The sequence below is a fragment of the Arthrobacter gallicola genome (genome assembly GCF_014836775.1).
GTDB lineage: Bacteria > Actinomycetota > Actinomycetes > Actinomycetales > Micrococcaceae > Arthrobacter_B > Arthrobacter_B gallicola.
In genome coordinates, this window is the sequence record NZ_JACSQD010000004.1 from 170,534 (window position 1) to 358,747 (window position 188,214).

At 65.5% G+C, this 188,214-nt stretch carries 174 protein-coding genes, 2 tRNA genes, 1 pseudogene and 1 riboswitch (1 of these 178 running past the window's edge); of the genes and pseudogenes, 76 read left to right on the forward strand and 101 right to left on the reverse strand.

What is annotated here, in order from left to right; all coding sequences use genetic code 11:
* The 5 genes from H9639_RS10255 to H9639_RS10275 all read right to left on the reverse strand — a co-directional run.
* On the reverse strand, window positions 1-255 hold the 5' end (the start) of the coding sequence (locus H9639_RS10255; RefSeq protein WP_191807991.1) for a sugar phosphate isomerase/epimerase family protein. The gene continues 579 nt to the left of window position 1, outside the view; 255 of the gene's 834 nt are visible here — the first part of the coding sequence; its start codon is at window positions 253-255; the stop codon falls past the left edge of the window.
* Complete coding sequence (locus H9639_RS10260; RefSeq protein WP_191807992.1) at window positions 252-1,283, reverse strand: Ppx/GppA phosphatase family protein; 1,032 nt, start codon at window positions 1,281-1,283, stop codon at window positions 252-254. The genes H9639_RS10255 and H9639_RS10260 overlap by 4 nt, the downstream gene beginning before the upstream one ends.
* A 90-nt stretch (window positions 1,284-1,373) precedes the next feature.
* Window positions 1,374-4,091 (reverse strand): type I DNA topoisomerase, encoded by a 2,718-nt coding sequence (topA, locus tag H9639_RS10265; RefSeq protein WP_191807993.1) that lies wholly within the window; start codon window positions 4,089-4,091, stop codon window positions 1,374-1,376.
* 157 nt (window positions 4,092-4,248) lie between these two features.
* The gene (locus H9639_RS10270; RefSeq protein ID WP_318242052.1) at window positions 4,249-5,970 is read right to left on the reverse strand and encodes a DUF7059 domain-containing protein; all 1,722 of its coding nucleotides are present in this window, start codon (window positions 5,968-5,970) and stop codon (window positions 4,249-4,251) included.
* Window positions 5,971-6,078: 108 nt separating this feature from the next.
* Complete coding sequence (locus H9639_RS10275; RefSeq protein WP_225219455.1) at window positions 6,079-7,536, reverse strand: MDR family MFS transporter; 1,458 nt, start codon at window positions 7,534-7,536, stop codon at window positions 6,079-6,081.
* A 143-nt stretch (window positions 7,537-7,679) separates the two neighbouring features.
* Between H9639_RS10275 and H9639_RS10280 the strand changes: the two genes are divergently transcribed.
* Complete coding sequence (locus H9639_RS10280; protein WP_191807995.1) at window positions 7,680-8,294, forward strand: TetR family transcriptional regulator; 615 nt, start codon at window positions 7,680-7,682, stop codon at window positions 8,292-8,294.
* On the opposite strand, the gene trhO is transcribed toward H9639_RS10280, so the two are convergent.
* Window positions 8,291-9,184: an oxygen-dependent tRNA uridine(34) hydroxylase TrhO gene (gene trhO, locus H9639_RS10285; RefSeq protein ID WP_191807996.1), complete on the reverse strand. Its 894-nt coding sequence runs from the start codon at window positions 9,182-9,184 to the stop codon at window positions 8,291-8,293. The two genes, H9639_RS10280 and trhO, sit on opposite strands and share 4 nt — an antisense overlap.
* An 82-nt stretch (window positions 9,185-9,266) precedes the next feature.
* Between trhO and H9639_RS10290 the strand changes: the two genes are divergently transcribed.
* Together H9639_RS10290 and H9639_RS10295 are read left to right on the forward strand one after the other, a co-directional pair.
* Window positions 9,267-9,917, forward strand: a complete 651-nt coding sequence (locus H9639_RS10290; RefSeq protein ID WP_191807997.1) for a GNAT family N-acetyltransferase — start codon at window positions 9,267-9,269, stop codon at window positions 9,915-9,917.
* A gap of 71 nt (window positions 9,918-9,988) precedes the next feature.
* Entirely contained in the window at window positions 9,989-12,361 is a 2,373-nt protein-coding gene (locus H9639_RS10295; RefSeq protein WP_191807998.1) for a DEAD/DEAH box helicase, read from the forward strand.
* An 8-nt stretch (window positions 12,362-12,369) separates the two neighbouring features.
* Here the strand turns inward: H9639_RS10295 and H9639_RS10300 are convergent, their stop codons facing one another.
* Genes H9639_RS10300 through H9639_RS10310 form a run of 3 tightly spaced genes read right to left on the reverse strand, consistent with a single transcriptional unit; the run spans window position 12,370 to window position 15,399 of the window.
* On the reverse strand, window positions 12,370-13,056 hold the full coding sequence (locus tag H9639_RS10300) for an HAD-IA family hydrolase (protein WP_191807999.1): 687 nt from the start codon (window positions 13,054-13,056) through the stop codon (window positions 12,370-12,372).
* A gap of 16 nt (window positions 13,057-13,072) precedes the next feature.
* Complete coding sequence (gene xylB, locus H9639_RS10305) at window positions 13,073-14,461, reverse strand: xylulokinase (protein ID WP_191808000.1); 1,389 nt, start codon at window positions 14,459-14,461, stop codon at window positions 13,073-13,075.
* Complete coding sequence (locus H9639_RS10310; protein ID WP_191808001.1) at window positions 14,458-15,399, reverse strand: sugar-binding transcriptional regulator; 942 nt, start codon at window positions 15,397-15,399, stop codon at window positions 14,458-14,460. The genes xylB and H9639_RS10310 overlap by 4 nt, the downstream gene beginning before the upstream one ends.
* 162 nt (window positions 15,400-15,561) lie before the next feature.
* On the opposite strand from H9639_RS10310, the gene H9639_RS10315 reads away from it, so the two are divergent.
* Genes H9639_RS10315 through H9639_RS10330 form a run of 4 tightly spaced genes read left to right on the forward strand, consistent with a single transcriptional unit; the run spans window position 15,562 to window position 20,273 of the window.
* Entirely contained in the window at window positions 15,562-16,602 is a 1,041-nt protein-coding gene (locus tag H9639_RS10315; RefSeq protein WP_225219456.1) for an NAD(P)-dependent alcohol dehydrogenase, read from the forward strand.
* Window positions 16,599-18,128, forward strand: coding sequence for a sugar ABC transporter ATP-binding protein (locus tag H9639_RS10320; RefSeq protein ID WP_191808002.1), 1,530 nt, complete (start codon window positions 16,599-16,601; stop codon window positions 18,126-18,128). Before H9639_RS10315 ends, H9639_RS10320 begins: the two co-directional genes overlap by 4 nt.
* Window positions 18,125-19,147 (forward strand): ABC transporter permease, encoded by a 1,023-nt coding sequence (locus H9639_RS10325; RefSeq protein ID WP_191808003.1) that lies wholly within the window; start codon window positions 18,125-18,127, stop codon window positions 19,145-19,147. Before H9639_RS10320 ends, H9639_RS10325 begins: the two co-directional genes overlap by 4 nt.
* 52 nt (window positions 19,148-19,199) lie before the next feature.
* Window positions 19,200-20,273: a substrate-binding domain-containing protein gene (locus H9639_RS10330; RefSeq protein ID WP_191808004.1), complete on the forward strand. Its 1,074-nt coding sequence runs from the start codon at window positions 19,200-19,202 to the stop codon at window positions 20,271-20,273.
* Window positions 20,274-20,475: 202 nt separating this feature from the next.
* On the opposite strand, the gene H9639_RS10335 is transcribed toward H9639_RS10330, so the two are convergent.
* The 8 genes from H9639_RS10335 to ssd form a co-directional block, all read right to left on the reverse strand.
* Window positions 20,476-20,850 (reverse strand): Rv3654c family TadE-like protein, encoded by a 375-nt coding sequence (locus tag H9639_RS10335; RefSeq protein WP_318242053.1) that lies wholly within the window; start codon window positions 20,848-20,850, stop codon window positions 20,476-20,478.
* Between the two features lie 97 nt (window positions 20,851-20,947).
* Window positions 20,948-21,268: a TadE family type IV pilus minor pilin gene (locus H9639_RS10340; protein WP_318242054.1), complete on the reverse strand. Its 321-nt coding sequence runs from the start codon at window positions 21,266-21,268 to the stop codon at window positions 20,948-20,950.
* A gap of 98 nt (window positions 21,269-21,366) precedes the next feature.
* The gene (locus tag H9639_RS10345) at window positions 21,367-21,744 is read right to left on the reverse strand and encodes a DUF4244 domain-containing protein (RefSeq protein WP_318242055.1); all 378 of its coding nucleotides are present in this window, start codon (window positions 21,742-21,744) and stop codon (window positions 21,367-21,369) included.
* A 306-nt stretch (window positions 21,745-22,050) separates the two neighbouring features.
* A complete protein-coding gene (locus H9639_RS10350; protein WP_191808006.1) occupies window positions 22,051-23,907 on the reverse strand; it encodes a tannase/feruloyl esterase family alpha/beta hydrolase in 1,857 nt (618 codons plus the stop codon).
* Between the two features lie 231 nt (window positions 23,908-24,138).
* The gene (locus tag H9639_RS10355; protein ID WP_191808007.1) at window positions 24,139-24,804 is read right to left on the reverse strand and encodes a type II secretion system F family protein; all 666 of its coding nucleotides are present in this window, start codon (window positions 24,802-24,804) and stop codon (window positions 24,139-24,141) included.
* 7 nt (window positions 24,805-24,811) lie between these two features.
* A complete protein-coding gene (locus H9639_RS10360) occupies window positions 24,812-25,624 on the reverse strand; it encodes a type II secretion system F family protein (protein WP_191808008.1) in 813 nt (270 codons plus the stop codon).
* 70 nt (window positions 25,625-25,694) lie between these two features.
* Complete coding sequence (locus H9639_RS10365) at window positions 25,695-26,894, reverse strand: TadA family conjugal transfer-associated ATPase (RefSeq protein ID WP_191808009.1); 1,200 nt, start codon at window positions 26,892-26,894, stop codon at window positions 25,695-25,697.
* Window positions 26,895-26,896: 2 nt separating this feature from the next.
* Entirely contained in the window at window positions 26,897-28,033 is a 1,137-nt protein-coding gene (gene ssd / locus H9639_RS10370; RefSeq protein ID WP_191808010.1) for a septum site-determining protein Ssd, read from the reverse strand.
* 258 nt (window positions 28,034-28,291) lie between these two features.
* On the opposite strand from ssd, the gene H9639_RS10375 reads away from it, so the two are divergent.
* Window positions 28,292-30,250 (forward strand): bifunctional 3'-5' exonuclease/DNA polymerase, encoded by a 1,959-nt coding sequence (locus H9639_RS10375; protein WP_191808011.1) that lies wholly within the window; start codon window positions 28,292-28,294, stop codon window positions 30,248-30,250.
* A gap of 9 nt (window positions 30,251-30,259) precedes the next feature.
* On the opposite strand, the gene H9639_RS10380 is transcribed toward H9639_RS10375, so the two are convergent.
* The 3 genes from H9639_RS10380 to H9639_RS10390 form a co-directional block, all read right to left on the reverse strand.
* The gene (locus H9639_RS10380) at window positions 30,260-30,862 is read right to left on the reverse strand and encodes an NUDIX hydrolase (protein ID WP_191808144.1); all 603 of its coding nucleotides are present in this window, start codon (window positions 30,860-30,862) and stop codon (window positions 30,260-30,262) included.
* Window positions 30,863-30,939: 77 nt separating this feature from the next.
* Entirely contained in the window at window positions 30,940-31,731 is a 792-nt protein-coding gene (gene nth / locus H9639_RS10385; protein ID WP_191808012.1) for an endonuclease III, read from the reverse strand.
* 77 nt (window positions 31,732-31,808) lie between these two features.
* Entirely contained in the window at window positions 31,809-33,131 is a 1,323-nt protein-coding gene (locus H9639_RS10390; protein WP_191808013.1) for a hypothetical protein, read from the reverse strand.
* A 321-nt stretch (window positions 33,132-33,452) separates the two neighbouring features.
* On the opposite strand from H9639_RS10390, the gene acs reads away from it, so the two are divergent.
* On the forward strand, window positions 33,453-35,441 hold the full coding sequence (gene acs, locus H9639_RS10395; RefSeq protein ID WP_191808014.1) for an acetate--CoA ligase: 1,989 nt from the start codon (window positions 33,453-33,455) through the stop codon (window positions 35,439-35,441).
* A gap of 82 nt (window positions 35,442-35,523) precedes the next feature.
* On the opposite strand, the gene H9639_RS10400 is transcribed toward acs, so the two are convergent.
* Window positions 35,524-35,946: an organic hydroperoxide resistance protein gene (locus H9639_RS10400; protein ID WP_191808015.1), complete on the reverse strand. Its 423-nt coding sequence runs from the start codon at window positions 35,944-35,946 to the stop codon at window positions 35,524-35,526.
* A 114-nt stretch (window positions 35,947-36,060) separates the two neighbouring features.
* Between H9639_RS10400 and H9639_RS10405 the strand changes: the two genes are divergently transcribed.
* From H9639_RS10405 to aroQ, 3 genes are all read left to right on the forward strand, one after another.
* Entirely contained in the window at window positions 36,061-36,648 is a 588-nt protein-coding gene (locus H9639_RS10405) for a TetR/AcrR family transcriptional regulator (RefSeq protein WP_191808016.1), read from the forward strand.
* A gap of 128 nt (window positions 36,649-36,776) precedes the next feature.
* Window positions 36,777-38,105 carry an MFS transporter gene (locus H9639_RS10410; protein ID WP_318242056.1) on the forward strand — a complete coding sequence of 443 codons (1,329 nt, stop codon included), beginning with the start codon at window positions 36,777-36,779 and terminating at the stop codon, window positions 38,103-38,105.
* 8 nt (window positions 38,106-38,113) lie between these two features.
* A complete protein-coding gene (gene aroQ / locus H9639_RS10415; protein WP_191808017.1) occupies window positions 38,114-38,578 on the forward strand; it encodes a type II 3-dehydroquinate dehydratase in 465 nt (154 codons plus the stop codon).
* A gap of 24 nt (window positions 38,579-38,602) precedes the next feature.
* Here the strand turns inward: aroQ and H9639_RS10420 are convergent, their stop codons facing one another.
* Window positions 38,603-39,784 (reverse strand): MarP family serine protease, encoded by a 1,182-nt coding sequence (locus H9639_RS10420; RefSeq protein WP_191808018.1) that lies wholly within the window; start codon window positions 39,782-39,784, stop codon window positions 38,603-38,605.
* Between the two features lie 219 nt (window positions 39,785-40,003).
* Between H9639_RS10420 and H9639_RS10425 the strand changes: the two genes are divergently transcribed.
* Window positions 40,004-40,681, forward strand: a complete 678-nt coding sequence (locus H9639_RS10425; RefSeq protein ID WP_055239104.1) for a Crp/Fnr family transcriptional regulator — start codon at window positions 40,004-40,006, stop codon at window positions 40,679-40,681.
* Between the two features lie 91 nt (window positions 40,682-40,772).
* Here H9639_RS10425 and H9639_RS10430 read toward each other — a convergent pair whose 3' ends face one another.
* Genes H9639_RS10430 through H9639_RS10440 form a run of 3 tightly spaced genes read right to left on the reverse strand, consistent with a single transcriptional unit; the run spans window position 40,773 to window position 42,314 of the window.
* The gene (locus H9639_RS10430) at window positions 40,773-41,684 is read right to left on the reverse strand and encodes an NUDIX hydrolase (protein WP_191808019.1); all 912 of its coding nucleotides are present in this window, start codon (window positions 41,682-41,684) and stop codon (window positions 40,773-40,775) included.
* On the reverse strand, window positions 41,677-42,159 hold the full coding sequence (locus tag H9639_RS10435) for a RidA family protein (RefSeq protein WP_191808020.1): 483 nt from the start codon (window positions 42,157-42,159) through the stop codon (window positions 41,677-41,679). Before H9639_RS10435 ends, H9639_RS10430 begins: the two co-directional genes overlap by 8 nt.
* Entirely contained in the window at window positions 42,159-42,314 is a 156-nt protein-coding gene (locus H9639_RS10440) for a DUF4177 domain-containing protein (RefSeq protein WP_151723881.1), read from the reverse strand. Before H9639_RS10440 ends, H9639_RS10435 begins: the two co-directional genes overlap by 1 nt.
* A 37-nt stretch (window positions 42,315-42,351) precedes the next feature.
* Here H9639_RS10440 and H9639_RS10445 point away from each other — a divergent pair, with 37 nt between their 5' ends.
* The 5 genes from H9639_RS10445 to H9639_RS10465 all read left to right on the forward strand — a co-directional run bounded on the left by H9639_RS10445 (window position 42,352) and on the right by H9639_RS10465 (window position 49,591).
* On the forward strand, window positions 42,352-44,604 hold the full coding sequence (locus H9639_RS10445) for a transglycosylase domain-containing protein (RefSeq protein WP_225219458.1): 2,253 nt from the start codon (window positions 42,352-42,354) through the stop codon (window positions 44,602-44,604).
* A 2-nt stretch (window positions 44,605-44,606) separates the two neighbouring features.
* Window positions 44,607-45,545, forward strand: coding sequence for a metallophosphoesterase (locus H9639_RS10450; RefSeq protein WP_191808021.1), 939 nt, complete (start codon window positions 44,607-44,609; stop codon window positions 45,543-45,545).
* A gap of 178 nt (window positions 45,546-45,723) precedes the next feature.
* Entirely contained in the window at window positions 45,724-47,544 is a 1,821-nt protein-coding gene (locus H9639_RS10455; RefSeq protein ID WP_191808022.1) for an ABC transporter ATP-binding protein, read from the forward strand.
* Between the two features lie 50 nt (window positions 47,545-47,594).
* Window positions 47,595-49,406 carry an ABC transporter ATP-binding protein gene (locus tag H9639_RS10460; protein WP_191808147.1) on the forward strand — a complete coding sequence of 604 codons (1,812 nt, stop codon included), beginning with the start codon at window positions 47,595-47,597 and terminating at the stop codon, window positions 49,404-49,406.
* A gap of 108 nt (window positions 49,407-49,514) precedes the next feature.
* A tRNA-Pro gene (locus H9639_RS10465) sits at window positions 49,515-49,591 on the forward strand.
* Window positions 49,592-49,704: 113 nt separating this feature from the next.
* Here the strand turns inward: H9639_RS10465 and H9639_RS10470 are convergent.
* Genes H9639_RS10470 through H9639_RS10490 form a run of 5 tightly spaced genes read right to left on the reverse strand, consistent with a single transcriptional unit; the run spans window position 49,705 to window position 55,576 of the window.
* A complete protein-coding gene (locus tag H9639_RS10470) occupies window positions 49,705-50,637 on the reverse strand; it encodes an amidohydrolase family protein (protein ID WP_191808023.1) in 933 nt (310 codons plus the stop codon).
* On the reverse strand, window positions 50,630-51,919 hold the full coding sequence (locus H9639_RS10475; RefSeq protein ID WP_191808024.1) for an MFS transporter: 1,290 nt from the start codon (window positions 51,917-51,919) through the stop codon (window positions 50,630-50,632). Before H9639_RS10475 ends, H9639_RS10470 begins: the two co-directional genes overlap by 8 nt.
* Window positions 51,916-53,226: an MFS transporter gene (locus H9639_RS10480; protein ID WP_191808025.1), complete on the reverse strand. Its 1,311-nt coding sequence runs from the start codon at window positions 53,224-53,226 to the stop codon at window positions 51,916-51,918. Before H9639_RS10480 ends, H9639_RS10475 begins: the two co-directional genes overlap by 4 nt.
* 32 nt (window positions 53,227-53,258) lie before the next feature.
* Window positions 53,259-54,191: an amidohydrolase family protein gene (locus tag H9639_RS10485; RefSeq protein ID WP_191808148.1), complete on the reverse strand. Its 933-nt coding sequence runs from the start codon at window positions 54,189-54,191 to the stop codon at window positions 53,259-53,261.
* Entirely contained in the window at window positions 54,191-55,576 is a 1,386-nt protein-coding gene (locus H9639_RS10490; RefSeq protein WP_191808026.1) for a homoserine dehydrogenase, read from the reverse strand. Before H9639_RS10490 ends, H9639_RS10485 begins: the two co-directional genes overlap by 1 nt.
* 186 nt (window positions 55,577-55,762) lie before the next feature.
* Here H9639_RS10490 and otnK point away from each other — a divergent pair, with 186 nt between their 5' ends.
* The 4 genes from otnK to H9639_RS10510 all read left to right on the forward strand — a co-directional run bounded on the left by otnK (window position 55,763) and on the right by H9639_RS10510 (window position 59,238).
* Complete coding sequence (gene otnK, locus H9639_RS10495) at window positions 55,763-57,022, forward strand: 3-oxo-tetronate kinase (protein ID WP_191808027.1); 1,260 nt, start codon at window positions 55,763-55,765, stop codon at window positions 57,020-57,022.
* On the forward strand, window positions 57,019-57,687 hold the full coding sequence (locus H9639_RS10500) for a class II aldolase/adducin family protein (RefSeq protein WP_191808028.1): 669 nt from the start codon (window positions 57,019-57,021) through the stop codon (window positions 57,685-57,687). Before otnK ends, H9639_RS10500 begins: the two co-directional genes overlap by 4 nt.
* A gap of 31 nt (window positions 57,688-57,718) precedes the next feature.
* The gene (locus H9639_RS10505) at window positions 57,719-58,510 is read left to right on the forward strand and encodes a DeoR/GlpR family DNA-binding transcription regulator (protein WP_191808029.1); all 792 of its coding nucleotides are present in this window, start codon (window positions 57,719-57,721) and stop codon (window positions 58,508-58,510) included.
* An 86-nt stretch (window positions 58,511-58,596) separates the two neighbouring features.
* Window positions 58,597-59,238: a dihydrofolate reductase family protein gene (locus tag H9639_RS10510; protein ID WP_191808030.1), complete on the forward strand. Its 642-nt coding sequence runs from the start codon at window positions 58,597-58,599 to the stop codon at window positions 59,236-59,238.
* A gap of 55 nt (window positions 59,239-59,293) precedes the next feature.
* Here the strand turns inward: H9639_RS10510 and H9639_RS10515 are convergent, their stop codons facing one another.
* Window positions 59,294-60,187 (reverse strand): phosphoribosylaminoimidazolesuccinocarboxamide synthase, encoded by an 894-nt coding sequence (locus tag H9639_RS10515; RefSeq protein WP_191808031.1) that lies wholly within the window; start codon window positions 60,185-60,187, stop codon window positions 59,294-59,296.
* A complete protein-coding gene (purD, locus tag H9639_RS10520; RefSeq protein ID WP_191808149.1) occupies window positions 60,184-61,494 on the reverse strand; it encodes a phosphoribosylamine--glycine ligase in 1,311 nt (436 codons plus the stop codon). The genes H9639_RS10515 and purD overlap by 4 nt, the downstream gene beginning before the upstream one ends.
* Before the next feature lie 367 nt (window positions 61,495-61,861).
* On the opposite strand from purD, the gene H9639_RS10525 reads away from it, so the two are divergent.
* The 5 genes from H9639_RS10525 to purM are packed head-to-tail and all read left to right on the forward strand — an operon-like array spanning window position 61,862 to window position 66,313.
* The gene (locus tag H9639_RS10525) at window positions 61,862-62,866 is read left to right on the forward strand and encodes an asparaginase (RefSeq protein WP_191808032.1); all 1,005 of its coding nucleotides are present in this window, start codon (window positions 61,862-61,864) and stop codon (window positions 62,864-62,866) included.
* A gap of 3 nt (window positions 62,867-62,869) precedes the next feature.
* A complete protein-coding gene (locus H9639_RS10530; protein ID WP_191808033.1) occupies window positions 62,870-63,250 on the forward strand; it encodes a sterol carrier family protein in 381 nt (126 codons plus the stop codon).
* A gap of 25 nt (window positions 63,251-63,275) precedes the next feature.
* Window positions 63,276-63,596: a hypothetical protein gene (locus H9639_RS10535; RefSeq protein WP_191808034.1), complete on the forward strand. Its 321-nt coding sequence runs from the start codon at window positions 63,276-63,278 to the stop codon at window positions 63,594-63,596.
* 51 nt (window positions 63,597-63,647) lie between these two features.
* Window positions 63,648-65,201 carry an amidophosphoribosyltransferase gene (gene purF / locus H9639_RS10540; protein ID WP_191808035.1) on the forward strand — a complete coding sequence of 518 codons (1,554 nt, stop codon included), beginning with the start codon at window positions 63,648-63,650 and terminating at the stop codon, window positions 65,199-65,201.
* Window positions 65,198-66,313 (forward strand): phosphoribosylformylglycinamidine cyclo-ligase, encoded by a 1,116-nt coding sequence (gene purM, locus H9639_RS10545; RefSeq protein WP_191808036.1) that lies wholly within the window; start codon window positions 65,198-65,200, stop codon window positions 66,311-66,313. Before purF ends, purM begins: the two co-directional genes overlap by 4 nt.
* A 249-nt stretch (window positions 66,314-66,562) precedes the next feature.
* Here purM and H9639_RS10550 read toward each other — a convergent pair whose 3' ends face one another.
* Entirely contained in the window at window positions 66,563-66,796 is a 234-nt protein-coding gene (locus H9639_RS10550; protein ID WP_191808037.1) for a DUF3073 domain-containing protein, read from the reverse strand.
* A 611-nt stretch (window positions 66,797-67,407) separates the two neighbouring features.
* Between H9639_RS10550 and H9639_RS17185 the strand changes: the two genes are divergently transcribed.
* Entirely contained in the window at window positions 67,408-68,967 is a 1,560-nt protein-coding gene (locus H9639_RS17185) for a septum formation family protein (protein ID WP_191808038.1), read from the forward strand.
* A 107-nt stretch (window positions 68,968-69,074) separates the two neighbouring features.
* Here H9639_RS17185 and clpB read toward each other — a convergent pair whose 3' ends face one another.
* Window positions 69,075-71,702, reverse strand: coding sequence for an ATP-dependent chaperone ClpB (gene clpB, locus H9639_RS10560; protein WP_191808039.1), 2,628 nt, complete (start codon window positions 71,700-71,702; stop codon window positions 69,075-69,077).
* A gap of 181 nt (window positions 71,703-71,883) precedes the next feature.
* Window positions 71,884-72,486 (reverse strand): SRPBCC domain-containing protein, encoded by a 603-nt coding sequence (locus tag H9639_RS10565; protein ID WP_191808040.1) that lies wholly within the window; start codon window positions 72,484-72,486, stop codon window positions 71,884-71,886.
* 313 nt (window positions 72,487-72,799) lie between these two features.
* Between H9639_RS10565 and betT the strand changes: the two genes are divergently transcribed.
* From betT to H9639_RS10590, 5 genes are all read left to right on the forward strand, one after another.
* Window positions 72,800-74,911: a choline BCCT transporter BetT gene (betT, locus tag H9639_RS10570; RefSeq protein ID WP_191808041.1), complete on the forward strand. Its 2,112-nt coding sequence runs from the start codon at window positions 72,800-72,802 to the stop codon at window positions 74,909-74,911.
* Window positions 74,908-76,416, forward strand: coding sequence for an aldehyde dehydrogenase family protein (locus tag H9639_RS10575; RefSeq protein WP_191808042.1), 1,509 nt, complete (start codon window positions 74,908-74,910; stop codon window positions 76,414-76,416). The genes betT and H9639_RS10575 overlap by 4 nt, the downstream gene beginning before the upstream one ends.
* Window positions 76,417-76,420: 4 nt before the next feature.
* Window positions 76,421-78,034, forward strand: coding sequence for a GMC family oxidoreductase (locus tag H9639_RS10580; protein ID WP_191808043.1), 1,614 nt, complete (start codon window positions 76,421-76,423; stop codon window positions 78,032-78,034).
* A gap of 103 nt (window positions 78,035-78,137) precedes the next feature.
* Window positions 78,138-80,117: a penicillin-binding transpeptidase domain-containing protein gene (locus H9639_RS10585; protein ID WP_318242057.1), complete on the forward strand. Its 1,980-nt coding sequence runs from the start codon at window positions 78,138-78,140 to the stop codon at window positions 80,115-80,117.
* A gap of 86 nt (window positions 80,118-80,203) precedes the next feature.
* Complete coding sequence (locus H9639_RS10590) at window positions 80,204-82,117, forward strand: penicillin-binding transpeptidase domain-containing protein (protein WP_191808045.1); 1,914 nt, start codon at window positions 80,204-80,206, stop codon at window positions 82,115-82,117.
* A gap of 65 nt (window positions 82,118-82,182) precedes the next feature.
* Here H9639_RS10590 and H9639_RS10595 read toward each other — a convergent pair whose 3' ends face one another.
* A complete protein-coding gene (locus H9639_RS10595; protein ID WP_191747683.1) occupies window positions 82,183-82,641 on the reverse strand; it encodes a YccF domain-containing protein in 459 nt (152 codons plus the stop codon).
* A gap of 82 nt (window positions 82,642-82,723) precedes the next feature.
* Here H9639_RS10595 and H9639_RS10600 point away from each other — a divergent pair, with 82 nt between their 5' ends.
* Genes H9639_RS10600 through H9639_RS10610 form a run of 3 tightly spaced genes read left to right on the forward strand, consistent with a single transcriptional unit; the run spans window position 82,724 to window position 84,004 of the window.
* On the forward strand, window positions 82,724-83,194 hold the full coding sequence (locus H9639_RS10600) for a pyridoxamine 5'-phosphate oxidase family protein (protein WP_191747685.1): 471 nt from the start codon (window positions 82,724-82,726) through the stop codon (window positions 83,192-83,194).
* Between the two features lie 2 nt (window positions 83,195-83,196).
* Complete coding sequence (locus tag H9639_RS10605; RefSeq protein ID WP_191747686.1) at window positions 83,197-83,760, forward strand: HutD/Ves family protein; 564 nt, start codon at window positions 83,197-83,199, stop codon at window positions 83,758-83,760.
* Between the two features lie 49 nt (window positions 83,761-83,809).
* Entirely contained in the window at window positions 83,810-84,004 is a 195-nt protein-coding gene (locus tag H9639_RS10610; RefSeq protein ID WP_191808046.1) for a helix-hairpin-helix domain-containing protein, read from the forward strand.
* A gap of 153 nt (window positions 84,005-84,157) precedes the next feature.
* Here H9639_RS10610 and H9639_RS10615 read toward each other — a convergent pair whose 3' ends face one another.
* On the reverse strand, window positions 84,158-85,798 hold the full coding sequence (locus H9639_RS10615) for a DEAD/DEAH box helicase (RefSeq protein ID WP_191747690.1): 1,641 nt from the start codon (window positions 85,796-85,798) through the stop codon (window positions 84,158-84,160).
* A 273-nt stretch (window positions 85,799-86,071) separates the two neighbouring features.
* Here H9639_RS10615 and trmB point away from each other — a divergent pair, with 273 nt between their 5' ends.
* Together trmB and H9639_RS10625 are read left to right on the forward strand one after the other, a co-directional pair.
* Window positions 86,072-86,926 (forward strand): tRNA (guanosine(46)-N7)-methyltransferase TrmB, encoded by an 855-nt coding sequence (gene trmB, locus H9639_RS10620; protein ID WP_191808047.1) that lies wholly within the window; start codon window positions 86,072-86,074, stop codon window positions 86,924-86,926.
* 7 nt (window positions 86,927-86,933) lie between these two features.
* Window positions 86,934-87,944 carry an NYN domain-containing protein gene (locus H9639_RS10625; protein WP_191747694.1) on the forward strand — a complete coding sequence of 337 codons (1,011 nt, stop codon included), beginning with the start codon at window positions 86,934-86,936 and terminating at the stop codon, window positions 87,942-87,944.
* Window positions 87,945-87,956: 12 nt separating this feature from the next.
* Here the strand turns inward: H9639_RS10625 and H9639_RS10630 are convergent, their stop codons facing one another.
* From H9639_RS10630 to H9639_RS10655, 6 genes are read right to left on the reverse strand one after another with little or no spacing between them, the layout of a single operon-like run.
* Window positions 87,957-88,412, reverse strand: coding sequence for a DUF3237 family protein (locus H9639_RS10630; protein WP_191808048.1), 456 nt, complete (start codon window positions 88,410-88,412; stop codon window positions 87,957-87,959).
* On the reverse strand, window positions 88,409-89,839 hold the full coding sequence (locus H9639_RS10635) for an amidase (RefSeq protein WP_191747698.1): 1,431 nt from the start codon (window positions 89,837-89,839) through the stop codon (window positions 88,409-88,411). The genes H9639_RS10630 and H9639_RS10635 overlap by 4 nt, the downstream gene beginning before the upstream one ends.
* Complete coding sequence (nikE, locus tag H9639_RS10640) at window positions 89,836-91,533, reverse strand: nickel ABC transporter ATP-binding protein NikE (protein ID WP_191747700.1); 1,698 nt, start codon at window positions 91,531-91,533, stop codon at window positions 89,836-89,838. Before nikE ends, H9639_RS10635 begins: the two co-directional genes overlap by 4 nt.
* Complete coding sequence (locus tag H9639_RS10645) at window positions 91,530-92,393, reverse strand: ABC transporter permease (protein ID WP_191747702.1); 864 nt, start codon at window positions 92,391-92,393, stop codon at window positions 91,530-91,532. Before H9639_RS10645 ends, nikE begins: the two co-directional genes overlap by 4 nt.
* A complete protein-coding gene (locus H9639_RS10650; protein ID WP_191747704.1) occupies window positions 92,390-93,349 on the reverse strand; it encodes an ABC transporter permease in 960 nt (319 codons plus the stop codon). The genes H9639_RS10645 and H9639_RS10650 overlap by 4 nt, the downstream gene beginning before the upstream one ends.
* A gap of 34 nt (window positions 93,350-93,383) precedes the next feature.
* Window positions 93,384-95,042: an ABC transporter substrate-binding protein gene (locus H9639_RS10655; protein ID WP_191808049.1), complete on the reverse strand. Its 1,659-nt coding sequence runs from the start codon at window positions 95,040-95,042 to the stop codon at window positions 93,384-93,386.
* Window positions 95,043-95,165: 123 nt separating this feature from the next.
* On the opposite strand from H9639_RS10655, the gene H9639_RS10660 reads away from it, so the two are divergent.
* Window positions 95,166-95,780 (forward strand): TetR/AcrR family transcriptional regulator, encoded by a 615-nt coding sequence (locus H9639_RS10660; RefSeq protein WP_191808050.1) that lies wholly within the window; start codon window positions 95,166-95,168, stop codon window positions 95,778-95,780.
* Between the two features lie 91 nt (window positions 95,781-95,871).
* Here H9639_RS10660 and H9639_RS10665 read toward each other — a convergent pair whose 3' ends face one another.
* Together H9639_RS10665 and H9639_RS10670 are read right to left on the reverse strand one after the other, a co-directional pair.
* Entirely contained in the window at window positions 95,872-96,333 is a 462-nt protein-coding gene (locus H9639_RS10665; RefSeq protein ID WP_191808051.1) for a DUF3237 domain-containing protein, read from the reverse strand.
* Window positions 96,330-97,979, reverse strand: a complete 1,650-nt coding sequence (locus tag H9639_RS10670; RefSeq protein ID WP_191808052.1) for a CocE/NonD family hydrolase — start codon at window positions 97,977-97,979, stop codon at window positions 96,330-96,332. The genes H9639_RS10665 and H9639_RS10670 overlap by 4 nt, the downstream gene beginning before the upstream one ends.
* 112 nt (window positions 97,980-98,091) lie before the next feature.
* On the opposite strand from H9639_RS10670, the gene H9639_RS10675 reads away from it, so the two are divergent.
* The 5 genes from H9639_RS10675 (at window position 98,092) to H9639_RS10695 (ending at window position 102,042) form a co-directional block, all read left to right on the forward strand.
* The gene (locus H9639_RS10675; RefSeq protein ID WP_191808053.1) at window positions 98,092-98,718 is read left to right on the forward strand and encodes a TetR/AcrR family transcriptional regulator; all 627 of its coding nucleotides are present in this window, start codon (window positions 98,092-98,094) and stop codon (window positions 98,716-98,718) included.
* A 444-nt stretch (window positions 98,719-99,162) separates the two neighbouring features.
* On the forward strand, window positions 99,163-99,939 hold the full coding sequence (locus H9639_RS10680; RefSeq protein WP_225219460.1) for a hypothetical protein: 777 nt from the start codon (window positions 99,163-99,165) through the stop codon (window positions 99,937-99,939).
* Window positions 99,932-100,228 (forward strand): transcriptional regulator, encoded by a 297-nt coding sequence (locus H9639_RS10685; protein WP_191747718.1) that lies wholly within the window; start codon window positions 99,932-99,934, stop codon window positions 100,226-100,228. Before H9639_RS10680 ends, H9639_RS10685 begins: the two co-directional genes overlap by 8 nt.
* 54 nt (window positions 100,229-100,282) lie before the next feature.
* Window positions 100,283-101,236: an ABC transporter ATP-binding protein gene (locus H9639_RS10690; protein WP_191808054.1), complete on the forward strand. Its 954-nt coding sequence runs from the start codon at window positions 100,283-100,285 to the stop codon at window positions 101,234-101,236.
* On the forward strand, window positions 101,233-102,042 hold the full coding sequence (locus tag H9639_RS10695; RefSeq protein WP_191808055.1) for an ABC transporter permease: 810 nt from the start codon (window positions 101,233-101,235) through the stop codon (window positions 102,040-102,042). The genes H9639_RS10690 and H9639_RS10695 overlap by 4 nt, the downstream gene beginning before the upstream one ends.
* 168 nt (window positions 102,043-102,210) lie before the next feature.
* Here the strand turns inward: H9639_RS10695 and H9639_RS16855 are convergent.
* The 4 genes and pseudogenes from H9639_RS16855 to dnaK form a co-directional block, all read right to left on the reverse strand.
* Window positions 102,211-102,633: pseudogene (locus tag H9639_RS16855) on the reverse strand (heat shock protein transcriptional repressor HspR); the annotation flags it as partial.
* A 32-nt stretch (window positions 102,634-102,665) separates the two neighbouring features.
* Window positions 102,666-103,658 (reverse strand): DnaJ C-terminal domain-containing protein, encoded by a 993-nt coding sequence (locus H9639_RS10705; protein ID WP_191808057.1) that lies wholly within the window; start codon window positions 103,656-103,658, stop codon window positions 102,666-102,668.
* A 97-nt stretch (window positions 103,659-103,755) separates the two neighbouring features.
* Complete coding sequence (locus H9639_RS10710; protein WP_191808058.1) at window positions 103,756-104,376, reverse strand: nucleotide exchange factor GrpE; 621 nt, start codon at window positions 104,374-104,376, stop codon at window positions 103,756-103,758.
* Window positions 104,377-104,378: 2 nt separating this feature from the next.
* Entirely contained in the window at window positions 104,379-106,253 is a 1,875-nt protein-coding gene (gene dnaK, locus H9639_RS10715) for a molecular chaperone DnaK (protein ID WP_191808059.1), read from the reverse strand.
* Window positions 106,254-106,637: 384 nt separating this feature from the next.
* On the opposite strand from dnaK, the gene H9639_RS10720 reads away from it, so the two are divergent.
* The 3 genes from H9639_RS10720 to H9639_RS10730 are packed head-to-tail and all read left to right on the forward strand — an operon-like array spanning window position 106,638 to window position 110,217.
* Window positions 106,638-107,441 carry a methyltransferase domain-containing protein gene (locus tag H9639_RS10720; protein ID WP_191808060.1) on the forward strand — a complete coding sequence of 268 codons (804 nt, stop codon included), beginning with the start codon at window positions 106,638-106,640 and terminating at the stop codon, window positions 107,439-107,441.
* A 44-nt stretch (window positions 107,442-107,485) separates the two neighbouring features.
* Entirely contained in the window at window positions 107,486-107,992 is a 507-nt protein-coding gene (locus tag H9639_RS10725) for a low molecular weight protein-tyrosine-phosphatase (protein WP_191808061.1), read from the forward strand.
* Entirely contained in the window at window positions 107,992-110,217 is a 2,226-nt protein-coding gene (locus H9639_RS10730) for a chorismate-binding protein (RefSeq protein ID WP_191808062.1), read from the forward strand. The genes H9639_RS10725 and H9639_RS10730 overlap by 1 nt, the downstream gene beginning before the upstream one ends.
* A 4-nt stretch (window positions 110,218-110,221) precedes the next feature.
* Here the strand turns inward: H9639_RS10730 and cls are convergent, their stop codons facing one another.
* Window positions 110,222-111,688, reverse strand: a complete 1,467-nt coding sequence (gene cls / locus H9639_RS10735) for a cardiolipin synthase (protein WP_404799746.1) — start codon at window positions 111,686-111,688, stop codon at window positions 110,222-110,224.
* Between the two features lie 91 nt (window positions 111,689-111,779).
* Here cls and H9639_RS10740 point away from each other — a divergent pair, with 91 nt between their 5' ends.
* The gene (locus H9639_RS10740; RefSeq protein ID WP_191808064.1) at window positions 111,780-112,655 is read left to right on the forward strand and encodes an aminodeoxychorismate lyase; all 876 of its coding nucleotides are present in this window, start codon (window positions 111,780-111,782) and stop codon (window positions 112,653-112,655) included.
* 6 nt (window positions 112,656-112,661) lie between these two features.
* On the opposite strand, the gene H9639_RS10745 is transcribed toward H9639_RS10740, so the two are convergent.
* Genes H9639_RS10745 through H9639_RS10755 form a run of 3 tightly spaced genes read right to left on the reverse strand, consistent with a single transcriptional unit; the run spans window position 112,662 to window position 115,667 of the window.
* Window positions 112,662-113,474 carry an energy-coupling factor transporter transmembrane component T family protein gene (locus tag H9639_RS10745; RefSeq protein WP_191808065.1) on the reverse strand — a complete coding sequence of 271 codons (813 nt, stop codon included), beginning with the start codon at window positions 113,472-113,474 and terminating at the stop codon, window positions 112,662-112,664.
* A complete protein-coding gene (locus H9639_RS10750; RefSeq protein ID WP_191808066.1) occupies window positions 113,471-115,057 on the reverse strand; it encodes an ABC transporter ATP-binding protein in 1,587 nt (528 codons plus the stop codon). The genes H9639_RS10745 and H9639_RS10750 overlap by 4 nt, the downstream gene beginning before the upstream one ends.
* A 4-nt stretch (window positions 115,058-115,061) precedes the next feature.
* A complete protein-coding gene (locus H9639_RS10755) occupies window positions 115,062-115,667 on the reverse strand; it encodes an ECF transporter S component (protein WP_191808067.1) in 606 nt (201 codons plus the stop codon).
* A 58-nt stretch (window positions 115,668-115,725) separates the two neighbouring features.
* A riboswitch (TPP riboswitch) is annotated at window positions 115,726-115,863 on the reverse strand.
* Between the two features lie 106 nt (window positions 115,864-115,969).
* On the opposite strand from H9639_RS10755, the gene H9639_RS10760 reads away from it, so the two are divergent.
* A complete protein-coding gene (locus tag H9639_RS10760; protein WP_191808068.1) occupies window positions 115,970-116,233 on the forward strand; it encodes a DUF4235 domain-containing protein in 264 nt (87 codons plus the stop codon).
* Between the two features lie 58 nt (window positions 116,234-116,291).
* Here H9639_RS10760 and mnhG read toward each other — a convergent pair whose 3' ends face one another.
* Genes mnhG through H9639_RS10790 form a run of 6 tightly spaced genes read right to left on the reverse strand, consistent with a single transcriptional unit; the run spans window position 116,292 to window position 122,769 of the window.
* Window positions 116,292-116,822, reverse strand: a complete 531-nt coding sequence (gene mnhG / locus H9639_RS17280; RefSeq protein ID WP_191808069.1) for a monovalent cation/H(+) antiporter subunit G — start codon at window positions 116,820-116,822, stop codon at window positions 116,292-116,294.
* Between the two features lie 2 nt (window positions 116,823-116,824).
* Window positions 116,825-117,085, reverse strand: a complete 261-nt coding sequence (locus tag H9639_RS10770) for a monovalent cation/H+ antiporter complex subunit F (protein WP_404799665.1) — start codon at window positions 117,083-117,085, stop codon at window positions 116,825-116,827.
* Complete coding sequence (locus tag H9639_RS10775) at window positions 117,082-117,678, reverse strand: Na+/H+ antiporter subunit E (RefSeq protein WP_225219461.1); 597 nt, start codon at window positions 117,676-117,678, stop codon at window positions 117,082-117,084. The genes H9639_RS10770 and H9639_RS10775 overlap by 4 nt, the downstream gene beginning before the upstream one ends.
* A complete protein-coding gene (locus H9639_RS10780) occupies window positions 117,675-119,285 on the reverse strand; it encodes a Na+/H+ antiporter subunit D (RefSeq protein ID WP_191747752.1) in 1,611 nt (536 codons plus the stop codon). The genes H9639_RS10775 and H9639_RS10780 overlap by 4 nt, the downstream gene beginning before the upstream one ends.
* The gene (locus H9639_RS10785) at window positions 119,282-119,770 is read right to left on the reverse strand and encodes a Na(+)/H(+) antiporter subunit C (protein WP_191808070.1); all 489 of its coding nucleotides are present in this window, start codon (window positions 119,768-119,770) and stop codon (window positions 119,282-119,284) included. The genes H9639_RS10780 and H9639_RS10785 overlap by 4 nt, the downstream gene beginning before the upstream one ends.
* Window positions 119,767-122,769: a Na+/H+ antiporter subunit A gene (locus tag H9639_RS10790; RefSeq protein WP_191808071.1), complete on the reverse strand. Its 3,003-nt coding sequence runs from the start codon at window positions 122,767-122,769 to the stop codon at window positions 119,767-119,769. The genes H9639_RS10785 and H9639_RS10790 overlap by 4 nt, the downstream gene beginning before the upstream one ends.
* A gap of 200 nt (window positions 122,770-122,969) precedes the next feature.
* On the opposite strand from H9639_RS10790, the gene H9639_RS10795 reads away from it, so the two are divergent.
* Entirely contained in the window at window positions 122,970-124,325 is a 1,356-nt protein-coding gene (locus tag H9639_RS10795) for an MFS transporter (RefSeq protein WP_225219502.1), read from the forward strand.
* Between the two features lie 49 nt (window positions 124,326-124,374).
* Here H9639_RS10795 and dcd read toward each other — a convergent pair whose 3' ends face one another.
* Window positions 124,375-124,950: a dCTP deaminase gene (dcd, locus tag H9639_RS10800; protein WP_191808073.1), complete on the reverse strand. Its 576-nt coding sequence runs from the start codon at window positions 124,948-124,950 to the stop codon at window positions 124,375-124,377.
* Window positions 124,951-124,969: 19 nt separating this feature from the next.
* Window positions 124,970-125,821, reverse strand: coding sequence for a tryptophan 2,3-dioxygenase (locus tag H9639_RS10805; protein WP_191808074.1), 852 nt, complete (start codon window positions 125,819-125,821; stop codon window positions 124,970-124,972).
* A gap of 160 nt (window positions 125,822-125,981) precedes the next feature.
* Between H9639_RS10805 and H9639_RS10810 the strand changes: the two genes are divergently transcribed.
* From H9639_RS10810 to H9639_RS10855, 10 genes are all read left to right on the forward strand, one after another.
* Window positions 125,982-126,491 carry an SseB family protein gene (locus H9639_RS10810; protein WP_191808075.1) on the forward strand — a complete coding sequence of 170 codons (510 nt, stop codon included), beginning with the start codon at window positions 125,982-125,984 and terminating at the stop codon, window positions 126,489-126,491.
* A gap of 145 nt (window positions 126,492-126,636) precedes the next feature.
* Window positions 126,637-127,701 (forward strand): M4 family metallopeptidase, encoded by a 1,065-nt coding sequence (locus H9639_RS10815; RefSeq protein ID WP_318242058.1) that lies wholly within the window; start codon window positions 126,637-126,639, stop codon window positions 127,699-127,701.
* Window positions 127,698-127,973 (forward strand): protealysin inhibitor emfourin, encoded by a 276-nt coding sequence (locus H9639_RS10820; RefSeq protein ID WP_318242059.1) that lies wholly within the window; start codon window positions 127,698-127,700, stop codon window positions 127,971-127,973. Before H9639_RS10815 ends, H9639_RS10820 begins: the two co-directional genes overlap by 4 nt.
* 104 nt (window positions 127,974-128,077) lie before the next feature.
* Window positions 128,078-128,151, forward strand: a tRNA-Gly gene (locus H9639_RS10825).
* Between the two features lie 123 nt (window positions 128,152-128,274).
* On the forward strand, window positions 128,275-128,694 hold the full coding sequence (gene panD / locus H9639_RS10830) for an aspartate 1-decarboxylase (protein ID WP_191808078.1): 420 nt from the start codon (window positions 128,275-128,277) through the stop codon (window positions 128,692-128,694).
* A 395-nt stretch (window positions 128,695-129,089) separates the two neighbouring features.
* Entirely contained in the window at window positions 129,090-130,376 is a 1,287-nt protein-coding gene (locus H9639_RS10835) for a sugar ABC transporter substrate-binding protein (protein WP_191808079.1), read from the forward strand.
* Window positions 130,373-131,338 (forward strand): carbohydrate ABC transporter permease, encoded by a 966-nt coding sequence (locus H9639_RS10840; RefSeq protein ID WP_191808080.1) that lies wholly within the window; start codon window positions 130,373-130,375, stop codon window positions 131,336-131,338. The genes H9639_RS10835 and H9639_RS10840 overlap by 4 nt, the downstream gene beginning before the upstream one ends.
* Entirely contained in the window at window positions 131,339-132,181 is an 843-nt protein-coding gene (locus H9639_RS10845) for a carbohydrate ABC transporter permease (protein WP_066296707.1), read from the forward strand.
* 37 nt (window positions 132,182-132,218) lie between these two features.
* The gene (locus H9639_RS10850) at window positions 132,219-133,496 is read left to right on the forward strand and encodes an ABC transporter ATP-binding protein (RefSeq protein WP_191808081.1); all 1,278 of its coding nucleotides are present in this window, start codon (window positions 132,219-132,221) and stop codon (window positions 133,494-133,496) included.
* Between the two features lie 89 nt (window positions 133,497-133,585).
* Window positions 133,586-134,569 carry a nuclear transport factor 2 family protein gene (locus H9639_RS10855; protein WP_191808082.1) on the forward strand — a complete coding sequence of 328 codons (984 nt, stop codon included), beginning with the start codon at window positions 133,586-133,588 and terminating at the stop codon, window positions 134,567-134,569.
* 83 nt (window positions 134,570-134,652) lie between these two features.
* On the opposite strand, the gene H9639_RS10860 is transcribed toward H9639_RS10855, so the two are convergent.
* From H9639_RS10860 to H9639_RS10905, 10 genes are all read right to left on the reverse strand, one after another.
* Complete coding sequence (locus H9639_RS10860) at window positions 134,653-136,563, reverse strand: NHL domain-containing thioredoxin family protein (protein ID WP_191808083.1); 1,911 nt, start codon at window positions 136,561-136,563, stop codon at window positions 134,653-134,655.
* Window positions 136,560-138,704, reverse strand: a complete 2,145-nt coding sequence (locus tag H9639_RS10865; RefSeq protein ID WP_404799747.1) for a cytochrome c oxidase assembly protein — start codon at window positions 138,702-138,704, stop codon at window positions 136,560-136,562. The genes H9639_RS10860 and H9639_RS10865 overlap by 4 nt, the downstream gene beginning before the upstream one ends.
* Before the next feature lie 186 nt (window positions 138,705-138,890).
* A complete protein-coding gene (locus H9639_RS10870) occupies window positions 138,891-139,175 on the reverse strand; it encodes an HU family DNA-binding protein (protein ID WP_066296719.1) in 285 nt (94 codons plus the stop codon).
* A 236-nt stretch (window positions 139,176-139,411) separates the two neighbouring features.
* Window positions 139,412-139,717, reverse strand: a complete 306-nt coding sequence (gene rpsN, locus H9639_RS10875; protein ID WP_055239038.1) for a 30S ribosomal protein S14 — start codon at window positions 139,715-139,717, stop codon at window positions 139,412-139,414.
* 2 nt (window positions 139,718-139,719) lie between these two features.
* Entirely contained in the window at window positions 139,720-139,887 is a 168-nt protein-coding gene (gene rpmG, locus H9639_RS10880; RefSeq protein ID WP_013602737.1) for a 50S ribosomal protein L33, read from the reverse strand.
* Window positions 139,887-140,123, reverse strand: coding sequence for a 50S ribosomal protein L28 (gene rpmB / locus H9639_RS10885; protein WP_191747784.1), 237 nt, complete (start codon window positions 140,121-140,123; stop codon window positions 139,887-139,889). Before rpmB ends, rpmG begins: the two co-directional genes overlap by 1 nt.
* A 366-nt stretch (window positions 140,124-140,489) precedes the next feature.
* Window positions 140,490-141,632 (reverse strand): glucose-1-phosphate adenylyltransferase family protein, encoded by a 1,143-nt coding sequence (locus H9639_RS10890; RefSeq protein WP_191808084.1) that lies wholly within the window; start codon window positions 141,630-141,632, stop codon window positions 140,490-140,492.
* Entirely contained in the window at window positions 141,633-142,139 is a 507-nt protein-coding gene (locus H9639_RS10895; protein ID WP_191808085.1) for a MarR family winged helix-turn-helix transcriptional regulator, read from the reverse strand.
* A 151-nt stretch (window positions 142,140-142,290) separates the two neighbouring features.
* Window positions 142,291-143,892, reverse strand: coding sequence for an MFS transporter (locus tag H9639_RS10900; protein ID WP_191808086.1), 1,602 nt, complete (start codon window positions 143,890-143,892; stop codon window positions 142,291-142,293).
* A 239-nt stretch (window positions 143,893-144,131) separates the two neighbouring features.
* Window positions 144,132-144,905 carry an SGNH/GDSL hydrolase family protein gene (locus tag H9639_RS10905; RefSeq protein WP_191808087.1) on the reverse strand — a complete coding sequence of 258 codons (774 nt, stop codon included), beginning with the start codon at window positions 144,903-144,905 and terminating at the stop codon, window positions 144,132-144,134.
* Between the two features lie 100 nt (window positions 144,906-145,005).
* Here H9639_RS10905 and H9639_RS10910 point away from each other — a divergent pair, with 100 nt between their 5' ends.
* Window positions 145,006-145,995: a diacylglycerol/lipid kinase family protein gene (locus H9639_RS10910; RefSeq protein ID WP_191808088.1), complete on the forward strand. Its 990-nt coding sequence runs from the start codon at window positions 145,006-145,008 to the stop codon at window positions 145,993-145,995.
* A gap of 65 nt (window positions 145,996-146,060) precedes the next feature.
* Here H9639_RS10910 and H9639_RS10915 read toward each other — a convergent pair whose 3' ends face one another.
* The 3 genes from H9639_RS10915 to H9639_RS10925 form a co-directional block, all read right to left on the reverse strand.
* Window positions 146,061-146,984 (reverse strand): M23 family metallopeptidase, encoded by a 924-nt coding sequence (locus tag H9639_RS10915; protein WP_191808089.1) that lies wholly within the window; start codon window positions 146,982-146,984, stop codon window positions 146,061-146,063.
* 509 nt (window positions 146,985-147,493) lie between these two features.
* A complete protein-coding gene (locus tag H9639_RS16865; protein ID WP_225219462.1) occupies window positions 147,494-147,775 on the reverse strand; it encodes an alpha/beta fold hydrolase in 282 nt (93 codons plus the stop codon).
* A gap of 69 nt (window positions 147,776-147,844) precedes the next feature.
* Window positions 147,845-148,876 carry an NADP-dependent oxidoreductase gene (locus H9639_RS10925; protein ID WP_191808090.1) on the reverse strand — a complete coding sequence of 344 codons (1,032 nt, stop codon included), beginning with the start codon at window positions 148,874-148,876 and terminating at the stop codon, window positions 147,845-147,847.
* Between the two features lie 127 nt (window positions 148,877-149,003).
* Here H9639_RS10925 and H9639_RS10930 point away from each other — a divergent pair, with 127 nt between their 5' ends.
* Window positions 149,004-149,417 (forward strand): winged helix-turn-helix transcriptional regulator, encoded by a 414-nt coding sequence (locus H9639_RS10930; protein ID WP_191808091.1) that lies wholly within the window; start codon window positions 149,004-149,006, stop codon window positions 149,415-149,417.
* 58 nt (window positions 149,418-149,475) lie between these two features.
* On the opposite strand, the gene H9639_RS10935 is transcribed toward H9639_RS10930, so the two are convergent.
* The 5 genes from H9639_RS10935 to H9639_RS10955 all read right to left on the reverse strand — a co-directional run bounded on the left by H9639_RS10935 (window position 149,476) and on the right by H9639_RS10955 (window position 154,811).
* Entirely contained in the window at window positions 149,476-150,555 is a 1,080-nt protein-coding gene (locus H9639_RS10935; protein ID WP_191808092.1) for a siderophore-interacting protein, read from the reverse strand.
* Window positions 150,552-151,439, reverse strand: a complete 888-nt coding sequence (locus tag H9639_RS10940) for an ABC transporter ATP-binding protein (protein ID WP_191808093.1) — start codon at window positions 151,437-151,439, stop codon at window positions 150,552-150,554. The genes H9639_RS10935 and H9639_RS10940 overlap by 4 nt, the downstream gene beginning before the upstream one ends.
* A gap of 3 nt (window positions 151,440-151,442) precedes the next feature.
* The gene (locus H9639_RS10945) at window positions 151,443-152,453 is read right to left on the reverse strand and encodes a FecCD family ABC transporter permease (protein ID WP_404799750.1); all 1,011 of its coding nucleotides are present in this window, start codon (window positions 152,451-152,453) and stop codon (window positions 151,443-151,445) included.
* 50 nt (window positions 152,454-152,503) lie between these two features.
* Window positions 152,504-153,565, reverse strand: coding sequence for a FecCD family ABC transporter permease (locus H9639_RS10950; RefSeq protein WP_404799748.1), 1,062 nt, complete (start codon window positions 153,563-153,565; stop codon window positions 152,504-152,506).
* A gap of 187 nt (window positions 153,566-153,752) precedes the next feature.
* Entirely contained in the window at window positions 153,753-154,811 is a 1,059-nt protein-coding gene (locus tag H9639_RS10955) for a glutathione S-transferase family protein (RefSeq protein ID WP_191808095.1), read from the reverse strand.
* Window positions 154,812-154,955: 144 nt separating this feature from the next.
* Between H9639_RS10955 and H9639_RS10960 the strand changes: the two genes are divergently transcribed.
* Window positions 154,956-155,993, forward strand: coding sequence for an NAD-dependent epimerase/dehydratase family protein (locus tag H9639_RS10960; RefSeq protein WP_191808154.1), 1,038 nt, complete (start codon window positions 154,956-154,958; stop codon window positions 155,991-155,993).
* 70 nt (window positions 155,994-156,063) lie between these two features.
* On the opposite strand, the gene H9639_RS10965 is transcribed toward H9639_RS10960, so the two are convergent.
* The 7 genes from H9639_RS10965 to H9639_RS10995 all read right to left on the reverse strand — a co-directional run bounded on the left by H9639_RS10965 (window position 156,064) and on the right by H9639_RS10995 (window position 162,255).
* On the reverse strand, window positions 156,064-157,131 hold the full coding sequence (locus H9639_RS10965) for a YihY/virulence factor BrkB family protein (protein ID WP_191808096.1): 1,068 nt from the start codon (window positions 157,129-157,131) through the stop codon (window positions 156,064-156,066).
* 97 nt (window positions 157,132-157,228) lie between these two features.
* Window positions 157,229-157,540, reverse strand: coding sequence for a PRC-barrel domain-containing protein (locus H9639_RS10970; protein WP_191808097.1), 312 nt, complete (start codon window positions 157,538-157,540; stop codon window positions 157,229-157,231).
* 91 nt (window positions 157,541-157,631) lie between these two features.
* A complete protein-coding gene (locus H9639_RS10975; protein ID WP_191808098.1) occupies window positions 157,632-158,852 on the reverse strand; it encodes a mechanosensitive ion channel family protein in 1,221 nt (406 codons plus the stop codon).
* Between the two features lie 128 nt (window positions 158,853-158,980).
* Window positions 158,981-160,030 carry an iron-siderophore ABC transporter substrate-binding protein gene (locus H9639_RS10980; protein ID WP_191808099.1) on the reverse strand — a complete coding sequence of 350 codons (1,050 nt, stop codon included), beginning with the start codon at window positions 160,028-160,030 and terminating at the stop codon, window positions 158,981-158,983.
* Window positions 160,031-160,153: 123 nt separating this feature from the next.
* Window positions 160,154-161,380: an NAD(P)/FAD-dependent oxidoreductase gene (locus H9639_RS10985; RefSeq protein ID WP_191808100.1), complete on the reverse strand. Its 1,227-nt coding sequence runs from the start codon at window positions 161,378-161,380 to the stop codon at window positions 160,154-160,156.
* 2 nt (window positions 161,381-161,382) lie between these two features.
* Window positions 161,383-161,727, reverse strand: a complete 345-nt coding sequence (locus tag H9639_RS10990; protein WP_191808101.1) for a bifunctional 3-phenylpropionate/cinnamic acid dioxygenase ferredoxin subunit — start codon at window positions 161,725-161,727, stop codon at window positions 161,383-161,385.
* A gap of 72 nt (window positions 161,728-161,799) precedes the next feature.
* Complete coding sequence (locus H9639_RS10995; RefSeq protein ID WP_191808102.1) at window positions 161,800-162,255, reverse strand: MarR family transcriptional regulator; 456 nt, start codon at window positions 162,253-162,255, stop codon at window positions 161,800-161,802.
* 255 nt (window positions 162,256-162,510) lie between these two features.
* Here H9639_RS10995 and H9639_RS11000 point away from each other — a divergent pair, with 255 nt between their 5' ends.
* Window positions 162,511-164,490, forward strand: a complete 1,980-nt coding sequence (locus H9639_RS11000) for an acyl-CoA dehydrogenase family protein (RefSeq protein WP_191808103.1) — start codon at window positions 162,511-162,513, stop codon at window positions 164,488-164,490.
* 59 nt (window positions 164,491-164,549) lie between these two features.
* On the opposite strand, the gene fmdA is transcribed toward H9639_RS11000, so the two are convergent.
* The 3 genes from fmdA to H9639_RS11015 are packed head-to-tail and all read right to left on the reverse strand — an operon-like array spanning window position 164,550 to window position 166,800.
* Entirely contained in the window at window positions 164,550-165,806 is a 1,257-nt protein-coding gene (gene fmdA, locus H9639_RS11005) for a formamidase (protein WP_191808104.1), read from the reverse strand.
* Between the two features lie 25 nt (window positions 165,807-165,831).
* The gene (locus H9639_RS11010) at window positions 165,832-166,125 is read right to left on the reverse strand and encodes an FmdB family zinc ribbon protein (RefSeq protein WP_191808105.1); all 294 of its coding nucleotides are present in this window, start codon (window positions 166,123-166,125) and stop codon (window positions 165,832-165,834) included.
* Between the two features lie 12 nt (window positions 166,126-166,137).
* Window positions 166,138-166,800 carry an AmiS/UreI family transporter gene (locus H9639_RS11015; protein WP_191808106.1) on the reverse strand — a complete coding sequence of 221 codons (663 nt, stop codon included), beginning with the start codon at window positions 166,798-166,800 and terminating at the stop codon, window positions 166,138-166,140.
* Between the two features lie 253 nt (window positions 166,801-167,053).
* Between H9639_RS11015 and H9639_RS11020 the strand changes: the two genes are divergently transcribed.
* The gene (locus tag H9639_RS11020; protein WP_318242060.1) at window positions 167,054-167,251 is read left to right on the forward strand and encodes an SDR family oxidoreductase; all 198 of its coding nucleotides are present in this window, start codon (window positions 167,054-167,056) and stop codon (window positions 167,249-167,251) included.
* A gap of 45 nt (window positions 167,252-167,296) precedes the next feature.
* Here the strand turns inward: H9639_RS11020 and H9639_RS11025 are convergent, their stop codons facing one another.
* The 3 genes from H9639_RS11025 to H9639_RS11030 all read right to left on the reverse strand — a co-directional run bounded on the left by H9639_RS11025 (window position 167,297) and on the right by H9639_RS11030 (window position 170,026).
* Window positions 167,297-168,334 carry an NAD(P)-dependent alcohol dehydrogenase gene (locus H9639_RS11025; protein ID WP_191808107.1) on the reverse strand — a complete coding sequence of 346 codons (1,038 nt, stop codon included), beginning with the start codon at window positions 168,332-168,334 and terminating at the stop codon, window positions 167,297-167,299.
* Between the two features lie 130 nt (window positions 168,335-168,464).
* Entirely contained in the window at window positions 168,465-168,566 is a 102-nt protein-coding gene (locus tag H9639_RS17320) for an MFS transporter small subunit (protein ID WP_449657893.1), read from the reverse strand.
* Entirely contained in the window at window positions 168,563-170,026 is a 1,464-nt protein-coding gene (locus H9639_RS11030; RefSeq protein ID WP_191808108.1) for an OFA family MFS transporter, read from the reverse strand. Before H9639_RS11030 ends, H9639_RS17320 begins: the two co-directional genes overlap by 4 nt.
* A gap of 231 nt (window positions 170,027-170,257) precedes the next feature.
* Between H9639_RS11030 and H9639_RS11035 the strand changes: the two genes are divergently transcribed.
* On the forward strand, window positions 170,258-170,911 hold the full coding sequence (locus tag H9639_RS11035) for a class I SAM-dependent methyltransferase (protein ID WP_191808109.1): 654 nt from the start codon (window positions 170,258-170,260) through the stop codon (window positions 170,909-170,911).
* A gap of 24 nt (window positions 170,912-170,935) precedes the next feature.
* On the opposite strand, the gene H9639_RS11040 is transcribed toward H9639_RS11035, so the two are convergent.
* On the reverse strand, window positions 170,936-171,490 hold the full coding sequence (locus H9639_RS11040; RefSeq protein ID WP_191808156.1) for an acyl-CoA thioesterase: 555 nt from the start codon (window positions 171,488-171,490) through the stop codon (window positions 170,936-170,938).
* Between the two features lie 126 nt (window positions 171,491-171,616).
* Here H9639_RS11040 and H9639_RS11045 point away from each other — a divergent pair, with 126 nt between their 5' ends.
* Window positions 171,617-171,829 (forward strand): hypervirulence associated TUDOR domain-containing protein, encoded by a 213-nt coding sequence (locus H9639_RS11045; protein WP_191808110.1) that lies wholly within the window; start codon window positions 171,617-171,619, stop codon window positions 171,827-171,829.
* Here the strand turns inward: H9639_RS11045 and H9639_RS11050 are convergent.
* Entirely contained in the window at window positions 171,826-172,296 is a 471-nt protein-coding gene (locus H9639_RS11050; protein WP_191808111.1) for a MarR family winged helix-turn-helix transcriptional regulator, read from the reverse strand. The two genes, H9639_RS11045 and H9639_RS11050, sit on opposite strands and share 4 nt — an antisense overlap.
* Window positions 172,297-172,370: 74 nt before the next feature.
* Here H9639_RS11050 and H9639_RS11055 point away from each other — a divergent pair, with 74 nt between their 5' ends.
* Together H9639_RS11055 and H9639_RS11060 are read left to right on the forward strand one after the other, a co-directional pair.
* Complete coding sequence (locus H9639_RS11055) at window positions 172,371-173,045, forward strand: maleylpyruvate isomerase family mycothiol-dependent enzyme (RefSeq protein ID WP_191808112.1); 675 nt, start codon at window positions 172,371-172,373, stop codon at window positions 173,043-173,045.
* Window positions 173,042-173,422: a DUF1304 family protein gene (locus H9639_RS11060; RefSeq protein ID WP_191808113.1), complete on the forward strand. Its 381-nt coding sequence runs from the start codon at window positions 173,042-173,044 to the stop codon at window positions 173,420-173,422. The genes H9639_RS11055 and H9639_RS11060 overlap by 4 nt, the downstream gene beginning before the upstream one ends.
* Window positions 173,423-173,508: 86 nt before the next feature.
* Here H9639_RS11060 and H9639_RS11065 read toward each other — a convergent pair whose 3' ends face one another.
* The 3 genes from H9639_RS11065 to H9639_RS11075 all read right to left on the reverse strand — a co-directional run bounded on the left by H9639_RS11065 (window position 173,509) and on the right by H9639_RS11075 (window position 176,895).
* On the reverse strand, window positions 173,509-174,948 hold the full coding sequence (locus H9639_RS11065; RefSeq protein WP_318242061.1) for an APC family permease: 1,440 nt from the start codon (window positions 174,946-174,948) through the stop codon (window positions 173,509-173,511).
* A 184-nt stretch (window positions 174,949-175,132) separates the two neighbouring features.
* Window positions 175,133-175,600: a DUF3237 domain-containing protein gene (locus H9639_RS11070; protein WP_191808114.1), complete on the reverse strand. Its 468-nt coding sequence runs from the start codon at window positions 175,598-175,600 to the stop codon at window positions 175,133-175,135.
* Between the two features lie 113 nt (window positions 175,601-175,713).
* The gene (locus tag H9639_RS11075; RefSeq protein ID WP_404799751.1) at window positions 175,714-176,895 is read right to left on the reverse strand and encodes a M20 metallopeptidase family protein; all 1,182 of its coding nucleotides are present in this window, start codon (window positions 176,893-176,895) and stop codon (window positions 175,714-175,716) included.
* 220 nt (window positions 176,896-177,115) lie between these two features.
* Between H9639_RS11075 and H9639_RS11080 the strand changes: the two genes are divergently transcribed.
* The 4 genes from H9639_RS11080 (at window position 177,116) to H9639_RS11095 (ending at window position 181,538) form a co-directional block, all read left to right on the forward strand.
* Window positions 177,116-178,555, forward strand: a complete 1,440-nt coding sequence (locus H9639_RS11080; protein ID WP_191808116.1) for a sensor histidine kinase — start codon at window positions 177,116-177,118, stop codon at window positions 178,553-178,555.
* Between the two features lie 81 nt (window positions 178,556-178,636).
* Entirely contained in the window at window positions 178,637-179,356 is a 720-nt protein-coding gene (locus H9639_RS11085) for a response regulator (RefSeq protein WP_191808117.1), read from the forward strand.
* Window positions 179,357-179,466: 110 nt separating this feature from the next.
* Window positions 179,467-180,351, forward strand: coding sequence for an ABC transporter ATP-binding protein (locus H9639_RS11090; RefSeq protein ID WP_191808118.1), 885 nt, complete (start codon window positions 179,467-179,469; stop codon window positions 180,349-180,351).
* On the forward strand, window positions 180,348-181,538 hold the full coding sequence (locus H9639_RS11095) for an ABC transporter permease (RefSeq protein WP_191808119.1): 1,191 nt from the start codon (window positions 180,348-180,350) through the stop codon (window positions 181,536-181,538). The genes H9639_RS11090 and H9639_RS11095 overlap by 4 nt, the downstream gene beginning before the upstream one ends.
* 64 nt (window positions 181,539-181,602) lie before the next feature.
* Here the strand turns inward: H9639_RS11095 and H9639_RS16870 are convergent, their stop codons facing one another.
* Both H9639_RS16870 and H9639_RS11100 read right to left on the reverse strand, forming a co-directional pair.
* A complete protein-coding gene (locus H9639_RS16870; protein WP_225219464.1) occupies window positions 181,603-181,782 on the reverse strand; it encodes a hypothetical protein in 180 nt (59 codons plus the stop codon).
* Window positions 181,760-182,485: an EamA family transporter gene (locus H9639_RS11100; RefSeq protein ID WP_225219465.1), complete on the reverse strand. Its 726-nt coding sequence runs from the start codon at window positions 182,483-182,485 to the stop codon at window positions 181,760-181,762. Before H9639_RS11100 ends, H9639_RS16870 begins: the two co-directional genes overlap by 23 nt.
* 317 nt (window positions 182,486-182,802) lie before the next feature.
* Between H9639_RS11100 and H9639_RS11105 the strand changes: the two genes are divergently transcribed.
* Window positions 182,803-183,774, forward strand: coding sequence for an NAD(P)-dependent alcohol dehydrogenase (locus tag H9639_RS11105; protein ID WP_191808120.1), 972 nt, complete (start codon window positions 182,803-182,805; stop codon window positions 183,772-183,774).
* Between the two features lie 70 nt (window positions 183,775-183,844).
* Here H9639_RS11105 and H9639_RS11110 read toward each other — a convergent pair whose 3' ends face one another.
* The gene (locus H9639_RS11110) at window positions 183,845-184,906 is read right to left on the reverse strand and encodes an intradiol ring-cleavage dioxygenase (protein WP_191808121.1); all 1,062 of its coding nucleotides are present in this window, start codon (window positions 184,904-184,906) and stop codon (window positions 183,845-183,847) included.
* A 127-nt stretch (window positions 184,907-185,033) separates the two neighbouring features.
* A complete protein-coding gene (locus H9639_RS11115) occupies window positions 185,034-185,615 on the reverse strand; it encodes a PadR family transcriptional regulator (RefSeq protein WP_191808122.1) in 582 nt (193 codons plus the stop codon).
* A gap of 132 nt (window positions 185,616-185,747) precedes the next feature.
* Between H9639_RS11115 and H9639_RS11120 the strand changes: the two genes are divergently transcribed.
* Both H9639_RS11120 and H9639_RS11125 read left to right on the forward strand, forming a co-directional pair.
* Window positions 185,748-186,929: an aromatic ring-hydroxylating dioxygenase subunit alpha gene (locus H9639_RS11120; protein ID WP_191808123.1), complete on the forward strand. Its 1,182-nt coding sequence runs from the start codon at window positions 185,748-185,750 to the stop codon at window positions 186,927-186,929.
* A 4-nt stretch (window positions 186,930-186,933) separates the two neighbouring features.
* Window positions 186,934-187,947 (forward strand): PDR/VanB family oxidoreductase, encoded by a 1,014-nt coding sequence (locus H9639_RS11125; protein ID WP_191808124.1) that lies wholly within the window; start codon window positions 186,934-186,936, stop codon window positions 187,945-187,947.
* Window positions 187,948-188,214 lie beyond the last annotated feature (267 nt).

Below are 188,214 nucleotides of genomic sequence, written 5' to 3' on the forward strand. Positions count from 1 at the left end.
GGTGAGCAGCAGGGTGGGCGCGTGGATGGCCAGCACCGGCAGTTGGTACCTGTCGATCAGTCCCTTGACGGTCTCCGGGTTCCGACTAATCTGGCTCCCGGTGACCATCACCTCCACCCCGTCGTACCCCAGGTCATGGGCGACGGCAAACGTGTCATGGACGGACAGCGGGTAGACGGAGGAGCTGGACAGCGCCACCGGGATCGTCGGCAGGTTGGCCGCCGGCTGCGCCGGCTTGGGGGACGTTAGGGTCATGGCATTGCTCCGCTCGGTTCACCGGCAGCAGCCAAGACCAGGGTCCCGGCAGATTCTGGCTGGTAGGGTTCAGGCCCGGCCGGCAGGGGGCCCGGGGTCTCAAAGCGCAGCGTATCCAACCGCTGCAGGATCAGGCCCTCGCGCAGCGCCCAGGGGCAGATCTGCAGGGACTTGAGGTTGAAGGCTTCCATCGCTGCCTCCGCGACCAGTGCGCCGGCCAGCAGCTGGGGTGCCCGGAGAGCGGAGACCCCGTCAAGGCGGGACCTCTCAGCCGCGCTCAGCGTGGACAGCCGCAGTGCCAGCCGGGTGAGGTCTTTCCGGCGCAGCTTGCGCCGGGCGTAGGAACCGGCCGACGACGGCGCCGCGCCGGTCAGGCGGGCCAGCGACCGGAACGTTTTGGAGGTGCCGGTGGCGAGGTGAGGCGGCCCGTAGGGCAAAAATTCCAGCGCGGCGTCATGCACCGTGTTGCGGATGTAGTTCCGCAGCGCTTCGATGCTCTCCGCGGCCGGCGGATCCCCCGCCAGCCAATCCCGGGTGAGCCGGCCGGCGCCCAGCGGGACCGAAACGGCGGCGTCCGGCAGTTCGTCCTGGCCCTGCGCCATCTCGAAGGACCCGCCGCCGATGTCCAGGTCCAACAGTGTTCCCGCACCCCAGCCGTACCAGCGCCGCGCGGCCAGGTAGGTCATGGACGCTTCCTGCCGTCCGCTCAGTTCCTTGAGTGCGACGCCGGTTTGGAGCTCCACGTGATCGAGCACGGAAGGGCCGTTGACCGCTTCCCGAAGCGCCGAGGTACAGAAGGCCAGCAGGTCCTGGGCCCGGTGGCGTTCGGCGAAGTCCCGGGCCTCTTCCACGAATTCCACCAGCAGCTGCTGGCCCTCGAGCGTGATGGCTCCGCGGTCGTCCAGATGGGCCACCAGCTGCAGCGGCCGCTTGTGGGAGGCAAAGGGCACCGGACGGGCACCCGGATGGGCGTCCACCAGGAGCAGGTGGACGGTGTTGGAACCAATATCCAGGACGCCTAGTCGCATGGTTCCATTATGGCGCGGCCGCAGCCGCGCGCCTGCTCCGGGCCCCGCGCAGGGACCCGGAACAAACGCCCGGCAATCGGCATGGAAAGCCTACTTCTTCGCCGCGGCGCGCTTACGGACAGGCTTTTTCGCCGGGCCCTTCTCACGCTTCTCGGCCAGCAGGTCAATGGCCTGTTCCCGGGTAAGTTCCTCGATCGCGGTGGAGCGCGGAACCGTGATGTTCGTGATGCCGTCAGTGATGTAGGGGCCGAACCGGCCGTCCTTAACCACAATCGGCTTCTCGGACACGGGGTCGGTACCGAACTCAGCCAGCGGGGCCGCGGCCTGCCGGCCGCCGCGCTGCTTGGGCTGCGAGTAGATCTCCAGCGCCTGCTCCAGGGTGATCGTGAAGATCTCCTCTTCGGAGCCGATCGAGCGGGAATCCGTGCCCTTCTTCAGGTACGGTCCGAACCGGCCGTTCTGCACGGTGATCTCGTTGCCCTCGGCGTCGGTCCCCAGCACACGCGGGAGCCGCATCAGCTTCAGCGCTTCCTCCAGAGTGACCGTCTCAACGCTCATCGACTTGAACAGCGAGCCGGTGCGCGGCTTGACCTTGGCAGGCTTCTTCGGCGGCTTGGGCTTGCCGTTTTTGTAATATTCGACCGGCTGGTTGGCCAGCTCCTCGGCCGTTGGCTCCGGAATCAGTTCAATGACGTAGGGTCCGTAGCGGCCGTTGCGCGCGACGATGGTGCGCCCGGTTTCGGGGTCCTCTCCCAGCACGCGTTCCTCGGGGCCGGCACTGTTCATCAGCTCGATCGCCTTTTCGGCAGTCAGCTCATCGGGAGCCAGATCCTCCGGCACATTGGCCCGGTCCGGCTCGGTGCCTTCGGGAGCATCCGCGGGCAGCGGGCGTTCCAGGTACGGGCCGAACTTGCCCACGCGCAGCACAATGCCGTCCGCGATCTCGATGGAGTTCACCGCGCGGGCATCGATCTCGCCGAGATCGTTCACAATCGTATGCAGGCCGGTTTCGACGCGGTCGCCGTAGTAGAACTGGTTCAGCCATTCCACCCGGCCGGCTTCGCCGCGGGCAATCCGGTCCAGGTCCTCTTCCAGCTCGGCCGTGAAGTCGTAGTCCACGTAGTCCGTGAAGTGCTCCTCGAGCAGCCGCACCACGGAGAAGGCGATCCAGCTCGGCACCAGGGCCTGGCCGCGGCTGGTCACGTACCCGCGGTCCATGATGGTGGAGATCGTTGCGGCGTAGGTGGACGGGCGTCCGATGCCCAGCTCTTCGAGCATCTTCACCAGCGACGCTTCCGTGAAGCGCGGCGGCGGGGAGGTCTCGTGGCCGGCGGCTGCCAGCTCGGCTGCCGTCAGCGGGTCGTCCTTCGTCAGGATCGGCAAGCGTCCGTCGCCGGCGCCGTCCTCCTCGTCCCGGGAGGCGTCATGGCCTTCTTCATAAGCGGCCATAAAACCGCGGAAGGTGATGACCGTGCCGGAAGCCGAGAACTCGGCGTCGCGCCCATCGGCGGACACGGCACCCAGCTTGACGGACGCCGTCGAGCCCTTGGCATCTGCCATCTGCGAGGCGACGGTCCGCTTCCAGATCAGTTCATAGAGCTTGAATTCGTCGCCGCGCAGCGAGGACGCCACCTGTGCCGGAGTGCGGAAGGAATCACCGGCGGGGCGGATGGCCTCGTGGGCTTCCTGCGCGTTCTTGGACTTGCCCTTATAGACGCGGCGGGCTTCAGGCACGTACTCGGGCCCGTAAAGCTCCGACGCCTGGCGGCGGGCGGCATTAATGGCCTGATCCGAGAGCGACGAAGAGTCGGTACGCATATAGGTGATGTAGCCGTTTTCGTACAGCCGCTGCGCCACCTGCATGGTCACGCGGGAGGAGAAACGCAGCTTGCGGCTGGCTTCCTGCTGCAGCGTGGAGGTGGTGAACGGCGCCGCCGGACGGCGGGTGTAGGGCTTGGTCTCCAGCGAACGGACAGTAAACGACGCCGATTCCAGGCCGGCGGCCAGCGAAACTGCCGCTGCCTCATCCAGGTGGGTGACGGTCTTGGACTTGAGCTCGCCGCGGTCGGTGAAGTCCTTGCCGGTGGCGATCCGGGCGCCGTCGACCGAGGTCAGACGGGCCTTGAACGTCTCCGAGGAAGAGGTGGCGAAGGTGCCCAGCAGGTCCCAGTAGGACGCGGAGCGGAAGGCCATGCGTTCGCGTTCGCGCTCCACCACCAGCCGGGTCGCCACGGACTGGACACGGCCGGCGGACAGGCCGCGGGCCACCTTGCGCCAAAGCACCGGGGAGATCTCGTAGCCGTACAGGCGGTCCAGGATGCGGCGGGTTTCCTGCGCATCAACCATGGAGATGTCGATGTCCCGCATTTCCAGCAGCGCGCGCTGGATTGCTTCCTTGGTGATTTCGGGGAAGGTCAGGCGGTGGACAGGCACCTTGGGCTTCAGGACCTGGAGCAGGTGCCACGCGATGGCTTCGCCTTCGCGGTCACCGTCAGTTGCGAGGTAAAGTTCGTCGGCGTCCTTGAGCGCGGCCTTGAGCTCGGCGACCTTCTTCTTTTTATCCGTGGAGACGACGTAATACGGCTCAAAGTCCTTTTCGACGTCGACGGCGAACTTGCCCAGCGAGCTCTTCTTCAGCTCCGCGGGGAGGTCCGAGGGCTGGGGAAGGTCGCGGATGTGCCCCATGGAGGCGGTCACCTCGAACCCCTCGCCGAGGTACCCGGCGATGGTCTTGCCCTTGGCCGGGGACTCGACAATTACCAACTTCTTCTTTTTGCCGGCCGACTTGTCCGTTGCCTTAACTGGCACTGTTCTCCTACGTACGGGGTAGATCAAATGAAAATGAGGGAGGCGCGGAAAGGACCGCAGGCCTGCTCATCCTAAGACAGTATGGGGTTTTCCCAAGCACAAGGGTAACCTCAACCGGTCTGGCCCGCCGACGCACCCCCAATTCCGCGCTGTGCTGCTAAGACTGCGCGGGCAGCAGGAATCCGTCCAGGATAAGGTTGCACACTTCCGCAGCGAGTCCCGCGGCGAACTCCGGATCGTCCCGGCCAAGCAGGGCACCCAGCGCCGCGATGATCGCACCGGCTGGCAGCTCCCCGTCGCAGGCCGAGACAAACCCGGTGAGCTCGGTGCTCATCAGGTTGGTACGCCGCAGGCCGGCGCCCTGCCGCAGCAGGATGACGCCGGGGTGTTCCGCGCCGGGACGCTGGTGGCGTTCCTCCGTGACGTCCCCGGCAACCTCCAGGTGTTCAGCGGAGAGGTCCGGATGGGCTGCGGTCCAGTCAAAGAGGTCGACGGCGGCGCCGAGGTGCGGGCCAATCGGCGACTCGAGCGGGTGGGCGATTTCCTCGAAACGGCGCAGCGGGGCCGCGTCCGGATCGGCACGGCGGCGCATCCAGACCAGGCCGAAGCCGACGGCGGTGGTGTCCCGGGACGCAAAGTCCGCCAGGTAAGCGGCGTAGGAGGCGGCGTATTCGTGCTTGTCGCGGTTCTCCGCCGCGTCCCGCAGCCACATTTCGGCATATTCCGCCGGACTGAGGGTTTCCCGCTGAATGACCCAGGCGTCCATGGTTTCCGGCAGCCAGGAACGCAGCCTGTCACTGAACCCGTCCGTTCCCTGGATTTCCCAGTTGCCGAGCATCTGGGCCGTGCCACCGGGCGCCAGGACCGATCCAAGGTCCCGGAACAGTCCTTCGACAATGCCGTCGCCGGCCATGCCGCCGTCGCGGTAGGTGAAGCGGCCCTCAGCTGTTTCGGCCGCAGAGCGCGGGGTGATCACGAACGGCGGGTTGGAAACCACCAGATCGAACCGCTCCCCCGCCACCGGTTCCAGCATGCTGCCCAGCCGCAGGTCGATGCGCTGCTCCGGGCGGGCCGGGTCGAGGTCCAGGGCGGGTGCATTCAGGAGGAGGTTGAAGCGGGTGAAACCCAGTGCCCGTTCAGAAATGTCAGTTGCGGTGACGTGCCCGGCATGGCTGAGCAGGTGGAAGGCCTGGATGCCGCAGCCGGTTCCCAGATCCAGTGCCCGTTCCACGGGACGGCGGCTGGTCAGCTGGGCCAGGGACAGCGAGGCCTGGCCTATGCCCAGGACATGGTCGTGGGGCAGCACCCCGGGACGCTGGTGGGCCCCCAGGTCGCTGGCGACCCAGAGCTGGACTCCGGCACTGGCTGCGGGAGGACTGCCTGCCGGGGCATCCCCGTCCCGGGCGGAGGCATCGGCGTCGGCGGCGTCGGCATTCTCATCGGCGTCGGCGGCGGCAGCGTTCGCATCGGCAGCGTTCGCATCGGCGGCGTCGAAAGCGTAGGGCCGCAGGTCAACGGCGGCCCGGAAAAGGTCCGGACTCTCCGGGTCCTGCTCGGCAAGTCCGAGCTGCAGCAGCCCGGCGGCACCGGTGCGGGGGAAGGCGGCATCGAGCCGGCCCGGGCTCACTGACTCACCGGTAAGCCACAGCTGCACGGCGGCGGCCAGGGGCACCGAAACCCCGGACTCGGCGGCCGCCCGGCAGATCAGCATCGCCGGGACCACCTGCTCCCGGCCCAGCGCCGCACTAGCCTCCTCCCCCAGGAAGGCGGCAACGCCGTCGACCGTGTAGCCGGCGTCCTGCAGGTCAGCGGCGAGGCCGGCCAGGAGCGGAAGATTCGAACTCTGCGGAGCGCCCGGGATCCGGGAAAAATCAGTCACCGTTCCAGTCTAGGTTCCGCTGCCGACCTTCATTGCCCGCCCAAAAGCCAGGAGCCGGGCCGTTTGACCCGCAAACGACCCGGCTCCCAGCCCTGAATCAGGGACAGGTTAGTGCGCCCTGGTGACCTTGATGAACGGTGCGAGCACCAGGCCAAGGGTTGCCAGGATGGCGCCGATGATGAAGGAGACGTGAGCACCCGAGAACAGGGCCGACGCCAGATCCGAGCCGGCTTCCAGCTTTCCTGCAGACAGCAGCGACATCACGGTAACGAAAATGGTGGTGCCGATGGCGCCGCCCAACTGCTGGCCCGTATTGAAAATTGCCGATCCGTGGCCATAGAGGCGCGGTTCGAGGGAAGCCATGGCGGAGGCGAGCAGACCGGTCATCAGCATGGCCAGTCCAATGCTGAAGACCACGTGGCTGACCACGAACATCCACAGTTCGGTATCCGTAGTCACCGTGACGAAAAGCCACTGGCCCAGCGCCAGCATGGCAGCGCCGGGGATCAGGACCGGACGGGGGCCGAAGCGGTCGTAGACACGGCCGAAAATCGGAGCCACAAATGCCTGCACCAGGCCACCGGGCAACAGCAGCATTCCGATGGTCAGGGTGCTCAGGCCGCTGCCGGTCTGGAGGATGATCGGAATCATGACCACGGTGCCAAGCATGGTGCCCATGGCGATCATGATCATGACCACGCTGAAGGTGAAGGGGCGGTGCTTGAACGGAGTGAGGTTCAGGAGTTCACGGCCGCTCCGGGTGAGGCGGACCTGGCGCCGGATGAAGAGGGCCAGCCCGGCAATGCCGATAACGAAGGAGGCGATGGTCACCGCCAGGTTCTCGCTGGCGTGTTCAACGCTGGAGATCGCGTACACGAGGAAACCGAAGGCCACCGCGGACAGGATCACCGAGAGCACGTCCACCGGAATCTTGCGGGTATTGACCGGAATCCTGATGAAGATCATCCCGAAGATGAGAATGAGGACGGCAAGCGGAGCCATCATCACAAAAATGTAGTGCCAGCTGAAGGCATTCACGATCGCACCGGATACGGTCGGCCCGATGGCCGGGCCCACGGAGATCACGATCGAGTTCAGCCCCATGATCGCCCCACGGTTCCGGACCGGAACCAGCGACAGCGTAGTGGTCATCAGCAGGGGCAGAACAATAGCGGTGCCGACAGCCTGGATGACCCGGGCGATCAGCAGGAAGACAAAGCTCGGTGCGAAAACCGCCAGGAGCGTGCCGGCCAGGAAGCTGAGCAGCGCAAAGACGAACAGGCTGCGTGTGGTGAACCGCTGGATCAGGAAGCCCGTGGTGGGGATGACAACGGACATGGTCAGCAGGAAGCCGGTGGTCAGCCACTGGCCGGCTGCCGCTGAGACATCCAGGTCGGCCATGATCGACGGCAGCGCCACGCTCAGGACAGTTTCGTTCAGGATCATCACAAAGGCCGCGAGGGCCAGGGCACCGATGATTCCCGTCAGTTGTTTGGTGGAAAATACCGGCGGCGCGGCGGCGTGGGGCCGCTCTACTGCCGGGGCTTCGGGACTGTCGTGACTCAAATGCTTCCTCTTCCTGAATAATTTAGAACTCATAGATTGTGTCACAAACTGACAGTATTTTTGACCAAACGTGGCATACTGTGACAGAAACCAAGGCGGGCCGACGACCGCCTGCACGCGCATGAAGCAGGGAGGAGCGCGGAATGGGAATACGGGACGACCGCAAGGCAGCAACCCGGGGCGAGATTCAGCGGGCAACGCTTGATCTGCTGGAAACCGCCGGATTCGAGGCCACGACCGTCGCCCGGATCGCAGAGCAGGCTGGCATCTCGGAGCGCACTTTCTTCCGTTACTTCGACTCGAAGGAGTCTGCCGCGATGCCGGGGCAGGGCGAATTGGTGCAGGCGCTCCTGACCCATCCCCTTCACCCCGCGCTGACCTCCGCGCAGGTTCTCCGCGAGCTGATTGAGGTCTGCCGGAAGCACTTCGCCTACGAGGTCCAGCAGTACGAGTTCCTGCGGATTTCCCGTTTGGTCCTGCGCGAACCCGGACTCTTGCAGGGAGTGGCCCGGCAGGAACTGCAGCTGGTCTCAGCGCTCAGCGGATCGCTGGTCGAACGAAATATCCTCGGCCAGATGCCTGCCCTGCTCGTGGCCGAGCTCATCGCCTGCACGTGGCGGGTGGCCTGGCAGTGCTTCGCCCAGGAAAGCGCGGACGGCGGCTGCGACCCCGCTGCCCTGTTCGACAAAGCCGTCACAAACCTCGGTGAGATTGTGTCGCCGGCAGCCGGCTCCCCCGCTCCGGTGCAGCTCGCCTAAGCTGCGCAGCCGTCCGGGCAGCGAAGCGTTGAGGGATCGGAGGCACACTCGGCGCAGTACAGGGTGAGCTCGCGGCACGCGGGATTGGAACAGTTTTCGAACTTGCTCGTGGGCGCTTCGCACCGGACGCACTGGCCGATAGTGACGGCGTCGTCAGTGAATTCCATGTGCATCCGCTTGTCGAAGACGTAGAGCGATCCTTCCCACAGCCCCTTATCCCCGTAAGCCTCTCCGTACCGGACGATCCCACCCTGCATCTGGTACACCTCCTGGAAACCGCGGTCCACCATCAGCGCCGAAAGCACTTCGCAGCGGACGCCGCCGGTGCAGTACGTGACAACGGGCTTGTCCTTGAGGTCGTCGTATTTCCCGGATTCGAGTTCGGCGATGAAGTCGTGGGTCGTGGAGACATCCGGGACAACGGCACCCTTAAACCGGCCAATCTGGGATTCGAAGGCATTGCGGCCATCGAAGAAGACGATCTCCTCACCCTCGGCTTTCTTCTTCTCCACCAGTTCGTGCAGTTCCTCGGGGCGCAGGTGTGTGCCGCCGCCGACCACTCCGTTTTCGTCGACCTTGAGCTCCCCGGGGGCACCGAAACTGACGATCTCCGGGCGGACCTTCACGCTCAGGCGCGGGAAGTCCTCGGCGGAACCCTCTGAGTACTTGATGTCCATTTTCTTGAACGCGGGGTACTCCCGGGTGGCCTTGACATAGGTTTTGACCGCGCTCAGCTCACCTCCGACAGTTCCGTTGATCCCGTCCTTGGAGATCAGGATGCGGCCGCGCAGGCCAAGTTTCTCGCAGAGTGCACGCTGCCAGAGACGGATCGCCTCCGGGTCCGGGAGCGGGGTAAAGGCGTAATAAAGAGCAATTCGGTTCAGAGCCACGCTTTAAGGGTAGACCGGCGGGCAAAATCCGATTTTGGGATCAGCCCTGCCGCCCGTCCGGCTCCCGGGCTAGTGTTCATTCATGAACGCGTTGACCGACGATCTCCTCGAAACCTGGGTTACCGGCTGGGCCCGCGCCCGCGGGTACCAGATGCGCCACGAGGGTCGGTTTCCGGCGGCCTTCCTGCACGACAAGACCAACGATTGGGAGTACTTCGCACTCGAGCCCTCGCATGACGAGTTTGCCGCTCTGGCCGCCTCGGCGCGGCAGGGGGCCAGCCGGCTGTTCACCATCGTTACCTCACGTGTTGGTGAACTGCACGGGGCCGCGAACGTGTATGGGCTCTCCGTCCGCTCCACGGATGAGGTTTTTATGGTCCTGGACATGGAGGGCCAGGATATTGAGGATCCGATTACGCCGGACGGTTACGATTCCGAGACGCAGAGGTCCGGAGCCGTGGGATCGGTGCTGGTCACGATGGACGGCGAGCCGGCAGCCCGGGGGCATGTAGCAGTGGTGGACGGTTATGCCGTGTACGACAAAATCTCCACGGAACCGGCCTTTCGCCGCCGCGGGCTGGGCAGTTACGTCATGCGGGCGCTGACGGCGGTGGCCTTGGAGCACGATGCAGAGACCGGCCTGCTCATTTCGCCCGAAACCGGTTTGGAGCTGTACCGCTACCTGGGCTGGGAGTCGCTGGCCAACGTGATGATTTTCGAGCCGCGCCTCTAGCAGATTTCGCCGGTCGCGGAGCGGCCGGGTTTGCGGGCCTGGCCGGGGGATGCCGGTGGGAGAATAACCGCGTGGCCTTACATGATTCCCTGATCCCGCTGCTCGGCGGCGGCACCGACCCGGAGCAGCTGGTCCACATCCATTCCATTCCCGCCCGGCAGGCCGAGACGGTGGCATGGCCGGACTGGGTCCATCCCGATGTGCGGGTCGCCTATGAACGCCTGGGCGTGCATCAGCCCTGGCGGCATCAGGCCGAAGCCGCGGAGTCGGCCCGCGCCGGCCGGCACACGATCATTTCCACCGGCACAGCCTCCGGGAAATCGCTGGCCTACCAGCTGCCGGTGCTGGACGAGATTCACCGCACCGCACTGGAGGACAGGATCAGCCTGGAGCCCGCCGGTGCGGTTGCGCTTTACCTCTCCCCCACCAAGGCCCTGGCTGCGGACCAGCTCTCGGCACTGAAAGCGCTGCAGCTGCCCACGCTGCGGGCGGAAACCTACGACGGCGACACCGATCCCGGTGCCCGCCGCTGGATCCGGGACCACGCCAACCTGGTGCTGGCCAACCCGGACATGCTGCACTTTGGCGTACTGCCCAACCATGCCTGGTGGGCACGGTTTTTCCGCCGGCTGAAGTACGTCATCATCGATGAGGCGCACAGCTACCGGGGTGTTTTCGGCTCCAACGTTGCCAACCTGATGCGCCGCCTGCGGCGGATCTGCGCCTACTACGGCGCAGACCCGGTCTTCATCGGAGCCTCCGCCACCTCAGCTGATCCGGCGCAGTCCTTCGGCCGGCTGATCGGCGCGGAGGTCCAGGCCTTCACCCGTGATTACTCCCCGCACGGTGCCACCACGGTGGCTCTCTGGGAACCGCAGCTGACCGAGCTGAAAGGCGAAAACGGTGCCCGCGAGCGCCGCACGGTGATTGCCGAAACCTCGGATCTGCTGGCGAATCTGGTTTCGGCCCAGGTCCGCACTATTGCTTTCATCAAGTCCCGCCGGGGCGCGGAGGCGATCGCCACGATCAGCCGGCGCCTGCTGGAGGAGGTCCATCCGTCCCTGCCGGGCCGGGTGGCGGCCTACCGTTCGGGTTACCTCCCGGAGGAACGGCGGGAACTGGAGAATCAGCTGCGCAGCGGTCAGCTGCTCGGGATCGCCAGCACCTCGGCCCTGGAGCTGGGAATCGACATTTCCGGCCTTGATGCCGTGCTGGTGGCCGGCTGGCCCGGCACCCGCGCATCCCTGTTCCAGCAGATTGGCCGTGCGGGACGGTCCGGGCAGGATGCGCTGGCGGCGTTTGTGGCCAGTGACGATCCACTCGACACGTATCTGGTGCACCACCCGGAAGCAATCTTCGACATCTCTGTGGAGGCCACGGTCTTCGATCCGTCCAACCCGTATGTGCTGGGCCCGCATCTGTGCGCGGCGGCCGCCGAACTGCCGCTGACCCCGGCGGAGCGGGAGATGTTCGGCCCAACGGCTGCGAAGCTGCTGGATCAACTGGTGGCACAGGGGTATCTGCGGCGCCGTCCGGCCGGCTGGTTCTGGACCCATGCCGAGAGTGCCGCCTCAATGGTGAACCTGCGGGCCAGCGGAGGCGGGCCGATCAACATCGTCGAGTCAGAAACCGGGACGCTGCTGGGCACCATGGATGCCGCGCAGAGCCAGTACCAGGCGCATACCGGTGCCGTGTATGTGCACCAGGGCCAGACCTTCCTGGTGGATGAGCTGAATGAGGCCGACCACTGTGCCATGGTGACCCGCGGCAACCCGGAGTTCTATACGCAGGCCCGGGATGTCACGCAGATCGAAGTGATGGAAACCGAGCGGTCCGTGCAGTGGGGTGAGGTGACGGTCTGCTTCGGCACCGTGAAGGTGACCACCCAAGTGGTCTCCTTCCAGCGCAAGGCACTGGTCTCGAACGAAATCCTGGGTGAGGAACCTTTGGAGCTGGAGGCCAAGGAACTGTTCACCAAGGCGGTGTGGTTCGTCATCGACGAGAAGCTGCTGCTCGGTGCCGGGCTGGCAGCGGCTGATTTCCCCGGGTCGCTCCACGCTGCCGAGCATGCCTCGATCGGGATGCTCCCGCTGGTGGCGACCTCGGACCGCTGGGACATCGGCGGCGTCTCCACCGCCCTGCATGCAGACACCGGCAAGCCCACCATCTTCGTCTACGACGGTCACCCCGGCGGCGCCGGCTTCGCCGAACGCGCCTACGAGGCCGCGATCGTGTGGCTTACGGCCACCCGGGACGCCATCCGGGCCTGCGAGTGCGACGGCGGCTGCCCGTCCTGCGTGCAGTCCCCCAAGTGCGGCAATAAGAACAACCCGCTGGACAAGAAGGGTGCCGTTACCCTGATCAATGTGCTCCTGGAGAACGCTCCGGACGGTGCCGACGCCGGAGCATCCATCTCCGCCGGGTCCGGCGGATCGAAGCGGTAGCTCCCCGGTTACCGGTCCCGGATCTCAATCACCAGTGCTGCCCCGGGGCGGCGTGAGACGGTGAGCTGGCCGAGGGAAGCCACCACCGCGTCGGCCTCCAGCTGCCGGGCGCCGTAGGTTCCGGTCACACCCAGGGTCTGCGCGTTCGCTGACCGCCCGGCGCTTAGGCCTGCCGGCGCGTCTTCAACCACCAGGCACCGCCGGATGTCCGCGCCCAGCCGTTTGGCAGCCAGCAGAAAACCCTCAGGTGACGGCTTTCCTGTGGTGACCTGGTCTGCAGTAACCATGTGCTCCGGCCAGTCCAGTCCCGCGGCCGCCATGCGTGCACGCGCCAGTTCACGGGTACAGGAGGTCACGATGGTCCATTGCTTCGACGGAATAGCCGCCAGGAGGTCCGCTGTTCCCTCTTTTTGACGGATTCCGTCGGTATCTTCAATTTCCAGCCGGGTGATCAGCTCGAGGGCTTCCGCCCGGCGGGGAGCGTCCACCAGTTCGTTGACGAGTGTCAGCGCTGTCATGCCGTGAGCGGTATGCCGGTACCCGGCGATCCCCATTTTTTCACCCCAGAGGGTCCAGGCACGTTCGGTTGCGACAGTGGAGTCAATAAGCGTGCCGTCGAGGTCAAAGAGGACGGCGTCGACGTCGAACACCGTTAAGGAATCGTCCAGGGCGGGTGCAGCAGCATCAAAAGTCATGGGTTCCTTCGGACCGTCACAGTCCATAAGCGGCGATACGGGACGCCGTGAAGCGCCCCCGGACCTCGGCGGCCCAGGAGGCACCGGTTGGTTCATGAGTTTCTTCGGTGGAACGCGACCATGTGGGAGGCTCCGCCGCCCCGCTCAATGCCCAGGCCGCCTGCCGGGCTGCGCCCAGGGCCACATATTCCGCGGGAGCAGGAATGACCACCTCGGCGTTGAAAATCTCTGCCGCTGCCCGGCGGACGGATCGGGACATTGACCCACCGCCGATCAGCATTATACGCTCGCAGGCCACTCCCTGCGCGCGCAGCCGGTCCAGGGCATCCGAAAGCGTGCAGAGCAGTCCCAGGACCGATGCCCGGGCAAGGTTCTCGGCTGTCAGGTTGGCTCTGGTCAGTCCCGTCATGGTCCCGGTTGCGTGTGGAAGGTCGGGGGTCCGCTCGCCGTCGAGATAAGGAATGAAAGTCAGTCCGCCGGCGTCCGGGGCGCCCGCCGAGGCCAGCTCATCGAACTCGTCGAGGTCAACGTTCAGAAGCCCGGCGCTGGCAGCCAGAGTGCGGGCAGCATTGATCGTGGCCAGCAGCGGAAGGTTATTGCCCGTAGCGTCCGCGAATCCCGCCACGGCGCCGCTGGGATCCTGGATCCGGGCCGCCGACGGCGCAAAGACAGTACCGCTGGTACCGATGCTGACGACCACTTCGCCCGCCGTCAGGCCCAGGCCCAGTGCCGCCCCCGCATTGTCGCCGCAGCCGGCTGCAAGGAGCGCGCCCGCGCCGGTTTCGCCGGCCGTTCCGTTTGGATCCAGCACTCGGGGAAGCAGCGGGGAGCGTCCGAAGGCCAGTTCCAGGATGTCCTTGCGGTAACGGCCTTCCGGAACCGAATAGTAGCCCGTACCCGAAGCGTCGCTGCGGTCCGTGGTCGCCTCCTCCGGACGGCCGGCGAGCCGCCAGGTCAGCCAGTCGTGCGGCAACAATACCTGGTGCACGCGGTCGGCGAGCTCCGGGTGGTTCTCGGCGAGCCAGGCGAGTTTCGTGACGGTGAAGGACGGAACCGGAACAATACCGATTTCCCGCGCCCAGGCCTCAGGGCCCAGGGCTTCTTTGAGCCTTCTGGCCTGCGCGGACGACCTGGTGTCGTTCCACAGCAGGGCCTCGTGGACGGGCTGGCCGCTGCTGTCCAGGGCAACCATGCCGTGCTGCTGGGCACTGACCGACACTGCGGCTACGTTCTCCAAGCGGTCCTGCGACTGAAGGGCCTGCCACCAGAACTCCGGGTCAATGCTTGTCCCGTCGGGGTGCGGGGCCGAGGTCTTGCTGAGGATTTCGCCTGTCTCAGCGTCCACGTGAAGCACCTTGGTGCTTTGGGTGGATGAATCGATACCGGCAACGACAGGGCGGGTCATGAGTTCTCCAGCAGTCGGTTGGCAAGGGTGGAATCGGTAACCAGCGAGTCAATGAGTCCCGATCTGAGGGCGGCGCGGACCGCGTCGTGTTTCAGCGCTCCCCCGGCGACGCCGATCACTTCCGGAATCCGCCGCAGTTCGTCAGCGTCAATAGCGACGCAGCGGTCCTGGATATCGTTGACGGTTTTCCCGTCCCGGTCGATCAAAATGGAACCGATATCCGCCTGGACACCGCTGGCCAGGAGAGCGGCGTGGTCCTCGGCGGTGAGGGCGGGGTTGTCGAAGAACTGCGAATCTGCTGGCGCCCAGCTGCCGATCGCCACGAGAGCCAGCGTCACTTTGGAGTACTGGTGCATGGTCTGCTGCACGTCGTGCTGGCGGCGGATGGCTGCGGCAGCCTCGGGGTCCGAGGCAACAATGGGCGCATACAGGGTCCAGCCCCGTGACCGTGCGGCCTCGGCCACCCGCCTGATTACTTCCACACCGGTGGCCTGGACCGGCCCTGCGACGCCGGCCAGCTGGACCACCTCGCAGCCCGGCAGCGCGCCCAGGGAATCTGCAAGCCTGCCCAGGGTCCGGCCTGCCGTCATACCTATGACGTCGTCCGGAGCAGCCAGCTCGGCCAGCAGCTCGGCGCCGACTTTGCCCAGTTCCTCCTGCACGGCCTCCGACGCGTCTGTGGGAGTGCGCACCACAACAGCCCGGGTTAGTCCGAAGCGCCGCTGCAGTTTCAGGGAGGACTCCACGTCCACCGGCCCGGGAACTGAGATGTCAAAGGTAACAATTCCGCATTTGACCGCGTCATCGAGCAATCGGCCGACCTTGAAGCGACTCAGGCCCAGTTCTTCCGCGATTTCGACGCGGGTCTTGCCGGCTATGTAATGTTCGCGGGCAATGTGAGCCAGGCGAACCAGCTCGTCGGGGCCAATGGGTGCCAAAAACGTCTCCTTGCAGGGGGCGGGCTTCCACCATAGCGTACCGTGCTCACATGAGCACGCTAATTGCACACGTGAGAATAATTGGTGCATACTTGTGGCTGTCGTCACGGCGCATCTCTGCTTCAGGGGAAGCCCGTTGAAGCAATCCAGGAGAAGGAAACCATGCGCGAACCACTTCCAACGCAGATGCGTGCCAGCGTCCTGCGCCGCGCCGGCGAAATCGTCGTCGAGTCGCGTCCCGTTCCCCGGCCTGCGGCCGACGAGGTCCTCATCCGTGTTGGTGCGGTCGGGATCTGCGGCTCCGATGTGCATTACTTCAAGGAAGGCAGGATCGGTGACTTCGTCGTCGAATCCCCCCTGGTCCTGGGGCACGAAGCGGGCGGAACCATCGTGGCCGTTGGCTCCGGCGTTGCTGAATCCAGACTCGGGGAACGGGTATCGATCGAGCCTCAGCGTCCGTCGCCGACCAGCCGCCAGACCCTGGCCGGCGCCTACAACCTCTGCCCGCACATGGAGTTCTACGCCACCCCTCCGGTGGACGGAGCATTTGCCGAGTACGTCACCATTCAGTCCCACTTCGCCTTCCGGGTCCCGGATACCGTCAGCGAGGACGCTGCAGCACTGATGGAACCGCTTTCAGTGGGCATCGCTGCTGCCCGTAAGGCCGGCATCACGGCCGGATCACGGGTGCTGGTCACCGGGGCCGGGCCGATCGGCATCATCGCCCTGCAGGTCGCACAAGCCTTCGGCGCCACGGAAGTTATTGTCAGCGACGTCGATCCCGCACGCCGTTCCCAAGCCCTGAAGTTCGGTGCTGACCGCGTACTGGATGCCATTGCGGACGACGCCGAGCTGCGCACCTTGGGGGTAGATGCCCTGCTCGAATGCTCCGGCGCCACCCCTGCTGTCCTCTCGGGCCTGGAGGCCCTCGCACCAGCCGGCACCGCAGTGCTCATCGGCATGGGAGCAGACGAAATCGCCTTCCCCGTTCCGTTGATTCAGAACCGGGAGCTCGTCGTTACGGGCATCTTCCGCTATGCCAATACCTGGCCCACAGCGATCGATCTGGTAAGCACCGGCCGGGTGGACCTGGATTCACTGGTCACCGGTTCCTATGGGCTGGACGACGTTGAAGAAGCCCTCCGGATTTCAACGGCCTCCACCAGCTTGAAGACCATGATCCGGCCGGGTAGCGCTTCATGAACACGGCCGCGGGAGCCCTGGAATGCGTTGACATCCGCAAAGGATTTGCGGGCGTTCCGGTACTAAAGGGCATCACACTCACGCTTGAACCCGGCACCGTGACGGCCCTCGCCGGAGAAAACGGCGCGGGAAAGTCCACCCTGATGAAAATTGCGTCCGGCCAGTACCGGGCAGACAGCGGCAGCGTCAGTGTCGCTGGGGAGCATTTGCCGGTTGGTAACCCTCAGGCGGCCAACCAGCTCGGGGTGGCCATCGTGCCTCAGGAACTGGCTTCGATCCCGGACATGAGCGTTTACGAGAACCTGTTCATTGGACGGGAGCTGCGCCGGGGCGGCTTCCTGCGCCGCAGGGCCATGAAATCCGAGGCCCGTGCGATGCTGGCTAAGTTCGGACTGGATATTTCACCGGACCTCCAGATGGGCTCATTGTCCGTCGGCGTCCGGCAGATCATCGAAATCGCCAAGGCCACCACGCGCGGAGCAAAGGTCCTGCTCCTGGATGAACCCACCAGCGCCATCGCGGAGAAGGAAGTCGCCCGCCTCGCTGCGGTGGTGCGTCAGCTGCGTGCCGAGGGCGTGGCTCTGCTCTTCACTACCCACAAGATGGAAGAGATCCGGGCCATGTCGGACCGCGTGATCGTGCTCCGGGACGGGAACCTCGTCGCGGACAGCCCCATCGGGGACGTCACCGACGATGACATTGTGCGCGCGATGATTGGCCGCGAGCTTGAGGACCTGTTCCCCGAGATCCACCCGCACGGCAACGAAGTGCTGCTCGAAGCCACCGACCTGCGGGTCGGGGACCGGGCTCCGGTGAACCTCACTGTGCGCCGCGGCGAGATCCTTGGGCTGGCGGGCCTGGTCGGAGCCGGACGCACCGAACTGCTCGAGACTATATTCGGCATGCGTGCCCGTACATCCGGGGTGGTAACTGTCTCGGGTTCCAAAGTCCGTGCTGGCAACCCAGCCGCGTCGATCGTCGCCGGAATGGCACTCGTCCCTGAGGACCGCAAGGGCTCCGGCGCCGTGATGGGAATGTCCATTTTGGACAACACGACCCTTCCACGGATCTCGGCCTTTTCCACCGCCGGGTGGCTGCACGGACGCTCGCGCCAGCAGACTGCCGCCGAGGTCATGGATTCGCTGCGGCTTCGGCGCCGCACCCTGAACCAGCCAGTGGAGACGCTGTCCGGCGGCAACCAGCAGAAGGTAGTCCTGGGACGCTGGCTGACCGGCAACGTCGACGTAATGCTGCTCGACGAACCGACCCGGGGGGTCGACGTTGGGGCACGCAACGAGATTTACCGGATCATCACTGACCTCGCGCAGTCCGGAATGGCCGTGGTGATGGCCTCCTCCGACATGCCGGAAATCCTTTCCCTGACCCACCGGACCCTGGTGATGCGCGACGGCGGCTTCGCAGCCGAACTTTCCCGGGAGGAACTGTCCCATCCCGAGATCCAAGACCGCATATTCAGACTCGCCTCCGGGCAGGAAGCCCACTCCGAGAAGGACCTCAGCAAATGACGACGACTAAACCGGCTCCCCCAAGCGGTCAGGCAGAAACGGCCCGGCCGGCAGCCCTGGGGCCCGCCCGCTTCAGCGGACCTTGGATTAAACAGCTGCTCATCGACCACGCCATGGTTGTTGTGATGGTGCTGGTGATCTGCTTCTTCCTGTACCGCAGCGCGCGCTTCGGCACACCGGAGAACCTTGCAACGATCCTCATCGCTGCGGCACCGTTCGCGCTGATCGCCTTGGGGCAGACCCTGGTAATCCTCACCGGCGGCATCGACCTCTCTGTCGGCAGTGTTATCGCGGCAAGCGCCATGGCCGGAGCACTCACGGCTAAATCGAATCCCGACCAGGTCTGGCTGGCCCTCGTGGTCGCCGTCGCCGTCGGCCTGCTGGCGGGCGTGATCAACGGCCTCGTGGTCGCGTATATGAAGGTTCCGCCCTTCATTGCCACGCTGGGCATGATGACGCTGGCCTCCGGCATTGCCTACGTGATCGGCAACGGGGCACCGATCAACGGTCTGCCTAACAGCTTTGGCAACTTCGCGAACACGGAAATACTCGGGATCAAGATCCCGGTGATCCTCATGATCGTCAGCATCATCGGACTTGGCGTGATTATGAAGCGCACGGCCTACGGCATGCGGGTTTACGCCGTGGGCGGCAACCGCCTCGCCGCCGAAATTGCGGGTGTCAACAGCTCCCGGATCCTGCTCAGCGTTTATGCCATCAGCGGTGTGCTCGCCGGGCTCTCCGGAATCATGATCGCTTCCCGGGTGATCTCCGGCGCTCCGAATCTGGGCTCCGGTTACGAACTCGACGCAATCGCCGCCGTCGTCATTGGCGGAGCCTCGCTGATGGGCGGCCGCGGAAGCATCTGGGGAACAGCACTCGGTCTGCTGCTTATCCAGACCCTCAACAACGGGTTCGATCTGCTGGTTGTTCCTGCCTACTGGCAGGACGTTATGAAGGGCATCCTCATTGTCGCGGCGGTCGCCGTTGATGTCTGGGCGTCCAAGCACCGCAAATAGCGGTCCTCTTCTTTCACCCCCCACCTATTCATCACTATCAGGAGTGTCAACGATGATCCGTCCTCTGCAAAAACTCGCTACCAGCATCGCCGCTGTGGGAGTTTTTTCGCTCGTCCTTACTGGCTGCGGCGCCGGTGACCCGAACGCAGCATCCGGTGCCACCGATGCCGGCGGCGAGCAGCTCACCATCGGTGTGAGCGTTTACGACATGTCCTCCTTCGTCACGCAGGGCAAGGAAGGCATCGACGCATACGCCGCCGCCAACAACGTGAAGATCCTCTGGAACTCCGCCAACCTGGACGTCAACACCCAGGCCAACCAGGTGGACCAGTTCGTGAACCAGGGCGTTGACGCGATCCTCGTGAACCCGGTCCAGGCGGGTTCGCTGCAGCCCCAGGTCGCAGCGGCTAAGGCTGCCGGGATTCCCTTCGTGGACGTCAACGCGTCCCTGAAGAACGACGATCTCGACGGGTCGGTGCAGCCCGACGACGTCGCAGCCGGTGCGCAGGAAGCCCAGATGATGATGGACAAACTGGGAGGCAAGGGCAATGTGGTGATCCTCCAGGGCCCGCTGGGCGGCTCCGGTGAGATCGACCGCGGCGCGGGCATCGACTCTGTCCTGGCGCAGTACCCGGACGTAAAGGTGCTCGCCAAGGACACGGCCAACTGGAAGCGTGACGAGGCCGTCAACAAGATGAACAACTGGATCTCCGCCTTCGGCGCCGACATTGACGGCGTGATTTCCCAGAACGATGACATGGGACTCGGCGCCCTCCAGGCGCTGAAGGAAGCCGGGATCACGGATGTCCCGATCGTCGGCATCGACGGCATTGAGGACGGCCTGAACGCGGTCAAGAACGGCGACTTCATCGGCACCTCTCTGCAGCACGGCACGGTTGAAATGGCGGCCGGCCTGGCTGTGGCCATCAAACTCGCCAAGGGTGAGGACATCGACGCCAAGCCTGTCTACATGATGCCTGCCATCACCACTGAGAACGTCGAGGACGCCATGAAAAACGTGGTGACCGAACGCGAAGCGTTCCTGGACCGCCTGCCCACTCTCATTGACGAGAACCTGGCCTCGGGCAACGTGGCCTATGAGGGTCTGCCCGGCCAGGAGCAGTAGTCCCTGAAGTCCCCATAAAGCAGTTGGCGGTTGCCGGATATTTCCGGCAGCCGCCAACTGCTTTTCAGCACAAATCAGGACGGCTCCAGGACGGATTCAAGCCGAATTCAGGACGGGCCCAGGACAGATTCCGGGGACGGCATCAGGACAGGGGCAGGACGAATTGAAGACGGTGGCGGCCCGGGCTCCCTAGGTCCCGCTGTTATCGGGGCGGCCCGGCCCTGGCGCTGGCCGAAGGCGCCCAAGGCAGCAGCCCTCCGCCACGTGACCTGACCTCCACCGTGACGGAGCGGGATCCCACGTCCGGCGCACACGATGCCAGGTCACCCCCGTTTCGGGCAACCACATCTTCTGCGACTGAACAGGGGTCCCCGGCCCGCAGCCCGCGGATCGTGTCGGCACCGGCAAGAGCGGCCAGGTCCGCTGCCACGCCCGCCCGGGCTGCTCCGACGGTGGCCTGTGTCAGTGCCAGGAGGGCCGTAATCAGGACGATAGTTCCGAGCGCGATGCCCACGGTCAGCATGGTTCCTGCTCCGCTGTCCCGGCAGTCCCCGTGCTCGGCCCCGATCTGCTTCACAGACCCGTATCCGTGTTCCCCGCAACGCTGCCTCACCCTCGAACGGATCATTGCTCCCTTTTTCCTTCGGCACCCGGCTTCCCGGCTTCCCGACTCACTATGGCGCGGTTTCGGGGAGCGCAGTGGCCTGCGCCCTGAGGGTAATCGGGAGGTGCTCGAGCAGCGGAGCGTTGAGGGTGGACTCAACGTGGACGGTGACCCACTCGCCCTGGGTTGTCAGCTCAAAACCGGCGCGGGGCCCTGCAAGCCGGGCGACAGTCTCCCCCGTGGCGCTGGCATCTCCCCGCATAACCTGCCGGGCTGCAGCACTGGCCGCTTCCTCCAGCCGAAGCTGGGTGATTCCCGCTGCTGCTCCGGTCAACAACCCGGCCAGCAGGATTACCAATGCTGGCAGGGCCACAGCCAGCTCCGCAGTCACGGCTCCCTGCTCGTGCGAACATTGATGGGCGGTCCACCCGGGCTCGGCCCGCTGCAGTCTCGTCCGCTGCCGCCTTCCCCGGCCGTCAGACCGCCGGATCACCCGAAGCTCAGGGCTCCCCGGATGAGTGCCAGAAGCAGTTCCCGGACATCGCCGCTGCTCAACACCGCCACCAGCAGGGCGGCAAATGCCACGGCGGCCAGGGTTGCAATCGCATATTCAGCTGTTGCCATACCAGCCTCGCGGTCCTGAGGGACGGCGGATACCCGCTGCCGGGGACGAAGCGGAATGACCGGAGCTATTGGAGATTCCGCTGCCTGCCCCACACCGGCTCCGTTCGTGGCGGGAGCGCTCTGGCCTCCTCGCGGCGAACAGGTGCAGCTCACGTGGGTGCAGTCTGATTTCTCCGCCGAGCCCGAGCTGCCCGGAGCAGGAGTTGTGTGCGTCAACGGGGATTCAAACGGCATGGACAACATGGAGGGCTCCTTTGATCGATTCTTATCCTGCCCGGAGGAGTCTGAAAATTCTCCGGCCGTGGGATCGATTCTGGCCCCTCCTTGCTTTCCCCGAAGCCGGGCGGAACGTGTTCTGGACAACGGTCCGCGCTCAGTCGGTTGTGGAGGACAAGCGCGTCAAAGCACGGGGGTGCAGGCACCCCGCAGACGGCGTCACTCAGTGTCAGGTTACGGACAGCATGCTCCGGCCCACGCGAGGCGCGGGGCCGGAGCAGCGCAGCGGGATGGCGGGCAGCCCACCCATGGCTGGTGCCTGTCTCTACTCAGTTAGGGGCGGCCGTTCCCGTTCCCGTTCCCGTTCCCATTGCCGTTGCCGTTGCCGTTGCCGTTCCCATTTCCGTTGCCGTTGCTGTTTTCGCACTTGAAGCTGTCCGCACTTTCCGGATCACCCTTCTTGTACTGCGCAATGAGGGGATAGACGCACAGTGGCCGGGAACGGTCGGCAGACCAGCTGGCCGGGATCTCCGGGTTTACGCCGCCGGGGTTACCCGCACCGCGGGCCGTGGCAACCATGCTCTCGGGCGCGTATCCGCCTTCCACCCAGCTGACCAGAGCCCCGAGTCCGTCGAACTGGTCCGTCGCAGGGCCGCCACGGACATGTCCCATACCCGGGACCTCGAAGTAGCGGACAAACTCGTCGGCCTTCTTCTTATAGCGGCTGTCCACAGACCGGTACCAGGCAGCCGTGTCATCAGATGAGAAGACACCGTCCGCCGCCCCATGGACAACGATCATTTTGGCTCCCCGGCCGCGGAGCGTATCAAGCTGCGTCGGGTTCGGCGGAGTCATAAAGGACATCGCGCTCTCGGTGTAAACGCCGTCCGCCGCGAAGATCTGCGGAGCCTGCGTATCGACGTCGTAATTCAGCGCGTACCCCAGGGTGTCCTTCAGCATGCTGACATCCTCCGGCGGCGAGGAGAAGATGAAGCCCACCGACACCGGGTCACGGTTGCTGTCAATGGAGCTTGTGAACTTCCAGCTCGCCCATCCCGGCGACACGATCCCCGGGTCGAGCGGGAAGGAACTGTAGAGTTCCTCCCCTGCACTGTTGCGCGCCCCGGCGAAGACTGCCGCAATCACCTTCTTCTGTTCAGCCGTGAGGCAGGTTCCGTCCCGTACCGGAGCGCAGGTCGGCACATCCCGGTCAATGGAGAAAACCTCCTGGCACCCGTCGATGTTCTGCACCATTCCGTCCTCGAGCCGGTCCAGTCCGTCGCACCGGGCGATGATCGCATCGGCAACCAATTGACGCTCTACGGCGGGAAAGGCCGTTTCCAGGTCGGCGGGCCCCGTCACGGGGGTGGCTGCCGCCACGCTCGCCCATTGCTGCGCTCCCCACAACTGGGCCACAGCGGCCTGGGGAAGGTTGAACCCCGGCGCGACGGCCAGGAACCCGTCGTACTCCTGCGCATAGCGGGTGGAAGCGACCATGGTGTGCCGTCCGCCGTTGGAACCGCCGGCGATATAGGACCGGTCCGGCCCGCGGCCGTATGCGGCCTTGATCAGTTCCTTCGCCATAGGCGTCAGCGTCCCCACGGCCTGGTAGCCGTAGTCCAGGCGGGCCTGCGGATCGAGCCCAAACAACGGGTTCTGCGCTCCGCTGTGACCGGCGTCGGAGCTCAACACCGCGAACCCCATCTGCAGTCCGTTTTCCAGCTGGCCGCCCGTGATCGCACCAACCGCGGGGGCAACCCGGCCGTCAGTTCCGCCGTTGGCCTGATAGAGATAACGGCCGCTCCAGTCCACCGGCAGACGCATCTCAAACCCGATCGCGTAGGTCTGTCCGTCGACAGGACTGATGCGCTCGTTCATCTGACCCTGCACCAGGCAGTGCTCACCCACGGGGGCTCCGGCATTGGTCAGCCCGCCCGCGGGAACGATTTCCGCCCGGGCAATGGTGGTAGTGCCAAAATCAAAGGCCGCCAGACCCGTACACTCCGCCAACGTACCGGGCTGCGCTGCTGAGAGCTGCGGGATCTTCTTTGACGTTTCCGGCTGCGACGCAGAAGCGGAAACCAACCCGGTTGTCAGCGTGAGGGCGGCGAGCGCCGCCGCGTAAACTAGGCGGCGCGGGTGCCTGCCGCCGTCGGGGGCCTGCTCGGCTCCCCTGAACCTGGTGATCATGTCCATCCCTCCATTGGGTTTCGATGAGCAGCTTCCGCCCGCCACGAAGGCACCGCGCCAAGCCGCCGGTGCGTCGTTGCGCCGGATCGATGTCATCCTTGCCAAAGTAGGAGGCATTGTTGAAAATCGCAATAGTCAAGTACCTCAAAGGTTTCTGTTCACCTCACATTGCTCCCCACGGCGAACCCGGTTGAAGTTGAGCGACGCCGATCTCCGGTTGTACCGTGCCGTTCAGAACGCAGGCAGGAGTGCGAGGAGCAGCGGAACCACCGTCAGGCAGATAAAGGCCGGAAGCGCGCACAGGCCAAGAGGCAGCACCAAATGAACGCCGAGTGCTGCTGCACGGCGCTCGGCCTCCCGGGCACGGGTGCGCCGGATCTGCTCGGCCTGTGCATGCAGGACGGCGGCGGACGGTGCGCCGCTGGAGGCAGCAAATGCCAAGGCGCTGCGGAGCACGTCTGCCGCGCCCCGGGTCTGCGCTGCTTCTTTCGATGCTGCCCCGGGGCTGCTGCCGAGGGCCAGCATCCAGGCCCCCTGCCAGTCCGAGCCCAGCTCCAGGGCGGTCACCACTCTGGCGAGCAGGCGTGCCGTGCCTTGGTCAGCAGATTCGGCCAGGATGGTCAGGGCCAGGGGCAGCGGCCTGCCTGCCAGCAGGATGGCCGCCACCAGGTCAAGCATCAGGGCAGGGTCGCTGATGCCCCTGGCCTCCGTGCGCTGCGGGACATTGCCCTCATTCCGAATGTCCTCATTCCGGGCAGATCCGGCCGGTCCGGTATGTCTCGTCCCGGCCCCGCCGCAGGGGCCGCGGCCCAGCCCGGCCGCTGGGTTCGAGCCGGGCCCGTACAGTATCCAGGCCGCTGCACCAAGCAACGCCGCCACCACCACGCCGGTCATCATGCCGGTTTCATCCTGGCTCCGGTCCGGCTGCCCGGCGGACAAGGAACCTCGTCCAGAGCCACGCGGCGAAGGCCAGACCCGCGCCCGCGCCCGCTGTGCTCCACCCCAGTGGGGTCTGCGCAAGCATAGCCAAGGGGTCGGCACCGAGCGCATACCCCATTCCCAGCCCGGCGGCCGGCAGCCAGGTCAGTACCCGGACGGTCGCTTTGGGGCCGGACAGAGCTGTAGCCCGCGCCGCCCGGGCATCCAGCACAGCGTCCAGCCCCTGGGCATACCGCGCCAGGATGCCAGCCAGCGGTGCGCCGCTGCGTTCAGAGGCCGAGACGCAGGCCGCCAGATCGTTCCAGACCATCGCCTCGATGCTCCGGCTGGACAGAGCGGCTTCCCGGAGCAGGGGCACCGGGCTGAAGCCCAGCCCAGCCGCTCGGGCTGCGGACTCGAGGATCACCGCTTCCCTGGCCCCGCTCACAGTCCCGAAACCGTGCGAGCCAATGCCTTCCCGGCGCAGCCGCGCTGCATCCGTCCATAGTTCGCTGGGAGTCCGGCCCGCTTTGAGCAGCCCTGCAAGCTGATGAACCAGCAACGGGAACCGGTGCAGGTCCTCCTCCCGGTTTGCCTTCTTCAGCCACACCGCGGGCGACGGCATCATTCGTGCTGAAGCAGCGCGTGAGCCCGCCGATCCCTCCGGACCAGGATGCGGAGCGTCCGTCCCCGCACCCGGGTACCGGTCCGAATGCAGGATCCTGAGCTGATCCCGGCCCCCGCCCAGAAGCACCAGCCAGGCAGCTGCGAGCAGAACCCCCACCAGTGCCCCGGTCATCGTGCCCTGCCCGCGTCAGAATCCTTACCCGGCCCCAAACCGTTGAGCTGCCAACGGGGCCTCCCAGTCATCACCGCTTTCCTGCCCGGAGCCGGTCCTGGAGCTGTTCCCAGCCACGGTGCCGGATCAATCCTGCTGGTCCGTGAGTCAGAGCCGTCACGGCAGACAGTTCCCCGCCGCGTGAGCACAGGACTGCCACCTCCGCCACGCGGCGTCCGTCCACGGAACGTTCCAAATGCACCACGGCGTCGAGCGCTCCCGCCGCCTGCAGAGCCAACGCGCGGCTGCTCATTCCGGCCAGCGCCCCCAGGGCGGCCAGACGTGCCGGAACCGTGGCCGCAGAATTCGCGTGGATGGTTCCGCCTGCACCATCGTGTCCGGTGTTCATGGCGGCAAGCAGTTCACGCACCTCAGCGCCCCGGCATTCCCCCACCACCAGCCGGTCCGGCCGCATCCGCATGGCTTGGCGCACCAGATCAGCCAGTTCCACCGACCCGGCACGTTCAATGTTGCTGTGCCGGGTCTGCAAACCGACAACGTGCGGATGGGCGGGATCCAACTCGGCGGCGTCTTCGATCAGTACCAGGCGTTCGGCCGGATCGCACAGGGAGAGCAGGGAGGACAACAGGGTGGTTTTTCCTGTGCCGGTGGCCCCGCTGATGAGGAAGTTCAACCGGCTCTTCATCATTCGCCGAAGGACATCCGCCCAGCCGGCCGTCAGCATGCCTCCCGTTTCAAGCTCATCGAGCCGGAAGCTGCGGGGCGCGCGCAGACGAATGGATAACAGCGTGAATCCCGTGGACACCGGTGGAAGGACAGCATGCACGCGGTATCCGTTTAGCTGCACATCCGCGCAGGGGCTGGAATCGTCCAGCCGCCGTCCACCGGCGGCGATCAGCCGGGTCGCCAGAGCCCGCACATCGGCATCGCTGGTGAACCGGACAGCGGTCCGTTCGAGGCCCGGTCCGCTGTCGATCCATACCTGATTGGGTCCGTTGACCAGGACGTCGGTGACCCCCGGCTGCAGCAGGGACTGCAGCGGACCAAGCCCCTGCAGATCTGCCCGCACCCGGTCCACCGCCCGCATTCCGCCTTCAGAACCGAGCAGCCGGCCGCTGGAGAACACGGCTTCTGCCAGGGTGGCTCCGGTAACCGGGGCGCCGCCGGACAGGACGTCTGCCCGGACCTGCTCAACCAGTTCCCTTCCTCCTTGTTCAGGCCTGTAGCGTCCGGCCGCGCTGTTCCTGGTGTGCCTGCCGCTGCCGTCCATTTTCACAGCATCCCCGGCAGAACGGGTTCAATTTCCTTCAGAATCCGGACCAGGGCGGAACGCAGCCTGCGCCGCCGCAGCTCCAGGAGCCTTCCATGGTCAGTGGTCGGGCTGAGTGCGCGCACCCACGGCACGTAGCCGGCCAGCCGCATGCCAACCAGCTCGGAGACACGGACTTCGTCCAGCCCCTCCCCGAGCGGCCCCCGGACAACGGCAAGGGTCTCCGGGGGATCAGTGCGAAGGGACGCCCACCAGGACCGGGCTGCCAGCAACAGCTGCGCCCGACCTGCCAGGACAGCGAGTACTACGTCGCACTGGGCCAGTGCCGGTGACCGGGCCCCCGGACAGGCTCCCAGGTCCAGGAAGGTCTGTTCGAAACCCGCGCGCGCGGCCTGCAGGACCGACGGGAGCACTTCGCGGTCAAGGCCGGGAGGCGGCGGCTCCCCCGCCGGGTGTGTCAGCAGGGCGAATCCGCCCGCCGTGGGCAGGGCGGAAACCAGCTGGGCGGGGTTCACCGTTCCCCTGACGTCGGCAAGGTCCTTCCAGCGCAGACCCGCCGAGGCGCCCGCCCCCACCCGATGTTCAAGACCAGCGCCGGAGGGATCAGCGTCCGCCAGCAGGACACTGCGGCCCTGGGCTGCCGCTTCCTGCGCAAGCAGGCACGCCAGAGTGGATCCGCCCGAGCCGCCGAAGGTGCCCGCCACCCCGATGACGGAGCCGGTTCGGGAGTTCCTCCGTGCCAGGTACTCCGCCAGCCAGGCCCCGCCGTCTGGAAGAACCACGACCCGGTCCACGGAGCAGCGTGCCGCATGGGTCCAGGGCCGGTCGGACTCAAATCCGATGCAGATGGTCTCGATTCCCCGCAGCGCTGCCAGCGATTGCCCGTCGCGAACCAGTCCGTCCGCGGCGATGAGCACTATCCCGCACGGATACCGCTCGGCCTCGGCAAGGTCCTCAGCAAGAATCAGTTCCACGCCCGCAGCCACGGCTATCCGTGCGGCCTCATCCTGCAGCCGTTGTTCTCCCGGTCTGACCAGCACCAGGGAATCCGTCCCCGCGCTGTCCCCTCCCTTGGTCGTCGGCAACAGGGAAGCACCTCGCCGCTGCCGTTCCGGGAGCCAAAGCACGGTGTCTGTCATGCCTTCAACCTGCCCGGTCGGGGCCGGTTCGTCAGCCGCACCGGCAGGACCTGTGCGGCCGGACGGGTCGCCCGGCGCCTCAAAGCGGCCTTGTGGAGGAACAGTGTCCATGCCGGGGCACTTCCAGTGCACGGGAAGCCTGGTGGTGCCCGAACTGCCCAACGTCCGGCCCCGACGCTGCTTTGTCTGGTGCTGCTGCGGCTCGGGTGTGCAGATATGGCGGGTTGGCCGACCATCCAGCGCGTTGGGTGCGCAGGTATGGCGACTAAATCTGCGGGCAAGCCACCAGACCTGCACATCCAACGGCCCAGGAACCCGCCGCAGGCCGCCGAAAGCCGCGGAATTGCAGCCGCCCCGGCCGCCACACCCGCCGGCACCCCGGCACCCCGGCACCCCGGCACCCCTGCACCGCACCACTGCGGACAGAACCTGTCCGCAGTCCTGGTACGCGCCGGGGATCTGGTCTGGCAGCACCCGCGGACAGGCGAGAATGGGGAGGTGTACATCCTCCTCGCGCCGGCACCCCCAGCAACGCCGGGCTCCCCGGTTTCCTGGGTGCTGCAGCCGGCCGACGGTAACGGCGCACCCAGCGCCCCCGCCGCCGCCGTCCCCGGAACAGCGCTGCGGCAGACCGTAGCGGCTGCGGAACAACAGCCGGTCCGCTGGGTCTGGAACCGCACCCGGGACACCTACGGCTCCCTGCTGCAGGCGGGAATCAGTGTGGAGCGAAGCCACGATCTCAGCCTGGTGCGGGAGATTCTGCGCCACTCCGAATTCGCCGCGGCTACCCCCTATATAGAGCGGCTCCGGACCGAGGCCGCCGCACCGGACCCCGATCCCGCGCCGCGGCAGCTGCTGCCGCTGCAGCCGTCCCCGGACCAGGGATCACTCTTTGAAGGTATTGACGGATTCGAAGCCGGGCCACGCCCGGAGCGGACTGTCCCCGTGGAAAATCTGGCCGCTGAGCTTCAGGAGCAGCTGGCCGCCGTCGCCGGCTCCCCGGAACGCCGCCGGCTCGGTCTGCTCCTCGCCGCTGAATCCGCCGGCGGGCTGGTCGCCGCCGAAATGGAGCACGCCGGCATTCCGTGGCGCCGCGACCTGCACGAGGCCATGCTCGAGGCGGAGCTGGGACCCCGCCCGCCGGAAGGCCAGCGGCCGGCCAAACTCGAAGCGGCGGCCGCTGAGCTGCGGCACAAACTCGGCAACCCCGGATTCAATCCTGATTCGCCGCAGGAACTGCTCCGGGCCCTGCACCGGGCCGGGATCGAAGTCCGGACCACAAGAACCTGGGAGCTCCAGGAGCACCAGCACGCGGCGATCGAACCGCTGCTGCGCTACAAAAAGCTCTCCCGGCTGCTCTCCGCCAACGGCTGGGCCTGGCTGGACGAGTGGGTGGACGGCGGGCGGTTCCGCACCGAGTACGTGGTCGGCGGCGTGGTGTCCGGCCGCTGGTCCTCCCGCGGCGGCGGCGCCCTGCAGATCCCCAAGAATGTCCGGGGCGCGGTTCGTGCAGACCCCGGGTACAAGCTTCTGGTCGCCGACGCGGCGCAGCTCGAGCCGCGGGTGCTGGCCGCCCTGGGCCAGGACAACGCGCTGGCCGCCGCGGCCCGCGGCCGGGACCTCTACCAGGGCATCGCGGATCAGGGCTTCAACGGAGACCGCTCGCTGGCCAAGATCGCAATGCTCGGCGCCATGTACGGGGCCACCAGCGGCGAGGCCGGCCGGCTGATGCCGGTCCTGACAAGGACTTATCCGCGGGCCATCGACGTCGTTGAACGGGCGGCCCGCGCGGGCGAGGCCGGAAAGACGGTTTCCACCCACCTCGGCCGCAGCACCCCACCGGAATCCGAAGCGTGGTTCCGTTCCCAGCAGTCAGCGTCCGCGGAGGAGCAGCGGCGGGCCGACAACCTGGCCCGTTCCCGAGGACGGTTTACCCGCAACTTTGTAGTTCAGGGGACGGCGGCGGAGTGGGCCACCTGCTGGCTGGCGGGGATACGACGGCGGCTGCGGGCGGCGTCGCGCACCTCACCGGCCGGGCAGCTGGTGTTTTTCCTGCACGACGAAGTGATGCTGCACGTTCCCGCGGAGCGCGCCGACGAGGCTGCGGCGATCGTCAGTGCTGCCGCGGCGGAGGCCACAGAGCTGCTGTTCGGAAAGATTCCGCTGGAGTTCCCCGTGGTCGCCACCGTGACCGATTCCTATGCGGAGGCCAAGTAGCTCCGTCGGCTAGACCTCAGGCACCATTTCCTGCGAGCTGTCCCAGGGCAGGGTCCAGCCCAGCTGATTGAACAGGCTGTCGAGGATCAGCGCTGTAAAGCCCCAGACCACTACCCCGTTCACCAGGAACGCCGGGCCGCGGTGCACCTGCCCCCCGCGTGCCACCACCGTGGTGCGCCGGTTCTCCGGGTTAAGCAGGTCCGCCACCGGAACCCGGAAGACGGAGGCCGATTCAGCTTTGTCCACCACATCCACCGGAGTCGGCCGGTCCCACCAGCCCAGGACCGGCGTAACCAGGAAGTTACTCACCGGCAGGCCAACCTGCGGCAGCGTGCCGAGCACCCGGACACCGGTTGGGTCCAGTCCTGTCTCCTCGGTGGCTTCCCGCAGCGCTGCCGCCACCGGACCGTCGTCGGCTTCGTCCACGCCTCCGCCGGGAAACGCGATCTGCCCGGGGTGGGAGTTGAGCGTGGCCGCCCGTTCCACGAACAGCAGATCAAGGTCATCGGGCACCGCAGTGCCATGGAAATCCGCCGGATTCTCGTCCAGCACACCAAACAGGATCAGGACAGCAGCCTGCCGGGCGCGGGCCGGATCAACCGCGCGGGTCATAAAACGAAGATCCGCGCTGAAGCTCTCCTGCCTCTCCGTCACCAGCGCGCCGAAGGCTTCGAGCTGGGCCTGCGCGCTCACGCTTCGAGGCCGTAACCGGCGGCGCGCAGCTCAGCCCGCGTCTCCGAGGCCATCATCCGGGCCAGCAGTTCTTCCCGCCCGGGTGCCAGCTCATACTTGAGCAGCTTCCGTGCCTTGTCCGGATCGGTCTCGCCTTCGCCGAACGACGGGCACAGCTGCGCGACGGCGCAGACGCCGCAGGCCGGTTTTTTGGCGTGGCACACCCGGCGCCCGTGGAACACGACCCGGTTGGACAGCGGCGTCCAGTCCTTGGGTTCAAAGAGCTCCGCCACGTCCTGTTCAACCTTCACCGGGTCCTTGGACGTGGTCCAGCCGAACCGCCTGGAAAGCCGCAGGAAATGGGTGTCTACGGTGATCCCGGGCACCCCGAAGGCGTTGCCCAGCACCACGTTGGCGGTTTTGCGGCCCACGCCGGCCAGCTTGACCAGGTCCTCGAGCTTGTCGGGGACCTCGCCGTCGTAATCATCGACGATCTGGGTAGCCAGCTTTTTGATGGCCGCGGACTTGGCCCGGAAGAACCCCGTGGGCCGGATCAGTTCCTGCAGCTCGGCCTCGTCCGCTTCTGCCAGTGCCTTCGCGTTGGGGTACCTGGCGAAGAGGACAGGGGTGACGGCGTTGACCCGGACGTCGGTGGTCTGGGCTGAGAGCACCGTGGCGATGAGCAGTTCGAAGGCGTTCGTGAAGTCCAGCTCGGCGACCGCGTAGGGGTAGAGCTCCCCCAGCAGCCGGTTGATTTTCCGGGCCCGGCGTTTCAGGGCCAGCAGGGAGGCATCGTTGCCGGTTGCCATGGAGTTCGTATCCTTCACAGTCAGCGATGCCCCGGCGGGCCCCCGTTCTGGAGGGCCCGCCGGGGCATCGACAAGGTTTAGTGTCCGGAGTTGTCGTCGCTGACGCGCTCGATGTTGGAGAGGTCCCGCAGTACACCGATACGGCCGGTGCGCTTGTCCTGGACCAGGAATTCGTGCCCGCGGTCTTCAAGCCCCAGTTCCCAGTCACCCGGGTAGAACATAAACAGCGGCAGGCCCGTGCGCTCGTCAACAATCTGGCGCGGCGTTCCGACGGCGAACCAGAAGGCCTCCACCACGTTCTCGTTGTCTTCCCGGGTGGCGGAAATGGACTCCTGTGCCTGCGTGGCAGGCTGGCTGGCCGACGACGGCGTGCCGGGCGCCACGGCCGGGTTCACGGTGGTGGCGGGCAGGGAATGTTCTTCTGCGGGCGCCTGCGTTCCAGCTGCAGGTGCGGGCGAGGAAGCGGCTGACGGCGATGCCGCCGCCTGGGCGCCGGAGCCCGCTGCGGAGGCACCCGCCGCGCCTGCTCCGGCTGAGTACGCCGCGCCGGAATCACCGGCAGTCCCCGCAGCCGCACCGGCCGCGCCGGCGGACAGACCGGCGGCACCGGTTCCCGCCGCCTGGGGCTGGTCAGCCCTGGTCTGGGCAGGCTGCCCGGTGTTGGTGCGGTCCTGCTGCCCAGCGTTGGAAGCGGAACGGCCCTGGTCCGCGCCGGCCGCCTGCGCGGCACCCGTCGGGGCGGCACTGGCTTGGGCGGCACCGGCCGGGTTCCGGCCAAACGTTCCGGCGGCAGCCGGAGCAACCGGCGTTCCGGCGGCCGGGCCCTCGGGCTTGGGCGCCGGGACAGGCTTAGGCGCGCGGTGCAGCGGCAGAGCGTCCCGTGCCGCCGGGTGCGCCGGAATCTCCCTGCGGCCCTGGAACTCCTCCGAGAAGGGCGGGATGTGCGGCGCGAGAGTTGTTGCTGCCACCAGCACCACGGAGCCGATCAGGCCGATCAGGGAGCCAATGCTGAAGACGTAGACCAGCTGCAGGAAGAAGAAGATGACCGCCAGAACGGCGATCACGGAAGCGAACTGATCCACGGACAGCGAGCCCACCCGCAGCTTCATGTCCGGAGCGAGCCGCCGGGCAAGGAACAGGCCCGCGGTGACCAGGGGCATGATGATGCCGATGCCAACGTAGAAAAGGCTGAAGGCAGTCCACAGGTTCAGGCCGCTGCCGATGGTGAAGGGCAGCAGGCTGCCCACCAGCATCACCAGGACGGCTGAACCCACCACAATGTCACGCAGCCCGAACGGACCGGCAAGTGCGTGCTGCCGGTTTCCCTCCGCCGAAGCCTGCCGCGGCGCCGGCGCGTTCGCGTCTGTGCTGGCCTCGTTCTCGACATGGGGATGGTTCATTCTGGTCTCCGTTCCGACAGCAGCCAACCGGAAGGCGGGTGCGCCGACCGTGCAGGACACCGCATGCGCAGGGCCACAAGCGGATTGCTTTCAATGACAGCCTAGTCAAAGCCAGCAGGACAGACTACCCGGACCACCTCTTCGGCAGCCTGCAGAAGCTACCGTTTACCGCATAATTACCCCACTTGACGCAGCCCGATGTGAGCGGTGCCACAACCTCGTTCTTCCGGCGTTAGGGTTAGGACAACATCCGAATAACCCCCGCCGGCCGGGCGCCAGCCCGGCCCAAGGCCGGGTTCGAGCCAATCGAAAGGGTCCGCGATGTCTGATCAGCAACCGGTCAAACAGCATGGTGACGCGCTGGAGAACCTGTACCATGAGCACCGCAGTTTTCCGCCCAGCGCAGAATTTTCCGCCGCCGCAGTGGCACAGCCTGAACTGTATAAGGAGGCTGCCGCCGAAGGCCCGGACTTCTGGGCCAAGCAGGCACGGCAGCTGCTCTCCTGGGACGAGGATTTCACCCAGACCCTGGACTGGACTGACGCCCCGTTCGCCAAATGGTTTGTGGGCGGAAAACTCAATGCCTCCTACAACGCCCTGGACCGCCATGTCGAGGAAGGCCGCGGCGACCGCGTTGCCATCTACTTCGAGGGCGAGCCCGGCGACACCCGCACCTACACCTACGCCCAGCTCACCGAAGAGGTGAAGAGGGCGGCCAACGCTTTCGAATCCCTCGGCGTAAGCAAGGGCGACCGGGTGGCCGTCTATCTGCCGATGATCCCCGAAGCTGTCATCACCATGCTGGCCTGCGCCCGGATCGGCGCAGTCCACTCCGTGGTCTTTGGCGGCTTCTCCGCCGATGCCCTGCGCAGCCGGATCGACGACGCCGAGGCCAAGCTGGTTGTTACGGCCGACGGCTCCTACCGCCGCGGCAAGCCGAGCCTGCTGAAACCTGCGGTGGACGAATCCCTGCAGAAGGACGGACACACGGTAGGCCACGTCGTCGTCGTCAAGCGCAACGGTGAGCCGGTGCAGTGGACCGAGGGGCGCGATGTGTGGTGGGACGACGTCGTCTCCTCCGCGAGCGCCGAGCATACCCCCGTGCCGCATGATTCCGAGCACCCGCTGTTCATCCTCTACACCTCCGGCACCACCGGAAAGCCCAAGGGCATCCTGCACACCACCGGCGGCTACCTGACGCAGACCGCGTTCACCCACCGGGCCACCTTCGACCTCAAGCCGGAGAGCGACGTGTACTGGTGCACGGCGGACATCGGCTGGGTCACCGGCCACAGCTACGTCACGTACGCCCCGCTGATCAACGGCGCCACCCAGCTGATGTACGAGGGCACCCCGGACACCCCGCACCAGGGCCGCTGGTGGGAACTGGTGGAGAAGTACAAGGTCAGCATCCTCTACACGGCGCCGACGGCGATCCGCACGTGCATGAAGTGGGGCCGGGACATTCCGCAGAAGTTCAATCTGGATTCCATCCGCGTGCTGGGCAGTGTGGGCGAGCCCATCAACCCCGAAGCCTGGATGTGGTACCGCACCGTCATTGGCGGCAACGGCGGCAAGAAGGAAACCCCGGCTCCGATCGTTGACACCTGGTGGCAGACCGAGACCGGCGCCCACATGATCACTCCGCTGCCGGGCATCACGGCCACCAAGCCCGGCTCCGCCCAGGTTGCCGTTCCGGGCATCTCGGTGGACGTGGTGGATGAGATGGGCGAGTCAGTGCCGAACGGCTCCGGTGGTTTCCTGGTGGTCCGCGAACCATGGCCCGCCATGCTGCGCGGCATCTGGGGGGATCCGGAGCGGTTCAAGGAAACCTACTGGTCCCGTTTCGACAACATGTACTTCGCCGGTGACGGGGCGAAGAAGGATGAGGACGGCGATATCTGGCTGCTCGGCCGGGTGGACGACGTGATGAACGTGTCCGGCCACCGCCTCTCCACCACGGAAATTGAATCCGCCCTTGTCAGCCATCCCTCGGTGGCGGAGGCCGCCGTCGTCGGCGCGACTGACGAAACCACCGGCGAAGCCGTGGTGGCGTTCGTTATCCTGCGCGGCAGTGCCAAGGACGACGACGATATTGTCACTACCCTGCGTAACCACGTGGGCAAGGAGATCGGCCCGATCGCCAAGCCGCGGCACATTCTGGTGGTCCCGGAGCTGCCCAAGACCCGTTCCGGCAAGATCATGCGGCGTCTGCTCAAGGATGTGGCCGAAGGCCGCGAACCGGGCGATTCGAGCACGCTGGCGGACAACACGGTGATGTCCCAGATCGCGGAGTCGCTGCGTAAGTAGTCTCCGCCCTGCGCCCCAAAAGAACGGTGCCCTCTTCCCGGCCGGGAAGGGGGCACCGTTGCGTTGTGGATGGAAAGGCCGGTCAGCCGACGACGGCGTCCACCTCCACCTCGATGTTTCCCCGGGTGGCGTTGGAATAGGGGCATACCTGGTGGGCTTCCTCAACGAGCTTGTCTGCCATGGCCTGCTCCACGCCGGACATCTCAGCGTGCAGGGCCACGGCGAGCTGGAACCCGCCTTCCTCAGTGGGGTTGATGCTCACCTCGGCGGTCACGGCGCTGTCACTGATGGTTACCTTGGCGCGGCGGGCGACCAGCTTCAGCGCGGAGTGGAAGCATGCGGCGTAGCCGACGGCGAACAGCTGCTCCGGGTTGGTTGCACCTCCTGCACCGCCCATTTCCTTCGGAACGGTCAGGTCCACCTCGAGCAGCCCGTCACTGGTGCGGGCCGCGCCGTCCCGGCCCTCGCCGGTGGCGGTGGCAACTGCTGTGTAAAGGGCGCTCATGGAAACTCCTCAGGTCGGAAAATGGCTTGTGCGAGGACGGGATTATCCGCCGCTCACCAAGTAGACTAACTAGTACGTCTACTTAACGCCAATGATCCGCAGGAGGCTCCATCCATGGCACCCGAGATTCCCTCAAGGGCCCGGCCCATCCGGGACCGCCTCCTGGACGCCGCCGGCAGCCTGTTCTACCGCGAAGGCATCCGGGCCGTCAGCGCCGACAAGATCATCGCGGCGGCAGGCACCACCAAGGTGACCTTTTACCGGTACTTCCCCACGAAGGATGACCTGGTGGCCGCCTACCTTGATGAGCAGTCCCGGAGAATCCGCGAGGCCGCCGGGCTGCTGCCGGAAGACCCCTGCGAGGCATTGACCGCCCTGGCGGCCGCCATGGGTCAAGAAGCCTGCCGCCCGGGTTTCCGCGGCTGCCCGTTTATCAACGCCGCCGCGGAATACCCGGATCCCCGGCATCCGGTACGGGCCGCCGTTGACCGGCACCGCACCTGGTTCCACGCCCTGGTGACATCACTGGTGGCTGCCCTCGGCGCCGCGGAGCCGGAAGCCGCCGCCGACCAGCTGTTGATGCTGCGCGACGGCGCCATGGTGCACGGGTACGTCTCGGAGCCCGGCAGTGTGGGAGCCGGCATGCTCCAGGCAGGCCGGGCCGTCCTGCAGCTTCACGTCCGGCCGGGAAGCACCGGCTAGGAACTGCTTCGGCCGGATCGCCGCAGGTCAGAGTGGGGGCCGACGGCGAAACGCCACCACTGCAACCCAGCGTGATCTTGGGCTCATCGAGTGGCAAAAGCGCGGAGCAGGTAGCACAATCAGGATTTGTGTCTACTACCCCCACAGCTGTGAATCCCGCCCAGCGTTCGCGGATGGCCCGCCGGGTCGCCGGAGCCTCGTTCGTCGGAACCGCCCTGGAATCCTACGACTTCTACGTCTTCGGCACCGCCGCCGCACTGATCCTGAACCGCGTGTTCTTCCCGGACGTGGACCCGCTGACCGGCACCCTTCTGGCCTTCCTGTCCCTGGGCATGGGCTTTATTGCCCGGCCGCTGGGTGCCGTGCTGTTCGGGCACATCGGTGACCGGATCGGGCGGAAGAAGTCCTTGATTTACACCATCGTCCTGATGGGTGTGGCCACCGGTGTGATCGGTTTGCTGCCGGACTACAACACCGTCGGAGTCTGGGCGCCGATCCTGCTGGTGGCCCTGCGCCTGCTGCAGGGCCTGGCCGTCGGCGGTGAATGGGGCGGCGCCGTCCTGATCGCCAGCGAGCACGCCGAACCTAAGAAACGGGCCCTCTTCGCCGCGATCCCGCAGATCGGGTCTCCGGTCGGCACCATCATGGTCACCGCAACGTTCCTGATCCTCACCCAGGTCTCCCCCGAAGCCATGGAAGCCGGCGTCTGGCGCATCCCGTTCCTGCTGGCCTTCCCCTTTATGGCGGTGGCGCTGTATCTCCGCCTGGCCATCGATGAGACCCCTGTCTTCAAGGACGTCGCTGAACACCACCAGGTGGCCCGGGTGCCGGTCCTCGAGGTGCTCCGCACCCAGCGTGCCGCCGTCGTCATCGCGATGTCCGCTGCGCTGCTGGGCATTGGCTCCTACTTCCTGATGACCACCTACACGCAGGCCTACGGTGTGTCGGAGCTGGGCCTGTCAGAATCCACGGTCCTGAACGCCGCGCTGGTGGGCTCGATTCTGCAGCTGGCCACTATTCCGGCCTTCGGCTGGCTCGCCACCAGGATCGGCTCGGCAAAGGTGGTGGCAGCGGGCGCCGCCTGCACCCTGCTGATTTCCTTCCCGCTGTATTACCTGATCAGCATCGCCAACCAGCCGGTCTACATTCTCACCATCCTGATCGGCGGGATTTTCCCGACGGCGGCCTGGGCGGCGCTGGGCGGGCTGATGGCGGATCTATTCCCGGCACGCACCGGGGTGACCGCCATGTCCCTGGCGTACAGCTTTGCGGGAATTCTGGCGGGGTTCACCCCGGCGGTCACCCAGCTCTTCTCCGATATGACCGGGGCGGCCTGGTGGCATCCCGGCGCGGTGCTGGCGCTGATGTCGCTGATCACCGTCGGCGGCGCACTGGCCGCCGGACGGCTGGCACGCCAGCGTGCCCGGTCGGAAGCCGGAACCCCGGTTGCGGCATAGTTGATCCCATGACTACTGAACGCACCCGCAACCTCCTGGTCCTGAACGGCCCGAACCTGAACCTGCTGGGCACCCGCGAGCCGGCCGTCTACGGCACCGGCACCCTCGACGACGTCGAAGCCGCCGCTCTGGCCGCTGCCCAGGCCCATGGCTGGACCGTGGACTGCATCCAGTCCAACCACGAGGGCGATCTCATCGATGCGATCCATGGAGCTCCCGGGCTTGCTGACGCCATCATTATCAATCCGGCCGCGTACAGCCATACTTCCGTGGCCCTGCGGGACGCCTTCTCCGGCGTGGGCCTGCCCGTGGTGGAGGTGCACTTGAGCAACATCCACAAGCGGGAGGAGTTCCGCCACCACTCGTATATCTCTGCGGTGGCTGAAGTTGTGATCTGCGGGGCCGGAATTGCCGGCTACCGGATGGCCGTGGATTTCCTCGCGGAGTCACTGGACGCCAAGGCCGGGCAGTAGCAAACCTGCGGCAGCTGCCCGCGGCTACTCACTGATGCATTCGCCGGGCGACACCGGGCTGAGATAGTCCGGCGCCGCTTCGGCGATCGGCGCCAGCTCGGCCAGGGACAGCGCATACCCGATCGGCTGGTCCCCCGTGGTCTTGGCGAACACCACACCAGCCACGCGGCCGTCGATATCCAGCAGCGGCCCGCCGGAATTGCCCTGCTGCACATTGGCCGCCACGGTGTAGACCTCCAGGATCGACGGCGATGTGCCGTAGATGCTGCGGACCGAGACGTCGCCCAGGCTCTGGACCTTGGCCGGCTGCAGGCGGAAGGGGCCGCCTGCCGGATACCCGGCGAAGGCCGCCGTGGTTCCGGTGGGCAGCTCTTCTCCCAGCCGGAGCGGATCAGCGTCCAGGTTCTGGACGGCAATCACCGCAAGATCGCGGGCCGGATCAAAGTGCACCACCTGGCCGGGCCGCACGCCCTTGCCCGGCACCTGCACCACGGGTTCGCTGACCCCGGCCACCACGTGTGCGTTGGTGACCACACGGTCCTCGGCAATAACAAACCCGGAGCCCGTCTGGTTCTGCCCGCATTGGAACGCGGTGCCGGTGATTTTCAGCACGGAGCCGGACGCGGCTGTCAGCGCCTCGGAGCTGATGCCTTCCGACGGTATTTCCGCTGCCTCCGGGACCGCGCCGTCGAAGATCCGGGGCAGACCCTCGGCGAGCGTGAAGGAGCGGACCTGCGCTGTCCAGGTCTTGACCGGCGTCGGCGTGAGCGCCTCAATTGTGGTCAGGACGCGGGAGGAAGCGATCTGCTGGGACAAAAACGGCATGCCCAGCGTGCCGATGCTGAAGGCCAGCATGGACATCACCAGGGCCGCGACCAGTACGTTCAAGGCCCCGCCCAGGATCCGGTCCAGGGCGCGGAGCGGCGGAAAGTTGAACCAGCGGCGGACCCCCGCACCCAGCGCCGCACCGGCGGCATGACCTACCAGGACCAGCACGACGGCGGTGGCGATCACCGCTGCCAGCCGCCAGCCTTCATCAGGCACCCAGCCGGAAACCAGCGGGATGGCAAAGAAGGCGGCAGCGGCGCCGGCGACGAATCCGACGATGCCGCCAAGAGTTACGGCCAGTCCGTTGCGCAGGCCAGAGAGAAGGTAGAAAAGCAGCGCGAGCAGCAGGATGATGTCCAGAACGGTGAGTCCGAGCACAAACAGCTCCCATAGGATGTAATGACGCGTGCGGCTGCCGGCTGAGCCCCTTAATCCACGATTCTAGCGGGCCGCTCCGACGATTCCCCGGCGGTGTTGTGTGGGCCACAGCGCGGCAGGGCTTTTTATCATCCGAGGGCGAACAACGCTATTACGGGTGTCACATGGACGTTCAGTGCGGCAAGATAGTACAAGCGACAACTATTTACAGGAGATTTCATGGATATCGAGGTATTGCGCCGTGCGCCTTTGTTCGCCTCACTGGGAGACGACGTCTTCGCCGCTTTGACCGACGAGCTCACCGAGGTCGATCTTTCGCGCGGGGCCTCCGTCTTCCGCGAGGGCGACCAGGGTGACCAGCTGTATTTCATCGTGTCCGGAAAGATCAAGCTGGGGCGTTCAGCCCCGGACGGCCGCGAGAACCTGCTGGCTATCCTCGGCCCGGGCGAGCTCTTTGGCGAGATGGCCCTTTTTGACCCCAGTCCCCGGACTGCCACGGCTACCGCGGTGTCTGAGACCCGCCTCGCCGGACTGCGGCATGAGAACCTGCGTGCCCTGATCGAGACCCGCCCCGAGGTTTCCGTCCAGCTGCTGCAGGCTCTGGCCCGCCGCCTGCGGCGTACCAACGAGTCCCTGGCGGACCTGGTCTTCTCGGATGTTCCGGGCCGCGTTGCCAAGGCCCTGCTGGATCTTGCCGACCGTTTCGGCCGCCCGGCGACGGACGGCATCCTGGTGGCTCATGAGCTGACCCAGGAAGAGCTGGCCCAGCTGGTCGGCGCGTCCCGCGAGACCGTTAACAAGGCACTCGCGGAGTTCGTCCAGCGCGGCTGGCTGCGGCTCGAAGCCCGCGCCGTCGTCATTCTGGATGTGCAGCGGCTGCGCCAGCGCTCGCGCTAAACCCGCACAGCAGCACAGCAGCACAGAAAAACACAGCGCAGAACGGCACCGTTTCCCGCAGGGAAACGGTGCCGTTGCGTTGCTGGGATGGTTAGCGTCCGCGCTGGCCGGAGCCTTCCGCGGTATCGGTGCCCGTGACCTGCAGAACGTATTTTCCGTCTGCTTCCACCAGCTCCGGCTGGTAAACCGCGGTGGGCCGGCGGTGCGCCAGGTAGGCGATGCAGCCGCGGGCCTTTGCCAGCTTCTCGATCATCAGCAGCACCGCCGGGACGGTGAGCTGCTCCAGGGTCAGGCCGATTGTGTCCGGCTGGCCGACCTCGTCCCCCAGCCCGGTGGTGTTCGCCCGCTCCGCTTCGCGCGCCGCGGCGCACCACTGTCCCCAGATGCCCTTGCCCTCGAGCAGGGACGTGTCCTGTCCGATGGGCTGGACCGCTGCGAAATAACGGGTATCGAAGCGGCGGAGGGCAAAGTCCGCCGTCCGCCAGTTGGAGAGGGGCCGCAGCAGGTCGGTCCGCAGTCCCAGCCCGCGGCGTGCGAGCAGTTCCGGGAAGGACTTCTCCCCGGCAGCGATGCCCACGCGCGCGGCCATCCAGTCCGGACCGCGGTTGCTTTCGAGCAGGGTGGATGAGTCCGGTCCGGCAAGCAGCACCCCGGTCTCTTCGAACAGCTCACGGACCGCGGCCACCACATGCCGCCTGGCCTGCTGGGGATCATCCAGCCCCAGCGCCTTGGCCCAGTCCGAGGGCGACGGACCGTACCAGGCCACCGGGTCGTCGTCGGTTGGTTCCAGGCTCCCGCCGGGAAACGCGATCTTCCCCAGCGGGGACTCGCCGCTGCGGTAGCGCAGGAACGTCTCCGCCCCCACCCGGGAGTCGCGCAGCAGCAGCACCGACGACGCCGGCCGCGGTTTGCGGGGCGTGGTTTCGCCGCGTTCGAACCAGCTTTGTGCAGCCGCCTCCTGCCAGGGAGGCAACTGAAAGTAGCGGGTGGGAAAACTAGGCAAATTCAGCGATCACTTCCACTTCCACGGGAGCATCCAGCGGAAGTACGGCAACGCCGACGGCGGAACGGGCATGGCTTCCCGCCTCGCCGAAGACCTGGGCGAACAGTTCGGAGGCACCGTTAATGACGCCGGGCTGTCCGGTGAAGCCCGGGTCCGACGCCACGAAGCCGACGACCTTGACGATCCGGGTCACCCGGTCGAGATCGCCGATCTGTGCCTTAATGGCGGCAAGGGCGTTCACGGCGCAGCGGGCAGCGTATGCCTTGGCGTCCTCTGCGGAGACTTCCGCACCGACCTTGCCGGCTGCGGGCAGCGCACCGTCAATGAACGGCAGCTGACCCGAGGTGTAGACGTGGTTGCCGGTCACAACCGCCGGAACGTAGGCAGCGACGGGTGCGGCCACGCCGGGCAGGGTCAGGCCCAGTTCAGCCAGGCGGCGCTCGACGGCGGAAACAGCCTCCGGTCCGGCGCTCATTAGGCTTTCTCCCGCTTCATGTAGGCCACGGCTCCGGTGCCGTTAGGGGCCGGGGTGATCTGCACCAGTTCCCAGCCTTCTTCGCCGTGCATGTTCAGGACCGCGCCCGGGGTGTGGAGGGGCAGCGGCGTGATGAAGTATTCCCATTTGCTCATGATCCAAAGACTAGCGTGTGCTTGTAGACTGATCGGCATGGCAGCTCGCAAATCTCCTTTTTTTGACACGGCTACCACGCTGGGCAAAATTGTCGCCTTTTTTGGGGTGAGCACACTGTGCGGTGTACTCGCCGCCGGGCTGCTGGTTCCCGCAGCTGCTGCTGCCGGTACGGCGGCCTCCGGTTCGCTGCAGTTCTTCGACCAGCTGCCGTCGGAACTCCAGCGCGGTGCCCTGGCTCAGCCCTCCAATATCTACGCCAGCGACGGCTCGCTGATCGCCACCCTGTATGAGGAGAACCGGCAGCCGGTCACGCTGGACGAAGTTTCGCCACACATGGTGGACGCGATGCTGGCCATTGAGGACGACCGCTACTACGAGCACGGCGGCGTGGACCTGCAGGGCATTTTCAGCGCCATCGTTTCCAACGTCACTTCCGACCGGACCCGCGGCGCCTCGACGATCACCCAGCAGTACGTGAACAACGTGATCATCGATACCAACCTGCAGGAGGGCGGTGAGGTGGTCTTCAGCGGGCAGAAGACAGTTGGTGACAAGCTGCGCGAGATCAAGCTGGCCATCGCCGTCGAAAAGGAACTCAGCAAGGACGAGATCCTTGAGGGCTACTTCAACATTGTGCCGTTCAGCGGAACCACGTTCGGTGTTCAGGCGGCCTCAAGGTACTTCTTCAACGTCGATGCCAAGGATCTGAGCATCGCGCAGTCCGCACTGCTGGCCGGCGTCGTCAACGGTCCCACCTACTACAGTCCGGAACTGAACCCGGAACGGTCCCTCGAGCGCCGGAACCTGGTGCTGAACGCCATGCTGGACAAGGGCCGCATCACGCAGGAAGAACATGATGCAGCGGTTGCCACCGGCCTGGAACTGAATCTCACCCCCGTACTGAACGGCTGTGTGGGAGCCGAACAGGCACCCTACTTCTGTGACTACGTCAAGCAGCTGGTGCTCAACGACGAGCGCTACGGCGCCACCTACGACGACCGGGATAAGCTGCTGTACCGCGGGGGCCTGAGCATCACCACCACCCTGGACCCGGTGCTGCAGAACGCGGCCCAGACCGCAATCAATGAGACCGCGAACCCGGACACCACCGACGCTGAGATCGGTCACTCCATGGTCAGCGTGGAGCCGCGGACCGGCAACATCAAGGTCATGGCGCAGAACACGCGCTACACCCCGGAACTGGCGGCCGGCAACTCGGTGCAGAACTTTAACGTCGACGTCTATCAGGACGGCGATCCGAATAAGTACCTCGGCGGCCTCGGCGGGTTCCAGCCCGGATCAACCTACAAACCGTTCACCGTTGCAGCCTGGCTGGACGCGGGCAAGACGCTGAACACCACCCTGAACGGCAGCAAACGGACCTACCCGGTGGGTACTCCCTGGAACGCCAGCTGCTACGGCGGAGCGTACATCAGCACCACCGAATGGACGCCCATTAACTACGGCGACACCAATTACAAAACCACCACCGTCATTGACGGCCTGGCCAACTCCCTCAACACCATCACTCTGGCCGAAGCCCGGGAACTGGACCTCTGCAAGTTCCAGGAGATCGCCTTCGCTGCCGGCGTTCACAACGGCAAGGGAGCCTCCGGCGAGCGGGAAATGCTTGAAGTGAATCCGCCCTCCACCTTCGGTGGCGGCGGCGACGCATCCCCGCTGGCCATGGCCACCGGTTTCGCCACGTTTGCCGCTGAAGGCCTCATGTGTGAACCGCGTGCCCTGGTATCCATCAAGACGCCGGAGGGAACCGACCTGCCCGTGCCGGAGCAGGACTGCAAGCAGGTCATGAAGAAGGAAGTGGCCCAGGGCGTCAATATGGCCACCCAGCGCGTGATGACCAACGGATCGGGCATCAACCTGCAGGTCGGCGTTCCGATCGCCGGAAAGACCGGCACCAATGACACCCGGTCGCAGACCTGGTTCATGGGCTACAGCACCGGCCTTTCCACGGCATCCTGGATCGGCAACTGGAAGTCCAACAACACCACCATGTCGGACAAGCTGATCGGCGGCCGGATCTACCCGGAAGTCGACGGCTCGCTGATCGCAGGCCCGTCCTGGAAGAACTTCATCCAGCGCGTCGCCGGGCAGTATGAAGCCAATCCGTTCGCCAATCCGCCGGCCAGCGTCGTTGGCCAGACACCCGCGCCGCCGCGCTCCACCCCGGCACCCAGTAATTCCGGCCCCGGCAACAACAACGGAAACAACAACCAGGGCAACAACAACAACTCCGGGAACAACGGGAACAACCAGGACAACGACTAACCTTGAGGACCACCACTACTCTCCCGGCCCTTAAATCCGCCGCCTGGGTCGCCGGCAGCTTCGCGGCTGCCGGCGCCGGTGCCCTCGCCTACGGTTCACTGGTTGAACGGAACTTCTTCGGTATCCGCACCGAAACAGTCGGTGTGCTGCCGGCGGGGAGCAAACCCCTGCGCGTCCTGCACCTCTCCGACATCCACTTCGTGCCGGGGCAGACCCGCAAGACCCGCTGGCTGCGCTCGCTCGCGGACCTCGAGCCCGATCTGGTCGTCAACACCGGGGATAACCTCAGTCATCTGGACGCGGTGGCGCCGCTGCTGGACGCGCTGAAACCGCTGATGCGGTTCCCAGGCGTGTTTGTCCCGGGCTCCAACGATTACTACGCACCGGTGTTTAAGAGCCCGTTCACGTACTTCACCTCACCGTCCAAGCTGCGCAAAGAGCCCCAGACGCTCCCCTACGGACAGATGTTTTCGACCTTTGGCAACGCAGGCTGGGTGGACCTGACCAACCGGAACCAGTCCATGGTCCTGGGCGGACTCCGCCTGGATTTCTCCGGCGTGGACGATCCGCACTTGAAACGCGACCGCTACGCCGGCTTCCCGGCGGGGAGCTCGTCCTCGCACGGCGCCCGGCACCTGCGCATCGGGGTGGCGCATGCCCCGTATCAGCGGGTGCTGGATTACTTCACCGACGGCGGGGCCAAGCTCATCCTCGCCGGACACACCCATGGCGGGCAGGTCTGCGTTCCGGGGTACGGTGCGCTGGTCAGCAACTGTGACCTGCCAACCTGGCGGGCCAAGGGCCTCACCGATTGGGAGCACAACGGGCGGACGGTTCCGTTGAACGTTTCGGCAGGGATCGGCACCTCCCGCTTCGCGCCGGTGCGCTTCGCGTGCCGTCCCGAGGCCGTACTGCTGACGCTGACACCGCCGGCAGGCTGACCCTCCCGGCACGTGGGGAGCCTGCTTCGCCTCCCGGCAGCTGTGTGCCGGGCGGGGTTCCGGCCCGCGGCGTTCTGCTCCGCGGGTTCAGGTTCTGCTCCGCGGGTGCAGTGGCCTACGATTGAGCGGTAACACGGCCGGCACCCACCGTGCGGCCAGTCCGGTGCGAAGAGGATCCATGCCCCAGCAGACAACTTTGTGGCAGTCCCTGGGGCGTTTGTACCCGCACGTTAAACCGATCCTGCCCCGCCTGTTCCTGGGATTCCTCTGCGCCATCGGCGCCAGCATTGTCGCGCTGGCCATCCCGCAGGTACTGCGGATCCTGGTGAACTCCTATCTGCAGCCCGGGGCGCAGTCCTCCGCACTGTGGTGGGCCACCGGCATTGTGCTGCTGCTCGGAATCCTGGAAGCAGCCTTTATGGCCCTGCGCCGGCAATTCGCCATCGCCCCGGCCACCACGGTGGAAACCGGTCTCCGCACCTCGTTCTACCGGCACCTGCAGGACCTCTCCGTCGCGTTCCATGACCGGTGGGGATCGGGCCAGCTGCTCTCCCGTGCCATGAGCGACCTGAACCTGATCCGCCGCTGGATGGCGTTCGGCGCCATGATGCTGATCGTCACGGCCCTGACCGTGCTGATCGGGATCACCATCATGTTTCTCACCAGCTGGCAGCTCGCGCTCGTGTTTGCGCTGGCTGCCGTACCGATCATCGTGTACGGCTTCCGGTTCCGGCGTTTCTACGGGCGGGTATCCCGGCAGAGCCAGGACCAGGCCGGGGATCTGGCCACCGCCGTGGAGGAATCCGTCCACGGCATCCGCGTGCTCAAGGCCTTCGGCCGCAGCTCCGAAGCCTTGGACGCGTTTGAGGAACAGGCCCAGGGCCTGCGCCAGACCGAAGTCTTCAAAGCGAACTCGCTGGCCAAGTTCTCTCTGGTCGTCACCCTGCTGCCCGAGGCCGCGCTGGCGGTGTCCCTGGTCTGGGGCATCCTGCTGGTCAATACAGGGGACCTCAGTATCGGCGCCCTGGTCGCGTTCTTCGCCACGGCCGCCGTCGTCGCCGGCCCGGTTGAGTCGATGGGCCCGCTGCTCTCCATGACCCTCACGGCGAAAACCGCCATCGACCGGCACTTCGAAGTCATGGACGCCAAACGCACCATCACTGACCCGGAGCACCCGCGCCGCCCCGCAGAGGTCCATGGCCAGCTGACGTTCGATGACGTCCACTTCGCCTATCCGGACGCATCCGCGGACCGGGATGACGTGCTCGACGGCGTCACTTTGGACCTGCGCGCGGGTGAAACCATGGCGCTGGTCGGGATCACCGGCAGCGGGAAGTCCACCATGCTCCAGCTGGTCCCCCGGTTGTACGACGTGACCGGCGGGAGCATCCGGATCGACGGCATCGACCTGCGCCAGTATTCGCTGGAAGAGCTGCGGTCCATCGTTGCTGTCGCCTTCGAGGACACCACTTTGTTTTCCAGCTCGGTCCGGGACAATGTTCTGCTCGGCGCCGATCCGGCGAACGACGCCGAGGCGGAACTGCTGCTGCGCGAGGCGCTGGAGGTGGCGCAGGCCCAGTTCGTGTATTCCCTGCCCGACGGCGCTGACACCCTGATCGGGGAGGAAGGACTCAGCCTTTCCGGGGGCCAGCGCCAGCGGATCGCCCTGGCCCGGGCCATTGCCGCCCGGCCCAGCGTCCTGATTATGGATGACCCGCTCTCTGCCCTCGATGTGCGTACGGAGGAGCTCGTGGAACACCGGCTGCGTGAGGTCCTGGCCGAGACGACCACCCTGGTGGTCGCGCACCGCCCGTCCACCGTGAGTCTCGCGGACCGCGTGGCCCTGTTGGAGGGCGGCCGGATCTCCGCGGTGGGCACCCACGCGGAACTGCTGGCCGGCAACGAGCACTACCGCCACGTGATTGCCAGTCTCCCCGCCACACCGCAGGACCTGGACAGCCAGCTGGAATCTGAGAACGACGGCGGGGTGGTCCTGTGAGCCGGTTCAGCATCCGCCGCGGCGGCGCCCCCGTGCCTGCGGACCCGGCCGTGCCGGGACCCGGAGCAGGAACCGCCGGCGAGGACAACGTTAATCTGGACCGGGCCCAAAGCCAGGCCGTCCGCCGTCGTTCCCTGGCCCTGCTGCGTTCCCTGCTGCGGCCGAACCGCGGCCGCTTCGTCCTCACCATCGTCCTGGTGGTGCTCTCCCAGGCGGCCCGCGTGGCCGGTCCGGCGATCATTGCCTACGGCATCGACCACGCTCTTCCCGCCCTGCGCGCGGGCAGTTCCGTGCCGCTGCTGCTCTCCGGCGGCGGGTACCTGCTGGCGGCAGTCCTGGCTGCGGCGCTGACCGCAGGCTACGTGCGTTCCACCGCACAGCTGAGCCAGGCGATGCTGCTTGATCTGAGGCTGCGGGTGTTCCGGCACACCCAGCGCCTGAGCCTGGAATTCCATGAAAAGTACACCTCGGGGCGGATCATCTCGCGGCAGACCTCCGATCTGGAGGCGCTGCGGGAACTGCTCGATTCGGGTATCAGTTCACTGGCGTCCGGGGCCATGTACATGCTCTTCGTCGCGGTCAGTATCTTCGCTTTGGACTGGCGCACCGGCGTGCTGCTTTGTGTGGCGTTTGTACCGATGTACCTGCTCACCCGCTGGTACCAGAAGCGGTCCCAGATTGCCTACCGTGCCTCGCGGGTCACCTCTGCACGGCTGATCGTGCACTTCATTGAGACCATGACCGGTATCCGCGCGGTGAAGGCGTTCCGCCGGGAGAACGTCAATGCCCGGAAGAATGATGAGCTTGCGGAGGACTACCGCCGGGCGACCCTGCGTTCAATCAATCTCAACGGCGTCTTCCAGCCGGGGCTGATCCTGATCGGCAACACCACGGTGGCTGTGGTGCTGCTGGTGGGCGGCTACCGGGTGCTCGACGGCGGACTGGAGGTGGGCGCACTGCTGGCTCTGCTGCTGTACGCCAAGCGTTTCTTCCAGCCGGTGGACCAGATGGCGATGTTCTACAACTCGTTCCAGTCCGCCTCGGCTGCACTGGAGAAGGTCTCCGGCCTCCTGGAGGAGATCCCCACGGTTCGTCCGCCCAAGCACCCGGTGCCGCTGCCGGCGGCCAGGGGCGACATTCGGTTCGACGGCGTCGAGTTCCGTTACGGCGGAGGTCCTGTCATCCTGCCGCAGCTGGACCTGCACATTCCGGCCGGACAGACCGTGGCCCTGGTGGGCCAGACAGGTGCCGGGAAATCGACGCTGGCGAAACTGATTGCCCGCTTCTACGATCCGTCCGCCGGAGCGGTACTGCTGGACGGCGTGGATCTGCGGGACCTGACGCAGCGGGATCTGCGCCGCGCCGTCGTGATGGTGACCCAGGAAGCATTCCTGTTCAGCGGCTCGGTGGCGGAGAACATCGCCCTGGGCAAACCCTCGGCCTCACAGCAGGAGATCGAGGCTGCGGCCCGCGCCGTGGGAGCGCATGAGTTCATTGAGTCACTACCCGAGGGATATCAGACCGATGTGAACAAACGCGGCGGCAGGGTCTCCGCCGGGCAGCGCCAACTGATCAGTTTTGCCCGGGCGTTCCTTGCTGATCCGGCGGTGCTGATCCTGGACGAGGCCACGTCCTCCCTGGATATCCCCAGCGAACGGCTGGTGCAGCAGGGACTGAAATCCCTGCTGGGCAACCGCACGGCACTGATTATTGCGCACCGGCTTTCTACGGTGGAAATCGCTGACCGGGTGCTGGTGATGGCTGACGGTGAAGTGGTCGAGGACGGCACCCCGAAGGAGCTCACCAGCGGGGCTGGACGGTTCGCGGCCCTGAATGCCGCCTGGCAGGATTCCCTCGTCTGACTTCTTGTTTCACCTGCTCAGCCGCTGAATTTCGCTCTCCCGCAGGTTGTCGAGTACACTTGTAAAGTTGCTTCGGCGGGAGGGAAACCTTCCAGGAAGCAGTGGTTACGGGGTGTGGCGCAGCTTGGTAGCGCGCGTCGTTCGGGACGACGAGGTCGCAGGTTCAAATCCTGTCACCCCGACCAAATCAAAAAAGGACCTGCTTTCACAGCGGGTCCTTTTTTATTGCCTTCTGATGCGTGCGGTCCCGCTGCCGGCCGGCTTCGACGAGGGTCAAGCCGGCCGGCAGCGGGATGGGTTAAGCGGCGTTTGCCGCGAGGGGGCGGTAGACGCGGTTGGCGGTATCGAAGAAGACAGCCGATTTGCCGGCGTCGCTCAGGGAGGACGTAATGTCCAGGAAACTCCCCAGCAGTTCGCCATAGGTTGCGAACATACCGTCAACCGGGAAGTTACTGCCGAACATCACGCGGTCGGGCCCGAAGATCCGGATCATTTCGAGCACCACCTCGCGGTTGAGCGCAGCCGAGAACGGAACCCCCTCGACGCACAGGCCCGAAGCTTTGATGACGACGTTCGGGCATGCGGCGATCCGTTCCAGCGCCGCCCGCCATCCGTCCACAGTCTCAGGTGAGCGGTCGAGCAGGACTCCCGAGTGGTTGATCACCAGCGTGGTTTCGGGAAAATCCCTGGCAAGTTCGGTTGCCTCCCCCAGGTTCCACCACGGTGTCTGCAGCTCGAAATGGAGTCCGTAGCGGGCGAGCAGCCCGTACCCTGCGCGCCACATCGGATCGCTCATCAGGGACCTGCGTCCGGCCATAGCTTCGCTGCGGCTTGCCGCCCCTCCGGGTTTATGCCGCACGCTGCGCACCAGCGGAAACGCAGCCTGCGCCGCCAGCGTCGCAGCCACGTCAGGAGCGTCGAGCCAGGCCTGCGCCACGGCAGCTCCCGGATAACCGCTCTCCGCCGCAACGTCAGCGATGTAGCGGCTCTCCCCGATCGGGTCGGCAGGATCCCACTCCGCTTCCATATACACGCTCGCTGTTACCCGGTGCCCGGCGATGTCTGCCAGGTAATCGTCCGCCAGATAACTGCGTTTGATCGCGGTGTAATCGCCGTACCGGTGTGGCACCGTGACCTCGGGCGTCAACCACGGGTAGTGATTGCGCTCAAGGTCCCAGACATGGTGGTGCGCGTCGATTACATCTCCGGCGTATGGAAGAGCGTCAGACAACGGCCGCGTCCTTTTTGGTTCCGGAGAAGTTAATCGAGAGGGACGCGGCCAGATAGACGGCTGCGGCGATCGCCAGGAACGCCAGGACGGCTTCGTAGCCGCCGGTCACGTCCAGCAGCACGCCGGCGGCGATCGGCACAATGATCCCTGCCGATGTACCCGCAAAGTTCATGGTTCCGCCGACGAGGCCGACCTTCTCCTTTTCTGCGAGCATGGCGGGAATCGTCCAGTACAGGCCACCAAAGAGGTTGAAGAAAACACCGATGCAGAGCAGGACCACGGCAGTACCCGCGTCGCTGACAAACGGCAGCGCGACGAGGGCGGCAAGGCTGATTGCGCCCGAGCCGCCGAACAGCAGTTTGAAGGCGAAGTTACGGGAGAACCGCTTTTGGAGGCGGTCGGCCAGGAACCCGCTGAGAATCTCCCCCACCGCGCCGCAGAGGAAAATGATGAACGTCGCGAACCCCATGGCGGCCAGGTCGAGTCCACGAGCGTTGCTCAGGTAACTGGGCCCCCAGGTAACGAGCCCCCAGAACACCATCGCCCAGCCGAGGCGGCCAATCACCATGGCGGTGATGTTGGCGCGGCTGACGCCCGGCTTCTCACCTTCCGCTTCGGCGGAGATGCTCACCAGTTCCACCTCGGCCTCGTTGACGAGCTTGTGCTCACGTGGATGGTTCCGGATGTAAAGAAACACGAGAAATCCGATGACAACCGTAGAGAGGCCGATGATAATGAACGACCACCGCCAGGATCCCGTTGAAGCGATCAGCCAGGCGACGAGAAGGCCGCCGAAGGCAGCCCCCAGTGGAGCGCCGCTGTCGATCAGGGTGACGCCGCTCGCCCTGCGCTTGGGAGGCATCCAGTTGGACACGAGCTTCGACGCGGACGGCATGTACGGCGCTTCGAACGCTCCGAGGCCGAGCCTGGCCAGGATGAGCATGACCCCATTTGCTGCGAGCCCGGCGAAGGCGGTGAACATGCCCCAGACGGCGGAGGCGATTCCGATCACCGTACGTGGGCCAAACTTGTCCGCGGCCAGCCCGCCCGGAATCTGCAGCAGGCAGTAGGTCCAGAAGAAGGCACTGAGGATCACGCCCTGCATGGTTGCTGAGAGTTCAAACTCCTCAACAATCGTCGGCATGGCAACGCCGAGTGAACTGCGGTCAATCGAGTTCACTGTGTAGAACAGGAACAGGATGATGACGACGCTCCAACGGATGTTCGTCGGCTTTGAGCGGTGCTTTCCCGTGGCTGAGGTAATGGGTTGTGTTGCACTCATCTAACGAGTTCCTTCTTGGCAGAGGCGGTTGCCGGCTCACCCGCAGAGCGGGAGGCACGAACCGTGAGCACGAGAGTGGCACCCAGGACCATAAACCCGGCTGAGACGAGCAGCGCGATGTTCGAGCTGCCGGTGGCATCCCGCACAAAGCCCATCAGGTAGGGCGCCGCAAAGCCGGCGAGGTTGCCGGTGGAGTTGATCAGGGCTATGCCGCCGGCGAGGGCGGTTCCGGTGAGCATTGCGGTCTGGAAACTCCAGAAGATGGCTGGGATAGCCAGTGCTCCCGCGTTCGCAAGGCTCAGCCCGATGATGCCGAACAGAGGATCGGGGCCGGCGACAACGCAGATGATGAAGCCCGAGCAGCTGAGGGCAAACGCGGCGGCAATGTGTTTTTTCCGCTCGCCGTGGCGGTCGGAGCTAAATCCGAAGGCAAGCATCGCCACCATCGCAGCGAGGCTGGGAATCGCTGAAACGAAACCGATCTGAAGAGTGTCCGTGATCCCCAGGCCCTGGATGAGACTCGGCAGCCAGAAGCCGATGCCGTACAACGCGAAGTTGTAGGAAAAGTAGATGAGGGCCAGCAGCCAGAGCAGCCTGCTGCGGAACACTTCGCTGACCTTCATATGGCTGCCCGCTGGTGCTTCAGCCGCAAGCATCTCGCCGAGACGGGCCTTCTCAGCCTCGTTCAGCCAGGGAGCGGTGCGGTAGTCCTCGCGCAGATACTTGAAGACGACGAAGCCCAGGATGACGGTCGGTACTGCCTCGATCACAAACAGCCACTGCCAGCCCTGAATACCGAACGCACCGTGCGTCGCATTCATAACGATGCCGGAGAGCGGTCCGCCGACAACCCCGGACATAGCCAGTGCGAGGTAGAAGATTCCCCACGCCCGGCCACGGCGGCTCGCCGGGAACCACTGGCTCATGTAATACAGCACCCCGGGTATGAACCCGGCCTCGGCGACGCCGAGAAGGAAGCGCAGGGTGTAGAACATCCACTCCGAGTCAACGAAGAACATCAGGCCCGAGATGATTCCCCAGGTAATCATGATGCGTGCGATCCACTTTCGTGCACCGACCTTCGCCAAAATGAGGTTGGATGGCACCTCGAAAATGAAATACCCGATGAAGAAGACGCCGGCTCCGAGCCCGAAAACGGCCTCGGAAAAACCGAGATCGGAGCTCATTTCGAGCTTTGCGAACCCGACATTTACGCGGTCAAGGTAGGAGAGGAAGAATCCGACCATCACGAGCGGCAGGATGCGCGTGTAAATCTTTCTGAAAAGCTTGTCGTCGTTGACGCCCATTACAGATCCTTTAGTGGTGTGGTGGGGAAAGGCTAGGTGAGGGTGGAGAGATCGACGTTGTAATATTCAGCCGCCGTCTCCGAGAACAGCCGGTCGAGTTGCTCCCGGCTGGCGGACGGGAGGGCGGCAAGAACGGTGTCGACAACCTCCCCGAAGGTTGGTGCCGTAAGAGTGGCGACGGGCAGATTCGATGCGAACATTGAGCGCTCATAACCGAAAATTGCCACCGTGTCGGCAACGACTGCTTCATTGGATGCGCGGTCCCAGCGATTGCGCGGAAGCCCCAGCTCTGAGACCTTCACCGCGGTGTTCGGCAGCGCGGCCAGCGCCTCCATCCCGACGCGCCAAGCAGCGATGCCGTCGGCAGAACGGTCGAGCGGGAGACCGCAGTGATTGATGATCACCGTGATGCCCGGAAACTGTTCGACGACCTCGGCTGCCTCGCTGAGGTGCCAGTACGGCACCCGAAGGTCCCAGGACAGCCCGTGGGTTTCCAGCAGAGCCAGACCCTCAATGAAGCGGGGGTCCTGGAGCGTGCCGGGTTCGCCGAACACCGAGCGGTCGGTGCTCGGTGACGTGACAGGCTTCGACCGGATTCCGCGCACCAGCGGGCTCGCCGCCTGCTGGGCCAGCACTTCGGCTGCGTCTTGTCTGGCCAGCGTCGCGTGCGCAACGATTGCGGCGGGGAAACGTGAGTCAGCCCCGTGCAACGACTCCAGGAAGCGGGTCTCCGCGACCTCCTGGTCCCGGGCACGTTCGGCCTCGACGTGTACCGTGCCGACCACCGAATACCCTGCGGTTGCGCCACCGTACTGCTCCGGCAGGAAGGTCTGAAGCATGCCCGTGTAGTCGCCGAGGAAGAAGTTCTCGTTGTATTCACCCTGCAGCCAGGGGTAATAACCATCACCCTCGAAGTTCCAGAAGTGGTGGTGTGCGTCGAGGATGCGCAGCGCTGCAGCCTCCATCACGCTGTAACCGTGCTCAGTGCGCGACCGCTCTGGAAGGCCTCCCAGAGCTCAGCTCCAAAGCCGGCGACGTCGTTGATCGAGATCAATTCGCCGGCAGCAACCGGCCGTGCAAGGGTTGTGCGATCGAGGAGATAGAACGGTGCCACGTCGTCGGTGACGTCACTGGCGGCGCAGAGAACGGGCGCTACCCCAGCAATCTCGTGGTGGTGCCCGGCAACCCGCAGCTCGGTGCCCGCCGGAAGATCGATTTCGGCACGGCCAGCGAGGGTGGAGTACTGCCGGGGTTCCTTTGGAACCCGGTGGGGATCCACTGACGCGAGCACCGACAGCGGCGTCTCGACGCCCATGAAGTGATAGGGGCTGAAGATACAGGCGCAGCGTCCGTCGCGGCTGACCACGTGGCCCTTGTCCCGCAAAATCGACCACGTCTGCTCGTCATTGGTCTTCACAACCACGAAGACACCGCCAGCGAAACTGGCTTCGTTGGGCAGGCGCAGCATGCTGAAGACGTCGGTTGCGCCCTCGCTGGAGAGAATTCCGCCGTGCTCACGCAGTGCGTAGATATCCGCGAGCTCGTTGGGGCGTGCAACGGGGTAATGCATGGCTTCGACGTCCGGGTGGTAACCCGAGTACTGGGAGACCACAGCCATCTCGCAGTAGTCTGCGGCTGCCGCGCGCTTGAAGCTCCTGACAGCATGAGCACGGGCGGCAAGCGTTGCGCTCACATCGCTGCCAAGACAAAGAAGACCTTGGAGCTCCGGGGCGTGGGCGGTTTCTGAAACCTGGCGCACCAGACCGGAGTCCGGATCGAAGTTGAGGTCATACTCGCTGGATTTCCCGACTGCGACCACCTCCAGGCCGACTGCCTGTACCCAGGCGAGCAGGGCCAGCAGGTTCGCGGGCTGATCGCCCATTCCGGGGAGGTAGCTGACACCGGACTGCTTTGCGAGGTCTGCGAGATAGACCCCTGCGAGACTCTCCACTTCCTTGCTGACCATGATGACGTGGCGCTCCTGCGCGATCGCGCGGCAGGCAAACGCGAAGCCGGCGCGCGTGCTGCCGGTTGCTTCAACAAGCACGTCGTAAGACGCTGCGGAAAGAAGTTCGATGTCTGCGACCAGCGCTGTGCGTCCGGAGGCAACCACAGCGTCCGCTTGGTCACGGCTTGCGCACACGTGCCACGTTGCCCGGTCGTAGCCGAGTGAGTCCAGCATCGTGGAGAGGGCCTCGAGGTTCAGATCGACGAGCACGCTGGGGCGCATCGTGGGAAGCTTTTTCAGCTGCGCCAGGAAGGTGCGGCCAAATCCACCACTCGCACCGGTCAGGGCCACCGTGATGGGAGCAGCTGCGGGAGCAGCTGGGACCGGAGTGACGGATTCCATAGTTGTTTGGTTCCTCTCTGAACGAACCCCGTGCGTCGGGTGCACTGAGTCATGTTTCACAAAAATTATTGCTGATTTATAGCATTGTCAAATATTCACACAATTTTTCACATGCATGATTGAATGGACATCAGGGTGGATCCATAACCTTGGTCATCGGAGCCCTAAAAGAAATGGAGCAGTGTTGTGAGCCAGTTGGGCGCAATCGCGGACGACTTCACAGGAGCGACTGACCTCGCAACAAACCTCGCGAAGCGCGGGTTTGACGTGATCGTTGTTCCGGAGGAAGGACTCGGCAGCGTAGATAACGACTTTTCGCGCTATGAGGCGGTTGTGGTCGCGCTGAAAACGCGCACGGCCCCCGTCGCGGCGGCGGTATCCGACTCCCTGCGTGCCTTGGAGTTTCTGCAATCGCTCGGCTGCCGGCGGTTCTACTTCAAGTACTGTTCCACCTTCGATTCCACAGATGAGGGCAACATTGGACCGGTGCTTGACGCACTCAGCAGCCGGCTCGGCGTCCACCGCACCGTTGTGGTCCCTTCCTTCCCTGACAACGGACGCACCGTAGTCGACGGTGTGCTCTACGTCGGCGGCGATCTGCTGGAGCATTCCTCCATGCGCACCCACCCGCTCACCCCGATGACCCGCTCCAGGGTGTCTGAGATTCTCCAGCCGCAGACTCCGAACCCGGTGGCCGAGATAGACTCCGCACCCGTGGATGCTGGTGATGCTCAGTTGAAGATCGCTCTCGACTCCCAGACAGCGCGCTATGTTGTCGTGGATGCTGCCTCAAATGCTCAGCTGGGGGTGATCGCGCGGGCGACGTCCGACGACATTCTGGTTTCGGGCGGGTCGGGTTTGGCGCTCGGCCTCGAGCCCCGTGCCACCACCACGGCGCCTCCTATGACCGTGACAGGCGGACGCCGTCTGGTTTTGTCAGGAAGCGCCTCCACCGCGACCCGGGGACAGGTGGCCCATGCCCTGACCGGGATGCCCGCGCTGAAGATTGATGTGCAGCGTCTCCTCGATGACCCGGAAAAGCTGCTGCTCGAGAGTATGGACTTCCTCGCAGCACAGGACCCGGACGCCGTGGTCCTCGTTTATGCCGTTGACTCGCTCGATGACCTCATTCTCTCTCGAGAGCTTGCCACCGGGGGAATCGATCCGGCCGAGCGTGTGGAGTGGCTGTTGGCTCGCATCGCGGCCGAGGCGACGAACCCGGCACACGGTTTCTCCCGCATCATCGTGGCCGGCGGTGAAACTTCCGGCGCCGTGGTCAGGTCGCTTGGCCTCAACAGCCTCGTGATTGGCAAAGAGATCGCGCCCGGCGTGTGCTGGGCGTTCGGCACAACCCGCACCGGGGTGGCCGTCAATCTCGCACTCAAATCAGGAAACTTCGGAACGGAAGATATGTTCACCACCGCATGGAACAGGCTCGGCGGATGACGGCTGCACAGCCCGGCACACGCCTTATCGGAGAGCTTGTCGATGCGGGCAAAGCGGTGGTCGCTGCCGGTTTGAGCCCAGGGAGCAGCGGTAATATTTCGGTTCGCGGGGATGACGGACGAATCTACATCACGCCCGGTGGCTCCAGCCTGGGCGCACTCGATCCTGACCGGATATCTGTGCTGAGCCCCGAGGGGGATTGGCTTTCCGGTGACAAGCCGTCGAAAGAGATCGGACTGCATCTGGGGCTCTACCGCAAGAATCCCGATCATTACGCCGTAGTGCATGTGCACTCAGCCCAGGCGGTTGCCGCCTCGTGTGTTTCGCCGTGGTCGGAGGCCAGCGCCCTCCCACCCCTCACCCCGTACTTCGTCATGCGTGCGGGCCAGACCCCTTTGGTGCCCTACCGTGCGCCAGGATCTGCCGATCTCGGAAAGCTGCTCTTAGCAATCGATTACCCCTTTTCTTCAGCGCTCCTGCAAAACCATGGGCAGGTGACGAGCGCCCGCACTTTAGCCGGTGCCATTGATGCCGCCGTTGAGGTTGAAGAAGCATCCAGGATCGCCCTGCTCACGGCGGGCCAGGAACGGCGTCTGCTTACCGATGCCGAGATCACCGAGCTGACCGGGCGTTACGGGTCGGACTGGACGCTGGGAAACCGATAAGGTGGCTTCTGAGCTGAAAGGGGTGCCCACTGTGAACGCTGATCCTGCTGAATCCGGTCCGTTGATCCCCGACCAGCGGCGTGAGCTCATCCTGAAGCACCTGCGGCGGGAACAGGTTTTGAGCTTCAATCAGCTCTCTTCCCTGCTTGATGTAAGCCACATGACGATCCGGCGTGACGTTGCCGTGCTGGAAGAAGAAGGCAGAGCAGTCTCAGTGCCGGGCGGCGCCAAGATTGCCAGCCGCCTAACGGTCGAGCCAAGCCATGAGGAAAAGGTTCTCGTCGATTCGAGCGAGAAAACGGCAATGGCCGCCATTGCCGCCGCCATGGTTGAAGACTCGATGACGATTTACCTCGATGCGGGGACGAGCATGCTCGCGATCGTGCCGCTGATTGCCCATGTCCGCGACCTCACCGTGGTCACCAACGACGTGGCAATCATCCGCGAGCTGATTCCGCATCCCACCACCGAAATCATCAGCATCGGAGGCCGGGTTGACAAGGGAAATCACTCTACAGTCGGTCGGCTCGCCGCTGCCATGCTGCGGGAGCTGGCGGTTGATATCGCCTTCATCTCCACCAGCTCCTGGGACCTTACCCGAGGCCTGACAACACCCACGGAATCAAAAGTTGAAGTGAAGCAGGCTGCAGCAGCGATCTCCTCAGAGACGGTTCTCGTCGCGGCCAGCTCCAAATACGGCACCTTCGGCAGGTTCCGTGCGCTCAATCTGGCCGATTTCGACTGGATCATCTCCGACTCGGGCCTCAACGACAACATTGTCGCCGGGCTCTCCTCCCTGGGTGTAAAAGTCCGCCGCCCCTAGCACCGGGACAGCGTCCATCCCTTGCATCGTTCGGCCGCGTAGGTAAGCTCGGGTTCACTCTCTGTCTAGCTGCCCAGGAGCCCTCCATGGCTGTTCGTGTAGACCTGAACATTTCCCTTGACGGATACGCCACCACCACGGATCAGACTCCGGAAAACCCGTTCGGGCAGGACTGGAGCCGGCTGGTCGGCCCGTACTCCGCCACCCGCACCTTCCGGGAGCGGGTCCTGCAGGAAACCAGCGGTGAAGGGACCACCGGCGTGGATGACAAGTACGCCGAGTCGTACTTTGACCAGATCGGCGCGGAAATCATGGGAGCCGGCATGTTCGGTCTGCATAATTTCCCCGACGACCCGGATTGGCAGGGATGGTGGGGGGACGAGCCTCCGTTCCGGGTCCCGGTCTATGTCCTGACGCATGCTCAGCGCCAACCGATTGAAATGGCCAATGGAACCCGGTTCGAGTTCCTCGCCGCCTCCCCCGAGGACGCGCTGGACCTGGCCACGGAAACCGCCGCGGGCAAGGACGTCAGGGTGGGCGGGGGCCCCACGGTGGTCAAGGCTTTCCTGGAGGCCGGACTGGTGGATCAGCTGCACGTGGGCATCACCCCCATCCTGCTGGGCCGCGGCATCAACCTGTGGGAGGGTCTCCGCGGCTTGGAAGACGCCTACGACGTCAGTGCGGAAACGGCGGAAAGCGGCGTCGTACACCTGACCTTCCGGGGCTGACACAAAGCGGCCCCGGGAAATCCCGGGGCCGCTTTCGCTCACTGTTGCTGGAAAGTTAGACGAACGTTTTTCCGGTCAGCCGCTCGTACGCGTCGACGTACCGGGCGCGGGTGCGCTCGACGACGTCGGCCGGCAGTGCGGGAGGCGGTGTGTCCGATGCCTTGTCCCAGCCGGACTCGGGGGAGGTCAGCCAGTCCCGGACATACTGTTTGTCAAAGGACGGCTGCGCCTGGCCGGGCTCGTACAGGGACGCATCCCAGAACCGTGAGGAATCCGGGGTGAGCACCTCATCGCCCAGGGTGACCAGTCCGGTGGCCGGATCCAGCCCGAACTCCACTTTGGTGTCCGCCAGGATGATCCCCCGCTCGCGGGCAATCGCCTCGGCGGTGGTGTAGATTTCCAGCGTCAGGGTGCGGATCGTCGCGGCGGTTTCGGCACCCACGGCCGCCACAACGGCGTCGTAATTAATGTTCTCGTCATGCTCGCCCACCTCGGCCTTGGCCGACGGCGTGAAGATGGCCGGCTCCAGCCGCGAGCCGTCCACCAGGCCAGCTGGCAGCGGCACATCGCAGACGGTCTGGGAGTCCTTGTACTCAAGGAGCCCGGACCCGGTGAGATAGCCGCGGGCGATCGCCTCCACCGGGTACATCGCCAGCTTCTTGCAGATCATGGCCCGCCCGGCGACTTCGGCCGGAACTCCTTCGTCCGCAGAAATCACGTGGTTGGGGATGTTCTCCAGCTGTTCGAACCACCACAGGCTGAGCTGCGTCAGGATCCGGCCCTTGTCCGGGATGGTGCTGGAAAGGACATGGTCGTAGGCGCTGATCCGGTCGCTGGCGACCACCAGCACCCTGTCCTGCGCTGCGTCGGGGCCGGCCGGGACATACAGGTCGCGGACTTTACCGGAGTAGATGTGCTCCCAGCCCTGCAGCTGCGGTGCCTGGCTCATGAAAGTTCCTTCTCATTGTCGATCCCCGCGCTGCCGGCCGGCACCACGATTTCCCCGAGGGAAGCCTTCAGCGCAATGTCGCTGCGGTGCTGTGAGCCTTCCAGCTCAATCGCGGCGACACCCGCATAGGCAAGCTCCCGGGCCTGCACCAGGTCCTGGCCCAGGGCCACGACGGCGAGGACCCGCCCTCCGGCGCTGACGATTTCCGCGGCGTCGAGCCGGGTGCCGGCGTGCAGCACGTGCACGCCCTCCATCGCTTCCGCTTCCACCAGGCCCAGGATCGGGTCTCCGGTGCGTGGGGTGTCCGGGTAGTTTTTCGAGGCGACGACGACGGCGACTGCCGTGCGTGCGTCCCATTTCAGCTGCTCCATGGCATCCAGTTCGCCCTTGGCGGCAGCCAGCAGGAGTCCCCCGAGCGGAGTCTTCAGCCGGGCCAGGACGGCCTGGGTTTCCGGGTCACCGAAGCGGGCGTTGAACTCGATGACGCGCATGCCGCGGGAGGTCAGGGCCAATCCGCAGTAGAGCACACCGACAAACGGGGTGCCGCGGGCGGCCATTTCATCCACGGTCGGCTGTGCGACGCGCGCAATCACATCGTCCACCAGGTTTGCCGGCGCCCACTCCAGAGGCGAGTAAGCACCCATACCGCCGGTGTTCGGTCCTTCGTCATTATCGAAGATCCGTTTGAAGTCCTGTGCCGGAGCAAGCGGCACCACGTGCCGCCCGTCGGAGAGGACAAACAGGGAGACCTCCGGCCCGTCCAGGTATTCCTCGATCACCACGGTTCCGCCGGCGTCGAAGCAGGCCTGTGCGTGGGCCAGGGCTTCGTCCCGGTCTGAGGTAACGACGACACCCTTCCCCGCCGCGAGCCCGTCGTCCTTCACAACATAGGGTGCGCCAAAGGTGTCCAGCGCGTCGGCGGCTTCCTCAGCGGTGGCGGCAACCCTGGCCATGGCCGTGGGAACGTTGGCGGCGGCCATGATCTGCTTGGCGAACGCCTTCGAGGCTTCAAGCTGAGCCGCTTCGCGGGAGGGACCGAAGACCGGAATACCGGCGTCGCGCAGGGCATCGGAGACGCCTGCGGCGAGCGGGGCCTCAGGCCCCACGACCACAAGGTCCGAACCGAGGCGCTGAGCCAGTTCGGTCACAGCCGCCGGATCGCTGGCGTTGACGGGATGGACTGGCACAATCTGGGCGATTCCGGCGTTACCAGGAGCCGCATGGACTTCCGAAACGTAGGGATCAGCCAGCAGTGCCCGGACAATGGCGTGTTCGCGGCCGCCGGGGCCAACAACAAGAACCTTCACAGTCATTCAGCGTACTGGCAGGGACGCACGCCCTGAAAGCCGGGGCAGCTGCATGACGGCGGCTCCCGTACCGGGTTTCGCCCCGATGCGTTGCACGCACTGCGGGCAGAGCGGATAGTGAGAAGCGGCGGGCTCTCCAGGTTCGCCGGCGCGGGCTATGGGGCAGGCGGACTCGATGGCGGTGCTGGGGCGGTCATCGCACCCCTGCCTCACCGCGTGCGCCCCTCACCTTTCTCCGGACGATGCGGCGGTCCGCTCCCGCATCCAGCGCGGTGAAGCTACCGTCCACACCCCACCTCGGCAACAACGCGCGGCGCTTCGCTGCATGCGTCCCGGACTGTCCCCCGGACTTTCGTAGACTGGCAGTATGTCTGCCACCTTTACTGCCGCTGATGCCGTCGAACTCGCCGTTGTGGAACGCAACGGCTTCATTGAGTCCCGGCACGTGGGGTCCGCCGTCGTCCTCTCCGGAGACGGGTCGGTGGTGACTTCCCTGGGCGACATCACAACACCGGTGTTCCCCCGCTCCTCCCTAAAACCCTTCCAGGCAGTTGCCGCCATGCAGGCCGGCGTTCCACTGCGTGGACCGCAGGTGGCCCTGGCCGCAGCCAGCCACACCGGCGCCAAGGAACACACCGACGTCGTCCGCGGCATGCTGGAGGCCGCAGGCCTGACCGAAGACCACCTGCAGTGCCCGGCGGACTGGCCACAGAACGAGGAAGCCCGGACAGCATTGATCCGCTCCGGCGCAGGCAAGCAGAAAATCGCCTTCAACTGCTCCGGCAAACATGCCGCATTCCTGTGGGCCTGCACCGAAAACGGCTGGGACACCGGTACGTACCTGGATCCCCGGCATCCGATGCAGCAGGGCGTGGCCCGCGTGGTCGAGGAATACTGCGGTGAAGCACCGGCCCACTGGGCTGTGGATGGCTGCGGGGCTCCGCTGGCGGCGGTTTCCTTAACCGGCCTCGCCCGGGGCATCGGCCGGCTGGCCCAGGCCCCGTCCGGCAAGCACGGCGACGCGCGGGCTGCCACCGTGGCCACGGCCATGCTCGACTACCCGTGGGCCGTACACGGCGCCGGCAAGGAAAACACCACGGTCATGGAAGACCTGGGGATCATCGCCAAGAGCGGCGCCGAAGGTGTGCTGGTCCTGGGCACCAGCACCGGCGTTGCCGTGGCGCTCAAGATGCTCGACGGTAATGGCCGGGCCGCCACCCTGGTGGGCCTGACCCTGCTCGCGGCCAGCGGCGCTGTCGACCCCGAGGCCGTCTTCAAGGTCCTCGCGAAGGTGGTGCCGCCGGTCCTGGGCGGCGGCAACCCGGTGGGCAGCCTCCGGCTGGCCGCCCCCGTCACTGCGCTGCTGGACTAAGCCGTGGCACGACGCAGGATTTCCGCTGCCGACGGCCAGCGCGCTCTCCGCGCCGCGGCGGCCGGCGGAACAGACCGGACGACGACGGCGATGGCCGTGCGCTACGCCCTCGAAGAGCTGGCCGAACGGGTACCGGGCAACAGCGTGGAAGTCCGGGTGCCTCCGTTCGGCGTCACCCAGTGCATCCCGGGCCCCCGCCACACCCGCGGCACCCCGCCAAACGTGGTGGAAACAGACGCCGCCACCTGGCTGGGCCTGGTGACCGGTGCCCAGTCCTGGGCCGGTGCCGTCGCCGCCGGAAAAGTCTCAGCCTCTGGGCTCCGAGCTGACCTCTCCGAGTGTCTTCCGCTCTTCCCGGAACTTGGCACCGGCGTCCGGCAGTAGCCTCTACTGCCGGTAGAATTCCCCTATGACTTCAGAGCAGCACAGCCCTGAGCGGCGCGAGATCACCATTCGCCGAGCTCCCCGCTTCGTTCCCTTTATGGTGCTGGGCGCGGTTGCCGCCTTCGTTGTGGCCGTCATTATGGCCTACACCGGCCCCGAGAATGCGCAGTACACCCGTGAATCGGTGCTGGGCTTCTTCTTTGTGATCCTTGCGCTTCCCGGCGTGGCTCTGGGCTCGATTCTCGCGCTGGTCCTGGACCGGATCAGCGTCCGCCGCGCCAAGCATGCCATCGTCGAGGCAGCAGATGACGAGCCGCGAACCGCCGGCGGGTCCCACTCCGCGTAACGCACTGCCCCAGAACCGGTTGCACGCGGTGATCATGAGAGAATAATTCCTATGGCACGCGGTGACGGAAAGCTTTCCCACGATCTCATGCCCGGCGAGAAAGGACCGCAGGATGCCTGCGGTGTTTTCGGTGTCTGGGCCCCCGGCGAAGAGGTAGCGAAGCTTACCTATTACGGTCTGTATGCGCTGCAGCACCGCGGACAGGAGTCCGCCGGCATTGCAACCAGCGACGGCAACCGGATCAGCGTTTATAAGGATATGGGCCTGGTCTCCCAGGTTTTCGATGAGACCACCCTGAACACCTTGGTGGGGCACATCGCCATCGGCCACTGCCGCTATTCCACCACCGGCGGCTCCCACTGGGCCAACGCGCAGCCGACCCTCGGCGCGACCGCCGCCGGCACGGTAGCCCTGGCCCACAACGGCAATCTCACCAACTCCGCAGAACTGTATGAATTGATCCTGGAACGCCAGGGCCGCCCCCGCGCCGGTGAAATCGCGCAGGGCAACACCTCCGACACAGCACTGGTCACCGCCCTCCTCAACGGCACGGACGGCCGCTCGCTGGAAGCAACAGCGCTCGAGCTGCTGCCCAAGCTGCGCGGGGCTTTCTCCTTTGTCTTTATGGATGAGGGCACGCTCTACGCCGCACGTGACACCTACGGCGTCCGCCCGCTGGTCCTCGGCCGGCTGAACCGCGGCTGGGTCGTCGCGTCCGAAGGCTCTGCCCTGGCCACCGTCGGCGCCACCTTCATCCGGGAGATCAAGCCCGGTGAGTTCATCGCGATCGATGAAAACGGTGTCCGTTCCCAGACCTTCGGGGAACCGACCCCTGCCGGCTGCGTGTTCGAGTACGTTTACCTGGCCCGGCCCGATGCCTCAATCAACGGGCGCTCCGTCTACGAATCCCGCGTGGAAATGGGCCGTCAGCTGGCCCGCGAAAATTCGGTGGAAGCAGACATTGTGATTCCCGTGCCGGAATCCGGCACGCCCGCGGCCGTGGGCTACGCCGAGGAGTCCGGCATCCCGTTCGCGCATGGCTTCGTGAAGAACTCCTACGTGGGCCGCACCTTCATTCAGCCCAGCCAGACCCTGCGCCAGCTGGGGATCAAGCTGAAGCTCAATGCCCTGGAATCCGTGATCCGCGGCAAGCGTGTGGTGGTGGTGGACGACTCGATCGTCCGCGGCAACACCCAGCGGGCCATCGTGCGCATGCTGCGTGAGGTCGGTGCCAAGGAAGTCCACGTCAAGATCTCCTCTCCTCCCGTTCAGTGGCCCTGCTTCTACGGCATCGATTTCGCTTCCCGGGCCGAACTGATCGCCAACGGTGCCGAGATCGAAGAAATCTGCACGTCCATCGGAGCGGACACCCTGGCCTACATCTCCGGCGACGGGATGATCGGCGCCACCCAGCAGCCGCGGGAAAAGCTCTGCACGGCCTGCTTCACCGGCGATTACCCCATCGAACTACCCTCCGCTGACCGCCTGGGCAAAAACCTGCTGGAGAACCCCGCGGACGCGGACGGATCCAACGGCTGCGATCCCGGGCCGGACAGTGAATTCGAGACCCTCCTGACCCCGACAGACAAGAAAGAATCAGTATGAGCGCGAGCGAAAACGCCATCACCTACGCCTCCGCAGGTGTGGACGTCGAAGCCGGCGACAAGGCCGTTGAACTGATGAAAGCGGCCGTGAAGGCCACGCACAATAACAACGTCATCGGCGGGGTCGGCGGCTTCGCCGGGCTCTACGACGTCTCCCGGCTGCTGACCTACAAGAAGCCCCTGCTGGCAACCTCCACCGACGGGGTCGGCACCAAGGTGGCCATCGCCCAGGCCCTGGACATCCACCACACCATCGGCTTCGACCTGGTGGGCATGGTGGTGGACGACATCGTTGTGGTCGGCGCCGAACCGCTGTTTATGACCGATTACATTGCCTGCGGCAAGGTGGTCCCCGAACGCATCGCGGATATTGTGCGCGGCATTGCCGCCGCCTGTGAAGTTGCCGGCACCGCCCTGGTGGGCGGGGAGACCGCGGAGCACCCCGGCCTGCTCGGTGTTGACGAGTACGACGTCGCCGGTGCCGCCACCGGCGTCGTCGAAGCTGCTGATCTGCTCGGTCCGGAGCGCGTTCGCAACGGTGACGTTGTTATCGGCATGGCGTCCTCCGGTATTCACTCCAACGGTTACTCACTGGTCCGCCGCGTCATCAATCACGCCGGCTGGCAGCTCGAGCGCCAGATCCCGGAACTGGGACGCACCCTCGGCGAAGAACTGCTGGAACCGACCCGCGTGTACGCAGCCGACTGCCTGGACCTGGCCCGCTACGCCCCTGCAGGTGTCCACGGGTTCAGCCATGTGACCGGCGGCGGTCTGGCCGCTAACCTGGCCCGGGTGCTGCCCAAGGGCATGGAAGCCACCATTGACCGCTCCACCTGGGAACTTCCCCCGGTCTTCAAGCTCGTGGGCGAACTCGGCAACGTCCCGCTGCCGGATCTGGAGCGGACACTGAACCTCGGCGTCGGTATGGTCGCGATCGTCGACGCCGCCGGTGCCGATGCAGCGCTGGCCCGCCTCGCCGAGCGCGGAGTCCCGGCCTGGACCATGGGCACCGTGGGACCCGCAGGGGAACCCGACACCGCTAACCCGGACTACGTCCAGGGCGCCAAGGGTGTCGACGGCGGCGCAGTGCGTCTGGTCGGCAGCTACGCCTAGGCATTCCACAGCTTTCAACGCAAAGAGGGTGGCCACTCGAAGGAGTGGCCACCCTCTTTGCATATGCCCGGAGCTGGTCTTCGCCGCTGGTCTTTAGAGATGGCCCGTGGTGGGAAAGCCGGGCTGGTTCCGGCGGAGTCTGCGGCGGCTGGCGAATTAACCGCTTAAACGCCCTTCAGCGGATCCACCGACTGGTGATCCGCTGAAGGAGGGCAATTGGCTTGCCGAAGAACGATTCGTTCGCTGCATCTAGCCGATGCGGCGGGAACCCTCGTCGTCGTCATCGTCGCCAAATTGATCTGCGTACTTATCCTCGTACGCCGAGTAATCCGGCTCGGCCGGTTCCTCGGGATATCGACTCGAAGGACGGCTCGCAGGTCCCGACAGCTCACGCTGAAGGGCCGAGTAGTCCGTGGCAGGAGTGAAGTACTTCATCTCGCGTGCCTGCTTGGTTGCTTTTGCCTTTTGACGGCCGCGCCCCATGGCGTGACCCCCTTTTTGCGTCGATCCGGAGGTGGTCGCTCGGGCAGGAGAGCGAGGCCCCGGAATTTGGTCAATTTGTCGTAACTACAGGTTACATGCTTTCCCGCGGCGTTGTGCCCTTGCATGACCTCACGCGCACTCAACTTCCAAGTTTACTCCCGGTCCGCTACCGGCGCGTACTGCGCTGTCACCTGCAAATTCGCTAAAGTCAGGGAGGAACAGACGTTGCGGGACACCAGCGGGACCACGAACAGGGAGGACAGACGTTCACCATGAGCGATCAGAAGCGGACGCCGCGGGCAGGCGCACCCCTGCCGGGAAAGTCCCCGCGCACCTCCCCGCCACTGGACGGCAACGCGTCCGGCAAAGGGTCCCAGGCAACACCTCCCGCAGTTCAGCGAACACCACCTGCCCGGAGCAATCCCGCTACAAGGAGCATTCCAGTTACTAAGCCGCAGCAGTCATCCGCCAGTGGACGTCCCGTAGCCCAGGGTGACTCCTCCCCCGGCAGAGCAGGCCAGCCCGATGTGCCCGGGAAGTCCGGGAAACCGGGTAAGTCCGGCCGGCGGGTTCCAGGTGCCAAGCGGCCAGCCGCCGCCAAGAAAGGCACCGTGCCCAAGGGGCTGCTCGGTTCCAAGAGCGGTGCCAAACGCCCGGCCCTGAGTACCGGCCCGGGGGCCAAGGACGCTTCCGGACCCGCCGACGATCCCACTCTGCCTCCGGAACCATCCAGCGGGCACGAGGTTCCGGACAAGGGATCCACTCCGGGACCGAAAAAGAGCCCTGAGCAGGGACAGGGCCCGGAGACCGGTGCGGCCCTGCCTGATTTGGCTTCCCACACGGAGGCACCGGAGTGGCTCTCCGGGGACGGCTCCCGCGACGCGGAAGTCTGGACCGAGGCCTTCGACGCCGAGGTTCAGCAGTCGCCACCTGCTGAACCCCAAGTTGTTCCAGCCGAAGACGTCCACCTCGCCGAACCCACCCTCGGTGTCCCGTCCATCAGCGCAGACGTTGCGGAGGCAGCCTCGCTTCCGGCAGCGGCGGCTGAAGTGCGGGCAGTCTCCGAAGAAGCAGCAGAGGCCGGAAAGCAGGCCGGAATTCCCGAGCCGGCCCCTGAAGGCACGGAAGTCGCCGTCGACGCCGGCGAGGGTCTTACCGAACTGGAATCCGACGCCGACGGCACCACTGCAGCCGAGGCAACCGGGGAAGACAGCACAGCTGCCGATGAAGGCGCTGATGCTGGTGAGACGAAGGCAGAGGGCGCTGCCGAGACTGAACCGGCGGCAACAGCGGCGGACCCCGAAACCCCGGACGCTGCGCCCGCTGGCGCTGAACCTGCCGCTGACGCTGGCACTGAGACGGACACCGACGCCGACGCTGGCACTGATGACGCTGGCACTGATACCGACACTGCCACTGGAACGTCAGACACCGGCGCTGCCGCTTCAACGGCGAGCGCAGACAGCTCACAGCCCACGATCGTCACGTCGTCTGTCAGTAGCGACAGCACCGACCTCGCTGCACCTGTCACTGATTCGTTCGCCTCTCTCGCCCTCATCAAAACAGTTCCGGCTGAGGATCCGGCGGATACCGGCATTACCCATACGGTCCACCCTTCCGGTTCCACCGCTGTTCCCGCTGATTCCCGGCGGGCACGCCGCACCAGGGAAGCCGCGGAGGCTGCCGCCAAGAGCACCGGCAGCAGCAGCCGGACAACCCGCATGCTGGTCCTGATCGGATCGATTCTGATCATTGTCCTGCTGGGCATCTGGCTCGCCACCGTCGTTGCCGACAGCAACCGGGAGGAGGGCGTTCTGGAGGAGTCTGTGTCTCCCATCGATCTGGAAGCAGGAGCCTGCATCCTGGACTTCCAGAGCGTGAACGCAGAGGTCACAGTTGTTACCTGCGAAACCCCGCACAACGCACAGCTTGTTGCGAGCGAGTCCTACCTCAACTCGGATTCGTTCCCGGGCGCGGACGCCTTGGCCGCCAAGGCTGAGGAAGTCTGTTCCTCGGTGATGTACACGGATGCTGCGTCCAAGTACGTGGACCTGGAGCTCAACCGTGCTGTCCCGACGCAGAGTTCCTGGGATGCCGGCGACCGCCGGGTGGATTGCTTCGTGGTTGCTCCTGGTGTGGAACTCTCCGAGTCCCTCATCGTTCAGCCCTAAGACCCGTCCAGGCGTCAGACCCGGCCAGGCGTAGGGCACGCGCCCCGGACGCGCAAAAAGCCGGAAGGCCGCCAAGGGCGGGCTTCCGGCTTTCTGCCTGCCGGGGACTATCCGACGGGCGCCACGGCTTCGACGCTCAGGCCCTGGGCCGCCAGTTCATCGCCGTTGACGGCCTCGGGCCGGTCCACCAGGACGGTGTCGCCGTCGGAGATCCGGCCGGCCAGGATGCCCTTGGCCAGTTTGTCCCCGATTTCCCGCTGCACCAGCCGGCGCAGCGGCCGGGCACCATACGCCGGATCGTACCCGGTCAGCGCCAGCCATTCCCGTGCCGCGTCGGTGACCTTCAGGGTCAGGCGGCGGTCCCGGAGCCGGGACGCGAGGCCACGCACCTGAATGTCCACGATCTTGGACAGCTCCTCCAGGTTCAGCGGATCAAAGAGGATGATGTCATCCAGCCGGTTCAGGAACTCCGGTTTGAAGTTGGCGTTCACCATGGACATCACCGATTCGCGCTTCTGGTCCTCGTTCAGCCCCGGATCCACCAGGAACTGGGAGCCGAGGTTGGAGGTCAGGATCAGGATAACGTTGCGGAAGTCCACGGTGCGGCCTTGTCCGTCCGTCAGCCGCCCGTCGTCGAGGACCTGCAGCAGAATATCGAAGACATCCGAATGGGCCTTCTCCACCTCGTCCAGCAGAATGACGGAGTAGGGACGCCGGCGGACCGCTTCGGTGAGCTGGCCGCCCTCCTCGTATCCGACGTATCCCGGAGGGGCACCAACCAGGCGGGACACCGTGTGCTTTTCGGCGTATTCGCTCATGTCCATGCGGACGATCGCGCGTTCGTCGTCGAAAATAAACTCCGCGAGGGCCTTGGCCAGCTCAGTCTTGCCTACGCCGGTGGGCCCCAGGAACAGGAAGGAACCCGTGGGCCGGTCCGGGTCGCTGACCCCGGCACGGGAGCGCCGGACGGCGTCCGCCACCGCAGCAACGGCCTTGGTCTGCCCGATCAGCCGGGACCCGATGACTGACTCCATCTCCAGCAGCTTCTGCGACTCCCCCTGGAGCATGCGGCCGGCGGGGATGCCGGTCCAGGCCGACACGACTTCGGCGATGTCGTCGGCAGTGACTTCCTCCGACACCATCAGTTCCCTGGCACCCTCACCGAACTGATCCTGCTCGGCTTCCTGCGCGGCATCAAGTTCCTTCTGCATGGCCGGGATTTCGCCGTACAGGATCCGGGAGGCCTCGGTGAGATCGCCGTCGCGCTGGGCCTTTTCGGCGAGTGAGCGCAGTTCGTCGATCCGGGCCTTGATATCGCCAACCCGGTTGAGGCCGGCTTTCTCCGACTCCCAGCGGGCGTTCAGGGCAGCAAGCTGCTCCTTCTTGTTCGCCATGTCCTCACGGAGCACCTCCAGGCGTTCCAGCGACGCTTCGTCTGTCTCCCCGGAGATGGCCAGCTCCTCCATGGTGAGCCGGTCGACGGCGCGGCGCAGTTCGTCGATTTCCTCCGGTGCGGAGTCAATCTCCATCCGGAGCCGGGAGGCGGCCTCATCGACCAGGTCGATCGCCTTGTCGGGCAGCTGGCGGCCCGTGATGTACCGGTTGGAGAGGTTCGCAGCGGCCACCAGCGCGGAATCGGCGATGGCTACCTTGTGGTGCGCTTCGTAGCGTTCCTTCAGGCCGCGGAGGATGCCGATCGTGTCCGGAACGCTGGGCTCCCCCACGAAAACCTGCTGGAAACGGCGTTCCAGCGCAGCGTCCTTCTCCACGTTTTCGCGGTATTCGTTCAGGGTGGTGGCACCGATCAGGCGCAGCTCGCCGCGCGCCAGCATGGGCTTGAGCATGTTGCCCGCGTCCATGGACCCTTCGGCCGCTCCGGCGCCCACAACGGTGTGCATCTCGTCAATGAACGTGACGATCTGTCCCTCCGCACTGGCGATCTCCTCCAGCACGGCCTTGAACCGCTCTTCAAACTCGCCGCGGTACTTAGCTCCCGCCACCATGGACCCGAGGTCCAGCGAGAGCAGGGTCTTGCCGCTCAGGCTTTCCGGCACGTCTCCCGCCACGATCCGCTGCGCGAGGCCTTCGACGACGGCGGTCTTCCCCACTCCGGGTTCACCGATCAGCACCGGGTTGTTCTTTGTCCGGCGGCTCAGCACCTGAATCACCCGGCGGATTTCGGCGTCGCGGCCAATGACGGGATCAAGTTTCCCGGACCGCGCCAATTCGGTGAGGTCGGTGCTGAACTTTTCCAGGGCCTGGAGGGTGTTCTCCGGATCGGCATTCGTCACTTTACGGTCTCCTCGGACGGTGGGAAGGGCGGCGGCCAGCACATCGCGGCCGGCATTGTTGTCCCGCAGTGCCTTGCCTGCCGGCCCGCTGTCCACCGCGAGAGCCAGCAGCAAGTGCTCGGTGGAAACGTAGGCATCACCAAGCTGGGAAGCCTCCTGCTGTGCGGCGTTTATGACCTGCAGCAGGGGGCGCGAGAACTGCGGCTGCTGCACGGAGGATCCGGAGCTGGACGGCAGGTTATGGATGGCGTTGCTGGCTGCGGCACTGACGGCGTCTGGGTTGGCCCCGGCAGCCTTGAGCAGGGCCACTGCCACGCCCTGGCGCTGGTCCATCAGTGCTTTCAACAGGTGGGCAGGCTCAATCTGGGGATTTCCGGCAGTGGTCGCGTTCATAGCGGCGGACTGAAGTGCCTCTTGGCTTTTGTTCGTGAACTTCGTATCCACAGCGGGCTCCTTTTCGGGCTCAAAGAACAACCAAAACAAGCTCCCGGCGGACTGTCCTTTTGGAGAACCCTGGTGGCCCTACCTACTGGCTTCATCCAACCGTGCTCAACAAGATTGAGTGTAGTTCACTCAACGTTGCGCGTAAAGTTATCCACAGGTGATTCGTGCGTCCGGTCTGCGCCTAGTCAGGTGCCGGCAAGGGACTGTGCTCCCGCTCGAATTCCTCCCTCACCCGCACCCATTCATCGTTCCGGGCGCGGTACAGGTCCCGGACCGCCCCTTCCATGGACCTCCAGTCGCGGTCCGTCGGATACGGCTCCCGTCCGTCCAGATGGGCGGCCAGATTGTCGAGGAAAAATTCCCAGCCCGGCCCCGCCGCCCACTCATTAACCTCGGGGTCCATGACGGCGAAGCGCTTGCGGACCGAGGCATACCGCAAATCCACCCGGGTTGCCCCGTCTTCATCGGTGAGATGGAACTCCAATTCCCCGCCGTTACCCTGCGGGGGAAACCAGGAGACCGTGAGCAGCCGGGGCGGATCGCACCGCAGGATGGTCCCGCTGGCAAAGCCGGGCACGGAGTACTCCCCACCCCGGCGAAAGTCCCCCTCCGGCTCGGCGAAGTAGGCACCAACACGGGCCGGGTCGGTCAGGGCATTCCACACCTCTCCGATGGGCTGTGGGAGATACCGTCCGATCACCAGCATGCGCGCGTGCCCAGCCTGTATCTGGCGCAGCCCAAAGGACCGCTCGGTTTCGGAAAGATCTACATCCAGCTCGGACATTCACCCGCTCCTTCAGCTTGCCGGCATGGCGGTTCTGAGGAGTCAATCCGGATCGATACGGCGGGTCTGGCCGGGCACCCCGGAACCGGTTTCTGTGAGATGGAGCACGCCCCATCCTTCTTGGAGATTAGCAGGGAAACCCAGCCGGGGACAGGGCAAAAGGCGGGGTCGAATGCCTTCCGGCACCAACTTCCTCAGGCCCCTCAGCCTGCTGTCCAGCCTCCAAAAACCGCCCCTGACTAGGGATTTTGATAGTCTGAATGCGCCGAGACTAAGGAAGCTTTCTTTTTTTACCCCCCTCGAAAAGGACCCGATGACCAGCCCGGAAGCGGACACACCGCACGAAACAGCCGTCAAAACCCGCGTCAACAAGACGGTATTCATCGGGTCCGCACTCGGCATCATCGCCATCGCGGTGTGGGCCATGATCTCCACCGAATCGGCCGAGTCGGTCATCGGAACGATGGTGAGTTGGGTATCCACCAACATGGGCTGGTACTACTTCCTGGTCGTGACCCTGGTTGTCATCTTCGTCCTGGTCATCGCCCTCTCCGGCGTCGGCAAGACCAAGCTCGGCCCCGACCATTCCAAACCCCAGTTCGGATTGTTCACCTGGGCAGCCATGCTGTTCGCGGCCGGGATCGGCATCGACCTGATGTTCTTCTCAGTCTCCGAACCGGTCACCCAGTTCCTTGCACCACCCCAGGGCGACGGGTCCACCGCAGAAGCCGCCCGCCAGGCACTGGTGTGGACCCTGTTCCACTACGGCATCACCGGATGGGCGCTCTACGCCCTGATGGGTCTTGCCCTCGGTTACTTTGCCTACCGGCACAACCTGCCGCTGAGCATCCGCTCCGCCCTGTATCCCATCTTCGGCAAGCGCATCGACGGCCCGCTGGGGCACGGCGTTGACATCGCCGCCCTGCTCGGCACCATCTTCGGCATCGCCACCTCGCTGGGCATCGGCGTCGTGCAGCTGAACTACGGACTGAACTTTATGTTCGGAGTCCCGGAGAATGTCAGCGTCCAAATCGCGCTGATCGCACTGTCTGTAGCCATGGCCACGGTCTCGGTGGTCTCCGGAGTGGAGAAGGGCATCCGCCGCCTCTCCGAACTCAATGTCATCCTGGCCGTCGGACTGATGCTGTTCGTCCTCATCGCCGGAAAGACCAGCTTCCTGTTCGACGGGATCGTGCAGAACACCGGCGACGTCCTCAGCCGCTTCCCCGGCATGACACTGGACACGATGGCCTACGACCGGCCGGACGAGTGGCTCTCCAGCTGGACCCTCTTCTTCTGGGCCTGGTGGATCGCCTGGGCGCCCTTCGTTGGCCTGTTCCTGGCCCGCATCTCCCGCGGACGGACCATCCGCCAGTTTGTCCTGGGCACCATGGTTGTCCCCTTCGCCTTCATCCTGCTGTGGATCTCCATCTTCGGGAACAGTGCGCTGGACCTGGTGATGGGCGGAAACGCCGCGTTCGGCGAGGTGGCCATGAACCAGCCCGAACGCGCGTTCTACGGCTTGCTGGAGCAGTACCCCTGGGCCCCGGCCACAGCCGCCATCGCCACCTTCACCGGGCTGCTGTTCTACGTCACCTCCGCCGACTCCGGTGCCCTGGTCATGGCGAACTTCACCTCCCACCTCAAGGACGCGGATTCCGATGCGCCGAAGTGGATGCGTGTTTTCTGGGCCGTGGTCACCGGCCTGCTCACCCTGGCCATGCTGATGGTCGGCGGTGTCAGCACGCTGCAGAACGCCACGATCATCATGGGCCTGCCGCTGTCCATCCTGCTGCTGTTCATCATGCTCGGCGTTTACAAAGCACTGCGGGTGGAGACCTCCCTGGCCGCCAGTTTCCGGGCCTCCCTGCCCGGGATGATCGCCGGCCGCGGCGGCGGGGATGCCCGGGGCGGACGTTCCTGGCGCCAGCGGCTCACCCGGGCCATGACCTACCCCGGCCCCAAGCAGGCAGCACGGTTCGTCGAAAGTGTCGCGTACCCCGCGCTGCAGGAGGTGCACGATGAACTCCAGAACAAGGGCGCGGAGGTGTCCCTGTCGCTGGCCGGCTGCGGTGTGAACGATATCCGTTCCGCGGACCTCTCCGTGGGGCTGGGCCACGAGCGCCCGTTCAAGTACCAGGTCTACCCCGTCCAGTATGAGACGCCGTCGTACGCCCTGCGCAGCGCCTCGACGGACACCAAATACTTCCGCATGGAGGTCTTCTCCCTCGAAGGCAGCCACGGTTACGACGTGATGGGCTACACCAAGGAGCAGCTGATTACCGACGTCCTGGATCACTACGAACGACACCTGGAATTCCTGCACCTCAACCGCGAGGTGCCCGGCAACACCGCAATCACCGAAGACCCGGTTGGCAAAGACAACTGGGATGCCGACTTTGTCGGCGAGGAGGAAAAAGTATGACCACCACGGCAAACACGGCCAACACGGCCACCCTTTTCATCGATGGTGAGTGGGTCCCCGCATCCGACGGCGGCACCCGTGAGATCCACAACCCCGCCGACGGGGAACACGTCGTAACGGTTTCCGAGGCCACCCGCGCTGACACGGAGAAGGCCATCGCGGCTGCCCGCGCCGCTTTTGACCGCGGCGAATGGGCAGCTGTGCCCGCCCCGGAGCGGGGCGATTTCCTGCTGCGCGTCGCAGCGGAACTGCGCGCCCGCAAGGATGAGTTCGCCCGCGCCGAAACCCTCGACACCGGCAAGCGCCTGGTGGAGAGCCAGATCGACATGGACGACATCGCTGCCTGCTTCACCTACTTCGGCAAGATCGCCGGTCAGAACGCCGGCCGGATTGTCGACGCCGGGGATCCCGGCGTTGTCTCCCGGGTCGAGTACGAGCCGGTCGGCGTCTGCGGGCTGATCGCCCCGTGGAACTATCCTCTGCTGCAGGCCGCATGGAAGATCGCCCCGGCCCTGGCGGCCGGCTGCACCTTTGTGCTGAAGCCCTCCGAGCTCACGCCGTCCACCTCCATCCTCATGATGAAGGTCCTGGAAGATCTTGGCCTGCCCCGCGGCACGGCCAACCTGGTGCTCGGCGCCGGGGCCGTCGCCGGCGCACCCCTCTCCGAATCCCCCGACGTCGATCTGGTCTCCTTTACCGGCGGTGTCGCGACCGGGAGGATCATCGCTGCCTCCGCCGCCGGAACGGTCAAGAAGGTGGCACTGGAACTCGGCGGCAAGAACCCCAACATCATTTTCGCGGATGCCGATTTCGACGCCGCTGTGGACAACGCGCTCAACGCCGCCTTTGTGCACTCCGGGCAGGTCTGCTCTGCCGGCGCCCGGCTGATCGTGGAAGAGCCCATCGCCGAACGCTTCGTGGATGAGCTGGTCCGCCGGGCCAAGCAGATCCGGATGGGCGGCCCCTTCGACGACGCCGCCGAAACCGGTCCGCTGATCTCCGCGGCGCACCGGGAGAAAGTCACCGCCTACGTCAACAAGGCCGTCGAGGAAGGTGCGCGGATCCGCTGCGGCGGAACCTGGGGCACCGGCGAGCTGGAAAAGGGTTTCTACTACACCCCCACCGTGCTGGATAACGTCCGGCGCGGCAGCTCGGCCCTGGTGGACGAGGCCTTCGGCCCGGTCGTCACCGTCGAAACGTTCAACGGCGAGGACGAAGCCGTGGAACTGGGCAATGACACCGATTACGGCCTGGCCGGCGCGGTCTGGTCCTCCGATGCGGGGAAGACCCAGCGTGTGGCCCGGCGGCTGCGGCACGGCACCATCTGGATCAACGACTTCCACCCCTACCTGCCGCAGGCCGAATGGGGCGGTTTCGGTGCCTCCGGCGTCGGCCGCGAACTCGGCCCCACCGGGTTGGGTGAGTACCAGGAGGCCAAGCACATCTACCAGAACATCAATCCACAGGTAACCGGCTGGTTCCCCGACCACGGAAAGGTCAACTAGCTCCATGACTGATCTGCAGAAAACGGACTTCGACTACATCGTGATCGGCGGCGGCTCCGCCGGTGCCGCGGTCGCCGCGAGGCTGAGCGAGGATCCCACCGTCGAAGTGGCGCTGGTGGAAGCCGGCGCCGATGACCGGGGAGTGGACGAAGTTCTCCAGCTGGACCGCTGGATGGAACTGCTGGAATCCGGCTACGACTGGGACTACCCGATCGAGCCGCAGGAAAACGGCAACTCGTTTATGCGCCACTCCCGCGCCAAGGTCATGGGCGGCTGTTCCAGCCACAACTCCTGCATCGCCTTCTGGGCGCCCCGGGAGGACATCGATGAATGGGAGACCAGGTTCGGTGCGGAGGGCTGGAACTCGGAGATGGCCTTCCGGCTGTACAAGCAGCTCGAATCCAACGAGGATGCCGGCCCCGATGCACCCCATCACGGTGCGGACGGCCCGGTGAAACTGATGAACGTGCCGCCGAGCGACCCCTGCGGCGTCGCCCTGCTGGACGCCTGTGAACAGGCCGGCATTCCGCGGACGAAGTTCAACACCGGGCAGACCGTCATCAACGGAGCCAATTTCTTCCAGATCAACCGGCGCCCGGACGGCACCCGCTCCTCGTCCTCCGTGTCCTACATCCATCCGATCCTGGAACGGAAGAACTTCACGCTGCTGACCGGGCTGCGCGCCCGTGAACTCAAATTCAATGATGCCAACCACTGCACCGGCGTCGACGTCGTGGACGGGCAGTTCGCCCGCACGCACACACTGAACGCCCGCACCGAGGTCATCCTCTCCGCCGGGGCGATTGATTCGCCCAAACTGCTGATGCTCTCCGGCATCGGCCCGAAGGAGCACCTGGCCGAACACGGCATCGAGGTGCGCGCAGACTCCCCCGGCGTGGGCTCGAACCTGCAGGACCACCCGGAGGGTGTTATCCAGTGGGAGGCGAAGCAGCCCATGACCGAAACCTCCACCCAGTGGTGGGAAATCGGCATCTTCACCCCCACTGAAGACGGCCTGGACCGCCCAGACCTGATGTTCCATTACGGCTCGGTGCCGTTTGACATGCACACGCTGAGGCAGGGTTTCCCCACCACGGAGAACGGTTTCTGCCTCACCCCGAACGTCACCCACGCGCGGTCCCGCGGCACGGTGCGGCTGCGCAGCCGGGACTTCCGGGACAAGCCGATGGTGGACCCGCGCTACTTCACCGACCCGCATGACATGCGCGTGATGGTCTACGGCATCAAGAAGGCCCGGGAGATCATCTCCCAGCCGGCAATGGCCGAATGGGCGGGCCGGGAACTGTACCCGGGACCGGACGTGCAGACGGATGAGGAGATCACCGAGTACATCACCAAAACGCACAACACTGTCTACCACCCGGCCGGTTCGGTGCGGATGGGCGCGTACGACGACGGGATGTCGCCTTTGGATCCGCAGCTGCGGGTCAAGGGCGTCACCGGCCTTCGGGTGGCTGATGCCTCCGTCATGCCGGAGCTCACCACGGTCAACCCGAACATCACCACCATGATGATCGGCGAGCGCTGTGCCGAACTGGTACGGGAAGCCCGTGCTGCCTCCGGTGCGGACACCGCTGCTGCAGGTGCCGGCGTGTAGCCTCCGGTAGCTTCCGGAGCCGGAGCGGACACGGGTGCAGCGCGCCCGTGTCCGCTTTTGTTTGTGCTGCCGGTACTCTGTGCGGATGGGGAATCACCGCTTTTTGGCATCTGTACTGTCCGTGTCCATTTTGGGGCTGTCGCTGGCCGCCTGCTCGGCCGAGGACCGGCCCGCCCCCGAAGAGGCAGCGGCCAAGCTCGCTGAGGGCCTTTCCGGACTGGATGTCTCCGGCAGTTCATTCCAGGACTCCACGGCGGAGGAAATCAACGCCCTGCTGGCGGACTCGGTCTCCGGTATGGCTCCGCTGAAACCGGCCGTCAGTGTTACCTCCGTGGAGGAGGTCTCCGATGACGAAGCCACGGCAACCCTCAGCTACGTCTGGGACGTCAGCGCCGGGGATGAGGATTACAGCTACGAAACCACGGTGGAACTGCAGCGGGACGAAGAGGACCTCTGGCAGGTCAGGTTCGATCCCTCCTCCGTGCATCCCAGCCTCGCACCGGGCGATTACCTCCTGCGCGAAGTTACCCCGGTCCCCCGCGGCGAGATCCACGGCGCGGACGGACAGGTACTGGTCACGGAGCGTCCGGTGTGGCGCGTCGGAATCGATAAGACACGGCTGGAGTCCGCCGAGCTGGAGTCTTCCGCCGCCGCGCTCGCCGGGTTCCTGGAACTTGACCCCGCTGCCTATACCGCCCAGGTGCTGGCATCCGGGCCGGAGGCCTTCGTGGAAGCCATCACCCTCCGCCAGGACAGTGTCAGCCCGCCGGCCGTCTTCCAGGCCGAAGTCGCTGCCATCCCCGGCGCCGCCGCGATCTCTGCCAGCCTGCCGCTGGCCCCCACCCGCACGTTCGCCCGGGCACTGCTGGGGTCTGTGGGCGAGGCGACGGCCGAACTGATCGAGAAGTCCGGCGGCACGCTCTCCCCCGGCGACAAGACCGGCCTCTCCGGGCTGCAGCAGCAGTACAACTCCCAGCTCCTGGGCGTTGACGGCGTCGCCGTCCGCACCGTCAGTGCCGCAAACGTGTCATCTGCTCCGCTCTTCGAATCCGACGGTGTTGCTTCTGACCCGCTGCAGACCACACTTGACGTACGCCTGCAGACACTTGCCGAGTCCGTCCTTGCTGATGAGCCGTCGGCCTCGGCGCTGGTGGCCATCCAGCCGTCCACGGGCAATCTCCTCGCCGTAGCCAACGGGCCCGGCAGCGAAGGAGCCCAGACGGCCCTGCTCGGACAATACGCCCCGGGATCCACGTTCAAAATCGCCACTTCCCTGGCCATGCTGCGCTCCGGAGCCACCCCGGCAACCACCGTTTCCTGCCCCGAAGAACTCACCGTGGACGGCAGGCGGTTCAATAACGCCAGCACCTACCCGGCGCAGTTCCTCGGGGAAATCCCGCTGCGCCAGGCGTTCGCGCAGTCCTGCAACACGGCCTTCATCAACGCCCGCGGAACGGTGGCCCAGCCGGATCTGACCGCCGCAGCGCAGGCTTTGGGCGTGGGGGTCGACGCCGCGATCGGCACTCCGGCGTACTTCGGCTCCGTGCCCGCAGCCGCGGATGGAACCCTTCACGCCGCCTCCATGATCGGGCAGGGCGAGATCCTCGTGTCGCCGCTGGCGCTGGCCGTCGCGGGCGCCTCCGTTGCCAAGGGCGAACGGGTCTCCCCCGTGCTGGTCGAAGCGGCTGACCCAGCTGCGGGCGGTGAAACGGCAGGTTCTTCCGGCTCGGCGTCGGCCTCCGGCTCGGCGTCAGTTTCCGGCTCGGCGTCGGCCTCCGGCTCCGCGCCGGGATCCGCCGCAGCACCCTCCCTGACCACCGCTGAAGCGGCAACCCTGCGTGAGATGATGCGCGCCGTGGTGACCGACGGCGGTGTGCAGCTGCTCCAGGGCGTTCCCGGCGAACCCATTCTGGCCAAGACCGGCACCGCTGAATTCGGCAGCGATACTCCGCCGCGCACCCATGCCTGGGTCGTGGCGATCCAGGGCGATCTCGCCGTCGCAGTGTTCATTGAAGAGGGTGAACTGGGTTCAACCTCCGGCGGCCCCGTGATGAAGGCATTCCTCGACGGCCTGGCCGGCTGACCCTCCCCAAAAAAATCCGGCTGCGGGCGCTGCGCTTTCCGCTGGGGCCGTGTCCTTTTGCGGATGCCCGCAGATAGCCTGTCCGGATGGTGAAACACCGCCTGATAGCAGCCGCTGTGTCCGTATCCGTCCTGGCGTTGTCCCTGAGCGCGTGTTCGCCGGAGGAAGGGCCCGGTCCCGAAGCCGCTGCGGAGACGCTGGCTGCCGGTCTCTCCGCCCTTGATGTCACGGGCAGCGCTTTCGTGGACTCCTCGGTCGAGGCAGTCAACGGCATGCTGGAACATCTGGTCTCCGGAATGGCACCGCTGAAGCCGTCGGTGACCGTGACCAAAATCGAGGATGTCTCGGATTCACAAGCTGCCGCCACTCTCCACTATGTCTGGGACGTCAACGCGGCGGCGGAAGACTACAGCTACGACGCCACGGTGCTCCTGGACCGGGGTGAAGACAACACCTGGCAGGCCCGCTTTACCTCCACCACCGTGCATCCGGAGCTGGACCCTACGGAGCGGCTGCTGCGCACCACGGCCCCCGTGCGCCGGGGGGACATTCTCGGCGCCGGGGGTGCCGTGCTGATGGCAGACCGGGCAGTCTGGCACGTGGGCATCGATAAGGTGTGGCTCACCGAAAAGGAGTACGCTTCCTCCGCGTTTTACCTGTCCCAGTATTTGAATATCGACACCGATGCCTTCACTGCCAAGGTCCGGGCGGCGGGCCCGAAGGACTTCGTTGAGGCTGTCACCGTGCGGCAGGACAGCGTTCCCGCGAACTTCGAATCGGAAATCGCCACCGTGCCCGGCGCCGCAGCACTTCCCGAGGTCCGGTCCCTGGCGCAGTCAGGCAGTTTCGCCGGGGCGCTGCTGGGTTCGGTCGGCGAGGCCACCCCTGAATTGATTGAACAGTCCGGCGGCTCGCTGGCCGCCGGGGACCAGACGGGGCTGTCCGGGCTGCAGCGCGAATACGATACGCAGCTTCGGGGTGCCGACGCCGTCACCGTCCAGATAGCCACGGCGGATAACGTCCGCTCGGCACCGCTGTTCGAGACAGCCGGTGAGGCCGGTAAGCCCCTGCAGACAACCCTCAACGCCGGCATCCAGACGCAGGCGGAGTCCGCGCTGAAGGACGAGCCGTCTGCTGCGGCCCTGGTAGCCATCCAGCCCTCCACCGGGAATATCCTTGCGGCGGCCAACGGGCCCGGAAGCGGCGGAGCCCAGACGGCGCTGCTGGGCCAGTTTGCTCCGGGGTCCGCGTTCCAGCTCGCCACCGCGCTGGCGATGCTGCGCACCGGAGCTGCCCCGGACACCGAGGTCTCCTGCCCCGCGGACGTCACCGTGGACGGCCGGACATTCGCCAACCCCGCTGGCTATCCCAGCGGGTACCTGGGCGGGATCACCCTCGCGGAGGCCTTCGCCCAGTCCTGCGACACCGCGTTCGTCAACGCCCGGGACTCGGTGTCCCAATCTGATCTCTCCGCTGCCGGTGCCGGCCTGGGTCTGGGGGTGGATTCCGCTATCGGCACCCCCGCCTACTTCGGGTCTGTGCCGGAGACAGCGGACGGAGCCCTCCACGCAGCCTCGATGATCGGACAGGGTGAGGTCCTGGTCTCACCGCTTGCCCTGGCCGTTGCCGGTGCCTCCGTGGCCAAGGGCGAACGGGTATCTCCCGCGCTGGTCTCCTCCGCAGACAGCGGGACGGACAGCACACAGAGCCCGCAGGCACCGGCTCCGGTCACCGCGGAGGAGGCCGGCACCCTGCGTGAGCTGATGCGCGGTGTCGTCACCGACGGCAGCGCTCAGCTGCTCGAGGACGTGCCCGGCAACCCGGTCCTGGCCAAGAACGGTGCCGCCGGGTTTGGCGGCGAGACCCCGCCGCGCACCCATGCCTGGGTGGTCGCAGTCCACGGCGATCTCGCCGTCGCGCTGTTCATTGAACGGGGTGAAACCGCCCCGGCTCCCGCCGAAACGCTCATGAAGACGTTCCTGGATGCGCTGACGGGCTAACGCGCCGGGTGCACTCGGGTGCGGCCCCGGGTGATCCGCCGGCCGTGCCTACCGGCAATACTGTTTTACCGGCCGTACCTGCCCTTGCCGGGAGTTCCTGAATACGTCGCATACGCGGTGGGCGAGTTGTAGGGGACGAGGCCGGGACCGGCGGTCGGCACAATCCGCTTGCCGAGTGGAACCAGCGAAATAGGGATCATTTTCAGATTCGCGATGCCCAGCGGAATACCGATGATGCTCACGAACATGGGGATGGCCGTCAACACGTGCCCAATGGCGATCCACACACCGGCAAACACCAGCCAGATCACGTTCCCCAGGGTGGCCAGCACTCCGGTTCCGCGGCCGCTGTCGATGACGGTGCGGCCGAAGGGCCACAGCGCATAGGACGCGATCCTAAAGGACGCGATGCCGAACGGGATGGTCACGATCAGCAGGCAGCAGACGATTCCGGCCAGGACATAGCCCAGGGCAAGCCAGATACCGCCGAAAAGGAGCCAGATAACGTTCAGGATTGCCTTCATGTGCCCATTGTTCTCCTGTTGCCGTGCAGAGTCACGGCTTCCGGCTTACCGGGGCCAAGCGGGCTGCGCCTAGACTGGGGGTATGCCGCCAACCACAGATGATGCAGGGGTACCCGTTGAACTAAGTTCCCGCGAATGCTGGGACTACGTCCGCCAGGCTTCGGTCGGGCGGCTTGCTGTGGTGGTTGAGGGAGCGCCGGACATCTTCCCCATCAACTTCGCCGTGGACCACGGCACTGTGGTGTTCCGCAGCGCGGCAGGCACCAAGCTCGCCGCAGCGCTTGGTGACATTCCGGTCGCATTCGAGGTGGACGGGTACGACGACGGCCTTGGCCGCGCCTGGAGCGTTGTCCTGAAGGGGGCGGCCTCCCAGCTGGGGTCGATTGAGGATGTACTGGATTCCGAGACGCTGGAGCTCTTCCCCTGGCAGAGCGGGGAGAAGAACCACTTCGTGCGGATCGAGCCCACCGAGACCACCGGAAGGCGCTTCCGGATCAGCGACGCCGCCCGCCGGCAGGTGCCCTCCGCCCAGCCCCAGGACCTTCCGGAATAGGCGTGGAAGCTTCGATCCTGAGTTTCGCTGCCCTGCCCTCCCGCTCCTGGGGGAATAATGCCGGCCGGGTGAAGGACATTGCGTCCGGCCCTGCCGGACCTGCCGGAATCCCCGGCTGGCGTTTAGCTGCCGCCACCATCGAGAAATCCGGTCCGTTCACCCGCTTTGAGGACATGGACCGCATCACGCTTCCGGTGGAGGGCGAACTCCTTCTCCTGGAGGTGGACGGAACCGAGCATGCCATGGAACGCCTCCGGCCACTGCGCTACCCCGGGGATGTGCCCGCACATGCCTCGCTGCCCACCGGTGAAGTGACCGTGCTCAACACATTTGTGGACCGCACCCGCTTCGGGGCGGCCGTTATGGTGGTGGAGCTGTCAAAGAAGAATGCCCCGGCGCTTGGGCCCGGTCAGTTCCTGGTCCTGCTGCAGGGATCCGCCAAGGCCATGCTGGACGCGGGCAGCCAGGAGCTGGATCCGCTGGACACGGTCCCGGGCAGCGAGGACCGCCCGCAGGTCCTGGGCCGGGGTTTCGCCGCCGTCGTCTCCTTCTACGAACTGGACTGATCTCGGGAAGGACTAGGCCGGCGCCGTGGCCGTTGCCTAGCATCTACGCATGAGTACTTCGCTGAATGAGCTTCCGCGGATTTCCGCGCCTGCCGTGCGGGCCCTGGGCGGTGCCGGTTTCACGTCGCTGCGCCAGCTGGCGGGTATCCCCCGGGAGGATCTGGCTCAGCTGCACGGTATGGGTCCGAAGGCCCTGGACACTCTTGACGCCGCGCTGGCCGAGCACGGACTTAGCCTGGGCTAAGCGCCTGACACGGTGGACCCGGGCGGACGCCGAGGCGCTGCCGCCCGGAAGCGCGCCGGAGAACTAAACCGGTAACGGATCCCACCCGGACAGAGAGAAGGCCCCGCAGATCACTGCGGGGCCTTCTCTGTCAGCGTTTAGAGCTGTCAGTGCTTAGCGGCTGCGGCGTTCGTTCGACGCCGGCGCGGTGGCACGGCGGGGACCGGCTGCACGTGCCGGACGGCCGCTGCCGCCGGCAGCAGGAGCTGCGGAACGGGTGCCGCCGGAACGGTGGGTCCCGGAAGCCGCGACGTCGCCGGCGCGCTGGCCGGTGGCGGGACGGCGGTTGCGGCCCTGCGAGGTCGCTGCTGCAGCTGCACCGCGGCGGCCGTCCTGCGACCGCTGTGCGCGCGGGGCGTCGGGCGTGAAGTCGTTGCGTTCGCTGCGGCTGCTGCTGCGTTCCGCGCGCTCGGCGGAGACCCGGCCGCGGCCGCCTGCTCCGCCCCGGCCGCCGGCACGGGTGCCGGCACCGGAACCTGAGCGGGCTGCGCGCTTGCGCTGGGCGTTGGCGCCGGTGGAGCGGCCGCCGCCCTGCTGCGGGGACTTGGCTGCCAGCTGCGCTGCACGGACATGCGGCTCGACGACGTCGGCGCGTTCCCCAATAAGCTTGGCGATCGACGGCGAATTGTGTGAGACCTTCTCGATCGAGACGTCGACGCCGGCCGCCTTCATCAGCTTGGACACCTCGCCCTTCTGCTCGGGAAGGGTCACGGTGACGACGGTGCCGTCGGAGCCGGCGCGGGCCGTACGCCCGGAGCGGTGCAGGTAGGCCTTGTGCTCCGTGGGCGGGTCAATGTGGACCACCAGTTCGACGTCGTCCACGTGCACGCCGCGGGCAGCGACGTCGGTGGCGACCAGGACGCGGACGTCACCGGATGCGAACTCGGCCAGGTTCCGGTCGCGGGCGTTCTGCGAGAGGTTGCCGTGCAGGTCAACCGTGGGGATGCCGCTGTCCGTAAGGAACTTCGCCATCTTGCGGGCATGGTGCTTGGTGCGCATGAACATGATGCGGCGGCCCTGGCCGGAAGCCAGCTCCTTGACCAGCAGCTTCTTGGCCGTCTGGTCCTGCACCAGCAGGACGTGGTGTTCCATGGTGCTGACCGCGGCCTGCGGCTCGTCCACGGAGTGGGTCAGCGGGTTGGACAGGTAGCGGCGGACCAGCTTGTCCACGCCGTTGTCCAGGGTCGCGGAGAACAGCAGGCGCTGGCCCTTTTCCGGGGTGCGGTCCAGCAGGCGCTGCACAACGGGAAGGAAGCCGAGGTCAGCCATGTGGTCGGCCTCATCCAGCACGGTGATTTCCACGGACTCCAGGCTGATGAGCTTCTGCTTCATCAGGTCCTCGAGGCGCCCGGGGCAGGCAATGACAATGTCGACGCCGGCGGCCAGCGCCTTTTCCTGGCGCTGCTGGGACACACCGCCGTAGATGACGGTGGTGTTCAGTCCCAGCTCGGAAGCGAGGGGCTCGATCACGTTGTTGATCTGGGTGGCAAGTTCACGCGTCGGCGCCAGAACCAGGCCAAGCGGGCGGTTAGGCCGGCGGCGGTAGGCGGCTTCGCCTTCGCTCAGGCGGGCGACCAGCGGCAGGGAGAACGCGAGGGTCTTGCCGGAGCCGGTGCGGCCGCGGCCCAGGACGTCACGGCCCTTGAGGGTATCCGGGAGGGTCTGCACCTGGATGGGAAAAGCTTCAGCAATTCCCTGTGCGGAGAGGGTTGAGACAAGGGCCTTGGGCACACCAAGGGCAGCAAAAGTAGTCATTAAAAGACAGGCAACTTTCGGTAAGAGGCCCCCTGAGCCGTGTAGCGCAGAGGGTTCGCCGAAGAAAAGTCAGACAGTGTCCACCGTCCCGGATTCGCACCGGGCGGGACAAAAGAAAGCGTTCATCGACGCAGGTTGCGCTGCTTACACACGCGGCTTTTAGGCGCGGCAGTCGCAACAACTTCCCCCAGTTTACGCGATGGGGCGCAGTTACCTAATCCGCGCCTCCGGTCTGCCCGGGCCTGAACGGCCGGACCGTTAGCATTAACGGTGATGACTACTGAACCAGCACTGCCTGTTACCGACGCAGCCGAAGACGTTCAAGGCACCGAAACCCACCATTTCCGTGCCCCGGTTTCCTTCGTCCGCCGGGGCTCCCGGCTCCAGGGACGCCGCCAGCAGGCGTGGGACGAACTCTCTGACGTTTTTGTGATCGACGTTCCGCGCGTGCAGGCTGACACCTCTGTGGACCCGGACTACGTGTTCGACGCCGAGGCTGCATTCGGGCGCCAGGCACCCCTCGTCGTCGAAATCGGTTCGGGACTTGGCGAAGCCGTCACGCATGCCGCCGAGCAGAACCCGGACAAGAATTTCCTGGCCGTGGAGGTCTACCTGCCCGGCCTGGCCCAGACCCTCCAGCGGATCGGCCAGAAGAACCTGACCAATGTGCGGGTGGTGCAGGCCAACGCCCCGGAGGTGCTGACCACCATGCTGCCGGCCGGTTCAGTGGACGAACTGTGGGTGTTCTTCCCGGACCCGTGGCACAAGACCCGGCACCACAAGCGGCGCATGGTGAAGGACAGTTTTGCCGAACTCGCTGCCCGCGTCCTGGTGCCGGGTGGCCTGTGGCGGCTGGCCACGGACTGGTCCGACTACGCGGTGCAGATGCGTGAGGTCCTCGACGCTTCACCGCACTTCGAAAACCTGCACCCCGGCGAGCGCGCCGGCGCGGACGGTCCGCTGACCCAGGTGTACGCCCAGGGGCTGGAAGGCAAGGAAGCCTCGAACGACGTCGACACCCGCGGCGGCTGGGCACCGCGCTTCGAGGGCCGCATCCTGACCAGTTTCGAGAACAAGGCCCACCAGGCCAACCGGCTCATCTTCGACCTCACCTACCGCAAGGCCTGAAATTTCCATGACTGAACCAAATGATGCACGTGTTGGCCTCTACATCGACTTCGATAACATCGTCATTTCCCGCTATCAGCAGCTCCACGGCCGGAATGCGTTCCAGCGTGACGGAATCCGGGACTTCGACCGGACAAGCCGCGACGCCGACCCGGAGATCAGCGCCAAGCTGACCGCAGCCACCGTTGACTTCAATGCCATCATCGACTTCGCTGCCTCGTTCGGCACGCTCGTCGTCAATCGTGCCTACGCGGATTGGTCCGTGCCGGTCAACGCCAGCTACCAGCGCCAGCTGATGTCCCGGGCCGTGGACCTCACCCAGCTGTTCACGACCACCACCCGGGGCACCAAGAACGGCGCCGACATCCGTCTGGCCGTCGACGTCGTCGAAGATCTCTTCCGCCTCCCGGACCTCACCCACGTCATCATTGTCGCCGGGGACTCCGACTACATTGCCCTGGCGCAGAAGTCCAAGCGCCTCGGCCGGTTTGTGGTGGGTATCGGCGTTGCCGGCTCGACCAGCACCTCCCTCGCCGCAGCGTGCGACGAATTCGAGGACTACGATTCGCTGCCCGGTGTGGACAAAGCCGCCGCAGCTGCGGCGGAGCGCCCTTCCCAGGACCGGAAGTCTCCGGCACCGGCCCAGTCCGCTCCCGGCCAGGACCCGTCCCCGGAGAAACCGCGCAAACTGACCACAATCCCCATGTTCTCCCACACCGAGGACGCGCAGTTCGACGAACATGAGCCGGCCGAGGACATCGACCCCCAGACCATCGCCACGGAACTGCTGGTGCGTGCACTGCAGATCGGCCATGCCAAGGGCGACGCCGACGAGTGGCTCAACACGGGCACGATCAAGAACCAGATGCGCCGGATGGACCCTTCCTTCAACGAGAAGCCGCTCGGGTTCCGGTCCTTCACCGATTTCCTTGCCTCCCATGCCGATCTGGTGGAACTCCAGGAGGACGGTCCGCACCGGCTGATCCGACTCCGCCCGGAGGCTGAGGCCAAGGGCTGAGGCCGGGGCGGCTCAGCGTAGGCGGAAGACGCGAATGCACACTGTGTCCGGTTCTGACCGGGCGTACCCCACGAACTGCGCTTCGGTGAGCCAGCGGTGTGCCTCGGCACCGGTCTGGAACACGAATGCAGTCCGGTAATACAACTCTGCCTCGCCGACTTTCTCCCCCGCATGCACACGTTGCTCCACCGAATCCTGCGCGTGCCAGTAGCCGCGGTTGACCACGTCGATGGCGGCGCCGTCGTCGGCTTCGATGAGATACCGTGCATCGAGCTGCGTCGTCGCGCCGCGGGTCACCCACCAATCGGCACCCACGGGCAGCACCCGCCCGTTCAGCCGCGGGCCCGAGACGGTGCCGCCGACGATGGGTGTGACGTTGAGATCCGGCGTGCCCCCGACCCGGAGGGGATCATCCACCCTGACCTTCAGCTCGAAGACGAACTCGAGCCCGGGCTCGAACGCGCTCACGCAACCACCTTCGTGCTGAAGTTGACCGGCGTCAGGGTCCCGAGCGCTGCCTCGACGTCACGCGCCGCAGCCAGGGCGATGTGCTCGCCGTTCCGCGGGCCGATGAGCTGAACACCGGTCGGCAAACTGTCCTCGTCAAGGCCAGTCGGCACGGCGACTGAGGGAAGCCCCAGGAAATTGACCGTGACGAGCAGCCGGTGTGCCCGCCACAGCTCAGTCGTGGCTTCGGGCCCTGATAGGTCGAAGCCGATCTCCGGCATCCGCCGGGCCGAAACGGGACCAAGGATGACCGGGTATTCGGACTGGAACCGTTCCCATGCGGCAGCGATGACCGCACGCTGCGCCCATGCTCCTCCGTATGCCTGGCCGGACTCGAGAATCTCGGTCTCCTTGGCATTATCGAGGAAGTACTGCGTCGACCCCTGCGACAGCGGCATCGGCAATGCCCCGGGCAGGAACGCACCCACCATCTCGGTCGTCGAGATCTTCCGCCACAGTGTGGCTGCCTCCTCGATGAGGGGCGGCTCAGCCTCGATGATCTCCCAACCGGCGGCGCTCAGCGCGTCTGCAGCGCGGTCGACGGCAGCGGCCACCTGCGGGTCGACACCCCACCCAAGCGGGTCGCGTACGACGGCGGCCCGGCGGGCGCCGTCGTAAGAAGACGGATGCGGGATCGTCACCGCCGTCGGGTCACTTCCATCGGCGCCGTGCATCAGCCCGAAGGCCGTGTCCAGGTCATCGACGCGGCGGGCAATCGGCCCGTTGACGGCGAAGAACTGCAATGACAACGGGACCGGTTCTAGCACGTCGACCGACGGCGCGGGAATGCGTCCAGCCGACGGGCGCAGGGCGCACACTCCCGCGGCATACGCGGGGAGCCGCAGCGACCCCCCATAGTCGTTGCCCAGGCCCAGGGGCGTCATTCCGGTTGCGACAGCGACGGCATCTCCGCCGCTGGATCCGCCCGGTACCCGCTGCGGGTCCCACGGGTTGATCGTCCGTCCGAACAGGTCATTGTCGGTGTCCCAGCGCAGACCCCAGTCGGGCATATTGCCGCGCGCCACGGGGATCGCACCGGCCTCGAGCAGACGGCGGACCATCGTGGCGTCCTTGGCAGCCGCAACTTCGGCGAGGAAGGCCCAGCCGCTCGTCGTCGCCGACCAGGTGATGTCGATGTTCTCCTTGACGGTGAACGGGACGCCCGCGAGCGGGCCGGCGTCTTCGCCGGCGGCCAGGCGGCGGTCCACTTCCTCAGCGAGGGCACGCGCGCGGTCGTGGAAGACGACCGTGAGCGCGTTGACGATCGGATTGATCTCGTCGATGCGGGCAAGATGGGCGTCGATGACGGCGCGTGCTGTCACTGCCCGGGCGCGGACAGCCTCGGCGAGTTCGGATAGTGACAGCTGCCACAGGGGACGATTGGTCATTTCTTACCTCCAGAATGGGCGGTGAACGTGGTCGAAGCGGCCACGGTCGGCGGGACGGATCCGGGCGTGGGGAGACGCCGGCGCGGCACCCACCCATCCCGTGGAATGGAGTCGAGCAGCATGCGTGTGTAGTCGGCGCGGGGATCGTCGAGCACCTCGGCAATGGGCCCCTGCTCGACGATGCGGCCCGTGCGCATCACCACGACGTAATCACATAGACGGCGGACGGTGGTGAGGTCGTGCGAGATCATAAGCAGGGCGACACCCGTGTCTCGGCGGATGCCGTCGAGAAGCGTCAGGATCTCGATCTGGGTAGTCACGTCCAGGGCTGACACGGCTTCGTCGAGCACGAGGATCTCGGGGTCCGCCGCAAGGGCCCGGGCGATCGCGACGCGCTGACGCTGCCCGCCTGACAACGACCGCGGCCGCTGGTCTGCGAGCGAGAGGTCGAGCGTGACGGCCAGCATGAGTTCGTCGACGCGCGCAGCGAGCTCGGCACGTGTCGCCTTCGTCCGATGCACAGCGACAGCCTCCGACAGGCACTGCCGAACCGTCTGGCGGCGGTCAAGGGACTGGTAGGGGTCCTGGAACACCATCTGCGCGATCCGGGCGCGCCTGCGGCGGGCCGGCGTGCCGCGTGCGGCCTTGATCCAGTCCTCGTCCTTGACGGTGACAGTGCCGGCATCCGCCGTCTCGAGGCCACAGATGATGCGGGCCATCGTCGACTTACCCGACCCCGACTCACCGACGATGCCGAGCGATCCGCCCGGCGCGAGGGTGAAAGCCACATCGTCGACGGCAACAAACTCCTCGCGCCTGCCCCCGCGGCCCGAGCGCACCTCGAACACCTTGCGCAGCCCCTCGACAACCAGCACAGGCCTGCCCTGCTCGCCGGAACCGGTGACGAGATCGCCGGGCAGGGATGCGGAGAGCAGCCGCTTCGTGTACGGGTCGGTCCCGTCCTGCCGCATCGTGGCGGCCCGGAGCGTCTCGATCGTCCGGCCCTGCTGCATCACTGCGACGCGGTCGCACACGGCACCGGCCAGGGCAAGATCATGGGTGATGAACAGCATCGCGAGGTTGCGGTGTTTGCGCAGGTCGGCGATGACCGCCATAACCTCTTCCTGCGTTGTTACGTCGAGGGCCGTCGTAATCTCATCGGCGAGGAGAATGGGCGGATCCATCGCAAGGGTCGCCGCGATCATGACCCGCTGCAGCAAGCCGCCGGAGAGGTCGCCGGGGCGCTGGCGCATACGGCGGGCCGGATCGGGGATTCCGACCTCGGCAAGCAGTTCGACGGCGCGGCGCTCCGCTGTATGGGGTTTCTGCCCGGCCACGGCGATGAGCGCCTCGGTCATGAAGTCGCCGATCGTGCGCAGCGGATTCAGGTGAGCACGCGGTGTCTGGAACACCATGCCGATTCGACGGGCGCGCACGTCGCGCAGCTGCTTGGGGCCAAGCGCCGAGATGTCCTCGCCGTCAACCCGGATGCTCCCGCCGACCGTGAAGCCGTCGGGGAGCAGACCGGCGACGGCGCGCGCCGACAGTGTCTTGCCCGAACCCGACTCGCCCACGAGTCCGAGGGCTTCGCCGGCCCGCACATGCAGCGTGCAGTCGTGCACGAGCGTGTGGGATCCGTTGATGCCGGGAGCGGTAATTGAGATGTGGTCGAGCTCGAGGACGACATTGGTCATCGGTCCACTCCTTCTGCCCAGTCTGTGACGCGGGCGCCGAGGATGTTTACGGAGAGCACAGTGAGCACGACCATCAGCGCGGGGAACATCGACTGCTCGGGTGCGCCCGCCAGAAGTGCCGGCTGGCCGCCGGAGATCATGACACCCCAGTCAGATGCCGGCGGCGCAGCACCCAAACCGAGGTAGGAGATCGCGGCCAAGTCGAGCATCGCGTAGCCGAACCCGATGGTGGACTGGGCGATGATCACGGGCAGCAGCGCCGGGATGAGGTGCTTGAAGCAGATCGCGAACGAGCTCACCCCCTGGATGGTCAGTGCTGCCATATATGGTTTACCGAGCTCCGAGCGGGCACCGGCGCGGACGAGGCGCGACAGAATCGGCAGATAGGCGATCGACAGCGCGATGACGGGGGCGATAAGGCCCTTGCCGAACATGGAGATTGCGAGGACGGCGAGGACGAGGCCGGGGATCGCGAAGATCACCTCGATGGTGCGCGTGCTCACGCCGTCCACCCAGCCGCCGAACCAGGCTGAGAGGATCCCGATGACCGAGCCAAACACAGTGGAAAGAAGCACCACGATGATCGGTGCGACGACGCTCGGTCCTGCCCCGGCGAGGATGCGCGAGAAAATATCGCGCCCCAGATCGTCGGTTCCCATCAGATGCGGCAGGCCGGCAGCCCCTGAAATGGGCCCGACATACAGCTGATTCGGGTCGAAGGGGGCCACAAGCGGCCCGAAAACAGCGATCACTGCGACCGCGGTCATAACAACAACGGCGCCGATGAACAGCGGGCCGTGTTTGGCCGCCCGGCGCACGTTACCGGGGATGCGGCCGCCGGCAAGCTGAGCGACACTCATGCGTTCCTCCTGGATTTGGCCGAGTCGGGATCGATCACGGCTATAACGACGTCGACAATGACATTGAGTACGACGAACAGGGCCACCAGCAGCAGCGATAGAGTCTGCACGACCGGCAGGTCCTTGCGTGCGGCAGCCTCGGTGAGTAGCGAACCGATGCCACCGAGCCCGAACGCCTGCTCGGCGATGGCCGCGACCGCAAAAAGACCTGCGACCGTTGCCCCGGAAACCGAGAGAATCGTCGGCGACGCATTAAGGAACACATGCTTGCGGAAGATCTGACCCCGTGGGATACCACGCACGACAGCCGTGCCGACGTGCTCAGCGTGCTGCTGCGCGACGATTGCTCCGCGGGTGATGCGGCTCATGTAGGCGATGTAGAGCACCGCCAGGGAGATTGCAGGGAGAGTCAGGTGGTACAAATTGTCGAAAAACCCTTGGCCGGCGCCATACACCGGGAACCAGCCCAGCACGCGGCCAAAGACCCAGATCAGCACGATCGCGACGACGAAGGTTGGCATCGAGACTCCGATCGAGGTGGCGACAAGCACCCCCCGATCGGTCGCGCCGCCCTTTTGCGCGGCCAAAATGCCTGAACCGATGCCGAAGACGATGATCAGCACGACTGTGTAGACCACGAGCAGGAATGTGATCCCAAAGCGCGGCGCGATGAGGTCAATGACCGGCGTCTTGTAGACGAATGACGTGCCGAAATCGCCCGTGAGGACATTCTGGATCCAGTGCAGGTACTGTATCCAGACCGGCTGGTCCAGATAGAACTGCGCACGGATCGCGTCTATCATCTCCGGCGTCGGCCGCACACCCCCGGCGAGGGCGACGACCGGATCGCCGGGTGTGAGCAGCATCGCGGAGAAGATCACGATGCTGGACAGGAAGAGAGTCAGGAGCAGCCCTCCGAACCTGCTCAGCAGCTGACGGGCAGCGTGTATGTTCATTCGTCTCGCCTGTTTCTGTTCAGCGCCACGTCGATCATTCGCCACCGAGGTGCAGAGCCCAGGGGCTCGCGTAGGCCGCCACAGAGGTCACAGCGCCGGTGAGGCGGTTGTTCAGGAACGTCGTGTGGAATGCTCCTGCGAGAGTCACCTGCAGCATGTCGGGCGCGAATCCCTCCTGGGCGGCGGTGTACGCCTCGGCCGCACCAAACGGGTCCGGCGTCGTGCGGGCAGCCTGAAGCGCACCCGTCACCTCGGGGTTCGCGTAACCGGTCCAGTTGAAGATGCCGCCGAGGTCCGGGCTCAGCAGGAACAGCTGGGGGTAGGCGAGCACGCCCGGAGTCTCGGTGTAGCCGGTCGTCGCCACGAGGTCGATGTTCTCGCGCGGGCCGGGATCCGGGAGGAAGATCGCCGCGAAGTCCGCCGCTTGGCGTTCGTCGATCTCCACTGTGAGGCCGATCTGCTGGGCGGCGTTCTGGATAATCGCCGCCGTCTGCGAAAACTCCTTGTTGCCTGCCGGGATCGCAAGACGCAGCGGCACCGCTGTGTCCTCCCCCGATTCCTGGACGAGCTTCTTCGCGGCGTCGAGATCGGTTTCGGGCTGTTCGAGCGCATCGTAACCAGCCTGGTAGGCATCGGCTGCGGGCGAGCCCGACCATGAGAAGGGTGCAACAAACGTGCTTTGGGGTTGGCCGAGACCGTTCAAGACCGTTGAGATGTACTGCTCGCGGTCAATCGCGAGGCTCAGCGCCTGACGGATCTTCGGATTCGCGCCCGCACCGGTGTCCCGAGCCGGTCCGAAGGAGAAGGACGCTGTCGAGGGCCCGACCACGAGCCGCCCCTGGTCCGAGGATTCAAACGCATCCCTGCCGCCGGGCGCCACGTTGAAGGCTCCGTCAACGTCGCCTTCCAGCAGGGCATTGGTGAGCGTCGTCCCGTCGGGAATGAACTTGAAGGTCAGCTTCTGCACAAGCGGCGCGCCATCCCAGTAGTCCGCGTTGGCAACCGTCACGATCTCGCTTCCGGGCGTCCAGCTCTCGAGCTTGTACGGCCCTGCGCACAGCAGATCCCCACCCGATGTTCCCAGTGCCGGTCCCTGCTCCTCACTGACAGTCTTACTGAGCACGGCACCGGCCCCGCCGGACAACGCGTCCCGGAAGGTCGAGTCCGGAGCAGCGAAGTGGATCGTCACCTGGTTTTCGCCGGTGATCTCAATGCCGCCTTCGGGTGCCACCAGCACGAACGCGCCGAAGAACGCGGACGTGACATCCAAGTGGTGACGCTGAAGGCTGTAGACGACGTCGCCGGGTGTAACGGGCGATCCGTCCCAGAAGGTGACGCCCGGGCGGATGTCGATGACGAACGTCACCGGGTCAACCCAGTCTGCGCGCTCGGCGATACCCGCATCGATGGTGAAGTCGGGCTGTACGCGCAGCAGGCTGTCACACAGGTTGGGCTGAATGAAGTTGTAGTCAGCGCCCGGAACCAGCGAGCGCGGCTCACCTTCCACGAGCCCCCAGGTGACGTCGTCGACGGCGGTTTTTCCCGCAGCCAGCGATGTAACGAGTGACTCCGGGTCGATGGCCGGTGCGGCTGACTGCTCGGGAGTGCGGGAGGTGCATCCCGTCAGCAGAAGTAGTGCGACGACACCGGTTGAGAGCGCTTTCACGGTGGCGCGGTGGCCGGAGTTTTTCATGGCGGTTCCTTTCACAGGTTCGCGCACCGGCAGATCACCAGTGACGTAGGTCTCATTCGGATAATACAACAGTGTTGTACATCAAGGTTGCATGCAGATCACAATGAAATTAAGGTTGGGGACATGCCCCGAGAGGTAAACACTGAGAAGCGGCTTGCCGACATTGCAGCCGCGACGGTCCGCGTCGCCCGGACAGCGGGAGCACAAGCGGTCACGATCCGCTCCGTTGCAAGGGAATTGGGCGGCTCGACGACGCTCGTGACGAACTATCTGCCTTCACGGGCGGCACTCATCATGAATGCCCTCGACCAGGGGCGGGACCGCTGGCTTGAAGAGCGCCGCGCGGTGGTCACGGCCAGCCCTCCTGGCGAACGGCTGGCCGCGCTCATCGACTGGTCGTTGAGCGCCACCAGCGACGACTCCGTGCTGCGCACTCTCATTCTGGAGATAGTCGCCAACGCGCGCGTCGAGCCTGAGATGCGCGAATCGCTGCACCGCGAGTCGGTCGAGTTCCAGCAAATCCTCGAAAGCACGGCGAGCGAGTCCGGCTTCGCGGACGCGCGCCACGTCGCCGAGCTTCTCTACATCATCGTGCGGGGCGCATATATCGCGACGGTCGAGGACCCTGAGCACTGGAACGAGGACCGTGTGCGCAGCGTCGCCCACTCCACCATCTCGACCCTCCCCCGCCGTCACGACGCCACCCAGATGGTGCCCCCGGTGCCCTCCGCCGAATAACTGTTCGCCTGCGTTGACCGGAAGCGAGGGCCATCCGGGCCGGAAGGCCCGGCCTCCTGCGTGGATTGTCTGAAACATCATCGCGCTCCTGTCAGCGCACCACGTAGACGCGGACGCAGACCTGGCTGTCCTCGTCGCGTGCCAGCCCGATGAACTGGTGCTCGGCAAGCCAGCGGTGAGGTTCACCGTCCGTCTGGAAGACCGGAGCCGTGCGGAAGTAGTACTCATCCTCGGGAACGGTCTCACCCGCCTCGACTCGTGCAACAACCTCGGCCGATGCGCGGTAGTAACCGCGGTTAAGGATGTCGATGACGGTGCCGTCGTCGGCCTTCAGGAGGTAGCGGGCTTCCAGCTGGGCCGTGCCGCTGCGCTCAACGGCCCAGTCACCGCCGCCTGCGAGCACGACTCCGTTAAGCAGTGGGCCCGCGACCGTTCCGCCCGTCACGGGCGTGAACGAGAGTTCCTCATCGGCACCGCGGCCAATGCGCCAATAGGGCGCGATGTCCACTCGAATCTCGAAAACAAACTCGAGGATGGGTTCGGACCGGGTCATGATTCCTCCAGCACACTCAGGGTGAACATCAAAGGTTCATCCCCGCCGAGCATCAGCGACTGGAGGTTCCTGCGGACATCAACCGCCGACCATGGGTGCTCCCCCGTGCCTGGTTGCGGAATGAACTCCGGGAAGTCACTGCTGGAGACGTGGACGCGCAGTCGATGGCCCGGTGCCAGGCGATAGCTCAACTGGCCGAGGTCGACCTCGACGGCGGTCGGCCGCGACGCGTCGGCGAGCTGCACCTGGCCACGGGCGATGCGAAGCGCCGTGCCGTCGGGGGCAACGTCGAGCAGACGAATGAAGAGATCCATGACAGGACCGTCCGAGTGGATGCGGGCGCGCGCCATAACAGGGCCGACGAGGTTGACCTCCTGCTCGACGGCGTCGCCGGTGAACACGAGTACGTCGTCGCGGTCACCGATCGGCGCTTCGTCGGGTTGATCAAGGAGGAACGCGAAGGCATTGTCCACGCTCGACGGGACGAGGTCGGCGGGATCGTGCACCCACCTGGCCGTCGTGCCCGCAATGTCCGGAGCCGTGGCCAGATGACCGTCAGAGGTAGCGAACAGGGTGCGCTCGACCGTGCCCGGAGGTGGCCAGGAGGCGGAGGTGCGCACCTCCTCGGTTCCGGCCAGCGCCCATGTGACCCGCGGGAAGTCAGACGCTGAACCCTTGCCGCGCACAAATATCTCAAAGAAATCAAGGACCGCGTCGAGCATGCGCGGAAGTTCGCCGCGCACCTGCTCCACCGAGCGCTCCGCGACGCGGGCGTCAGCCGGGTCCCCGAGGTAGAAGGACTCGTGGTCCATCGCCTCAATGCGCAGGAAGTGGTTCATTGCCCACACCGGGCGCTTTTCAATCTCGGCCACGTCGGCCCAGGACAGCGGGGCGCAGTTGTCCCACAGCCCGATCGTCTGCAGAACCGGAACAGGGCGGGCATCGAACGGACTTCCCGCCGGGAAGCGGCGCAGGTGCACCGGGCGAGGGAACCACTGGTCGTATGAGATCGAGCGCGAGCCGATCTCGGCGAGCACCTCCTCGACCTGTGCACTGAACGGGCGGCGGTCGAGGTCGAGCTCCCAGAAGTACGCATCCTGCGAGTGGAAGTAGGAGAGCGGGTAAAGATATGTGACCCCCCACTCGACGCCGCGCGTGATGTCGTTGGACCGATGCTCGACGGGCTCACCCAGCTGGGTGCCGGTCACGCGCGGCGCGATCGCTTTCAGGGCTGGGTGCTGCGTCGATACGGCTGCCCACTGCGTGTACCCGTAGTAGCTGTCGCCCCACATCGCCACACGGCCGTTCGACCAGCGCTGACGGGTGATCCACTCGATCGTGTCGTATCCGTCGTAGGCCTCGTTGACAAACAGCAGCGTCTCACCCTCGGAACGAAATTTGCCCCGTACGTCTTGGGCGACCACCCGGTAGCCGCGGGTCATAAAGTACTCGGCGACCAGCGGGATGAAGGTGTACGTTCCGCTCTTGTCATATGGGAGCCTAATGAGGATCGTGTCGCCGGGTTCAGCGTCACCGTTCGGCAGATACACATCGGTGGCCAGGCGTACTCCGTCGCGCATCGGCACGAACTCCTCAGCCGCCAGGGGGCTTGTCGGGGCCGGCCCGATACTCACGATCTTGTTCATCAGCGTCCTCTCGCATGGTGCGTTGAATGCACGATAGAGTGTGCGAGAGTTGATAGTCAATAGCGACTAAAAAGAATCACCGAGTCATCTCACCCACCTGAAGGAGCTATACATGGGACGCCCCTCTGTCTCCGCCGAGCGCCGTCGCCAGATCCTCGAGGCCGCGATCCGCAGTCTCGCCGCGAACGGCCTGGCCGGCACCTCGCTGGACCGGATCGCTGAGGAAGCCGGCATGGCACGCGGCCACATCCGGCATTTCGCCGGAAATCGCGACGACATTCTTACTGCGGCGGCCGTCTTGTTCTACTTCGGTGAGGTCCCGGATGCGGACACCGATGTGCCGGTAATTCCGAACGCCGCATCATTCCTGCCGGAGAAGGCTGGCACCATCGCGGGCGCATTGGATTACCTGTTCGGGGACTTTGCTGCGCCGGATGCCGAGAACGCGGTCACACTTGCCCTCGTCGACGCTGCGCGCACCAACCCCCAGATCCACGCGATCGTACTAAGGGCCTATACGGGCTCGCAGAACGAGCTGGCTGCACTGCTGGCTCAGGCCTGCCCTGAGGCTGCGGCCACCTCCTGCCGAAACGTCGCCTACGGCATCCTCACAATCGCCCTCGGCAACGTCTTCATGGCGGACATCGAGGTGTCCGCGCAGCGCACCGCCGTGGCGCGCCAGAGCGCCGAACTGCTTGTCGCAACGCTTTCAGAAAAGCCGGGTTCCCTGGCGGGCTGATCCCCGCAGGTGATCCGCGCGGGTTTACCCCCGCCCAGCGCGGCTTCACACCGAGTGTTACCTCCGTGACGGCTGGGTCCTCACTCAATAACTCCTGCCCCACCCAGTGGGAAATCGCACGCCCTCCGTCGTTGGAAGACAGTGCTGGTCCCGAAACCGTGCAGACGGGACCCTCGCCGGGCGGCCGGGCCCTGGCTGGGTCGACCGGGTCCGGGCCGGTGCGCCCCGCCGGGCGGACGGTGACCCGCCGCGGGGCCGAATACCGGCGACACGCGTTCCCACTCTAAGTTCACTCCTGAGGCTGAAGTGACCTCACCAGCCACAGCAGGCTACATAGAGTGGGAACCCGTGTCCCGTGTACCCCCGGAACCGGACCGCCCAGCCGCAATGAATTAATCCTCGAACCTCTTGCCGCAAAGCAGTTTGTGATGCAAACTACTTTGTATGAACCGAGATCACCTCACGAACCGGGCGTCCGACGCCGCCGTCCCGGAATCAGCAGTCTTCGGTGTCCGGAGTGCACCCACAGCTGGGGAAGCACCGGCAGCATCGTCCCCGGCGAACGACCCCCAGGAACTTACGGCAGGCGAAGACCGCTCACTCGATCTCCGGGCCGCGCTCGCCGTGGTGCAGGACGCGGAGCGCTCGGCGCGGCGAAGCCTCACCGGAAACACCGCGCTCGTCTACTTCCTGTGGGGACTGACCTGGGTCATCGGGTACGGCTCACTCTGGGGCAGCAAGTCGGGACGGCTGCCCCTGGAACCGCAAGCGGCACTGGGTATCCTCGGCGCCGCCCTGGCTGTGGCAACCGTGTCCACGGTCGTGATCTTCGCCCGGGGTTCCCGCGGTATCCGCGGACAGTCTGCCTTCCAGGGCGGAATGTACGGGGCGGCCTGGATGCTCGGCTTCACCGTGATGGGGGCGCTCAGCGCAGTCATCGGCAGGGCCATCGATGACTTCTGGCTGCGCGGCATGCTCATCAACTCGATCGCGATCCTGATCGTGGGACTGCTCTACATCACGGGTGGCACCACCTTCAATGACAAGCACCAGGCCTACCTGGGTGTGTGGCTGCTGCTCGTAACCGGCGCCGGGCTTATCTCCGGCCCTGATCATTTCCTGACGGTGTTCCTGTTCCTCGGTTCCACCGGCATGCTGGCCGCCGCCGTCGTCGAGCACCTGCGCACCCGCAGGCACCGGACGGAAGCAGCTCATGCCTGAACTCGATCCCGTTATCCACGCCGAATCCAGGCTTCGCACGCTGACCACGCTCAATGCGGTCGGCGAGAACAACCAGATCGCGTTCACCAAACTGCAGAAACTGCTCGAAATGACGGCGGGCAACCTCTCCACCCACCTCCGGAAGCTGGAAACGGCCGGCTACGTGGAAGTCACCAAGACCATCGAGGGCCGCACGCCGGCCACCTATGTCGGCATCACCCCGGAAGGCAAGGCAGCGTACGCGCGCTACCGCCGCAACCTGCAGGACCTGCTTTCCGGCCTTACCTAAAGCCATACCTCATCTGCGGGCAACCACCAGCACCAGTGCAAGGAGAAGCGAACCATGAACATCCCCCGTCCCCGCGGCGGTCCACCGGCAGAAATCCTGGCGGCCGCACATTCCGTCAGCAAAAGCTACGGCGGCACCAAAGCACTTGACGCGGTAAGTTTCGCTGTCGGTGCAGGTGAAACCGTGGGACTCCTCGGCCCAAACGGAGCCGGCAAATCCACCCTGCTCAACCTTCTGAGCGGGCTGCGGCAGCCAGACACCGGAACCGTCGAACTTTTCGGCCAGGATCCGCGCAGCCCGCTCTCCCGGCGGGAGCTGGGAACCACACCGCAGGCGACCTCCGTTCCGGCAACGCTGCGGGTGCGGGAAACCGTGGACTTTGTGGCTGCCCACTATCCAGATCCCATTCCAACACCGGAGCTGCTGGCCGATTTCGGCCTGGGTTCAGCCGCCGGCAAGCAGTGCGGCGGGCTCTCCGGCGGGCAGCAGCGGCGGCTGCTGGTGGCGCTGGCGCTGGTCGGGCGTCCCCGTTTGGTGATCCTGGACGAGCCGACCACGGGCCTGGACGTCGAGGCCCGGGAGAGCCTCTGGGACCGCCTGGCGGAATACCGGACCGGCGGCGGAACGCTCCTCATCACCAGTCATTACCTCGAGGAGATCCAGACCCTGGCCAGCCGCGTCGTCGTGATTAACGAAGGCTCCGTGGTGGCGGACGGAAACGTGGACGAGATCCGCGGCCGGGTCAGCGTGTCCCGGGTGTCCTTTCACACCGGGCTGCCGGCGTCGTCCTTCGAGATGATGCCCGGAACGGTGTCCGTGTCCGTGTCTGCTGCCGGTACCACCACCATCCTCACGCACGACGCCGACGAAACGGTCCGTCAGCTGGTGCGCGGCAACCTGGGGTTCAGCGGGCTGGAAGTGCACGCCGCAAGCCTCGAGGAGGCCTTTCTTTCCCTCACCCACTCCGGTGGGTCCGCTCCTGCCCCCGAACGGAGAGCAGCCCGATGAGCAGCACCGCCACAACACCCGCACTGGAGACAAAATCACAGCTGCACCTGATCCGCACCCACACCCGGGCCCAGGTCCTGGAACAGCTGCGGATTCCGGTGGCTGTCCTGTCCTCCACCATCTTCCCCACCCTGGCGCTGGTGTTTTTCGTTCTCCCGCAGACCGCGGTGACCTCGAATCCGCTGGCCTCGCTGACGGCAATCGCCCAGCTGGCGGTATTCGGCGTTATGAGCGCGTTCCTGTTCAACTACGGGATCGGGGTCGCGGAGGAACGGGCCAATCCGTGGAGCAGTTATGTGCGCACGCTTCCAGCCGGCGCCATACCGCCAACCGTCGCGCGCGCCCTGACCGCCATGATGTTCGCGTTCTTCGCGCTGATTCCGGTCCTGGTGGTGGGTGCCCTGACCACTGCCGGAATGGACCTGTACGTGGATGGAACGCTGTCCTGGTGGCGGCTGCCGTTCTCGGTTGCGGTGTGGCTGCTGTGCGGGCTGCCGTTCCTGTGCCTGGGACTCATGATCGGTTACCTCTGCACGTCAAAGGTGGCGATCGCGGTCACGCAGGTGGTCTTTTTCCCGCTGGCCTTCGCCGGCGGCATGATGCTGCCGCCGGAGATCTTCTCTTCCGGCCTGGATCTGTTCTCGCGCTTCCTGCCGTCCCGGGCAGCCCGGGATCTCTCCGTGTCAGCTCTCTCCGGTGAACCTTTCGAGCTGGGGGCCGTGGCCTGCTTCCTCGCCTGGACGGCGGTGCTGGGTGCCGGGGCGGTCTGGGCCAACCGGCGGGATCAGGGACGCCGCTTCCGGTAGGCCAGCAGGACGGCGCTAGCGGGAGCCGAAAAACTCGCCGCGGTCCGCGGTGTAGCCCAGTTCGGTTTCCGCAGTGCTGCCCTTGCCTGCGGGGAGCGCCATCACCCGGCGGTTGAGCGCCGCCAGGGCGGCCAGACCAAGCGGCCGGCCGCTGGACCTCGACGCCGGGGGACGCTGCCCGCGGGAGAGGGTGACGACGTCGCCCGCCAGCCCGGCAGCGAAGACGCGGCCCATGTCGGCGCTGCGCTGCTGGACCTGTTCCAGTTCGGCGGAAAGCTCATTAACACGGGCCCGCAGACCGGAAACCTGCTTCTGCAGCTCCATGATCCGCTTAATGCCCTCCAGCGAGACGCCCTCCTGGGAGAGGCGCTGCACCTCGCGCAGCATTTCGATGTCCCGCTGGGAGTACCGGCGCGAACGCCCGGGGGCACGGCTCGGACTGACGATGCCGAGCCTGTCGTACTGCCGCAGCGTCTGCGGATGCATGTCCGCAAGTTCAGCGGCAACGGAGATCACGAAGATGGGTGCGTTCACGTCGAAGCCCACGTCCTTCACTCTCCCTCGCTGCTTGCCGGTTTGCGTGCTTGTCATACTAGCTTCGGTCCCGTCCGTTGCCTGGCAGGCTACAGCCGTGCCTTGGCGGCCAGCCCGGCCCGCGGATCTTCGCCCTTGGTTGCCTCAGCGAACGCCTCAACCGCGGCCTTCGCATCCTTGCTGAGGTGGGAGGGAACGGCGACGTCGACCGTCACCAGCAGGTCACCGTTGCCTTTGGAGGTATGGACGCCCCGGCCCTTAACGCGCAGTGTCCGCCCGGAGGGAGTGCCCGCGGGAACCTTGAGCTTGACCCGGTCTGCCGTCAGGGTGGGCACCTCGATCGTGGCGCCCAGGGCAGCCTCGGGGAAGGTGATGGGGACGTGGATGCGGATGTTGTTGCCATCCCGCACAAAGAAGTCATGCGGCGTGACATGCACCGTGACCATCAGGTCTCCGTTGCCGGCGGCACCGGGCATACCCTTGCCGCGGACCCGGATCTTCTGGCCGTCCTTCACCCCGGCGGGCACCCGCACCTCGACGACTTCACCGCTGGGCTCGCGCAGCCCGATCACGGTTCCGTTGATCGACCCGGCAAAGGAAATGGTGGTGCTGGCCGTCCGGTCCGCGCCCTTCTGCGGCGGCGCGGACGTAAAGCCGCCGCCAAATCCGCCGCCGCCAAACAGGTCGGCGAACTCCGGCGGGATGTTGCTGCCGCCGCCGGCGTTGAAGGAACTCCCCCGCCGGCTGCGTCCTGCGGACTGATTAAACAGGCCGCCGAAAATGTCCTCGAATCCTGCGCCGGCTCCCCCGGCGGGGCCTCCGCCGCCTGCCGTGAACCTGGCGCCGCTGCCCATGGCCCGGATGGCGTCATACTGCTGGCGTTCCTCGGGATCGGACAGCACCGAGTAGGCCTCGGAGACGTCCTTGAACATCTTCTCGGCAGAGGGATCATCCTGGTTCTGGTCCGGATGGTATTTGCGTGCCAGCTTCCGGTACGACTTCTTGATGTCGGCTTCGGAAGCGTCCTTGGGAACACCCAGAATCTTGTAGAAATCCTTGTCGACCCAATCCTGACTAGCCAATTGGTGTCCCCTTCCTTATGTCTTGCCTACAACGCTGGAACCGGCTCTCCACCGGCGATGCCCGGGGCCGCTGTCGCGCGGCCCCGGGCATCAACTGCTACTGCTCCGGAACGGAGACGATTACCTGTGCCGCGCGGAGCACCCGGTCGTTCGCCTTGTATCCGGTGCGCAGGATCTGCGTAACGGTGTCCGACTGAACGTCCGGGCTCTGCTGCTGGATCAGGGCTTCGTGGATATTCGGGTCGAAGTCCACTCCGGTCTCATCGATCCGGCTCATGCCGTAACCCTTGAGCGTGTTTTCCAGCTTCACCGCGATCGAGGCGAAGGGACCTTCGGCGAGGTCCCCGTGCTGGCGGGCAGCCTCAATATCGTCCAGGACCGGCAGCAGGGAATTAAGCATTCCGATCACTGCCATTTCCCGGGCGACGTCGCGGTCCCGCTCCACCCGCTTGCGGTAGTTGACGTACTCAGCCTGCAGCCGAAGAAGGTCGTTGCGCAGTTCGAACGCTTCGGCCGAGCCTGCATCTTCCTTCGCGCCGCTGCCGGCGCTGTTCAAGATCTCCTCGGCCTGGGACAGTGCGTCGCCCTCGGCCGCCGGAGCGCCCTCCGCAGCGGGCTGTGCGTCCGCTGCGGAGGAACCTGCCTGCTGCGACTGCGGATCCTCGTTCTCCTCCGGCTGGCCGGCGGGGTTCTGGTTTCCGTTGCCATTAGCAGCCATGATTACTTCTTTTCCTCGTCATCGACGACTTCGGCATCCACGATGTCTTCATCGTCCGCGCCGGAGCCCGATGCGGCGCCCTCACCCGGTGCAGCACCGGCGGAACCGGCGTCACCTGCGGCCTGGGCCTGCGAGTAGATGGCCTCGCCCAGCTTCGTCTGGGAAGCCTGCAGCTTCTCGAACGCGCTCTTCACATCGTCGTCGTTCTCGGTGCCTTCCAGCGCCTTCTTCAACGCGTCGACGTCGCCCTTGACCTCGGACTTGACGTCCTCGGGCAGCTTGTCGTCATTGTCGGTGAGGAGCTTGTCCACGGAGTAGGCCAGCTGCTCGGCGGAGTTGCGGACGTCGGCTGCCTCGCGGCGCTTCTTGTCCTCCGCAGCGTGCTCTTCGGCTTCGCGGACCATGCGGTCGATGTCCTCCTTGGACAGCGAGGAGCCGCCCGTGATGGTCATGGACTGCTCGGCGCCGGTGCCCTTGTCCTTGGCGGACACGTGGACGATGCCGTTGGCGTCGATGTCGAAGGTGACCTCGACCTGCGGCACGCCGCGGGGAGCCGGAGCAATACCGGTCAGCTCGAAGGTGCCCAGCGGCTTGTTGTCCCGGGTGAACTCGCGCTCGCCCTGGAAGACCTGGATGGCCACGGACGGCTGGTTGTCATCCGCGGTGGTGAAGGTCTCGCTGCGCTTGGTCGGGATGGCCGTGTTGCGCTCGATCAGCTTGGTCATCACGCCACCCTTGGTCTCAATACCCAGGGAAAGCGGGGTGACGTCGATCAGCAGCACGTCCTTGCGTTCGCCCTTGAGGACGCCGGCCTGCAGGGCTGCACCAACGGCTACAACCTCGTCCGGGTTCACACCCTTGTTCGGCTCCTGGCCGCCGGCCAGTTCCTTCACCAGCTCGGAAACGGCAGGCATACGGGTGGAGCCGCCGACCAGGATGATGTGGTCGATGTCCGAGACCTTGATGCCGGCTTCGGCAATGACGTCGTTGAACGGCTTCTTGGTGCGGTCCAGCAGGTCCTTGGTCAGGTCCTGGAACTTGGCGCGGGAGAGGTGCTCGTCCAGGTGGACGGGACCTTCCGGGGTCACCGAGAGGTACTGCAGGGAGATGTTCGTGGAGGTGGCCGAGGAGAGTTCCTTCTTGGCCTGCTCCGCTGCTTCCTTCAGGCGCTGCAGGGCGATCTTGTCCTTGGACAGGTCCGCACCCTTGGCCTTGGCCTGCGCCAGCAGGTAGTCAACGATCCGCTGATCCCAGTCGTCGCCGCCCAGACGGTTGTCACCGGCGGTGGCGCGGACCTGGATGGTGGAGAAGTCGTCTTCGTCCTTGCCGACTTCCAGCAGGGACACATCGAAGGTGCCGCCGCCGAGGTCGAAGACCAGAATCAGTTCGTCTTCCTTGCCCTTGTCCAGGCCGTACGCGAGTGCGGCCGCGGTGGGCTCGTTGACGATGCGCAGGACGTTCAGGCCGGCAATCTCACCGGCTTCCTTGGTGGCCTGGCGCTCAGCGTCATTGAAGTAGGCCGGGACGGTCACAACAGCGTCGGTGACCTTCTCACCCAGGTAGGCCTCGGCGTCGGCCTTCAGCTTCTGCAGGATACGGGCGGAGATTTCCTGGGCGGTGTACTTCTTGCCGTCAATGTCCACGCTCCAGTCGGTGCCCATGTGGCGCTTCACCGAGGCGATGGTGCGGTCGATGTTGTTGACAGCCTGGCGCTTGGCGATCTCGCCGACCAGGACCTCGCCGGACTTGGCGAAAGCAACAACAGACGGGGTGGTCCGGCCGCCTTCGGCGTTGGCGATGACGGTGGGTTCACCACCTTCAAGGACGGAGACAACGGAGTTCGTGGTTCCGAGGTCGATACCTACTGCACGTGACATATTTGCTTCCTCTTTCCTTGGAAATCGATGGCCCGCTGCGGCTGCTCTCTTTGGAGAACCGGCCGCCGCGGCCACCCGTAGCGCATATTGAGCGTTCTGGACTCAACTTTACTCCGTGCGGTTCTTTTGTCAACCAGAGTTGAGTGCCCCCGACTCAACTCTTTGCTCTCAAGGTTCAGCGCTTCGTTGGAGTTCACTTTCCGGCCGGTCACACGCAGCTCCGGCCGGCCGCAGGCACTTCTTCTATGAAGGCACCGCCAGCGGGCACTGCACAAGGGTCCACGGAATCCTGTGGACGACGGCGCCCTATCCTCGCCTCCCCGGGCGGGGACACGCGGCGACTCAGAACCGGATCCCGTCCGGTCCTGCGCGTATCGTCCTGCTATGCCCCAGGACACGTATTCGCACGGCCATCACCGCAGCGTCATCAGCGCCCACGCCACCCGGACGGCGGAAGACTCCGCCGGATACCTCGTCCCGCACCTTCGCCCGGGCCTCAGCATTCTCGACGTCGGCTGCGGCCCCGGCAGTATCACCCTGGATTTCGCGGACCTGGTGGCACCGGGACAGGTCACCGGGCTGGACCGTTCGGAGGACGTTCTTCTCCAGGCCCGGGCACTCGCCGCCGAGCGCGGCACGGCGAACGCGGAGTTCCTCTCCGGGAATGTTTATGACCTGGATTTTCCGGATGACACGTTCGACGTCGTTCACGCCCACCAGGTGCTGCAGCACCTCACCGATCCGGTGGCCGCACTGCATGAAATGCGCCGGGTCACCCGGCCGGGCGGAGTTGTGGCCGTGCGGGACGCCGATTACCACGGTATGAGCTGGTACCCCGAGATTCCGGAGCTGGCGGAGTGGATGGAGACCTACCAGCAGATCGCCCGCGGCAACGGCGCCGAGCCCGACGCCGGACGCCGGTTGATCAGCTGGGCGCTGGACGCCGGCTTCACCGAATTCCTGCCCTCCTCAACCAACTGGGTTTATGCCACGCCGGACCGCCGCCAGTGGTTCTCCGGCACCTGGTCCCAGCGGGTCCTCCATTCCGCGTTCGCCGATCAGGCCCTCGAACGCGGGCTCGCCTCGCAGAAGGATCTGGAAAGGATGGCATCCGGCTGGAAACGCTGGGCTGAGGCACCGGAGGGCTGGTTCCTGGTTCCCAGCGGGGAGCTCCTCGCCCGGGCCTGAACACCGCTGCCCCGGCCCGCCCAGCCGCTGGGTACGCTTAACCGATGTACCGCATCATCACGGTCTGCACCGGAAACATCTGCCGTTCACCCATGGCCCAGTTCTGCCTCTCCCGCGCCTTCAGCGACGCCGGACTCGCGGAGAGGGTTGCGGTGGACTCAGCCGGTGTCACCGGCTGGGAAGCCGGCCGCCCGATGGACCCCCGCACCGCCGCCGAGCTGCTCCAGCACAACTTCCCCAAACAACCGCTGGAGAGCTTCCGGGCCAGGGCCTTTGAAGCGCAGTGGTACCGCAGCCGGGACCTCATCCTGGCCCTGGACGACGGCCATCTGAACCATCTGCTGGCCGAAGCGCCGACGTCCGAACAGGACAAAATCCGGATGCTGCGCAGCTTCGACCCGGCCGCCGCGGAGCTGCCGGCGAACCAGCAGGGCATTGACGATCCCTGGTACGGCGACATGACCGACTTTGATTCCTCCTACGCCCTGATCCAGGCTGCGGTCCCCGGCGTGGTGGACTTTGTCCGCAGCGCGCTGGCGGAGCGGCACTGATGTCCCCTGCGCCGAAGCGCCCGCTCCTGATTGCAGTTGACGGCTTTTCCGGAGCAGGAAAAACCAGCCTGGCGCTGGAACTGGCGGCTGAGCTGCGCGCGCACCGCACGGTTGCCGTGTTTCATCTGGAGGATATTTATCCGGGCTGGGACGGCTTGGCAGCCGGCATGGACTATTACCGCCGCCGCGTCCTGGAACCGCTGGTCCGGGGCGGCAGCGCGCACTGGCAGTCCTGGGACTGGGTGGAAGGCCGGTACAGCACGCAGCACACCACCGAACCGGCGGACATTGTGATCTTCGAAGGAGTCGGAGCCGGGCACCGGTCCGCCCGGGGAATGCTGGATGCGGTCCTGTGGATTCAGGCCCCCGAATCCGTCCGCCGGGATCGTGCCCTGGCCCGCGACGGGGACACGTATGCTCCGCACTGGGACCGCTGGGCCGCGCAGGAAGCGGCCTGGGCTGCGGGCGACCCGGTGTCCTCCGCAGCTGACGTGCTGGTCCGGAACGAGCCGGCCGCAGATCCTTCCTCACTCGACAACAACATCGGAAGCCCTGCACCAGCGGCGCAGCCTGAACCCGCGGCGTCCCCGGTGCACGCGCAGCAGGTGCCGCTGCCGCGTTTCGTGCTGCGCGCCCTGGCAGCGCTGCCGCTGCCCTCCCCCGGACTGGGCCTGCCCCGTCCGGACCTGCAGGTTCAGGTACAGACGGTCGACGGCGCTCCGGACCCGTCGACGCTGTTCGCTGAACTGTTCGGCGGCTCACCCAACGCCGTCTGGCTGGACAGTTCCGACGCCGGTTCCGCCGGCGGCAGCCCTGGCGGGCGCAGCCGGTTCAGCATCATGGCGGACGACGGCGGCCTCCCGGGCCGGCACGCGGAGCACACTGCGGGACTGACCACCATCACGCATGGACCCGTGACCACCCGCATCCCGGGACCGTTTTTCCGCTGGCTGGACCGCGAATGGGGTGAGCTGCAGGCACCGGCCCCCGACGGGATGGCCTGCCCGTTCGCCCTGGGCTGGCTGGGTTTCCTCGGTTACGAACTCAAGCGTGAAACCGGCGGAGCGGACACCGGCGGACCAGGACCGGACGCAGCGCTGATCTTCGCCGGACGTGCCGTTGTCCTGGACCATGCCGCCGGAACGGTCCATCTGCTGACTCTCCGGGACTCGTTTTTCGAGAATCCGTCCGGCGGCTTTTCGGGGCATCACCAAAACACGGATGGTGACGCAGCGGACCCGGACGAAGGGTGGCTCGCCAAGGCATCCGCCGCCGTCGCCACCGCCAGCCGGACCGCTAAGGCTGCCGCCGCCCGTTCCAGGCCCGCGCAGACACCCGCGTTCCTGCCCGGCAGCGCACCAATCTTCACTTTCCGGGACAGCCGCGAAGAGTACCTGGCCAAGGTGCGCCGGTCGCAGCTGGAAATCGCGGAGGGCAACACCTACGAGGTCTGCCTGACAACTTCCCTGCATGCCGCCCTGCCCGCACCGCTGACTCCGGCGGGTGTGCTGGAGCTGTACGCCTCGCTGCGCCGGCACAGTCCCGCGCCGTTCGCGTCGCTGCTCCGGCTGGGCCGGCTCACCCTGGCGGGCACCTCGCCGGAACGGTTCCTGCGGGTTGGCGCGGACGGGAGGCTGCGTGCGGAGCCGATCAAGGGCACCCGCCCGCGCGGGCAGAACCCGGCAGCGGATGCCGCACTGCGGGAAGACCTGCTGGAGAGCGAAAAGGACCGCGCGGAGAACATCATGATTGTGGACCTGATGCGCAATGACCTCTCCCGGCTGGCGGTGGCCGGTTCGGTGACCGTTCCGCGGTTGTGTGTGGTGGAGAGTTATGCCACCGTGCACCAGCTGGTCAGCACCGTGGATGCGCAGCTCGTCCCGGATGCCAGCCGCGCCGAAGCCGTGGCCGCTGCCTTCCCGGCCGGGTCGATGACCGGGGCGCCGAAGACCAGCACCATGGCGATTCTTGACGAGCTGGAAGCCGCGCCGCGGGGTGCCTATTCCGGTGCCGTGGGCTACTTTTCGCTGACCGGTGCGGCAGACCTCTCCGTTGTGATCCGCACGCTGGTTCTCAGCCCGTCCCCGGACGGCGGCCTGGACCTGAGCCTGGGCGTGGGCGGCGCGGTCACCGCCGGATCCGACCCGGACGCCGAATGGGAAGAAGTGCGCACCAAGGCCCGTGGCGTCCTGGGCGCACTCGGCTCCGACGTTCCGGCCGGGTAGCCGGCTACTGCAGGGTGGCGGTCAGCCGCGCGACGTTATCGATGTACCGCTGCCACAGCGGCCGGTTCCGCCACTCCTCCAAGACCAGTTCCTTGGACAGGTTCCGGTAGGTGTCCTCGATCTGACGCATCTTTTCGACGATGTTTCCGCCGTACATCATCATGGACACTTCAAGGTTCAGCGAGAAGGACCGCATGTCCATGTTGGACGAGCCCAGGACGGCGACGTCGTTGTCCACGGTGAAGTGCTTGGCGTGCAGCACCAGCGGCGCCGGGTACAGCCAGATCCGGATACCCGATTCCAGCAGGGCCTCATAGTAGGAGCGCTGGGCGTGATCCACCAGGAACTGGTCCCCTCGCTCGGAGACAAACAGTTCCACCTGCACGCCGCGCTGCGCCGCCGTCGTAATCGCGTACAGCAGCGAATCGTCCGGAACGAAGTAGGGGCTGGTGATGGAGATCCGTTCCGAAGCGGAGTAGATCAGCGAGGTGAAGAGCCGCAGGTTGTTTTCCGTGGTGAAACCCGGTCCGCTGGGAACCACCTGGCAGGTGACGTCCCCGGGCTCGTAGGTCCACTCGTACAGGCTGAGCTCGCGCTCGAGGTTCTCATCGGTCTCCATGTTCCAGTCGGTGGCGAAGACGACGTTGATTTCGTCGACCGCGGGACCCTCGAGCCGGCACATCAGTTCCACCCATTTGCGGCCGAGCCGGTGGTTGCCGGGCTTGCGGTACCCCGGTTCCACCAGGTTCTGTGACCCGGTGAAGCCCAGAACACCGTCGACCACCAGGATCTTGCGGTGGTTGCGCAGGTCCGGACGGCGCCAGTGTCCGCGCAGCGGCTGGATGGGCAGCATCGGATGCCACTGGATGGCGCTGGACTTCAGTTCTTTGAGCAGCTGGCGGTACCCCTTCACCCGCAGCGTTCCAATGTGGTCGAACAGGAGCCGTACCTTGACCCCCCGGCCCGCTGCGTCCTTCAGGGCCGCGAAGAAATCCCGGGTGACGGCGTCGTAGCTCATGATGTAGAACTCGACGTGGACGTAACTCTCCGCGGTACGGACCGCCTCAGTCATCTCGCGGATGGACTGCTCATAGTCCCGCTGCAGCTCCACCTTGTTGCCGTCCAGGCTGGGCAGCGAGCCCAGCCGCCGGTTCAGCTCGACGGCGGACATTACCCATTCCGGGCCCAGATAGGAACTGGATTGGGCTTCCAGCTCGCGGGTGTTGTCGCGGACCCTGCGGTTGATGAGGGTCTGGCGCTCCACACGCTGTTCAGAAAGGCGGTGATTACCGAACAGAGTGAACAGGATGATGCCAGGAACCGGCAGGAAGAAGATGCACAGCAACCAGGCCATGGCTGTGGTGGGCCGGCGGTTTCCGGGGACCACGCCCAGGGCGATGATCCGGATCGCGAAGTCCAGGATCGTTAAAACCGTCGCCAGCCAGTTCGGAGTCGTAACCGTCCACCACACGCTTCTTTTCCCTCCAACAGGCCGAACGTCCCCCCAGCCTAGTCGGCTGGGGACCCTGGTTGTGGCCCGCGGGCACACTACGCTGGGACGCATGAGTGTTTTGGTTTTTCTCGATCCCGCTTTCCCATCCGGCCGCGTGGCCGATGCCTCCGTTCCGCAGCTGCTTGCGACTGACCTCGGCGCTACCCGGGGAGACGGGGTTTTCGAATCCATGCTGGCGGTGGACGGTCACCCGCGGAAGCTTGCATCCCATCTGAGCCGGATGGCGGGATCAGCTTCAGCCCTGGGCCTGGAGTTCCCTTCGGCGGACACATGGGAACCTGCAATCGGCACTGCCCTGGCCGAATTCACGCGGAAGTACGGGGATCAGCAGGCCGTTGTGAAGCTGCTCCTGACCCGCGGGCCTGAAGGCGCTGACCGCCCGACGGCCTGGGTCCAGGCGTCCCCGGTGCCGGCGTCCGCTGCCGAACAGCGGCAGACCGGGCTCGATGTGCTGCTGCTGGAACGCGGATATGACAGCACGTTGGCCGAGCGGGCCCCCTGGCTGCTCCTCGGTTCCAAGACGCTCTCCTACGCCGTAAATATGGCCGCGATCCGCTACGCCCGGGAGCACGGAGCCGACGATGTGATCTTTACCTCTTCGGACGGACTGGTCCTGGAAGGACCCACCTCCACAGTGGTTCTGGCCGAGGTCAAGGACGGAGTGAAGACCCTCCTGACCCCGGAGCTGGAGAGCGGGATCCTTCCTGGCACCACCCAGAGTGCCCTGTTCGACGCCGCCGCCAAGTCCGGCTGGCAGCTCGGCTACGGCCCCTTGCGGCCGGAGCGCCTCCGGCAGGCCGACGGCGTGTGGCTGGTTTCCAGCATTCGGCTGCTCGCACCGGTGAAGTCAATCGACGGTAATGCCATTCCCGTGTCACCGGAGCTGACGGCGGAGCTTGCAGCCCTGGTGGAAACCGTCCTGTAACCGCACCTAGGTCAGGATGAAGTTGTAGGTTCCCGCCACCACAGCCGCAGCCACCGCGGCAGCGGCCAAGCCCACACCGTAGAGCAGCACCCAGACATCCACGCGGCTAAACGTGGAGGTCCGGGCCCAGGTCCGGGGTCCTCCGCCGAATCCGCGGGCCTCCATCGCCACGGCCAGCCGCGTGGCGCGGCGGATTGCCTGCACCAGCAGGGCCAAACCCTGGCCCAGCAGATTCCGGAACCGTCCCAGCGGTCCGCCCGCCGTGTCAGCTCCGCGGGCATGGCGGGCCAGTCCCAGGGTGCGCCATTCCTCCACCAGCAGTCCCACCAGCCGCATCGCGGCCAGCGCACCGAGCACAAACCTGGCGGGCAGATGCAGCCGCTGGGCCAGTGCGTCGGCAAGGTCAGTGGGATCGGTGGACACGAGGAGGAAGATTCCCGGCAGGGCAATGGCGAGGCCGCGCAGTCCAATGGCAATACCGGCGGCCACGGAATCGGTGGTGAACAGCAGCGGACCTGCGTGCAGCACAACGCTTCCGGTCTTTTCCGCCAGCAGTGCGGTTCCGTAGGCGCCAATGGCCGCCGCGATGATCAGGGGCCAGATCCGTTTCAGCAGCGTCCAGGGATGGATGCGCAGCAGCGGGAGCAGCAGCAGTTCCCCGGCCAGCACCACCGTGGCGCTGACCCAGTCAACCGTGAGCAGCACAGCCGCTGTCACAGCTACCGCCGCCGCCAGCGTGGACAGGGGGTTCGCAGCGGACAGAGCCGAGTCACGAGTGCTGCCTGCCACCGTGCCGGGACGCAGGGTAACCGCACTCATTGCGCGCCTGACGGGGTCCGGCCGGAAACCGGAAGGAGTTCCTCCACCCGTCCCCCGGAGACCCGCAGCGTCCGGCAGCCAAGGGCAGCGGTGAACTCGCGGTCATGGGTCACCGAGACCACCGCACAGCCGTGAACATCGCGCTGCTCGGTCAGCAGTGCCACGAGTTCACGCCAGGTGTTGGCGTCCTGCCCAAAGGTGGGTTCGTCCAGGAGGAGGATGTCCGGGGCGGTGGCGAGCATGGTCGCCACCGACAGCCGGCGTTTCTCCCCGCCGGAGAGAGTGAAGGGGTTGACCGGCAGCAGGGACTGCAGCCGCAGCCGCTCCGCCAGCCGCCCCACAACGGCCTCCACCTCGGTCTCGCTCCGGCCGGCCCGCCGCGGCCCGAAGGCCAGCTCGTTATGGACCGATCCGGTGAGGAACTGATGCTCCGGTTCCTGGAATACCGTGCCGATCCGGGTGACCAGCTGGGCGGACTTCCATCTAAACGGCACGCTGCCGGCGCCGCGGGCCAATGGAGGTGCCGCCGCGAGATCCCCGCCGCGCGGACGCAGGAGCCCGCCCAGGGTCAGCGCCAGGGTGGATTTACCGGCACCGTTAGGCCCGGTGATGCCCACGGCGGTTCCGGCCTGCAGGGAGAGGTCTACTCCCGCCAGCACCGGCTGCCCCTTGGCGGTCCGGGCCACGTCCAAGCTCCGTGCCACCAACAGATCGGTTCCCGCTCCCGGGCCCGCAGGCGCCGGCGGGACAATATCCCGCGCGGGGAAGAGCATTGCGGCCCCTGAGCCTGCCCCGGACCCTGACCCGGGCCCGGCCGCCGATCCGGCACCCGGGAGCCACACACCTGCCTCCGCAAGCCGGCTGCGGGTCCCGGCACCGGACAGCACCTGATCGGGTGGCCCGTCAGCAAGGATCCCGCCACCGGCGTCGAGCACTATCACCCGGTCCACAAGCTCTGCCCACGCCGCTACCCGGTGCTCCACCACAATCAGTGTGGCTCCGGTGCGGTCCAGGACCCGGGCTACGGCGTCCCGGATTTCCAGCACCCCGTCGGGGTCCAGGTTCGCGGTCGGTTCATCCAGCAGCAGCAATCCGGGCTGCATGGCCAGGATGGACGCCAGGGCCAGCCGCTGCTTCTGCCCGCCGGACAGCGCCGCGGTGGAGTGGTTCAGCGGAACCGCCAGTCCGACGTCGTCCAGCGCCGCCCGCACCCGCTCCCAGATCTCGTCCCGGGCAATGCCAAGGTTTTCGGCCCCAAAGGCAACCTCGTCTCCCACCCGGGAGAGCACAATCTGGCTGTCCGGATCCTGCAGCAGCAGTCCGGCGCGGCCCCGCGCTGCCTGGGGATGGACGCCGTCGAGCGTCAGCGAACCCGATTCGGTTCCACCGGTGTCCTCGCCAAGAACCCCGGCGAGGGCATGGAGCAGGGTTGATTTGCCGGCGCCGGACGCACCGAGGAGCAGAACCCGCTCGCCGGGACGGATCGAAAAGTCCGCCCCGGCCACAGCGGGCCGTTTACGCCCGGCGTGCCGCCAGCCCCAGTTGTGGGCGCTGACAGCCACAGGAGAGGTCCGTTGCTGCATGGTTTTACACGTCCGCCGTACGGCCTGCCGCGAACGGGGACAGCACCCCGGTCCGTGCCAGCGCCCGCACCGCAAGCCAGGACAGCAGACCGGCCAGCACCAGACCGGATACCGCTGCGAAACCGGTGTAGAGCGCCTGCCATTGGAAGGCCCATTCGGGTTTGTACAGGATCGATTCACTGACACCCAGGAAGAGTCCGGATCCCAGCCCGGCCAGGAGGGCCACAGGCAGAGTGAACTTCCGGTAGAGGAACAGCAGGAAGACCAGTTCCGCTCCCAGCCCCTGGATAGCACCGGAAAGCAGCACGGAGAGGCCAAACTGGGTGCCCAGGACGCCGGAGACGGCTGCGGCCAGGACCTCACAGTAAATGGCTGCGCCAGGCTTGCGGATAATCAGTCCGCCCAGGACACCGGCAATCAGCCAGCCGCCGGTGTACAGCCCGCCGATCGGCGGGAAGGCAAGGACCAGGGCCTCGACCCCGCCGTAGGCCAGTGACCAGGCCCAGAAAACGACGCCGACGGCCACTGCGAGCACCGAAGCGACAACGATGTCCACAACCCGCCACGAAAACGGGCTGCGCGCAGGTGCCCGTTGAAGAGTGTGTTCCATAAAAAGTTTCCTCCTGTATTCAGGAGGGGAGGGAAACCCCCGCGTTCTGCGGCGGTGCACCCCTGAGATCTCGACTCCCTTCGCCGGTACTAACCGGAGCAGGTTCGAGGGTCTGCGGCTTGGTCCGCACTCTCAGCGCCCGAATTCCCCGCCCGGTTACCGGATCGGAGGAAGCGGCGCTCCCCTGTCGTGTGTATGCGAGGTCCACTGTACACGCAGTCCACCGGGGTTTCGGGTTGTTTTGGGTTCCTGCGCAGGTAGCGTAGGAAGCGATAGCACCGAACAAACGCCAAGGAGCGCATATGAACCTGATCCTGAAACTGCTCGGAACCGGCGTGAGCGTCGGCGCGGGCCTGGCTTCCGCAAAGATCCTGGACTTCATCTGGACGAAGGCCACGGGTAACGAACCGCCCAAGGACAAAGACGGTGCCCTCGACGTGAGCCTGCGCTCCGCCGTCATTTTCGCCTTGGTTTCCGGCGCCGTCAGCCAGGTCATCCGGGTCCTGACCAACCGCGGCACGCAGAAGGCAATCGCCCGCTACAACCGCACCCCCGAGGTTGTCTAGGCACCTCTGAACCGGTTTCCCGGCAGCGCACTAGCTGCTGGGAAACCGCTTTCGTTTTCTATCCCTCCCGGCTGCGGCCGGGCGGGCGGGCACGTCCCTCGGCTTCGGCGCGGGAATGTTCCATCGCTTCCTCATCGAGGTCACCCGTGTAGAAGGTGCCGTCCGGCTCCTGGCCGGGATCGTCGTCGACCTTTGGATCGGCCGACTCTCCCTCGTCTTCAGCAGCCGCCTCAAACATCAGGCGCTGTGCACGCTCCACCACGTCATCAAGCTCGTCGATGGTCAGCAGCTCCGGGCGCAGGTGCTTGGTCCGGTAGCCGGCCCGGCCCACCATATGCGCCGAGACCGGAGCGGTGAGCAGCTGGAAAATCCAGCACACCGCCAGGATGGGCAGAAGCACCCAGCTGCGGAACTCCACGGCCATGGCCATCAGGAACAGCAGCAGGCCCAGGACCTGCGGTTTGGACGCTGCGTGCATCCGGCTCATGAGGTCCGGGAAGCGCATGAGCCCGATGGCGGCGGCAAGTGACATCAGGGCACCGCCGAGCAGCAGGACCGCGACGATTACGTCGATCACGTTTTCACTCACGGCTACCTCCTGTCCGTCACGAAGCGGGCCACGGTCACTGAACCGATGAAACCGATCAGCGAGATTGCAATCAGCAGGGCCAGGAAATCCAGGTTCCGGTGAATCACCATCTCAATCACCAGGGCACCGCCCAGGATTGCCAGCAGCACATCCGCTGCCAGCACGCGGTCCAGGATCGACGGACCGCGGACAATCCGGAAGATCGCCCCGGCAGCGGCGACGGCGAGCATAACGGCCGCGGCTATGATCACGGCAGCCATCAGCTGACCTTTCCGTTCCGCAGTTCCCTGAGGTCTTTTTGCTCGGCACGCACCAGCGCGAGGTCCTCCTTGGTTCCGATGGCCCGGATCAGCCAGGACTCGGTGGCCCGGACATCATCGCGGACTTTTTCTGCGGCTTCCTGGGTATCCACGCCCAGGCAGTGGAGGTAGAGCGTGGACGTGGAACGGTCCACTTCCACTACCAGGGACCCGGGGATCAGGGACAGTGAGTGACCGGTGGCCGTCACCAGCAGGTCGGAGTGGCTGCGCAGTTTGACGGCGACGACGGCGTTGCGGATTTTGGGTCCGTGCGCAATGGCCTGCCACAGCACCTGGACCGAAGCCACCACCAGTTTGTAGAGGAACCGGACGCCGAAGCCGAGTGCGTAGATGAGGTTGAACCGGCCGCTGAGATCCACCGGCGGCAGGTAGAAGATGTTGGTGACCACGAAGGCAATAAGCGCACCGAAGACCAGGTTGCCCAGGCTGAAGTCCTGCCAGAGGGCTCCCCACAGCAGGACGAGCCAGATGATCAGCGGCAGTTCCTTGAGCAGCGGAATCCGCGGGTGGTTACGCATGCGGGCTTTTTTGGTCATCGGACGTTCCCCTCACCGAAGACGGCTTCGATGTACGGTGTCCGGTCCAGCAGGTCCTGGGCAGCCCGGTCGCTGAGCGAGAAGAGCGGCCCGGCGAGCACTGTCAGGGCTACACCCAGGGCCACCAGCCCGATCGTCGGGTAGACCATGGACCGCGGCAGCAGGTTCACCGTGGAACGGCCGGCGAAGCGTCCGCTCTGGTGTTCCCGGACGTTACCGGAATCGCGGACGGCGCTGCCGTCCGGGGTGGTTGCCAGCAGGATCGGATCCGGGTGCACGGCATCTTCCGGCGTGCGCCAGAAGGCGCGGTTCCACACCCGGGCCATCACCAGCAGGGTCAGCAGCGACGTAAGCACGCTGGCTGCGACCAACACGTAGGCCAGCGGGGTTCCCAGGTCAACGCCGGCCTGCATCAGACCCAGTTTTCCAAGGAACCCGGAGAAGGGCGGGATGCCGGCAAGGTTGATGGCCGGGATGAAGTAGAGCACTGCCAGCAGCGGGGACAGCTTGGCCAATCCGCCCAGCCGGTCCATGTTGGCTGTCCCGCCCCGGCGTTCGATCAGTCCTGTGACCAGGAAGAGACTGGTCTGCACGGTGATGTGGTGCACCACGTAGAAGACCGCGGCGCCGATGCCGACCACGGAGGCGACAGCCAGCCCGAACACCATGTAGCCGATGTGGCTGACCAGCGTGAAGGAGAGCATACGTTTGATGTCGGTCTGCGCCAGGGCACCGAGGATACCCACCAGCATGGTCAGCCCGGCCACGATCATCAGCAGCGTGTTGATCCGGTCCCCCGGGAACAACAGTGTTTCGGTGCGGACCATGGCGTACACGCCAACCTTGGTCAGCAGGCCCGCGAACACCGCGGTGACGGGCGCAGGAGCGGTCGGATAGGAGTCCGGCAGCCAGAAGGACAACGGGAAAACGGCAGCCTTGATGCCAAAGGCCACCAGCAGCATCAGGTGCAGCATCATCTGCGTGCCCGGGTCCAGCTCCCCCAGCTTCGTGGCCAGATCAGCCATGTTCACTGTGCCGGTGGCCGCGTAGATCATGGCGATCGCGATCAGGAACAGCACGGAGGAAATGACGCTGACGACGACGTAGGTCACGCCGGCGCGGATGCGGGGCGTGGTGCCGCCCAGCGTCATCAGCACGTAGCTGGCCGTCAGCAGGATCTCGAAGCCCACGTACAGGTTGAACAGGTCTCCGGCCAGGAAGGCGTTGGAGACTCCGGCCACCAGGATCAGATAGGTCGGATGGAAGATCGAGATGGGTCCGTCTTCGTCGCCGTCGGCCATGCCCTGGCCGGCAGCGTAGATCAGCACCGCCAGGCTGATGGCCGTGGAGACCACGAGCATGAGGGCGGAGAACTGGTCCACCACCATGGTGATGCCGAAGGGCGGGAGCCAGCCGCCGATGTTCACGGCCTGCGCCCCGGTTTCCCAGACAGCGGTCAGCAGGAAGCACTCGAGCAGCAGGGTCAGGGTCAGCACGCTGATGCTGACGATCCGCTGGGAACGCTGGTGCCGGATCAGGATGAAGGCCAGCGCCGCACCAAAGAAGGGCAGGACAACGGCGAGCGGGGCAAAACTGGAAGCGTTCATCGTTTTGCCTCTCCTGTGGTTCCGGTGCCCGCGCCGCGCTGCGACCCGGGTGCTTCTTCGGCTTCCTCCGCCGGTGTGAACTCCGTGGTGTCCTCGGGGACATCGGCGTCGTCTTCCGCGTCGTAGCTGCTCTGGCTGGCCACGCGGCGGTCTTCGATGTCGTCCTGCACTTCGTCCTGCCGTCCAAGGACCCAGGAGCGGTAAATGATGCCGAGCATAAACGCGGTCACGGAGAAGGAGATCACGATGGACGTGAGGATGAACGCCTGCGGCAGCGGATCGTTGTAATCCTCCGGCGGAATCTCCGCGTTGAACAGCGGCGCCAGCCCCTCATAACCGCCCGTGGCAAGGAGCAGGATGTTGGTGGCGTTGGTCATCATGGCCAGGCCCAGCACCACCCTGGTAAGGCTGCGCTCAAGGAGCAGGTAGATGCCGGCGGCGTACAGTGTGCCCATAATCAGCAGCAGTGTGATGTTCACGCTCATCGGGACACTCCTTCCGCATCCAGCAGTTCCGGTTCGGGTTCGATCAGGTCCTCATCGTCGGAGGACCCGCCTTCGCTGCGTTCATCAATCTCAGAACCGAGGCTGCGGAGCACATCGAGGACCAGGCCGACGACGACCAGGTAGACGCCGATGTCGAAAATCGTGGAGGTGACGAACTTGATGTCACCGAAGACCGGCCAGGTGAAGCTCAGGATCGCGGTTTGCAGGATCTGTCCGCCGAAGAACAGGGGCGCGGCTGCGGAGAGCGCGGCCAGGCCAAGCCCGCCGCCCAGGAGCATGCCCGCACTGACCGGGGTAGCTTCGGCAAGTTCGAACCGGCCGCCGGCCAGGTAGCGGATAGTCAGCGCCAGGCCTGCCATCAGGCCGCCGGCGAAACCGCCGCCCGGGGCATTGTGCCCGGCGATCAGCAGGTAGACAGAGAAGACGATCACGGAGTGGAAGAGCAGGCGGGTGATCACCTCGAAGATGATCGACCGGCGTTCCGGGGCCAGTGTCCGGCCGGCCACCAGCCATGCTTCGCGCGCCACTGTGGAGAACTTGCGTGCCAGCGCGAGCGTGGCTGCCTCCCGGTCGGAGGAACCAAAGTGCTCGCGTCCGCGGTCCACCGATCCGGTGGCAACCTCGTCGGCGCGGCGCCGTTTGTCGCCCCGCCCGCGGATGAAGATCAGGGAGGCGACACCGGTGGCGGCCATGGTCAGCACGGAGATCTCACCAAAGGTGTCCCATGCACGGATGTCCACCAGGGTGACGTTGACGATGTTGAGTCCCCCGCCGCCCTTGTAGGCCAGCTCCGGGTAGGCCAGGGAAATCGGCTCGGCCACGCGGGAGGCCATCGCGGACATCGCGAACACCACCATCGCAGCGCCGAAGCTGATTCCCAGCAGGGCGCGCAGCAGCCGCTGGCCGGTGGGCTCCCGCTTCCAGAGCCGGGCCGGCAGGGAACGCAGGGCCAGCACGAATGCGACCAGCACGATCGTCTCCACCAGCATCTGGGTCAGAGCCAGGTCAGGAGCACCCTGCAGCGCGAAGATCAGGGCGATTCCGTAGCCGCTGACGCTGACCATCAGCACGGCCAGGAAACGCTTGTTGGCCCGGGCAGCGCCCAGGGCACCGATCACCACGGCAGCACCGATGACCGCCTGCACGGGCGAATCGAACCAGTGGAAATTCTCCGGCATCTGGGCGCCGCGGAAAATCACGGCGGCAAGCGGGCTGATGATGGCCATGGACAGGATCACGAAGAGGTAGAACGTCAGTGAACCGCGCTGAGTGCGGCCGGTGACCCATACCGCGGCGTCGTCGAGCAGGCCGATAAGCCCGCGGTAGGAACGCTCGGCGTCGAGCGGACTCGCGGTGAGCGTCTGGAACCGTTCCACTCGTTCGCGCTGCCAGAACAGCAGCAGGCCGACGGCGATGGTGACACCGGTCAGCCCCAGCGCCGGAGTGAATCCATGCCACAGGGCAAGATGCGTCACCGGGCCGTCTGCGGGGTAGAGATCCGCGTAGGGTGTGGCCGCGGTGTCCAGCGGCCTGGGCCAAAGACCGAACACCAGGGTGGCAGCGGCCAGCAGGGCCGGCGGGGCCAGGAACGGCCACGACACCGGCTTGAACGCCGTCGGCTCGCAGGTTGCCTTGGTGGCGAATCCGCCCCAGACGAAGCGGCAGCTGTACGCGAAGGTCAGGATGGCACCGGCGACGACGCCGATCAGCAGGATCCAGCCGGTGAGGTTGTTCTCATGCCCGGCGTAGTGGACGTAGGTTTCGTACACCGATTCCTTCGCCACAAAACCCAGCAGCGGCGGCAGACCCGCCATCGATGCGGCACCGATGACGGCGACGGCGGCCAGCAGCGGCGCGGAGCGTCCAACTCCGGAGAGCTTGCGGATGTCGCGGGTTCCGGCCTGGTGGTCGATGATGCCGACAACCAGGAAGAGGGTCGCCTTAAAGAATCCGTGCGCGAGCAGCAGGCCGATGCCCGCGATGGCGGCCTCGCGGTTGCCCAGTCCCACCACCAGGGTGAGGAAGCCCAGCTGGCTCACCGTTCCATAAGCGAGCATGAGCTTCAGGTCGTGCTGGCGCAGCGCCCGCCAGCCGCCCAGCAGGAGCGTGGCCAGGCCGAGGACGGAGATGACTGCACTCCAGTAGGCAGTCTCTGAGAACCCCGGAGCCAGGCGGGCAATCAGGTAGATGCCGGCCTTCACCATGGCAGCAGCATGCAGGTACGCGCTGACAGGCGTGGGTGCAGCCATGGCCGCCGGGAGCCAGAAGTGGAAGGGCAGCAGCGCGGACTTGGATACGGCCCCGACGAGCATCAGCACGATCGCGACGTCCACGATCACGCCGCTGGCGACAAGTTCCGGCGCCATCGCCATGATTTCGGAAATCCGGTACGTGCCGGCAACTGAGCCGAGCATGATCATTCCCACAAGCATCGCCAGGCCGCCGAAGGTGGTGACGATCAGTGCCTGCAGTGCCGCACGGCGGGCCGAAAGCCGGTGGGCCGCGTAGCCGATCAGCAGGTAGGACAGGATGGTGGTCAGTTCCCAGAAGATGAACAGCAGGATCAGGTCATCTGCCGTAACGAGGCCGAACATCGCCGCAGCGAAGGCCAGAAGCTGGGAACCGAAGGCCCCCATCTTGGGATCTTCCGGGCGGAAGTAGCGCGCGCAGTAGAACAGGACCAGGGAACCGACGCCGAGGATCAGGATGGACAGGTCCGCGGACAGCGCATCCATGCGGAAGGCGAGTTCAACGCGGAGGTCCGGAATCCAGGGGATCACCACGGACGGCGGGGCATTCGGTGCACCCGAGGAAAGGCTCTGGTCAGCCCCGGTGTAGGAGGGGAACGTGGCCATCAGCCAGATGAACGCCCCTGCCGGAACGGCGGCCAGGATGTAGAAGGCTGACCGGCCAAACCACCGGAAGAATAACGGCGCCGCTAATGCCACCGTGAACAAAACGGTGAGCACAACTAGCACGTTAGATCTCCCGGGTTCTCATAGGGTTTACAGGTCAGAACACAGCTTTAGTTATCAACGTTGCGGGCAAGGGGCTGTGTTTATTCTACCCTTGGCATACGCTCAGGCCCATTCGGGTGTGTCCGCTCAGATGCGGAATATTTCCGCGTCCCGTGGCGTTAATAAGGCCGTTGCGGGCTAGCATCTGGGTCATGGCATCAATGACGCACACAACGTCCGGACCTGCGGGAACGCCGGGCACCGTCCGGCGGCGGGAGATTTGGGCGTGGGCTTCGTGGGATTGGGGATCGGCGGCCTTCAACGCCGTGATGACCACGTTCGTCTTCACCGTCTACCTCACCTCCGCCCCGTTTGGCGGTGAGGCCCGGGCCTCGGCGGTGCTGGGCACTGCCCTGGCGATTGCCGGGGTTCTCGTGTTCCTGCTGGCTCCGGTGACCGGGCAGCGCTCCGATGCCGGCGGCCGGCGGAAGCTGTGGCTCGGGATTAACACCGTGGCTGTCTGCGCCGCGACAGGTTTGTGTTTCTTTGTCTACCCCAGCCCGGATTTCCTGCTGCTGGGCGTGGCCCTGATCGCCCTGGCGAACGTGTTCTTCGAATTCGCCAATGTGAACTACTACGCGATGCTCAAGCAGGTATCCACGCCGGGTTCCGTGGGCAAAGTCAGCGGCTTCGGCTGGGCGATGGGCTATGTGGGCGGCATTGCCGCACTGGCACTGGTTCTTGTTGGCTTTATCAACCCCGATGTGGGCTGGTTCGGCGTGACGTCGGAGAACGGCCAGAACATCCGGGCGGTGGCCGTGTTCTCGGCACTCTGGTTCCTGGTCTTCTCGCTGCCCATCTTCTTCACCGTGCCGGAGGTCCCCCGGACCAAAGCCGCCCAGCTGGGCTTCTTCGCCTCCTACGGCCTGTTGTTCCGGCGGATCAAGGCGATTTACCGGACCAGCCCGCACACCCTCTGGTTCCTGCTGGCCAGTGCCGTATTCCGGGACGGCCTGGCGGCCGTCTTCACCTTTGGCGGCGTGATCGCCGCGGGGACCTTCGGCTGGGACCTGCCCCAGGTCATCATGTTCGCTATCTTCGGCAACATCGTCGCAGCGGCCGGAGCCTTCGCCGGCGGCTTCCTGGACGACCGCATCGGCCCCAAACCCGTCATTGTGGGTTCCCTGACCGGTTTGCTGGTGGCGGGTTCGGCCATCGCTGCGCTTGGCCCTGATGAAGCACACCTGTTTGGACTCACCTGGACCGGTGACACGACGTTCTGGATCTTCGGCCTGGCACTGTGCCTGTTCGTTGGGCCGGCGCAGTCCGCGTCGCGTGCGTTCCTGGCCCGGCTTGCCCCGGAAGGCGAGGAGGGGGAGCTGTTCGGCCTGTACGCCACCACCGGACGGGCCGTGAGTTTCCTGGCGCCGTCGCTGTTCGCCATCTTCATCACCATCTTTGGCGCGCAGCGCTACGGCATCATCGGCATTCTGCTGGTTCTGCTGCTGGGCCTGCTTGCCCTGCTGCCGGTGCGCGCCCCGGACCGGACGCCTCAGGCGGTGGTCCCGGAGGTTTAGGGGTTACCTACTCCGGGTGGCCCGCCCGGGGCATCTGGATCTGGGGCACCTAGATGCTGGTGCGGTGGAAGTTCAGGTGGCTGCGCGACGCCGTCGGACCCCGCTGTCCCTGGTAGCGGTTGCCGTAAACGCCGGTTCCGTAGGCGTATTCGGCCGGTGAGCTGAGCTTGAAGAAGCACAGCTGGCCGATCTTCGAGCCGGGCCAGAGTTTGATCGGCAGGGTGGCCATGTTCGAAAGCTCCAGGGTCACGTGCCCCGAGAAACCGGGGTCAATGAAGCCGGCGGTGGAGTGGGTCAGCAGGCCCAGCCGGCCCAGGGAGGACTTGCCCTCGAGGCGGGCAGCGACGTCGTCGGGAAGGGTGACGGTTTCGTAGGTGGAGCCCAGCACAAATTCGCCCGGGTGCAGGATGAAGGGTTCGTCCGGGGCTACTTCCACCAGCCGGGTGAGGTCCGGCTGGTCCAGGGAGGGGTCGATGTGCGCGTACTTGTGGTTGTCGAAAAGCCGGAAATACCGGTCGATCCGCACGTCAACACTGGAAGGCTGGACCATTGCGGGGTCATAGGGATCGAGGACAATCCGCTCGTCGGCAATTTCGGCTCTAATGTCGCGGTCAGATATCAGCACCTTCTAAAAATAGCGCATCTCATCCCTGCCGGATTTCCGTGCGGACCGCGTAAAGCTCAGGGAAAAACGTCAGATCGAGGGCGCTGCGCAGGAAGCCTGCACCGGAGGATCCGCCGGTCCCGCGCTTCATCCCGATGGTCCGCTGGACGGTGAGCAGGTGCCGGAAGCGCCAGAGCTGGAAGTTGTCCTCCAGATCCACCAGCTCCTCACAGGCCTCGTAAATGTCCCAGTTGGCAGCGGGCTCCTCATAGACCTCACGGAAAACGAGCATCAGGGTTTCGTCGAAGGTGTGGGCCTGCCTCACGTCGCGGTCCAGCAGCTCCGCTCCGACGGCGTACCCCCGGCGGTGCAGGACCCGGATGAACTCGTCGTAGACGCTGCTCTCCTCCAGCAGCGCGGCCAGCAGCTCCTGCGCCTGCGGATCAGCGGCAAAGACCTCCAGCATGGCGGCATTCTTGTTGCCCAGCAGGAACTCCACCGCCCTGTACTGATAGGACTGGAACCCGGAGGACGCACCCAGATCGCCCCGGAACTCCGCATATTCAGACGGTGTCAGCGTGGCGAGCACGGACCACTGCTCGGTCAGCGAGCGCTGGATATGTTTGATCCGGGCAATGCCCTTCATGGCTGCCCGCAGGTCATCCGCCATCAGCCGCAGCCGGACACCGCGCAGCTCATGCAGCACCAGTTTCAGCCAAAGCTCCGAGGTCTGGTGCTGGATGATGAACAGCATCTCGTCGTGGTGACCGCTGACCGGGTGCTGGGCGGAGAGAAGCTCCCCGAGGCCCAGATAGGATCCGTAGCTCATTTTCCTGCTGAAGTCCCGCTCAATTTCCGGCTCCAGGTTCCGGGTGTTTTTGTCTACGCTCATCGCTGCTCCGTCTGCGTTAGCGGCGCCTGCCGTGGGTGTTGCCGGGACGCGGTGTCCCGGCTGCGCTGAGCCTACGGTAACTGCCGCCCGTGCTTCTGCGCCCCGGCGCGGCTGTGGAAGACTGGCCGTAAATACACCCCCACCCTCCCAAGGAGTTTCCATGGAGAACGAACCCGGCAGCACCCCGGCATCAGATGAGACCGAAGGCAGCCCGGCGGGCTCCCCCGCACCGGCGACCGCACTGGAAGAGGCCATCGAAGCGGGCCAGGCCGGCGAGATCAGCAACCAGGACGTGATCGCGGCGATCTGGAATGCGGATCTCCTGAGCGTCGGCCGGCTGACCGTGGAGGACGATCCAGCCAGTTTCCAGGCCCTGGTTCTGAAGTCCCCCGAAGGCGCAGCCCCGGTTGCCGCAACCTTCACAGACGCTCAGCGGATTCCGCAGCGCATCCGGGACACCGCGCCGATCATGGTGAAGGCGTCCGGCGAAGCCACCCTGCGCAGCATCGCACCCGGCTATGGGCTGGCGATTAACCCCGGTAATTCGCTGGGCCTTGAACTGGGACCGGAAGGCGTGGCCGCCGTCGTCGCCGCTTTCGACGGTGCCGCAGGAAACGCCGCAGGCACGGCGCCGCAGGCAAACGCAGCGCCGGAAGCCGGGGCCGAATAGCGGCAGTCCGCAGGCAGCACCGGCCCGGTTGGCGGTATTTTGGTTGCCTTATGGCCAACAGGGGCCGGTTTTGCCGCGTCCGGCCTTGCAGTGGGGGTGGCGGCGTCTACTCTGGGGAACCTCACTACAGATGGAGGGCTGTACCGTGACCTGCTCAGCGAAATCCCCGAAATCCTGCTCCATTGTCCCGCCCTATCTGCTGGCGCGGATCGCGGAGAACCCCGACCGCCTCGCCGCTGCTGCGGATGCCGCCCGGCGGACCCTGCTGGAACAGCGGGCCGTGGAGGAAAACCGCAAAGAGCGCCGGACTGCTCCGGCGCCCGGACCGGGAACCGCGCTCACCCCGAAACTCCGCCGCACCGTCTTCGATGCCGGGCAGAAGCAGGAACTGCCCGGCGTCCCGGTCCGGACCGAAGGAGCCCCGCCCACGTCCGATCCGGCCGTGGACGAGGCTTACGACGGACTGGGCGCAACCTACGCCCTGTTCAGCGACGCCTACGGCCGGTCCTCAGTCGACGGCGCCGGACGTCCGCTCCACGCCACCGTCCACTACGGCCGCGACTATGACAACGCATTCTGGGACGGCAACCAGATGGTCCTGGGCGACGGCGACGGCGAGGTCTTCCAGCGCTTCAGCAAGTCCCTGACCGTCATTGGGCACGAGCTGACCCACGGCGTCATCCAGTACACCGCCCGGCTGGTCTACCAGGACCAGGCCGGAGCGCTGAACGAATCCATTTCCGATGTTTTCGGTGCACTGGTGGAGCAGAAATTGCTCGGCCAGTCGGTCAGCGAAGCCTCCTGGCTCATCGGTGAGGGCCTGTTCACGGCGGAGGTCAACGGGCGGGGCCTGCGTTCCATGTCAGCTCCCGGCACGGCTTACGACGACGATGTGCTGGGCAAGGATCCGCAGCCTGCAGACATGTCGGACTATGTGCAGACCAGTGCCGACAACGGCGGCGTCCACCTCAACTCCGGGATCCCCAACCGGGCCTTCTACCTGGCCGCTTCCCGGCTTGGCGGCTACGCCTGGGAACGCGCCGGGCAGATCTGGTACGACACCATTACCGAACCAAACTTCCCCGCGGACTGCACCTTCAGCGTCTTCGCTGCAGCGACCGTCACCTCCGCGGAAAAACGCTACGGTGCCTCTGGCGCAGAAAGTTCTGCTGTGCAGGCAGCGTGGAAAGAGGTTAACGTCATGGTATGAGACTGGTTGTGGTGCGCAGCGGCGGAGTCGCAGGTATGAGGCGCACGTGGAGCAGTGAGGTGAGTTCCCAGGAGGCCGAGGAACGCTGGCTGCCCCTGCTTCAGGACCCGCCGTCCACCGAGGCCGCTGCCGGCATGCCCGACCGCTTTACCTATGAAATCAGCGTCGGAAAGGCAGCGGTCACCATCCCGGAGGAATCCCTGCAGGGACGCTGGCGGGAGTTAGTGGACCGCGCCCGCAAGGGCAATGGAGAAGCCCGGTCAGCGGATTAGGAAACAGCCTGAGGCGCTGCGTTAGTGTCACGGGTGCGCCACATTGTGCTGGTGGTGCTGAAGGCATGTAAAGTGGTTTTCTGTTCCGGTGCTTCGCCGGACATGCGGGCGTAGCTCAATGGTAGAGCGCTAGCTTCCCAAGCTCGATACGCGGGTTCGATTCCCGTCGCCCGCTCCAATTCCCTTCATCCGGCTCAGCGGATATTTGCAGCCTGATTCAGGCGCACCTCCAGCGGCATCAAGTCCTGAACCGTTTTGAGGCACTCTGCAGACCGTCATTCAGGCGTACACTTGAACAGCCATGAACCGCAAAATGTTTAAGTCCAAGATCCATCGTGCCACCGTCACCCATTCGAACCTCCACTACGTAGGTTCTGTGACCGTGGACCTGGATCTCCTCGATGCAGCAGACATCCTGCCTGGTGAACTCGTCTCCATTGTCGATGTGAACAACGGCTCCCGTCTGGAGACCTACACCATCGCGGGAGAACGCGGGAGCGGCGTGATCGGCATCAATGGCGCTGCGGCTCATCTGGTGAACATCGGCGACACCGTCATCCTGATCACCTACGCGGACATGAGCACCGAAGAAGCACGGACCTTTGTCCCCACAGTGGTGCACGTTGATGCCCAGAACCGCATCCTCTCCCTGGGCACCGATCCGGCCGAGGCACTTACGCCCGGCACCGAGCGCCCGCCGCTGGCTGTCCCCGGGCACTAACAACTCCGTCTCATCCGGCGGCTGGGTTCGTCCCTTCTGGTAGCGAGCGTGGGCGAGCTGGTTCCGTCCCCCCTCGATGCGCAGGTATGGCGACCTCCATGGCGCCGAACCCGCCATCTCTGCACACCCGGCACAGCGTAGCCGCACATCCACCCCCTGCAGCCTCCCCGAAACCCCCGGACGGACTCCCTGCCGAAGGGCCGCTGACCGCTGCGACCTGAGGTAACACGTGTTTCCCATGTGAACTGTGGCGCAATACGGCCGGAGGGCATAGGGTCAATCGAAAGGTTGCTGAGGATGGCTTCCTTTCGCGGAAAATCACTCAGTCCGTGCCTACGACGAGGTGGAGGCATACACCAATGCCAAAAGACGCTAGACATCACGGCAGACCCTGGATGAGGAAGTCTGCGGCCGCGGGGTTCGCCCTCGCCGTCGGTGCCACACTGCTGGCCGGCTGCAGCTCGGATGCAGGCTCTGCACCAACCCTGACCTGGTATATCAATCCCGACGACGGCGGCCAGGCCGAACTCGCAAAGCGCTGCACGGAAGAGTCTGGCGGCGCTTACACCATCGAGACGTCCCTGCTTCCGAACGACGCCGCGTCGCAGCGCGAACAGCTGGCCCGCCGCCTGGCGGCCGGGGATACGACCATGGACATCATGAGCCTGGATCCGCCCAACGTTCCGGAATATGCAGAGCCCGGCTATCTGGCACCGATCCCTGACGATGTCCGTGAACGCACGACCCAGAACGTGGTTGAAGGCGCCCTGACAGGCGCCACCTGGAAGGGCGAGGTAGTGGCCGTTCCCTTCTGGGCTAACACGCAGATCCTCTGGTACCGCAAATCAGTGGCGGAAGCTGCCGGGCTGGACATGACCCAGCCCGTGACCTGGGACCAGCTCATCAATGCCGTCCGGGAACAGGACAAATTCCTCAGTGTGCAGGGTGCCCGGGCCGAGTCGATGACCGTCTGGGTGAACGCCCTGATCGAATCCGCCGGCGGACAGATCGTAGAGAATCCCGACGCTCCAGCGGACGAAATCGAACTGGGCATCGATTCCGAGGCTGGCACGAAAGCCGCCGAAATCGTTTCCACCATCGGCAAGGACGGATTGGGCGGGCCCGGCCTGCCCACGCAGACGGAAAACTTCTCCATGATCCAGTTCCAAGGGGACAAGGGCGCATTCATGGTGAACTACCCCTTCGTCTGGCCGGCCACCAACGCCGCCGTCCAGGAAGGCACCCTGCCGCAGTCCCTCGTGGACGACATTGGCTGGGCGCTCTACCCCCAGGTCAACGAGGGTGAGGACACCGCTCCCCCGCTGGGCGGAATCGACCTGGCCGTCGGCGCCAAGAGCAAGCATCCGGACCTCGCCTACGATGCCATCGAGTGTATTGTCAGCCCGGAAAACCAGGCCTACTACTTCCAGACCAACGGCAACCCGCCGTCCAACACCGAGGCGTACAACGATCCCACGGCATTGGAGACATTCCCGATGGCCGGAACCATCCAGGAATCACTCCAGCTGGCCAAGCCCCGCCCCCAGACGCCGTACTACAACGAGATCTCGACCGGCATCCAGCAGACCTGGACACCGCCGTCGGACGTCAATCCTGACACCACGCCCGCCACTAGCCAGGAGTTCATACTCGCGGTCCTGAAGGGAGAGAGGCTGTTATGAGTACGTCCGTCGAGACCCGTGCCGCCGCCGAGGGCGACAGCCCAAAACCGCGCCGGCAAAAACTCAGTGACCGCGCACGCAGTGAACGCCGGCTGGGATTCTGGCTGGCCGGACCCGCCTTTGTGATCATGCTGGCCGTCACGGCCTATCCGATTCTTCTGGCCTTCTACGATTCGCTGTTCAAGTACCGCCTCACCGCACCGGACGACCGGACCTTCGTATTCCTGGGCAACTACATCACGGTCCTGACCGACTCGGTCTGGTGGCGGGACCTCGGCGTTACCCTGCTCATCACCGTGGTCACGGTCGTGATCGAACTGGTCCTCGGTTTCCTTCTCGCCATGGTCATGAACAGTGCGCTCAAGTCCATCCGCGGCTGGCTCCGTACCGCCATCCTGGTCCCCTACGGCATCATTACGGTGGTCTCGGCCTTCGCCTGGTTCTACGCGTTCGACATCAACTCCGGCTATGTGAACCACTGGTTCGACTGGGTGCCGGGCATCAGCCCGGATTTGAACTGGTTCGCTGACTTCGGCACCGCGATCTCCGTGATCATGGCATCGGAAATCTGGAAAACCACTCCGTTCATCTCCCTGCTGCTGCTCGCGGGCCTGGCCCAGGTGCCCGGCGAGCTGACCGAAGCCGCAGAGGTCGACGGCGCCACCTGGTGGCAGCGCTTCTCCCGCGTGATTGTGCCGAACATGAAAGCCGCGATCATGGTGGCGGTGCTCTTCCGGGCACTGGATGCCTTCCGCATCTTTGACAACGTGTACATCATGACCAAGGGTGCCTACGGCACGGAGACGCTGTCCCTGCTGGCATACCGCACATCCATTACCCGGTTGGAGATTGGCATGGGGTCCGCCATCTCCGTCCTGCTGTTCCTGTGCGTGATCATCATCTGTTTCATCGCGATCAAACTCTTCAAAGTGGACCTGACCGGCGCACGAGGGGGCAAATAAATGAAGTCGTCACCGATCCGCAGACGCCTTACCTGGACGATCATTTCCATTCTGGTGATCGTCTACGCCCTGTTTCCGGTCGCTTCCATTTTCGCGACGTCCTTCAAGCTCCCCAGCGACCTCACCTCGGGCACCTTCCTGCCGAGCACCTGGTCCACCGTCAACTACGAAGAGATCCTGGTCGGCGACGCCCAGGAGCTCTTCCTCTCGGCGCTGAGGAACTCGATCGGCATCTCGCTGATCGCTACGGTGATAGCCGTTGTACTGGCCACGCTGTGCGCCTACGCGATAGCCCGGCTGGACTTTCCGGGCAAGCGGCTGGTGCTGACCACGGCATTGGGCGTCTCGATCTTCCCGGTCATCTCCATCGTGACCCCGTTGTTCAACCTCTGGCGGAACATCGGTCTCTACGACACCTGGCTCGGGCTGATCATTCCGTACCTGTCCCTGACCCTGCCGATCTCCATCTGGACCCTGGCCGCGTTCTTCCGGCAGATTCCCTGGGAACTGGAGCAGGCCGCCCAGGTGGACGGGGCCACCACATGGCAGGCCTTCCGGAAGGCGATCGTTCCGCTCGCCGCACCCGGAGTCTTCACCACCGCGATCATTGCTTTCTTCATCGCCTGGAATGACTTCGTATACGGCATCTCACTGACCTCAACCTCGGCGGCACGGCCGGTTCCGGCGGCACTGGCCTTCTTCACCGGTGCGTCACAGTTTGAGCAGCCTACGGGAGCAATTTCCGCAGCTGCGATTATTGTGACCATCCCGGTCGTTGTACTGGTGCTGCTGTTCCAGCGGCAGATTGTTTCCGGACTAACCCAGGGCGCCGTCAAGGGCTAGCCCCCGGACGCACGGTAAAAGAAAAGGAGCCATGAGCATGGCATCGATTACCCTCAAGAACCTCGTCAAGAAGTACGGCGACGGCTTCCCCGCCGTCAACGACGTCAGCCTCGACATTGCCGACGGCGAGTTCATCATCCTTGTCGGGCCGTCGGGCTGCGGCAAGTCCACCCTGCTGCGGATGATTGTGGGCCTGGAGGACATCACCTCCGGCGACCTGCTGATCAACGGGGAACGGGTGAACGACAAGGCGCCCCGCGACCGCAACCTCGCCATGGTGTTCCAGAACTACGCCCTGTACCCGCACCTGACCGTGTTCGAGAACATCGCGTTTCCGCTCCGGCTGAACAAAGGCAAATACTCGGATGACCAGGTGCGCAAGCTTGTCCATGAGGCTGCGGACACGCTGGAGCTGACCGAACACCTGGACCGCAAGCCCGGCAATCTCTCCGGTGGCCAGCGCCAGCGGGTGGCCATGGGCCGGGCGATCGTCCGGCAGGCCGACGCGTTCCTGTTCGACGAACCGCTGTCCAACCTGGACGCCAAGCTCCGCGGGCAGATGAGGTCGGAAATTTCGCAGATGCAGCGCCGGCTCGGGGTCACCAGCGTGTATGTCACGCACGACCAGACCGAGGCCATGACGCTCGGGGACCGCGTCGCTGTCCTGAAAAAGGGCATTCTCCAGCAGGTCGCCTCTCCGCGGGAACTCTATGAACAGCCGGTGAACCTCTTTGTGGCAGGCTTCATCGGGTCCCCGTCGATGAACTTCCTCCCAGCGACGTTCAAGGAAGGCAACATCCTTGAGACGGCTGTGGGCGACATTCAGATCCCAGAGGACAAGGCAGCGAAGGCCGCCGGAAAGAAAGTGGTTTTAGTGGGCATCCGCCCCGAGTTCTTCGAGGACGCTTCCCTGGTCGAAGAACACAAGAAAAGCCATGGTTCCACGTTCAAGGCCCACATCACCCACACCGAGTGGCTCGGCAACGAGCAGTACGGCTACATCCACTTCGATCCGACTCCCGAGGTACGGGAGCTGCTGGATAACCTGGCTCGGGATATGGACGCAGAGGAGCTGCGCCCGCAGGTCGTGGTGACGCTCGACGCCGCCAGCCGGGTCCGGGGCGGACGAGAAGCCGAGCTGTGGCTCGATACCCGCAAGATCCACCTTTTCGACCCCGAGAGCGGGGACAACCTGACCAGGGACCCGGAAGCAGGCGCCGAGCTCACCGAGGAAGCCAATGCCCGGCGGGCCGAGGAAATCGCGATGGCCAAGCAGGAACTCCAGCAGGCCACGGCCACACCGGCTGAATCCTAGGCAACGGGTCCGGCAACTCAGACCCGGCCAGCCGCGGCTAGCGGCCGGCCGGGTCTGAGACCTGCGTGCTCTGCAGGTAACGTAAGAGCGTGCAGGGAACATCACCGGTAATTAAGGCAGTGACCATCTGGCTCACTGCCCTCATGCTCACCATCGCGGCCGCCGTCGTCGTGATCTGGCTCGTCAACGCCAAGGCCTATGGCCCGGGCAAGCAGGTGGAGAATTATCTCCAGGCACTGCAGGACGGAAACGGCGCGCAGGCACTTGGACTGCTGAACGCCGAGGTTCCGGACGCCAACGCCGTCCTGCTGGACGGCGACGCACTGCGGAACTCCACAGCTGGGTTGGAAGTGCTGGACCTCGAGGAAGTCGAGACAGCCGTGGACAACCGAACAGATGTGGTTGTCAGTTACCGGCTGGACGGCGCTGAGGAGAAGTCCACCTTCCAGCTGGAGAAGACCGGGACCAGCTGGGTGTTTTTCGACCAGTGGGTTTTCCGGCCAACCACTCTCCCGGCGGTTCGGGTCAATGCCGCCAACCAGAACGAGGCCGAGCTCAACGGCGCCCGGGTCGCCCTGCCGGAGGGCACCAACACCTTCGCGGCGTTCTATCCGTCGCGGGTTGCCGCGTCCTTTACCAGCGGATTCTTCGAAGCCCCGGAACAGACCGGCGTACTTGCGGCACCGTCAGGCTCGCTGGATCTGACGCTCCGCAGCCAGGCAACCCCGGCCCTGGTTGAAGCGGTTGACGCCCGGGTACATGAGTTTTTGGACAGCTGTGCGGGCGAGCAGAACCGGCTGGCCCCCGCAGGCTGCCCGTTTTACCACCTGACGAACAACCGGGTGGAGCCTCCCATCACCTGGGAAATCACCAAGTACCCCACTGTGGAGATCTCTCCGGCCGACGGTCACTGGGTGCTTGCCCCGCTGCAGGGATCAGCACGGGTCACTGCCACCCAGACGGATCTGTTCTCCGGTGTGCAGAGCCCGCTGGTGGAGGACAAGGACTTCTCCTTCGGCGCCCGGCTGTCGGTTAACGGCCAGGACATCAGCCTCACCGCGGTCATCGAATAGCCTTCCCGCACACAGTCAAAAAGCGCCGCTTCCAGGATTTTCGTGGAAGCGGCGCTTCTTGAGTGTGGCCGAAAGCTCCGGGTTTAGTCCAGGCCGCGCAGGTCCAGGGTGAGTTCCGTTTCGCCACCGGGCTGGACTACAACGGGGATGCCCCAGTCCTGCTGGTAGAGGTGGCATGCCGCGTGATCCGGGATTTCCCCGCCGGGCTCTCCGTCGCAGGCCGCCGCGCGGGCGGTGATGTGCAGAACGCCCTCGGCGACGGTGTCGGAGAGCACCAGTTCACGGACCAGGCCGACGGCGGTGCCGCCGCCCGAAACCAGCAGCTCCTCCGGCGAAGCGGAGATCTTCAGCTGCGTCGGGTCACCCCACCGGTCGTCCAGCTTCTGCCCCTTGGGCGCTGAGAACCGGACGGTCAGGCCCAGCGGACCCGCCTCAATGGCCGTTTTGGGCCGCTGCGTCTGGCGGGCGCCCTCGTCCACGGACTGCGCTTCCTTCGGGACCGGGATGCGCACCAGCTGGTGCTTGTTCGCTTCCACAACCACCAGCAGCGGTTCCTCCGCCGTGGTGTCCAGCAGGACGCCGGAGGGCTCCGCCAGGCCGCGGGACAGGGTGGAGACGGTGCCGGTGGCCGGATCGTAGCGGCGGACAGCCCCGTTGTAGGTGTCCGCGATGGCCACTGAACCGTCCGGCAGTACCGTCACGCCCAGCGGGTGCTGCAGCCGTGCCTCCGCGGCGTCACCGTCGCGGTAGCCGAAGTCGAACAGGCCGGCACCGATTGCGGTTTCCACGGTCACGGCCGTCCGGTCACCGCTGGTGTCGAACGTCAGTTTCCGCAGGGCAGAGGTTTCCGAGTCGGCCACCCAGATGGCGCCGTCGGCGTCCTGGGCCAGACCGGATGACTGCGCGAACCACGCGGCGTCACCTTCGCCGTCGAGCAGCCCTTCCAGCCCGGTGCCGGCGATAATGCCCAGGGCGCCGGTTGTGGGGTCGAAGCCGAAGATCTGGTGGGTGCCGGCCATCGCCACGACCACTTTGCCCAGGGTGGTGGACCAGAGAACGTCCCACGGCGAGGACAGCGAGGTGCCCAGCGGGTCCGTGCCCAGCTCGGTGGACGGCACTGCGGCCTGGTTCTCGGCGTCCAGCAGGCGCTGCACTCCGTTACCGGCCACGGTGGTGACGGCACCGGTGGCCAGGTTCACGCCCCGGAGGCGGTGGTTGACGGTGTCCGCAACGATCACGTCGTAGTCCAGGGTCTCGGCAACCGCCGCCGGCAGCACGGCCAGGCCCTGCGGTTCGTTGAACCGTGCGGTTCCGGCGTCGCCGTCCCGCCATCCCTTGGTGCCCTCACCGATGACACGGCGGACGGTTGTGAGGTCTGCTTCGAGTTCAACCAGCCGGTGGTGTCCCGTGTCCGTGACGAGGAAGGTGCCTTCCGGCAGGGCTACTGCCTTGCCCGGGAACCGAAGGTCCCCGGAGGTCGCTTCGGCCGGAACGTACGGCCCGTTACCACGGTGCAGGGTGCCCTTCGCCTCATGCTCGGCAATGAGCTCGGCCACCAGCGACTCCAGGCCGGCTGCATGGCCCTCACCGGACAGATGAGCCACGATGTAGCCCTCCGGATCAATAACAACGAGGGTCGGCCAGGCGCGTGCGGTGTAGGCCTGCCAGGTGACAAGCTCCGGATCATCGAGCACGGGGTGCTGAATTTCGTAGCGCTCGACGGCGGCAGCCAGGGCAACAGGGTCCGCTTCGTGCTCGAACTTGGGCGAGTGGACTCCCACCGTGACCAGGACGTCGGAGTATTTCGCTTCCAGCGGCCGCAGTTCGTCCAGCACGTGCAGGCAGTTGATGCAGCAGAACGTCCAGAAATCGAGGAGGACGATCTTTCCCCTGAGATCTTCCAGGCCAAGCTGCTTGCCGCCTGTGTTGAGCCAGTTGCGGCCTGCAAGCTCGGAAGCCCGCACGCGATATCCGGCACGTACCGTTTCAGTCATCGATGTTCTCCTTGGTCTGTCCTTGCATCGCGTTCGGCCAGCTGGGCGAACATATTGTTGTAAGCCGTCAGTTCTGCGTCATTATTCCGTTCGGCGGCCCGGTCCTTGCGTTTGGTTTCACGTGCATCCGAGCGGGACCACTGAACGGCGACGCCGATCGCCACCAGGACGGTCGGAATTTCGCCGACGCCCCACATGATGGCACCGCCCAGCTGCTGGTCCGCCAGGGCGCTCAGGCCCCAGTCCCGGCCCATGTTCCCGAAGTAGGAGGCCTGGATAAGGGAGGTCTGTCCCATCACAGCCACGCCGAAGAACGCGTGGAAGGCCATGGTGGCCAGCAGGATCACCAGCCGGATCGGATAGGGTGCGCGGTTGGGCAGCGGGTCGATCCCGATCATCGTCAGGACAAAGATGTACCCGGCCAGCAGGAAGTGCAGCACCATCAGCTCGTGGCCCACGTGCTGGCGCAGTGCGAAGCCGAAGGCCTCCGAGTAGTAGAAGATCACGATGGACCCGGCGAAGTTCACGGCAGCGAAAATCGGATGGGTGATGATCTTGGACCAGCGCGAGTGCACACCGATCAGGATCCATTCGCGCAGCCCGCGGCTGCCGTCCATGCGCGGCGTCAGTGCCTTCAGCGCCAGCGCAACCGGCCCGCCGAGGACCAGGAAAAGCGGAACGACCATGGACAGTGACATGTGCCCGAGCATGTGGGTGCTGAAGAGCACCATGCCGTAGACGGTCGGAGCGCCCGAGGTGACGTAGGTCAGTGCAATGAGGCCCACGAACCAGGAAATAGTCCGGAGAATCGGCCACTTGACCCCGCGCCGGCGCAGTTTGAGCACTCCCAGGACGTAGGTCACGGCAAGGGTTGCCGTGATGGCAATCCACAGCCAGTCGGGGCGCCATTCCGTCAAGTAGCGTTCCGGTGTCAGTTCGGGGGGCAGATCGTAGCCGGTGAGGATGCGGGCCGGGGTGGCGTTGGGCGGGAGTTCCTCCGGACGCGGCGGCGCGGTCCGGGCCAGGGCTGCGGCGACACCGGAGACCGCTGCCATGATCAGCAGCTCCACTCCGATGAACTGCGTCAGCACCCGGCGTGCGCTGAGACTGCCGACTGTGTCCGCCGGTACTCCCTTTCTCGCAGCGGCACCGGCCGCCTGGACCGGAAGCCGCGGAATGATCCACTGGCGGTGCAGGAAACCGATAATACCCAGGACGATGGTGGCAGCTGCTTTGAACAGCACCAGCCCGCCCCACCGGGAATCCAGCTGCTCCAGTGAGGTGATGCGCAGGGACGCGTTGACGATTCCGGACACTGACACCAGTACAAAGCCGAACAGCGCCAGAGCGGAGAAGCGGCGAAGGACGGCCCCGGTCATGTCCCCGAGCTGCTTGGAGATCACGGCCAGCACGATGATCCCGCCGATCCAGAGGCACACCCCAAGCAGGTGCAGGCCAATGGAGTTGACGGCGGCGCTGTGGTCGTCGCCGCCCGCGGCGTGTCCCACCAGGGCCATCGGCAGCAAACCCCCGACGGCCAGCGCGGTGGTGAGGGCCAGCCCGGTCAGGGAGCGGACGCCGAAGGTGAGGGTGGTGACCACCGCGGCAATGATGCTCACAGCCAGCCAGGCCCGGCCGGTGGAGAAGTCGGTGAGGAAGGAAGCCAGTCCCTCGGTGTAGGACGGGTCCGGGCTCAGCGCGAGGCCGGAGACATCCGAATAGGTGAACAGCAGAACACCGATGGCGGAGATCGTCCAGACGGCGGCGGCACCGGCGGCCAGGGCCATGGTCCGGGTGAAGGCTGGGTGTTCCGGCCGGGCTTCCCGCTCTCCCCTGCCCCGGCGTGGACCGGCGTGCTTGGGCAGGATGACGACGGCGAAGACAAGGGCTCCGATTACGGTGGCGACGGCACCGTTCTGAATGGCCTTGGCGATGGGAAGCCCCCAGCGGGTGAGCGCTCCGGGGTCGGATAGCTGGGCGGCAGCCGCAGCGCCGGTGAAGAGAAGTGCGACGACCAGCGCCAGGACCATCACAGCTATTCCTGCGGCCAGCCAGCCGCTGCGGGCGGGGTTGCCGGGCGCGGACGCGGAACCGGTGGGACGGCCCGGCAGCGTGTTCTGGGTCTTGGCAGTGTTTGGCACGCTATCTATTCTCTACCCCTTGTAAAAATTGGGCCAATCACCGGTCATACAGCCGGGATGAGCCGCCTCCACATGGCCACAGAACCGGCGGATAACGCAGGACTCGGGTTTAACTCAGGACGGGCGCTTAACGCAGGACGGGGCCGGCGCCTTCCGGCACCGGCCCCGCCCCAGGACAGCTGGGTCCTACTTCTTGGAGACAGCAGCCTTCAGCTTCGAGCCTGCGGTCAGCTTGACGCTGTGGCCGGCCGGAATCTGGATGGTTTCGCCGGTCTGCGGGTTGCGGCCCTGGCGAGCGGCGCGGTCGGTGCGCTCAACAGCAAGCCAGCCCGGGATGGTGATCTTCTCGCCGTTGGCAACGGAGGTTGCGAAGATGTCGAAGACGGCATCAAGCACGCCGTTAACGGCGGTCTGGCTGTTGCCGGACTTTTCTGCGACTGCGGCAACAAGTTCACTGCGGTTCATAGCCAATTTATGTCCTCCTGGACTCTGGTGTTTAGCGCGAGCGGTTCACGGATGCGAAACCGCCTCTGTTCGAAAACTTACCAGCTTGGCGGGATAAATCTCGCTAAAAACCGCGGTTTTTCGCGGTTTTTTCGGGTTTTTTCCCAAATTTGACCGGGCAGTCGATTCCGTGGAGCGGAGGGTACGCAAAAAGGGCGGCAGCCTCAACGGCTGCCGCCCTTTTCAGGCGTGGAAAGCGGTGCTTACCAGCTGGACTTCTTGATACCGGGCAGTTCGCCGGCATGTGCCATGTCGCGGAAACGCACGCGGGAGATACCGAACTTCTGGAGGGTACCCCGGGGGCGGCCGTCGATCTGGTCGCGGTTGCGAAGGCGGACCGGAGAAGCGTTGCGGGGCAGCTTCTGCAGGCCGAGGCGTGCAGCTTCCCGTGCTTCGTCCGTGGCGTTCGGATCGACCAGGGTCTTCTTCAGTTCGAGGCGCTTGGCAGCGTAGCGCTCAACAACAACCTTGCGCTGCTCGTTGCGGGCAATCTTGGACTTCTTTGCCATTCTTAGCGCTCCTCACGGAATTCGACGTGCTGGCGGATCTTCGGGTCGTACTTCTTCAGGACCATGCGGTCCGGGTCGTTACGACGGTTCTTGCGGGTCACGTAGGTGTACCCGGTGCCGGCGGTCGACTTCAGCTTGATGATCGGACGTACGTCCTTATCCTTTGCCACTAGAGCTTCACACCCTTCGCAAGGAGGTCGGTGACGACTGCGTCAATGCCGCGGACGTCGATCGTCTTGATGCCGCGGGCAGAAACCTGCAGCGTCACGTTGCGGCGCAGGGACGGAACCCAGTAGCGCTTCTTCTGAATATTCGGGTCGAACCGGCGCTTGTTGCGTCGGTGCGAGTGCGAAATGCTGTGACCAAAGCCGGGAACAGCTCCGGTTACCTGGCAGTAAGCTGCCATGATCTCTCCTCCAGTTGTAGTAAATATGACGGTCCTCAAAAAACAAGCACCAAGGCGATGCCGCCGTGGCACCTGCAATAAAGAGCGTCCCGCCACCAGTTTTGACACCGTTATTACTGCGACTTTCCGGAGGTTGACCTGGCGGGGTGAGATCCAGCCGAAGTGCCTCGCCGCGGGGAAGACGGTGAAGTTCAGGGAGTCACAGCAAACTGCTGTGACAGCCTTCAATTCTAGGTTTACACGGGCGGCCACGCAAATGACCTGCTCCGCACCGGTGAGGGCCGAACCAGATCATAGGCATGACTTAACGCCTTTCCATCCTAGACGCCCGGGGCGTTTGAGCCAAACCGGAGGCACGGCACCGGATTAAGCGGACGGCTTCTCCAGCGCACCCGTGGCGGTGACCACCGCAATCCCGGTTTCGGGATCTTCTGCGGCACCGTCGAGGTCCGTTGCCCCGCCAATCACCGCCCCCGAGTCCACAACCACGTTCCTCAGCCGTGCACCGCTGCTGACCCGCACCCCGTCGAGCAGGACGCAGCCGTGCACCTGTGCTCCGGCCTCGATATTGCAGTCCGGTCCAACCACGCTTCGGGTAAGGACCCCGTCAACCCGGGAACCAGGGGCCAGCAGGCTGGTCTCCACCCGGGCTGCCGCTCCCACGAAGGCCGGGAGCCGGCGCGGAGTCGCCGAGAGAATGGGCCACGCCGGATCATCGAACACCATTCCATGCCCGTCCAGCAGATCCATGTGGGCCTGGTGATAACTGTGCGGTGTGCCCATGTCCCGCCAGTAACCCTCCAGCCGGTGCTCCACCACCTTTTCCTTCTCGACAAGGTACGGCAGCAGCTGGTCACCGTAATCCTCCAGCTGCCCATCCCGCTCCACGAGTTCATCCAGACTCTGGAGCAGGGCCGCGGCGTCGTACAGGAAGATCTCCGCAGCGATAAGGTCCGTCTTGGGCTTCTCCGGTTTGTAGTCAAAGCCGGTAACAATTCCGTCCCGCACCTGGACCACGCCGTGGTCCGATGGGTTGTTGCCGATCCGGTAGGTCACCACGGTCAGCGCGGCCGCAGATTCGAGGTGTGTGGCGATGACATCGCGGTAGTCCAGCCGGTACAGGTGGTCCGCGCTGAGCACCAGGACCAGGTCCGGATCGTATTCGCGGATGTAGTCCGCCTGCCGGTACAGGGCGTCGGCGTTGCCCTGGGCAAAACCCTCGCCGTCGGAGCCCTGATAGGGCGGCAGGACCCGCAGCCCTCCGTTCGTCCGGTCCAGGTCCCAGGGACGCCCACTGACGAGGTGGTCATTCAGCGACTTGGGTTCATACTGTTCAACAATCCACACATCGCTGAGCCCGGAGTTGTGCAGGTTGGAAAGCGGCACATCGATGAGCCGGTATGACCCGCCCACTGGCATAGCCGGCTTCGCACGGGTGTCGGTCAGGCTGCCGAGCCTCCCGCCGGCGCCGCCGGCAAGAATGATGGTCAGTATCTTCGGCTGGCGCATTCATGCTCCTTCGGTTGAACTGCACGGGCGGGCTGCGGCCGGATCAAGCAGGGTCAGAATCTTGTTGCCGATCCGGGCCAGGTCGGCCACATCACGGTCATCCAGGGCATCGAAAACGGCATGGCGGACAGATTCCACGTGCCCCGGCACCAGCTCGATGAGTGCAGCCATCCCCTCATCGGTGATGGCCGCCGTCGTTACCCTGGCGTCCTTAGGTGACGGGAACCGGCGCATCCACCCCCGCTGCTCGAGCTTCTTGACCACATGGGACAGCCGGGACAGGGACGCATTGGAACGCAGTGCCAGCTCGCTCATCGCCAGCTGCTTCTCCGGAGACTCCGAGGTCATCGCCAGCACGTGGTAGTCAAAAAGTGTAATCCGGGCCCGCTTGAAGAGATCGGCATCCAGGGTGCCCGGCAGCCGGGTGGCGACGGCGTAGAGCGCCAACCAGGCCTGCCGTTCCTCAGGAGAGAGCCAGCGGACGGGGGCGGACTGCAGTTCGGTCATGCGCGCAATTCTCTCACGGCACTTGAGCCTTCAAGGATCCCGAACCCGCAACAGGCACCGGCCCCGGGGGCCGGTGCCTGCTGTAGATCAGAGGCGGGTGCCGGCCGTGCACCCGTCCAGCGGCCGGGCAAGCAACCGGCCGGGCGACGTTCTAGCGGACGCTCTCCGGCTCACCCTTCGCCTGAGCCGGATCGGCTTCGGAGGCCCCGGGATCCGGAACGGTGTTGAACGGGAGGGAGTCGACGTCGAGCAGCGGGTTCTCGTCCTGCGTCGCGACAAGCTCACGGGCTTCAGCTTCCGTGGCCACACTTGGCATAGAGCCGGGCATGGGCCGGTTGGCGGATTCCTTCATGATTCCGATGGCAATGGCCCCGGCAACCGACGTCACCATCAGGTAGTAGGCGGGCATCATGTCATCACCGGTGAGGGTGATCAGGCCCTGCATGATCAGCGGAGCCGTGCCGCCGAAAATCGCAACGGCAAAGTTGTAGGCAATGCCCATGGCTCCGTAGCGGCTGGCCGTCGGGAAGAGCGCCGGCAGGGAGGACGCCAGGTTGGCCACGTAGAACGTGACCGGAATGGCCAGCAGCGCCAGGCCCAGCAGCGTGGACCAGATGGGACCCATGCCAATGAGCAGGAAGGAGGGCACGGCCAGGACAATCGTGGAACCGGCACCCATCCACAGGACCGGACGGCGTCCGATGCGGTCCGAAAGCATGCCTGTCAGCGGGATACACAGCGCCATGGCCACCAGTACGGGAATGGTCAGCAGAGTTCCGTGAACCGGGTCGTATCCCTTGGAATCCGTGAGGTAGGACGGCATGTACGACGTCAGTGCGTAGCCAACCGTGTTGGCAGCGGCAACCAGGACCATGGCCAGCACGATCGGGCGCCAGTAGGTGCGGAAAATCCCAAAGGTACCCTGGGCGACGGAGTCTTTGTCCGCTGCTTCGCCGGACGCCGCGGCAGCGTTCTCCTCCTGGGCATCCAGGGTTGCCTGGAAGGCCGGGGATTCCTCAATCTTCAGCCGGAAGTAAATGGCAATGGCGCCCAGAGGGCCGGCAATCAGGAACGGAATGCGCCAGCCCCAGTCCAGCATGGTCTCTTCGCTCAGCGTCATCTGCAGGATGGAGACCGTCAGGGCGCCGAGGGCGAAGCCCATGTAGCTGCCAAGGTCCAGGATGCTGGCCAGGAAGCCGCGGCGCTTATCCGGCGCATACTCGGAGACGAAGGTGGTGGCACCGGCATACTCGCCGCCGGTGGAGAACCCCTGAATGAGCTTCATCAGGACGAGCAGCACCGGAGCCGCCATGCCGATCTGCGCGTAGCCGGGCAGCAGGCCGATGACGAAAGTAGAGGCAGCCATCATGATCAGCGTGGTGGCAAGCGTTTTCTGGCGGCCGATGCGGTCACCGATCCGCCCGAAGATCACTCCGCCGAGCGGGCGGGCGATGAACGTGACAGCGAAGACACCCAGGCTGAAGAGCAGCTGCGCGGCAGGATCAGCGTCGGACAGAAACACGGCACCCATGGTGACGGCGAGGTAGCCGTAGACCCCGATATCGAACCATTCCATGGTGTTGCCGACGACGGTTCCGCTGACGGCTTTCTTCATCATGGAGTGGTCGACGACGTTTACGTCTTCCACTTCGAGGCGGCGCTTCCGCAGCGGATTGCGCAGGGGCTTGCGCTGCATCCTGGGCCCGCCGGGACCGGGCGGGGCTGCACTGTGGTCAGGTGCTTCTTGCTGCATTTGGGCCTTTTCTCTAGAGGTCATCTGCTCGGGACAAAGCATCCATCTCCCCGGGACAGGCCAGGGAGACCATCGATATTAGGAAATTTCGGATCAAATGCCGAATCCTAAGGGTGCTTATGACGCTAATTGTGAATTGCGTCCTGCTGTCATTCGCTGTGAATCAGGAGAAATGTGACTCGTTGTGAATTGAGCCACGCGTGGCCGGTTTTCAGGTTTTCGGCAGCCTCCGAAGCCGCTCAGTCCGCCGGGCGGAGACTGACGGGGGACGGATACCGGGCACTCAGGTTGTCCCCTGAGGACACCCCCCTCAGGCGGCGGCCGACCCAGGGTCCGAGGTATTCGCGGGCCCACCGTGCGTCGTGCTTTAACCGCTGGATCCGGTCCATGGCCGGCAGGGAGTCGAGTTCCGGGACATCGAGCGCATCGGTCGCCCGGAGCACCTCCAGGACTTTTTTGGCCGTGAGGATGTGGCCGGCGGGAGACATGTGCAGACGGTCCGTGTCCCAGTACCGTTCGTCCTGAAGCACCTTCATCCGCCAGTAATCGACCAGGACCGCTCCGTGCGCATCCGCAGCCTCCCGCACCAGCTCGTTGTACAGTGCGGTGCGTCCCCGGGTCCTGCCGAAAATTGGAGACTGGCCCGAGTCGAACCCGGTAAACACCAGAACGGCGGCGCCCCCGGACCGCAGCCGGCCAATAGCGCCGTCGTACGCCTGGACGATCGCATCGATGTCCACCTTCGGCCGAAGGATGTCATTTCCTCCGGCGTAGAGGGTCACCAGCGTGGGTTTCAGGGCCAGTGCCGGTTCGATCTGCTCGTCGATGACCTGGCGCAGCTTTTTGCCCCGGATAGCCAGGTTCGCGTATTCCCAGGAGGGATCCGCCAGGCTGAGCTGCTCCGCCACCCGGTCCGCCCAGCCCCGCACACCGTTGGGCCGGGACGGGTCCCAGTCCCCCACACCTTCGGTAAAGGAATCGCCAAGTGCCACGTATCGCTGCGTCAGAGTCACCCCCACAGCCTACAAGTTGCCTGAGCAAACCAAGATGTCCGTTGCCCGGGGCAGTCTAGACTCAGATCCGGAACACTCCCATCCATCGAAGGGCAGCACCATGTCCAGCCAGCCACAAGCCCAGGACCTCGCAGCAGAGACTGATCCCGTCTCCCGGCGGGCCGCCGTCGTTATTAATCCGACCAAGAAAACCGATGTGGACATCCGCGCGCTGGTGGACGAGGCCTGCAGCGATGAGGGCTGGGCCGCGCCGCTGTGGCTGGAAACCCAAGTGGACGATCCCGGCCAGGGCATGGCGCGGCAGGCGCTCGAGGAAGGGGTCGACGTCGTCATCGCGGCCGGTGGCGACGGCACGGTGCGGTGCGTGGCCGCTGAACTCTCCGGCACTGATACGCCGCTGGGCCTGCTGCCCCTCGGCACCGGCAACCTGCTGGCACGCAACCTTGACGTTCCGGTTGATGATCCCGCCGGAGCCATCCGGACCGCCCTCACCGGCACCGAGCGCCGTATAGACGTGGTCCACGTCAAGGTGGATGAGGCCGTGGACAGCGACATTTTCCTGGTCATGGCCGGACTGGGCTATGACGCAGTGATGATGGGCGACACCAACACCGCGTTGAAAGACAGGGTGGGATGGCTGGCCTACGTGGACGCAGGCATTCGGAACCTCCCCGGAAAACCTGTCCGGACCATGATTTCGATCGACGGCGGCACCCCGATCCAGCGCCGTCTGCGCAGCGTGATGGGCGGAAACTGCGGCAAGATTGTCGGCGGACTCGAGGTCTTCCCCGGCGCGAGGATCGACGACGGCCTGCTGGACATTATGACCATGGCTCCCAAGGGAGGCCTGGGCTGGCTGAACGTGGTGGCCGGGCTGCTGCGCCGTGGAAAGGGCCGCGGCACCGCAGTGGAGTACTTCCAGTGCAGGAGCGCCGAAATCTGGGCGGATGTCCCGCAGGACTTCGAGATGGACGGCGACCATTTGGGCACGGCGTCCCGTATCTCCATGCGGGTGGATCCGCAGGCGCTGCGGATCCGGATGCCGTACGGCAAAAAGGACCCTGCAATCCTGACCAACCCGGAGCCCTAGCTGTCCCGGTACACCTGACGCGGGGTGCACGTGGGCGCACCCCGCGGGCGTTGGCTCTTCGCAGGTTAGGCCTGGAGCCACTCCATCGGGTCGACGTACTCGCCGTTGATGATCACCTCAAAGTGCAGGTGCGGTCCGGTTGAGTTCCCGGTGCTGCCGACAGATCCGATGACCTGGGCGCCGTCAACCCACTGTCCGGGCTCGACCCAGATCTCGTGGAGGTGGTTGTAGGTGGACTTGGTGCCGTCGCCGTGGTCCACGACGATGCGCAGTCCGCCGCCGCCGTTGGTATGCCAGCCGGCCTCCGTGACGGTCCCGCCCTTGGTGGCCAGGACATGCGTCCCGGTGGTTCCGCGGAAGTCCGTTCCGGTGTGCCATTCCATGCCGCTGCCGGTCATCGGATTAATCCGCCAGCCGAAGGGCGAGGTGACGTAGACGTTTTCCACGGGGGTTACCGGTCCAGCCTCCGCGGCGGGTGCGGTGGACCCAACGCCGTCCACGGCAGCCGGATCGGCAGGTGGTTCTGCGGGCGCCTCTGCGGGCGCTTCAAAAACCGCTGGCTCGGCAGGAGCTGGTTCTTCTGCCGGAAGGTCCTGGGCCAGGGACGCCGCGAGGGGCTGGGTGTCCAGCACCTGACGGTCGGCCAGGGTCAGGGGGGCTGCTTCTGCGACACCAAAGACCATCCCGGTCAGGGCCAGCGAGGCACCCGCGCCGAGGGCGGCTGTTTTCTGGGCGGGTGTTCCCAGTGCCGAGGCGCGGCGCCGCAGTTCCTCCACCTGACGGGAGAAGTCAGTTCCGCGGCGGTCCCATCGGGGACGGGCATGCTTCCCCCTTGCCCGGTCCTTCGCTTCATTGTGGGCTGGTGTTCCAGCCGTGTTGTTGGCGGTGTTGGTGTGCTCATCTGCCCGATACCGGGCCGCGGTGTCAATCATGTACCGGCGGACAGAGTCAGCGAGGTTCCTGACGGTCTCGTTGACGTTTACGGTCATTCATCACTCCACTGAATAGACAACAGTTCGGTCGGTACTGCTTTGCCTCTGGAGGGTGCGTGGAATCAGATAATTCCAAGTGATACTTCAAGGCTAGGCGACGCCGTGTTGACATTGGAACGGTTTGTGTGCAAGCCAATAGGGTGGTGTGGGTGGGAAAACACCGTGGTGTGGGTGGGGAAACACAGCTCCCCGCCCGCGCACCTGGGAGTCGCTCCTACTGCGCCCCCAGATGTTCCAGGGCGTTGCTGCTGAATTGTTCGTGGTGCTGGAACGCGGTCCATGATCCGTTCGCGGAGACGTCCCAGGTAGGCCTTGGCCGCGGTTTTGCCTTCAGCGTCGCGGTTGAAGAACAGGAACTCCTTGGCGTCGGTTCGGGCCAGTGCACCGCGGACCATGTCCGAGTACACATAGGCCGGGCCTGTGCTCCTGTTAATACCGTGGCCACCAGCGGGGCCGGTTCCGGCCAGCACCAGACGCCGCACCAAGCCTGGCCGATCCAGCGCAATCTACTGTGCGATGAAGCCGCCCATGGAAAATCCTGCGAGATCCACGCTCGTGAAACCTCTCGCCTCAATGAACCCGACGGCGGCGTCTGCCATAGCCTTGATCGTCCCTCGGACGCTTCCAGTAGAAGCTCCAACGCCGGGCAGATCCACGGCGACGACATGGTGTTTCCCGACCAGAGCGTCGATGACCCGTGGATCCCATTCGTCCAGGGTTGCCCCCAAATGGGCCAGCATCAGCACAGGCGGGCCAACGGGTGATCCCAATTCGCGGTAAGCCAGCATCTCCCTCCCGACTCAACACGCAAGGTCGGTGCTTCGCTCCAGGTCGAGGCCAATGGCTGGCTGCGGCTGTTAGACATCAGGGTTTCCGCCCGCCGTGACATCGCCGGGGTTCACGCTGACCAGTACCTTGCCACGTGCACCGTGTGACAGGAGCGATTCGAAAGCCTGCGGGATTTGGTCGAAAGGCAGAACCCGGTCCACGACCGGCCGGATAACGCCGCCGTCGACAAGCCCCGCGATCTTGCGCAGGTGCTCGCCGTTGGGCCGGATGAACAGGAAACGGTAGGTGACGCCGAGCCGGCGGGCCCGCCGGCGGGTGGCGGCACTCAAACCCCGGATGACCAGCTTCACCAGCGGGTTGACTCCGGCCTGGGTTGCGAAGGCGGGATCCGGAGGCCCGGTAATGCCAATGACGGTACCTCCAGGGCGGACAACGCCGAGCGACCGCTTCAAGGTTTCGCCGCCCTGCGTATCCAGCACGAGGTCAATGTTCGACAGCTTCTCAGTGAAGTCTTCGGTGCGGTAGTCGATCACGATGTCTGCACCAAGTTCCCGCACGAACTCTGCGTTGGCGCTGCTGACGGTGGTGGCAACAACAGCTCCCAGATGCTTTGCCAGCTGGATCGCCACCGATCCGACCCCGCCGGAGCCTCCGTGGATAAGAACGCGCTGCCCGGACTGCAGCCTGCCCATCTCTACCAGGCCTTGCCAAGCCGTCAGAGCGGCCACCGGCAGTGCTGCTGCTTCCAACACGCCCGTGGATTCCGGAATCAGGGCCAGATCGTCCTCCTGTATGGCGACGAATTCCGCAAAGGCTCCCATGCGGGCCTGATCCGGATAGGCGAATACCTGCATGCCGGGTGTGAATTTGGAGGCTTTCGAGCCAAGAGCCACGACTTCCCCGGCAAACTCGCTGCCTATGACCATGGGCAGCTTGAACGGGAAGATCTGTTTAAACTCACCTGAGCGGAGCCGCTCATCACCGTGGTTAACGCCCGCGGCGTGCATCCGGACCAGGGCCTCGTGGTCCCCCAGCACTGGTTCAGGCATGCTCACCTGGGTGATGGGTGCGCCGTATTTCTGGAGGACAAACGCCTTCATTCCTGCTCCTGTCATTCCGCGGACCTGGATGATTCTGATCGGCGGCCTCATTGGTGGTTGCATTGTGTTACCGGTCTGACCGTATAGAATCCCAGTAACGGAATGCAACCACTTAGAAGGAGGCCGGATGATCACGTCGCCTCGGTCCGACTGCCCGGTCAACCGTGCCCTTGAGATGATCGGAGACCAATGGAGTCTGGTGATTCTGCGGGATATCGCGGCTTACGATCGGCGAAGCTTCCGTGAGCTGTGCACCGCGAATGAAGAAGGGATCAGCGCCCCGGTATTATCGAGGCGGCTTGCCGACCTGACGAGGGCCGGGTTCCTCACTAAGGCTGATACGTCTCCCGGCAAGCAGGGCCAGTACTCGTTGACCGAGCTGGGCCTGCAGACGATCCCGCTGATGGTGGAGTTGGCGCGGCTCGGGGTTCTCCTGGACCCCGCGACAGCCCGGAATGCGCCGGAGTTCGCGGACCCGTCGCATGCCGGCGGCCTGGAGACGGAAATTGGAGAGCTGCGCCGGCGGCATCTTGGCGGTTAACCTAACAGGCCAAGCGCCAAGACGGAGCCCGGTCAGAATAGTTTGGTGACCAGGCCGGTCAGGAAAGCTCGGCCCGGCCGTGGCGCCAGTACCCCATAAATGCGACCTGCTTTCGGTCAATACCGGCGTCGCGGACCAGGTAGCGCCGCAGCCCGCGGACCACCGCCGCTTCGCCGGCAATCCAGGCGTAGAACGGCAGGGCGCCGGCAGGAGTATTCGGGCTCGGGGAACTCTCCACGATTTCCGGGGTCAGCCGTGCCGGAGTCTCCCACAGGATCGCCGAATCGATATCCACTTCTTCGGGTTCCTGTCCGCGGCCGGGGGCCACAGTCGCAGGCGGTGCACCGTCCGCGGTTCCGAGACTCGCGTAGCCGGGGACGGCCACAGCTTCGCGGACAGCTCTCTCCAGGAGTTCGCCGTGAGGGCGGCCGCCGCGCGGCAGCCAGGTGATGACCACGCCCGACCGGGTACTGATCGGCTGGGCATCCGTTTCATCCGGGATTTCCAGCAGTGCATGGCCGGTGACGCCTTCCGGCAGGTTCTCCAGAATGGAAGCTACCGCAGGAACGGCGGTTTCGTCCCCCGCCAGCAGCACATGCCGGGCCAGTCCCGGCCGCCATTCGATGCCGCCGTAGGATTCGGCGGTAACGCAGTGCACCGCGTTGGGACCGATGACCGTGACGCGGTCCCCCGGCTGGGCCTGGGCGGCCCACGCGGACGCAGGCCCGCCCACTCCGTCCGCATCGAAATGCAGGACGAAGTCGACGTCGATTTCCGGTGCCGGGGCAGCGCAGCGGGAGGCCCGCACCGTGTAGGTGCGCATGGAGCCGCGCTGCTGGGCGTCCATCGCGAGCCAGTTCTGGTACCACCCGGTGTCGTCGCAGTTGAGTTCGGGCAGCTGCTGCCGGGTCCCGTCTTCGGCAACCGGCGGGATGACCACCTTGATGCGCAGATCATCCGTGGAGCCCTGCACACCGAAGCTGCGCAGGCACTCACCGCCAAAGGTAATCCGCTGGAAATTGGCGCTGAGCCGGCGAACGGAACGGACCTCGACTTCAAAGGCGCTCACCGCAGCGTTGGCACCCTGACGGCGGGGTTTCACGGCGGCCGCTGACGTGCGGGTGCGTGTTCCGGTCATGAAGCTGCCTCCAGTGGGTTGCGGTTTTCCGTGCGGGTGTCGTGCGGGTTGGGCAGGTAGCCGGTGACCGGCTGCACCGGTTCGCGGTGCCGGCGGGAGTGGTGCCTGCCCACCGGGACCACCATGGGCGTCCCCGACACCGGGTCGGGGATGACCGAGGCTTCGAGGCCAAAAACGTCTCGGACCAGTGAGGCAGTGACGATGGTGCCTGGGTCGCCCTGCGCGGCAATCACACCGGCCTTCATCGCAATCAGGTGGTCGGCGTAGCGGGCGGCCAGGTTCAGGTCATGGAGCACGATCACGATGGTGGTTCCGGACCTGCGGTTGAGGTCAGTCAACAGGTCCAGGACCTCCACCTGATGGGTGACGTCCAGGAAGGTGGTGGGCTCATCCAGCAGCAGGATGTCCGTTTCCTGGGCCAGGGCCATGGCGATCCACACCCGCTGGCGCTGCCCGCCAGAGAGCTCATCGACGTCACGTCCGGCGAGTTCCAGCGTGCCGGTGGCTTCCAGCGCAGCAGCCACCGCTTCATCGTCGCGGCTGTTCCACTGCCGGAACCACCCCTGGTGCGGGTACCGTCCGCGGCCAACCAGGTCCGCGACCGTGATGCCGTCCGGCGCATTGGGGGTCTGCGGGAGCAGCCCGAGGGTGCGGGCCACTTCACGGCTGGGCAGGGCGTTGATGTCCCTCCCGTTGAGCTGCACGACGCCGGCGGCCGGCTTAAGCAGGCGCGCCAGGCCGCGGAGCAGGGTGGATTTACCGCAGGCGTTGGGGCCAACAATCACGGTAATCCGCCCGGGAGGCAGATCAACGCTGAGCCCGTCCACCACCTTCCTGTCCTCATAGGACAGGACCAGGTCCTGTGCTCCCAGTTTGTTCTGCATGCTTTAGCCTCCTCGGCCAACACGGTTGGAGCTGACCAGCAGCCACAGCAGGAAAGGCGCGCCCAGCGCACCGGTGACGACGCCCACCGGCAGCGACGTGCCGGGCACCAGGTTGTGGCCCACAAAGTCAGCCGCGAGCAGGATGACGGCGCCGGTCAGTCCGGCTGCCGGGAGCGACGCGCGTCCGCCCAGCAGCCGGCGGGAAATTGGCCCGGCCAGGAACGCCACGAACGCCACCGGACCGGCTGCGGCGGTAGCGACGGCAGCGAGGCCAACGCCGGTGAACAGCAGTCCGGCCCGGGTAGCCTCCACGGGCAGCCCGAGTCCGGCGGCGAAGTCATCGCCCAGTTCCAGGATGCGGAGCCGGCGGCCCAGCAGCACTGCGGCGGGCAGCAGTACCACCAGTGCGGCGGCCACAATGCCGGCGCGTTCCCAGGAGGCGGAGTTCAGGGAACCGGTGAGCCAGACCAGCGAATCGGCGGCAGTCCGCACATCGGTGCGGGTGAGCAGGAAGTTCACCACGGCCTGCAGCACGGCGGCGAATCCGACGCCGATCAGGACCAGCCGCGCTCCCGCGGCCCCGCCTCGGCGGCTGAGCAGGAAGAGGGCCACAGCGATCACCGTGGCTCCAAGCAGCGCAGCGAGGGAGACCGCTCCCCCGGTAGCCCCGAAAACCACCATGGCAGCCACGGCAGCGGCGCTGGCACCGTAGCTGATGCCGATGATGTCCGGGCTGGCCAGCGGGTTCCGCAGCATGGTCTGGAAGAGATGTCCCGAGACACCAAATGCCACACCGATCAGGACGGCTGTTACGGCGCGCGGCAGCTTGCTCTCCATCACGATGAAGGTGGCACCGGGGATCTTTTCCCCGCCCAGGATGCGGATGAAATCCGGGATGGTGACCGTGTAGTTACCCAGCAGGTTGTAGACGAAGAACAGGACCACCACGGTGGCGGCCAGGGAAGCCAGCACCACTCTGCGGCGGAGCCCGGTGCGGCGCCGCACATCGCGGATGAGTGCGGCGGGAGCGGCGGGACGGTCCTGGTGCAGCACAGGTGCGGCGCTCACAGTTCCGCCAGCTTCCGCCGGCGGATGATGGCGATGAAGACGGGGGCGCCGATGACCGCGGTCATGATGCCGACCGGCACCTCGCCCGGAGGCAGAATCAGGCGTCCGACGACGTCGGACACCAGCAGCAGCACCGGCGCGAGTACGGCCGAGAGGACCAGGATCCACCGGTAGTCGGGACCGGTGAGCCCGCGGACCAGATGGGGGATGACCAGGCCCACGAACGCGATGGGCCCTGCGGCAGCCGTTGCGGCACCGCAGAGCAGCACTACGCCGACGGCCATGATGCCGCGGGAGCGGTTGACGTTTTGTCCAAGTCCGCGGGCGACGTCGTCACCCAGGCTCAGTCCGTTCAGCAGCCGCCCTGAGGCCAGGAGAATAGCTGCGCCTGCGGCGAGGAAGGGAATCAGGGGAAGGAGGACGTCCCAGCCGCGGCCTGAGACCGTGCCAACCTGCCAGAAACGGAAGGTGTCCAGAGTCTGCCGGCTGGTGACCAGGATGGCCGAGAGCAGGGAGGTCAGCCCGGCAGTCAGTCCCGCACCGGCCAGCGCCAGTTTGACCGGCGTGGCGCCTTCCCTGCCCAGGGATGCCACGGAATAGACGATCAGCGCGGCGGCGGCGGTGCCGGCCAGCGCGAACCAGACGTAGCCGGTGAAGGAGGTGATCCCAAAAACGTAGATGGCGGTGACAACAGCGAACGCCGCGCCTGCATTCAGGCCCATGATCCCCGGGTCCGCCAGCGGGTTCCGGGTCATGCCCTGCAGTGCGGTTCCCGCCAGTCCCAGGGCCGCCCCAATCAGCAGGGCCGCAATGGTGCGCGGAACCCGGCTCAGCACCACTGCGTGGTCACCGTTGGCACTGTCCGGGCTGACCAGCGCCTGCACCACGGTTTCCAGCGACAGCGGGCGGGCTCCCAGTGCCACGGAGGCGAAGCTGGCCAGTGCCAGGATCAGCAGGCCGGCACACAGCAGCCAGAACGGCGGCACCCGGCGCGGCTGCTTGCGGGCGGGGGCAGGGGAGCCGGAAACAGGGGTGCGGTTGACGGCCGTTGAGGTCACGGCGGCACCTCCTGAAGCCAGTGGAATTGAACTTAAGTAAGGCTAACCTACGGCGAGTCAAATTAAGAAACAGTTCCATGCCGTATTAGGCTTACTCCCCCTTCTGCCCCTGCCCTGCCCTGGTCATCCTTGGGCATGCCCGGGGATGCCCAGGGTTCCCGGGCATGCCCAGGGATGCTGTCCCGGGTTAGGCGCCGTGCCCGGGCGCGACTTCCTCGCCTGCGCGGACCGGACCGGGAGGAGTCCCGTCACCGAAGGGACGGCCGCCCAGCGCCTCCCGGCCGTGCGGGGTCAGCCAGCCGGAGGTATCCGGACCCGCCGGGACGATCTGCGTGGGGTTCAGGTCCTCATGCACGATGTAGTAGTGCTGCTTGATCTGCACAAAGTCCACGGTGTCACCGAAGCCCGGGGTCTGGAACAGGTCCCGGGCGTACCCCCAGAGCGCGGGCATCTCGGTGAGCTTGTTCCGGTTGCACTTGAAGTGGCCGTGGTAGACCGCGTCAAAGCGGACCAGGGTGGTGAAGAGCCGGACATCGGCTTCGGTGATGGTGTCCCCGATCAGGTAGCGCTGCCTGGACAGGCGGTCCTCCAGCCAGTCCATGGCCGCCCACAGCCGTTCGTACGCGGCGTCGTATGCTTCCTGCGATCCGGCAAAGCCGCAGCGGTAAACACCGTTGTTCACTTCGGTGAAGATTCGCTTGTTGACCACGCGCATCTCTTCCAGATGCTCAGCCGGGAGCAGGTTGGGGGCACCCTCGCGGTGGAATTCGGTCCACTCGGTGGAGAAATCCTCCGTGATCTGCGGGAAGTTGTTCGTCACCACGGCACCGGAGGGGATATCCACAACGGCCGGAACGGTGATCCCGCGCGTGTAGCCGGGCACGCGGCGGAAGAATGCTTCCTGCAGCCGTTCAATGCCGAGCACCGGATCCTTTCCATCCGGGTCAAGATCAAAGGTCCAGCTGCGCGAATCGTGGGTAGGGCCTGGCATTCCAAGGGAGATGGCGTCTTCGAGTCCCAGCAGGCGCCGGACGATGATGGTGCGGTTGGCCCAGGGGCAGGCGCGGGCAGCGATCAACCGGTACCGGCCCGGCTCAACCGGATAACCGTCACGGCCGTCGCGGGTGATGCGCGTTTCGATGTAGTTGGTGTCCCGGGTGTATTCCTGCCCGCCGGACACATAGGAGCCGCGGGTGCTGTAGTCCCCGCCCGCTGCCGCGGTGTCCGTTGCCTCTGTGCCTGTCATATCCGCTCCATCCATCAGCCGAATGCTTCCGTCTCCTTCCACGGTAACGCCCCTGCCCGCGGGCGCTGATCCGGCTGTAGAGTCGAGGACCAGCAGCGCTGTGTACGCGGAGCTGGGTTTTGTCGAAACTGAAGGGACATCGTGATGCGTGTAGCCGTCCTCGGAGCCACCGGGAATGTGGGGACTGCCGTCCTGCGCCGCCTGCAGGCCGCCCGGGCCGAACGCCCGGACGGACTGGAGATCATCGGCGTCGCCCGCCGGGTACCCACCCAGCCGACAGGCCCTTACGAAGGTGTCCAGTGGCACAGCATCGACGTCGCCTCCAGATCCGGCCGGGACGAGCTGGCGCAGGTGCTCGACGGCGTGGACGCGGTGGTGCACCTCATCTGGGCCATCCAGCCCAACCGCGATGAGGCCGAGCTGCACCGGATCAATGTGCACGGCACGGAAAACATGCTCTCCGCAGCCGCTGAAGCCGGGGTCCGCCAGGTGGTGTGCGCTTCCTCCGTGGGCGCCTACTCCCCCGCACCCAAGGACGTCCTGACGGATGAATCCTGGCCGGCCAGGGGTATTGCCTCTTCGCACTACAGCCGGCACAAGGGTGAACAGGAAGAACTGCTGGATGAGTTCGAACGCCGCTACCCGGAGATTCCCGTTGCCCGGCTGCGGCCCGGCCTGATTTTCCAGTCCGACGCCGGCAGTGAAATCGGGCGGTATTTCCTGGGTCCGCTGGTGCCCAGGTTCATCCTGAACCGGCTGAGCCTGCCGCTGATCCCACTGCCCGCCGAGTTTTCCTTCCAGGTGGTCCATGCCGATGACATGGCGGACGCCTACTGGCGGGTGATCGATCAGCGGGCTGAGGGCGCCTACAACATTGCCGCCGATCCGGTGATCACACCCGAGCTGCTCGCCGGCCTGCTGGGTGCCCGCAGGATCCTGAACGTTCCCGTTGGCTTGATCCGTCTCGTCGTTGCGCTTACCTGGGCGGCACGGCTCCAGGCGACCGATCCGGGCTGGATTGACATGGCCGCCGGCGCTCCGCTGATGGACACCACCCGGGCCCGCGAGCTGCTGGGCTGGGAGCCCAAGCGGTCTTCCCTCCGTGCATTCCAGGACGTTCTGGACGGGCTCAGCGAACAGGCGGGCCTGCCCGGTTCACCACTGCTGGGGCCTGGGCGCTAAGCCCCCGGAAGCTCATAAACCATCGGCCCGGACCGCAGCTGCGGGTCCGGGCCGATGGTTTTCGAGCTGCTTACAAGTCGTCGTCGTAATCCTTGCCGGCGTGCTGCTGGCGCAGTGCCCGGCCCTGTTCCACATCCTTGACTTCCTGTTCCGCCCGCTTGTCCATCTGCGTGGTGTCGCGCGGCGGGAGCTGGATCGAGTGCTCCGCCTGGATGCCGGCCTGGAGTTCGCGGCCGCGCTCCACTTCGGCGTCGAACTCAGCGCCGAAGAGCAGGGAGATGTTGACCAGCCAGATCCACAGCAGCAGCACGATCACACCGCCGATGGCGCCGTAAGTGGCGTTGTAGCTGCCAAAGTTACCCACGTAGAAAGCGAATCCCAGGGTGGCGATGGCCATCACGATCAGAGCCAGGAAGGCACCCATGCTCATCCAGCGGAATTTGGGCTGCTTGACGTTGGGTGTGGCGTAATACAGCAGGGCAATGATCACGATCGCAAAGAGCACCATGACCGGCCACTTGGCGATGTTCCAGATGAGCACGGCCTCGCTGCCCATGCCAATGTAGTTTCCGATCGTTTCGGCAATCGGTCCGCTGATGACCAGCATGATCAGCAGCCCGGCAACCAGGAGGATCGCGACCAGGGTGACCAGCAGCTGGAGGGGACGCAGCTTCCAGATCGGCCGGCCTTCCTCGACCTCGTAGATTCGATTCATCGAGCGGCCGAAGGCACCCACGTAGCCTGACGCTGACCACAGCGCACCGGCAATACCAACAAAGAGTGCCAGCCCGGCTGCCTGTGAGGATGTGAGCTGTTCAATCGGACCACTGACCAGGGCCACGGCATCCGCAGGTGCAAACGTCTCCAGGAAGTCCAGCAGGGCGTTGGTGGTGCTCTCCGCCTGTCCCACCAGTCCGAGGATCGAGACCATGGCCAGCAGTGCCGGGAAAAGCGAAAGGACCGTGTAGTAGGTCAGTGCTGCGGCCAGGTCGGTGCACTGGTCCTTGGAAAACTCACGGATGGTCTTGCGGAAGATGTACTTCCAGCTGGGCTTGGTGACCTCAGTTGGCGAGTCGGGTTTAGCCGCATTCTCAAGCGACGCACCGTCCTTGCCGGAGGTATTGTCCTGCTGAGCCATTGAGCCCTCCTGGCTGATCGGGTCCGGGATCCTCATCGTATTACTAAGCAAGCTTAGGTCCAAGCGGGCCCGCCGGCGGCTTTGGTCTCCGGGAACCTCACCAGCCCTTGTAATAGTCTTCGAGTGCCGCTTCCTCATCGGGTGTCAGCGCACCCTCGTGGTCCATGTCCGGGGAGTCTTCGATCGCTTTGCGGGAGTAGTTCACAAAAAGGTCATCGTCATCGCGGCGGGCCCCGGCCAGCGGCACAAAGTACTGGCGGCCTTCAAACAGGCCCAGCGCCACCGTAATCCAGGCGGGCTGCCCGGTGGCACGGTCCAGATGGACGTTGCCCACCAGCCCCAGCCGTTCGCCGTCCTTGGCCCAGACTGTGCAGCCCTGCAATTCGTGGATTACGTACTGGTCAACCATGCCCGGATTCCTCTCCGTCATATTCCGCAGTCCGCCGCAAGCCGCGCCGTGGGTATCATTCCAGCCCTTTATCCCCCCGGCTTGTCAACACCTAGCGATCGGTGTGCTCACCCCGGTCCTCCCAGACGTCGGCCCCGGGGCCGGCGAAACTGCGGTTGCGCTCCACCGCGTCGATGCTTCCGGTGAACAGCTGCGACGTGCTGCTGTCCTCCAGGCCGCTGTCCGGGTTCCGCCGCGTTCCCCGCCGGCGCGGAGCAAGATCCCGCGTGGAATCGGTGAGCTGTTCGAACCGCTGCCGCGGGAGCGCGGCCGGGTGATTCTGCTGCAGGAAGGAAACCATGGATTCGCGCACCAGGCAGCGCAGATCGAAGAGCGTTCCGCTGTCCGGAGCGGATACCAGGATCCGGACCCGGACGAGTCCCTGGACGGCGTCCGTCACCTGCAGGACACTGGTCCGCCCGTCCCAGAGATCGGTGCCGGCCAGGATCCGCTTCAGTTCCCCGCGCAGCTCCGTGACCGGCGTGTCCCAGTCAAGGTCCAGTTCAACGGTGCCCAGAATGTCCGAGTGCTTCCGCGTCCAGTTCTCGAACGGCGTGGACGTGAAGTATGTGGAGGGCAGGATCATCCGGCGGTCGTCCCAGATGTGGACCACCACGTACGTCATGGTGATCTCCTCGATCTTGCCCCACTGACCCTCGACCACCACAACGTCATCCACCCGGATCGCGTCGGTGAAGGCCAGCTGCAGGCCGGCAAAAACGTTGCCCAGGGTACTTTGCACAGCCAGGCCGGCGACGATGGAGAGCAGGCCGGCCGAGGCAAGGAGGCCGGCGCCCAGCGCCCGGACTTCGTCGATCGTCAGCAGTACGCACGCCACGGCCACCGTGATAACCAGCGCCACCGCAACGCGGCGGCCCAGGATGATCTGTGTTTTCAGCCGGCGCAGCCGCCGGTTGTCCTTCGTATCGGTGTCGTACTTCGTCAGCACCACCGCTTCAACGATCAGCAGGGTGACGACGGCGAGCCAGCCCAGCGCGGCGATCAGGCTGATAACCAGGACATAGTCCACCGTCCCGTACCAGGACTCCGACCGGGCGGTGGCAGAAAGGGCAATCCGGGAGCCGATCAGGGCGAGGACAAGCCGCAGCGGATTCCGGCCCAGCACGCTCACTTCCCGGATCCGGGGAACTTTCCGGAAGATCCGGGTGGTGGAACCGCGGACGATCCGGGCAGCGACGAAGGCTGCCAGAACAGCCGCTGCGACGGCGATCAGTGGTTTGAGCGGACCGATGACCTCAAAAAATTCCTGCATCCTGCTGATAATGGCAAACCCACCGGGGGGCCTGTCCAATTATGTGATTTGCGTCCGTTATGCCGGGGTGGACACCAAAATGCCCCTCCAGCCGGGGCGGAAGGGGCATTTTGCGGTTTTTGGCCGAGTTACTTTACCTGTGCGGCAGCCTCACCCAGCAGCGGCACAAAGTTGTCCAGGGCATAGGGAATGCTCAGCACATTGGCTGCGGAGATGGACAGCGTCAGCGTGTTGTCCGAGTCAGCCACGAGCCCGCCGTTCTTGACGGCCGGGATCTGGCTCAGCAGCGGGTCGGCAACGATTGCTTCCTTGGCGGCGTCGTCGGCCACCCAGCTGACGAACAGGTCAGCGTCGAGTTCGTTGGCGCGCTCCGGCGACCAGGTCAGGAAGAACGCGTCTGCGGGGGCGTTCTCATCGACGATTGGCGCCTGGACCATCCCCAGTTCCTTCAGGAACTTCGGGCGGTTATCGCCGGAGGTGTAGATGGAGATCTGGTCGGTGCCAGCCGTGGTGTCCAGGTTGCCGTAGATGAAGCTGGTCCCGGCGAGTTCCGGGTATTCGGCGGCCTTGTCGGTGATGGCCTTCTCGGTTTCCTCCACCAGCTGGGCAGCTTCCTCACTCTTGCCCAGGGCTTCGCCGATCATCGTGGCGGAGTCCTGCCAGGACGTGTAGTACGGGACGTCCGGGTAGGCGACCACGGGCGCAATGGAGCTGAGCTTGTCGTAGTCCTCCTGCGTGATGCCGGAGTAGGCAGCCAGGATGACGTCCGGGTTGGTCGCTGCGATTTCATCGAAGTTGATGCCATCGGTTTCCGGGTACTGGACCGGGGCGTTCTCCGAGCCGATGGGGGCGCCGAGTTCTTCAAGTGCCTCGTCGATCCACGGGGTGGTGCCGTTCTCATTACCGCCCCACTCATAGAGCGGCATGCCGACCGGAACGACGCCGAGCGCCAGCGCGGTGTCCGTGTTGACCCAGGAGACGGTTGCCACGCGCTCGGGGACAGCGTCGATGGTGGTCTCGCCGAAAGCGTGCTCGATGGTGACCGGGAACTGGTCGCTGGAAGCGGCGGTACTGCCGGAGCCCGAGTCCGACGACGTCGAACCGGTGGAGCAGGCGGACAGGGACAGCACGGCGACGGCAGCGACGGCCGCAAGACTGCGCATGCGGGACAGGGCCATGGGGGCTCCTAGATTTTGCTTTTGTGGACGGGGACGCCGGATTTTCTCCGGCAAAGGTAAGGCTAACCTATGAACCGGCTAAATACGCAACGCGCATGTGACCTAATCGCTGACGTGCTGCGCTTACGGCCGGGAGCGGACCAAACGGCGCAGGTCGGTTTGCGGATCGGAAAGCTGGTCCTTGGAGACCGGTTTTTTCAGTGCTATCAGCCGGCGGGCGGCGCGCAGGGTATTACCGGCGTCGATTCCGGCCGCTCCAGCCAGCGTGCCGTCCGGGGCGGTGCGAAAAACAACGTAACCGGGGCCCGGAGCACCGCGCTCCACGGTTTCTCCCTCCGCTGCCATGGCCCCGACCGCTTCAGCGTGGACACCGTGGCGGTCCGTCCAGAACCAGGGCACGGCATCCGGTTCCGGTTCCTCGCCGAGGATCCCCGCAGCGGCAGCGCGGCCTGAACGGACGGCAGAGTCCCAGTGTTCAGAGCGGCGGGCAAGGACACCACCGGTTCGGCGGCGCACGGAGTCGCCTGCAGCGAAGACACGCGGATGGCTGGTGCGTCCGGCGGCGTCGACCAGTACGCCGTCATCCACTGCGATTCCCGCGTCCTCGGCAAGGCGCGTCTCAGGCACCATTCCCACCGCGGCCAGCACGGCATCCGCGTCAATGAGGGAACCGTCATCGAGGAGCACCGTACTGCCCTTCGGACCCGAAAGCACGTCCACCGGCAGCCCGGTAATGGTTTTGATGCCTGCTTCAGCGTGCATCGAGTGCAGATACGCAGCAAGTTCCTGCCCCACGGCTGGAACCAGCGGGACGGGTACGGGGTCAATGAGCACGACGGCGGTTCCCAGCGCCGCGGCGGTCGAGGCAACTTCGGCGCCAATCAAACCGGCCCCGATGATCGCGAGCCGCTTTCCCGCGCCCAGCTGCGGGCGCAGGGCATCGGCGTCGGACTTAGTCCGCAGTGTCTGGACCCGGGCGGTCCCCGGGAAGCGGGGCGTGCGCGCTGCTCCCCCGGTGGCGAGCAGCAGGATATCTGCCTGCAGCACTGTGCCGCCGGCCAGCGTGAGCGTTCCCGCTCCGGGATCGATCGCGAGGGCGGTGCCGGTCACCAGTTCCACGGCATTTGCGCTGAACCAGTCCGGGGCGGCGAGCGCGAGGCCGGATGTTTCCAGCGTCCCCGCCAGGTACGCCTTGCTCAGCGGCGGCCTGTCGTGCGGTTGTCCGGCAGGGTCAACCAGCGTGAGGCTACCGGCGTATCCGCGCTGCCGCAGCTCAGCGGCAGCACTGAACCCGGCCGGGCCCGCGCCGATAATGGCTACGGATCCGGGCCGAAAGGCGGTATCGGCCATGGCTAGGAGGCGGAGGGGGTAACGCCGGGGTAGAGGATGACGTCGCCGTCAATAACCTCCACCCGGTGGGCAACGGCGTCGACCGTGGCGGGAAGGCACATCGCTGCACCGGTTTTGAGGCAGAAGCGGGCGGAATGGACGGGGCATTCGACCTCACCGTCTTCTATCCAGCCTTCTGCCAGGGACGCTTCTTCATGGGTGCAGGTGTCATTCAGGGCGTAGAAGTTGCCGTCGTCGCTGTGGAAGACGGCAATGTCATCCCCCGTTCCCGCGGTCTGCGAATCCACGGTGACTGCCTCACCCTCGTCGATCTCTTCTGCTGCGGCTACGCGGATACCTTCGCTCATGGTTCCACGTTACCCCGCTGTAGGAATGGGCCGGCCGGCAGCACGTGGGGTCAGGCGCCGGCAGTATGTGGGTCAGGCGCCGGCAGCACCCGTCGAACCGGCGGTGCCGTACTGGCGGCTGCCTTCCAGTTCGTTGATGAGCGTGATCAACTCGCGGCGGAGTGCCGGGCGCAGTTCAGCGGTGAGATTCTGGTCCTCCAGGCGGATCGCGTCCTCCAGGGCTGCGCGCCCATGGTCCGAAATGCCCACGGCGCGGCGCGGGGCCCCTCCGGCATCATCGCCGAGTTCGTTGACCAGACCCTGCGCCTGCATGCTGACCAGCGTGGTGCCCAGTGTCTGCGCAGTGACCCGCAGCCGGCGGGCCAGCTCTGCCCGCCGCATCGGGCCGGCGTCGCGCAGCACCTTCAACGCCGTCACCCGTTCCTGGGTCAACCCCATGGCGCGGAGCTTGTTGTCCATTTCCCGGCGCAGCATCCGCGCGGCGGTGGAGAGCAGCCGGATGGCCTCCCAATCAGCATCATTTTGCATTCCCTGGTTTCCCCCTGAAATTGCTGTGGCTGGTGTTCCGAATCCTCAGTGTACTTACTATCCAAGCCTCAGGGCAGGGGTGGCTGTCAAGCTCGCAGCGCGTCGTAGGCGGTCAAAAGACCGAACCTCCGGGAGGTTGTGCCGGGTTGCCCGCTACCCCTTTACCGGCCAGTAGGAACGCGTAGCATGGTCGGCACAGCGAGCCGAGGCTGCCTGGGGAGCGGCCCTGACCAACCAGGCCATAGGGGAAAACACATGAGTTCCACTAATCTGCAGGATGCTCAAAACACCGGTGAGGACGATTCAGTCCGCAGACTCCGGGAACGCAAGGTCAGCGAAAAGGACGCCCGGGATGTTGCCGAAGCATCGCGGATCACGGATGAACAGCGGCCGTCCTTTGCCAAGGGAATCTATCTGGGCGACTTCAATCTTTCCCTGATCCGTCCACATCCGGCCCAGCCGGAGGCGGAGATCGAACGCTCCGAGAAGTTCCTGGCCGAGCTAACCAGCTTCTGTTCCACCCTGGACGGGCAGCTCATCGAACGGACCGGCGTCATCCCGGATGAATACCTCAGCGGCCTGGCGGAGCTGGGGGTGTTTGGCATCAAGATTCCGCGCAGGTACGGAGGCCTCGGCCTCTCCCTGCTTTATTACGGCCGCGCGCTGATGATCCTTGGCACCGTGCATCCCAGTCTCGGGGCCCTGGTGTCCGCTGATCTGTCCATCGGCGTGCCGGAGCCGGTGAAGGTATTTGGCACTGAGGAACAGCGCCAGGAGTATCTGCCGCGCTGCGCGGCCGGTGCCATCACTGCGTTCCTGCTGACCGAACCGGACGTCGGCTCCGACCCGGCCCGGATGCGCACCACGGCGGTGCCCTCGGAGGACGGCAGCGAATACGTTCTGGACGGTGTGAAGCTCTGGACTACCAACGGTGTGATCGCCGAGCTGGTGGTGGTGATGGCTGCGGTTCCGCCGCACGGCGGCCAGAAGGGCGGGATCAGTGCTTTCATCGTGGAGATGGATTCTCCCGGTATCACCGTGGAAAACCGGAATAACTTCATGGGCCTGCGCGGCATCGAAAATGGCGTGACGCGGCTCCGAGGTGTCCGTGTCCCGGCCAGGAACATGGTGGGCCGCGAGGGCCAGGGCCTGAAAATTGCCCTGACCACCCTGAACACCGGGCGGCTTTCCATTCCGGCGATGTGCGCGGCGGGCGGCAAGTGGTCCTTGAAGATCGCCCGCGGCTGGTCCGGTGCCCGGGAGCAGTGGGGCCGGCCGATTGGCCGCCACGAAGCGGTGGGCAAGAAACTTGCGTTCATCGCCGCCACCACGTTTGCCTTGGAATCGGTGTTCGAGCTTTCCGCGGAGATGGCCGACGCCGGGACGAAGGACATCCGGATCGAGGCAGCGCTGGCCAAGCTGTGGGCCAGCGAAATGGCGTACAACATTGCTGATGAGCTGGTGCAGGTGCGCGGCGGCCGCGGTTTTGAGACCGCCGCATCCCTTGCCGCCCGCGGTGAACGCGCGGTGGCGGCGGAGCAGCAGCTGCGGGACCTGCGGATCAACCGGGTCTTCGAAGGTTCCACGGAGATTATGCATCTTCTGATCGCCCGGGAAGCCGTGGACGCACATCTGAAAGCGGCCGGTGACCTTGCCGTTGCGGACGCCCCGCTGGGGAACAAGGTGAAGGCCGGGGCCAGGGCCAGCGGGTTCTACGGCAAGTGGCTGCCCACCCTCGCGGTCGGCAGGGGGACCGTGCCGACGTCGTACGCGGAGTTCGGACCGTTGGCCCGGCACCTGCGCTATGCCGAGCGGGCCTCCCGGAAACTGGCGCGCTCCACCTTTTACGGCATGGCACGCTGGCAGGCCGCGCTGGAACATCACCAGGCGTTCCTCGGCCGCATCGTCGACATCGGCGCGGAGTTGTTCGCCATGTCAGCGGTATGCATGAAGGCGGAAACGATCCGGCTCCGGGATCCCGGGGAAGGCGCCACCGCCTACGAACTTGCGGATACCTTCTGCGCCCAGTCCAGGGTCCGGGTGGACGCCCTGTTCACCGAGCTGTGGAACAACTCCGATCCCCAGGACCGGAAGCTCTCCAAGAAGGTGCTGGACGGGCGTTACACCTGGCTCGAGGAGGGAGTCCTGGATCAGTCGGAGGGCACTGGTCCGTGGATCTCCACCTCCGCGACGGACGGCACGCCCAAGGAGAACCTGCACCGCAAGTATCGGTAGACGGGCTACAGTCCGGGCCGGCTGGACATGCCCCAGCCGGCCCGGCCCCAGGAACCGCGTCAGCGGTTGCTGGCCCGCGGGGCGCCTATTCCGGGATCGATCTGGAACGGTCCGGAAGCAGAGGGCCGCACATCGAAGTCGAAGATCGACGTCGGGATGTAAACGGTGGAACACGAGTTTGGAATGTCCACCACACCGGAGAGCCGTCCCTCGATGGGAGCGGCACCCAGCAGCAGGTACGCCTGTTCGGGGCTGTAGCCAAACTTGGTCAGATAGTCGATGGCGTGCAGGCAGGCCCGCTGGTAGGACAAGTGGGAATCAAGGTAGCGCTGCTCGCCGTCGAGCGTCACTGACGTCCCGGAGAACGCAATCCACTCGCTGAACTGCGGGTCCACGTTGCCGGGCATAAAGATCGCGTTCTCGTGGACCCCGTAGGTGTCCATGCCGCCCTTGATGATGTCCACTCGCAGGTCGATGAAACCGCCCATCTCGATGGCACCGCAGAAGGTGATTTCGCCGTCGCCCTGGGAGAAGTGCAGGTCGCCCACGGACAGGTTGGCGCCATCCACGAACACCGGGTAGAAGATGCGGGAGCCTTTGGAAAGGTTCTTGATGTCCTGGTTCCCGCCGTTTTCCCGCGGAGGCGCCGTCCGTGCGGCTTCACCGCCGACCCGGTTCCAGTCCTCCCGGGCAAGGCCGCCCAGCACGGCGTGCCCGGCTTCCGGCGGCAGAGCCAGCGGCGGCACCCGGTGCGGATCGGTCGCTATCAGGTCACCCTCGCGTTTGTTCCACTTGGCCAGCAGCGCAGCCGACGGCGCGGTCCCCATCAGCCCGGGATGGATCAGACCGGCAAAGGAGACACCGGGAACGTGGCGGGAAGTGGCCGTCTGGCCGTTGAAATCCCAAATGGCCTTGTAGGCATCGGGGAACTGCTCGGTCAGGAACCCGCCGCCGTTTTCTTTGGCGAAGATTCCGGTGTAACCCCACCCCTGCCCCGCGAGCGGACCCGAGTCCTCCTGGGGGATCGGCCCAACATCGAGTATGTCCACCACCAGCAGGTCGCCCGGCTTTGCTCCTTCCACCCCGAACGGCCCGCTGAGTTTGTGCACGGTCAGCAGCGGAGCATTGAGGATGTCTTCCGCCGAATCATCGTTGACGATTGCGCCGTCGAACCATTCCCGGCAATCCACCCGGAAGGACTCGCCCGGTTTCACCACTGCCACGGGTGGTATTTCCGGATGCCACCGGTTGTGGCCGATTTTTTCCTGGTCCTCGAACTTCTTCGAGGAATCGAGGGGAAAGACGACTTGAGGCATAACTTCTCCTTTGAAATTGTGGCGCTTAGTCGGGTCGCGGCAGTTTTCGGTGCAGGGGGTTGTGGGTTATTCCGCCGCCGCGCGGAGCCCCGGACGCCGCACCCGGGGATGTCACGACGGCGGGCTCGGACGCCGAGCGGGCCGAGCTTTCGATCAGCTTGTACGCACTGGAGGAAGAGCGGGAAAGGTGCGGGGCAGTGAATTTCCGTGCTGCCGGCTGGCCACAGTCCGGGCAGGGCACGGCTTCCCGGATCTGGCCCATGGGCGCCTGGATTTCGAAGTCCCGGCCCTCCGGGCAGCGGTAGGCGTACAGCGGCATGACCGTCCTTTGTTAGGGAACTGCGGGAGAAACGGCGAATCCCGGCACCGGACGGGCCGGGTCTTCATCCTGTCCTTTTATCTGGGGCGCCGGCTGACGGCCCAGGTAGAAGGACAGGGCCAGGGCGGCGGTACCGGCCAGCGCCATGGCGGCAGCCGTTCCGGCATTCGAAACGTAGGCACCTGTCAGCAGAAGGAAAGCGGGAAGTGTGGCTGTGAGCTGACCGCCGATGGCGGCGAACCATCCAGTGACCCGGGTCAGCGGTTCACGGCCCAGGGCAAGGACCAAGAAAAACAGCAGCCACAAAACTGCCCACAGATACCAGATCACTCCGAACACAGGGTCGGAGACCAAGGTGAACTGCAGCGTCCCGATCACGACGGCGCTGACGGCCACGAAGAGGGAAAACCAGCCCAGTCCCTCCGGCCCCACACCGGTGACCTGTGTCAGGCCAACGTAGAGATAGGTAAAACCGAAGAGGTACAACCCTGCGGCCGCGAAGGTCACGGCTGGGTCGCCCTCGGCCTGGATAAGGATCACGGTCGGGAAAATGACCTGCATTCCACCCACGAAGAAGTTCAGCGGTGCAGCCGATTTTCCCGGGATGAGGCCCAGAAGCATAAGTCCGTTGATCAGCAGTACAGCACCAACGTAAAGCAAGCCAACACTGGCCATATTTGCTCCGTTGCAAATAGAATTTCGCCGCTGGACTTTAGTGCCGCGGGGGTTCCGGTAGGAATGGGGGCCATATTCTGGGTCGAATCAGCTTATGAGTCTGGGGTCGAATCAGCATATGAGCCCGGGGGTCGAATCAGCTTATGAAGGTTTGCAGAACCCGTCAATGATGTCCTGCGATGTTATGAGGGACATTTCCCAGCGAAGGGACATCCGTGAGTAACAACGGTGGGGGTCCCCTGTCCTTTCCGTCGTGAAAACCCGCTTCGCCCAGGCCATGTATGAGGGCAGGGAGGAGCGGGTGGCTGCTGCCTACCCGTTGGGCAGGCTCGGAAGCCCCGCCGATGTGGCTGCCGGCGCGGCGTTCCTGGCCTCCGACGACGCCGCCTGGATGACTGGTCAGGTACTGACGCTCGACGGCGGGCTCCTGGCAGTCGGCGGCACCGCCTGAGCTCGGGAAGAGCCACGGGACGGCCGTGCCGGTGCTGCGCGTTCTTTAGGGAACGACGACAGCCCGCCCGATCAGCTGGTTATTCTTCAGCTTCTCGTATGCCTCCGGTGCCCTCTCCAGCGGGAAGACCTCGGTATGCACGTTGATGGCTCCGTCCCGGGCCAGCTCCAGCACTTCGAAAAGCTCGGTGCGCGAACCCCAATACGGTGAACGGATGGTCGTCTCCCAGGACGACGTCGCTGCAAGCCCCACGGGCAGCGTTCCGGACCCCACGCCCACCAGCACCTGATCACCCTGGGAACGGACCATGGCCTGGCCCAGGTCCAGGGTGGCCTGCGTGGTCACGAAGTCAAAGACGGCGTCGACGCCGAGCCCGCTGGTCAGGTCCTTGATCATGTCCACGGCTCCCGGCTCCGAAGGAAAGGAGTACTGCGCGCCGACGGAGGCGGCAAGATCCAGCTTTGCCCTGTCGACATCGAGCGCAACGACAGTGGTGGGGGTCAGCGAGCGCAGGATCTGGATGGCCACATGACCCAGCCCGCCAACCCCGATCACAACGGCTGTCGATCCGGAGTGCAGTTTCTCGAGGGATCCCTTGATTGCGTGGTACGGGGTCAACCCGGCATCCGTCAGCGCTACGTTCCGCACTGGGTCCAGCTCGCCCAGCGGCACCAGGTGCCGGGCGCTGTCCACCACAAGGTATTCCGCCATGGCTCCGGGTGCACCAAGACCGGGAGGGGCGATGCCATATTGGCCGGAGTTGCGGCAGTAGTTCTCCCGCCCGGACGAACACTCGTAGCAAAGGCCGCAGCCCCATGGCCCGTACACGGCCATGGCCTGTCCCTCTTCGATGTATTTCACTCCGGCGCCGATCTTGTCCACCACCCCGGCAGCTTCGTGGCCCAGGGTCAGCGGCAGCCCGTACTCGTATTGGTCCTCCGGCAGCGACATAATGAACTCGTCCGAATGGCATACCCCGGCTGCGGTGATCTTCAGCCGGATCTGTCCCGGCCCCGGCTCAGGAGTTTCGATGTCAACGACCTCCGGGGCGGCGCCCAAGCTGCGGTACTGAAGAGCCTTCATGGCGTACTCCGTTCTCCGCACCAGCAGATCCCGCCAGCACGGGTGGATGGATTAGCCCTTTAAGCGTGGCACCGATCCTTCATTTACACAGCCCCTGAGGGCCGTCCAGCCCTCAACCGCGGCGGCCGGGTCAGCCGAAGAGCGCGGCGGCCTTGGTCAGCGTCTGGAAAATACCGTAGGCCAGCGGGACTCCCACCAGCAGCCAGCTGATAACGAGTTTTGCGTTGTTCACCGGTTCCCTCCTTCCACATTGAGATCGAGGCTGGGATCCAGGCTGGACGCGGCGCTGTCGGATGCGGGGCTGTCGGATACGGGACTGTCGGCCCGGGCCGGAGCTTTGGCCGGTTCATGGAACCTGTCCGAGACCGGCTGGATCAGCAGGTTTGCGATGAAGCCGACGATCAGGAGCCCAACCATGGTCAGCAGGGCCGGCTGATAGGCCTGGGCCGTCAGTTCACCGGGGGTGCCCTGGGCGTCCAGGAAGGAGTTCACGATCAGCGGTCCGGCAATTCCCGCCGCCGACCAGGCAGTGAGCAGACGGCCGTGAATTGCACCGACTTGGAAGGTTCCGAAGAGGTCCCGCAGGTAAGCCGGTACCGTCGCGAAGCCGCCGCCGTAGAAGGAGAGGATAACGAAGGCCAGCAGCACGTAAAGGATGGTTGACGAGGAGCCGAACATCGCCAGCAGCACATAGCAGACCGCCCCGGCTCCGAGGTAGACCATGTAGATCCGTTTCCGGCCGATCGCGTCGGACGTGGCGGACCAGACGAACCGCCCGCCCATGTTGCCGATCGACAGTAGTCCCACAAAGCCGCCTGCGACGGCTGCGGTGACCAGGGAGACGCCGTCGGGCTGGCGGAAGAAATCCTGGATCATGGGGGCAGCCTGCTCCAGGATGCCGATACCTGCTGTGACGTTGCAGAACAGGACAATCCACACCAGCCAGAACTGGCGGCTCTTGATGGCGTTCGCCGCCGAGACGTTGGCCGTGGTGACCAGCGGTTTTTTGGCGATGCTGGCGGGGTCGAACCCGGCGGGCTTCCAGTCGTCCGCCGGGACCCGGATGCTCCATGCCCCGTAGAGCATATACAGCAGATAGATGACGCCGAAGGTAATGAAGAGCTTCCCAACCGCTTCGCCGCTGGCCACCCAGCCGTCGGTCCCGGAGTTCGGATCGTAGAAGGCCAGCAGCGCCGAGGAGAGCGGGCTGGCGATCAGTGCGCCCCCGCCGAATCCCATGATGGCCATTCCAGTGGCCAGGCCGGGCCGGTCCGGGAACCACTTGATCAGGGTGGATACCGGGGAGATGTACCCGATGCCCAGCCCAATGCCGCCCAGGAAGCCGTAGCCGAGGTAAACCAGCCAGAGCTGCCCGGTGAAGATTCCCAGGGCGCCGACCATAAAGCCGCCGGACCAGAACAGTGCGGAGACGAACATTGCCTTGCGCGGACCGTTGCGGTCCACCCAGGTGCCCATGACCGCCGCGGAGAGACCAAGCATCACGATCGCCACGGAGAAGATCACACCGATTTGGGTCAGGCTGGCGTCGAAATACTGGACCAGGGCGGTCTTGTAGACGCTGGTGGCGTAGGCCTGGCCTATGCAGAGGTGGACGGCGAGCGCCGCCGGCGGGATGAGCCACCGGTTAAAGCCCGGCGGGGCGATGGTGCGTTCACGGTCCAGCCAGCTCATCCGAACTCCAATGTTCTTCCAGCGGTTTGGTTGCCGGCGCCGCCAAGACGGCGCCGGCATGCGCCCCAGCATGCTTGATTTCGCCGGACCGCGCTGCCCGACACGCCGTCCGGCTCTGAGGTACCCCGCGACCCGCACTGAAACCCGCGGCGGAGAAGAAAGTCAGCTGCACTTTGGAGGACATCCGGTGTTTCTTTCACCCGCAGGCGCACCGGTCGTAAAGTTCATGGCATGCATGACCACCCCGCAGCGCCCCCGCCGGATCAGTTCTGGGACGGTTTCTACCGGGAACGCGACCAGGTCTGGAGCGGCAACCCCAACGCCCTGCTGGTCCGGGAGGCCGCCGCTCTCCACCCGGGCAGGGCTCTTGATCTCGGCTGCGGCGAGGGAGCCGACGCCGTCTGGCTGGCACGGCAGGGCTGGAGGGTCACCGGCGTCGACATTTCCGCCGTCGCACTGGAGCGGGCAGCCGCCCATGCGGTGCAAGCCGGGGTTGATGACCTGGTGACCTGGGTGCGAGCGGATCTTGCCGATTGGGCGCTGAGCGATCCGGACACTGATCCCGGTTATGACCTGGTCTGCGCGCAGTTCCTGCACTCGCCCGCCGAACTTCCCCGAGATGCCATCCTGCACCGGGCTATGGCCGCCGTCGCTCCGCGGGGACGGCTGCTCGTGGTTGGGCACCAGGATTTCCCGCCCTGGTCCAGCCATCCGGCGCCGGAGCCTGCCCTGCCAACGGCCGCTGAGCTGGCCGCAGCACTGAAGCTTGAGGAACAGGGCTGGGTGCTGGAAACAGCGGAACCGGTGCCGCGGACTGTCAAAGGCCCGGAGGGGCAGCAGGTGGTGCTCAACGACAACGTGCTGCGCGCCCGGCGCGGAGTCTGAGCTCCCGCCGGGCCCAGCGCCGCCCTAGGCTGCCCAGGCGTGCGGTGCCGCGCGCCGCGCTCCGGGCAGCGCAACATTTTCCCGCCACTCCGTGATCCAGTCAGGGAGCACCAGATCCTCCGGGGGCCGCCGCCCGGCGGCCTTGAAGATCTCCTCATTCGTGACGGGACCCTGCTTGGACACCATCCGGGTCGCGATGAAGGCGCTGGCGTAGATCTCGCCGTCGGCCACCATCCGCTGCTCAAAGTAGATCGCCCGCTCATCGAAGCCGATAATCCGGGTCTCGATGGAGTAGCGCTGCCAGGGCGCCAGCGATTTGCGGAAGCTGATGGTCTCGTTGCTGACCACTGGTCCCCACCCGTTCCGCCGCATTTTCGTCCAGAAGCCGCTGCGGATCATGAGGTCGAACCGGCCCAGGTCCATCAGCGAGAGGTACATGCCGTTATTGACGTGGTTGGCGATATCAAGGTCGGTCGGCAGGACACGCATCGGCAGGGAGGATGCATCGAAAATGTCGAGTTTCGGCCTGCGCCGGCGGGCAGTCAGCAACAGCAGCAGGGTACGGAAGATCAGGTGCATGGCGCTCATATTACCCATGAGTAACTTGTTTGTCCGGAAGCAGCTCTCCGGACCCTTCCGCCGGGTCCCTAGATTCCCGCCGATTACCCGTTACACGGATGACCGCACAGTGCTAAGACGGTCGCCATGAGTGATCAATTGAGGGTGGGCGACCGGGTGCGGTGGAACTCGCGTACGGGGGCGGTCACTGGGGAAATAACCGAGGTTCACACCTCCGACTTCGAGTTCATGGGCAGGCGCAGGCTGTGTTCGGAAGCCGAGCCGCAGTACAAGGTCCGCAGCGACGCAACCCAGCTGCATGCCGTACACCGGGGCGAAGCACTGCACCGGGTTTCCTAGCCCTTCTGGACACCCTGGTAGGGATCGCTGATCTCACGCAGTTTCTGCAGCGTATCGCGCAGCCGGGCATAGGCTGCGCTCCCCACGTGTGCGCGCCACTCCGCTTCAACGGCCTGTACGGTCTCCGCTGCCACCGCGACTGCGGCTGTGCCGCGTTCCGCCACGCAGACCAGACGCGCCCGGGCATCAGTCGGGTCAGGAATCCGACGGACGTAGCCCGCGGTTTCGAGAGCCTGCACCAGAACCGCGGCAGTCTGCTTGCTGACCCGCGCCTGCTCGGCGAGCGCGGTCAGACGGGTCCCCTCGGCGCCGATCCGCTGGAACACCCGGCCCTGCGCCAGGGTGAGATCAGTGAACCCGGCCTCCTGCACGGCCTGGAAGACCCGCGCTTCCATCTCCCGGTACGGCAGGTAGAGCAACAAGCCAGTGTTGGGTTCTCCCGGTGCGGGCGCGGCTCGATTGGTCATGGAAATCTCTCGACTTTAGTCAGTAAAACTGATTGAATTTAGTCAGATTCTAGTACTACTTCCCGGAGGCAGCCATGGGAAGGGACACAACTAACGATCAGCTGTGGCACTGGATCCACAGCGAACGACGCCGCCTGCTCAGCTTGCTGGAGTCGCTCAGCGCCGCCCAGTGGTCAGCCGCCAGCCTCTGCGCCGGCTGGAGCGTGACCGAGGTCGCCGCGCACGTCGCGTCCTCCGCTGGCAGCCGACCCATCGACGTCGTACGCGCGATGATGCGCGGACACGGGAACTTCAACCGGGCAATTTACCTGGAAGGCAGGCGCCTCGGGGCCCGCGGGCCGGCCGCCGTACTGGCGGAGCTCCGCCGTTTTGATGGCTCCCTGTCGCACCCGCTTTTCACCACGCGCTGGGACCCGCTGGTTGATGTCCTTGTCCACGGCCAGGACATCGCGCTCCCGCTGGGACTGGACCTGCCCATGCCCCCGCAGGCTGCCGCCGCGGCCGCCGGCCATGTCTGGTCCACGCCTTTTCCGTTCCGTGCCCGGCACCGGCTGCGCGGCCTCCGACTGGCCGCCACCGATGCAGATTGGTCCGCCGGCAGCGGCGCTGCCGTCCATGGACCCATCAGCGCCCTGCTGCTCCTGATGACCGGCCGCACCGCGCAGCTGGCACAGCTGGAGGGCGAAGGCGCCGCAGATCTATTCCGCCGGCAGCAGCCCTCCCGGCAGCAGCACTGGAGAAAATCATGAATGCCCTTGCCCAGCTCCTGACCGGTTTGATGGCGCTCGTCCTGGCAACCATGTGGGTCCTTGAAACGTTCTTCAACGGATCACAAAAGCTCTACCCCATCTTCCGCACCGACCCCGGGAACGTCGCAGCCGTGCGGATGTGGGCTGTGAACGTCGGATTCGTGAACCTCTGCTTCGCTGGCGGCCTGGCGTCCGGACTGTTGCTGGTCACTTTCGGCAATGCGGCGGTCGGCTCCGGCATCCTGGCCTTCTGCCTCATTAGCCAGGTGGTGCTCGGCGCGGTGCTTTTTGGTTCGAACCGCAGCCTCTGGCGCGGGGCGCTGGGCCAGTCGCTGGTGCCGCTGGCCGCGCTCCTCGCCTGGGCTGCCTTCGGCTGAGCCTGGCGAACAAAACAGCGACGGCGGCTCCCGCTTGGGGAAACCGCCGTCGCTGATCCGCTGCCCGGCAGCGCCGGAGCTGGGAGCTATGCCCGCACCTTGGCCCGCAGTTTGGCGAGAAGGTGCTCCTCGGCGTCGGGCCCCGCCTTGATTCCACCGGGGACCCGGAAGAAGTAAAGCAGGCCGATCACCCACCAGGCACCGAACAGCAGCCAGGGCTCAACGCCCAAGGCCGCCGGCATGCCGGGCATGTAGAGGCTGAACAATGCAGCACCGAAGATCGTGGCCGCAATGCCAATGACGATGCCTCCCTTGCCCTTGCCGCCGACGCGCAGAGGGCGGTCCATCGCCGGTTCCCGGCGGCGCAGGATCAGGAAGGAAATCGACACCAGCGTGTACGCCAGCACGATGCTCGGTGCGCCGGAGTCGACCAGCCAGCCGAGCATTTCCGCTCCGCCGAAAGGGGCCAGGAAGCTCAGCGCACCGATGAACAGGAGCGCGTTGTGCGGTGTGCCGTACTTCGGATGCAGCCGCCCGAACCAGGCCGGGAGCATCCCGGAACGCGCCAGCGAGTACATCAGGCGGGAGGCGCCCATCAGCAGCGAGTTCCAGGAGGTCAGGATTCCGGCAATGCCGCCGGCAATGAGGATTTTGGCCATCAGGTCCGAGTTGAACATGGCGCCGACGGCGTCCGCGGTGGCGATGTCGGTGCCGGCCAGATCCGCTGCCGGCATGGCCGAGGACGTGGTCAGCACCACCATGATGTACCAGATGGTTGCCATGACCACGGCAACCACAACGAGCTTGCCGATCTGCTTCGCCGGGATATTGACCTCCTCAGCGGACTGCGGAATGACGTCAAAGCCGATGAACAGGAACGGCACCACAACCAGCACTGCGAAGAAGCCGTTCATGCCGCCGTGGAACCACGGCTCCATGTTTGAGGCGCTGCCGCCGGTAAAGGCTCCGGCGATCATCACCAGCCCGATCGCCAGCAGGAAGATCACCACGAAGGTCTGCACAACGCCGGCTTCCTTGACGCCGCGGATGTTAATCGCGGTGATTACGACGGCGGCGGCGGCTCCGACGAGGGCCCACGTGAGGTGGACTTCGAAGCCGGCAACGGTCCAGAGCGGTATGTGGCTCAGGTCGGGGAAGATGTACTGCACGGTTTTGGGCAACGCAACGGCTTCGAACGCCACGATGGTCACGTAGCCGCCGATGATCGCCCACGAGCCGATGAAGGAGGGACGCGGCCCCATGGCGCGCATGATGTAGTTATGCTCGCCGCCGGCCTTGGGCATGGCGGCACACAGTTCGGCGTACGTCAGTCCGACGATTGCCATGATGACGCCGCCGGTAATGATGGCGAGTACCGCTCCCATGGTGCCGGCTGAGGACAACCAGTCGCCGGTGAGGACAACCCAGCCGAAGCCGATCATGGCGCCGAAACCGAGGGCCAGGACGTCAATGCGTCCGAGGACCTTTTTGAGTGAGGGTTCGGTTTCTGTCTGAACTGCGGACACGCCGACACCCCCTTTCTGTCTAATCTGCCCGCAAAGGGCTGCCCGGTGAACGGACACGTTTGGGCCCCGGGCACGCCTGTGAATCCGCACACGGGGAAGATAGCCCGTCCACGCTACACGCCGTGGAGCGCCGCGGCCTAGTTGGCGGGGCTGTGGTCAGGCCACCTGCCCCGCGCCCGCGGGCCTACTCCACGACACTGATTTCCAGCCGCACCTCGTCCGGGAGCCGGATGCCGGTGCCGATGAGGATGCGGCTGGACAGCCAGGCCCAGGCGCCGCCGTCGGGCGCTTCAATGCGGGGCGTACAGCGGAAGTAGATCCGCGCCGGATCCACGGATTCGCCGCGCAGGAGCGCGGCAATATCGGCCTCGCTGCCCGAGCGCAGGCCAAAGTTGTTCACGTAGAGCCGCTCGCCGTCGTCGGTCTCGATGGCGTATTTGGCTTCCAGCTCCGTGAGGGTGGCCGTGCGCAGGAGCTGGTAGTCGGCTCCGGCCGGCAGCACCGTTCCACGCAGATTCGGACCTTCGACTTTCCCGCCCAGGATCGGGATGATCCGCCGGACACCGGCAGAGGTGCGGCCAATTTCGATCGGCTCGCCCACCTGAACAGAGATGGTGGCCAGGAACGTTAGTGCGGGTGCGGAGAAGGTCATAGAGGCCACAGTAGCGGCCTCTTCCATCCATCGATGGCTTCCAGCCAACGAGGCGCGAGCCGTTCCCAGTCGGCAGCTGACGGAGCACTGCCGGCTCCCCTGCCGGACTTCAGCTACGTCAGGCGGTTGAACGCCAGCTGGGCCAGCGCAGCCGCCTGGTCGGCCAGCACGGAATCGTCGAACAGGACCCGCGGCGAGTGGTTCCACGCTGCCGTGGCTGGATCAACGTCCGGAGGGGTGGCCCCCAGGAACAGGAAGGCACCAGGGATCTTCTGCAGCACCAGGGAGAAGTCCTCCGACCCCATCAGCGGGTCCCGCGACTGGATGACCCGGTCCTCGCCGAAGAGCTCGCGCAGTTCCCGCATCGCCTCGAAGGTCCGCGACGGATCGTTCTCCGTCATCGGATAGAGAATCTCGAAGCTGACCTCCGCGGTGCAGCCGTGAGCTGTGGCGATCCCGTCCGCGAGCGCTTTGGTCTCCACGATCAGCCGGTCCACTGATTCGGCCGACAGGGTGCGGACGCTGGCACCGAGCCGGGCGGAATCCGGAATAACGTTGATGGCCCGGCCGGCTTCAAGCTGGGTGACGGTCAGGACGATCGGATCGAAGACGGAGAACTTCCGGGTGGCCATTACCTGCAGCGCCGCGGCGATCTCCACCAGTGCCGGCACCGGGTCCAGCGCATTGTGCGGCTGCGAACCATGTCCGCCGGAGCCGTGCACCGTGATCCGCAGTTCATTGGCGCCGGCCATCAGCGTGCCCGGTTTGGTGCGGAAAACCCCGAGCGGACCGGGGCGCACATGAACACCGTAAGCAGCCACCGGCCGCTCCCCCGCCGCTTCCAGCACTCCTTCGTCGATCATCAGGCCGGCACCGCCGTCGCCCTCTTCGCCGGGCTGGAACATAAACACAACACTTCCGGACAGGTCCCGCTGCTGCGCCTCCAGCAGGCGGGCCGCGCCGACCAGGCCTGCAACGTGCAGGTCGTGGCCGCAGGCGTGCATCGCGCCGTTGGTCGAGGCGTATTCCAGATCTGTGAGTTCCTCAACCGGCAGGGCGTCCATGTCTCCGCGCAGCAGGACCGCGGGGCCTTCCTCGCCCCCGCGCAGCACGGCGGTTACGGAGCTGAGCGAATTGCCGGTGGAGATTTCCAGGCCCAGCCCGTCCAAGGCCTCGAGGATGCGCTCCTGGGTTTTCGGCAGATGCAGCCCGACTTCCGGTTCACGGTGCAGCTCACGGCGCAGGGATATCAGCCCAGGCAGCAAGGCCTGTCCTTCGGAAGCAAACATGTCCATCCTCACGGTCATTCCAACAGCGAATGGGGAAGTGCGCCCCGGACGAAGTAAACCACCCCCGTCCTCCGCCCGGGCACCGGGCGCGGCGGGCACCGTCCCGGCGTACCCAATCCGTGACCAAAGTCCCGCGCAGGGATGCCGGTGCTGAGCCGGATCCCCCGCAGGGCCTCAGCCGTACGGCGGATCCGGCCGCAGCGGATGCGGACCTAGACTGTTGGCCATGATCGAAACGCAGCCGCCTGGCACGGACACAGCCGGCCCGGCTTCGCCGGAGAAGGAACCAACGGTGTCCGGAGAGACCGGCCGGACCTTGGCCGAGCGGGTCCACAGGTTCCGGCTGAGTCTGCCGTGGCATGCAGAAGACGACTGGGAACGGCCCGCCCCGGGACCGGAAGGACTCCGGCGGGACATGATCGGCGTATTCATCGCACTGCTCCTAAGCGCGGTGATGCTTGAATTCATGCGGGGGTTCGCCTTTGGGGAGGGCGATTTCGTCAATGCCTGGGTCCAGCACCTGGTCCAGACATCCATCTTCGTATTCCTGGTCTTCCGGCGCCGCTTCCCCATTACCGTGATGCTGCTCAGCTCCGCCACGTTCGTCATAGTGGGCGTCACGGTGCCGCCGATTAGCCAGACACTGGGATTCCAGGCTGCCTATTTCGCCTCCCTCTACAGTGCGGTGGCGTGGGCGCAGAACCGGAGGGGCCTGTGGCTCGGGGTCACCGTGGTGGTCACCGCCATGTTCCTGTGGATCGTTCTGGGCTTCACGCTCTACAGCGGTTATGACGAAATCCTCAAAACCTTCAACATCGGTTCCACCGAGCCCGAGGGGCTTTTTCCGCCGCTCACTTCCTACGTCCTGTACTCCTTTATGCTGAACGCCGCTTACTTCGGCGGAGCCATCATGTTCGGCATGAACTCCTGGCGCAGCGCCCACCAGCGCGAACAGCTCGCCGAGCAGGCGCTCCAGCTCGAAACCCAGGCCGCCGACCTGGCCCGCAAGGCCGTCATCGAGGAACGCCTGCGGATCGCCCGGGAACTGCACGACGTCGTCGCGCACCATATTGCCGTGATCGGCGTGCAGGCCGGCGCTGCCCGCCGGGTCATGGAGAAAAAACCAGCTGCGGCGGCCGAAGCGCTCCAGACCATTGAGACCTCCTCCCGTGATGCCGTCTCGGAGATGCGCTCCCTGCTCGGAGTCCTGCGGTCAACGGACACAGAAAACCCGGAACCGGAGGCTGACACCCAGCGCCGGCCCGAACCCGGCATCGAAGATCTTCCCGCGCTCATCGAGGAGTACCGCGGCAACGGGCTGGCCGTTACCTTCACCCAGGTGGAGGACCGCCCCGGAGCGCTGACCGGGCTGTCCGCACCGCTGGCACTGTCCCTCTACCGGACGGTGCAGGAATCGCTGGCGAACGTCCGCCGTCACTCAACCGCCGCTGCCGCCGTCGTCGCCCTGCGCACCGGGGAAACCGGCGAGCAGCGCTGGGTGGAAGTGGAAACTGTCGACGGCGGCCGTCTCCGCCTCGGCACCGGAGGCACCGGCTACGGCCTGCAGGGCGTCCGCGAACGGGCGGCGCTGCATGGCGGCAGTACCGAAATCGGCCCGCGCGACGGCGGCGGCTGGCGGGTGCGGCTCCGCATTCCCCTGCGCTAGAAACGGTTACCTGCTCAGCCCGCCCTGCCGCTAGGTTTAACCCCGGGGGTGGCACCGGGCTGCCAAAATCGAAGGACTGACATGGAACCGATCCGCCTGCTGCTCGCCGACGACCAGGCGCTGGTCCGCGCCGGCTTCGCCATGATGCTCTCCGTGGAGGAGGACATTGAGGTGGTCGGGCAGGTGACCAACGGCCAGGAAGCCGTGGACTTCGCCGCGGCGAATCCGGTGGATGTCATCCTCATGGATGTGCAGATGCCGGTGCTGGACGGTATCCGGGCCACTGAGCAGATTGTGGCTGCCGGCTGGGCGAAGGTGATCATTCTGACCACCTTCGAACGGGAGGACTATCTCTTCGACGCGATCCGGGCCGGCGCCAGCGGCTTCCTGCTGAAGAACGCCGACCCCGACGATCTGGTGGGCGCGGTGCACGCCGTCGCCGGAGGCCATGCCCTGCTGGCACCCGAAGTAACCGTGCGGGTGATCGAACGCTTTGCCCGCCACCTGCATGCCGAGAGTGCCGCCGCAGGCGTCCCCGCCCCTGCCGGACCGCAGCCCGACCCGGCGCAGCAGAACCTGCTGCAGTCCCTGACCACCCGCGAGCGCGAGGTCCTGGAACTCGTGGCCACCGGGCTGAGCAACGCGGAGATCGCAGCCCGCATGTTCGTGGCCGAGGCCACCGTGAAGACGCATGTGTCCAACCTGCTGGCGAAGGTCCAGGTGCGGGACCGGGTGCAGGCCGTGGTGTTTGCGTACGAATCCGGACTCATTCTTCCGGGTGAGGCCGCCCGCGAAGCGTGAGCGGCGGGACTCAGCCGGACGGCCGATCCGCTGGTCCCGGCTTGTTCCTAAGGTTGAGGGAGCAGCACATCCACAACTTCCCGGCATCCCCGGGGAAGGAGCAGTCCCCTATGCTTCAGGTCCAAAACCTCACCCGCCGGTTCGGTGAAAAAACCGCCGTCGACGCGGTGAGCTTCGATGTTCCGTCCGGCCAGATGACCGGGTTTGTCGGCGCGAACGGTGCCGGCAAAACCACCACCATGCGCATGATTATGGGGGTGCTCAAAGCCAGCTCCGGTGAGGTCCTGCTGGACGGCTCCCCGCTTACCGCGGACGCCCGCTCGAGTTTCGGCTACATGCCCGAAGAACGCGGCCTCTACCCCAAACAGCCGATCCTGGACCAGCTGGTCTACCTGGGCCAGCTGCACCGGATGAGCCAGTCAGCAGCCCGCAAGGGAGCCCTGGACCTGCTGGACCGCTTCGGCCTGGCCGGCCGCACCAAGGACAAACTGGAATCCCTCTCGCTGGGCAACCAGCAGCGGGTCCAGATCGCGGCAGCGCTGCTGCACCGCCCCAGCGTCCTGATCCTGGACGAACCTTTTTCCGGCCTGGACCCGGTGGCGGTGGATTCCATGGTGGAACTGCTGCGCGAACGAACCTCGGCCGGTGTGCCGGTGCTCTTCTCCAGCCACCAGCTGGACCTGGTGGACCGGCTCTGCGACAACATGGTGGTCCTGCAGCAGGGCCGAGTGATTGCCTCCGGTACCGGCGATGACCTGCGGGCCCGGGCTGTGAACCGGCACCGCATCACGGTGTCCCCCGACGCCGGCTGGGTCCGGGACGAACCCGGCGTGCGGGTGCTCGACGTCGCCGGTCCTACCGCGATTCTGCAGTTCGACGACGACGCCGCCAGTCAGCGGCTGCTCGCCGCGGCACTCTCCCGCGGGTCCGTGGAGGAGTTCGCACCGATCCGGCCGTCCCTGAGCGAAATCTACCGTGAGGTCACCGCAGCATGAGCACCAGCACAGCCCGCCCCACCCCGCCGTGGGCCATCGTTACCCTCCGTGAGGTTATGGTCAAAGCCCGCGACCGCAGCTACCTGATCTCCACCCTGGTCACCCTGGTGCTGATTGTCGGCGTCGTGGTCTTCAACGCCTACATGAGCACCCGGGCCGACGAATACACCGTGGCCGTCACGGATACCGCAGGCACCGCCGTCGTCGACATTGCCCACACCACCGGGCAGAGCGACGGCGGGAACTCCAGCTTCGAAGCCGTGAGCGCCGGGTCCTCCGAGGAAGCCCTGGAACTGGTCCGTTCGGATGATGCCGATGCTGCCCTTGTCCAGGACGCCGACGGTACGTGGACACTCACCGGCCACGAAGAACTCTCCGGCGGCCTGCAGCAGGGGCTGGCCGAGGCTCTGCGGGCGTACGCCCTGGAGGTCAACGCCTCCGATGCAGGAACCACACCGGAGGCACTGCTGGAGGGCAGCGAATTCGGCACGGCTTTACTGGACGGCAACGCTGAAAACCAGTTCATGGCCCAGTTCGCCGGGTTTGTGTTCGCGTTCCTCTTCTATATGGCGGCGATCGTGTTTGGCATGGCAATCGCCACCTCCGTGCTGGAAGAAAAGCAGAACCGGGTAGTGGAAATCCTGGCTACCGCCATCCCGATCCGGCAGCTGCTCTACGGCAAGGTCGCCGGCAACACGGTCCTGGCGATGGTCCAGCTGGCCCTCTACGCCGGCGCTGCCCTGCTGGCGCTCACCTTCACCGGTACCGCGGACAGCGTCGGAACACTGATCCCGGCGTCGGGCTGGTTCCTGGTGTTCTTCCTGGCCGGTTTCCTGATCCTGGCTTCGGCCTGGGCCATGATCGGTTCCATGGCCTCGCGTACCGAGGACCTGAACAACAGCTCCGGGCCGGTGCTGACCGTCATCGTTGTGGCGCTCTTCGGCGGCCTGTTCGCCAAGGGCCAGCTCCTGGTGATCGCGTCCTTCGTGCCGGTGGTTTCCTCCGTGGCGATGCCGGTGCGGATGCTGAACGGCGAGGTCCCGCTGTGGGAAACCTTCGTGTCCCTGGCGCTGGCCCTGGCCGCGGCCTACGCCCTGCTGCGCTTCGGTGAGAAGATCTACCGCCGCGCCGTGATGCAGAGCGGCGGTGCCCTGACCCTGCGCAAGGCGATGAAGCTGGAACAGTAGCGGCTTCCTGCGAGTGAAAAACAGCCGGTGCTGGTTGCGCATTTCGGACCAGCACCGGCTGTTTTTATGCCCGGATTTCGACGGCGGCGTCCCGGCCCGGACTCCCGCTGCGCCAGATGATGGCTGCCCCCGAAGCGATGACCAGGCCGATGCCGGCCGTCGCCGTCGGGCTCAGCGGCTGGTCCAGTGCCAGGGCGCCGACGACGGCGGCTGCCGCCGGATCAATGGCGAACAGCGTCCCCACAATCCGCGGAGACGTGAGCTTGGTGGCCAGGAAATCCAGGGTATAGGCGAGGGCGACCCCCCAGCAGGGCGGACACCAGAACAGCCATCCAGTCTGCTGCTCCCAGCCGCGGTGCTGCCGGGACGGTGAACGGGAGGAGCAGGACGGCTGCGACGGCAACGGAGAGTGCCAGGCCCTGAATGCCGGCGCTGTCCTCCCCCACCCGTCCTGCCATGAGCGTGTACGTGCCGAAGGCTGCCGCCGCGCCGAGGCCGAAGATGATGCCCAGCAGATCGAACTCCGTCTGGACCCCAGCCGCGGCAGCCACCCCGGCCAGGGTCAGGATGGGCAGGCAACGTTCGATGCGGCCTTTCGCCCCGAGGCTGGCAACCGCCAGCGGGCCCAGGAACTCGAGGGTGACCGCCAGGCTCAGGGGAATCCGTTCAAGGGCGCTGTACAGCAGCACGTTCATGGCGGCCATTGCGGCTCCATACAAGAGGATGCCGCCCCAGGCCCGGGAGCTTAGGGCCCGGAGGCTGGGCCGGGCAAGGCAAAGAAGCACGACGGCGGCGAGGAACATCCGCAGTCCGCTGGTGCCGAGTGATCCGGCAACGGCAAAGAGGCCGCTGGCCAGCACGGAAGAGACCTGGATGCTGATTGAACCGATGAGGACAAAGACTGCGCCCAGTAGGGCGCGGAAAAGCGGGGAAGAATTTTGGAACATGGGAAACCATTTCTGGGCAGACCGAAAGACCGGTCGTTGACGGGGACGTCAGACGACAGGCAGCCGCTCAGGAAAGAAAAAGGAGGAGGATCCGCGGTGCCCGTCAGGGGCGCGCGGACGGTCCTCTGCGGGCGCTGCAGCCCAGGTTGCTCATGGGGTCCATACGGGAAGCATATTTACGGTGGCGGAGGAGCTGCAAATGTGTCTTTACGCGGCTGCGCGTGGGCATCCCGGAACTACTGGTGGTCAAGCCCCTCCGACCTCTGTAGCATCCGGTCCGGATGCCGGCCGGGTCCAGGCGACGAAGGGGCACAGAAATGCGGGCAATCACCCAGGAAAGCTACGGTTCCGCCGATGTCCTGCACCTGGGAAACGTCGCAGTGCCGGAGCCCAAGGCCAACGAGGTTCTGGTCCAGGTCGGCGCGGCAGGCGTGGACCGGGGAGTCTGGCACATGATGACCGGCCTGCCGTACCTTGGCCGCCTGGCGTTTGGCCTCCGGAAGCCGAGGAACCCGGTTCCCGGCATGGACCTTGCGGGCACGGTTTCCGCGGTGGGCTCAGCGGTGACGCGTTTCGCCCTGGGCGACCAGGTTTACGGCAGCGGCAGAAGCACCTATGCCGAGTACGCTGTGGCCCCGGAAGCGCGGCTCGCTCTGAAACCGGCCGGCCTGAGCTTTGCGCAGGCGGCCGCCGTTCCAGTCTCAGCGGTGACAGCGCTGCAGGGACTGGGTAAGACCGGACGCGTTCAGGCGGGCCAGAAGGTCTTGGTGATCGGAGCCTCGGGTGGAGTCGGGAGTTACGCCGTCCGGCTGGCCAAGGCCTTCGGAGCCGAGGTCACCGGTGTGTGCAGCACCGGGAAGATGGATTTTGTCCGGTCGTTGGGGGCGGACGAGGTCATTGATTACACCGCGGAGGACTTTGCGGACGGCACAAGGCATTGGGACCTCATCCTGGATATTGCCGGTAACCCGTCGATTGCCCGCCTGCGCAGCGCGCTCACGCCCAAGGGAACGGCGGTGATCACCGGAGGTGAGGCGGGCGGCAGGCTCACGGGCGGCATGAACCGCCAGCTGGGAGCCGTGGCACTGTCCCCGTTCGTCCCGCAGCGACTGACGATGTTCATCGGAGCGGTCCGTTCGGCGGAGCTCGAGGACCTCACCGGGCTCATTGAGGCAGGCAGCATCACGCCACCGTTGGAGCGGACCTTCCCGCTGGACCAGGCGCGGGAGGCCCTGGACTGGCTGGCCTCCGGCAAGGTCCGCGGCAAGGTTGCTCTCACGGTTGGCTGACGGGTGGCTGCGCCGGGCTGGGCCGGGGTTATGCGGCTTCGCAGGCTGACTGCGGCTGTGCCTGAGCCGACTACGGCTGCGTCGGCGGTTCGCCTGCTTCACCCTCCGCACCGGCAGGCGGTTCTCCACCGGGGCCGCCCGCGGGAGGCTCACCAACAGGCGGCTCTCCACCCGGCCCACCAGATCCCTCACCCGATCCACCGCCGGGACCGCCCTCGGGCCCGCCGCCACCCGGACCGCCGGATCCGCCACCCTCAGGCGCGCTGCCCCCGGTCGGTTCAGTTCGGGTATCCACACCGGCGGTCAGGGACACCGAGTATCCCTTCGCGACACTGCCCGTAACAGCAGCGAGCTGGCTGGCACCGCCGTCGTCGCCGAAGACATTGTCACTGTCCAACGTGATCTGGGAGAGATTCCGGACCGACGCCTCGTAGCCGGCAGTGGCGAAGACTGTGTCGCACACATCCTGGGGCAGAGCCACCTGAGAGGTGGCTATCGCCTTCGTGGAGTCCGTGATGGAGGCCTCGTCCGGGTAGACCTCAAAGTGGATGTGCGGCCAGCGCCCGCTGTAGCAGGCCGGGAAGATGCTGGTGAAGCGCACTATGCCGCCGGCGTCGGCAATCTGGACGCCGCGGAGGTAATTTTGGTCCTCGACCCCCTCGGAATACATCGAGTACAGGCCTTCCCTGGTGCAGTGCCAGACGTAGACGGCGACGCCGGCAAAGGGTGCTCCGCCGTTGGCCAGATCGGTGATGGTCAGTTCCAGCTCCATCGGGATGCCCTCGGCCGTGCCCTCGGACTCTCCGAAACTCGACCGGATGTCGCTGCGGATAATGCCGCTTTCTTCCAGGACGTCCGGCCCGTTGGAGCCGTCGCCGGGATACGGTCCTGCCGTTTCGTCGGGAATCTCCCCGCCCGCGGTTCCCGTTCCGGACTCCGTTGCCCCGCAGGCGGCCAGGCCCAGGGTGACGGCACCGATGCCAAACGCTTTCAGCACGCCGCGGCGCTGGAGGAGGGTCCCGACGTCGAACCCCAGCCCCTGGTCCTCAAGGTCTTCCTCCGGGCGGGGCAATGCCCGGCCCTGATAGAGGTGGGTCTGTTCAGTAGTCTCATCAGCAGCGCTGTGACGCATGTATTCTCCTTGGCTCGGCAGTTTCGCCAAGACGAGGGTAGGCCCGCTTTCTATGCCGGAGCTGTGCCGGGCTTGGACATTCGCCCGGCCCGGCCCGAGCCCGGCCCCGAGCCCGAGCCGGAGAACGCTACGGGTACAGCGCGTCAATCAGCTCAAGTCCGCGGCGGGCCCAGGCAATTTCCTGCTCCGCACGGGCAGTCAGCCCCTCATAGGTGAACCGTTTGAACGCAGCCACGCGCTGGTGGTCCACATCCGGGACCGTCGCCAGGCGCCGGTTCAGCATGTCCGAGGTGCCGCCGTCGATCTCCTCGATCTTCTGCTGCCACTGCAGCAGCCGGGCACCGTAATGCTCAATGTGGGCCTGGAGCTGCTGCCGCGCAGCATCGGGATCGGCCCATTCGAGGTAGGCCGCCTTCAGATGCATGGGGTCCCGTTCGCGGGGGTAGTCCAGCTGCGTGTTGACCCAGGTGCGGAAGGCCCCGCGGCCGGCATCCGTGACGTGGTACTGGCGCTTGCGGCCTTTGGTGCCCCACGGAATTTCCTCGCCTTCGAGCAGGCCGTCCCGCTCCATCCGGCGCAGCTCCGGATAAATCTGCGAGTCCGGGGCATGCCAGACATAGCCCACGGAGGACTCGAACTGCTTGTAGAGGTCGTATCCGGTCATGGGTTCGACATTCAGCAGTGCCAGCAGCGCGTAACGAAGGCTCACCACGGCCTTTCTGAAGAAACGGACCCTTGCCTAACCACTATAGGCATAGGTAGTGTGCCATACATCACTAACTATCTATGGAGATAGTTAGTTAGGAGCGGCATCGAAGGCGTTGCCGCGAGGAAGGAAGTCATGACCGCCGTCTCCACCACGAGTTCCACGACCAACAAAGTGCTGGGTTATCCGCTCAATGCCTGGTACGTGGCCGCCTGGGATCACGAGGTGACCCGCAAGCCGATGGCCCGGCGCATCGCCGACCGCCCGCTGGCCCTATACCGCACCGAGGACGGCAAGGCCGTAGCCCTCGCGGATGCCTGCTGGCACCGCCTGGCTCCGCTGTCCATGGGTAAGACCATGGGCCGGGACGGTCTCCAGTGCCCGTACCACGGGATCGTCTACAACTCCGCCGGACGCTGCATTTCGATGCCCGCCCAGGAGACGATCAACCCCAGCGCGACCGTCCCGTCCTTCCCTGTCGTGGAACGCTACCGCTACGTGTGGGTCTGGCTCGGCGATCCCACGCTGGCCAATCCGGATCTGGTCCCTGACATGCACCAGATGTCCTCTCCGGAATGGGCCGGCGACGGCCAGACCATCTTCGCGCCGTGCAACTACCAGCTGGTGCTGGACAACTTGATGGATCTCACACATGAGGAATTCGTCCACTCCTCCTCGATCGGCCAGGAAGAACTGAGCGAATCCGAATTCGTCGTCACCCATGACGATGACACGGTCACCGTTTCCCGCTGGATGCTCAACATCGATCCGCCGCCCTTCTGGCTGAAGAACATGCGGGACAAGTTCCCCGGTTTCGAAGGCAAAGTGGACCGCTGGCAGATCATCACCTTCCGCGCGCCGTCGACCATCAACATCGACGTCGGCGTCGCCAAAGCCGGCACCGGCGCCCCGGAAGGGGACCGCAGCCAGGGCGTGAACGGCTTCGTTATGAACACCATCACCCCGGAAACCGATAAGACCTGCCACTATTTCTGGGCCTTTATGCGCAACTACCGGCTGGACAGCCAGCTCATCACCACCCAGCTGCGTGACGGCGTACACGGGGTCTTCGGTGAGGACGAGGAGATGCTCTCGGCACAGCAGGCCGCGATCGACGCCAACCCGGACTACGAGTTCTACAACCTCAACATTGATGCCGGGGGAATGTGGGTCCGGCGGCTGATCGAACGCCGCCTCGCGGCCGAGGGACGGCTGCCCGCAGCCGGTGCCCCTGCGGCGGCAGCTCCGACGGCGGCGGCAGCTCCGTCCGCGGCGTCGGCTCCAAATTCTGCCGCAGTTCCGACGGCGGCACGGTAGAGCCATGGCTGCAACGAACACTGAAGTCTGGCAGCGCGCCGTCGTTACCGAAACCCGCGACGCCGCGGACGGAATCCGGCGTGTGGTGCTGGCGCCGTCCCTGCCGCGCCGGGCGGAGCCGGGCTCCCATATTGACCTGATGGTCACCATCAATGGAGAGCTCCAGCGGCGCTCCTATTCGGTGGTGGAGTCCAGCGATGACGGCCGCTCCCTGGCCATCAGTGTCTTCCGTACCCCCACCTCCCGGGGCGGGTCCGTGTTTATGCACGGGCTCGTCCCGGGGGATGAACTTGAAATAACCCAGCCACTGCAGAACTTTCCGCTGCGGGTGGGAGCGTCCAGCTACATCCTGCTGGCCGGTGGCGTAGGCATTACGGCAATCCTGAATATGGCGCGGGCCCTGAAGAATGTGAAGGCTGACTACCGTCTGGTCTACGCCGGCCGCCAGCGCAGCGCCATGGCTTATCTGGCCGAACTCGAGGCCGAGCATGGCAGCGCACTGCAGGTCCACGTTGATTCCGAGGGCACAGCGCTCTCGGTTCCGGAGCTGATTGGACAGGTGCAGGAGGGCACTGAACTGTACATGTGCGGCCCCATCCGGTTGATGGACGCGGTGCGCCGCAGCTGGCGGGAACGCGAACTGGATCCGTCCAGCCTGCGCTATGAAACGTTCGGTAACTCCGGCTGGTATGACCCGGAGGAATTCATTGTCCGGGTGCCGCGGCTGGGACTGGAAACCAGGGTGGGCCAGGGGCGGTCCATGCTGGAGGCCCTGGAAGAGGCAGGCGCGGACATGATGTTCGACTGCCGCAAGGGTGAGTGCGGGCTCTGTGAGGTGCGGATCCTGAATTTGGAGGGCGCAGTGGACCACCGGGACGTCTTCTACAGCGAACGCCAGCAGCGCGCCCGGGAAAAAATGTGCTGCTGTGTTTCCCGCGCCGTGACGGCGCCTACGGGCAAGCGGGGTGATGCAGACCCCAGCCGGGGACCCGCCGTCGTCACCATTGACGTCTCGTGAAACTCTCTGTGAGAACCCTTACGATGGTCGCAATAATGGTTCGCCTAAGCGGCACGAGATCGCGCTGTCGTATAGATTGAAATGAGCATTCCGCATAACGGAATGGTCGGTGAGTCACCGAATTACCTTGAGGGGACCCCGCCCTCAACTGAGAGGCTGCACATATGAGCGTCAGTGAAGACAGAACGGACATCCTCAGCGGGCTGACCAGCCAGCTGCCGGACCGTGACCCGGAAGAAACCGCGGAATGGATTGAATCCCTTGACG

What these genes read in the sequence shown, in the direction of transcription:
- H9639_RS10695 (WP_191808055.1), top strand. Translation starts at nt 101,233, where the DNA reads ATGAGCAGCACCGCCACAACACCCGCACTGGAGACAAAATCACAGCTG.
- H9639_RS10720 (WP_191808060.1), top strand. Translation starts at nt 106,638, where the DNA reads ATGCCCCAGGACACGTATTCGCACGGCCATCACCGCAGCGTCATCAGC.
- H9639_RS11080 (WP_191808116.1), top strand. Translation starts at nt 177,116, where the DNA reads ATGATCGAAACGCAGCCGCCTGGCACGGACACAGCCGGCCCGGCTTCG.
- H9639_RS10900 (WP_191808086.1), bottom strand. Translation starts at nt 143,892, where the DNA reads ATGCAGCAAGAAGCACCTGACCACAGTGCAGCCCCGCCCGGTCCCGGC.
- H9639_RS11075 (WP_404799751.1), bottom strand. Translation starts at nt 176,895, where the DNA reads ATGGACATGTTTGCTTCCGAAGGACAGGCCTTGCTGCCTGGGCTGATA.
- panD (WP_191808078.1), top strand. Translation starts at nt 128,275, where the DNA reads ATGAACCGCAAAATGTTTAAGTCCAAGATCCATCGTGCCACCGTCACC.
- H9639_RS10300 (WP_191807999.1), bottom strand. Translation starts at nt 13,056, where the DNA reads ATGACTTTTGATGCTGCTGCACCCGCCCTGGACGATTCCTTAACGGTG.
- H9639_RS10805 (WP_191808074.1), bottom strand. Translation starts at nt 125,821, where the DNA reads ATGAGCGTAGACAAAAACACCCGGAACCTGGAGCCGGAAATTGAGCGG.
- H9639_RS10365 (WP_191808009.1), bottom strand. Translation starts at nt 26,894, where the DNA reads ATGGACGGCAGCGGCAGGCACACCAGGAACAGCGCGGCCGGACGCTAC.
- H9639_RS10665 (WP_191808051.1), bottom strand. Translation starts at nt 96,333, where the DNA reads ATGACCCGGTCCGAACCCATCCTCGAGTTTGTTTTCGAGATTCGAGTG.
- H9639_RS10600 (WP_191747685.1), top strand. Translation starts at nt 82,724, where the DNA reads ATGCCGCCAACCACAGATGATGCAGGGGTACCCGTTGAACTAAGTTCC.
- H9639_RS10380 (WP_191808144.1), bottom strand. Translation starts at nt 30,862, where the DNA reads ATGACCCGCGCGGTTGATCCGGCCCGCGCCCGGCAGGCTGCTGTCCTG.
- H9639_RS11090 (WP_191808118.1), top strand. Translation starts at nt 179,467, where the DNA reads ATGCTTCAGGTCCAAAACCTCACCCGCCGGTTCGGTGAAAAAACCGCC.
- H9639_RS10755 (WP_191808067.1), bottom strand. Translation starts at nt 115,667, where the DNA reads ATGGAACACACTCTTCAACGGGCACCTGCGCGCAGCCCGTTTTCGTGG.
- H9639_RS10425 (WP_055239104.1), top strand. Translation starts at nt 40,004, where the DNA reads ATGGATATCGAGGTATTGCGCCGTGCGCCTTTGTTCGCCTCACTGGGA.
- H9639_RS10980 (WP_191808099.1), bottom strand. Translation starts at nt 160,030, where the DNA reads ATGGCCCTGTCCCGCATGCGCAGTCTTGCGGCCGTCGCTGCCGTCGCC.
- H9639_RS10890 (WP_191808084.1), bottom strand. Translation starts at nt 141,632, where the DNA reads ATGCGCCAGCCGAAGATACTGACCATCATTCTTGCCGGCGGCGCCGGC.
- H9639_RS10315 (WP_225219456.1), top strand. Translation starts at nt 15,562, where the DNA reads ATGCGCGAACCACTTCCAACGCAGATGCGTGCCAGCGTCCTGCGCCGC.
- xylB (WP_191808000.1), bottom strand. Translation starts at nt 14,461, where the DNA reads ATGACCCGCCCTGTCGTTGCCGGTATCGATTCATCCACCCAAAGCACC.
- H9639_RS10480 (WP_191808025.1), bottom strand. Translation starts at nt 53,226, where the DNA reads ATGGGCGTCAACGACGACAAGCTTTTCAGAAAGATTTACACGCGCATC.
- H9639_RS10710 (WP_191808058.1), bottom strand. Translation starts at nt 104,376, where the DNA reads ATGGCTGCTAATGGCAACGGAAACCAGAACCCCGCCGGCCAGCCGGAG.
- H9639_RS11015 (WP_191808106.1), bottom strand. Translation starts at nt 166,800, where the DNA reads ATGGCCAGTGTTGGCTTGCTTTACGTTGGTGCTGTACTGCTGATCAAC.
- H9639_RS10925 (WP_191808090.1), bottom strand. Translation starts at nt 148,876, where the DNA reads ATGAAGGCGTTTGTCCTCCAGAAATACGGCGCACCCATCACCCAGGTG.
- H9639_RS10635 (WP_191747698.1), bottom strand. Translation starts at nt 89,839, where the DNA reads ATGACCAATCGTCCCCTGTGGCAGCTGTCACTATCCGAACTCGCCGAG.
- H9639_RS10780 (WP_191747752.1), bottom strand. Translation starts at nt 119,285, where the DNA reads ATGAACGCTTCCAGTTTTGCCCCGCTCGCCGTTGTCCTGCCCTTCTTT.
- H9639_RS10970 (WP_191808097.1), bottom strand. Translation starts at nt 157,540, where the DNA reads ATGGTTGACCAGTACGTAATCCACGAATTGCAGGGCTGCACAGTCTGG.
- H9639_RS11110 (WP_191808121.1), bottom strand. Translation starts at nt 184,906, where the DNA reads ATGCGTCACAGCGCTGCTGATGAGACTACTGAACAGACCCACCTCTAT.
- H9639_RS10645 (WP_191747702.1), bottom strand. Translation starts at nt 92,393, where the DNA reads ATGAGTGTCGCTCAGCTTGCCGGCGGCCGCATCCCCGGTAACGTGCGC.
- rpsN (WP_055239038.1), bottom strand. Translation starts at nt 139,717, where the DNA reads ATGGCAAAGAAGTCCAAGATTGCCCGCAACGAGCAGCGCAAGGTTGTT.
- H9639_RS10625 (WP_191747694.1), top strand. Translation starts at nt 86,934, where the DNA reads ATGACTGAACCAAATGATGCACGTGTTGGCCTCTACATCGACTTCGAT.
- H9639_RS10750 (WP_191808066.1), bottom strand. Translation starts at nt 115,057, where the DNA reads ATGCAGCAACGGACCTCTCCTGTGGCTGTCAGCGCCCACAACTGGGGC.
- H9639_RS10390 (WP_191808013.1), bottom strand. Translation starts at nt 33,131, where the DNA reads ATGAACCATCCCCATGTCGAGAACGAGGCCAGCACAGACGCGAACGCG.
- H9639_RS10485 (WP_191808148.1), bottom strand. Translation starts at nt 54,191, where the DNA reads ATGGAGGCTGCAGCGCTGCGCATCCTCGACGCACACCACCACTTCTGG.
- H9639_RS10990 (WP_191808101.1), bottom strand. Translation starts at nt 161,727, where the DNA reads ATGAGCGAAGGTATCCGCGTAGCCGCAGCAGAAGAGATCGACGAGGGT.
- H9639_RS10795 (WP_225219502.1), top strand. Translation starts at nt 122,970, where the DNA reads ATGACGCACACAACGTCCGGACCTGCGGGAACGCCGGGCACCGTCCGG.
- H9639_RS10895 (WP_191808085.1), bottom strand. Translation starts at nt 142,139, where the DNA reads ATGACCGAACTGCAGTCCGCCCCCGTCCGCTGGCTCTCTCCTGAGGAA.
- H9639_RS10445 (WP_225219458.1), top strand. Translation starts at nt 42,352, where the DNA reads ATGGCAGCTCGCAAATCTCCTTTTTTTGACACGGCTACCACGCTGGGC.
- H9639_RS10550 (WP_191808037.1), bottom strand. Translation starts at nt 66,796, where the DNA reads ATGGGGCGCGGCCGTCAAAAGGCAAAAGCAACCAAGCAGGCACGCGAG.
- H9639_RS10565 (WP_191808040.1), bottom strand. Translation starts at nt 72,486, where the DNA reads ATGTCCGAGCTGGATGTAGATCTTTCCGAAACCGAGCGGTCCTTTGGG.
- H9639_RS10985 (WP_191808100.1), bottom strand. Translation starts at nt 161,380, where the DNA reads ATGGCCGATACCGCCTTTCGGCCCGGATCCGTAGCCATTATCGGCGCG.
- nikE (WP_191747700.1), bottom strand. Translation starts at nt 91,533, where the DNA reads ATGACCAATGTCGTCCTCGAGCTCGACCACATCTCAATTACCGCTCCC.
- purF (WP_191808035.1), top strand. Translation starts at nt 63,648, where the DNA reads ATGGCACGCGGTGACGGAAAGCTTTCCCACGATCTCATGCCCGGCGAG.
- H9639_RS10955 (WP_191808095.1), bottom strand. Translation starts at nt 154,811, where the DNA reads ATGACAGGCACAGAGGCAACGGACACCGCGGCAGCGGGCGGGGACTAC.
- H9639_RS10760 (WP_191808068.1), top strand. Translation starts at nt 115,970, where the DNA reads ATGAACCTGATCCTGAAACTGCTCGGAACCGGCGTGAGCGTCGGCGCG.
- H9639_RS10810 (WP_191808075.1), top strand. Translation starts at nt 125,982, where the DNA reads ATGGAGAACGAACCCGGCAGCACCCCGGCATCAGATGAGACCGAAGGC.
- H9639_RS10280 (WP_191807995.1), top strand. Translation starts at nt 7,680, where the DNA reads ATGGGAATACGGGACGACCGCAAGGCAGCAACCCGGGGCGAGATTCAG.
- H9639_RS10910 (WP_191808088.1), top strand. Translation starts at nt 145,006, where the DNA reads ATGTCCAGCCAGCCACAAGCCCAGGACCTCGCAGCAGAGACTGATCCC.
- aroQ (WP_191808017.1), top strand. Translation starts at nt 38,114, where the DNA reads ATGACTACTGAACGCACCCGCAACCTCCTGGTCCTGAACGGCCCGAAC.
- H9639_RS10510 (WP_191808030.1), top strand. Translation starts at nt 58,597, where the DNA reads ATGGCTGTTCGTGTAGACCTGAACATTTCCCTTGACGGATACGCCACC.
- H9639_RS10930 (WP_191808091.1), top strand. Translation starts at nt 149,004, where the DNA reads ATGATCACGTCGCCTCGGTCCGACTGCCCGGTCAACCGTGCCCTTGAG.
- H9639_RS16865 (WP_225219462.1), bottom strand. Translation starts at nt 147,775, where the DNA reads ATGCTGGCTTACCGCGAATTGGGATCACCCGTTGGCCCGCCTGTGCTG.
- H9639_RS11095 (WP_191808119.1), top strand. Translation starts at nt 180,348, where the DNA reads ATGAGCACCAGCACAGCCCGCCCCACCCCGCCGTGGGCCATCGTTACC.
- H9639_RS10260 (WP_191807992.1), bottom strand. Translation starts at nt 1,283, where the DNA reads ATGCGACTAGGCGTCCTGGATATTGGTTCCAACACCGTCCACCTGCTC.
- H9639_RS10615 (WP_191747690.1), bottom strand. Translation starts at nt 85,798, where the DNA reads ATGACTACTTTTGCTGCCCTTGGTGTGCCCAAGGCCCTTGTCTCAACC.
- H9639_RS10590 (WP_191808045.1), top strand. Translation starts at nt 80,204, where the DNA reads ATGGTGAAACACCGCCTGATAGCAGCCGCTGTGTCCGTATCCGTCCTG.
- H9639_RS10850 (WP_191808081.1), top strand. Translation starts at nt 132,219, where the DNA reads ATGGCATCGATTACCCTCAAGAACCTCGTCAAGAAGTACGGCGACGGC.
- trmB (WP_191808047.1), top strand. Translation starts at nt 86,072, where the DNA reads ATGACTACTGAACCAGCACTGCCTGTTACCGACGCAGCCGAAGACGTT.
- H9639_RS10575 (WP_191808042.1), top strand. Translation starts at nt 74,908, where the DNA reads ATGACCACCACGGCAAACACGGCCAACACGGCCACCCTTTTCATCGAT.
- rpmB (WP_191747784.1), bottom strand. Translation starts at nt 140,123, where the DNA reads ATGGCAGCTTACTGCCAGGTAACCGGAGCTGTTCCCGGCTTTGGTCAC.
- H9639_RS10675 (WP_191808053.1), top strand. Translation starts at nt 98,092, where the DNA reads ATGGGACGCCCCTCTGTCTCCGCCGAGCGCCGTCGCCAGATCCTCGAG.
- H9639_RS10935 (WP_191808092.1), bottom strand. Translation starts at nt 150,555, where the DNA reads ATGACCGGAACACGCACCCGCACGTCAGCGGCCGCCGTGAAACCCCGC.
- H9639_RS10685 (WP_191747718.1), top strand. Translation starts at nt 99,932, where the DNA reads ATGCCTGAACTCGATCCCGTTATCCACGCCGAATCCAGGCTTCGCACG.
- H9639_RS10965 (WP_191808096.1), bottom strand. Translation starts at nt 157,131, where the DNA reads ATGGCTCAGCAGGACAATACCTCCGGCAAGGACGGTGCGTCGCTTGAG.
- H9639_RS10515 (WP_191808031.1), bottom strand. Translation starts at nt 60,187, where the DNA reads ATGAGCCAGGCACCGCAGCTGCAGGGCTGGGAGCACATCTACTCCGGT.
- H9639_RS10745 (WP_191808065.1), bottom strand. Translation starts at nt 113,474, where the DNA reads ATGAGTGCGGTTACCCTGCGTCCCGGCACGGTGGCAGGCAGCACTCGT.
- H9639_RS11030 (WP_191808108.1), bottom strand. Translation starts at nt 170,026, where the DNA reads ATGAGCTGGCTGGACCGTGAACGCACCATCGCCCCGCCGGGCTTTAAC.
- H9639_RS10915 (WP_191808089.1), bottom strand. Translation starts at nt 146,984, where the DNA reads ATGACCGTAAACGTCAACGAGACCGTCAGGAACCTCGCTGACTCTGTC.
- H9639_RS11000 (WP_191808103.1), top strand. Translation starts at nt 162,511, where the DNA reads ATGAGTTCCACTAATCTGCAGGATGCTCAAAACACCGGTGAGGACGAT.
- H9639_RS10500 (WP_191808028.1), top strand. Translation starts at nt 57,019, where the DNA reads ATGACGGCTGCACAGCCCGGCACACGCCTTATCGGAGAGCTTGTCGAT.
- H9639_RS10845 (WP_066296707.1), top strand. Translation starts at nt 131,339, where the DNA reads ATGAAGTCGTCACCGATCCGCAGACGCCTTACCTGGACGATCATTTCC.
- H9639_RS10350 (WP_191808006.1), bottom strand. Translation starts at nt 23,907, where the DNA reads ATGATCACCAGGTTCAGGGGAGCCGAGCAGGCCCCCGACGGCGGCAGG.
- betT (WP_191808041.1), top strand. Translation starts at nt 72,800, where the DNA reads ATGACCAGCCCGGAAGCGGACACACCGCACGAAACAGCCGTCAAAACC.
- H9639_RS10405 (WP_191808016.1), top strand. Translation starts at nt 36,061, where the DNA reads ATGGCACCCGAGATTCCCTCAAGGGCCCGGCCCATCCGGGACCGCCTC.
- H9639_RS11040 (WP_191808156.1), bottom strand. Translation starts at nt 171,490, where the DNA reads ATGCACCTGATCTTCCGTACCCTGCTGCTGTTGCTGACTGCCCGCCGG.
- H9639_RS10820 (WP_318242059.1), top strand. Translation starts at nt 127,698, where the DNA reads ATGAGACTGGTTGTGGTGCGCAGCGGCGGAGTCGCAGGTATGAGGCGC.
- H9639_RS11085 (WP_191808117.1), top strand. Translation starts at nt 178,637, where the DNA reads ATGGAACCGATCCGCCTGCTGCTCGCCGACGACCAGGCGCTGGTCCGC.
- H9639_RS11120 (WP_191808123.1), top strand. Translation starts at nt 185,748, where the DNA reads ATGACCGCCGTCTCCACCACGAGTTCCACGACCAACAAAGTGCTGGGT.
- acs (WP_191808014.1), top strand. Translation starts at nt 33,453, where the DNA reads ATGTCTGATCAGCAACCGGTCAAACAGCATGGTGACGCGCTGGAGAAC.
- H9639_RS10290 (WP_191807997.1), top strand. Translation starts at nt 9,267, where the DNA reads ATGAACGCGTTGACCGACGATCTCCTCGAAACCTGGGTTACCGGCTGG.
- H9639_RS10455 (WP_191808022.1), top strand. Translation starts at nt 45,724, where the DNA reads ATGCCCCAGCAGACAACTTTGTGGCAGTCCCTGGGGCGTTTGTACCCG.
- H9639_RS10860 (WP_191808083.1), bottom strand. Translation starts at nt 136,563, where the DNA reads ATGACTGAAACGGTACGTGCCGGATATCGCGTGCGGGCTTCCGAGCTT.
- H9639_RS10580 (WP_191808043.1), top strand. Translation starts at nt 76,421, where the DNA reads ATGACTGATCTGCAGAAAACGGACTTCGACTACATCGTGATCGGCGGC.
- H9639_RS10690 (WP_191808054.1), top strand. Translation starts at nt 100,283, where the DNA reads ATGAACATCCCCCGTCCCCGCGGCGGTCCACCGGCAGAAATCCTGGCG.
- nth (WP_191808012.1), bottom strand. Translation starts at nt 31,731, where the DNA reads ATGGCAACCGGCAACGATGCCTCCCTGCTGGCCCTGAAACGCCGGGCC.
- H9639_RS10960 (WP_191808154.1), top strand. Translation starts at nt 154,956, where the DNA reads ATGCGTGTAGCCGTCCTCGGAGCCACCGGGAATGTGGGGACTGCCGTC.
- dnaK (WP_191808059.1), bottom strand. Translation starts at nt 106,253, where the DNA reads ATGTCACGTGCAGTAGGTATCGACCTCGGAACCACGAACTCCGTTGTC.
- H9639_RS10400 (WP_191808015.1), bottom strand. Translation starts at nt 35,946, where the DNA reads ATGAGCGCCCTTTACACAGCAGTTGCCACCGCCACCGGCGAGGGCCGG.
- H9639_RS10345 (WP_318242055.1), bottom strand. Translation starts at nt 21,744, where the DNA reads ATGTTGTCCATGCCGTTTGAATCCCCGTTGACGCACACAACTCCTGCT.
- H9639_RS10740 (WP_191808064.1), top strand. Translation starts at nt 111,780, where the DNA reads ATGAGTGTTTTGGTTTTTCTCGATCCCGCTTTCCCATCCGGCCGCGTG.
- H9639_RS11100 (WP_225219465.1), bottom strand. Translation starts at nt 182,485, where the DNA reads ATGTTCCAAAATTCTTCCCCGCTTTTCCGCGCCCTACTGGGCGCAGTC.
- H9639_RS10835 (WP_191808079.1), top strand. Translation starts at nt 129,090, where the DNA reads ATGAGGAAGTCTGCGGCCGCGGGGTTCGCCCTCGCCGTCGGTGCCACA.
- H9639_RS10535 (WP_191808034.1), top strand. Translation starts at nt 63,276, where the DNA reads ATGACTTCAGAGCAGCACAGCCCTGAGCGGCGCGAGATCACCATTCGC.
- H9639_RS11105 (WP_191808120.1), top strand. Translation starts at nt 182,803, where the DNA reads ATGCGGGCAATCACCCAGGAAAGCTACGGTTCCGCCGATGTCCTGCAC.
- H9639_RS10525 (WP_191808032.1), top strand. Translation starts at nt 61,862, where the DNA reads ATGTCTGCCACCTTTACTGCCGCTGATGCCGTCGAACTCGCCGTTGTG.
- H9639_RS10320 (WP_191808002.1), top strand. Translation starts at nt 16,599, where the DNA reads ATGAACACGGCCGCGGGAGCCCTGGAATGCGTTGACATCCGCAAAGGA.
- H9639_RS10775 (WP_225219461.1), bottom strand. Translation starts at nt 117,678, where the DNA reads ATGACCAAAAAAGCCCGCATGCGTAACCACCCGCGGATTCCGCTGCTC.
- H9639_RS10595 (WP_191747683.1), bottom strand. Translation starts at nt 82,641, where the DNA reads ATGAAGGCAATCCTGAACGTTATCTGGCTCCTTTTCGGCGGTATCTGG.
- H9639_RS10330 (WP_191808004.1), top strand. Translation starts at nt 19,200, where the DNA reads ATGATCCGTCCTCTGCAAAAACTCGCTACCAGCATCGCCGCTGTGGGA.
- H9639_RS11070 (WP_191808114.1), bottom strand. Translation starts at nt 175,600, where the DNA reads ATGACCTTCTCCGCACCCGCACTAACGTTCCTGGCCACCATCTCTGTT.
- H9639_RS10660 (WP_191808050.1), top strand. Translation starts at nt 95,166, where the DNA reads ATGCCCCGAGAGGTAAACACTGAGAAGCGGCTTGCCGACATTGCAGCC.
- H9639_RS10940 (WP_191808093.1), bottom strand. Translation starts at nt 151,439, where the DNA reads ATGCAGAACAAACTGGGAGCACAGGACCTGGTCCTGTCCTATGAGGAC.
- fmdA (WP_191808104.1), bottom strand. Translation starts at nt 165,806, where the DNA reads ATGCCTCAAGTCGTCTTTCCCCTCGATTCCTCGAAGAAGTTCGAGGAC.
- H9639_RS11050 (WP_191808111.1), bottom strand. Translation starts at nt 172,296, where the DNA reads ATGACCAATCGAGCCGCGCCCGCACCGGGAGAACCCAACACTGGCTTG.
- H9639_RS10670 (WP_191808052.1), bottom strand. Translation starts at nt 97,979, where the DNA reads ATGAACAAGATCGTGAGTATCGGGCCGGCCCCGACAAGCCCCCTGGCG.
- H9639_RS11060 (WP_191808113.1), top strand. Translation starts at nt 173,042, where the DNA reads ATGAATGCCCTTGCCCAGCTCCTGACCGGTTTGATGGCGCTCGTCCTG.
- H9639_RS11035 (WP_191808109.1), top strand. Translation starts at nt 170,258, where the DNA reads ATGCATGACCACCCCGCAGCGCCCCCGCCGGATCAGTTCTGGGACGGT.
- H9639_RS10995 (WP_191808102.1), bottom strand. Translation starts at nt 162,255, where the DNA reads ATGCAAAATGATGCTGATTGGGAGGCCATCCGGCTGCTCTCCACCGCC.
- H9639_RS10375 (WP_191808011.1), top strand. Translation starts at nt 28,292, where the DNA reads ATGGCGACTAAATCTGCGGGCAAGCCACCAGACCTGCACATCCAACGG.
- H9639_RS10610 (WP_191808046.1), top strand. Translation starts at nt 83,810, where the DNA reads ATGAGTACTTCGCTGAATGAGCTTCCGCGGATTTCCGCGCCTGCCGTG.
- H9639_RS11125 (WP_191808124.1), top strand. Translation starts at nt 186,934, where the DNA reads ATGGCTGCAACGAACACTGAAGTCTGGCAGCGCGCCGTCGTTACCGAA.
- H9639_RS10435 (WP_191808020.1), bottom strand. Translation starts at nt 42,159, where the DNA reads ATGAGCGCCGGACCGGAGGCTGTTTCCGCCGTCGAGCGCCGCCTGGCT.
- H9639_RS11055 (WP_191808112.1), top strand. Translation starts at nt 172,371, where the DNA reads ATGGGAAGGGACACAACTAACGATCAGCTGTGGCACTGGATCCACAGC.
- ssd (WP_191808010.1), bottom strand. Translation starts at nt 28,033, where the DNA reads ATGACAGACACCGTGCTTTGGCTCCCGGAACGGCAGCGGCGAGGTGCT.
- purM (WP_191808036.1), top strand. Translation starts at nt 65,198, where the DNA reads ATGAGCGCGAGCGAAAACGCCATCACCTACGCCTCCGCAGGTGTGGAC.
- H9639_RS10475 (WP_191808024.1), bottom strand. Translation starts at nt 51,919, where the DNA reads ATGAGTGCAACACAACCCATTACCTCAGCCACGGGAAAGCACCGCTCA.
- H9639_RS10730 (WP_191808062.1), top strand. Translation starts at nt 107,992, where the DNA reads ATGTCCCCTGCGCCGAAGCGCCCGCTCCTGATTGCAGTTGACGGCTTT.
- H9639_RS11010 (WP_191808105.1), bottom strand. Translation starts at nt 166,125, where the DNA reads ATGCCGCTGTACGCCTACCGCTGCCCGGAGGGCCGGGACTTCGAAATC.
- H9639_RS10355 (WP_191808007.1), bottom strand. Translation starts at nt 24,804, where the DNA reads ATGATGACCGGCGTGGTGGTGGCGGCGTTGCTTGGTGCAGCGGCCTGG.
- H9639_RS10490 (WP_191808026.1), bottom strand. Translation starts at nt 55,576, where the DNA reads ATGGAATCCGTCACTCCGGTCCCAGCTGCTCCCGCAGCTGCTCCCATC.
- H9639_RS10680 (WP_225219460.1), top strand. Translation starts at nt 99,163, where the DNA reads ATGAACCGAGATCACCTCACGAACCGGGCGTCCGACGCCGCCGTCCCG.
- H9639_RS10975 (WP_191808098.1), bottom strand. Translation starts at nt 158,852, where the DNA reads ATGCAGGAATTTTTTGAGGTCATCGGTCCGCTCAAACCACTGATCGCC.
- H9639_RS10655 (WP_191808049.1), bottom strand. Translation starts at nt 95,042, where the DNA reads ATGAAAAACTCCGGCCACCGCGCCACCGTGAAAGCGCTCTCAACCGGT.
- H9639_RS10840 (WP_191808080.1), top strand. Translation starts at nt 130,373, where the DNA reads ATGAGTACGTCCGTCGAGACCCGTGCCGCCGCCGAGGGCGACAGCCCA.
- H9639_RS10785 (WP_191808070.1), bottom strand. Translation starts at nt 119,770, where the DNA reads ATGAGCGTGAACATCACACTGCTGCTGATTATGGGCACACTGTACGCC.
- H9639_RS11025 (WP_191808107.1), bottom strand. Translation starts at nt 168,334, where the DNA reads ATGAAGGCTCTTCAGTACCGCAGCTTGGGCGCCGCCCCGGAGGTCGTT.
- H9639_RS10325 (WP_191808003.1), top strand. Translation starts at nt 18,125, where the DNA reads ATGACGACGACTAAACCGGCTCCCCCAAGCGGTCAGGCAGAAACGGCC.
- H9639_RS10440 (WP_151723881.1), bottom strand. Translation starts at nt 42,314, where the DNA reads ATGAGCAAATGGGAATACTTCATCACGCCGCTGCCCCTCCACACCCCG.
- H9639_RS11045 (WP_191808110.1), top strand. Translation starts at nt 171,617, where the DNA reads ATGAGTGATCAATTGAGGGTGGGCGACCGGGTGCGGTGGAACTCGCGT.
- H9639_RS10650 (WP_191747704.1), bottom strand. Translation starts at nt 93,349, where the DNA reads ATGAACATACACGCTGCCCGTCAGCTGCTGAGCAGGTTCGGAGGGCTG.
- H9639_RS10725 (WP_191808061.1), top strand. Translation starts at nt 107,486, where the DNA reads ATGTACCGCATCATCACGGTCTGCACCGGAAACATCTGCCGTTCACCC.
- H9639_RS10360 (WP_191808008.1), bottom strand. Translation starts at nt 25,624, where the DNA reads ATGACCGGGGCACTGGTGGGGGTTCTGCTCGCAGCTGCCTGGCTGGTG.